Below are 214,897 nucleotides of genomic sequence, written 5' to 3' on the forward strand. Positions count from 1 at the left end.
CGACGTCGGCGTCCCTCGCCGCGATGGCGGCGTAGGAGGCCGAGAGCGAGGAGGCGACGACGGTGGCGTCCTCCGTCTCGTCGGCCAAGAAGTCACGGACGAACGTGGTCAGGAGCGACGCCGAGTACAGCAGCGGGGGCCGGTCTGAGTGGCCGTAGCCCGGCAGGTCCGGGGCGAGGACGTGGTACTCCTCGGCCAACCGCTCGAAGACGGTGTGGAACTCGTGGCTGGAGGCGGCGGCGTTGATGCCGTGGAGGAGGACCAAGTCTGGGTCGTCGGGGTCACCGGCCTCGGTGTAGGCGACGTCGAACCCCCGCCAGCGATAAGTACGCTGGTCGCCGGGCAAGAGCGGGTCGAACTCCTCGGCGCGCGACTGGAGGACGCGGTTCACGAGGGCCGTCGTACCGACCGCACCGACGGCGACTCCGAGTGCCTTTCGAAGCTTCATACCCCGTCGTACGGGCGGGACCCTGTTTATACGTGGTGGGCTATCGACAGGAGCGTCTCGGTGGCGACGGGACAGCACCTACCGACCCCGGAACCCGTCAGCGTCGGGGATAGCACGGTCGTCTGCCGTCCCTCACGGCGCGTTCTCGGCGTCGAGACACGCCTCGAGTGGTTCGAGCACCTCGTCGACGACGGTGTAGGGGTCCGTCTCGCGGGCCATGACCGCGTCGACGGCCGACTCGATACCCCCGTGCCGGTCGAGTTCGGCCGAGACCAGTTCGTTGGCGTCCTCCCGCAACAGCGTCCGTATCTCCGCGGCGAACCGCTCGCGGGCCTGTCGCTCTCGCTGTCCGGTCCGGTCGAGGTAGTCCCCGTGGGCTTCGAGGACGGCGATGAACTCGTCGACGCCCTCGCCGCGGTTCGCCACCGTCTCCACGATTGGCGGGTCCCACTCGTCCGCGTCGTCGCCGTCCGTCTCCGCGGCGGCGTCCTCGTGTGACCCGCCGGCCATCGCGCCGTGGTGGCCACCGCCGGCACCGCTCCGGCCCTGCAACATCTCGCGCAACTGCTGGACCGTCCGGTCGGCACCGTCCAGGTCGGCCTTGTTGACGACGAACACGTCGCCGATTTCGAGGATGCCCGCCTTGAGCATCTGCACGTCGTCGCCGCTCCCCGGCGGGACGAGGACGGCCACGGTGTCTGCCGTGCGGACGATGTCCACCTCGTTCTGGCCGGCCCCGACCGTCTCGACGATTATCACGTCCTTCCCGAAGGCGTCCAGCGCGGTTACGGCGTCCGTCGTCGCCGTCGAGAGGCCGCCGAGCGACCCGCGGGCGGACATCGACCGGAAGAACACGTCCATGTCGCCGGCGTTCGACGCCATGCGGATGCGGTCGCCGAGTACCGCGCCGCCCGAGAAGGGCGAGGACGGGTCGATGGCGATGACGCCCACGGTCAGGCCCCGGTCGCGGTACTCGGCGGCCACCTTGTCGACCAGCGTCGACTTGCCCGCGCCGGGACTGCCCGTGACGCCGACGACGTCGGCGTGGCCGGTGTGCTGGTGCAGGTCCGACACTATCTCGCGGTAGCCCGGCGCGCGGTTCTCTATCTTCGTGATGACGCGTGCCAGTGCGCTGTGTTTGCCCGCCAGCAGGTCCGAGACGAGGTCGCTCATCGCTCGGGGGCGTGCTCGCGGATGTACGAAATCATCTCCTCCATCGAGGCGCCGGGACCGAATATCTCGTCGACGCCCCGGTCCCGCAACTCGGCCTTGTCGTCGTCGGGGACGATGCCGCCGACGAGGACGAGGCGGTCGTCGAAGGCGTCGTACTCCTTCAGACCGTCGAGAATCTTCGGGACCAGCGTGTTGTGCGCCCCCGAGAGGATGGAGATGCCGACGACGTCGACGTCCTCCTGGACGGCCGCCTGCACGACTTCGTCTGGAGACCGGTGCAGACCGGAGTAGATGACTTCGAATCCGGCGTCGCGGAGCGCCCGCGCGATGACGTGTGCGCCCCGGTCGTGCCCGTCGAGGCCGACCTTCGCGACCAGACACCGGATGGTGCGCTCGTCCTGCTCCTGCTCGACACTCATGGCACCAGCTACCACGGCGTGTGGTTTGACTCTTGCCCCCGGTTCGAACCGTCAGACTGACGTGGCCGCCTACGCCGGAAACACGAGGTACGGCACGATGAACAGCAACAGGAACATGAACAGCAGGACGAGGCCGTAGCCGGCGAGCGTTCCGGCGGCGGTCAGCCACGCGGGGTGGTCGAACTGGTCGAGCGCCGTCATGTCTTCCGAGTCGACCCCGCGTGACAAAGAAGTTCGGGCGAACGCGGACTACTGCCGGTCCAGTCCGCGCTCTCGGACGCGGTTCCGTATCGTCTCTGCCCGCGTCCGGATGCGGCTGGCGTACCGCCGGCATGTTCACGTCAGTATCCCGACGACAGAAGGCGAGCGTCGTGTCGCCGGCCTACATCCCCATGTCTGCGGCCGCCTCGGGGACCGGAAGCGCGTTCGGCGAGGTGCCGAGCAGCTCCGCGGCGTGGTCGAGCGCCATGTCGAACCCGTAGTACCGTTCGAGCTCGTCGCCGTCGGCGCTGGGCCGGACCTTCAGCATCGCGTACCCCTCCACGTTCTGGGCGATGGCGGCGGTCCGCCCGTCCGATTCGAAGGTGAGCAGTCGCTCCGCCTCGGTCTCTCGATAGCGGGCGGTGATGCCGTCGGCCGTCGCCTCCGTCGGGTCCTCGGTATCTGCCATCGACCGAGCGTTAGGACCGCACCCCATGAAAGCTGTCGGTTACGGAGGTGGAAGACTTATGTCCGCGACAGCGCTGTCAGTGGACACCCTGACGTCGACAGTCCGCGAGGCACTCGCTCGGCGGGTCGCGCTGGACCGGCGGGGCCTCGCCGCCTTCCGTATCTCGCTCGCGGTCGTGCTCCTCGTCGACCTTCTGCGCCGGGCGCCGGACCTCGTCGTTTTCTACACCGACGCCGGCGTGCTCCCCCGGTCGGTGCTGGCAGTGCTCTACCCCGGCTGGAACGAGTTCTCGCTGCACGCGCTCTCCGGCGGGGCGTGGGCACAGGCGCTCCTGTTCGTCGCCGCCGGACTCGCCGCCCTGTCGCTCCTCGTCTGCTACCGGACGCGGCTCGCGGCAGTCGTCTCGCTCGTTCTTCTCGTCTCCATCCAGGTGCGGAACCCACTCGTCCTCAACAGCGGCGACGTGCTCCTGCGTCGACTGCTGTTCTGGGGCCTCTTCCTCCCGCTCGGGAGCCGGTGGGCCGTCGACGCCAGCGAGGCCGCGACCGACGACCACGGCGTGGTCGGTCCCGCCACGGCCGGGCTGCTGGCTCAGGTGGTCGTCGTCTACGCGACCAACGCCGCCGTGAAACTGCGGGCCGACGTGTGGCTCCGGGGCGATGCGGTCCGCTACGTCTTCCAACTGGACCACTTCACCGTCCTGCTCGGTGACGTGGTCGCCGGCTGGGCGACCCTCCTCACGGTCGTCGATTGGCTCTGGGTCGGACTGTTGCTGACCTCGCCGCTGCTCGTCGCGCTGACGGGGACACGGCGGGCGGCGCTGGTCGGGGCGTTCGTCGGCGCCCACCTCGGGATGGTGCTGACGCTCTCTATCGGCGTGTTCCCGCTGGTCTCGGTGACCGGGTTGCTCGCGCTGTTCCCGAGCGTCGTCTGGGACCGCGTGGAGGGGCGACTCCGGCCGCTCGCGTCGCTCTCGACGGTCGGGTCGGGCCGAACGCCGCTCGCCGACCGCGTGCCCGCGCTCTCCCGCGCCGTCCGTGCGCTGGCGGTCTGCTGTCTGGCCGTGGTTCTGGTGACGAACGCCGTCGGCCTCGGCGTCGTCGCCGCGCCGGCGGACACGCCGGACCGGCTGACGGACCGCTCGTGGGACATGTTCGCACCCTCGCCGCCGCTGGCGACGTGGTGGTACGAGGCCCCAGCGAACCTCACCGACGGCGGGCGTGTCGACGCACTCACGGGGGAACCGTACGACCCGTCGCGCCCGGCCGACGCCGCGTCGCGGTACGCAAACGAGCGCTGGCGGAAGTTCCTCGACGACGCCCGGACGGAACCCCGACTTCGCCGTTCACTGGCCGGGTTCCTCTGTGAGCGGTGGAACCGAAGTCACAGCGAGAAGATGACGACCGTGAGTCTGTGGGTCATGACCGAACGGACGAACCTCGACGGCCCTGAGACGGTCGAACGGGAGCGGCTATACCGCTATCGGTGTGGGGCGGTCCAGCGCGGCCAGTGAGGGCCGTCACCAGACAGCGCCGACGCGAAGTCGAAACACCCGTGGGGACGGCTGGCGTGAGTCGGGCCATGGCGAAGTGGTTCCAGAGCGGGCGGCGGCGGGACATGTGCGTCATCCTCGCCGGGGCCGACGACGGCGAACTGACCGGGCAGCGCCTCAAGACGCGACTCGAACGGCGCTACGACACCCGCATCGAGCCGAAGAGCTTCTACGGCGCGCTGGAAGCGATGGAAGACGCCGGGTTCGTCGAACACAGAACCGAGGGCATCGCCGACAAGTACTCGCTGACCGAGGGGGGCGAACGGCGCCTGCGCGAGCAGTTCGAGTGGATGGGCGAGCATCTGGAGTCCTGAGAGCGTTTCAGACGCCTGGGACGCCGATGGCCTCGAAGGTGCCGATACCTACGACTGCGAGGACAAAGAGGACGACCAGCGAGGCGACCCACGCGACGAGGGAAATCAGAATCGCGTTCCCCCAGCCACCGGGGTACCGGGAGTTGATGAGTGCGACGTAGGCGAACAACACGACCACAGGCCCCAGAAGCGGTATCCAGCCGAAGAGGAAGCCGACGACGGCCCAGATAATCGCGCCGAACAGGGCCGTCACCACCGCGTAACCGAAGTCGTCGCGGTCAGTCACGACCCGTGCGCCGACGTAGATGCCGAGGCCCCCGACCAGCAGGCTCACGACGAAGACGACGAGCGAGTCCAGCAGTGCCATAACGGATATTCCCCGAGGAGCGGGTAGTTATTCCCACCTTATGCGGTACCCGCTCTCGGTAAGTGCGTCCGCGAGACGCCGTCGAGTGACCGGGCGAAGTGCCCCCTGTCGACGTTATCGGACCCACTCCGTCGACCTGACCCTGTAGTCGGTGGCCTCGAACCGGACGTACCACGCCCGAGTCCACGGGTTGGGGAGCGGGTCGTGGCTCTCGAGACGGTCGAGGAGCGACGAGAGGGGCGCCGATGGGGGCTCACACTCCTCGTAGCCGTCGTCGACCGCCCGACGGAACAGGTCCTGCTGGCCCGACGAGAGCCCCGAGAAGTCGACCAGATACCGGCGGTCGAGGAACTGGCGGAAGGCGTCGGTATCCGCCGCCACCTGCGTCGTCTCGACGCGGAAGCGGTACTGCTCGTTCGTCGTTGTTCCGCCGGACCAGACTTCGTAGACGCGGTCGTTCCAGCGGACCCAGACGGTTCCGTCGCCGGCTAACCGCGACCCCTCGACCCCCTCAGGGTACGGAACCGGGTTCTCCCGGACCGAGAGTCCCTCGGTCGGGTGCTGTTCGCCCTCGCCGTCTCCGCCGCCGTAGACGGCGTAGTCGAGGGCAGTACGGTCCGCGGCCGGAAGGTCCGTGAACGCCACGGTGGCTGCCGAATCCGGGGCCGTCTGCCCGGCCTCCCACTCGACGTTGAGGACCAGCGCCGGGACCAGCGTAGCCGTCCGGGAAACGGCGAGTCGGTGGTACCCCTCGGCCTCGACGAGGGCACCGTCGGGCACCGGTGACTGGGACCCGAACTGCGTGACGGATGCGGACCCGTTCGCGACGGCCGTCTCGATCAGTTCCCGCTCGGACCCGTCGAGAGTGAGGGGGACCGCCGTGACAGGGTCGAACGGGTCGGCCGACAGCGAGACGCCCGCGTGACACTCCGGGTCGGTTCCCTCGTGGTCGGTTGGGGACCGCTGGGGCCGGTCAGTTGGACCGTCGTCGCCCGGGGGGTCTTCGCTGACCGTGTCTGGCGTCCCGAGACAGCCACCGCCGGCCAGTGCACCGACGGTAGCGAGGAGGGCTCTGCGGGTGGGCATACAGTCCGTTCAGTATCGGACAGAAAGGGCCTTCTGGACGGTCAAACCGCGACAGACCGACTAGTCCAGCAACTCGTCGGCGATGGTGTTGCGGAGGACTTCGCTGGTCCCCTCGTATATCTCGTTGAGTTTGGCGTCGCGGTAGAACCGCTCGACGGGGAAATCCTTCGTGTAGCCGTAGCCGCCGTGAATCTGGATGCCCTCGTTGGCCACCTCGCGAGAGACTTCGGAAGCGTACAGTTTGGCCTGTGCGGCCTCCTTGACGAAGTTCTCGCCGCGCATCTTCAGGTCGGCGGCCTGATGCATCAACAGTCGGGCGGCCGACGTCTTCGTGTCCATGTCGGCCAGTTTGTGCTGGATGGCCTGAAAGTCGGAGATGGGCTGGTCGAACTGCTCGCGGTCCTGTGCGTACCGCAGGGCCTCGTCCAGCGCGGCCTGTGCGATGCCGACGCCGCGGGCGGCGATGGTGATACGGCCGCCGTTGAGCGTCTTCAGCGCGTGGACGAACCCCCGGCCCTCGTCGCCGAGGCGTCGCTCCTCGGGGAGGTACATGTCGTCGAAGCGCAGTTCCGCCGTGGGACAGCCCTTGTCGCCGAGTTTGTGTTCGGTCCCCTCGACGACGAACCCGTCGTCCTCCTCGGGTCGGACGACGAAGGAGGAGATGCCCTTGTTGCCCGCCTCGGGGTCCGTCTTCGCGAACAGGACGACGGTGTCGGCGACGGAACCGTTGGAAATCCACAATTTCCCGCCGTTTACGACGTAGCCGTCGCCGTCCCGTTCGGCGGTGGTGGTCATCGCGGGCACGTCGCTCCCGGCGCCGGGTTCCGAGAGCGCGAACGCACCGACGTCCTCGCCCTCGGCCATCGGTGTGAGATACGTCTCCTTCTGGGCCTCGTCGCCGAACTCGTACACCATGTTACAGGCCAGCGAGATGTGGGCGGCGACGATGGTGCCGAGGCCGCCGCTCCCGCGTGAAATCTCCTCCAACGCCATCGCGTAGCTGTGGTAGTCGAGGCCGGCACCGCCGTACGCTTCGGGGATGGGCATCCCCATCAGCCCCAACTCGGCCATCTCGTCGACGAGGTCCCACGGGAACTCGTCCGACTCGTCGATTTCGGCCGCACGGGGGACGACTTCCTCGTCGACGAACTCCGCGACCATCTCCTGAATCTGGCGCTGTTCCGCTGTGGGACTGAAGTCCATGTGACTGGGTATCGAGGCCCGCGCCTTTACTGTTCGGCAACGGGCACCCCGTTGTCGGGATTCGTACTCGCGCCCGCGTCACTCGTACTCGTAGAAGCCAGCGCCGGTCTTCTTCCCGAGGTCGCCCGCGGCGACCTTCCGCTTGAGGAGGTACGCCGGTTTGTAGCGGTCGCCCAACTCCTCGTGGAGCGTCTCGCTCGCGTCCAGCACCACGTCGAGACCTATGTGGTCGGCCAGTTCCAGCGGCCCCATCGGGACGTTCGTCCCGAGGGTCATCCCCCGGTCGACGTCGGCCATCTCGGCGACGCCCTCGTCGTAGGCGCGGACGCCCTCGTTTATCCACGGCATGAGGATGCGGTTGACGACGAACCCCGGTTTGTCGTCGGCCTCCCACGTCTCCTTCTCGAGGTCGTCGGCGAACGCGTGGCCCAGCGCGACGGTGTCCTCGCTCGTCTTCTCGCCGACGACCACCTCCACGCCCTTCATCACCGGGACGGGGTTCATGAAGTGGAGGCCCAGCACTCGCTCCGGACGGTCAACCACGCTGGCGATGGTCGTGATGGAGAGCGTGCTCGTGTTCGTCGCCAGCACCGTCTCCGGGCCGCAGGTCTCGTCGAGGTCCTCGAAGACGGACTGCTTGACGTCCATGTCCTCGGTGACGGCCTCCACGACGAGGTCACAGTCCGCGAGGTCCGAGAGGTCAGTCGTCCCCTCGATGCGCGCGCGGGCACGGTCGGACGCGCCCCGGTCCAGTTCGTCGCGGGCGACCAGTCTGTCGAGGCTCTCGTCGATGTCCTCGAACCCGGCCGAGACGAACTGCTGTTTTACGTCCCGCATAACCACGTCGTAGCCCGCCGTAGCCGCGACCTGTGCGATGCCATTCCCCATCGTGCCGGCGCCGACGACGCCGACGACGCCGATGTCGTCGATTTCCATGCCGTGGCGTTCGCCCCCACCTCGTGTAAGTGTGCCGACGATAGTAGAACCATAAGTTACCTTACCCTTCGCGTAACGTGTGACTAACTACCACGCCGAAACCCCCTGAAAGCGCAGGGTTCGAATTATTGACTCGCTCCGTAGTAAATGTCAGCAACAAGATACTTATGGTGGCGGGAAGAAGCAGGGAGTGACGACACACTGGGCGTCAGGCCGGAGAGTCCATCCCCCTCACACCCGAACGCCGCCGGCCCCCGACACCCAGCCCCACCATAGATGAGCAAATCACTCGACGCCCCGGCCTCACAGGCCGACCGTACGGTCGCACAGGTAATCGACACAATCGCGGAGACGGCGAGCGACGTTCGGACAGCCATCGCGACGGAGCGAGAACACAGCGGTACCGTCAACCCCAGCGGCGACGAGCAACTGGCCGCCGACCTGCGGGCGGACGAACTGTTCGAGGAGCGCATCCTCGGCGTCGACGGCGTCGCGACCTACGCCAGCGAAGAGCGCTCGGAGGTCACCACCACCGACGGCCGCCTCCACGTGGCCATGGACCCGCTGGACGGGTCCTCCAACCTCGAACCCAACAGCGGCATGGGCACCATCTTCGGCGTCTACAGCGAGCGCCCGCCCACGACGGGTCGGAACCTGCTGGCGGCCGGGTTCGTCATCTACGGCCCCGTCACCTCGATGGTCGTCGCCCGCGACGACCGCGTGCGGGAGTACATCCTCGGCGAGGAGCGACGCCTCGTCGACGACGACGTGACCGTCCCCGAGGACCCCACCGTCTTCGGGTTCGGCGGCGGCGTCGACTCGTGGACGGACGACTTCACCTCGTACGCCGAGGAGATTCGCCGCGAACTCAAACTCCGATACGGCGGTGCGATGATTGCCGACATCAATCAGGTGCTCACCTACGGCGGCATCTTCGCCTACCCCGCGCTCGAATCCAGCCCCGAGGGGAAACTCCGCCTCCAGTTCGAGGGGCAACCGATGGCCTACATCATCGAGAGCGCCGGGGGCCGCTCCTCGGACGGCGAGCAGTCCCTCCTCGATTTGGACGCGGACGAACTCCACGAGCGCACCCCGCTCCACCTCGGCAACGCCGACCTCATCGACCGCCTCGAATCCGAGGTCGGTCAGTAACCGAGATATATCGCCAACGCTTTTAGCACGCTGTAGACGACCACGACGAGTCCCACCAGCGCGCCGAGTATCGTTCCGACGATGCCGTCCGGCCACAGGACCAGCGGATTCGGCACGGACGGGAGCGTCGGCAGACCCGGAACCGAGAGGCCGCCACCGCCCTTGCCGACGTTCGCGACTCTGCGACCGCCCACTTCGAGTGGCCCGGCCGTCGGCAGTTCTCTGGCGAACTCCGCCGTGCGCGTCTCGCCCGCCGGGACCGTCACCTCGCGGCTAGCGAGCGTGGTGTCGTCGAGGAAGACGGCGACGAGGTAGTCGCCCGTCGCGGTCCCCCGGTTCCGGAGTTCGACGGTGAGGACCGCTTGGTCCCCCACAGAGACGTTCGCCGGGTCGACGGTGACGTTCGTCACGCGGATGTCGGGCGTCCCGCTCTCTGCGGGCGTTGCCGTCGGGGTCGCCGTCGCCTCGGTCTGCTCGCTGTCGTCCCCGCCGTCGCCGTCCGGCTCGTCCGTCGCAGTCGCCGTCTCCGCGTCAGCGTCGTCGCCCACGCCCACCGCGAACCGCGAGAGGCCCGGCGAGGTGGCGCGGTAGACGACCCGCGACCGGTTGCTCGCGACGACGGCCGTCTCCAGCGCGGTCCACCCGCCGTCCTCGCGGTACAGCGTGACCGCGTCCGGGCCGACGCCCTGCCGGTCGAGGGCGCTCTGTTCCACGGCGAACCGAAGGGTCGCGTGCTCCGCGGGGACACCGTCGTGGTCGAGTTCGAACAGCGCCAGTCCGGTGGCCCCCGTCGCCGTCCCGAGCGAGGGCGTCCCGTTCCGTGCCCGCATCGTGACCGGGACGGTTTCGTCGGCGGGGAACGCGGCCGTGACGCGCAGGAGCGACGCGTTCGACCCCGCGACGAGCGGTTCCCGGCCGTCGCCGATGCGCTGTGCGAACCCCGTTCCGTCCACTGCCGCCGTCGCGCGGGTCCGGCCGTGGCGGGTGACGTCGACGGCCCCCGAACTCCCGTTCGCCGTGGTGACCGTCACCGTGTGGCGGGCGACGGCCGCGTTGCCGAACGGGTCGGTCACCTCGACGGCTATCTCGTGGGTGCCCGGCGTCGCGAAGGCGACGCGAACCGACGCGCCGGGGATGATGGTCCCGTCGTCGACGCGCCAGCGGTAGTCCTCGATTCGCTGGTCGTCCGTGGAGTTGGCCGCGCTGAAGTTCACCGGGACGCCGACGGTGGCGTTGCCCGGCCCGGTGAGGGTGACGTTGGGCGCGGACCCGTCGTAGCGGAACTGCTTGAGTCGACCCAACCGGATGCTGTTGCCGTGCCGGTCGGTCGCCCGCATCCAGAGAATCGAGTACCTGCCCTCCTCCGGGAAGGTGTACCGAGCGGTGTATACGGCGGTGCCGTCCACCGATTCGGTGAAGTTCGAGCGGTTCAGCGTGTCGGTGGTCGGTCCGCCGATGCTGACCCGGAGGCCGTCCAGCGGTTCGTGCGTCTCGGCGCGTATCTCGACCGTCGACTCGTTCACGCGGCGCAACTCGAAGGACCGATAGCGCGGCGTGACCGTGTCCATCCCGGAGACCGACACCGTGCCGTCGGTGAGTTCGTTGCCGGCGGCGTCGGTGATTGCGGCCCCGCTTCGGAGGCCGACGGTGACGGTGTCGCTGTCCACTCTGCCGTCCAGAGACAGGGTGACGCGGGCACCGGTTCGGTTCTCGCCGTCGGGCGACAGCGACTGAACCGAGACGTTCTCGACGACGCCCTCGGTCAGGACGAAGTCGTCGGCGCCGATGCTGTCGGTGTCGAGAGTGCCGTCGTCGTAGACGGTCACCTCGATAGTCGTCGCGTTCACCTTCGTCGCGTCCCCCCACTCCGGCGGGTCGGTGTCCGCGGCCCCGACGGGACCGGTTGCGAGGACTGCGAGGACACCGAGCAACGTCACCGCGAGTACCCGACGGCGTCGCCGGCTCGTCCTGGACCCGGTGGCTCGCGCGTCGACACCGCTCATTGCCCGGAGTTCCGCGCGACCGGTTATCAATGACCCGGCGGCATTACGAGCGATGATAATCGAGGGGGTCAGCGGGGCAACGATTGTGACCCCGGGGGTCGTGGGCCATGGTATGAAGGTTCGTATCGCCGCGGACGCGAGCCGTGACGAGGCGTCGGCAATCGCCGCCGCCGTCGCCGAACACGTCGGAGAGACAGTAGAAGTGTACGTCGGTGACGGAGACGAACCGACGTTCGTCGAGGAAGTCCTCGAAACCGACGACGAATCCGACACCGCCACTGGCGAGCGCGAGATGGACCTCGGACCGACCGACCGTGAGGAGCGCCTCCGCGAGGAGATAGCCGACATCGAGCGCGGCGGGCCGGAGAAGTACCGCGAACGCCTCGCAGAGCAGGGGAAACTGTTCGTCCGCGACCGACTGGAACTCTGGTTCGGCGAGGACGGACTGGACTTCGAGGACGGCCGGTTCGCCAACTTCGATAGCTGGCACGCCGACAGCCCCGAGGTCGACGAGTACGACGAGAACACTCGCCTCCCCGCCGACGGGATGCTCACTGGTGCGGCGACGTTCGACGGCCGCAAGGTCCACGTCGCCGCCAACGACTTCACCGTCAAGGCCGGGTCGATGGCCGAACGCGGCGTCGAGAAGTTCCTCCGCCTCCAGCAGCGCGCCCTGAAGACCGGTCGACCCGCGCTCTATCTGGTCGACTCCTCGGGCGGCCGCATCGACCAACAGACGGGCTTCTTCGCCAACAGGGAGGGTATCGGAAAGTTCTACTTCAATCACTCCATCCTCTCCGGCGCAGTCCCGCAAATCTGCGTGCTGTACGGACCCTGCATCGCCGGCGCGGCCTACACGCCCGTCTTCTCCGACTTCACCGTGATGGTCCGGGGGATGAGCGCACTGGCCATCGCCTCGCCCCGCATGGTCAAGATGGTCACCGGCGAGGAAATCGACCTCGAGACGCTGGGCGGCCCGGACGTTCACGCCAGACACTCCGGGAGCGCGGACCTCGTGGCCGACGACGAGGAACACGCCCGGGAACTCGTCGCCGACCTGATAACGTACCTGCCGGACAACGCCGACGAGAAGCCGCCGAGACAGGACGCCGTCGCGCCGGCGAAGTCCCCCGACGGACTCGACGGCGTCGTCCCCGAGGAACCGAACAAGGGCTACGACATGCACCGAGTCATCGAGCGAGTGGTCGACGGCGACTCGTTCTTCGAGTTACAACCGGAGTACGGCAAGGAGATTCTGACCGGGTTCGCCCGCGTCGACGGCCGCTCCGTCGGTATCGTCGCCAACCAGCCCGCCCAGCGCGCGGGGGCCATCTTCCCCGACGCGGCCCGCAAGGCCGCCGAGTTCGTCTGGAAGTGCGACGCCTACAACGTCCCGCTGCTGTACCTCTGTGACACGCCGGGGTTCATGGCCGGGTCCGGCGTCGAGAAAGAGGGCATCCTCGAAGCGGGCAAGAAGATGATTTACGCCACCTCCTCGGCCACCGTCCCGAAGCAGTGTGTCGTCGTCCGCAAGGCGTACGGTGCGGGCATCTACGCGATGTCCGGTCCGGCCTACGACCCCGAGTCGACGCTGGCCTTGCCGAGCGGGGAGATAGCCATCATGGGGCCGGAAGCCGCCATCAACGCCGTCTACGCGAACAAGCTCGACGCCATCGACGACCCCGAGGAGCGGGCGGAACGAGAGCGAGAACTCCGCGAGGAGTACCGGCGCGACATCGACGCCCACCGGATGGCGAGCGAAGTGGTCATCGACGAAATCGTCCCGCCGAGCGACCTGCGGGCGGAACTGGCCGCCCGCTTCGAGATGTACGAGACTGTCGAGAAAGACCGTCCCGACAAGAAGCACGGCACGGTTCTGTGAGCGTCAGTCGGTCGCTATCATCACGTCGCTGGCCTTGACGACGGCGCTGACCTCGTCGCCGGGAACGAGGTCGAGTCGCTCCGCGGAGGCGCGAGTGATGGTCGACGTCACCGTCTGTCCGTCGTCGAGTTCGAGGACGATTTCGGCCATCACGCCGTCCATCTCGACGGCGGCCACGGTTCCGCGCAGGTTGTTTCTGGCACTGAGCGCCATGGCTCTTGTTGGCTTTTCTACCATATATACCTCCCGTCAGTATCCACATCGCCGCCTCACGACGACGGCGACAGTGACCGAACCAACACCGCCGTCGCCAGCGCCGTCAGGCCGACGTCCCGTACCATCACGTCGACGAACAGACCACCGTTCGTGATGCCGACGAGGGCGAGGTACGCCGTCGTCGCGGCCAGCGAGACGGCCGCCACCCCCGCCGAAATCGTCGTGTAGCGGTCCGCGACCAACATCGCACCGAACCCGATTTCGAGGACGCCGTTGACCAGCATGAACTGAACCGGCGTGACGAGGAGCAACGGAGCTAGCCAGTCCACGACGTACGCCGCCCACGCGTCCGGTGCGAGCAGTTTGTGGACGCCAGCGAGTACGAGCATCGCGCCGAGACCGACGCGGGCGACGGCATCCGCGTCCAGCCTCTCCGCGAGTTCGGAAGCGCCTGCGGCGGCCATACCCACCCGAGGGCCGCCGGAGAGAAAACCGCTCGGACTCGCTCACTCGCTTCCGAGGGTCTGACGGGTGAGGTCCGGCGTCCCCCGGACCGCGAGTGCCGCCGTCGCGAGTCCGAACGCCAGCGCACCCGCGAGACCAACCGGACTGGCGACGAGTTCGTCGAGCGCCGGTCGCTCCGCGACGGCGTAGACGACCACGAACCCCGCAGAGCCGTTGAACACGCCGTGGAACAGCGCCGCCGCCAGCACGGACTCGGCGTGCAGGACGACGTAGGTGTACAGCGGCGAGAACGCCACGCAGGCGACCACCATCAGACCGACCCCGACGAGGGGGAACGAGGGGAAGTTGTAGCCCTCGAGGATTATCGGTGCGTGCCAGAGACCCCAGAGCGCTCCGATGGCGGCCGACGCCCGCCAGAAGCCCAGCGGTGCGAGTTCCCAGAGGAGGTACCCCCGCCAGCCGAACTCCTCCCCGAAGGCGAACACGGCGTTGACCGTGGTCCCGAGTGCGAGGACGAGGGCGAACGTGGCGAGTACTCCCACGACGCCGCCGGGAAGCGGGATTCCGGGAACCGGGTCCGCACTCGGGTCGAACGCGATACCCGGGACGGCGACCGAGAGCACCAGCGTCAGGCCGACGAGGGGAAGCGCCAACAGTACCGCGACGGCGAGCCATCGGGGCCGCCCGAGTCGCAGACCGACCGCCCTCGGGGAGACGCCGGTCGTGAGCGTGGCGGCGAGGGCGGCCACCATCGGCGTGAACATGTATATCGGTGCCAGCGCCACCATGCTGAGGCCGGTCACCAGCGACACCCCGACGAGTGCCCCGGCGGTCCCGACGAGCGCGATAGCGAACCGCGTCACCCTGTCGCCGTCGGGGCCGGTCGTGGTCACTCTTCGGCCCGTTCGACCAGCGCAGTCCGCTCGAACGAGCAGACGAGCGTGTCGTCCTGCTTGTAGACGTCGACGCGCATCGTGACGACACCGCGGTCCCCGCCGCTCGTCAGTCGCTTGTTCGTGACGGTGGACTCCGCGCGGATGGTGTCGCCGTGGAACACCGGTTCGGGGTGCTCCACGTCGTCGTACGAGAGGTTGGCGACGATGGTGCCGTCCGTCGTGTCGGGTATGGTCAGGCCGACGGCCAGCGACATCGTGTAGAGACCGTTGACGAGGCGCTCGCCGAACTGCGTCTCCGCGGCGAACTCGGCGTCCAGATGGAGCGGTTGCTGGTTCATCGTCAGGTCGCAGAACCGCTGGTTGTCGCTCTCGCTTACCGTCCGGCGCTTCTCGTGTTCGATGGTCTCTCCTTCGGTGAACTCCTCGTAGTACAGGCCGCTCATAGCGGGTGAAGGCCCGCCCCCCTCTTAGCCGTGGGGGCGAGCGCCGACACTTACGGACCGGGGACGCAAACGGGAGCGTATGCCCCGCAGAAGCATCCTGTTCTCCCCCGGCGACGAACCGGACAAACTCCGCAAGGCACCCCGAAGCGACGCCGACGTGGTGGTCTTCGACCTCGAAGACGCCGTCGTCCCCTCGGCCAAGCCCGCGGCGCGCGAGGCGGTCAGGGACGCTCTGGGCGAGGTCCGTCCGACAGACTGTGAAGTCTGTGTCCGGGTCAACGCCGTCGGCGAGGGCGCGGCCGACGACGTCGCCGTGGCCTTGGGTGGTCCGACACCGGACAGCGTGATGCTCCCGAAGACGCGCGACGGCGAGGACGTCCGGTTGCTGACCGAGATGCTCGCGGACGCCGGCGTGGACTGCCCGATACTGGCCTTGGTCGAGTCGGCGGCCGGCGTGTTGCACGCCGAAGGCATCGCCGCGGCGGACGCTACGGACGCCCTCGTCTTCGGGGCCGAGGACCTCGCCGGCGACGTCGGCGCGACCCGCAGCGAGGAGGGCCGAGAGGTCGAACACGCCCGCCAACACGTGGTCCTCGCCGCCCGCGCCGCCGACGTGACGCCAATCGACACCCACTTCCCCAACTTCACCGACGACGCCGGCCTCCGCCGTGACGCGCGACGGGCGCTCCAGTTGGGGTACGACGGCAAACTCGCCATCCACCCGGCGCAGGCGACGGTCATCAACGACGTGTTCACGCCGGACCGCGAGCGAGTCGAGTGGGCCGAGAAGATTCTCCGGGCCCAAGAGGAGGCCGAGGGCGGCGTCTTCGTCGTCGACGACGAGATGATAGACGCCCCGCAGATTCGTCAGGCCGAGCGAGTGCTGGAACGCGCGGGTCTCGACGGGGGGTAACTCCTGTCGGACGCACGTTGTAGCGATACGCACGACGGTATCGGACGACCATGGCCGGCGGCACCCTTTTGTCTCCAGTCGGCGACTGTTTGTGTATGTCTACCGAGGTGAACCCGTTCGAGAGCCTCCAGGAGCAAATCGACGACGCCGCCGCCTACCTCGAGTACTCCACCGACGTTCTCGAACGCCTGAAACACCCCGAACGCGTCCTCGAAACGACCCTCTCCGTCGAGATGGACGACGGGAGCGTCGAAGTGTTCCAAGCCTTCCGCTCGCAGTTCAACGGCGACCGCGGCCCGTACAAGGGCGGCATCCGCTATCACCCGCAGGTGTCCCGCGACGAGGTGAAGGCCCTCTCCGGGTGGATGGTGTACAAGTGTGCCGCCGTCAACATCCCCTACGGCGGCGGGAAGGGCGGCATCAAGTTCGACCCGCGCGAGTACTCCGACGGAGAGGTCGAACGCATCACGCGGTCGTTCGCCAAGGAACTCCGGCCGTTCATCGGCGAGGACCGGGACATCCCCGCGCCGGACGTCAACACCGGCCAGCGTGAGATGAACTGGATAAAGGACACCTACGAGACGCTGGAGAACACGACAGAACCCGGCGTCATCACCGGGAAAGCGCCGGAATCCGGCGGGAGCGCCGGCCGCGTCGAGGCGACGGGTCGGTCGGTAATGCTCACGACCCGCGAGGCGTTCGAGTACCTCGGGAAGGACATCGAGGACGCCACCGTCGCCGTGCAGGGGTACGGCAACGCCGGCTCTGTCGCCGCGAAACTCATCGACGATTTGGGCGCGCACGTCGTCGCCGCCTCGGACTCCTCCGGCGCCGTCTACAACCCCGACGGGTTCGACGCCCGGGAGGCGAAGGCTCACAAGAACGAGACTGGCTCCCTCGCCGGGTTCGAGGGCGCCACCGAGGAGATGAGCAACGAGGACCTCCTGACGATGGACGTCGACCTGCTCATCCCGGCGGCGCTGGAGAACGCCATCGACGGCGACGTCGCCAGCGACGTGCAGGCCGACATCATCGTCGAGGCGGCCAACGGGCCGCTGACGCCGCGCGCCGACGACGTGTTACGTGACCGAGACGTCGCCGTCTTCCCCGACATCCTCGCGAACGCCGGCGGCGTGACGGTGTCGTACTTCGAGTGGGTCCAGAACCGCCAGCGGTTCTACTGGGACGAACAGCGCGTCAACGACGAACTCGAACGGGTCATCACGACGGCGTTCGACGACCTCGTCGACACCTACGAGCGCACCGAGACCGAGGACTTCCGGACCGCGATGTACGTCGTCGCCATCGAGCGGGTCGTCGACGCCGCCGAGGAAGCCGGCATCTGGCCCTGAGCGGGCGTCCCGCCGTGGTCTCGCAGGCACCGCCGCAGTTTTCCCCCTGACGCCCCAACGTCGACTATGCCCGTCTTCGAACGCGAGGTCCGCGTGTCGGCACCGCTGTCCGAGGTGTGGGAGTTCCACTCGACGGCCGACGGTCTCGTCGCCCTGACGCCAGACTGGATGAACCTTCGGGTAGAGGAGACGCGCGGTCCGGACGGAGAGCCAGACCCCGAGGTCCTGGAGCCGGGGTCGGTCGTCGTCTCCTCGGTCAAACCGTTCGGCGTCGCACCGAGACAGCGGTGGGTCTCGGAAATCGTCGCTCGCGAGGAGAGCGAGGACGAGGCCATGTTCCGCGACGTGATGGTCGAGGGACCGTTCCCGGAGTGGGAACACACCCACCGGTTCCGGGCGGACGGCGACGACGCCACTATCGTCCACGACCGGGTGGAGTACGAACTCCCCGGCGGTCCGGTGGGGCGGGCGGTCGGTCCCCTCGGCTTCCTCGGGATGGAACCGATGTTCCGGTACCGCCACCGCGAGACGAGGGCGTTGCTCGAAGCCTAACCGTCCAGGTACTGCGTCTCTGTCTCCTCGACGGCCACGGGGACCTCCCGAACTGCCGACCGGCCGTCGAGGTCGACGGTCACGGTCATCGTCCGGGGTGCCACCGACAGCACCCGGTCGAGCGGGACCGTCGGTTCGCTCACGACCTCACCGTCTCGATTCCGGGTGACCCCGTAGTCGACGGTGACCACGAGGCCGAACGCGAGGCTCCGTATCCCCCGTCCGAGACCGGGGTCAGGTTCGCCCAGTCTGTCCTCGACGACGGAGAGGACCGTCTCGGCGGCGTGTTCGAACGCCGTCCATCGGACCCACTCGTCGAACGGTCGCGCCTCGCCGTCCTCGCGCACGGCGTCTCGGTCGGGGAGGTACGTGACCGCGTCGCGGTCGACGGCCGCCGTCGTCTCGACCGGGGCACCGCTTGGGCGGTGGAGGGCCCCGTCCGCGGCGATGTCCGCTCTGGTCGCGTCCGCGACGGCGGTGGCACCGACCAGCGCCGCTAGCCCGCCGCCGATGGCGGCGAGGTAGTGTCGTCGGTTCACGGCTGGACTGTCGCACAGTTCGAGAATAAGCCTTCAGATAGGTTCGACGGCGTTTGTAGCGTCCGTCCGTGGACACCCCGACCATCCACGGGCGTACATTTATCCAGCCCTGTGACCCATTGCCACCCATGACGGACGTACTGGTCGTCGGCGGGGGTCCCGCCGGCCTGAGCGCCGCACTGTTCACAGCCAAGAACGGCCTCGACACGGTGGTCTACGACACCGACGAGACATGGCTCCACAGCGCGCACCTGTTCAACTACCTCGGCATCGAGTCGAGGGACGGCGAGGCGTTCCTCGAAGACGCTCGCGAACAGGTCGAGAGCTTCGATGCCGCGATTCACCAGCAGGAGGTCACAGCCGTCGAGGCGGCCGACGACGGGTTCGTCGTCACCACCGAGGACGGCGAGGCCAAGGGGACGTATCTCGTCCTCGCGACCGGGACCGACCGCTCGCTGGCGGAGGAACTGGGCTGTGACTTCGACGGCGACGTCGTGGACGTGACCGTCTCGATGGAGACCAGCGTCGAGGACGCCTACGCGACCGGAGCGATGGTCCGAGACCAGGAGTGGCAGGCCATCATCTCGGCGGGCGACGGCGGTGCCGCCGCGCTCGATATTCTCTCGAAGGAGGAGGGTGAGCACTTCCACGACTTCGACACCCCGGACGACGCCGAGTGAGCGACCCGGAGATAGACCCCCGAATCGCCCTCGTCGTCGCCGTCCTCGCGGTCAGCACCAGCGCGATTCTGGTCCGGGCGAGCGACGCGCCCGCGAGCGTCGCGGCCCTCCACCGAGTCGTCCTGACGACGCTCATCGTCGCACCGCTGGCGGTGTGGCACGACCCCGGTGCCTTCTCGCGGTTGGCGCCCCGCGACGTGGTAGCGGCCGCCGCTACCGGCGTCGCTCTCGCGGTGCACTTCGCGGCGTGGTTCGAGAGCCTCGCGTGGACCAGCGTCGCGGCGTCCGTGACGCTCGTGCAGTCACAACCGCTGTTCGTCGCCGTCGGGGCGTGGGCGCTCCTCGACGAACGCGTCACCATCGGGACGGCCGCCGGCATCCTCGTCGCCGTCGGCGGCATCGCGGTGATGTCGCTCGGCGAACTGCTGGGCGGGGGCGGCGTCGGCCCGAACCCGCTGTACGGCAACGCGCTGGCGCTGGTGGGTGGCGTGATGGCCGCCGCGTACGTGCTGGCCGGCCGGTCGCTCCGCCAGCGGTTCCCCCTGCTCCCGTACGTCACCGTCGTCTACGCCGTCGCGGGAGCCTGCTTGCTCGTCTTCGTCGTCGGGAGCGGGCACCCGGTCTTCGACTGGCCGCCGCGAGAGTGGCTCTTGTTCCTGCTCATGGCCGTCGGGCCGGGCGTGTTCGGTCACACGGTGCTGAACTGGTCGCTCGGCCACGTCGAGTCCAGTCTCGTGAGCGTCTCGCTGCTCGGCGAACCCATCGGCAGCGCCCTCTTGGCACTGCTCTTGCTCGCCGAGGTGCCCGGCCCGTGGACGCTCGCGGGCGGCGTCGTCGTCCTCGCGGGCATCGGCGTCACGGCCCGCAGTCGGTCGACGCCGGTGCCGGACTGACCGCTGGCGTGGGTGCCGACGCCCACGCCGTCCGTGAGGTGTTCGTCTCTCAACTGGCGCGCTGTTCCACCGCGCCGCGGATGGCCGCCGCGTCGAAGTCGTGGTCCGGCCGGATGTTGACGAAGTCGAGGAACTCCTCGGCGGCCAGCAGTTCGTCGACACTGTAGTACTGCGCCGCGGCCGCGACGGCCCGGCGGGCGCCGACCAGCGGTTCCAGCGCCCCCAGCGCGCAGGCGAGGTCGTAGGCGCGTGCGTCGTCGATGGCCGCCTCGCGGACGCTGGTCGCGTCGATGAAGTAGAGGGCGTCGTCGGCGACGAGGACGTTCTCACACCGGAAGTCGCCGTGTGCGAGACCGTCCTCGTGCATCCGGTGGAGGTAGTCGAACACCGTCGGCGCGTGCCGGTCGACGGCCTCGGTCGACAGGTCGTCCAGCGTCTCGAACTCCCGCAGGTACTCGAAGACGAGGACGCCCATCCCCTCGTATTCGAAGGCTTCGATGGGTTCGGGCGCGTTCACGCCCAGTTCCCGCATCCGCTCGGTCGCTTCGAGTTCGTGTTCGGCCATCTGGGCCGGCGTCCCGAAGTGTTCGAAGAACCCCTCGGTGCCGGCGGAGAACGCCCCGAGGTTGCGGCCCGTCGTCAGGAGCGCGTGGACCAGCGAGTTCTGCTGGGTGATGACCTTGACGAACCAGCGGTCCGAGACGACGAACGGCGTCGAGAGCCAGTTGTCCGCCTCCAGAAACGTCACTCGGCCGGACGGCTCGTCGTACCGGTCGAGGACCGCACGGGCCACGCCCTCCAGTTGGTCCCACGGGACGGTCCCCCGCAGAAGTCGTCGGAACGCCATCGTCGGGACGGAGGCGAGGCGGGCGGATAGGGCTTGTGTCCCCCATGGTATTTGATGGCAGAACCCGTAGCCCGGGGCATGGACTTCACCCTCCCAGCGGAGCATCGGATGATTCGGGACTCGGTACGGGAGTTCTGCGACGAGGAGATAGCCCCCATCGCCCAAGACATCGAGGACGAACACCGCTTCCCCGCCGAGGTGTTCGACGAACTCGCGGAACTGGACGTGATGGGCGTCCCCATCTCCGAGGAGTGGGGCGGTCTGGGCGGCGACCAGTTGATGTACGCGCTGGTCTGTGAGGAACTGGGCCGAGTCTCCGGTTCTGTCGGCCTCTCGTACGCCGCTCACGTCTCGCTGGGGTCGAAGCCCATCGAACTGTTCGGCACCGACGCTCAGAAGGAGCGATGGCTCGAACCGCTGGCGAGGGGGGACCACCTGGGGTCGTGGGCGCTGACCGAACCCGGGAGCGGGAGCGACGCCAGCGACATGGACACGATGGCCGAGAAAGAGGGCGACGAGTGGGTGCTGAACGGCACCAAGCAGTTCATCACCAACGCCTCCGTCGCCGGGTCGATTCTCGTGAAGGCCGTCACCGACCCCGGCGCCGGGTACGACGGCATCTCGACGTTCGTCGTCGGCCCCGAGGACGACGGCTGGGAGGTCACGACGGTCTGGGACAAGATGGGGCTGAACGCCTCGCCCACCTGCGAACTGCTGTTCGACGACTGCCGGATTCCCGAGGACCGCCTGCTCGGCGCGGAGGGCGAGGGCTGGAACCAGACCCTCAAGACGCTCAACGGCGGGCGCATCTCCATCGCCGGGCTGTCGGTGGGGCTGGCACAGGGTGCCTACGAGGCCGCGAAGTCCTACGCGACGGAACGCGAGCAGTTCGACCAGCCCATCTCGAAGTTCGACGCCGTGCGCGACAAGATAGTCGAGATGGACCGCAAGATAGAGCGCGCTCGCCTGCTGACCCACAAGGCCGCGACGATGTACGACAACGGGGAGGACACCACGCGCATCTCCTCGCTGGCGAAACTCGACGCGAGCGAAATCTGCCGGGAAGTCGCGGAGGACGCCGTCCAAGTCCTCGGCGGGTACGGCTACACCACCGACTTCGCGCCCCAGCGGTTCTACCGCGACGCCAAACTGATGGAGATTGGCGAGGGGACGAGCGAGATTCAGCGACTGGTCCTCGGTCGCGAGTTGGGCCTCTAACGCGTCCCACTCGGTGTCGGATACGTACCAGAGACCGTCGGTTGGGAGCCACGTCGTCGCCAGAACGGGAAAGCCTATGACGGAAGGGTGGGCCTACCGCCGCATGGACGTGCCGAAACGACCGCCGCTCAGCGAGGACGCGCTGGACCAACTCGCCGGCCTCACGGGCATCGGATGGACCACCTCTGCGCTCGGGTTCGTCACCACGCTCGTCGGGTACGGGAACAGCGTCCTCAGCCGATTCGCCGCAGACCCGTGGACGTTCCTGTACGTCGCCGCCGCCTTCTTCGTGGCGACGCTGGGACTCGACCGACTCGCGGACGCCATCGCCGAACGGGAGCGCTGAGGCGACTCAGTCCGCACTGTCCGGAACGATGGTGACCGGCACCGACGCCGCGTCGACGACGGAGAAGGCCGCGTTGCCGTTCGCGAGCCGTCCTCTGAGCCCCTTGGACTCGTGCCCCATGACGATGTGCGTGATGTCGACGTCGGCCGCGACTTCCAGCAGTTCGTGCGCGACGCGGGTCCCCTCGCGCGTCCCCGACCGACCGACGTGTTCCAGCGCCACCGTCGCCACCACAGACTCGTCGGCCAGTCGGCGTCGGAGCCTGTCTCTGACCTGTTTGGCCTCCGCGTCGGCCAGTTCGTCGTCCAGTAGGTGGACGACGTACAGTTCCTCACCGAGCGCGTCGCCCAATCTGACGGCAACATCGAGGACCCCGTCGGACACCGCGTCCTCCGCGACGGCAACGAGGATGGTCATATGCGAGTCCACGAGTCCAGACGGCTATTAGTTTTCGACGGACTAATACGAGTGGTCAGGACGTGGCCTTCAGGTTGTGGACCGGGTCCAGCCACTCGACCACCTCGGCGGTGGGTTCGAGCGCCGCGACGATTCGCTCGGCGTCCTTGTAGGCCATGGGCGCCTCGTCGCGGACACTCTCGACGACGGACTCGGAGTAGACGTCCCCCATCGCGTCGGCGAACTCGTCCATGTCGACCACGTCGTGGGCCTCGCTCCGACTCATCACCCGACCGGCCCCGTGCGGTGCGGTCTGATGGTAGGCCTCGTTGCCCTTCCCGCGTGCGAGGACCGACCCCTCGGCCATGTTGAACGGCACGACGAGTCGCTGACCCTCGCGGGCGGGCGTCGCCCCCTTCCGGACGGTGAGGTCCCTGAAGTCGACGTAGTTGTGGACGCTCTGGAACCGGTCGACCGGGTCCACGCCCAACGCCTCGCATATGGCGTCGCTCATCAACTCGCGGTTCCAACGGGCGTACTGCTGGGCGAACAGCATGTCGACGTAGTAGCCGTGGGCCTCCCGCCCCTCTAGCCAGTCGAGGTCGGTGTCCCGGTCGCCGTCGTCGCCGACGTGTGGACCGAGCGACCCCAGCGCGTCGAAGGCGTCCTCGATGTCGCGCCCGTCGAGTTCCCGGCGGAGGCGGTCCTTCTGGATGTGGGACTCGCCCTTCCCGCCCGTGACCCACTCGTAGAGGTCGGCGTCGCTCACCGTCTCGGGGTCGAACGTCAGGAACTCGGCGTACCGCTCGGGAATCTCCTCGCGGATGCCGCCGATGGTGCGCCGGTCCGTGGCCTTGGACTGCCAGTACTCCGCGACGGACTTCCCGAGGTAGCGCGACCCGCTGTGGACGACCAGCCAGTAGTCGCCGTTCCCGCGTGCGCGTGCGAACTCCACGAAGTGGTTGCCGCCGCCGAGCGTCCCCGCGCTCTTGATGACGTGGCCCATGCCCTGTCGCTGGTCGGCGAGGACGCGGTCACAGAGCGCCTCGAAGTAGTCGCCGTCGTAGCCGCCGAAGTCGAACTCGATAGGGTCGATACGCTCGCCGAACTGCTCGGTGACGGCGTCGTCGAACTGCTCGAACACGCGGTTGGCTCGCTTGAACGGGAACTCTTCGACGAGGTGCGGGGCGTCGTCGTAGTCGTGGACCGACCGGCCCATCGGGACGGCCGCGCGCACCCGTCGCTCTCGCTCGGCGTCCGAGAGTGGGAGTTCGGGACCGAGGTTCGTCGCGGCCATCCCGCAGCCGACGTCGACGCCGACGACGTTGGGGACGATGCGGTCGCCCAGCGGCATCGTGAAGCCGATTGGTGCGCCGGCACCCCAGTGCGTATCGGGCATCACGCGGACCGGTTCGGTGAACGCCGGGTGGTCGACGAGCCGTTGAATCTGGTCGCGACACCCGGCCTCGACCAGCGACTCGTCCTCGACCATCACGCGCGCCGTCGTGTACGCACCGTCCAACTCCAGTGGCATCTCTCCCGATGGTAGTCGAGTCGGTGTGTTGAACCTCACGGTGGGACGGTGGCCGGTGACACTCCGCGTCCGACATAAAAACCCGCAACCGAACGGGACGCAATCACCGAAAATGCACAATTCTACATTCTCAGGCCCGCAGAACCGTTTTCAGTCCTTGGGAACTCGCGTCTGTTTATATGGGGTAGCCCTGCACAAATCCACATGTGAGGTAACGACGATGTCCTACCAAGCAACCAACCCACTGGCCGACGAGTTCGAACTCGCGCTGGACGGGCCGTTGACGGCGTACTGGCTGGCGCTCCTGAGAGTGGTCACCGGATGGTGGTTCTTCCACGCCGGCGTGACCAAGCTCATCGAAGACGGGCTGGCTTTCGGCTACGGTCCCGCATACATGCAGCAGATGACCGGCACCGCGCTGGGTCCCATCCCGGTCTGGATGGGGAACAACCTCGCGTGGCTCATCGCGCCCGGCGTCCCGCTGTTCGAGACGCTCATCGGACTAGCGCTGATGGTCGGCGCACTGACCCGACTGGCGGCCTTCGGCGGGGTCATCTTCATGACCCTGTTCTGGGTCGGCAACGCGGGCTTCGGGCACGGCCTGGTCAACAGTGACCTGATGGGCCTGCTCCTGTTCGCGACGATGATAGTCGTCGGCGCCGGCCGGTACTACGGCCTCGACGCCATCATCGAGAAGTTGGAGTTCGTCCAGAAGCGACCGAAGCTCCGGTACATACTCGGCTAACGAGGTGACAACACCATGACTGACATAATCGACAAGGCGGCAATGGCACTGAGCGGCGGACTGATGCTGTTGGGCATCGTCGTGCTCGGCATCGTAGAGACGCTCGCGGGCCCGCCCTACGGGGCGGCCCCAGTGACGAACGACGCGGGCGAAATCGTGGCCACGCCGATGGTCGACCCGACCATCCGGACCGGCCTCGTCATCCTCGGACTGGTCGTGTTAGGCCTGTACGCGGCCTACAAGTTGGCGACCCCGGTCGAAGACGCCGACACGGCCAAGGGCCACGAGACGATGGCCGACTGAGCCCCGAGTTCGACGACCCCTCATCCCTCCTCCGGTATCCACTCGTCGAGCGACGGCCGTCGCGTCGGCCGGTTAGCGAGCGCCCGTAGACTTTTTTCGTCGTCGCTCGTCGGGCCGGTATGCTCGATGCTGGCGACCCAGCACCGGACTTCGACCTCGACGGCACCGCCGGTGCCGGCATCGGTTCGTACCGACTCTCCGCGGCGGCGTCGCAGGTCCCGGTGCTGGTCGCGTTCTACACGGCCGACTTCGCGCCGGCCTGCACCGCCTACCTCGAAGCGCTCCGTGACACCGACTGGGGGTCACTGACCGACGCCATCGCCGTCTTCGGCGTCGCCCCCGGGAGCCTCGACGACCACCGGGCGTTCGCCGCCGACCTCGACCTCCCGTTCCCGTTGCTGGTCGACCACGCCGGCATCGACGCGCAGTTCGGCGTCCAGCGACCCGACGGGACGACTCGGCGGGCGGCGTTCCTCGTCGACGGGCGCTGTCGGGTCCGGTTCGCGTGGGCCGACGACCCGGAACGGTCGCCGGACGCGCCGCCGGACGTCGGCCCGGTACGAGACGCCGTCGCGTCGCTCTAGTCCCGCCACTCCGGTTCGAGGAGGCCGTAGACGTGGACGTCCTCGTGGGAGCCATCGCGGTACCAGTGGTCCCGAAGCACGCCCTCTTGCTCGAACCCGACCTTTTCGAGGACCCGTTTCGAGCCCACGTTACTGGCGAAGGCCTTCGCCTGTATCCGGTGGAGGCGAAGTTCGGTGAAGGCGTAGTCGGCGAGAGTGCGTGCCGCGTCGGTGGCGTAGCCGTGACCCCACGCGTCGGCGGCGACGTAGTACCCGAGTTCGCCGGTGCCGGCCCGTTCGTCGACGCCGTCCAGCCCCACCGTGCCGACCGGGTCGCCGCCGGCGCAGACGAGGAGGTGGACGTCGTCGGCGTCGGGGTCGCTAACGGAGTCGACCCACTCGCGTTCTGCCTGTGCGCTCTTCGGGCGGGCGAAGGCGAGTCCCGCACGGACCGCCGGGTCGTTGACGGTCTCACAGAGGAACTCGACGTCGGCGTCTTCGACGACGTGGAGCGTCACGTCCTCGCCGTGGAGGAAGGCTGGGCCGGGCATACGCCCCAATCGGAGGTGCCGGCCAACAACGTTTCGGTTGAGTGACACGGAACCGCACACCCACCTGCCGGGAGCGATAGCGCAAAGAGTGGGCCGCCCCGTCGTAGAGCCATGGGAACACCGCTGGCGAGTCGCGAGGCGCAGGCCGAGGAAGTCGTCGAGCGACTGCACGAGGAGTATCCGGACTCGACCATCTCGCTGAACTACTCGAACCGGCTGGAACTACTGGTCGCCGTCGTCCTCTCGGCGCAGTGTACCGACGAGCGAGTGAACGAGGTGACACAGGACCTCTTCGAGAAGTACCAGACTGCGGCCGACTACGCGGAGGCCAGCGAAGACGAACTCGCCGACGACATCTACGGCATCACCTTCCACAACAACAAGGGCGGCTACCTCAAGGGCATCGGCGAGAAACTCGTCGCGGAACACGGCGGCGAGGTGCCCGACGAGATGTCGGCCCTGACCGACCTCCCCGGCGTCGGGCGGAAGACGGCCAACGTCGTCCTCCAACACGGTCACGACGTCGTCGAGGGTATCGTCGTCGACACGCACGTCCAGCGCCTCTCACGGCGTCTCGGTCTCACCGAGGCGGAGCGCCCGGAGGCCATCGAAACGGACCTGCTGGACGTGGTGCCCGAACCCGAGTGGCAGCAGTTCACCCACCTGCTCATCGACCACGGACGAGCGGTGTGCGGCGCTCGCACCGCCGAGTGCGGCGAGTGCGTGCTGGCCGACATCTGCCCCTCCGAGAAGGGCGACAGCGACGTCGACCTCGCCTCCGGCGAGGCGTGGGACTGAGCGGACGGACCGCGGGAGCTACGACTCCACTTCGAGGCGGACGGTCAACACGGGGACGTCGGCGCTCCGGACGACCTTCTCGGTGACGCTACCGAGCAGGAAGCGGTCGATGCCGCGTCGGCCGTGGGTGGGCATCACGATGGCGTCTACGTCCGCCTCCTCGGCGTAGTCGAGGATGGCCCGGTACGGATTGCCGCGGCGGACCGCCGTCACCGTCTCGACGTCGTGGTCAGCGAACGCCTCGCTGGTGGCCTCGACGAGGTTCTCGCCCGCCGCTTCCAGTTCTCGCATCCTGTCGCTCCCCGTCTCGGTCATCCCCGATTCGCGCTCTATCTCGTCGGGTTTGACCATCCCGGAGGACCCGGTGTCGTCGTCGTGCATCACCAGATGCGACGCCTCGTGCTCGCTGTCTGCGACGTAGAGCACGTGGACCGTCGCTCCGCACAGCGACGCGAGGTCTATCGTCTGGTTCATCGCCGCCTCGGCACCGGGACTCCCGTCGGTCGGAAAGAGAATGCGCTCGTACATGGCCCTTCATCGACAGTTTCGTGGCATCTCGTTGTCAATCTATCGTCGACCGGTCGTCGCGCAGGTTCCGCCGGCCCGTCAGACCACGTACCGAAGGACGTAGCGGGCCGCACCGACGACGTAGGCGAGCATCCAGAAGATTACGTAACCGAACACGCCGATGCGCAGGCGGGAGCGCCAGTGGCCCATCCGCTCGCCGCCGATTTCGTCTATCAGCACGTCCTCGTCGTAGTCGTTGTACAGGTCGTGTCGCCGCTTCGCGCGGAAGATTCGCACGATACCGGTCCCCCCGAACAGGAGGAGTGCGTACGCCTGTAGGCCGAGGTACGCGTGGACCGCCGAGAGGCCGCCCAACTGCTCGGGCAACCGGGGTGCCATCCAAAGCAGCATCGGCACCGTCGTCAGGACCAGTCCCGTGACCACGAACTTCAGGTGGTGCATCAGGACCCCCCACGTGACGGGTTCCGTCTCGATGATGTAGTACGCGCCGTAGACGAAACAGGGAAAACTCAGCGTCACCGACACGAGCGCGACAGTGGCCACGACGCCCTCCGACACCATAGCCGGTCGTTAGGACACGACGCGCTAAAACGTGCCGGATACGGAAGGTCAGAAGGTGTAAGTCGGAGGAATCCCTATCTGTCCCCAATGGCAGACTCCGACTCGACGTCGCCCGAGGCGGACGCCCGCGAGGACGCGTCGGACCCCGAGCGGTCTCGACCGGCACAGGCGGCGAGCGAGGGAGTGGAGACGGACGACCTCGACACCGAGGCCCTCCGCGAGCAGGTAGAGGAGAAGTACGACTTCGACAACTTCGGACCGGCGGACATGGCCGAGATGACCGCCGAGGAGTGGGAGGTCGCCTTCGACGAGGACTCGTGGATTACGGGCGAGGAACTGCTGGACCGGGTGGCTCGGGACCTCCGCAACCGGGTGGCGACCCGGGACGTGTTCGCCCGCATCGAGCGACACCGGACTCCCCCGCGGGTGCTGGCGTACTCCGACGAGGGCTACGCCGTCGTCTACCCCGACGGGAGCGTCGAGGGTGAGGGGACCGTCCTCCGGGACGTCAAACCGACCGTCGCGCTCTGCTCGATGGACTCCTACGACCCGCCGGAGTCGGTGCCGGACAACCCGCTCCCCCAACCCGAAGCAGTGCCCGAAGGCGGCGGGGAGTTGGGCAACCGGATGCTACAGGTCATCGCGGGGGCCCAACTGCTCGCCGGCCTCGCGCTCATGGGCGGCGGCGTCCTCGCCGTGGCGGGCGTCCTCGGCGGCCCGGGGACGAACGTCGTCGCGCTGTTCGTCGCGGGACTGGCGTTCGTCGGCATCGCGTTGGTGCTCTTTTTCACCGTTGCGAACGCGCGACTGTCCGACAAGTTCCGGGCCGAGGAGTACCGGGACCGACTCAGAGCGGTCGGCCTCGAAGACGGGGAGCGACCCGACTTCGTCCCGGAGCTAGACCCCCAGAACGGAGGGGACGAAAGCGAGAGCGCCGAAGCCGACGAAGCCGGGGCGTGACGGTGCCTGCGGGCGGTATCCGGTGGGTTTATACAAACACAGTCCTGACTTCGGGACGTACATGAACAGGCGGGAGTTCGTCCGGACTGCAGGGGGTGCCGCAGGCGCTGCGGCGACCCTCGGCGCCGCCGGCACAGCCGCTGCCCAAGAGGAGGGCGGCGGTGGCGGCGGCCAGACAGCCCCGGACTACGGCGGCTACCTCGATCAGGTCGGGAACTTCTCCGGCCCCAGTAGCACTGTCGACGCGACAGGAAAAGACTCGGCCACCGTCGAGGTCGGTGTCAACGCGAACGGCGGGGCCTACGGCTTCGGTCCGCCGGCAATCCACGTCGACAACGGGGCGACGGTGAAGTTCGAGTGGACGGGCGAAGGCGGCGGTCACAACGTCAAGTCCGACGGCGACGGCCCGCTTGACTCCGGCAGTCCCACTGCCTCCTCCGGGGTCAACTACGAGCACACCTTCGAGAACGACGGCGTCTTCCCGTACTACTGTGCGCCCCACGAGGGGCTACAGATGAAGGGCGCTATCGTCGTCGGCACCGACTACCCCACGCAGACCATCGGTGGCGGCGGCCCGAAGGAGGTCAACCCCCACGAGGCCGGCGTGCCGATTCAGCCACACTACGTCGGCTTCGGCGCCGGGTTGGCGGTCATCATCCCGCTCATATTCACCTTCTTCCAACTGAAGTACGGCGAGTCGCCACACACTAGCGGAGGGAACAACTGATGGCGTCGGAAGGCTCTACCTACGGCGACATCCACCGGTACGAACCGCCACGAGAGAGCACCGCGGCCGCAGTCGGCATCGTCCTCCTGACGGTCATCCAGGTGGCGCTCGTCGGCCTGTTCACCTACGGGATGCTCACCGGATGGGCGTCGGGCATCGGGACGTCGCTGACGGTGCGCCTCATCGAGGCCAACATGTTCCTCGGCGGCGTGCTGACCGTCATCTTCCTCGACCTCGCGTTCATCATGCTCCTCTACCGCAAGGAGTTCCTCCCCGACGTGATGATAGTGAAGAAGCGCCGCCGGAAGTGGGAGGACCTCTACGTCCGGCAGGAAGACGTCGACGGCGAGACGTTCGCCGACGGCGACCAACTCGTCGAGACAGTCAAACGCGCAGTCTACCCCTACTACAAAAAGTAACTATGCCACTAGACGAAGACAAGTATCCAGCCGAGACGGGTCGACGTCGCTTCGTGAAGGGCGTCGTCGGCAGCGCAGCCCTCTCCAGCGTCGGTGTCGGAGGGGCCGCGGCCGTCGACGCGACGACAGACGCCGCCGGCGAAGGCGGCGGGACGACGACGTTCGTCGGTGTGGAGAACACCGACGGCCCGGCCCCGCGCGGGATGCCCATCATCCCTATCGAGATAAACGGCGGCGAGATATCCGGCCTCTGGCCCGAGTACGACTCGGAGGCCGGCGTCGCCATCGCACAGGACTTCGGCGGCAGCGGCATCGACTACTCCTCCGCGTGGTTCCAGTACTGCGGCATCCAGAGTTCACAGGGTATCTACCCGCAAGCAGAGCGCAACAACACGTTCCTCAACAGTCCCGGTTCGTTCGCCTGGCAGGGCGAAATCGAGCAGGGCGCTCCCCTCACGGTCGACATGTTCGAGGACTACAAGGAGTGGGGGAACGGCATCGGGCGGGCCGGTCTCGGGAAACCCGCGAGCGCCAACTGGCGCTCCGGTGACGAGGGCGGCGGCGTCCCCGTCCAGATTCTCCGGTCCGTCGAAATCGAGAAGATGGCCAACGGCGAGGGCAAGTACGAAGAACTCCCCAACAGCGTCCTGAACTTCGTCAAAGCGGCGACGGACCAAGGGTTCATCGCGTGGCTCAACAAGTGTACCCACTTCTGTTGTGTCCCCGGGTTCAAGACGCAGGCCGGGAGCGCCAACTTCGGCGCCGAGAACAGAATCTACTGCCAGTGCCACCAGTCGGTGTACAACCCGTTCAGCCCGGTGGAAAAGCAGTTCGTGGCGCTTCCACGCCCGCCACAGGAGGGGTAACCCATGAGTCTCGAACGCAAAGACGAACACGACCACAAAGGCTGGATGGAATCGCGCGAGCTGTCGCCACTCGAATCGATATACCTGACCGCGCTCATCTGGCTCGATAAGCGTCTGCGCGTCGTCGACTACCTCGAGATACTCGAAGACCTCTACTACAAGGTCAACATGCAGATGCCGAAGAGCCACACGGAACAGTACAACCTCGACAACAAGTTCTGGTACTGGTACCCACTGTACGCGCTCGGGTCGTTCTCGACCATCGCGTACGTCGTGGCCGCCATCTCCGGGGCGTTGCTCGGGTTCTACTACGCGCCCGCGGCGGCGGCCGCCGACGGGTCGCCGACCGTCGCGTACGACTCGGTGATGCTCATCATGGGGCAGTTGAACCTCGGCTACTTCCTGCGCTCGGTCCACCGCTGGGCCGCACAGGTGATGGTCGCGGCGGTGTTCCTCCACATGCTGCGCGTCTACTTCACGGGCGCGTACAAGGAGCCCCGCGAACTCAACTGGCTCATCGGCATCATCCTCATCTCGCTGACGCTGGTGTTCGGGTACACGGGCTACCTGCTCCCGTGGAGCCAGCTATCCTTCTGGGCCGGCCAGATCGGCGTCGAGATGTCGCTGTCCATCCCGCTCATCGGCGAGTGGGTCGCACAGTTGATGTTCGGCGGGTTCACGCTCTCGCAGGCGACACTGCAGCGGATGTACATCCTGCACGTGTTCTTCCTGCCGTTCATCACGACGGCGCTCATCGCCGTCCACATCGGCATCGTCTGGATGCAGGGCATCGCGGAACCACACTGATACCATGAGCGACAACGACACCAACGACGACGAAGTTCGCACAGACGGCTCGGGCGGTGGCATCGTCGCACCGGACGACGAGACGCCGACGTGGTCCGAGCGGAAACAGCGGTCGCAGGGCCTCTCGCGGCTCACCTACGAGTACTTCGAGCGTGCCCGCCGTGAGGACCAGGACCTGCGTCAGCAGTCCGACTACGTCGAGCGGGACGTGCTCGCGTTCCCGGCGTGGCCCCACGAGATGATTCGGAACCTCGCGCTGACGAGCTTCTTCGTCGGGATGATTCTGTTCCTCTCGGCGGCGCTCCCGCCGGAGATGCCGAACCCGGCGAACTCCGCCGTGACCCCGGCCATCATCCTGCCGGACTGGTACCTCTACTGGTCGTTCGGTCTGCTCAAACTCGGCCCGCTCAACCCCAGCCTGTCGATTCTCGGCGGGTCGAAGCTGATGGCCGACCGTACCTACGGCGTGTTGGCGAACGTCGTGGTCGTCGGCTTCGTCGCTATCGTCCCCTTCCTCAACAAGGGGTCGGCGCGCCGTCCCGTCGAACAGCCCTTCTGGGCGGCCGTCGGGATGGCCGGCGTCATCTTCAGCCTGACCATCGCCGCGCTGTCCATCAAGAACCTCGTCCCGATGGACTCCCACCTGCTGTTCGACCTGACGTTCCTCGTCCCCGTCGTCGCCGGCACCATCACCTACGCCGTGCTGAAGACGATGCGCGAGGGCTACATGTTCGACCTGAACCGCCGGTACTACCGGCTCCGACCGCCGAAGTAACGACGCTGTTTTCTCCCGTCTGACGAAGTCCCTCGTTCCCGTTCCGTTCTCCCGACGACCACCCGCTGAGCGGGCGCTATCGTCGCGTCCGGCGGCCCGTCTCGCCGCAGTAAAGTAGCTCCCGCCCGTAGCGAGAGTGATGACCGAGGACCAATCGGGCGTCGACGACGACCCGCCCCTCACGGGCGTCCAGAGCGGCGACGCCTCACGGGACGTCGTCGTCCCGCTTCGCGTCTACAAGACCGTCACGGTGTTCTCGACGCTCATCGCCGTGTTCAGCGTCGTCGGCGGGTTCATCCTCGTCGACGTCGCGACAGACCGGGCCTCCGCTCCCGCCTCGGAGATAGACGTCCCGGTGGCCATCGGTGGCATCGGACTCATCCTCTTGGGCACCGTCGTGTACGCCTTCTCGACGCGCTTTCGCACCGCGGAGATGGGAAAGTCTAAAGACGACGCTGACGAACTGTCCGATAATGGCTGACGAGTTCATCAAAGGGTTCGGCGCGCTGATGGTCGGCGGACTCGGCTGGATGACCATCGCGGGCTGGTACCGGACGCCGAGTTTCGAGGGCGCACAGCTAATCGGCGAACTGCCGGCGGCGGAGTCCCGAACGGTGTTCGACAGCATGGCGATCGCGATGATGGACGTGTTCTTCTGGTTCGCTATCATCGGCTGTCTCACCTTCTGGGTCCTCATCCCCCTCTTCGAAGAGCTCCGCGACTATCTGGACGAGCGGTCGGCCTGACGACGGCGCTTTCTGCTTCTCATCCACGCCCCGCAGCGGATAGCATCTTCGACCCCCGGCGAAGTCGGACGTCGTCCGCCGAGTGACGAGCGAGTTCTGGCGGACGTCGACTGAATCAATCCAGAACGAGGCGGCAGAGCGAACGCTGACGCGCGAGGAGAGATACGGAAGAAGGGTGTCCGCTTAGACGACCGCGGACCAAGGGCCCTTGATGACCCAGAACAGGCTCTGGTAACTGGCGTAGAGGAGAACGACGAAGACGGCGACCAGTGCGCCCTTGGGTCGCTCGAGGCGGAGGTCACGGCGCGCTTCGACCTTTCGGGACTCGAACTCGAAGAAGTCGGTGATGACCGCACCGAGGACGAGTACCGACATGACCATCCCGCCGTGCTGAGCGAGCGTCAGGTAGTAGAAGGACGTGACGACCAGTAGGACGTTGCTCGCGAGGTGGACCGGGTGCCGAGTGATGGCCTCGGCCCCGCCGTCCTCGTACTGGGAGGTGTGCCGTCGGTGTGCCAGCAGGCGCGTTCCGAAGTTGGCAACCACCAGTGCGAGGATGACGTACTCGACGACGAGGACGTCCCCGGGAGCGGTACTCCCCATAATGGTGTCCAATGGCCCGAAGAGGGTTACGGATGGCTGCATACGCAACCCTCTGTCCGAGGGCCATTAGTGTCTTTCCAATCTCTGCGGTCTCAGGCGAACCGAGACCGACTCTCTGCGACGACTGCCGCCCGCATCGTGCCGACCCGCGAGAGCGTGACCGTGTCACCACAGGAGACGGTGCCCTCGTGGACGCCGTCGACGTAGAGCGCGACGGTCGCTTCGTCTCGTTCGACGGAGACGGTGAGACGGTCCAGCGGGAGCACCCAGTGGTCGGGGTTCGTCGCGAACGGCGCGATAGGTGCCGCGACGCCCACGGCGGCCTCCGGACCGAGTATCGGGCCGCCCACGCGACGGGCGTACCCCGGTGACCCGGCGGGTGTCGCTACGGCGACACCGTCGGCGCGGAACCGTCCGACGGCGTCCGTCGGCGTCCCGACGGCGTACTCCGAGATACGAGCGGCGTCGGCCGTCACGACGCTCACGTCCCAGACCGCCGTTCCCGCGTCGTCACCGGCCAGTGAGACGGCGAGGACCGGGTGACGCTCGACGGTTGCGTCGTCGAGTGCTCGGACTGCCGCCGGCACGGCGTCGCGGGAGACGGACCGGACGCCGCGGCCCGCCGCGACGGGGAGGACCAGCGAGTCCCGGTCGCTGGTACCGACCCCTCTGACCGCCCCCCGTCCGACCGCGACGACTCGCTCGGTGGCCGGTGGCGAGTCGGCCGTCCCGGTCACGACGGAGACGCCCGACTCGCGGAGTCTGTCGGCCACCGCGTCGTCGCCGACGACGCCAAGCGCGCTGTCGCTCATTGTCCGAGGGTTCGAGCGCCCGGCCAAAAACTTGCCGCACTGCCCCACCGCGGCGACGCCGGCGTCAGTTCGACAGTCGCTGGCGGGCGTACTTCGCCAACAGCGGCACGTCCGAGAGGTGAGCGAGTTTCGTGATGGCTCGCCGGTCGCCGTTGTTTATCTGCGTGAGCGTGTCCGCGTCCGTCTTGCGGAGGTCCGCCATCAACTGGTCGTACCGCTCGTTCGGCGCGAGGTACAGCAGTTCAGTCATCATCAGACGGGCGCGGTGCTTGGGGGCGACCTGCCCGTGCCAGAGTTGGTCGTAGACGGAGAGCGACTCCGCGGAGGTGTCCGGCGTGTCGGGGGTCAGCGCCGCGTCAACGGTGGCGGCGGCGGCCCGTGCCGACTTCATGCCCTTGTGGATACCCTCGCCCCAGAGGGGGTCGATGGTCGGGACGGTGTCGCCGATGGCCATGAAGTTGTCCGTGCTGAGGGACTTGGGGGGCTGGATGTGGGCCGACCCGCGGTGGGCCTGCGTCCCCTCGATTTTCTCGGCGTCCTCGAATCGCGGGTCCGTGTCGAGCCAGTACTCCAGGTAGTCGTCGATGCCCATCCCGTCCTTGGCGTACTCGTGGTGGGAGGCGTTCTGGATGTAGCAGAGGCCGACCTTGGCGGTGTCCTCGCCGGTGTGGAAAATCCACGAGTAGCCGCCGGGGGCGAGGTCGTGGTCCAGTCGGAGCATCATCGCGTCGTTCAGGTCGGCGTAGTCGTCGTGGTTCAGGTCGACGCCCTCGAACTCGTACTCGATGCCGATGGCCTGATGGTCGCGTTGGAGGTCACAGACGCCGAGTTTCTTCGCCAGCGGCGCGGCGGGGCCGGTGGCGTCGATGATTATGTCGGCATACACCTCCCTATCCCCGTCGTATCGGACCCCGACGACGTCGCCGTCCTCCATTATCGGCGCGGAGACTCGCGAGTCGAAGCGGTAGGTCGCGCCCTTCTCCCGACTGTCGCGGACGAGGAACCGCTTGAAGTCAGCGAACTCCAAGACGGCACCGGTCTGGGTGCGGACGTAGTGGTCGTTCGGGGATTCGAGCACCACATCCTCCGTGTACTGCATGACCACCTCGTCCGGGATGGCGAAGGAGGTCATCGCGGAGGGGAAGGTTCCGGCCGTTGATTTGTTGCTCTGACGTGGGAACTCCGATTCTTCCTCGGTTTCCAGTACCAGCACGTCGTAGTTCCGCTCGGCCAGGTCGCGGGCACACTGCCCACCCGCGGGCCCGGCCCCGGCTATCACCACGTCAAAGCGGTCGCGCATGATTGTGGGTTACTCGTGTGCGTAATCAGTCTTGCTTTATTCACTGCCGTCGACCACGGCGGCGTCTCTCGAAAGGGTAAAGGAGCCACCCGTCACACCAGTTGCCAGACGCGGGGAGACGATACATGGTTCTCAAGACAGGGGCTTCCGTGCTCGCCGATAGGCCGAGACTACCGACCGCCGTCAGGTCGGTGCTGGGCTACTACGCCGACTCGGGCGTGTTCGACTACGCGAGCCTCGCACTCAAATCCGAAATCGACGACCGGACCGAGCGGATGATGGCCGACGTGTACGACCGCGTCGAGGCGGCCCTCGAAAACGAGTTCGGCCGTCCGGTGTCGTTCAGCTACGACACCAAACTCATCCTCCCCGCGCAGTTGACGCTGGGGTACGTCTACCGCGAGGCCCGCCGACAGGCCGACGAGGACCCGGTCACCGAGGAGATAGCGACCGGCGTCCCGCCGGTCGAGAGCGGGGCCCTGAGCGGCGACACGCCCGACCTCTCGCCCCGCGAGATGGTCGTCCGGGCCGAGCAGATGACCCGCCTCTCTATCGAGGCCCTGATAGACGGCGACATGCGCGACGCCATCAACGACGACGAGTTCGAGGACTTCGAGACGGACGTCGACGTCGACGCCCGCCGGGTCGCCGAGACGGCGCAGACAGCGCTCCAGTCCCACCTCGACGGCCTCTTGGAGGAGATGCCGCCCGTCGTCGCGGACGCCTACCAGTGGGCCGTCGACTACTCCGAGGCCCATCAGGAACGCGACGAGCACTTCCGAGAACTGCTGGAAGCCGCCGAAGACGGCGACGAGAGCGCACGCGAGGCCATCCGCGAGGAGTACAAGTTCGCCGACTACGACGAGGACCCGGCGACGCTCACCGGCGCCGAGAAGGACCTCCCGTACAGCAAGACCCAGTACGCACGCGTCGGCGTCATCTACGACGGGATGCTCGACCTCTACCGACTCGCGGGACTGGACGTCGACGACGACTTCGCGAAGGCAATCGTGCTCGCCATCATCGGGGCGCAGGTGTGGCTCGACGACGTGGACGACTACGCCGACGACCGAGCAGAGGGCCAGTTGACGCCCGTCACCGCCGAGTACGTCCTCGCGCCGGACGACCGGGCGGCCTACAACCGAGTGGTCGACGTCACAGAACAGTATCTGGACCGCGCGAAGGAGTACGCGACCGCCGCCGATTCGCCGCTGACGGGCATCGCCGTGGAGTACATCTACCGGTCGGGCGACCCGAGCGTGTTGCCGGGCCACCACTGAGTGTCGGACGGCGGCGCTACCGCTTGCCGAGTGCTCGCTCGAAGACCCGCTGTGCCCGTTCGTACGCCGCGTTCCGGTCGACGATTGGATGTGAGTAGTCCGGGGCCAGTTGGTCGCGCTCGGCGTCCGATAGGGTCGGCCAGTCGACAATTTTCGACGCCGGCACCCCGCGGAGTTCGGGGACGTACTCGGTGACGTAGTCGGCACCGCTGTCGTACTTGTGCATCTGGGCGACGGGGTCGAAGATGCGCACGTCGACGGAGTCGGTCCCCGTCGAGGCCGTCCACTGCCACCCGGCGGCGTTCGAGGCCGGGTCGTGGTCGACCAGTTGCTTCGTGAAGTACCGAACCCCTTTCCGCCAGTCGACCAGCAGGTGCTTCGTGAGGAAGGAGGCGACGTTCTGCCGCGGGCGGTTGTGGACGTACCCCTCCTCGTTTAGCTGGCGCATCCCGGCGTCGACGAACGGATACCCCGTCTCGCCGCGTTGCCACGCCTCGAAGTGCCCGAGGTCGTTCTCCCACTCGATAGGGTTGGGGAACGACTTGTAGTTCTCCGTCAGCAGCGTCGGGGTGTAGTACAGCAGGTGGTAGCTCTGCTCGCGCCACGAGAGTTCGTAGCGGTACTTCTGGACCTGTCGCTTCTGGTCGGGTCCGACCGCGGCGTGACGCTCGCTCGCATCGCGCCACAGTTCACGGACGCCTATCATCCCGGCGGCGAGATACGGCGACATCCGTGAGACGGCGCCGACGGGGTGCTCGACGGCGGCCCGCATGTCGTCGCGCGTGTCGCTGTACGTCTCGATGCCGTCGGCGAGGAACCGGTCCCACCGCTCGCGTGCGCCCTCGTAGCCCGGCGTCGGGAGGTCGACGGCGACGTCGATAGCGGGTGCCGTCTTGGAGTCCGAGAAGTCGGCCAGCGCTTCGGCGTCGGGCGCGTCCGCCGGCGGGCGTTTGTGGTGGGCCTGCCAGTCGTCGTAGAACCGGCTGTGGTTCTCGTAGCGGTCGTCGAGGGCGGCGGGGTCCACCAGCACGAGGTCCGTCAGCGACGTCGTGGGGACGGCGTCGTCGACGCGGCGCTGACGGTTCCGACACACCGGGCGGTAGTGCTCGTTGTAGAACACCCGGTCGGCGTCGTACTCTGCGACCACCTCGGAGAGAACGTCGACGGCCGAACCGGACCGAACCAGCAAGTCACTCCCCCGCTCTCGGTAGGCCCGCTTCAGCGCCCGCACACCGTCCATGAAGAACGCTCGCTGGCGCTTCCCGACCGTGTTCGACACGTCGGGGTCGACGACGTAGACGGGGAGCACGGTGTCCTCGCTCGCGGCGGCGGCCAATCCCCGGTTGTCCGGGACTCGCAGGTCCCGCTGGTGCCAGAAGACGTGCATACTCCGAGTACGGGACAGGGATGTATGGGTACAAACCCAACGCTGTTGGGTGTGTGAGGGGGTGGTAGTGCCGAATCGTGGCCAATCACGAGACGAGTATCCGCGAGCGGAGCGAGCGGTTCTCCCGAATCGTGGTCGAAGACCGAGATTCCGGCGGCTTTCTCCCTGTTTTTGCAACAGGAGAGGTCCTCGGGCCTCCGGCCGCGGGAACCCCCTGCAGTAACAAGTGGGTCCTAGTAGAACTCGCGGACGAGGTCCATCGCGCCCTCGGGAGCGCCGTCGGGAATCTCGGCCATCGAGCCCTCGACGCCCTCACGCTTCTCGAAGGGGACGGAGTCTTCGTCCTGATACAGGACGCCCATGTACTCCTTGTCGCTTTCCAGAATCTTGTCCTTGGCCTGGTCGCGGTTGCCCGCGTCGTGGTCCGTCTCGTCGAGGTCCACGATGGTGTCCCGGAAGTAGTCGTACGTGTCGACGTCGTTGAACGTGACACACGGCGAGTAGACGTTGACGAAGCCGAAGCCGTCGTGTTCGATGGCCTGCTGGACGATTTCGGCGTGCCGCTGGGAGTTCGAACTGAAGGACTGGGCGATGAACGTCGCGCCGGCCGCCAGCGCGAGCGCCTTCGGGTTGACCGGCGACTGGTTCGGGCCGTCCGGCGAGGTGGCCGTCTCGAAGTCCTCGCGCGAGGTGGGCGAGGCCTGTCCCTTCGTCAGCCCGTAGATGCGGTTGTCCATCACGACGTAGCTCATGTCCACGTTCCGGCGGACGGCGTGGATGAAGTGGCCCGCCCCGATGGAGTAGCCGTCGCCGTCGCCGCCGGCGACCATCACTTCGAGGTCCGGGTTGGCCATCTTCACGCCGATGCCCACCGGCAGGGCCCGGCCGTGGACGCCGTGCAGCGCGTAGCTGTGCATGTACGTCCCGATCTTCCCGGAACAGCCGATGCCGGCGACCACGAACGTGTTGTCCGGGTCGTTGCCCGTCTCGGCCAGCGCCTTCATCATCCCGTTCATCGTCCCGAAGTCGCCGCACCCGGGACACCACGTCGGTTGCTTGTCGGACTTGAAGTCTGTGAATCGAACGTCTGAGCTCATTCTGCCTGAACCTCCGTTGTCGTGCCCGCGTCGCCAGCGAGCGTTTGCTTTATCTCCTCCGCCAGTTCGTCGGCCTTGAACCGGACGCCGGTGTACTTGTTGATGCGGTCGACCCGTTCGAGGACGTCGTGTTCTATGACGTCGGCGAACTGACCGGTGGCGTTACACTCGACGACGATGACGTCGTCGGCCGCCTGCACCTCCTCGGTGAGGTCCGGTCGCGGGAAGATGTACGGCACCGAGATGAAGCGGATGTCGTAGCCCTCCGCTTCGAGGAACTCCAGTCCCTCGCGCATCGCGCCCTCGTTCGACCCCCACGAGATGACCAGCGTGTCGGCGTCGGGGTCGCCGTACTCGCGGTAGTCGAAGTCCTCCTCCTCACGGGCGGTCTCGACCTTCCGTTCGCGCTTGTCCACCTGTTCGACGCGGACCTCGGTGTCCTCGGTCCGTCGGCCGAGTTCGTCGTGTTCGAGGCCCGTGGTCATGTGCGCGCCGTCGGTGGTGCCGGGGAAGGCCCGGGGCGAGATGCCGTCGGCCGCCGGGAAGTGCGCCTGGAACCGCCCTTTCTCGTCCAGCCACGCGTCGATGTCGTTCTCGTCGACGACCTTGCCGCGGTCGACCTCGACTTCGTCCATGTCGAAGGTCTCGGGAGAGAACGTCTGTTCGGTGACCGCCATCGCGAGGTCCGAGACGAGGAACACCGGTGTCTGGTACTTCTCGGCGAGGTTGAACGCCTCGACGGTCTTCCAGAAGCACTCGGAGATGTTCGTCGGCGCGACGACGAAGCGCGGAATCTCGCCGTGCCCGCCGTACAGCGTCATGTTGAGGTCGCCCTGTTCCTGTTTGGTTGGCATCCCCGTCGAGGGACCGGAGCGCATCACGTCACAGATGACCAGCGGCGTCTCGCTGGTCGCGACGAGGCCGAACGTCTCGGTCATCAGGTCGATGCCCGGCCCGGAGGTGGCGGTCATCGACCGCGCGCCGGCGCGCGCCGCACCCAGCGCCATGTTGATGGCCGACAGTTCGTCTTCGGCCTGGACGACCTTCCCGCCGAACTGGTCGATGCGGCCGGTGAGGTACTCCATCACGTCCGTCGCGGGGGTGATGGGGTAGCCGGCGTAGAACCGACAGCCAGCGGCGATGGCGCCCATCCCGATGGCCTCGTCCCCGTTCAGGAGGACGTAGTCCTCGTCGGTCGTCTCTAAGTCGTAGCCGAACTCGTAGTCGAACTCCTCTTGAACGTACTCCTGTCCCATCCGAGCGGCCTGCTTGTTGTTCTCGACGATTGCCTCGCCCTTGTCGCCGAAGCGCTTCTGGAGGCTCTCGTCTAAGTTCTCGATGGGGAAGTTCGTCACTTCGCAGGCCGCACCCAGCGCGACGACGTTGAGCATGATGGCCCCGCCAGCCTCTTCAGCGAGACGCTTGAGCGGGACTTCGAGCGCCGTGGCGTCGCCGGGCACTTCGACGTCCTGCATGGTGGTGCGCTCGCCGTCGTAGATGATGACCGAGTCGTCGTGGAGTTCGTCCTCGTTCTCGTGGATGGTGCGCTCGGTCAGCGCGATGAGGATGTCGAGACGGTCCACGACGCTCTCCACGCGGTCCACGGAGGTCCGCACCTTGTACGCGGTGTACCCCCCACGAATCCGTGAGGCGAAGTCCTTGGAGGTGAAGACGTGTCGACCGGCCCGGGAGAGTGCCTGTGCGAAAATCTTCCCGGTCGAGTCGATTCCATCGCCGGCCTCCCCGCCGATGGCCCAATTGAGGTCGTCTGGCATACTACCGCAAGGGTAGCAAACCGGGCGTGAAAAGGCTTCTGTGTGCGCCCGCGCGCGTGGATACTCGTTTTTGAAACAATGTATCGTAATTGCCGGCATAATCAACCGAAATCCCCTTGTCCGGCCCCGACTTCGTGCGGGATATGGACGAACGTTCACTCAACGTCACGTCGGTCCGGTCCGTCGGTCCCGACGCCATCGCCATCGACATCGAGACGCCGCCGGAGTTCGACGCGCAACCGGGTCAGTTCGTCAAACTCACGCTCTCCGTCGACGGCGAGGACGAGTCGCGCTTCTACACCATCTCCTCACCCGACGTGGAGGGTGCGTTCGAGATTACCGTCGGCATCGACCCCGACGGTGCCGTCGCGCCACTGCTGGCCGACCTCGAGGCGGGCGATTCGGTCCGCATCGCCGGACCCTTCGGGTCGGACTACTACGAGGGTGAGGAACGGGCTGTCTTGCTCGCGGGCGGGCCGGGCATCGGTCCCGCCGTCGGCATCGCCGAGCGCGCGCTGTCGGAGGGGAACGACGCCGCCGTCGTCTATCAGGACGACGACCCGATTCACGAGGACCGCTTGGACGCGCTTCACGAGGACGGCGCCGTCGTCCACGTCCTCGACGACGGCGCGGACCTGACCGACGCCGTCGCGGACGCGGTGGCCGACGGCGGACAGGTGTTCATCTACGGGTTCGCCGACTTCCTCGACGACGCGATGGCCGCACTCGACGCCGCCGGCGTCGGCACGGACGACGCCAAGGTCGAGAACTTCGGCTGAGCCGCCGTTCCCCCGATTCTCCCGGTCCGCGCGAGGGGTCACGCTCGGAGCGAGCGCATCACTCGCGCGTCCGTCGGGTCGTCAGTTCCTCGGGCACGAGTCGCCGGAGTTCGAACGACACCTCCGAGGGCGGGCGGTCGAACACGTCGACGGTCGGAATCTCGACGTTCTGGAGGCCCTCCAGCGACCGGTCGGCCACGTCCTCGATACGGACCGGTTCCAGTCGGCCGGTGACGACCACGCTCTTGAACGCCCCGTCGCCGCCGCGGTACGTGACGAACGTGACGGCTCTGCCGGCAAGTCTGCCCTTCTTGCTGTCCCCGCCCCGCGCCAAGCGGAAGTAGAACGTCGTCTCGGCCGGGTCGTACCCGTAGGAGACCGGTATCGCGTGTGGCGAGGTGTTGCCGGACGCCCCGAACGCGAGGACGCCAGTCCCCCCGAGGCCGAGGAAGGCGTCACGCTCGTCGGCGTCCATCTCGACCGAGGCCGTGTCGGCCATACCCCACGTTATGTTGGGAAGCTAATAAATATCGTCGGCTGTATCGCCGACGGCGGAACAAAACCTATTGTCGCCGCCCGCGAAGAGAGGGTATGCGCGAGGCAAGTCGCACGACGCGCCAGCGCATCGCCGACCGTTTGCGCGATGAACCGATGGCCGCGGGGACGATTGCGAACACCTTCGAGATACGGACCAGTACCGCACTCACACACGTCGAACACATCGCGAAGTCGCTGGACTCAACGGACGAGCAGTTGCTCGTCGCGCCGCCGGAGTGCGAGCGCTGTGGGTTCACGGACTTCGACGACCTGACGAACAGGCCGAGTCGCTGTCCGGAGTGTAAGGCCGAGAGCGTCGCCGAACCGGCCTACCGAATCGGGTGAGCGGGGCGGCGTCGACCAGACGAGGCCCGGGCCTCACTGGCCGGAGAAGCCGATGCGCCCGCGAGAGGAGCGGTCGTGGTCCCCGGAGGGGCCCTGCCGTTCGAACTCGTACCGGTCGTCGGTCAGGTACACCGCACCGTCCTCGATAGTGACGGCAATCTCCTCCAGCACGGCACCCTCGCAGGGGCCGAACGTACAGGTCCCGGTGTCGGACTCGAACGTCGCGCCGTGTTTCTCACACACCAGTTCGTCCTCCCGCATCGTCGCCCCGCTGCCCTTGTCCAGACGGATGTCCCGCCAGTGGGGGCAGTAGTTCTCGAAGGCGACGACGCCGTCGGCGAGGCGCACGAGGATGGCCTCCTCCGTGTCGAACCCGTCCCGGACGGTGAACAGAAAGCTCCCGTCCTCCGGAACGTCGCCGACCGCCGCAATCCGACTGTCCTCGTCCATGCTGAGTCAGGGTACGTGAGTCGCCCGTTTCAATGCCTCGGTCGAAAACTGACGGCCGCGTCGTGAGACGGCGACGGACCGCCCGTCGGTTCGGCCGACGAGTGCGCCGACGGCCGGGGTCAGTAGTGGTCGGCCTCGACGCGTTCGTCGTAGAGCCGCTGGAGCAGTTTCGTCATCGGCCCGGCACCGACGTCGATGCCGTCGACCGTCGCTATCGGGCGAATCTCCCACGTCGAGTTCGTGAGGAACGCCTCGTCGGCGTTCCGGACGGTGTCGAGCGAGTAGTGGCCCGTCTCCACCGGGAACTCCTCCTCGCGGGCCAGTTCCATCACCACGTCGCGGGTCACGCCCGGCAGGAGGTCGAGGTCCTCGCTGGGGGTCCGCAGGCCGTTCTCCGTCACGAAGAAGAGGTTGCTCGTCGCGCCCTCGGCGACGTGTCCGTCGACGGTCCGCATCAGGCACTCGTCGGCGGCGTCGTCGTCGACGGCGGCCCGCCGAAGTTCCAGTTTCCCGAGGATGCCGTTGAGGTAGTTGTGCGTCTTCACGTCGGCCGGCACCGACTCACTGGGAATCCGCCGGGTCCGGACCGTCTGCACGTCGGCCGGCCCGTCCCACACTCGCTCACCGTCGCGGCCGCCCCGCGGGAGTTCTTTCACGACGACGACCACCGTCGGGTCCACCTCGGGGTCCGGGGTGAGTTTCCCGGGTTGGACGCCGCGAGAGACGGAGACCTTGACGTACGCCTCGGTGAGGTCGTTCGCGGCCAGCGTCTCGTCGACTCGGTCGCGCAGGTCGTCGGGGACGGCGTCGTCGAACCCCAGCGTCTCGGCGGTGTGCTGGAGTCGCTCGCGGTGGGCGTCCCACGCGAACGGGTCGCCGCCGTAGGCCCGCAGCGTCTCGAACGCCGCGTCGCCGTACATGAACCCGCGGTCGAGTACCGATACCGTGGCCTCTTCGGCCGGAACGACCTCGCCGTCTACGTGGTAACGCATAGTTGACAGAAGTTCTCGACCATCCGCTTCCCGTGGTCGGTCAGGATGCTTTCGGGGTGGAACTGGACGCCGACGTGGGGGTACTCGCGGTGTCGCACGCCCATGACGACGTCCGCCTCGTCTTCGGTGTAGGCCGTCTCCGCCAGTACGTCGGGCAGGGCGTCTCGGCGCACCGCGAGTGAGTGGTAGCGGCCGACCTTCACCGGGTCGGGCACGCCCTCGAAGACGCCCTCGCCGTCGTGTGTCACCAGCGACGACTTGCCGTGGACGACGCCCTCGGCGTGGCCGACCGGCGACCCGTTAGCCGCACACAGCGCCTGATGGCCCAGACAGACGCCGAGCGTCGGATACCGGAGTTCGGCGAACGTCGGTACGGAGACGCCCGCGTCGTCGGGGGTCCCCGGGCCGGGCGAGACGACGATGCCGTCCGGGTCGAGGTCGTGAATCTCGTCGACGGTGACGGCGTCGTTGCGCCGGACGAGGACGTCGTCCTCGTCGCCGCCCAACCGGAGTACCACCTCGCCGACGTACTGGACGAGGTTGTACGCGAACGAGTCGTAGTTGTCCACGACGAGGACGGTGGGCGCGAGCGATTCGCTGGGTGGTTGGCCGCGGCCGCGTCGACCGCGCCCGGTCCGGTCGCTCACTCCGACCCCTCCACGGAGAGGTCCGCCCGCCGACCCAGCGCCTCGTCGACGGCGGTGACGAGCGCCCGGCCCTTGTCGAGCGTCTCGTCGTACTCGCTGTCCGGGTCCGAGTCGTGGACGATGCCCGCGCCGACCCGGAGGTGGTACGCCTCTGCGTACCGCACCAGCGTCCGGATGACGATGTTCAGCGTCGCCCGGCCGTCGAAGCCGAAGATACCGATAGAGCCGGTATACGGGCCGCGTCGGGTTCGCTCGACTTCGTCGATTATCTCCATCGTCCGGGGTTTCGGTGCGCCGGTGATGGTCCCGCCCGGGAACACGGCCGCGATAGCGTCTTCGAGCGACGCTCGGTCGCGCATCTCACCGGTCACTTCCGAGACCAGATGCATCACCTCGGAGTAGCGGTCCACGCGGCGGTAGTCGGTCACCTCGACGCTCCCGAAGCGACTGACCTTCCCGAGGTCGTTTCGTTCGAGGTCGACGAGCATAGCGTGTTCGGCCCGCTCTTTCTCGTCGTCCAGCAGGTCCGCTTCGAGCAGGTCGTCTTCCGCGGGCGTCTCGCCGCGCGGCCGCGTGCCGGCGATTGGTTCGGTGACGAGGTGGTCGCCGTCCCGATGCAGGAGGAGTTCGGGGCTGGCGCTGACGAGGTCCACGCCCGGGAACTCTACGAGCGCCGAGTAGGGTGCGGGGTTGACCGCTCGAAGCGCGTCGAACGCCTCGACGGGGTGGACCGCCGCCGGCGCCGTCAGTCGCTGGGAGACGTTCGCCTGAAAGGTGTCGCCGTCGCGGATGTACTGTTTGACCGTCCGGACTCGCTCCGCGAATCCCTCGCGGGTGCAGTCGCTCCCGAACTGCGCGGCGTCCGTCTCGACCGGCGGGTCACCGACGGCCGGGTCGCCCTCGACGGCCTCGCGGGCGAGTTCGAGGGCGTGTTGCTTGCCGAACTCGTAGGCCTGCCGGGCGTCGTCGTGGTCGTCGAGGCGCGGACACGCCGTCACGGTGAGTTCGACCGGGCCGTCTTCCCGGGGTTCCTCCCACGCCGCGACGCGGTCGTAGGTCGCCGCCTGCATCCGCGGGAGCGCCCGGTCCGCGTCGGCGCTCTCGGGGAGCGTCTCCAGTTCTCGGGCCACGTCGTAGGAGAGCCAGCCGATTGCCCCGCATGGGTACGGGACGTCGCAGTCCCCGCGGACCAGCGTCTCCCCGTCCAGTAGTCGGGCGAGCGTCCCGAGTGTGTCGCCGTCGTCGGGAGCGACTTCGGTGAAGTCGGGGGGGGACGTGGCGAAGTACCCCCACCCGGACTGGCCGCCGGTGGTCGCCAGATAGACGCCGCCGACAGAGTCGCGCGCTCGCCGGTAGGCCGCGAACGGGTCGTCGACGGTGACCCTGACCGCGACGGGCACCCGAGCGGTCGGCGGCGCGTCCGCTGCGGTCCGCTCGAAGGCGTCGCGGTCCGTTTCGACCGTAGGCATTACCGAGAGAGAACAGGCGCGGGAGTAATTCGCTTGCGGTTCGGGCAGTCAGTAGTCCTCGGCCCGCTCTATCCACCCGTCGACGCGACTCTCGGAGAGGTCCGTCTGGGCGGCGATGTCGGCGGCGTCGGCCGACGCGAGCTCCCCGACCGTCTCGATGCCGAGACCGGAGAGGCGCTTCGCGTACGCCGGGCCGATGCCCTTGATTTCGGTGACCGGGTCGTCGCTGCCCTCGGCCACCTCGGGTTCGGCTTCCGGGACCGTCGCGTCGACGGTCGCCTCTCCGGTGTCCGGCCGGGGCGGCGTCTCGGGGGCGTCGGCGTCTCCCCCCGACTCCGGTTCGGTCTCCGCCTCTGCGTCGGCAGCGGCGTCGCTCGTCGACGTGTCGGTCCCTTTGACCGCGTCTTCGTCCTCAGTAGATGGCTCGCGCTCGACGGTGACGTCCACGTCGCCGGTCGACCCGGTCGTGGACGACTCGGCCCCGTCGAGTCCGAGAGCAGATTTCAATTTCTGAAGGAGACCCATGTCCGGACTTACTGGCCCCCCACACTAATCTCTTGCTGGTACGGAATCGGTCACAGACGGGCCCGTAGCGCCTCGTTCATCGCGTCTACGGGGGCGTCCTCGTCGGTCCACCGCTCGAACGCCTCGACCCCCTGATACAGGAGCATCCACGCGCCGTCGACGGTGGTCGCTCCGACGCCGACGGCGTCGCGCAACAGGCGCGTCTCGACGGGCGAGTACACAGCGTCGAGGACCGCGAGGTCGGCGTGGAGCGCGGCTTTCGGCACCGGCGTCTCGTCCTCGTCCATCCCGACGCTCGTGCAGTTGACGAGGACGTCGGCGTCGGCCAGCAACGCCTCGAAGTCGCCGAGGTCGTGACCCGTCGCGTTCGGCACCTCGTCAGCCAGCGCGTGGGCCTTCGAGGCCGTCCGATTGGCGATGCGAACCGACATCCCCTCGTCGGCGAGTCCGAAAGCGACGGCGCGTCCAGCCCCGCCCGCACCGACCACGACGGCGGTGCCCGATAGCTCGACGCCGTGGTGCGAGAGCGCACGGACCGCGCCGACGGCGTCGGTGTTGTACCCCCGCGGCGTCCCGCCGCCGAAGTCGACGGTGTTCACCGCGCCGATGCGCTCGGCCAGGGGGTCAGCGTCGACGGCGTCGAGCACGTCCTGCTTGAACGGAATCGTGACGTTCAGTCCGTCGACACCGAGCGTGTCGGCCGCTTCGACGGCCGCGGCACCCTCGTCGGCCGGGGGTTCGAACGTGACGTACTTCGCGTCCAGTCCGAGCGCCTCGTACCCCGCCTCGTGCATCGGCGGCGACAGCGAGTGCCCGACCGGGTTCCCGATGAGACCGTAGACGTCCATACACCCGCCAGCGCACGCGTCGGATATGAACGCCACGCTCCCGACTCGTGGCTATCGGGGGTGGCCGTCTCGGCTTTCGCAAGCTTTTCACGCGGACCAATGCTGTCCTCTGCTAGTGAGTCGTCTACGTCATCCTCTGGTGCAGGTCGCCCTCGCGGTGTTGCTGACCGCTAGCTGGGTCGGTGCTGCCCTCCTCGGCGTCGGACTGAGTACCCTCGCGACCGTGGCGGTGAGTGGGCTGGCCGTCCTCGGCGCGTCGTTCCTGCTCGCGTGGGGTGCCGAGACGGCAGAGAAGGACGTGCCGCGAGCGTTCGCCATCGCCGTGCTCGCGGTGCTGGCCGTCGCGCCGGAGTACGCCGTCGACGCGCTGTTCGCGTGGCAGGCCGGTTCCGGCGGCGCGACTACGGAGGCGTGTGCACAGCTCTCGGCGGCCGCCATCGAGGCCGGCGAGACGCCGCTCGCGCAGGCCTGCCACGACGCCAACCTCGCAATCGCCAACATGACCGGCGCGAACCGAATCCTCATCGGCATCGGGTGGGCCGGCATCGCGGCGTTCACCATCCTGCGGTCCACGTCGACGCAGGACCCCGCCGTCGAGGAGCGCGAGGGGTTCATGGCCGACGTAGTCCAACTCGACACCGACATCGCGACGGAGATTACGTTCCTGCTGGTCGCCACGGCGTGGGCGTTCGCCGTCCCCCTCGGCGGGGGCATCGGCGCGCTCGACACGCTGTTCCTCGTGGGACTGTACGTGGCCTACATCGGTCTCGTCCTCAAGTCCGACGTCGAGACGCACGACCACACCGTCGGCGTCCCCGAGTACCTCCAGTCGTGGTCGATACCGTGGCGGCCACTCGCCGTCCTCGCGCTCTTTGGCTACTCCGGCGCGATGATTTTCACCGCCGTCGAACCGTTCGCCCACGGGCTAGAGGAGATAGGGCTCCAGATAGGCGTCCCGTCCTTCTTCATGATTCAGTGGATAGCACCGCTGGCGAGCGAGTCCCCGGAACTCATCGTCGTCGCCGTCCTCGTCAACAAGGCCCGGTCGACGGCCGGGTTCAACGCCCTCATCTCCTCGAAACTGAACCAGTGGACGCTGCTCATCGGCACCATCGCCGTCATCTACTCCATCGCGCTGGGTCGGTACGGCGTCCTGCCGTTCGACGCCCGGCAGAGCGCGGAGATATGGATTACGGCCGGCCAGTCGTTCTTCGCGCTGGCGCTCCTCTGCAACTTCGAGATATCCGTCCGCGAGGCGCTCCTGTTGTTCGTGCTGTTCATCAGTCAGGTGCTCGTCGAGTTCGCGCTCATCCAGAACCTGCTCGTCCTGCCGATTACGAGCCACGACCTGTTGCTCGGCTACACGGCGCTGTATCTCGTGGCTGGAGTCGTCCTGTTCGCCCTGCGCTGGGAGGCGCTGAAACGCCTCCTCGGGTTGGCCGGTGACGCCTTCCGGACAGCGATGGGGAACGAACCGGTCCACATGGACCGGGCCGACTGATGCTCGCCATCGTCGTCTCCCGAGCCGACGAGGCGTCCGTTCACGTCGGGGAGCACCTCCTCGAACTGGCCGAGTGGAGCGAGTCGCACGACGACGGGCGACCGGACGCGGACGGCGGCGGCACCGTCTACCGGACCGAGGGCGCGGAACTGCGCGAGTTCGACGCGCTCCACCTGGACCTCGACGGCGTCGCCGACGCCTTCGAGGACCCCGACTGCCTCGTGTTCGCGTCGCGGCACGCCGGCGAGACGGACGAGTTGCTCACCGCCCACCACACCGGGAACTTCGGTTCGGCCGAGTTCGGCGGCGAGGCCGGGCAGTTCGCTCGCGCCTGTCCCAACGCCCACCGCGCCGTCGTCCACGCCCTCACCGACCACGCCCCCGAGGGCTACGACGTGGGGATGGAGTGTACCCACCACGGACCGACGGACGTGGGCGTCCCGTCGATGTTCGTCGAAGTAGGGAGCGCCGAGCCCCAGTGGCGGGACCCCGCGGCCGCCCGCGCCGTGGCTCGGGCCATCGTCGACATCCGCGGGGTAGGGGCCGACGCACCCGCGGAGAACGGCACTCGTCGCCACCTCGTCGGGTTCGGCGGCGGCCACTACGCACCTCGCTTCGGGCGGGTACTCCGCGAGACTGACTGGTCGGTCGGCCACGTCGCCGCCGACTGGTCGCTGGACGCACTAGACGAGTGGGCGGCCGACGAGTCCCAGCGTGCCACAACCCTCGACCGAGCGTTCGAGGCCAGCGCGGCCGACTACGCCCTCTTGGAGGAGGAGCGTCCGGCCCTCGTCGAGACCATCGAATCGCTGGGCTATCGCGTCGTCGACGAGACGTTCGTCCGAGCGACCAGCGGCGTGCCGTTGTCGCTGGTCGAGACGCTGGAGGAGGCCGTGGCGCCCGTCGCCGACGGTCTGCGCTTCGGCGACGCGGCGGCCGGGTACGACGGCGAGTGGAGCGTGGTCGAACTCCCGGAGGGCCTGCTCTCGACGGCCACCGGAATCGACGAGGACGCGGTCCGCTCGTGGCTCGACGCGACCGCCGTCGCCTTCGGCACCGAGCAGAACGGCACCGTCCTCACCGGACCTGTCGTGTTGCCCGCAGGTCGGTCGCGTGACGAGTTCGTGACCGCCCTCGCCGACGTCCTCCGGCAACGGTACGACAGCGTCGAGCGAACCGACGGGGAACTCGTCGCCCGGGAGGAACGGTTCGACCCGGACCTCGCGCGCACCGCCGGCGTCCCCGAAGGCCCCAAGTTCGGGAAGCTCTCGGCCGGCGAGTCAGTGGAAGTAAACGGCAAGGAAATCGGGCCCGAACGGTTCCAACGGGAACGTATACGTCGATTTACGCTGTAGCAAACGGCCGGCAAACCGCCCGACTCCGGCGACCAACCAGTCAGACAGATGTCAGACAGAGGGGGAAAACTAATGAGTGTTCGTCTGTAACGGGGATTTAAATATGGACTCGATTATAGACGACGCCATCGACGAGGCCGAGGAGGAACGAGAGGCGTCCTCCAACGGCGAGACGGCGAGCGATACGACCCCCAACAGAGAAGACATGTCGACGTCGGGGACGATGACCGACGAGGAACTGGCGGACGTCGTCAAGGACTTAGAGACGAAGATTACCGTCTTCGGGTGTGGCGGGGCCGGGGGCAACACCGTCACCCGCATGATGGAGGAGGGCATCCACGGCGCGAAACTCGTCGCCGCCAACACGGACGCCCAGCACCTCGCCGACGAGGTGAAGGCCGACACGAAGATTCTCATCGGCCGCAAGCGTACCGGCGGCCGCGGTGCCGGCTCCGTGCCGAAAATCGGCGAGGAGGCCGCCCAAGAGGACATCGAGGACATCCAACAGTCCATCGACGGGTCCGACATGGTGTTCGTCACCGCCGGCCTCGGCGGCGGTACCGGCACCGGTTCTGCTCCTGTCATCGCGCAGGCCGCACAGGAGGCCGGCGCGCTCACTATCTCTATCGTCACCATCCCCTTCACCGCCGAAGGCGAGCGCCGTCGCGCCAACGCCGACGCCGGCCTCGAACGCCTGCGCGCCGTCTCCGACACCGTCATCGTCGTCCCGAACGACCGCCTCCTCGACTACGCGCCGTCGATGCCGCTACAGGACGCCTTCAAAATCTGTGACCGCGTCCTGATGCGCTCGGTCAAGGGCATGACCGAACTCATCACGAAACCCGGCCTCGTCAACGTGGACTTCGCCGACGTTCGCACCATCATGGAGAACGGCGGCGTCGCGATGATAGGCCTCGGCGAGTCCGACTCCGAGAACAAGGCCCAAGACTCCATCCGCTCTGCGCTTCGCTCGCCCCTGCTGGACGTGGAGTTCGACGGCGCGAACTCCGCCCTGGTCAACGTCGTCGGCGGCCCCGACATGAGCATCGAGGAGGCCGAGGGCGTCGTCGAGGAGATTTACGACCGCATCGACCCCGACGCCCGCATCATCTGGGGCGCGTCCATCAACAACGAGTTCGAGGGCAAGATGGAGACGATGATAGTCGTCACCGGCGTCGAGTCCCCCCAGATTTACGGCCAGAGCGAGGCCGAACAGGAGCGGGCCGCCCAGCAACTGGGCGACGACATCGACTACGTCGACTGACGGCCCGGCGGCGTGCTCTCCGCTACGGTGTCACACGGCGGCGAGCGCTTACCACAATATAGAAAAGCCACCAGTGGGTACGACCCGCTATGGACGTCCCGTACGACCTCACCTCCTACGTTCGCGTACTCAAACTGGCGAGTACGCCATCTTGGGAGGAGTTCTCGCAAATCGCAAAGATTGCCGGCGCCGGCATCATGCTCGTCGGCCTCATCGGTTTCATCATCTTCGCCGTGATGACCTTCGTCCCTGGCAGCAAGCCGGTGTAAACAGATGGGTATCTACGCAGTCAAGACGACGGCGAGTCAGGAACGCACCGTCGCGGACATGATTATCAACCGCGAGGAACCGGACATCCACGCGGCGCTGGCCCCGGACTCGCTGACCAGTTACGTGATGGTCGAGGCGGACGACGCCGCGGTGTTCGACCGCATCCTCGACGAGATTCCCCACGCCAACGGCGTGGTGCAGGGAGAGTCCTCCATCGCGGAGGTCGAGCACTTCCTCTCGCCGAAACCCGACGTCGAGGGTATCGCCGAGGGGGACATCGTCGAACTCATCGCCGGCCCGTTCAAGGGCGAGAAGGCGCAGGTCCAGCGCATCGACGAGGGGAAAGACCAGGTCACGGTCGAACTGTACGAGGCGACAGTCCCGATTCCGGTCACCGTGCGCGGGGACCAGATTCGGGTCTTGGACTCCGAGGAACGCTAGCGCGTTCTCTGTTCTCTCGGTCACTCCTTGCAGTCGGTCACGAGAGCAGCGAAGAGCGAAGCGGCAGGGCGAAACACTCGACGCGGTACGGACTGACCGTCAGCCCTCGAGACGGTCGATGACCTCGTTCATGTCGGCGGCGGCCTCGACGGACTCCTTGATGTTCTCGCGGCGGCGGACCTCCGCGGCGGAGGCGTCGTAGGCGCGGACGTACTCGGCGCGCGAGTGTTCGTCGAAGGCGTGCTTGATGGCGAAGTAGCCGTCGGGGACGACGGTTCCACACACCTTACACGAGACCCGGTCGTGTTCGGTAGATTGGTGGACGATGAGGTCCTCGACGCGGTCGAACTGGCTGTCGTCCCCCTCGATGGCACACTCCCAGCGTGGCATTACTGAGAGGCAGGCAGTCCTCGAACAAAAGCGTTCGCCACCCGGTCGAGAATAGAAACCTCTAATGGTGACACAGCGATAGCGAAAGCCGTGACGAGTGAGGGGTTCGCCGTCGACTTACACGTCAAGATTCTGGACGACCGGGTCGTCCAGCGAGCGAAAGCACGGGGACTCGACGGGTTGGTGTACGCCCCCCACTTCACGCGCCTGCCGGAGATTCGCGCGAAGGCGGCGGAGTACTCCGACGACGAGTTGACGGTCTATCCCGGACGCGAACTGTTCACCGGGACGTGGCAGCGCCGCCGGCACGTCCTCGCCGTCGGCCTCGACGAACGGGTGCCCGACTTCCTCACGCTCGACGGGACGATGGCCGAGTTACAGCGACAGGAGGCCGCCGTCCTCGTCCCGCACCCCGGATTCCTGAGCGTGAGCCTCGGCATCGACGAGTTGCGGACGTACGCGAGCGCCATCGACGCCGTCGAGGCGTACAACTCGAAACACCTCCCACACCACAACCGACGGGCCCGGCAGTTCGCCCGCGAGACGGGGCTGTCGACGTTCGCGTCGTCCTACGCCCACCTCCACGGGACCATCGGCGAGGCGTGGACGGCGTTCGACCGCGACCTCGGAGACGCGAACGAACTGGCGGACGCCCTCCGAGACGAGGAACCGAAGCGTATCGTCCACCGCGACGGTCTGAGTCACGTGGTCCGACGGGGACTGGAGTTCGCCCATCTGGGCTACGAGAACAGTTGGGAGAAGTTCGACCGCGTGATGTTACAGGGGACGGCACCGACGCATCCCGACCACGTCGCCTACGACGGCCAGTTCGACGACGTGAAGGTGTACTAGGCGATGAGCGCCGTGTTTTCGGCGAGCATCTGCGTCACCTCCGCCGGGAGGTACTGCGGCAGGACGTGGACCAACACGGCGATGGCCGCGAGTTCGAAAGCGGTGATGACCACCGTCACTATCTCGGCCTTGTCGCTGGACGTGGTGACGCCCGACGGGAAGCCGTACTCCGTGTCCGAGATAGGGTAAAACAGGGCGATGCCCCGACGCGACCCGAGGTGGTCGAGGACGTAGTGTGTCAGCACGCCGAGCCACACCCACTGAAGGTTGCCGCCGTGGTAGACGGGGTGGGCGAGGAAAATCAGCAGGACCGGGAGGTTGTGGAGCGTCTTCCGGTGTTTCCCGAAGGCCGTGTCGACGTCCGGAAAGAGCGCGCCCAGAACCACCGGGAGGAACACCTCCGCGATGGTCGCGAACGTCGAGACGTCCCCCGAGGGGTCGAGGACGTACCCCAGACCGATGCTCAGCAGAACCGCGTTCAGTACGTGCCCGCGTTTGTCCATCCAGGCGGTCCGACGGGAGCGCCCCCGATAGTTGTTGCTACTCTACGCCTCTCGCGTGGCGTCTAACAGGTCGGTGAGCGCCTGTCTGGCGATGCGGGCTTTCACTTCCCGCCGGGTCCCGTCGAACTCGTAGTGGGCCACCGAACAGCCGGATTCCCCTGTCTCCCACGGCGCGGCGTGGGCGACGCCGACGTAGACGGTACCGACCGGCGTCTCGGGCGACCCCCCGGTGGGACCGGCGACGCCGGTGGTCGCGACGCCCCAGTCGGTGCCGGCGGTGTCCCGGACCGCCCGTGCCATCTCGCGCGCCACCGGTTCGGAGACGGCGCCGTGGGCGTCCAGTGTCTCCCGGGAGACGGCCAGCAACTCCTGTTTGGCTCGGTAGGAGTAGGAGACGATAGAGCGGTCGAAGTAGTCGCTCGACCCGGGCACGTCCGTCAGGAGCGACCCGACCAGTCCGCCGGTACAGGACTCGGCGACGGCGACTGTCTCGTCCCGCTCTCTGAGTGTGTCGCCGACCCGCTCCTCGATTGGCGCCTCGTCGTCGGTCATGGGTGGTGGTTGGAGGCGGTCGGGAATAAGGGTTCATCCGACGGCCCGAACCTATCAGTGTGGAACCCCAACCAACGCCATGGCCTACCAGACGACGCTCGGTTGGTCGCTCGTCACGTCGGGACTCGTCACGCTCCTCCTCGGACTCCTGCCGGGGTCCGACCTCTTCTGGGGCGTGCTCTTGCTCGCACTGGGTGCCGTGACCCTCTACCTCCGGCAGTGAGTCGCGGGGGAGCGACGGAGGCGCCGTCGGTGAGTGCCGGCTAACGGAAAGACAAACGGCGTTCGGGACCCGAGCGTCGGTATGGACTACGAGACGCCCCAGTTCTTCCGGGTGATGCAGTACGCGGCCCGGGCCGACCGGGACGTGGTCGACATGGTGTCGGGGAATCCCGACTGGGACCCGCCCGAGGGACTCCGTGACGCCCTCCGGGACTACGCCGAGGCCGACGCCGACGAGTTCCAGTACGCGCCGAGCCGCGGTCTCAAGCCCCTGCGCGAGAGGATAGCCGCCAGACGCGGCGTCGACGTATCGCGGGTCGTCGTCACGAACGGCGCTGGCGAGGCCAACCACCTCGCGATGACAGGGGGATTGGAACAGTTCCCCGGCGACGAGATACTGCTGACCGACCCCGTCTACCCGTACTACGCCGGCCGCGCGAACTTCCTCGACGCGGAGACGACGTTCGTTCCGGTCTCGGAGGACGGCCACCTCGACCCCGATTCCGTCCGGGCCGCCGCCACCGATGACACGAGCGTCGTCGTCGTGAACTCGCCGAACAACCCGACCGGTGCGGTGTACGGGGCCGACGCGATGGCCGAGTTCGTCGCAATCGCCGAGGAGTACGACGCCCTCCTCGTCAGCGACGAGGTGTACGACCACTTCGACTACAGCGGTCGGTTCGCCTCCGCGCTGGAACACGACTCGCCGAACGTCGTCGCGACGAACTCCTTCTCGAAGTCGATGGCTATCACCGGCCTCCGGGTCGGGTACGCCGTATTCCCCTCGCCCGAGGGGCCAACCGGGGACCTGGTCGAACGGGCCGGGACCCGACACATGCTGAGCAACGTCAGCGGGAGTCGCCCCGCCCAGTACGCCGTCGAGCGAGCACTGCGAACCACGTCGCCGGACTACTACGCGAGTTCGCGCCGACGGCTCGAACGCCGCATCGACGCGTTCTGTACCGCGCTGGACCGGACCGGCGCCGAGTACAACCGGCCCGAAGGCGGGTTCTACGTGATGGCCCGGTTCCCGGAGTTCGCCGGCAGTTTCGAGAACGTCTACGAACTCGTCGACGAGGCCGGCGTCGCCGGGATGCCCGGCGAGGCGTTCGGCGAGTCGCGGTCCGACTGGATACGGTTCGCGCTGGTGACCCCGCGCGTCGAGGAGGCGGCCGAGCGGTTGGCGGCCTTCTTCGAGTGACTCAGACGGCCTCGACGCGGCGGAACAGCGCCGCGCCGAGCGCCACCGTCAGGACGGCGGCGACGACCATCGCGCCGAAGTCGACGACGAGCGCCCGCTCGGAGTACCCCACCAGCGCCCCCCGGAGGCCGTCGACGCCGTAGGTGAGCGGGTTGAGGTACCCGACCACGCGGACCGGCAGGGGCAGGTTCGAGAGCGGGTAGAACGCCCCCGAGAGGAAGGCGAGCGGGAACAACGCGAAGTTGATGATGAGGTTGTACCCCTGTGTGTCCTTGAACTGGGAGGCCATCGCCAGTCCGAGGCCGATGAACGTCGCGGCGACGAGGACGAGGAAGGCGACGGCGACGCCGACGCCGACGAGCGACACCGGCCGAAACCCGAGCGGTACTGCCAACAGGAGGATGAGCAACGCCTGCAACATCGTCGTCGTGGCGCCGCCGGCGATGCGCCCGACGACGACGGCGGTCCGACTCACCGGCGCGACCAGAATCTCCTTCAGGAAGCCGACCTCGCGGTCCGACAGCACCGCCAGCCCGGTGAACGACGCCGAGAACAGCATCGTGAACCCGAGGATGCCGGGGACGAGGTACTCCAGATACGACAGCGACGGCGGAATCGCCCCGAACCGGGCGTCGCTGAACCCGAAGCCGAAGAACACGAGGATGAAGAAGGGCCCCAGCAGGAGGCCGACGACGCGGCTCTTGGCCCGCCAGAACCGCACGAGGTCCCGCTTCCAGAGGCCGTAGACGGCGACGGCCTCCCGGCCGAGTCGTCCGGACTCGTCAGTCATCGTCGGCCTCCGTCTCTGCCGTCGCCGCGGCGACGCCGGGGCCGTCCCTCTCGTCGGCCTCTTCGACCGTCCGCCCCGTCAGCGAGAGGAAGACCCGTTCGAGCGTCGGTCGGTCGACGGAGACGGTCGAGACGCCGGCCACCTCGCTGGCGGCGGTGACGAGCGCCGCGACCCGACGCTCGCCGTCGTCGACGCCCACGTCGAGGCCGTCCCCGGTCCGTGTCACCGACCGGACCCACGGCGCGTCGCCGACCGCTCGCTCGACGGCGGCCGGGTCGTCGGTCCCGACCCGTATCACGTCACCGCCGAGCGCGTCTTTCAGCGCCTCCGGCGCGTCGAGTGCGACGACCTGCCCGTCGTCGACGATGGCGACGCGGTCACACAGTGCGTCGGCCTCCTCCATGTAGTGGGTCGTCAGGACCACGGTGACGCCGGCCTCGCGGTTCAGGCGGTCGACGTACTCCCGGACCGTCTTGCGCGTCCCCGCGTCCAGTCCGACGGTCGGTTCGTCCAGAAAGAGGACCGCGGGTTCGTGGAGGAGGCCCCGGGCGAGTTCGAGTCGGCGGGCCATCCCACCGGAGTACTCGCCGACCGGCTTGTCCGCGTCCTCGGCGAGGTCCACGAGGTCCAGTACCGTCGCCATCCGCTCGCGGCGGCGTTCTCCTCGGACGCCGTACAGGCGGGCGTGAAAGCGGAGGTTCTCCGCGCCGGTCAGTTCCTCGTCCAAGGCGGGTTCCTGAAACACGACGCCGATGGCCGACCGGACGCCGCCGGGGTCCGCGACCACGTCGTGGCCGGCGACGCGAGCGGTCCCCTCGCTGGGCCTGAGAAGGGTGCAGAGCGTGTTGACGAGCGTGGACTTCCCGGCGCCGTTCGGGCCGAGCAGTCCGAGAATCTCGCCCTCGGCGACCGAGAAGGAGACGTCGTCGACGGCCACGAGGTCGCCGTAGCGCCGCGTCAGTCCGTCTACCTCGATGGCGTTCATCACCGAAGCGTAGGGCTGGACGGGCTTGAGGGTTGGTGCGCCGACGGGTTACGGGCCAGTCAGTTGAAGGCCAGTTCGACGGACAGCGCCCGCTCCAGCAGTGCGTCGTCGTAGTACTCGCCAGTCTGGTCGGGGTGTGTCCCGTCGATGGCCCGCACCGTCAGGACCGTGTTGGCGAAGTTCTTGTACGTCGCCTCGTCGACCATCTGCCCGTCGACGACGACGGCACCGGTCCCCTCCCGTTTGGCGTCGTTGAACGCCTCTATCTTCGAGAGGTCCCGGTCCAGTTCCTCGCTACTGGGCATGTGGATGCGGTTGGCCTGCGCGGTCTGTTTGGGGTGGAGCGACCACGACCCGTCGATGCCGATGGTCGCCTCGTGTTCGACCTGGTCGGCGTACCCCTCGGCGTTGTAGTAGGTGACGCCGGCGCGTTCGTGGAACAGTTGGTCGAACGGGCCGCCGATGGAGACGATGTCCGCCGCGCTCGTCTCGTTCGAGAGGGCTTCGAGCAGGCCGTCCCAGCGCGGGCGCTCGCCGTGGAGCGCCCGGCCGCCCAGTTCCGCCGTGTAGTCGACGGGGCCGAAGACGATGCCCGAGAGTCGGGAGTCGGTGGCGAACTGGCAAATCTCTCGGAGGTCCGAGCGCGCGGCCGCGGTTTCGAGGATGACGGCCATCTCCAGCGACCCGTCGTCGAGGCCGGCGTCGCGTTCGGCGTCGGCCAGCACCCCGGCGGCCTCTCGCACGTCGTCGAGGCGGCCGACCTTCGGGAAGACGACGCCGTCGAGGTGGTCGCCCACCTCGTCGGCGAGTCTCCGGACCTGTTCGGTCCCGCGCTCGCGGAACTGGGCGCCGTCGTAGGCCCACTCGACCCGCGGGAGAATCTTCCCGGCGAAGTCCGGGGCGTGGTCGGGCACCCGGTCGACTATGTTGTCGACGGCTTCGCCCTTCATCGACGGCGCGGTACCGTCCTCGATGTCCGGCACCAGCCAATCGGGCGTCTCGAACCCCTCGCTGGTGAGGCCGGATTCGAGGAACTTCGCGCTGTCGTCTCGCGGGACGGCAGCGGGTGCGGTCTGGAACGTGCGGCAGAGTCGTGTGTCTGTCATTGGGAGCGCTGAACGAGTGCGGTTCGCCGGCCGCTGTAGACCGGGGTGCTGTCCTGATTGAACGCGACGTGTTCGAAGGTGACCGCCCCCGCCTCCTCGGGGCCGGCGTCGGCGTCACAGTCGAGGACGCGCGTGAAGCCGTAAATCGTGTCGCCGAGCGTGACGAACGAGTGGAACCGCTCGTCCGCGAAGCGGCGCTCGCGGTAGGTCGCCTCGTCCGAGCGGGCGTGAGCCAGCGCGATGGAGCGAGTCACGTCGCCGTAGGCGACGATGTCGCCCGACGGCGAGTCGGCCATCTCGTCGCGATTGTGGTGCTGGCGTGCAGTATTGAGCGTCGCCAGCGGCAGGCCCGCGACCAGTTGGTCGTCCATGGTGCGACCGCGTTCGTGTCGGTAGGCGACAGCGGCCTGTTCCTCGCGGGCGCGTTCGAGGGCGTCGCGGAAGTCCTCGAAATGTGGGCCCTCCGGCGTGAGAAATGTGTCGGGGATGTCGGGAGGTTCGGCGTCGTCCTCCTCGGCCATCGACCCACTGCCGTCCGTCGCCGCCGGTTCCCGCCGCGGAATCATGTTCGTCCGTTCGTAGGAGACGAGCGTCTCGCCGGTCACGCGGTCGCAACCCTCCGTCGCCCACGTCACGATGCCGTAGGCCGGCCGCGACGAGGAGGTCCGCGTGTCGACGACGCGGGAGGTGACGGCGAGTTCCGTCCCCGGCGGTGCGGGCCGGTGGAACTCGACGTCGGTGCGCCCGAGGAAGTACCCGCCCTTCTCCGAGAGGTCCTCGACGGTGATGCCCATCACACAGGCGAGCAGGTAGTCCGGGTGGACCGGCACGTCGTCGAACCCCCGTTCGGTGGCGGCGTCGGGCCGCCAGTACGCCGGGTCGTGGTTCAGCGTCTGGCCCATCCACTGTTCGCTCCCGTGTTGGGAGAGGCGGAGGCCGGGGTCGTGGGCGAGTTCGTCGCCCTCCGCGAAGAACTCGAAGTAGTGGCCCTTCTCGCGGGTGTCGGCCCGGTCCAGCAGGGCGTCGAACGTCTCCGGGTCCGAACAGTCGACGGCGTCGGGGTCGCCCCAGTCAGTCATCGGCCTGCACCTCCTGCCGGCCGCCGCTCTGCCGAGCGAGCGTCCGTCGAATCTCGTTGGTGACGACCATGAACCCCTCGTCGAATCCCATCCCGGGCTTGGCGAGGACCTGCGCGGCGTCCGTCGCGAGGGCGACGTGGGCACAGGCCCGCGCCGAGGTGACCGTCTCGTTGCAGGTGCCGCCCAGATACGCGCGGGTGTCGGTGCCGTCGCAGTACAGCACTGCCTCCGCGGAGCGATGGATACCGCCGAGGTCCGGCGTCTTCACCTGCACCACGTCGGCCGCCCCCGCGTCGACGAACGCCTGAACGTCCTCGAAGGTGTTACACCACTCGTCGGCGACGATGTCCACCTCGACGCCCGCACTCGCGAGTCCGTCGCGCAACTCGGCCATCTGCTCGATCTGCTCGGTGCGGCCGCCGGCGTCCATCGGCCCTTCGACCTGCAGCGGGTACGGCGCGGCCGCCTCCCGCAACGTCTCGAAGTAGTCGGTGACCTCGGCCCGGTCGTACGGCGGGCCGAACACCTTCCCGAGGATGCCGTAGACGTCGACGTGGAACCGCGGCGCGTAGTTCTCCGGGCCGAGGTCGCCGGCCCGGTCCGAGAGCCACGCGAGGTACTCGCGCAGGCCCTCGCCCGACTCCCCGACTTTCTCGACGCTGTTGAACAGGCCGTGGGGGAGGACGGGGACGCCCTTGATGAGCATCTTCTCGGCGTTGGTCCGGCGTTCGTCGCCGGACTGGCCGAACACCGGGACCGGCGTCGTCGCCGGGTCTGTGTCGTAGGCCGCCGTGAGCACGGCCGTCGGCGTCTGTCCGCGAGCGCGGGCGGCGCCGTTCAGGAGCGCCTGCGAGACGCCGTAGCGGACCGCCGTGTGCAGGCGCTCGCCGCCCGAACGTTCGGGGGCTATCGCTTCCAACGTCTCGGCGTTCTCCCGGAACAGGGTCGCGTCACGGCCCCGGAGCGTGTCCGCCACGACGCCCTCGACGACCGGGCGGTACTCGCCGGCCCGAAAGAGCGGGTCACGGCCGCCCGCACCGGAGTACTGCACGGCGGCGCAGTCCCCGGAGACGACGGTGCCGTCGGCGAGTTCGAGTTCGACGATGAGACACTCTCCGGCCTCCCGAACTCGCTCGAACCCCTCAGTCACCGGTTGGCCGTCGTAGGCGAACCCCCGCTGGGTCGCGCCGTCCTTGATGGCTCGCTGGTCGTCGAAGAAGAACCCGGAGAGGCCCGGCACCGCTCGGACGGCCTCAATCCGCATCGCTGGCACCTCCCCGTGTCCCGGTCGGTCGGCCGATGAGTTTCCCGTCGCTGATGGCGTCGACGTCGTCGGCGACCATCCGGAAGGATTGGTCACGGCCCTCCGTGCGGGCACGTTCGCCCAGTCGAGCCTTGTGGGTCTCTTTGACGTCGTCCGGGAGCGCGAGGTCAGCGAACTCGAAGATGCGCACCCGGCCGTCGTCGTCCCGCGCCGGGAGGACCGCGCCGGCGGCGGCGTCGCTCGGCGCGAACGGGACGTCCATCGCTCCGGAGTCGAACGCTCGAATGACGCCCTGGGCTACGTCGCCGTCGCCGGCCTCGTAGATGGCGTCCATCAGCGCGCGAGTGGCGCGCTCGATGAGCCGTTGTTCCTCGTCAATGCCGTTGAGGTCGATGTCTTGCTCTATCATCATGTCGATGAGCTGTCTGGTGGTGCGCAGCCCGGAGGCGTTGGCCTCCTTCGTCGGGACGCCCTGGAACTCCTGCGGGGACTTCGTGATGACCTTGTCCGGCTTGGCGACGGCGGCCGTCGCCCCGCCGAGACTGATGACGCCGTTGGCGCGGGCCTCGTCGGGCGGGAACCCGCCCATCCACTCGTGGAAGACGGTGGTGACAGTCACCTCGTCCGGGAGGAACTCCTCGCCGAGTCCCCGGAGGGCGCGCAGGGCGGCGACGTCCTGCACGACGTTGCCGACCTGTCCGTAGCCCAGCGTGAGCGAGCGGACCCCCTGCGTGGCCGCAAGTTGCCCCTCGACGAGCATCACCGCGATGGCGATACACGGGGGGACCAACGTCCCGGTCAGCGGGCCGAACGGTTCGCGGTTGATAGTGACCCCTCGCTCCGTGTACGCGCCACAGAGGCGGTCCACGAACTGCCAGTGTTCGATGGTCGTCGCCAAGTCGTGCCGTTTCGTGTAGGGGATGTTGTACGAGATGGGGCCGCCCTCGAAGGACTGGAAGCCGCCGGCGAGGGTGACCATCGCCAGCAGTCGCGCGTCTGGCGTCCCGTGGCGCACCTCGATGGGTGCGTCCAGCGCGCGGACGAGTCGGCGGCAGTCCTCGACGCCGTGGTTGACGGCGGGGAAGCCGTTCAGTTCGTCCGTATCGCCGTTCCGGGAGGCCGCGAGGCCCTCCTCTGCTTTCTCGTACTCGTTGTCGCGCGTGTACGAGTCGATGGTCGTCGGCAGGAGGTCCGCGCCGCCCTCCTCCTGTAGATAGCGCAGGAGGTCTATCTGGTCCTCGAGGCACGGGACGCCGGCCCGCGGTTGCAGGAGCGGTTGGTCGGCGGATTCGAGGACCGGCGCGAAGCGTTTGCTCGCTGGCAGGGACTCGTGGAAGGCGATGGCCTCCTCGAAGTCGACCTGCCGTCCCGTGTGCCAGTCGTCCCGCAGGTCGTTGGCGATTTGCTGTAGCTCGTCGGCGGCGAGCCGTGTGTCCGTGAGCATCGTCAGGTGTCGACCCTGACCTGTTCGCCCTCGGTGGCCGTGAGTTCGAGGTCCCGCCGGAGGTCGGCGATTGCTTCCTCGGGGTCGGTCTCCGCGTCGAAGACGCGGTCGAAGCCCATCTCGCGGAACGTCTCGCGGGTGGTCTCGAAGTCGTCCTGCCCGACGGCGAGGTTGCCGCCGACGTAGGTCAGGACGTCGAGCCCTTCGGACTCCAGGAGGTCGTGGAACCCCTCACAGTCCTGCCGAGCGTGCCCGTACAGCGAGGAGACCAGTACAGCCTCGGCGCCGTGAGCTTTCGCTGCGTCGGCGAACTCGGCCTGTGAGGTCTGGACGCCGAGGTTGACGACCTCGAATCCAGCGGCCGAGAGCGCCTGCTCGAGAATCGTGATACCGACGACGTGAGCGTCGGAACCAATCACGCCGAGAATGACGGTCCGGGGCATGTACTACACGGTGCTCGCGGCGGCAGTATAAACTTAATGGTCTTTCATGATAATACGCCCCTAGAGAATATATAATGATTTATCACCAAGATTTATCACGCCGCCGTCAGTCCGTCTCGTCATGGGTGCGCTTGCCGACCTGCGGGTGCTCGACCTGACGCAGGTCCTGTCCGGACCGTACTGCACGATGCTGCTCGCGGACATGGGCGCGGACGTGGTAAAGGTCGAGCGACCCGGCGGCGACATGATTCGCTCGAACCCGCCGTTCGTCGACGACCCCGAGTCGGAGGCCTACGGCGGGTACTTCCAGAGCGTCAACCGCGGCAAGCGCTCGCTGGAACTCGACCTGCGGACCGACGAGGACCGCGAGGCGTTCCTCTCGCTGGTCGACCGCGCCGACGTGGTCGTCGAGAACTTCAAGGCCGGGACGATGGAGAAGTTCGACCTCGGCTACGAGACCCTGCGCGAGCGGAACCCACAGCTAATCTACTCCTCGATTCGGGGCTTCGGCGACCCGCGGACCGGCGAGACACACCGGCAGGGCCAACCCTCGTTCGACCTCATCGCGCAGGCGTTGGGCGGCGTCATGGAGATTACCGGCCCCGAGGACGGCCCGCCGACGAAGGTGGGGCCGGGCGTCGGCGACATCTTCACCGCGGCGCTGAACGCCGTGGGTATCCTCGCCGCCGTCCACCACCGGGAGCGAACGGGCGAGGGTCAGTACGTCGACACGGCGATGTACGACGCGATGGTGTCGCTATCCGAGCGCACCGTCTACCAGTACTCCTGTGACGGGGAGCCACCGACTCGGCAGGGGAACTCCCACCCGACGCTGTTCCCCTACGACGCCTTCGAGGCGGCCGACGGTCACGTCGTCGTCGCGGCGTTCAACGACCGTCACTGGCAGACTCTCTGTGAGGCGATGGACCGGCCCGACCTCGCGGCGGAGTATCCGACGACGCCGGACCGCCTCCGCAACCGCGAGCAGTTGCGCGGCGAGATAGCCGACTGGACGCGCCAGCAGTCGACGGAGGAACTCGTCGACCGACTCGACGGCCGGGTCCCGGCCGCGCCGGTGCAGGACACCAGCGAGATTTTCGAGGACCCGCACGTCCACGCGCGGGAGATGCTCGCGGACGTCTCACAACCGGGGGTCGAGGAGGAGATGACCGTCGCGGGCAGTCCCATCAAGATGACCGAGACGAACCCCCGACCGCGCGGCCGTGCGCCGTTGCTCGACGAACACCGCGAGGAACTCCTCGGGGACACCGACGCCGCGGGCGACCGACGGACGGCCGAAAGCGACGACTAACCGCGTTCGCCCTCCATACTTTACTGGCCGGAGCGAGTGCCGTCAGACGATGCTCGTCGAGGCCATCCTGTTTCTCGCCGGACTCGCGGGACTCGTCGTCGGTGCCGACCGAGCGGTCACCGCCGCCGGTGACCTCGCCCTGTACTACGGCGTCTCGCCCTTTTTCATCGGGGTAACGGTCATCTCCGTGGGCACGTCGGTCCCGGAGATGGTCACCTCCGTCTACGCGGCCTTCTACGGCGCGGGCGACCTCGTCGTCGGCAACATCGTCGGGTCGGAGACCGCCCAGATTACGCTCGCCATCGCCGTCGTCGCGTTCGTCTCGCCGTTCGTCGTGGAGCGCCGGAGCGTCCTCGTCTACGGCACGGCGATGATTCTCGCGATGATAATCATGATTCTGACGCTGGACGACGGCGTCATCGGTCGGTCGGAGGGCCTGTTGATGATGCTCGCGTACGTCCAGTTCATCTACACCCTCTACACCAACGAGGGTGGCGAAGAGATTACGGAGGAGGTCATCGAGGAACCCCGCCCGCCCCGCGAGACGCTCCCGTGGATTCTCGGCGGATTGCTCCTCGTCGTCGTCGGCGGGCAGGTGATGGTCACAAACGGCGTCGCCATCGCCAGACTGGTCGGCCTCTCGGAGTTCCTCGTCGGCCTGCTCACCGGCCTCGGGACGACCGTCCCCGAAATCGTCATCGCCGGCATCGCCGCCTACGAGGGGCGACACGGCATCTCGGTCGGGTCCATCCTCGGCAGCAACATCACCGACCCCGTCTTCTCGCTGGGCATCGGCGCCGTATTCTTCGACGTGGTCGTCGGTGACTCTACGGCCATCATGCCGTCGCTGTTCTACATGCTCGGCGTCTCTATCGCCGTCCTCGGACTGTTCTACTGGCGAGAGGGTATCGACCGCCGCGCGGCGATGGTCTGTCTGGCGCTCTACTTCCCGAGTTTCGTCGTGTTGTGAGAGGCGCGCTCGGGTGGTCCCTACGTGCCGTCGGGAGGCCGAATACGTTCACAGTGCTTTCACCTTGCCATGCCATGCTACATATTTACGGACCACTACGACTATCATTAAATACGCGCACATGCAGTCGAGCCAGCATCTACGGTACAGACCGGACGAAGACGAAGACCTGAGCACCGCGATAATCTCCGCGATATCGACGGCCAAGGGTCGGGACGTCACGGAGGACAAGTGCGTCCTGTACGACAGTATCGACCCCGACGCTCTCGACCACCTGTTCCGACAGGAGCGAGAGGGGGATACGATAAAGATAGAGTTCACGACCCACGACGCCGTCGTGATTCTCTGGGGGAACGGCGACCTCTCCATCGAGGTCCACGACCTCGAAGACGACCCTACCCACGGGTGACGCTCGGTCTGCCGATACGTCACCGCCAGCGGGACCTATCGGTGAACCCCGCGGTTCAAATACCGGGCCGCCCAACCCTGTTCCGATGCGGGACACGGCCTCGACGGGGGACGAATCGTGGCGTCGGTACTTCGGGTTCGAGGCGCCGTACGAGAACCAAGCTGACGCCATCGAGCGCGCCATAGCGGCCGGCAAGTCTCGCGGCTTTCTGGCGATGGAAGGCCCCTGCGGGACTGGCAAGACGATGGCGGCGCTGACCGCCGCGGCCCACCTCGTCCGAGACACCGACCTCTACGAGCGAGTGGTCGTGGTCACGCCCGTCAAACAGCAGTTACAGCAGTTCGTGGACGACCTGCGGACGCTGAACGCGGGCGTCGACGACCCGTTCGACGGCATCGCGTTGGTCGGGAAGACGGACCTCTGCCCGTACGGACGGGAGGGACAGTTCCCCGAGGACGTGGGCACGCACGACCGCTGTGAGGACTTGCGGGAAGCGACCGCCAGACTCGTCGAGGACGACGGCCGCTCGGACGGTGCCGCCGTCGCCGAGACGGCCATCCAGAGCGAGGTAGACGACGAGGACCAGTGGTGGGACCCACGGAAGGGACAGGACCTCGCGGCGGCGGCCCGACCGGACGCCACCGCACAGACGCGACTCGGCGAGGACACGCTCTCGACGGCGGGCGCGGCCTCCCCCTATCGGCCCGAGCAACCCACCGCGCCCGAGTCGATGGCCGAGAGCGACGACCCGCCGCTGTACTGCCCGTTCGAGGCCGACTGGTACGCCCGAAACAAGGGCTCGCCGGTGGACTTCTCGGCCGGACCGAACAACGTCGTGACGCTGGAGAACTACCTCCCGTCGGCCGTCGAACGGGGGACCTGCCCACACCGCGTGATGAGCGTGATGCTGGACGAAGCGGACGTGGTCGTGGGCAACTACAACCACCTGTTCGACCCGGCCACTCGGCCACTCCTCTCCTCGATTCTCGACGACCAGACGTTCGTCGTCGTCGACGAGGCCCACCGACTCGAAGAGCGGGTCCGGGACCTGCTGTCGGACCGGCTGGGGAGACAGACCATCACGCAGGCGCGGAACGACTGCAACCTGCTGGTCCAGCGGGCCCAGCAGAGCGCCGACCACAAGGAGCAGGTCCGCGAGGTTCTCTCCGCGCGGGAGATGCCGCTGGAAGCGGTCGACCACGCCCGGAAGTTCTACGACGATTTGGGACGGTGGCTGGACGACCGGGTGGAGTCGTTCCTCGACGCGGAACACGAGGGGTGGCGCACGAACCCCCGGAGACTGCCGGACCACGACCGCGAGATTCCGCTTCGGGACCCCGACACGGTCGAACAGGACGAACTCACCGAGTGGGCCGAGGAGAAGGGGTACGACGGGCAACTGTGGCGGTCGCTCTCGAAGATAGGCGCGGCCGTCGAGGACGCCATCGACCAGTTGGGGTTGACCCGCCAACCGGTGTGTGCGGCCGTCGGCGTCGTCGCGGGGCAGTGGTGGGAACGGGACCACTCGACGTTCCTCCGGGAGATAGAACTGGAACACTCGCCCAAGGAGTCCCGGAGTGCCGACGCCGACTACGAGGCGGTCTACACGGCGGGCCTGCTCTGCTACAACTGCATGCCGGCGATGGCGCTCCGGGACGCCTTCGACGAGTTGGGCGGCGGCGTCCTGATGAGTGCGACGCTCGAACCGCTCGACGTGTTCACGCGCGTCTCGGGACTGGACGCGTTGGCCGAGACGGACGACGGCGACGACGAGGACGACCTGACGCGGTCGGTTCGCTCGGCGACGTACGACCTCCCGTTCCCCCCGGAGAACCGCGCGTCGTACCTCGTGGACGCGCGGCCGTTCACGGCGCGGAACCGCGGTGACCCCGAAGAGATGAAGCCGCTGGGGGAAAACTGGAACCCGACCCGTGACGAGTACGCACAGGCGCTCCGGGCCATCGCACGTTCGCCGGGCAACGTCATGGTCGCCATGCCGAACTACCGGGAGGCGCGCTGGGCGGGCGCCTACCTGCAGGAGGCCGTCGAGAAACCGGTCGTCGTCGACGAGTCCTCCAGCAACGAGGAGACGGAACGACGCAAGCAGTCGTTCTTCGGCGGCGAGGGGAAAGTGCTGGTTACCTCGACGCGCGGGACGCTGACCGAGGGCGTCGACTACGACGGGGCGAAACTGTCGACCTGTGCCGTCGTCGGGGTCCCGCTGGTCAACATCGGGTCGCCACGCGTCCGGGCGGTCCAGCGAGCCTACGGCGACGCGTTCGGCGACGAGAACGCCTTCGAGTACGCGCTGACCGTGCCGGCGGTCCGGCGCGCGCGCCAGGCCATCGGGCGCGTCATCCGCGGGAGTGACGAGGTAGGGGTCCGCGCGTTCGTCGGGCGGCGGTACGCGCCCGACGCGCGTCACTCGGTCTTCCCGTTCCTCCCGGCCGGCGAGCGGGAGGAGTTCATCCGGATGACCCCGGAGTTCCTCGCCGGGCAACTGGACGCGTTCTGGCGAGACTGCGATTAACGGCGCACAGTTCGCCTGAAACGAGTTATTAACCGGCGTTTTTCGTGGGCAACAAAAAGCCTATACAGAATCATTAGAGTGTATCAAGGGATGCCCGAGTGTCAAAACTGCGGTGAGTTCGTAACCGAGCAGTACGTGCGGGTGTTCACACCAGAAGCCTCCGAAGCACACGGGCCCCGGGTCTGCCCGAACTGCGAGGACAAACTGCGCGACGGTGCCGAAGTGCGCGAAGCACGGTCCTCTCGGCAGTAACCTGTCGACCCCGCCACCGTGACGACCCCCGGCCGTCGGGAGTCGTCGCGTCCCACGACGGACCGGTCGGCGGGTTCCGTCGCTCCGTTTTCGGGAAGTACTCAAGGCCAGAGGCGTAGCCTCGGGTATGAGCAACCTCGACGTCGAGGCGGTCGACGACATCGACACACCCACCGGTGTCGACGCACCGGACTACGTGCTGTACGGCGGGAAAGGCGGCGTCGGAAAGACGACGTGTGCCGCGGCTACAGCGCTTGCGTCCGCCCGCGACGGGACGGCGACGCTCGTCGTCTCGACGGACCCGGCCCACTCGCTGTCCGACACGCTCGAAACGCAGATTCCCGCCGAACCGACTCGCATCCGCGAGGACGTGCCGCTGTTCGCCGCCGAAATCGACCCGGAGGCGGCCGTCGGGGAGGGCCCACTCGGGATGGACGACGACGCCCTCGGCGGCCTCGGCGGGATGCTGGGCGGCGAGGACGGACCACTCGGTGGCGCAGGCGGAGCGGGCGAGGACGACCCCGTTGGCGGCGAGGACGGCCTCCTCGGCGGGTCCATGCCCGGGGCCGACGAGGCCGCCGCGATGCGCCTGCTACTGGACTACATCGACGACGAACGGTTCGACCGCGTAGTCGTCGACACGGCGCCGACCGGCCACACGCTCCGACTGCTGGAACTCCCCGAGACGATGGACTCGATGGTCGGGAAGATGCTCCAGTTGCGCGAGCGCTTCTCGGGGATGATGGGCAACCTCACCGGGATGTTCGGCGGCGACGAGGACGTGGACCCGGAGGAAGGCATCGAGGACCTGCGCGAACTCAGCGACCGCATCGAGCACCTGCGGGCGATTCTGCGCGACCCGACGAAGACGGACTTCCGGGTCGTGATGGTCCCCGAGGAACTCTCCGTCGTGGAGTCGGAACGCCTCCTCGGGCAGTTGCGCGAGTTCGACATCCCCGTCGGTACCGTCGTCGTCAACCGCGTGATGCAGGACCCGAGCGAGGTTCTGGGCCGCGAGGTGGACATCGCCGGGCCGAACCACGACGACTGCGAGTTCTGCGCCCGGCGCTGGCAGGTCCAACAGGACGCGCTGGCACGCGCACAGGACCTGTTCCGGGGCCACGAGGTCCAGCGAGTGCCGCTCTTTGCAGAGGAGGTCCACGGCGAGCGACTGCTCGCCGTCGTGGCCGCCTGTCTGGACTGAGTCAGTCCAGTAGTTTTCGGAGCACGGAGAAGGTGGCGTCCCGCCACCGGGCGGGGACGTGCCGCGCCAGTAAGAGCAGGTTCGCCCCCTCGCCGACGGCGTACCGGGGTTCCGGGTCGCTCGCGTTCGCGGCGTCCCGCACCGTCAGCGCGACGGTTCCGGGCGTCACCGACAGCGCGTCCCGTACCCCCGCCAACCGCGAGTCCTCCTGTGCCTGATAGAGCCAGTCGTACGCACCCGTCGCCTCGCTGTCCGCTCGCTCGTCAGCCTCGGGGTCGCCGGCCGACTCTATCGGGCCGGGTTCGACCAGCACGACGTCCACGTCGAACTCAGCCGCCTCGACGCGGAGGGCGTCGCTCAGTCCCTCGACGGCGAACTGCGAGGCCGCGTAGCCGCCCTGCCCCGGGAGCGAGAGGCGACCCGCCACGCTGGAGACGGTGACGATGGTCCCGTTCTCCCGAGCGCGCATGTGCGGCAGGACCTCCCGAATCATCCGGTGTGGTCCCAGCAGGTTCACGTCGAACTGCGCTTCGAGGGCCGCCGTCGAGACGTCCTCCACCGCGCCGAACTGCGCCGTTCCCGCGGCGTTCACCAGACAGTCTATCCGACCCGTCGCGTCGACGACGTCCTCGACGACTCGCTCGCACTCGCGGGCGTTCGTCACGTCGAGTTCGGCCGTCTCACACCCGGCCTCTGCGAGGGGCGCGAGAGCGGCCTCGTCGGCGGCCGTCGCCCACACCGCCCAGTCGTCGTCGAGAAACGCCTCTGCGGTCGCTCGACCCACGTCGGCGGCCGCACCCGTAATCAGCACCGTCTTGGCCATAGAGGGGGCGACACGCCCCGGACAATTAAGCCCACCCGGTCGCGGTCGCCGCCCCACTACACCTCGGTCTTGACCTCGTCGGCGTAGCTATCGGCCAGTCGCGTCGGTTCGGGGAGTTTGTAGCCGGCGGCCGTCGCCAACACGAGGTCCGCGGCCGTCTCGGCGCTGACGCGGTGGCCGGGGCTGACGATGAGGGGGTTCACGTGCCGGTCTCCCGAGTCGTACTGCCGCGTCTGGACGGCGTAGCCGATGCAGGTGCCGGGTGCGGCCGTCTCGACGTCCTCGTCGGCGTCGATAGGGACGCGCTCGCCGGCCGGCAGTTTGCGGTCCAGCGACGCCCGCGGCGTCCCACAGAGGAGGTTCTTCGCCACGCCGACCGTCGGCACGTCGAGGGTGACGCCGACGTGGGTCGCCAGTCCGGCCTCCCGGTAGTGGATGCGGCCGCTCCCGTCCACGAAGACGACGTCGGGGTCGCGGTCGAGTTTCGCGAACGCCGACAGGATGGCCCCGCCCTCACGGAACGAGAGCAGGCCCGGGACGTAGGGAATCTCGGTCAGTTCGACGGCGTAGGTCCGCTCTACGACCTCGCGTCCGCGCAGGACGACGACGGCCGAGACGGCCCGGTCGCCGACGAAGGCCTGGTCGACGCCGGCGACGAGCGGGGGTGCTCCGTCTCGTGTACCGTGGTCCACTCCGGTCTCGTCCAAGGTCGACTGTCCCACCGGGCCGTCGACGGCGACCGCGTCGAGGTCGAACTCGAAGTCGTCCTCGAACACCGCCGCCTCGGCGATGTCGCGCTGGAGGCCCTCCATCTCCGCCGTCGATAGGCTCGGGTCGGGGACGAACTCGGGACGAACGACGTCCATCTCAGAAGGGGCCGCGGCCGCCGGGTCCGCCCGGGCCGCCCGGGCCGCCCCCGCCGCGGCCGAACTGGAGTTGGCTCGGCACGCGCATCTGGCTCTTGAACTTCCGGCCGTACCAGAGACCGATGCCGAGGCCGATGAGGTGGGCCGTGTGTGCGATGTTCCCGCCGAGGAGGCCGACGGACCCGGGCGACAGCGACCCGAGGACGCTGAACAGGAGGTAGAAGCCGGTGATGGCCCAGATTGGGACCGGAATCAGGAAGTAGAGGTAGACGCGCAGGCCGGGGTTGAGCACCGTCAGGAACGCCAGAATGGCCAGCGCGGCCCCGCTAGCTCCGAGGACGCCGTACGCGCCGCCGCCCTGCACCATCTGGAGCCCTATCTGGCCGAGGCCGGCGAGCATCCCCGAGACGAGGAAGAACGCCGTGAACCGCTTCGACCCCATCTGCTGCTCGACGATGCGACCGAAGAAGTAGATGATGATGCCGTTCCCGAGGATGTGGTAGAAGCCGCGCGGCGAGTGCGCGAAGATGGACGTGACCCACGTCCAGACGTACTCCGGATTGTCCGGGTGGAGGACGAACAGCGTCTGGAACAGTTCCTGACTGCCGACGACCCGCAGGACGATGATTTCGAGGAGGAACGTGATGGCCATCGCCGCGAGGAACACGTACGTCATGTTCCCGCGGAAGTACGCCATCGGTCCACCGGGGCCGGTGTCGAAGCCGAGGCGGTCCGCGACGCCGCCGGACCCGCTCGACCCGCCGCTGTTCACGCTGTCGTCGAACCCACTGTCGAACACGCCCTTCGGGTCGTCCCAGTTGTCCAGTCCGGGGCAGTCGTGGGACTCCGGCAACCGATGCTCGGCGCAGTAGGTCCCCCCGCAGTGCCCGCACTGGTAGGGCATGTTTTCTTGCTTGCCACAGACGTCGCACTCCGACATTGTCGTCACTTCGGGTGGGCCGTGCAAATGGGTTGTGCTTGTGCGAGAACGGGGCAGAAACGAGCGAGCGGGCCGGACTACTCGTTGAGCGGCGAGTCGTCGGTCGCTCTGAGGACACCTATCCACGCCGGCGCTCCGTCGTAGTCGATAGCGCCGCCCGAGACTTCGACGGTCACCCGTTCGCCGTCGGTCCGGACGCCGGTGAACGTCGAGTCGAACGACTCCAAGTCGCCGTCGTCGCTCGACTGCACCGCCTCGACGAACGTCGTCTCGTCGTCGGCCGTGATGCGGGCCGGCGACGCCCCGACGAGTTCGCTCTGCTCGTAGCCGAACGTCTCGGCGAGTTTCTGGTTCACGTAGACGAACTCGCGTTGCTGGACGATACAGACGCCCGCTATCTCCTGTTCGACCAGCCGCTGGTACCACGAGAGCGCGTTCCAGAACTGCTGTTCCGTACGGTACTGCTCGACGGCGTTCTCGATGCGGTTGGCGAGCACCTCGTACTGGTCGGTCCCGGTCCCCTTCTGCATGTAGTCGGTGACGCCCGCCTGAATGGCCTCGCTGGCTATCTCCTCGCTTCCCTGTCCGGTAAAGAGGATGAACGGCAGGTCAGGGTACTGCTCGCGGACGATTTCGAGGAACTCCAGCCCGTCGGTGTTGGGCATCTGGTAGTCGCTGACGACGCAGTCGACGCTGCCCTCGCGGAGGTGGTCCATCGCCGCCACCGCGCTCGTCTCGCTGACGACGGTGAACTCGTCGTTGATGCGTTCGAGGAACGTCTGAATCAGGTCGCCGATTTGCGGGTTGTCGTCCACGTGCAGGACGCGAATCTGCTGGCCGGTCTCCATCTTCGCCAGCGGAATCGGAACCTCCGCGTGTATCTCTTCGGCCGAATCCGAGGACTCAGTCCGTATGAGCGGGACGTTCCGGTTCGTCGCGCGGTGGCTCCCCCGGAGGACCGTCCGGGACAGTTCGACCGTGTCGTTCCCCAACGACGGTGTGCCGTCGGCCGTCATCTCCGTACACCCGCCGGCCCCGTCGTGTCCTCGCCGGCGCTCGAACGGCCGGCCGGTCCGAAACTGCGGTGGCGAGCCATCCCGACGCCCCCGCGGGGCAGTCCCGCCGAGTGTGGATGCCCTGCGTTCGTGTGCTCGTAGTTAGCCATCTGTGCGTATCTCTACCTATCTATTTAGTGGCCCTTCACAAAACGATACTGATAGTGACGGTAGTCACCACTTAACAATCTCCGGGTAGTTGTTCGAGTGTCGTACGGTTGCGGCTGAAGAATCCGCGAGCAGTAAGCGCCAGACGGCGGCCGAACGCCGTCAAACCCTGTTCTAATCACGGCTTAATCTAATTTTATACATGTAAGAACACTTCAGAAATATTTAATATATATTGCCCTGATATGTAGATTGTATCATGTCCGATACCACGATGCGAGATTACCTCGCGGAGCACCCACGGATGGCCGGCGCACTGTTCACGATTCTCCTGCTGCTGACGCAGGCAGGTAGCGCGATGGCAGGAAACAATGCAAGTATTGCTGGCCCGTAAATTACAGGGTCAAACAATAACTGACCGATAGCAGTGCGGAAGCTAAGTACCGAGTTTCAATGTCGAATCAGCCGCAAGGTTTGGCCCAGATAGGTGCCATTATTATGTTAATTCCAGAGAGGAACTCCAGAGAAGATCCCCTCCCATTTTAACTGGAACCTCTTCCAATTTCAAGAAATCAGATAGTTCCTCATCCGAAACGCGGAAGGTTCCAATATCTCCTGAGGCGAGATAATACTGATTCGTATCGAATATGAATGGTATGAATATTGTCCCCAATCCTTTCTCATCCGTAGCGTAGGTTATTATTGACACCTCAAAATCATCTCGGGATTTTTCAATCTCAAGCAAATTGGGCGATCCACCTGCACATTGCGTCACCGTAATCCCGCCGTCGCCCACCACGATGTACTGCCCGCCGAGGATGCTCTCGTCTCGGGCGATGGTGAGCGCCGCCCGGAGGGGGAACCCGCTGTTGAGGAGGCGGGCGACGGACTCGCCGATGCGGACCGCGCCGTCGTTCAGCACCTCGTTGAGGGTGACGATGCCGCCGATGGCACCCTTCTCGACGAGCGTCAGGCCTTGGTGGTAGGAGTTGCAGGCGTTCAAGAGGAACGTGTCGACGCCCACCACGTCGAGCGTCGCGGCGTCGAGCGTCCCGTCCTCGCAGGTGAAGCCGTCGCGTTCGGTGTGGCCGATGTAGTGGAAGAAGTCGGCGTCGGTCGTGAGGACCGTCGCGAGTTCGTCCGTCGTCAGGTTCTCGTGGACGGTGACGTCGAACGGCAGGTCCGAACGGTTGCCGTACACCTCGTCGGCTATCTGGCGTTCGGCGGCCATCCGGGCGTCGTTCTGGACCACTCGGATAGTGATGTCTCCCTCGGTCGTCTCGCGGTCCAGTCTGTTCTGGAAGGCCTCGGGGACGAGTTTGGTCGCGCCGATAGGGACGCCGTCGCCGAGCCAGGCCTGTTCGAGTGCGTCGTCGGCCTGCGGTTCGACGTAGTTCGGTCGGGTAGGTTCTGAGTCGTCCTCTGTGCCGGTGGACCTGACCATAGTCCCGGTGCTGGCAGAGCGCGTGAAGTCGTCCGACCGGGTAAGCGTCTCCTCGTAGCCCGCCGGTTTGCTGGTCCCACTGCTCCCTGTCGGTTGGTGCGTGCGGACGATGGCGAGGTCGTCGACGACGAACGGTAACTGCGGGGCGTTGGCGGCGACGGGGTCGACGTGGGTGGTCAGCCGCCACTCCGGCACGTGGTCCTCGACGACTTCGTAGGGGACCTCGAGGTAGGCCGCGACTTGCTCGGCGAGAGGGCGGTCGTACAGCGCCGCGAAGTCGAGGTCGACGTACGGTTCGACCGCGCGCCGTTCGTGGAGGTCTATCTTGTAGTACCCCTCCGTTCGGGTCACGCAGTCGAGGAAGAACAGTTGCTTCAGCGTCCGCTCGACCTCTCGCTCGTACCCCATCGGGCCGTCGAGCGAGCGCTCGAAGCCGTCGTCGGTCGTCAGCCGCGGCGCGGGCCCCGGCGCGACGGACGCCCCGAGGTAGTACGCCAGCGGCGCGGCGACGAAGACGGACCCGAGGTCCGGCGGAAGTTCGAGGTGGACGCCGGTGTCCGGTCGCTGGATGGACGCGGGCACGTCGAGGCTGTCGCCGAGTTCCAGTGCAGGCGGGTGGCCTCGGAGCGTCGGGTACGACCGCTCGGGGTCGATCGTCTTCAGGGCCGACCCGAACGTCTCGACGGCCGTCATCATGTCCACCGGGTCCTCGGTGGTGGTGACCGTCGCGGCCGGGCGTTCGTGGCGCGACCGGGCGCCGACGCGCACCTCGGTCGGGTCACCGAAGTCGATGCGGGTCTGTTCCATGTCGACGCTGACCTCGAAGCCGGTGTCGGCCCTGATGTACGTCTTGATGCGCGTACAGAGGTCGAGACTGTACGCGCCGTCTGGGACCGTCTTCGACTCGAACTGTTTCACCTCCGCGACCATCTCGCCGGCCGTGTCTCGGACGTAGACCGGCACGACGGTCGGGAGGACGATACTGCTCGTGCGGATGCTGACGGCCGACCCGACCGGGAACCGGAAGCCGTCGGTCGAGACCGGCACGGGAGAGACGGGCGAGGGCGTGTGCAGTCGGTAGCGCTGGCGCTCCACTCGGTCGATGATTTCGACCCCGGGTCTGTCCGCTGTCGTCTCGAACGTGAGGGCCATGTTACTGGGAGTCACCTGCCGACTGTTCAGTACTATGTTGGTAGTAGGTGGAGAGAAGACGAAAAAGATACCGACGCCGCGACCCGACCGAGCGAAGCGGGTAAGACCCCGTGGGCCGAAGCCGACGACAGTGCAAGAGTTCGAGCGCAAACAGCTACTGGAGCGCATCGAACGGGAGGGTGCGACCGTCGGTGCGGCGATTCCCGACGAGATTACCGTCCAGGGCGAGGACATCGACCTCCAGTCGTTCGTCTTCGAGATGAAGCGCCGGGACACGATACCGGCCGGCGAGCGCGAACGCGTGGACCGAGCGAAGAAGAACCTCCGACGCGAGCGCATCGAGCGCAAGGAACTGATAGAGGAGGGCGAGGTGAGCTACGAGCGCGGCGAGGAACTGGCCGAGGCCATCATCGGCATCGACCGGGCGCTGAACGCGCTCGAACAACTCGGTCCCGCCAACCTGGAGGCGGAAGCCGAAGCGCAGGAGACGGCCGACACCAAGCGCTGGATGAAGTTCCTTCGGAAGGCGCTGGGTCACGAGGACGCGGACTCCGGCACGGGCCGTGCCGGGCGAGGGAGATAGCATGAGCCGGAACGACGAAATCGCGACACGACTCGAGGAGTTCGCCGACCTGCTGGACGCGAAGGGCGTCGAGTACAAACCACGGGCGTACCGCCGCGCGGCCGAGAACGTCCGGGACCACACGGCGGCCGTCGAGAACCTCGCCGCCGAGGGCGAGGACGCCGTCGCCGAGATAGAGGGCGTCGGCGACGCCATCGCCTCGAAGGTGGTCGAGTACGTCGAGACCGGCGAAATCGAGGAGCTAGAGGAGCTTCGGGCGGACCTCCCGGTCGACATGGCGGCGCTGACGGCCGTCGAGGGCGTCGGTCCGAAGACGGTCGGCACCCTGTACGAGGAACTCGGCATCACGACGCTGGACGAACTCGAAGCCGCGGCGGAGGCCGGCGAAATTCGGGACGTGAAGGGGTTCGGCGCCAAGACGGAGCAGAACATCCTCGACAACGTCGACTTCGCGCGCGAGGCCCACGAGCGGACCCTGCTGGGCGAGGCGCGGCCGTACGGCGAGCGCGTCGAGTCGTACATGCGGGACGTCGAGGGCGTCGAGAAGTGCGCCCTCGGTGGGTCGCTCCGCCGCTGGAAGCCGACCATCGGCGACGTGGACGTCCTCGTCGGGAGCGAGACTGACGAGGCCGTCGTCGAGGCGTTCACGGACTGGCCCGACGTGGACCGCGTCATCGAGGCCGGCGAGACGAAGGCCAGCGTGATGGCCGGCGGCGTCCGGGTCGATTTGCGCGTGGTCGTTCCCGAGGAGTTCGGCGCGGCCCTCCAGTACTTCACGGGGAGCAAGGACCACAACGTCGCGGTCCGCAACCGCGCCATCGAGCGAGACCTGAAGGTAAACGAGTACGGCGTCTTCGACGTCTCGGACGTCCCCGACGAGGAGGACGACCAGCGGGCCGGCGAACGCGTCGCTGGCGAGACGGAGGAGAGCGTCTACGAGGCGCTGGACATGGACTGGATGCCGCCGGAACTGCGCGAGAACCGGGGCGAAGTCGAGGCGGCAGCGAGCCACGACCTGCCGGACCTGTTGGCGGAGGGTGACGTGCGAGGTGACCTGCACACGCACACGGACTGGTCCGACGGCGGGAACACCGTCGCGGAGATGGTCGAGGGGGCCGCCGAGTTCGGCCACGACTACATAGCCATCACGGACCACGCGACCGGACCGGGGATGGTCGGCGGCGTCGGCGTCCCGGACGAGGAGTTGCGCGAGCAACTCGACGAGGTGGAGGCCGTCGCCGAGGACGCCGACATCGAGGTGTTCACCGGCGTCGAGGCGAACATCGACGAGGACGGGAGCATCTCCGTGGCCGACGACCTGCTGGCCGAGTTGGACGTCGTCGTCGCCTCGCCCCACGCGGCGCTGGACGGGGACGGCACGGACCGACTCGTGGCGGCCGCCGAACACCCCGAGGTGAACGTCATCGGTCACCCGACGGGGCGCTATCTCAACCGCCGTCCGGGATTGGACGTCGATATCGAGCGACTGGCCGAGGCCGCCGCGGCCAACGGGACGGCGCTCGAAATCAACGCCAGCCCCGCCCGTCTGGACCTGAGCGGGCACGCGGTGAAGCAGGCCATCGAGGCCGGCTCGACCGTCGCTATCGACACCGACGCGCACAGGCCGGGAAACTTCGAGCAGATACGGTACGGCGTCCACACGGCCCGACGAGGGTGGGCCGAGGCCGGCGACGTCCTGAACGCGCGGGACGCCGAGGGCGTCCGGGAGTTCCTCGATGAGTGAAGCCGGCAGGCGCGAACCGCTGTTGCTCGACGCCATGCTGGGGAAACTGGCGTCGTACCTCCGGATGTGCGGCTACGACGCCGCCTACGCGCTGGACCGCGGCGCCGAGGCCGACGCGGACGTCCTCGCCCTCGCCCGGACGGAGGGACGGCGACTGGTGACGCGAGACGAGGGACTGGCGCGCGAGGCCGAGGACGCCGTCCTGCTCACCCGACGCGAAGTTAGCGACCAACTCCGGGAACTGTCGGCGACGGGGTTCGAACTCGAACTCTCGGACGAACCCGTCCACTGTGGCACCTGCAACGCGCCCGTCGAACGGGTCGACCGGACGGAACCGACGCCGGACTACGCGCCGGACCCCGCCGATGAGGCCGTCTGGCGGTGCCGGGACTGCGGCCAGCACTTCTGGCGCGGGAGCCACTGGGACGACGTTGCCGACACCCTCGCGGAGCTATAACCGCCGGAAACCCACGTCGTAGCACAGCGACTCGCCGACCGTTTCGAGGAGCCCCGTCACCCGCTGGTAGTCGGCCGGGTCGGGGTCGAGTCGCTCCGGCGGCGTCTCTCGAATCCGCTCGACGGCCGACCGGAGGACGCGCCCGAGCGAGGACGCCGCTCCCGACCGGGGCGTCGCCCACTCCAGATGGACGCTCCCAGTCGCCGAATCCGCCGCGACGGCCTCCAGTTGCCAGTACGGGAAGAACATCGCGTCCCGGTTCGGGTGGGAGCGGCGGAGGCCGGCACCGGTCAGCATGGCACTCGTCTCGTCGCCCGTGGGCACTCGAATGGGTGGAGACGGGGCCAGTCCGGCACAGGGTACGGGGTCCAACGCCGCATCGAGGGCCGCTTCGAAGGCCGTGGACGGGTCCGAGACGGCGCGCGTCGCCCGTCGCCGCGGGACGGAGTAGTAGCGCCACCCCTCGTCCCGGACGGCCGCGAGTTCGGCGACGCCGTTCGTTCGCCACCCGCTCTCGGTCGGTCTGGGACTGTCGGAGGGGCGCTCGGCCATCGAGTCGACCGACAGGACGCGCTTGAGCGTCTCGGCGTCGGCCGCCGTCGCGCGAACCACCGGCAGTTCGGTGTCGAGGACGCCGTGACCGTCGGGTAGTGACCGGAGAGCAGTCAGCGTCTCGGGGGCGTGTTCGCCGAGGACCGACTCGTCGAAGGCGACGTGGACGGCGCACCCGTAGTCCAGACACGTCGCCACCACCGCGTTCTCGGCGCGCACCCACCCGGCCGCGGGCACCGACTCGGCCGCGCCGTTCCAGAGGACCGCGTGGCTCGCCGCCTCGGGCGCAGGGTCGGGGACCAACACGTCCGTACCGTCTCGGACGGACTACTTAGTACGGGCCACTCGGGACACGCGCCCGAACCGGCGCGCTCACTCGCCGACGGTATCCGCGACGCCCGCCTGTCGGCGGACCTCGAAGTCGTGACAGAGGCGGTCGGCGACGAGTTCGTACGCCGTCGCCGCCGTCTCCAGCGTCGAGGCGTCCGGCGGGTGCAGGAGCGTCGGCGGCGACTCGCGCCTGCGGTCGAGGAGTCCGCGGACGAGTCGGCCCAGCGACGAGGTGGCCCCGTCGCGGCGGGTGGGCCACGAGAGGACGAGTTCGCAGGCGGCCGGGTCGGCGACGACGCCGCGCAGTCGGTCGTGCGGGTACCACTGTGTCTCGCCGTCGGCCCGGACGAGTCGCAGTCCCTCGGCGGTGAGTCGGACGTTCACGTCGGCGACGGTCCACGCCGCCAGCGTCCCGTATGGGAACAGCCCCGTACAGGGCACGTCTGCGATAGCCGAGCGAACGGCGCCCTTCAGGGCCGGGCCGGGGTCGTCGAGAACCCGGACGGTCTCCTTGCGCGGGACGGAGTAGTACCGCCACGCGTCGCCGTCGACGGCCGTCACGCGGTCGATGCCCCGCACTCGCCACAGCGAGGGGCGCTCGCCGCGCCCGATACTGAGCGCGTTCTCCAGTCGAGTCCGGTCGTCCGGCGTCGCTCTGACGACGTGGCGGGTCGTCCGGAACACGGGGTCCTCGACGGCCGGCAGCCCCGCGAGCGCGTCCGCCACCCCGGGCGCGTGCACCTCGAGGAGAGCGAGGTCGAACGCGAGTTCGACGTCCAGCCCCGCGTCGAGACAGGCCCCGAGCGTCGCGTTCTCCGCGCGGACCCACGCGTCGTCGGGCGCGGCGTCGCGGTTGGTCACCAACTGGTGGGTGGGCGTGTCTGACTCGGTGACGGACGACGGCACGGCCCGAAGTGGACAGGCGGCCGACAAAAGCGCGCCGGTCAGCCCCTGAGCGCCTCGACGGGCGGTTCCCACGCCGCCCTGTACGCGGGGTAGAGGCCGCCGACGAGGGCGACGAGGACGCCGAAGGCGAACGCGCCGAGGGGGACGACGGCGTTGCCGGGCAGGAGGACGGCCCAGAGCGGCAGTTCGGTCTGGGTGGCTGTGACGACGACGGCGACGACGCCCAGCACCGCCCCCACGGCCCCGCCGACGACGCCGAGGAGCGTCGCCTCGACCAGCAGGGTCCGGAGCACCTGCTTGCGGTGGATGCCCACCGCCCGGAGGACGCCTATCTCGCCCCGGCGCTCGGAGACGGTCATCAGCATCACGTTGAAGATGCTGACGCCGGCGACGACGAGCGAGACGCCCGCGACGGCCAGCAGGAACCCGTTCAGGAGGTCGAAGAACTCCGCGATGCGGTCCAGCACGCTCGTCAGCGAGAAGACGGTCACCCGCTCCTGTCGAGCGTTCAGCCGCCGGTCCACCTCGTCGGCGACCGCTCGGGCGTCGGCCGCCGAGTCCGCCCGGACGACGACCTGCGAGAACCCCGACGTGGCGAACTCGTCCGGAGGGAGGATAACCGCGGAATCGGGCTGGAGCGGGGAGATGCTCTGGACCTCCGGCAGGACGCTGACCACGCGGTACTCGTTGCCCTCGACGGTGATGGTGCTGCCCGGACGGAGGGACAGTTCCTCGGCGACGTCCGCGCCGACGATGGCGCCCTGCCGGTGGAACGCCGGGACTGCGGCGCTCCCGTTGCCGAACAGCGCCCGTGGACTGTCCGTCCCGTACACCTGCGCGACAGTTCGGCCGCCGCTCGCCCGTACCGTCCCGCCCGTCGCCTTCAACGGGACGACGGTCCCCCGACCGTCCGCGGCCCGCTGGACCGCCGCGAGGTCACGGGAGTCAAGCGACTCGGCGTCGCTCCCCTCGGCGGGACTGACGATGACTTGGTCCCCGAGGCCGCCCAGTTCCTCCGTCGCGGCGGCGCTCAGGGCGTTGCCGAGCAGTCCGAGCGTGACGACGGCGAACACGCCGATGACGATGCCCAGCGCCGCCAGCCCCGCGCGAAGCCGCTGTCGCGAGAGGTTCCGCGTCGCCAGCGACAGCGCCGGGAACCGTCGCCCGTTCTCAGTCACGCTGAATCACCCCGTCAACGAGTTCGACGGTCCGGTCGGCGTAGTCGGTCACGAGGTCGTCGTGCGTGACGGCGACCACGCCCACGTCGGACTCGTCGGTGATGTGGCGAATCTCCTCTAGGATGCTCGTCCCCGTCTCGCGGTCGAGGTTACCCGTCGGTTCGTCGGCCAGCAACACGTCGGGTTCGTTTATCAGGGCGCGAGCGATGGCGACGCGCTGTTTCTGCCCGCCGGAGAGTTCGTCCGGGGTGTGGTCCAGTCGGTCGCCGAGGCCGACCCGTTCGAGCAAGTCCCGCGCCCGGTCGGTGGCGTCGCCGGGGAGGAAGGCCGTCGGGAGCCTGACGTTCTCCAGCGCGGTCAGCGTCGGCAGGAGGTGGAAGTCCTGGAAGACGAACCCCAACGACTCCCGTCGGGCGTTCGTCCGCTGGGCCTCCGTCAGCCCCGTGGTCGGTTGCCCGCGGAGTTCGACGCGACCGCTCGTCGGTTCGTCGAGCAGGCCGAGGACGTTGAGCATCGTGCTCTTGCCGCTCCCGCTGGGTCCGATGACCGCCACCATCTCCCCGTACGCGACGGCGAAGTCGACGTGCGAGAGTGCGACCACCTCGCCGCCCGCGCCGCTGTCGTAGCGCTTGCTCACGTCGACGAGGCGAAGCGGTGGGGCCAGTTCGACGGGGCTGGTCTGGACCGTCCTCATCGGTCCCACGTTCGGCGGGTGAACAGGGTCACGGCCACGGTCACGACGAGGCCGACCACCACCGCAAGCGCGACGGCGAGGGACTGTCTGTCACTCCCCCTGTTCGTCCCGTCGTCCGCGGGGAGGGGGACCTCGGACGTCTCGGTGACCCGTTCGCCCCCGACGGCGTACTCGACCCGGACGGTGAGCGACGTCGCGTTCGCGGTGTCGGCCTGCGCGGTGAGTTCGAACGGGGCGAACTCGCTACTGGCGACGCTCCCGACGAAGTAGTTGCGCTGTGGGTACGCCGGTTCGACGTACCGGGTCGGCTGGACGGAGACGACGGCGCTCTGCACGTCGCCGTCGCCGACGTTGGCGAGGTTGCCGTCGACGGTCACGCGGCCGTCGTCGGCCACGGACACGTCGAGGCCGGTGATGGTCGCGGCCCCTCGCTCGGCGGCGTAGTCGTATCTGACGCCGCTCTCTGCCCGGTCGCGGGGCGTGTCGTACTGCGCGACGAAGCGGACGCCCTCCGTCGTAGTCACCTGCGAGAGGTCCACCGCCACCGTGGTCGACTCGCCCGGCCCGAGTTCGTCGGCGAGCGCGAACCGGCCCACGGCCGAGAGGACCGTCCCGTCGGGCGTCTCGCCGGTGAGGACGACGTCCTCGACGGCGGCGTTGCCGAAGTTCGTCACCGTCACGTCGACGCGGGACTCGCTGGACTCGTCCTGTCCCGACTGTGGCTGGAGCGCACTCCCGCCGCCACCGCCACCGAGGAGGCCGCTCAGACCGCCAGTTACCTGCTGGGCGTCGTCGGGTCGCGCTCGCTGGACGCGGACGCCCACGTCCGTCGACAGCGGTTCGACGGTCACGGTCTTGGCGAACGTCGAAGTCGTCTCCACGCCGTTCGGCGTCGTGTACGTCGTCGTCACCGCCAGCGACCGTTCGCCCGGCGAGGGCGCTCGCACCGAGAGGTTCACCGTCTGCGACGCGCCGGCGGCCAGCGTCGGGACGGTCCGCCGAATCCGCTCGCCGGTGGCCGGGTCTGTCACGACGAGTTCGATGCCGCGGAGCGGCGCAGTCGTCGGGTTCGAGACGACGGCGGTGACGGGCGTATTCGCCCCCGCGACGAGGCCGTCGGTTCGGAGTTCGACTTGCGGTTCGCCCCGTTCGACGCCGACGGTCAGTGGTCGGGTTGCCCGGACCGTCTCGCCGTCCTCGTCCGTTCCGACCGCGACGAGGCGAAGGTCGTACGAGCGGGGCCGGTTCACGGTGAAGGTCACGGGGACGGTCAGCGTCTCGCCGGGGGAGAGTCGCCCGAGGTCGGTCGCGGTGCCGAGGACGACGTCCTCGCCCGTCTCGGGCGAGCGGACGACCTGCACGCGGTCCAGCGACAGCGATGTGTTGCTCCCGCCGGAGAGCCGAACGGTCGTCTCGGCGGTTATCGGTGCCCCTGCCGTGGGCGTCGCCGGGGATACCGTCGCGTCCGTCAGCGTCACGCGAGCGTCGGCCGCGGCGGCCGGCCCGACGGCGGCGAGCGGTCCCATCCCGAGGAGGACGACCAGTGCGACGGCGAGGAGACGGAAACGGGAACGCACCATCTACGGGTGTAAGGGGCCGAACACGCAAATACCTTCGCTGGCCCCGCCGGACGACTCCAGAACGCTTGTAACCTCTGTCCCGCTACACTCTCAGCATGACTCTCTCCGACGAGGCCCGGGAGCGACTCGCCGACATCGTCGCCCACCAACCGACGAAGAACGGTGAGTTACAGGACCTGTGGGGCATGGACAGCGGCAGCGAGGTCCACCAGTACCTCGAATCCGAACTCAAGGAGTACTACTACCGCAACGAGGACAGCCTCATCTGCGCGACGCCGGAGGCGACGGCGCTGATAGACGGCGAGGACTCTGACAGGGTGCAGACGATGACGGTCACCCCGCTTCAGCACGCCATCGTCGAGGTCATCGCCGGTCCGGACGAGGAGAGCGAGAGCGTCGTGTCGGTGCTGCACGCACTCCGTGCGGCGGGGGAGGACCCCGAGGTGGACGAGGTTCGCTCGGCACTGCGCAGTCTCGCGGATAAGGGCCTCGTCGAGACGGTCCAGAAGACGGTCCCCACGTTCCGACTCGCGGTCGCCCGTGACGACGTCGACGTCGAGGTTACCGAGTGACTACTTCTCGGAGCGCCCCGGTCGCACCCGCCGTCGCCGTCGGTCCAACAAGCGCTTGATACCTTTTCCCGGTCCGCCCTCGATAGGCCACCCCTTCGCACGCCACGCGGGCGGTTCCGGTTCGAACGAGGGGCAGGCACCTCGGCACTCGCTCTGTGTCGGGACGCGCCCCTTGGCCGCGCAGTACGGGACGACGCCGCTCTCGTCGGCCCGCAGTTCGAAGTGCCGACAGTCCGGTCGCATCGTCCTCGCGTAGGCCCGCCACCCCCGCTCGTAGGCCCGTTCGGCGATTGTCAGTCGCTTCTCGGCTTTCCACTCGGGGTCCGCGTACTCGAACCGGGCGGCGCACTGGTCGTCGTCCGGCCGGTCGAGGATTCGGGTCCCGGGGCCGTCGGTGTCGAGCGCTCGGGGTTCCCAGACCCGTTCGGCCGTCCCGTCCGTCGTGTCGACGGTCAACACGCCGGCAGACGACGGGAAGTCGGCGAGCAGTATCGGTTCGACGCGCTCGCCCGTGGCCGCCGTCGCCACCCACACCTCGTCTGCGAGGCCCAGCGCCACGTCGCGCTCTATCTGCCCGGCGAGGTCGCGGGCCGCGCTCGCCGTGAGGTCCGGTTTGTTCTCGACGGCGACGATTCGGCGCACCCAGTCCGGGTACTCCCGTCGGCGGCGAATCTCGATGCGGTTGCCCCGCTTGCGCGTCTCGATTGCGTCCCGGTCGGCGGCGGTGTGGATAGCCTCGCGGACGTAGCGCCACGGGTAGCCCGGGTCCGGCAGAGCGTCGCGGTAGAACGTCCACTCGTCGGGCGCGTGTTCGAGGACGTGCAGGAGGTCCGAATCGAACGCCTCCGCGCCGAACGCCGCACGCTGTTCGAGGGCGTCGGGGTCGCATTCGAGGACCAGCGTGTCCCAGCGGCGGTACTTCGTCCCGAGTTGGCGGGCGACGACGACGGCGGAGTCCGCACGCCGCGGCGGCCACTCGCGCTCGGCCCACTGACAGACGCGCAGTTCGAAGGCGAACTCAGAATCCGCGTCGGGCACACCACGACGTTGGACGCGGGGGTTTAAAAGTTACAGTCGGACGGGTGGCGACGAGACGGCGGGTACCACCTGCCCTGCGTTCCCGCTGGTCGGTTACTGGTTCAGGACGCCGCCGAGTGCACCACCGATAATGTAGCCGATGGGCGACATGAAGATGAGGCCGATGAGGTTCGCGATGGCTCCGAGGCCCGCGAGCATCGCCATCCCGCCGGCGGCGTCGCCGGTGCCGCTGGTGGCACCGAGGATGCCGCCGAGGACTATCGACCCCGGGATGTAGATGACGTTGAACGCGACGGCGGCGATCATGCCGGTCACGAGCGCGAACTTGACGGCCGATTTCGTGTCCTGTATGTTGGTGAACACCGCGACGACGGCCGCGCCGAGGATAATCTCCTTGAAGAAGGGGACGACGCGGACGAGGCCGATAATCGGGACGAACCCGACGACGAGCAGTACGACGAATATTGTCGCTGTCGATTTCTTGAATTCAGAGTCGTCGAAGCCAAATATCATGGTTCGTGCGACAATATTCAAACATGATATATAAAATTGCACCCCGGTACGAGGCCTAGCTGTCGCTACCCGACGGAACCGACGGTCGGAGTTAGTGCTCGACGGTGAAGCGTCGCTACTCCTCGGTGTCGTCGGCCTCGAACTTCTCGTCGAGGAACTCGTGTGCGTCTTCGAGTATCTCGCGGGGTCCGTCCTGCGTGACGGTGTTTATCGCCTGTTCGTAGTCGCGCCACTGCAGGTCGCGGTGTTCGGTCGATAGCTCTGCCGACGCCTCGAAGGACTTCGCGACGAACAGGTGGACCGTCTTGTGGATGGTGTTGCCGTTCGCCTCGAACACGTAGTCGTAGTCTTTGCGGAAACCGTCCAAGAGCCGGAAATCGCCGATTCCGGCCTCCTCTTTCACTTCGCGTATGGCGGTCTGCTGGAGTTCCTCGTCGCCCTCGACGCCGCCCTTGGGAAATTCCCAATCGCCGGGTCGGCTCTTGAGCAGGAGGTACTCCCGCCGGCCACGCGTATCGCGAAAGAGGATGGCTCCCGCGCTCGTGGCCTCTATCATTGCACGAATTTACTGCGTCAGTACTTAAGAGAATATCGGAGGCGGCCTCGCCTCCCGTTCCGAGGTCGGAACGGCAGTTTTCACCTCACAGCGCCGGGTACGAAACGTTTTCCGCACCCGGACGCCAATCGAGTCTCCGACGATTCAGCCGTAATCTGGAACGGAGCGGGAAAGCGGTGGGCCTTTTACACCTCGCCGGCGAGACACAGGGCAGAGATGCCGTTCGTCACGACCCTAACGCTCACGAGTGGGGACCGCCACCGCCTCGACGACGTCGTGGCGGACATCAAGGACCGCGCGGAACGGAAAGGTGTGGAACTGAAGGGACCCCACCCGAAGTCGCCCGAGCAACTTCGGGTCCCCCAGTCGAAGACGCTCGGCCCCGACGGCGGGCGCTTCGACTCGTGGGACTACACCGTCTACACCCGAACCATCGAAATCGTCGGGTACGAGACGTTCGCGCGGTCGGTGACCGAGGAGGCGTTCCCGCCGGGCGTCCACGTCGAGGCCGGCATCGAACAGCGAACGCAGGTCGGTAGCGGGTCATAAGTTCCCCCGGGGCGTGGTGCCACCATGGACGACGACCGATACGACCGTCTCGTGACGCTCCGCCGTGACCTCCACCGCCACCCCGAACCGGCGTGGCGCGAGTTCTACACGACCAGTCGCATCGTCGACGAACTGGAGCGAATCGGCGTCGACGACCTGCGCCTCGGCCCGGAGATACTCGACGGCGACGCTCGGATGGCCGTGCCGGACGACGCCGAACTCGCGGCGTGGCACGACCGGGCCCGGGAGGCGGGCGCACGCGAGGACGTCCTCGAACGGTGTGCCGGCGGATTCACGGGGGCCCTCGCCTCACTCGAACGCGGCAACGGTCCGACCGTCGCCCTCCGGGTCGACATCGACGCCCTGCCCATCACCGAGTCGGCGGAGACGACCCACGTGCCGGCGGACGGTGGCTTCCGGTCGGACAACGAGGGGTACATGCACGCCTGCGGGCACGACGCGCACGCCGCCTTCGGCGTCGGCGTCCTCGAAGCGGTCGCTGAGAGCGACTTCGAGGGGACGTTCCGCGTGCTGTTCCAACCGGCCGAGGAGGTCATCGGCGGCGGGAAGGCCGTCGCCGAGAGCGGCGTCTTGGACGACGTCGACCGCCTGCTGGCCGTCCACGTGGGCCTCGACCACCCGACGGGCGAAGTCGTCGCGGGCGTCGACGGGTTCCTCGCCGTCCGGCAGTTCGAGGTGACGTTCACGGGCGAGTCGGCCCACGCGGGCGCGAGTCCGGGGTCGGGCCGGGACGCGGTGCAGGCCCTCGCGACGGCGGTCCAGAACCTCCACGCCATCCGCCGACACGAGGACGGCGCGACGCGGGTCAACACCGGCGTCGTCGAGGGCGGCACCGCGACGAACATCGTCCCAGAGAGCGCCCGCATCGAGGGCGAGGTGCGCGGGGAGACGACCCACCTCAAGGAGTATATGAGCGACCGGGCCGACACCGTCGTCGAGAACGCCGCCGCCATGCACGAGTGCGACTCCAGCGTCCGGACGACGGCGGAGGCCCCGAGCGCCGTGAGCGACGACGAACTGGCCGACGTGGTGGCAGACGTCGCCGGCGGCGTCGAGGGGGTCGACTCGATTCTCCACAGCGACGACCTCGGCGGCAGCGAGGACGCCACGTACCTGATGGACCGCGTGCAGGACCGAGGCGGCCTCGCCTGTTACGTCGGCATCGGCACCGACCACCCCGGGGGCCACCACACGCCGACCTTCGACGTCGAGGAGCAGTCGCTCGCAATCGGCGTCGACGTGCTGGCTGGCGCCATCGACCGCTGTTGGGAGCGTTGAAGCCGAGAGAAGATATCGCGCTCAGTACTTCGGGTCGGCGCCGGTGACCTCGTAGATGTCGTCCATGATGGCGTCGCGTTCGGACTGCCACGCGGCGAACCCGCTGGGGTCGTCCGGATAGTCCTCGTAGTGTGCGAGGAGTCGGTCGGCGGCCTTCTTCGTCTGGTAGAGGTCCCGGATGGTCCCCCAGTGCCCGAAGCTCTTGACCGCCATCTTGAGTTTCAGGCCGAGACCGATGCTGGTGGACCCGCCGTACAGCGCCTCGGCGAGTTTCTCGCCGGGCAGGGCGGCCAGCAGGCCCATCAGGTCGTCCACGTCGTAGGCCGTCGTGAAGATGTTGTACACGTCGAGCGCCGCGTAGCGCGCTCCGAAGTGGTCCATCACGTTGACGTTGTACTCCCAGAGGGCCGACTCGTCGTCGGTGCGGCCGTCCTCGATGGCCTGAATGGCCTGTTCCGCGGCGTACTTGCCGGCGTAGGCCGCGCCCGCGATGCCGCCGCCGGTGGTCGGGTTGACGTGGCCCGCGGCGTCGCCGACGGCCATGTAGCCCGGTGCGACCGCCGAGTCGTAGGGGCGACGGGTCGGCAGGGCCGCGCCCAGTTTGTCCTGCACCTCAGCGCCCTCGAACTCCGGTCGGTCCCGCAGGTCGGCTTTCAGGTCCTCGACCAGTTCCATCGGTTCCTCGTTCATCTGGAAGCCGAGGCCGACGTTGATTTCGGTGTCCGTGCGCGGGAAGTACCAGAGGTAGCCCGCCGAGCGCTCCGTCGGTTTGAACACCAGTGCGTCGTCCCACTCGACGGGTTCGTCGACTTCGACTATCTCGCGGTAGGCCGAACAGAACTGCGAGTAGCGGACGTTCGTGTCGAAGGTGGCGTCCTCGAAGTCCGTCTTGTCCTGCAACAGCGAGAGCGCGCCGGCGGCGTCGACGACGATGTCCGCCTCGTAGGTGACCGGGTCGCCTTTCCGGACGGCTTCGAAGCCGGTGACCTCACCGGCGTCGTCCTGCAACACGTCCTGTACGACGGTGTCGTAGTGGAACTCCGCGCCCGACTCGTCGGCCCCCTCGATGAGACAGCGGCCGTACTCCCAGCGGTCGATGACGGCGAGTTCGCCGGGGACCGGAATCTCCAGCACCGTGTCCTCCTGCGGAATCTCGAACCGGCCGTGGTCGACGTCCGTGTTGGTGAACGCGGGTTCCAGTTGGGACTTCGGGATGGCCTCGGGGAAGTCGCTCGCCCCCTTCAGCGCGTCCCCACAGGCGATGTGCCCCGCTTCCTCTGCGTCCTTCCGTTCGACGACGACGACGTCGTACCCCGCGTCGGCGACCGTCGCGGCGGCGTAACAGCCCGACGTGCCCGCCCCGACGACGGCCACGTCGTACTGATGTGTGGTCATGCACCCTCGTCTACACCCCAGAGAGAAAATCGTTCCGACTGTCGCCGTGTCGGGGATAAAGAGTTTTGCCGGGGGGTGGCAAAGGCCGGAGTATGACCGAGTACACGGTGGAGTTCGTGGGGACGGGCGAGGAGATTGCCGTCTCCGACAAGGAGACGATTCTCTCTCGCTGTATCGAGGAGGGCATCGCGCAGGAGTACTCCTGCCGGGTCGGGATGTGTCTCGCGTGTTCGGCCGAAATCGTCGCTGGCGAGGTGACCCAACCGGCCGCCCGCGGCCTCACCGAACAGGAGCGAGAGAACTACGCGCTGACCTGCATGGCTCGGCCCGCCTCGGACCTCCGTCTGGACCGCGGGAAGTACCCGCCGAGCATCGAGGCCGACGCAGAGGCCACCGGCGACACCGCGGCCGCCGACGACTGAGCGCGGCCAGTTTTCGCGGCTGTCTCGAAGTGGTACCAATACCCACGTACGGCATTCTCACGCACACAAACGACTGCCACGGCCAGAATGAAGGGCAGGTCATATAAGCACGTGGGTCCTATGTAGGAGTGACACCAGCGTCAGCGGACGGCCGTCGACGATTGACACACGCTCCCAACCATGACCAGCCGCGTATACAGACTTCATTCGACGCTCGAACTGCCACTGGAAGATGCCTACGACTTCTTCGAAGACCCCGACCTTCCCCCCGAAATCGCTGACGTAGAGATAACACGTCGGAACAACACGCTCATCGTCAGCGCCGTGGCGAAAGACGACAGCATGAGTAAGTACACGCCGACGGCCCAACTCAAGGCCAGCGTCACCGAGAACCGGGTCTACGAGGAGGACCCGGACGAGATGGGACCGCCGGGTGCCGCCAGCACCGGGTCGACCGGCGGCGGGCCGCAGTGGGGCGCCCTCGAAGAGGAGGAAGAAGAGATAGAGTCGGAACTCGTCGAGTACGCCTGCTTCAAGGGCGACCGAGAGACGGTCCTCCAGAACACCGCGCTCCAGTACGCGATGTTCGAGGTGCTCTGTGAGGTGGCGAAGGTCGCCGAGAAGGGGACGCTGACGGCCATCGCCGCCGTCGACGAGGAACTCGAAGCCGTCCGCATCGTCGACGGCGAGGAGCACCCCGCCTCTATCAACGTCGTCGAGGACCCCACCGACGACGACGAGGCAGACGGCGTCAACTGGCGCGACAACGAGTTCATCAGCTGATTCTGCGGTCGCCGTTCTCAGACGCTCGCTAGTTCACGGCCAGCGACCTGCTCGGCGATTTCGAGCGTCACCGTCGCCTCTACGTAGGCCGCGACCAGAATCATCCCCGCCGCGACGGCGACCAGCCACCCGGCCTCGCGCAGGTCCCGTTCGGTCACCAGTTCGTCTTCGAGACCGCGCAGGTACCGCACGGTCAACCGAGCGAACCGCAGGCCGACGGCCGCGACGACGAGCAACGCGGGTATCTCGAGTATCCCGTGTGGGAGGATGAGCGCGAGGACGACTATCGGTTCGACCTGCTGGACGGCGATGCCCACCACGGCCCCGATGACGAGACCGTTCAGGACGAGTCCGAACAGGGTGACGATACCCAGCGACACCGCGCCCAAGAGCATCACGAACATCGCCACGAGATTGTTGACGGCGATGGTGTACGTCGTCAGTTCGTCGGGGAAGAAGGGGTTGGAGGCACCCTCGGGGGCGGTGGGGAGCGACTCGACGGGGACCGCGCTCCCCAGCAGGAAGCCGACGGCCGTGCTGAGGCCGAGTATCAGTGCGGCGACGGGGACGTACAGCGCCAACCAGCGCCGGCAGACGGTCAGCGCCGTCGAGCGACGGGACGGCATGTTCGTGCGTGTCCACGCGCGTCACCCCGAAAAGGGTGTCCGAATCGCGCTCCTCGCGCCCTGTATCGTGTGACCTACTCCCACACTCTTCCAAAAAGTACTTACAACGCCTAATTATATCTCATTACACGATGTCCGAGACAGCCGAGTTCCCCGAGTACCTCGACGTCGACTACTCCGACGGCGAGGGCGAGAGTCCCGAGGAGTACCCCACCATCAACCACAAGATAGAGAAGGCTATCGAGGTCACCAAGACCGGCCTCGAAGAGTACCGGAACCCCGTCGTCATGTGGACCGGCGGCAAGGACTCGACGCTCACGCTGTACTTCGTCAAGGAAGTCGCCGAGCGCTTCGACCTCGAAGTCCCGCCGGTCGTCTTTATCGACCACTACCAGCACTTCGACGAACTCATCGACTTCGTCGAGCACTGGGCCGACGAGTGGGACCTCGACGTCATCTGGGCCCGCAACGAGGACGTCGGCCAGTACGTCGACGAGAACGGCCTCGAACCGGGCGACGACATCCCCATCAGCGAACTCTCGGAACACAACCAGCACCACGTCCGGAACATCCTCGAGTACGAGGAGGACACGTTCCCGTTCCTGCTGGACACCTACGTCGGCAACCACCTGCTGAAGACGGTGGCGCTCAACGACGCCATCGAGGAGTACGACGTCGACGGCATCATCTCGGGTATCCGCTGGGACGAACAGGAGTCCCGCGCGGACGAGACGTTCTTCTCGCCGCGTCACGACCCCGACATCTACCCGCCCCACGACCGCATCCAGACCATCCTCCAGTTCGCCGAGGCCGACGTCTGGGAGGCCTTCTGGAACTTCGTCGTGCCGGACACGGTCGAGGGCTACCCCGAAGAGGGCTACGTCCCGCAGGGGCAGGACGACCTGCCCGAGGGCATCGAGAAAGAGGACGTGCCCGTCTCGCCGAAGTACTTCGCCGGGTTCCGCTCGCTCGGTAGCGAGGTCTCGACGGACAAGTCCGCCGAAGAGCCCGCGTGGCTGCAGGACATGGAGAACACGACCGAGCGCGCCGGCCGCGCCCAGGACAAGGAGGACCTGATGGAGCGCCTGCGCGACCTCGGCTACATGTAAGCCGGCCGCTCGACCGACCCTCGAACCGTCCGCATCCATCTTTTGTGCGCGCCCGACCGTTCGATAGCGACGGTGGCCGCGGCGTAGAACTGTTCGTCTCGGTCACAGTTCGACGACAGTCGATGTGAGTAACCGGCGCCGAGAGCGGCCGTCGACGGCCCACGTGACTCGTAGTGCGGGCTGACAGCCGAAGTGAGTCGGCCCGAAGACCGGCGACACTGTGACCCCCACGAGTCGGCCGTCGTGCCTGCAGGCACCAAATTTCACCGGAGCTGACACGATTCTGGTGTGCCATCTGAATACGACAAACGTCGTATAAACCTTTAGATAGCGTCGAACTGTACGGACTGGTGATGGCCGCAACTCAGTACAAGTGCCCCCAGTGCGGAGAGAAGATGAGCTACGTGACGACGAAACACACGGGCTGTGCCAACTGTGGGTTCGTCCCGCCGCACAGCGCCGAGTGAGGGCTCGACGAGCGAGAGACGAGCACACGAGAACCCGCAACAGACGAGCGTCGTCCCCTGCCGAGGTCGGGAGTATCGGATAGACTTTTCTTGCAGGTGTGCGGAGCCGAACGTATGAGTGCCGACTACGACTGGCTCACGCTGGACGACGACGAAGACGTCGTCTGGTCGGGCCAGCCCTCCAGCGAATCGCTCTACGGCGCGTACCTCGTCGGCGTCCCGATGATACTCCTGTTCGGGCTGGGACTGGTCGTCATCGCCTCGGCGTACCTGCGCCAGCAGAACACGGACTACGTCATCACCACCAAAGGCGTCTACAAGAAGACCGGCATTTTCAGCCGCGCAGTCACGGAGATAGAGTTCGAGAAGGTACAGAACACCTCCTTCTCCGTGGGCGCTGTCGGCCGCTACTTCGGCTACGGCGACGTCATGATTAGCACCGCCGGCGGGTCCGGCGTCGAGATGACGCTACAGGGCGTCGAGGACCCACAGGCGGTCCAGAAACAGCTCTCCCGCCGCGTCAAGCGGGCGCAAGGCGAGACGGCCGAGGCGGCCGACGGCGAGTCGAAGGCCGACGTACTCGACGAGATTCTCGTCGAATTGCGGGCGATTCGCCGGTCCCTCGACGCGGGTGCGACCCCCGGTGACGACGACGGGGCGGCGGAACGAGACCGATGAGTACCCCGGCGTGGCTCACGCTCGACGACGGCGAGTCGGTCGTCTGGCAGGGCCAGCCCCGACGACGCGTCGTTCTCCAAGGGGTCGCGGCGGGACTGGTCGCCGCGGCAGTCGTCGCCAGCGTCGTCTGGACTGCGCTCTCGGCCGCCGCCGTCTCGGCACTGCTCAGGGTCGCCGTGACGGCTCCGGTAGCGGCCGTCGCACTGGCCGTCCCGACGCTCGCCGTCTGGCTCTGGCGACGGACCACCCACTATCTCCTGACCGAGCGAGCGCTGTACCACCGGACCGGCGTCCTCTCGGTGACGGTGACCGAACTCTCGCTCCAGAAGGTCCAGAACACGGCCTACGAACAGGGCGTCCTCGGTACCGTCTTCGGCCACGGGACGATAACCGTCGACACGGCCGGGAGCGAGGGCGCCGAACTCACGCTTCGCGCGATGGACGACCCCGGGTCCGTCCAGCAACGCATCGCGGCGCGGGCCGCACGAGTTCGCGGCGACGACGCCGACGACGTGCCCGGGTCGGTCGAGCAGTGGCAAGCGGTGCGCTCAGAGGTGCGGGCGATTCGGGCGGCGCTCGGCGAGCGATAGCCTACGGGTCGCCCGTCGGTCGGTACCGGTCCCCGTCTCGTTCCAGTCGTCTCTCGGGGACCGCGCGTTTCAGCGCCCGCTCGACCTCCCGTTTGTCGACGGTGGTCGCGCCCATCAGCGAGTCGACCTGCGCGCGCGAGCACCAGCCGTCCGCACCGGTCACGTCCCGTATCGTCTCGACCACGCGCGTCGTGATGTCGGTCGGCATCGGTCGAGAGAGCGGGGCGGCCACACTTGAACCTCCCGTCGAGAGAACCGACCAAACGTTTACAGTTGCTCGGACCACCGGTGGGGTATGGAACGCAGTCGCAGGGCCGTTCTCGCGGCCGTCCTCTCGGGTGCCGTGGGTGCCGCGTTCGTCACACCCGCGAAGGGGTTCCTCGACCGATTCGCGCCGCTCTCCGGGAAGTACTGGGACCCCGCGACCGAGTCCGTTCCCTCGACGGTGACGAGTCCCCACGGGTCGGCGACGGTACGGTACGACGACGCTCACGTCCCGACCGTCGAGGGCGACTCGGAGGGAGCACTCGCCTACGCCGTCGGCTACGTCCACGCCACGGACCGCCGCTTCCAGATGGACCTGTTCGTCCGTCGGATGCGCGGGGAACTGGCCGCCGCCGTCGGCGAACAGGGCGTCGAGTCCGACCGGTTCCACCGGCAGATGGACTTCACGGCCGCCGCCGAATCGAACTGGACCGCCCTCGAAGGCACCGAGACGGGCGCGGCGCTGTCGGCGTTCGCCGACGGCGTCCGGGACGCCACCGCCGACGGGTCGCTGGCCGCGGAGTTCCAGTTGCTGGACTACGAACCCCGAGAGTGGTCGCCGGTCGACACCCTCCTGATTCAGAAACAGATAGGCTGGGGGTTGACGGGGAGTTTCCGAACCCTCAGGAAAGCGGCCGCGGCGGACGCCCTCGGGGCCGACGCCGCCGCGGCCCTCTACCCCGACAGACTCGACCACGACAGCCCGATTCTCCGGCCGTCGGCGAGTTTCGGCAGTCGCCCGGACGACCGGACGCCGACGCGGGAGTCGGCCGTCGACGCCGACTTCGTTCGGTGGGCCTCGACGTTCGAGTCCCCGGACGGCGTCGGGTCGAACTCGTGGGTCGTCTCGGGCGAGCACACTGCGAGCGGGAACCCGCTACTGGCGAACGACCCGCACCTCTCGCTGCTGGCGCCGCCGCTGTGGTACCGCCAGCACCTGCGAGCCCCGAATCTGCGAGTCGGCGGCGTCGCCTTTCCCGGGGTCCCGTTCGTCGTCATCGGGGAGAACGACGCCGGCGCGTGGGGCTTTACGAACGCCGGGGCGGACTCCATCGACTTCTACCGATACGACGCCGACGGCGAGACGTACCGCTACGGCGACGAGACACGCGAGTTCGACGTCGAGACCCAGACCATCGCGGTCAGTGGGAGTGAGGACCGGGAGGTGACGGTCCGCAAGTCCGTCCACGGCCCGGTCCTCGAACGGTTCGGCCAGCGAGTCGGCGTCGCGTGGGTCGGACTACAGGCCAACCGGACTGCCGCGGCCATCCGGACGTTGAACTACAGCGGCGGCCGCGAAGAGGCGATGGCCGCGCTCCGGTGGTTCGACCACCCGACGCAGAACGTCGTCTACGCCGACCGGGAGGGCGACACCCAGTACTACATGACAGGGCTAGTACCCCGACGGGTGACCGACGGCGAGGCGGTCCCCGGCGACCAGATTTTCGACGGGAGCGCGAAGGAAGGCGAGTGGCCCGGCTACGAACCGTACGGCGTCCCCGACAGGGGCGAGTTCGTCCCGAGCGGGGCGAAACCACAGTCGCGGGACCCCGAGTACGTCGCCACCGCGAACCAGCGAATCGTCGACGACGACGAACTCGACTACTACCTCGCCGAGGCCTACAGCGCGCCGTGGCGTGGCAAGCGCATCTACGACCTGCTGGACGAACGCGCGGCGAGCGACGACCCGATGGACTTCGAGTTCGTGCGCCGGGTCCAGCGTGACGTCTACGACGAGCGAGCGGCGCTGTTCGTCCCGAGCATCCTCGACGCCCGGACGGAGATGGCCGGTCGAGCACGCGAGGCGGCCGACGAACTGGCCGACTGGGACTACCGGACGACCCGGGACTCGCGGGCCGCGCTGGTGTTCGCGTTCTTCCTCGACGCCTACCGCTCGCAGGTGTTCGACGCCGCGTTCGAGGCGGTTGGGTTGGACGACCGCTTCTACCCCGACGACTGGGTTCTCCTCCACCTCCCGCCCGACAGCAGGTGGTTCAGGGACCCGCCGGGCGGCGACCCCCGCACGAGAGCGGAGACGATAGCCGCCGCGATGGCCGACGCAGTCGACGCCGTCGACGAGGCCGGCCACGAGGTGTACGGCGACTACAACCGGACCGACATCGACCACCCGTTCGACCAGTCGTTCCTCAACTACCCGCGGTACCCGACCGACGGGTCCCCGGCGACGGTCCGAAACGTCCGCAAGGAGTCGGCCGTCGGCAGTAGCTACCGACTCCTCGTCCGGTTCGACGGGGAGCCCTCGGAGTCGGTCGTCCCCGGCGGCAACGCGGGTAGTCCGTTCTCCGAGCACTACGACGACCAGCTGCGCGACTGGGCCGACGGCGAGTACCGGCCGCAGACGCCGACGACGGACGGTCCACCGGACGTCGAGTTCGTCCCAGAGGAGGGTGACGATGCGTAGTCCGCTCGACGCTCTGGCGGCGATTCAGCACACGCCCCGTCAGCGCTGGACGGCCACTGTCGGCGCCGTCCTCGTGGGTCTCGGTCTCGGGTCGGTCCATTGGCTCGGGTTCGTCGTCGGCGGGGCGCTGGTCGGCCTCTGCCGGCCGTCGCTTCGGTCGGCGCTGGCCGCGGGGGTCGGGTTCGGCGCCCTCGTCGTCGCCGTCTTCCTCGGCCGACTGGCGCTGTCCGGGACTCTGAGCGGCGCACTCGGGATGGGGCCGCTCGTCGGCATCGCCGTCGTGACGCCGCTGGTCGCTGGCCCGCTTGGCGCGGCGGTTCGGGGCTTGCTCCCGTCCCGCGACCGAAGGGGCGAGTGACGACACGTATTTTCGTCCGTCTGCCCTATCCGTCGGCGTGAGCGTACGCCGAGAACGGGCCGCCCTCGCCGGGGTAGTGTTCACCGTCCTGCTCGCGCAGGTGTTGCTCTATCCCGGCGTCGACACCCTCGTTCGGGCGTTGGGAGCCACGACGGACCTCGACGCCAGCATGTGGTTCTTGGCCGCAGAGTTCGCCGCCTTCGTCGCCTTCGCCGGCGTCTGGGGCGTGGTGAGCGACGCCACCGGGCGACGCGTGCCGTTCATCGTGGTCGGCGCGCTGGGCGGTGCGGTGTTCTACGTCGTACTCGCGTGGGCCTCCACACAGACGGCCATCTCCTTCGAGGGCGTCCTCGTGTTGCGGGCCCTACAGGGCGCGATGACCATCGCCGCGTTCTCGCTGGCGATGACGATGCTGATGGACCTCTCCGGCGGGCACGGGAAGAACATGGGTGCCGCAGGCATCGCCATCGGGGCCGGGACGGCCCTCGGTGCGCCGTTGGGCGGCCAACTGTACGGCATCGCACCGACGCTCCCGCTGTACGTCGCCGGCGGGTTGCTGTTGGCCGTCGCCGTCCTCGCCGCGTCGGTGACGGACCGCGCCCCCGCGGACGGCGAGGGCCGCCTCGCCGCGGCGACCGCCCGCCTCCGCGAGACGCCGGCGCTCGGCATCCCCTACGCGTTCGGCTTCATCGACCGCCTGACGGCCGGGTTCTTCGCGCTCGTCGGGACGCTGTACTTCCGACAGACCTTCGAGTTGACGCCCGGAGAGACGGGGCTGATGCTCGCGCTGTTCTTCGCGCCGTTCGCCCTCCTCCAGTACCCCTTCGGCGTCCTCTCGGACAGCGTCGGGCGGACCGTCCCCATCGTCGCCGGGTCGTCGCTGTACGGCCTCGCCGTCGTCGGCGTCGGCCTCGCACCCACGGTTCTGCTGGCCGGCGTCGGCATGGTCGTCGTCGGCGTCATCGGGGCGCTGATGGCGCCAGCGACGATGGCGCTCGTGACCGACCTCGCCGGCGAGAGCGGGCGCGGGACGGCGATGGCCGGGTTCAACGCCTTCGGGAGCGTCGGCTTCCTCGCCGGCATCCTCGTCGGCGGGTTCGTCGCCGGAGAGTTCGGCTACCTCGCCGCCTTCCTCGTCGCCGGCGGCGCGGAACTGGCGCTGGCGATGGTCTCGCTGCCGCGACTGCTCGCGCTCGACCTGCCGAGGGCGGACCGGTCGGCCGATTGACGCGTCTCAGCGGGCGTCGGCCACCGCGTCCAGCGCCTCCGGGTTCTCGATGCTGGACATGTCGCCCAACTCCTCGTCCCGATAGACGGCGCCGATGGCCCGGCGGAGAATCTTCCCGCTCTGGGTCTTCGGGAACGCGTCGACGAACAGCACCTCTCGTGGACGGAACGGCTTGCCGAGTTCGTCGCCGACGGTAGACGAGATGGCGTCGCGGAGCGAGTCGGTGGGGTCGTGACCGGGTTCGAGGACGACGTAGAGGACGACGGCCGTCCCGGTAGTGTCGTCGGGCGCGCCGACCGCCGCGGCCTGATTCACTGCCGGGTGCTCCATCGCCGCCCCTTCGACTTCGGCGGGGCCGACCTTCCGGCCGGCGACGTTCAGCGCGTCGTCGGCCCGGCCGTGGAGGAACCAGAGGCCGTCCGCGTCCTTCTGGGCCCAGTCACCGTGGTCCCAGAGGTCCGGCCACGCCGACCAGTACTCTTCGAGGTAGCGCTCGTCGCCGCTCCAGAGGGACTTCGTCATACTCGGACAGGAGTCCCGAGCGACGAGGAACCCGCGTTCGTGAGTGTCGGCGATAGACTCGCCCGACTCGTCCACGATGTCGACGTCCATCCCCAGTCCGGGTCCGCCGAGCGTACAGGGTTTCAGCGACTGGATTGGCATCGGCATCAGGAAACAGCCCATTATCTCTGTACCGCCCGAGATGTTGATGATGGGGCACTCGCCGCCGCCCACCTCGTCGTAGAACCACTGCCAACTCTCCGGGTCCCACGGTTCGCCCGTCGACCCCAGCAGGCGGAGCGAGGAGAGGTCGTGGCCCTCCAGCCACTCGTCACCTTTCTTGCGCAGGGCCCGAATCGCCGTCGGCGAGACGCCGAAGACGGTCAGGTCGTGGCGGTCTATCATCGCCCAGAACCGGTCGGGGTCGGGGTGGTCCGGCGCTCCCTCGTACATGAACACGGTGCCCCCCAGCGCGTGGTTGCCCAAGAGCGTCCACGGCCCCATCATCCACCCGATGTCGCTCACCCAGAAGAAGCGGTCCCCGGGCTTGTGGTCGAAGCCGAAGTAAATCTCCTTGGCCGCCTGGAGGAGCGCCCCCGCGTGCGTGTGGACGATGCCTTTCGGTTCGCCGGTCGTCCCGGAGGAGTACAGGAGCATCGACTCGGCGTCGCTCGGGAGCGACTTGGTCTCGTAGCCGTCGGACCGCGTCTCGATGGCCTCGTCCCACCACTCGTCGCGGCGCGTCCACGTCATGCGGTCGACCGGGTCCTCGGCGGTGCCGATGCGGTCGTAGACGACGACGTGTTCGACGGGCGTGTCGCCGCTCTCGGTCAGGTCCGCCGCCTCCCGAATGGCCTCGTCGGCGGTGTCTTTCAGGTGTACTTTCGACCCGCGGCGGTAGAAGCCGTCCCCGGTGAATAGCACCGAACACTCGGCGTCGGCGATGCGCGTCGCCGTGGCGTCGACGCCGAACCCGGAGAAGATGGGCACCGCGATGGCACCCACTTTGAGACACCCGTACAGGATGCTCGCCACCTCGGGCACCATCGGCATGTAGAGGCCGACGGTGTCGCCCGTCTCGACGCCCACCGATTCGAGGTAGTTCGCCACGCGGTTGCTCTGCTGGTGGAGGTCGTGATACGTCACCTGCCGCACGTCGCCGGGTTCCCCCTCCCAGATGAGCGCCACGTGGTTCCGGGCACCGTTGTCCCGGGCGGCGAAGCGGTCGACGACGTTGTGGGCCGCGTTCAGTTCGCCACCGGGGTACCAGTCGGTGAACTGCGGGCCGTCCGTGTCGTCCCGAACGGCGTCGTAGTCCTCGAAGAACTCGATGCCCAGATAGTCGACCAGTTCGTCCCAGAACCACTCGACGCCGCTCTCCTCGACCCCCTCGATTTCGGTGGTCGTCCGCTCGACGAGGGCGTCGTAGTCCTCGACGTCGTACGTCTCCATGAACTGCCAGACGTTGGTCGATTCGACGAACTCCTCTGACGGCTCGTGGACGACGCGGTCCAGGTCTTCGAGTGACTCCGGGGCCATACTGTGTGGTTCGCTGACAACCCACTAAGTAGTTGCGCGGCGTCGTCTCGCGCCAGCGGGGTCGTCGGCAGTCGAGCGGCGAACACAGGTGACGCGAGCCCTGCAAACCCTTTTTACCGGGGCCGGCGAACCTCTACCCATGTACGTCCGGGACGCGAAAAACCGCGAAGAGGTCTGGTTGCTGGACCGCATCGAAGAGATGGGGCTGGACGACACAGCCTTCCGCTCCCGCGACTACGTGGTCGCCATCGACGAACACGACCACCAGAAGGCCGGGTTCGGCCGCATCCGCATCCACAAGCCCGAGGACGCAGACCCGATATGCGAGTTGACCAGCATCGGCGTCCTGCCGGAGTGGCGCAACCAGGGCGTGGGGGCCCACATCATCGAGCGACTGGTCGAGTACGCCAGCGACGAGGGGTTCGACGTGGTGTACTCGCTGACGAGCGCCGACAGTTACCTCGCGCAGTTCGGCTTCGAGCGCATCGAAGTCGAGCAGTTGCCCGAGCGGTTGCGGGAGCGACTGGAGACGAAACAGGAGAACATCCAGCCAGAGGCCGTGCCGCTCCGCCTCCAGATAGACCGCTTCCGGATGCCCGAGCGGTTGCGTGAGCAGTTCAAGAACGCCTCGGCCCACGAACCGGTCGAGTCCGAACCTGAGGACACCGCCGAGGACTTCGGCATCGACCCCGACGAGGCGACCTACAAGTACGACACAGGGAGGTGAGCTACCTGACGTCGACGACTTCGACGTCGAAGACCAGCGTCTTGCCGGCGAGTTCGTGGTTGAAGTCCACCGCGACGGCGTCCTCTCGCACTGCCGTTACGTCGCCGTGGAGTCCGTTCTCGGCCTCGACGTGGAGGCCCACCTCCGCCGGCTTGCCGACCATCGCCTCGAACGTCTCCGGGTCGTACTCCCGGACTCGCTCGTCGTCGGCCTCGCCGTAGGCCTTCTCCGGCGGGACCGAGATGGTCGCCTCTTCCCCGGCCTCCATCCCGACGAGGGCCTCGTCTAGCCCCTCGATGATGTCGCCGGCACCGACGGTGAACGCGAGCGGTGCGTAATCCTCGGGAGCGGCGTCCTGTGCGTCGAGCAGACCCTCCTCGCGGGCGACGTCGAGTCGGGAGGTGTCGAAGACGCTCCCGTCCTCGAAGCGACCGACGTACTCGATGGAGACTCCGTCTCCGGGTTCGATTGCCATGCGTTCGAGTGGGGGAAGCAAGGAGATAAATCCCGGGACCCACCCGCGGTGCGTGAACAATCGGGAAAGATTCGCGAACGCTTAAGCCGAACCCCGTCCACGTCTCGGCCATGTTCGACCCCGACGAGCTGGACGAAATCCGCGAGGCGAAAGCCGAGTGGGAGCAGGAGGACGTCCAGCCCACCGTCGACCGGTTCGGCGAGCGCAAGGAGACGTTCACGACGGACACCGAGGGGCACGAGGTAGACCGCCTGTACACGCCGGCCGACGTCGCCGACCTCGACTACGAGGAGGATTTGGGCTTCCCGGGCCGTGAGCCGTACACGCGCGGCGTCTACTCGACCGGCTACCGCGGCCGCCTCTGGACGATGCGCCAGTACGCCGGGATGGGCACCGCCGAGGAGACCAACGAGCGGTTCCACTACCTGCTGGACGAGGGCCAGACCGGCCTCTCGATGGCGTTCGACCTGCCGACCCAGATGGGGTACGACTCCGACGCCGCGATGGCGGCCGGCGAGGTGGGCAAGACCGGCGTCGCCATCGACTCGCTGGACGACATGGAGACGGTGTTCGATGGCATCCCGCTGGACGAGGTGTCGACGTCGATGACCATCAACGCGCCCGCCGCGGTGTTGCTGGCGATGTACATCGCCGTCGGCGACAAGCAGGGCGTCGACCGCGAGGAGTTGCGGGGGACCATCCAGAACGACGTCCTCAAGGAGTACATCGCCCGGAACACGTTTATCTACCCGCCGGAACCGTCGATGCGACTCATCACCGACATCTTCGAGTTCTGTGCGGCGGAGGTGCCCAACTTCAACACCATCTCCATCTCGGGCTACCACATCCGCGAGGCCGGGTCGACCGCCGCCCAAGAGATAGCGTTCACGCTGGGCGACGGCATCGAGTACGTCGAGGCCGCCGTCGACGCCGGACTGGACGTCGACGACTTCGCCCCGCAACTGTCCTTCTTCTTCGCCTCCTACAACAACATCTTGGAGGAGGTGGCGAAGTTCCGCGCCGCCCGTCGCCTCTGGGCGAAGATTATGGACGAACGGTTCGACGCCGAGAACCCCAAGTCCAAGCAGTTGAAGTTCCACACCCAGACCGCCGGGTCGACGCTGACCGCCCAGCAGATAGAGAACAACGTCGTCCGAGTGGCCTATCAGGCGCTCGCGGCCGTGTTGGGCGGGACACAGAGCCTCCACACCAACGGGAAGGACGAGGCCATCGGCCTGCCGACCGAGGAGTCGGTCCGGACAGCCCTGCGCACCCAGCAGATTCTCGCCCACGAGTCCGGCGCGGCCGACACCATCGACCCGCTGGCCGGGAGCTACTACGTCGAGTCGCTGACCGATGAACTCGAGGCCGACGCCCGCGAACTCATCGAGGAGGTCGACGAGCGCGGCGGGATGCGCCGGGCCATCGAGGACCAGTGGGTCCAGCGCCAGATTCAGGACGTGGCCTTCGAGCGCCAGCGCGAACAGGAGGCCGGCGAGCGCATCATCGTCGGCGTCAACGAGTACGAGGTCGAGGAGGAGGGCGAACAGGACATCGAGGAGGTCGACGAGGCCGTCGAGGCCGCCCAACAGGAGAACGTCGCCGCCGTCCGCGAGGAGCGAGACGACGCGGCCGTCGAGGCGGCGCTGAACGACCTCGCCGACGCCGCGGCGGGCGACGAGAACCTCATGCCATACATCGTCGACGCGGTGAAGGTCTACGCCACGACCGGGGAAATCTGTGACGTGCTCCGGGACGTGTTCGGCGAGTACCAGCCCGGCTCTTCGCTGTAACTTCCTTTCGAATCGAAGGTTTTCGCAGCCACTCGGTTCAGTATCGTAACAGGAACCGCATTGAACCGGGGCCGCGTACCTCTAGTTATGCATCTGACTCGACAGGCCGGAGGTGTGGCGCCGTGACCGCGACCGAACGGGACAGCAATCTCGTGGTACTGGTCCTCCTCGCCCTCGGTGCGTTGCTCGTCCTCCCCGCTCTCGCCATGGGGTTCGGCATGATGGGGTTCGGTATGATGGGCGGCGGCATGTGGGGCGGTGGCGGGATGTGGGGCGGGACCGGAACGGGGTGGATGTGGCTCGTCGGTCTGCTGTTCCAGTTGCTCTTCCTCGCGGCCCTCGTCGGCCTCGGCTATCTCGTCTACCGGGCGGTCACCGGCGGCGACGGCCGGGACGCCGCCCTCGAAGAACTCAGATCGGCGTACGCCCGCGGGGACCTGAGCGACGAGGAGTACGAGCGTCGCCGGGAGCGGTTGCGCGAGGAGTGACGCGGGAGGGACTTATACGTCGGCCGGACGAGAAGCCACACATGCAGTTCGACCACGCCGGCGTCGCCACCGACGACACCGACACGCTCGCGGCGCTGTACGAGACCGTCTTCGACGCTCCGGTCGCCCACGAAGAGGAGTTCGACGGGCTACGGGTGACGTTTCTGGACCTCGGGAACGGGTACTTCGAACTGCTGGAACCGCTCCCCGACGCGGAGGGGGCGATTCCGCGCTACCTCGACCGCAACGGCCCCGGCCTCCACCACGTCGCCCTCGCCACGGACGACATCACGGCCGCGTTAGAGACGGCCCGCGGAGCAGACGTCGACCTCATCGACGAGACGCCCCGAGAGGGCGCGTGGGGCCACGACGTGGCGTTCTGCCACCCGAAGTCGACCGGCGGTGTCCTCGTGGAGTTCGTCGAACACTGACGGGTCGCCGGACGATTACTCGCCCGCCCCGGTATCGAGTTCGTCGCCCCTGTCGCGCGCGTCGAGGAACCGCTCCCAGAGGCGTTCGGCACCCTCCGTCATCCGTTCGGGTGGCTCGGCGAACCACGCGGCACCGACGAGTTCGGACTCGTCGACGTCGATGGACCCGTTGGCGTACTCGGCGCGGAAGTAGACGTCCAGCGTGTGGACCGACCCCTCGGCGTCGGTGTCCGGGTAGTACTTGCGATGGAACACCTCCTCGACGCCGTCGATGGTCGCTCGGACGCCGGTCTGTTCGTTCATCCGGCGGAGCGTGGTCCCCTGCATCGACTCGTACTCCTGTTTCTCGCCGCCGCCCGGGAGCGCCCACACGTCTGCCCCACGGCCAAGGACCATCAGCACGCGGTCCCGGGTATCCCCGCCCGCCTGTTCTGGGAGATTGCCGCTCAGGTCCGGGAACGTCTCCCCGTCACGGGTGACGAAGGCGACGCTGTTGCCGTCGTAGCCGGTGCTGTTCGTCGCGGTGAACACCTCCGCGTAGTCGGCGGCCGACAGTTCGAACGTCTCCTCGGTCACCGGGACGTCGTCGTACATCGCCCGGAGGTCGTCCAGTTTCTGGCCGACGTTGATGTGGTTTATCTCGTCGATGACGTTCTCTCCCTCCCCGTCGAGGGCCGTCTCGGCCAGTTCCGCCGGCGTCTCCCCCGTCGCGTCGCCGTCTGCCGGTTCCTCGCCACCCGCCGCCTGCGCGTCGTCGTCCCCAGTCATGTCTGGGACGTTCCCGCCGACGCCGATAAATGGACCGGTGCCGTCAGATGAAAAGGAACTTGTCCGTCGGTGGTGTCGCGTCCTGTATGAAAGCGATAGTCCTCGCCGGCGGGTACGCCACGCGATTGTGGCCGGTCACGAAACACCGGCCCAAGATGCTCCTCCCGGTCGGCGACTCCACCGTCATCGACCGTATCCTCGACGAGTTGGAGTCGGACGAGCGCATCTCTGACATCTTCGTGAGTACGAACGAGCGCTTCGCCGAGGATTTTCAAAAGCACATCGCGAAGAGCAGTTACGAGAACGTCTCCCTGACCGTCGAGGAGACCAACGAGGAAGACGAGAAGTTCGGCGTCGTCGGCGCGTTGGCCCAACTCGTCGACAGAGAGGCGCTCGGTGACGAGGACCTCCTCGTCGTCGCCGGCGACAACCTCATCAGCTTCGACATCTCGGAGTTCGTCGACCACTTCGAGCAGTACGACGACCCGACGCTGGCGGCCTACGACGTCGGGTCGCTGGAGAAGGCCAAGTCCTACGGCCTCATCGAGACCGAGGGCGACGAAGTCGTCGACTTCCAAGAGAAGCCCGCGAACCCCAAGAGCACGCTCGTCTCCATCGCCTGTTACGCCTTCCCCGCGGACGCCATCCGCTTCGACGAGTACCTCTCGGAGGGGAACAACCCGGACGAACCCGGCTGGTTCATCCAGTGGCTGGTGAAGAACGGGACCGTCCGCTCGTTCACCTTCGACGGCGCGTGGTACGACATCGGCACCCCCGAGAGCTACCTCGAAGCCGTCGGCTGGGAACTGGAGGGGGAGAACGTCGTCGCCGAGGACGCCACGATAGAGAACACGACGCTCGGCGACAACGTCCACGTCCTCTCCGGTGCGGAAGTCGTCAACTCGAGTCTCGACAACACGGTGGTCTTCCCGAACGCGACCATCGTCGACGCCGACATCCGCAACTCCATCATCGACAAGGACACCCACATCGAGAGCCTCGACCTTGCGGGTGCCCTCATCGGTGCCCACACCCAACTGACCAACGGCGGGTAACGCCGTCCGCCCTCACGTCGCCGGTTCGAACAGCGAACCGGCCAGTTCTCTCGCGACGGCGACGCCGGTTGCTACCGGAACGCTCGTCGTCGCCGCCTCGACGTCTGCCGCCCACGTCTCGTACTCGCTCTCGTCTGCGAAGACGTGGACGTAGCCACAGACCTGTCGGTAGATACGCTCCAGCGTCGGGTCCGCGTCGGGGTCGACGTGGTCGGAGACGCCAATCGAGACGACGGCCGCTTCGTGTGACAGGGCGATACCGTTCGTAGCGACGCCGATTTCGACCGTCTCGCCGCGTTCCGCCGTCGTCGACCGAACAGTTCCCGGTTCGTCGCGCAGGAACGGCACGACGAGCGGGTCGAGTACGCAGACGTACTCCTGCCGGCGGTTGCGCCCGACGAACGCGTGCAGTCCGTCGTCGGTCGTACACAGGTCGTCGGCGGTCGGATTTCGGCCGTCCATCGCTCGTTTGGCGGCCCGCATCTCGGCGACCCACTCCGCACCCGTCTCGGGCGGGGCCGACCCGAACAGCGTCCCCAGATTCGCCGCCACGTCCGGCGGCAACGCGAGGTCGTCGAGGTCCAGTTCCGGTCCGAGCGCGTCGGTATCGATGATGTCGTCTGCCATTGCACTCTAGCTTTGCAATGCGAAGTTATTAAGCTGTGAAGTCCAAAGTAATAGAGCAAGTCCACGGAGACGAAGCTATGGGAGGATTCGACTGTGCCGCCGACGACCCGCGGTGTTACTGCCTGCTCTCGGACGTACTGGACCTGCTGGGTCGGAAGTACGTGATGGACGTGGTCTGCGTCGTCGCCGTCCACGGAACGGTCCGGTTCGGGACGCTTGAGGACCACATCCCGGGCGCGAGTACGTCGACGCTATCGGCGCGACTCGACTCGCTGGAAGACGCCGGGCTGCTCACCCGAGAGCAGTACGACGAGATTCCGCCCCGCGTCGAGTACGAACTGACCGACGACGGCGCAGAACTGGCCGAACGGCTCCAGCCGGTACTGGAGTGGGCGCAGGAGCGAGGCGGGAGAGAGGTAACCGATTAATCGGACAGCCACGCGTCCGTGACCTTCAGCGTCCCCCGCGTCCCGTCCCACTCCGTCTCGTACTCTAACTCGATGCGGTGGTCCATGTGTGGGCCGTCGGTCACCAGCGTCTCGAACTCACCGCCCTCGCCGAGGACGTGGACGCCGTACTCGTCGTTGAGCGCCTCGAGTTCGTCCAGCGCGTCGGCGTCGAGGCGGCGGCCGAGCCACGACTCGTCCAGACCGTAGGCGGCGACGCGGATGATGCGAATCTCGAACCCGGCGTCGAGCATCGCGTCGGCAAGAGCGCGGGGGTCCTCCTGCCAGAGGGGGGCGAAGACGTTCGCTTCGAGGCGCTCGGCCATCGCCTCGATGCGGGTCGTCTGGTACTCGCTCTCGACGGCCCCGGCAGTGAGACCTCCGATGCCGTCCGGCAGGTCGGCGTCGAGTTCGTGCAGGGCGGCCTCCAGCGGTTCGAGTTCCTCGTCTCCCTGCCGACCGGAGTCCTCGACGGCCTCGGCCTCGAAGTCGTCGGGTTCGACCTCCAGTAGCGGGATGCCGATGCTCTCGGCGGCCAGCGAGGCCAGACGCGTCGCCGGGACGTGGTACATGTAGGAGTCGCCCTCGGGGTGGACCGTCACGAGTCGCTCGACGGGGTAGCCCCGTTCCAAGGCCCGGTACAGCGCCCACGAGGAGTCTTTACCCCCGGAGAAGAGCGAGACCCACGCGCCGTCTGTCATGGCGGTCCGTAGCCCGTGCCGGCCTAAATCGCTGTCTATTCGGCCAGTTCCTGCTCGATGTCGGACTGGCTGACGTAGGCGGCGACGCGGACGCCGACGAGGCTGATGAGGATACCGGCGAGGATGAAGACGGCGAGGCGGGTGCCGGCCTCCATCGGGAACCCGTTTATCTCGACGATGCCGAAGTCCATCGACGGGACGCGGAACGGGTCGAACACCTCGGCCCGTTCGAGGAAGTACGCCGAGAACCCGCGGACGACGAGGCCCACGGCGACGGCCCCGAAGGGGAGGTTCACGTACGCGCTTCTGACCCCCTCCTTCTGGAGGAGTTCGTCCAGCAGGCGGCCCAGCGAGGCCGCGAGCGCCGCCGCGGTCAGCCACGGGACGCCCTCGAAGAGGAACCGGTTGGCGAGGATGAAGGGGCTGGTCGACCCCACCGGCGAAATCTCCAGCGCGCCGGCGAACACCCCGACGACGGAGAGGCCCGCGGCGACGACGTAGGTCACCAGCGACACTTGCCCGGAGTACAACGCCTCGCGAATCTGGCCGGGCAGGCGCGAGAGGTAGGTATCGATGCCGAGGCCCTTGTAGATGAGGAACGCGCCGAAGGCGGCGGCGATGGCCCCGACGGCGATGGTGGTGCTGTCGGCGACGATGAGCAAGACCGGAAAGGCGAGCATGGCGAGGCCGAGGGGCACCAGTACCGTCTTCCGGAGTTCCTCGTCGGCGAGGAACTGCTTCAGCAGGTAGTAGGTGGACTCGATGTCGCGGGCCTGCCGGACGACGACGCGGTCCACGGCGTCGACGCGGACTCGGCTCTCGACGATGGGGACGAGTCGCTCGTCGTCGGCGCTGTCGACGACGACCACCGCGGAGTCCGGGGCGTACTCGGCGACGAGGTCGTCGGTCTGCTCGGCGATTTGGCGGTCGGTCCCGACCGAGTCCCCGCCGCCGCCGACCACCGCGACGACGGTGTCGTCGCCCTCGGCTTCGAGGTCGGCGGCCACCCGAAGCCCCTCCAGCAGACAGTTGATGCGGCTGTCTTCGGGGTCGACGATGCCGGTCTCGGTAATCATCGACTCGACGGCGTCGCTCCCCACCACCGGGCACTCGTCCGCTACCGGGCTGTCCCGGTCGATACACACCACCAACGTGGTCACAGTTGCCGAGAGTGGGTCGGAGGGTAAAAAACCCTCGCGCGACTCACCGGCGGAAGGCGATGCCGTCGACGTCGCCGTCGACCGTCCCGGCGATGCCGGCCCCGAGTGCGTAGGCGACCCGCTGTGCACCACCGCGGAGACGGCCCATCAGTCCGCGCTCCGGTTCGAACTCGGCGACGGTCACTGCTTCGCCGATGCGGGTTTCGAGGCGGTCCTCGACGTCCTCGCGGGTCCCGACGTGGTCCACGAGTCCGAGTTCCTCGGCTTCGGTCCCGAGGAAGATGCGGGCCTCCGTCTCTCGAACGGTCTCGTCGTCCAGATTGCGCCCCTCGGCCACCGTCTCGACGAACTGGTCGTAGTAGTCGTCCACGATGCCCTGCAGGTACTCGCGTTCCTCGTCGGTCATCTCCTTCAGCGGCGTCCCGGCGTCCTTGTACTCGCCGGCGGTGAACTGCTCGTAGGAGAGGCCGGCGCGGTCCGCGAGGTCCTTGGCGTTGACGCGCGACCCGATGACCCCGATAGAGCCGACGATAGAGCCCTCGCGCGCCCACAGTTCGTCACAGCCGGCGGCGATGTCGTACCCCCCGCTGGCACAGACGTCCGTGGCGTAGGCGACAGTCGGCCCGTCGAACCGCTCGGCCGCGAGGCGGATGTCCTCGCTCGGCACGATTTGGCCGCCCGGAGTGTTGAGTTTCAGGAGCAAGGCGTCGGCACCCCGGTCGTCGTCTGCCCGCTCTATCTGCTCGACCACGTCGTCGGCGCTAGCGCCGGTCGGCGGACTCGCGATGCCGCCCCCGCCGTCCCGGGTAATCGGCCCCTCGACGGCCACCTCTGCGACGTTGTGTGGGGGCACCAGCGACCCGGCGGCGTTACCGCCTATCCGCGCCGCGAGCACCACCGTCGCCACTACCAGCAGGACCCCGAGCAGTTCTGCGAGGTCACCCGGGACCGAGACGAACAGAATCCACCCCAGCACGATGGCGACGAGGACGACGGCCACCACGATGGCTCCCCGGAGGATTGCGTCGTCGTCGACCATTACTGATACATCCCCAGCGGTCGAGCGCTCGTGCTCTCCTCGTCGGCCTCCTGCATCTGCTGGGCCAGTCGCTCCTTGGCCTTCCCGATTTCCTCGGCCTGCTCTACGAGCGCCTCGGTGTCCACCTCGAAGGACCCGAGCGGGCCGATAGCGGTGTTCAGGAGCGCCCTCGCGGCCTCGGGGTCCGGGAACTGCGGGTCGGCCTCGACGACCAGGCCGACGCCCGTCAACCCGACGCGCTGGGACTCGTGGACGAGCGCTCCTGTCGGACCGGTGACCGCGCCGGACTCCGTGGGCGCGCTCACTCCGGCCTCCTCCAGCAGCGCCGCACCGTCACCTGTGGCGATGCCGTACACCTCGGGGACGCCGTCCTTCTCGGCGGGCATCCCGCTGAGGAAGACGGGCATCACGTCGTGGGCCTCGAACCACCCGACGATGCAACTGGCGAACTCCTCGGCCGCCGAGGGCGAGACTGGCGCGTCGCTCTGGAGAACCAGCAGGTCACGCTCCTCGTCGGCGTAGAGTCGCACCGGCGCTCGCACCGTCGGGTCGCCCTCGCTGTAGACGGCTATCTCCGGCAGTCCCTCGCAGTGGGCCGTCCCGTAGTGGACCATGTCGTAAGCGTCCACGAGATGGTCGGCCGCTATCTTTCCCACGAGCCCCACCCCGGGAAGTCCCTCGACGAGCGTCGGGTCGTCGAGTTCGATGTCGTCCCGGTGTATCTGTACGTGTGCCATAGCCGGAGAGACGGCCGCCGTCGGCTTGAAAGGCAGGGCTACTGGGAGGAGACTGCAACGACGCGAACGGTGGTGCGAGGGACGACAGCCAGTAAGTCCCACCGACGCCAGCGACCAATCTAGCGTCGGGCGGGCGTTTCTGGCTGTTCGTGGCTCCGGACGCACCGATGATTTACGCGGACATACCGGCCCTTAGCTTCGAAACCCACAAACAGACCCCCGACGAACCCCGTCCAAATGGAACCCATCGAACGGTATCGCCCCATCGTCGACGACTGGGAGGCGTTCCGGGCGGCCTGCGACCGGCCGTTGCCGTCGGCGATTCGGGTCAACACCATCAAGGCCACCGTCGAGGACGTGCGGACGGCCTTAGACGAGGCCGGCGTCGCCTACGACCCGGTGGACTGGCACGACCTGCTGTTCGTCCTGCCGGAGGACTCGCCGGGCCGGAACTGGCCGTACTTCCACGGGTGGATTCACGGGCAGGAGGAGGTGTCGGCGGTGCCGGCCACCGTCCTCGACCCGCGACCGGGCGAGCGAGTGTGGGACGCCTGCGCCGCGCCGGGGACGAAGACCACCCAGTTGTCGGCCCAGATGGACGACGCCGGCGAAGTCGTGGCGACGGACAACAACCTCGGGCGCATCTCTGCCCTGCGGTCGAACACCGAGCGACTGGGGGCGACGAACGTCGCCGTCACCCACGAGGACGGCCGCAACCACTCGCTGCAACCCTTCGGCGGCGCGGAGTACGACCGGGCGCTCGTCGACGTCCCCTGCTCCTGTGAGGGGACTATCCGGAAGAACCGCGACGCCTTCGACGACTGGTCGCTCTCGCACGTGAAGGGCATCTCCGGCGTCCAAAAGGGCATCCTCACCCGGGCCGTGCAGGCGACGAAAGAAGGGGGGACCGTCGTCTATTCGACGTGTACGTTCGCCCCCGAAGAGAACGAGGCGGTGCTGGACTACGCGCTGGCCGAGGAAGCGTGCGAACTCGTCGACTACGACCTCGACCTGACCCACCGAGAGGGCGTCACGGAGTGGGAGGACGAGTCGTTCGACCCGAGCGTAGCGAAGGCCAAACGCATCTACCCCCACCACAACGACACGGGCGGGTTCTTCTGTGCGAAACTGGAGGTGACCGGATGAGCAACGACAGCACGCAGTTCACGCGCTTGCCGGAGACGGCGGCCGAACGCGAGGACGAGGGCCGCGCGACACGCGAGGAGGTACTCGACTTCTGGGCGGACCGCTTCGGCGTGCCACCGGAGACGTTCGCCGACCACACGTTCTGGGAACGCGGCGCGGGAAAGATATGGCTCTACCGCGGCGACCCGCCATCTCCCGTCGACGTCGAGGGACTGGGGATGACGTTCCTCCGGACGCGGCAGGAACACTGGAAGCCGACGCTAGAGGCGGTCCAGCGCTTCGGCGACCGCGCCACGAAGAACGTCGTCCACCTCTCTGAGGGCGAGGCGACGGCGTTCGCCGCCGGCCACGCACAGGAACTCGACTGGGACGGCGACTGGGGCTACCTCGTCGTCACCCACGACCTCGCGGGGCGGGTCGAACCCGTCGGCGTCGGTCTGTACGTCTACGGCGAACTCCGCTCGCAGGTCCCGAAAGGGCGGCGACGGGACCTCGACGACTAGGTCACTGCTGGTGGTGGACGGGGAACGCCACCTCGACGGTCGTCTTGTACTCCGTTATCTGTCCGTCCTCGACGTTGGCGGTCCAGTCCTCGACTTCGACCCCGTGGATGTCCTCGATGGTCTCGCTGGCCTGTGCGACCGCTTCGCGGGCGGCGTCCTCCCACGACTCCGTGGACGTGCCCAGCACCTTGACTATCTTGACTGCTGTCATGCGGTCCCCAATCGAGAGAGCGACGGCTTAGCTATGATTCGGCTATCGGCGACCACGAGGGGTAGGCCGGTGTTAGCCGGGCACGGGGTATCCCTTACCCCTCCTCAGTCCTCTCGCTCTCGAACGGTCCCGCCGCTCAGTCCCGTCCACTCGACGCGGTACCCCAATCGTGCGAGGACCGCGCTGTCGTCGTCGACGCCGTACTCGTCGAGGACCGACTCGGCGTCGGAGAGGGGCATGCCCGCCTCGATTTCGCCGGTGAGTTCGTCGAGCACCACCGGTCGAATCAGCGTGCGCCCGACCCGCTCGTGGGAAGGGAACGCCTTGCCCTCGACGGCCTCCTCGCTGACGCCGTAGGTCGCGGCGAGAGCGGCGAGCGACACCACGTCGGCGTCGGGCCGCAGTTCGTCGGGGATGTCCGCCGCGCTCTCGGCGACCAGTTCGTCCTCGTAGGGCCGGAGCGCGTCCCGAACGTCCTTGACTCGCACCGTCCCGGAGTACGGAATCGCACGGTGGTCGCTGGCGTCGACGGCCTCGCTGACGCCCAGCGACTCGTCGACGGCCACCAGCATCTCGACGTCGTCCATCGCGGCGAGGCGGTCGAGTTTCTTCTCGACGTACTCGGGCGTCCAGAAGCCCATCACCTCGAAGAAGACGCGGAACGGCGCGTCGGGGTCTGTGGTGTCCCGAACGGTGGCGTCGCCGCCCGGGGTCCACTCAAAGGCGAAGTCGGGGACGACGACGTGTTCGCCCGCTTCGAGCGGTTCCGGTTCGCGGACGAGTCGCCAGTCCAGCCCCAGCGCCGAGAAGCGGGCGGCGAAGTCCGCCTCGACGCCGCTGTCGTACGTGACTTCCGCCACCGGGTCGACGCCGGGAACCGACACGTCGGCGTCCGAGAGACGGAGTTCCCGGTCGGTCCCCCGGTCGTCGACGGTCGCGGTCAGGGTCCACTCGCTCGCCTGCGCGACGGTGCGCAGGAGGCGAGCGAATCGAGTGCCGTACCGGCGCGTGTTCGAGAACAGGGCGTCCGGGCCGGTGACCACCACTTCCCGCCCGTCGGGCGTCTGGCGAATCTCGTACATGAGGCGGAGGCGCTTGACCGCCGAGACGAGCGTCGTCGGGTCCGAGGAGCGGACCCGGACCTCGGTGGCGTCGAACAGCGCCGTCTGGGCCAGCGAGAGGTTGTACTGCGTGACGAGTTCGGCGGGCGTCCAGCGTGCGTCCACCGCCGCGAGCACCTGCCGGTCCTCCAAGTCGGCGTACAGCGACGCCTCGGTCGCGTCGGCGTCGATGCCGAGGCGGTCCGCGGCCCTGTCGAGGGCCTCGCGTCGCTCCGCTTCGGTGACGACGCCGACGGCCTCTGCGGCCTCGAACACACGCTTGCGCGCCCGTTCGGGCGGAACCGCCGCTCGCGTCTCGAAGGCAGCCTCGCGTTCGACGAGTTTCGCGAACCCGCGGACGAGTTTGAAGTCCGCCGCCTCGCCTTCGAGGTCGGTGAGCGCCGCCTGCAGGTCCGCCCGTGTCTCGCCGACGTGGCCCTGATACACGCCGAGGACGCGGCCGGCGAGTCGCTCCCGGGACTCGTCGGCGAACTGCGGATGGTAGCCACCGCCGGCCCGGGAGACGCGCAGGAGGTCCTTCGTCAGCACGGCCGTCACTCCGGCGGCGACGGGCAAAAGCACCCCGTGTTACTCGACGGGACGGCGACGACCCGGGGGTGGGATAGGCGCCGGTCGTGACGGACGCGGCCTGTTCGTGGTACAGGTTCGCGTCGGGTGGTCCCGACTACGACCCCGCGGTCTTCCGGTCCACAAACGTCACTTCGACGGTCGTCTGCTGGTCGATGGCCTCGGTGACCGCCGCGTCCAACCTATCGGCCAACTCCGGGTACGACTGTCCGTCCGGCCGACTCACCTCCACGGCTACCTCGCGGTCGAGTCGGTAAACCGAGACGCCGCCGAACTGGGTCCGGACCGACAACAACCGGAGGTCGGCGTACGATTCGCCGGCGAGTACCTCCTCGACGGCGTCGTTGACGGACGTCTCGACCTGCATCTGGCGGACGGTCACGGTGCTCGCGCCGGCGAACGTCGCCAGCAGTACGAGGAGCGCCATCGCCGTCGGGGCGTACCCACGGACCGTTCCGAGCGACGGCATCCCGTCGGGCCAGTCCCGCGGCCGGAAGCCGAGGCCCCAGAGGACGAGGAAGCCGGTCAGGTTGATGGACGCCGCGTTCACGAGCAGGAGGATACCCGCCCCGAGCGCCACCGCCGGGAGGCCCCACGCGATGCCGACACCCACGGCGGCCGCGGCCGGGATGAGCGCCGCGGCAATCATCACGCCGACGAGGGAGACGGGCAGGGCCGTCGCGAGGCCGAACGCGCCGGCCGCCCCGGCACACAGCCCGACGGCCAGCGAGAGGAACCCCGGAGAGATGCGCTGAGCTATCTGCTGGACCGTCGTCACGCGCAACTGTCCGGGGACGAACCCGACGTTGCGAACGACGAACCCGAAGGCGGCCGCGCTCACCACGGCGAGCAAGAGTCCGAGTATCTGGTCCTGAAACCCTTCCTTCACCAGCGCCCGGTCGTCCAACGTCGTCCCGACGGCGGCGATGAGCGCCGACCCCACCTGGGGCGCGATGACCATCGACCCGACGACGATGGCCGGCGAGTCCAGCAGGAGGCCCGCCGTCGCCACCACCGCGCTCAGGATGGTCATCCCGTAGTAGGTGACCGCGCCGGGGTTCATCCCGACCGCCCGGCCCCGGAGTTCGTCGTGAGAGATGCGGTCCTCGTGGTTCTCCGCGGCGTCGGACTGCTCGGGCCGGGCCGTCTCCGCGCTCGCCACCACGGCGTAGCGGTCGGGGTCCAGCCCCGCCTCCTCGAGTTCCTCCAACACTTCGTCGACGGCCTCCGGCGGGATGGGGAACTGGAAGAGCGAGGCCTTTCCGTCGGCGCTCTCCTCGTCCGTCTGCACGTAACTTATCTCGCGGTCGTCGAGGACCGCCTGCACCGAATCGAGGTGCTCGTCTTCGACCCGTATCTGTATCAGTCGCACCGCTCGCGCCCCCGCGTCGCTACCGAACTGAGAGAGAACAGCGACTGCATCTGTCTCCACCCACCCGCCGAACCCCGTTATTTATGCAGACCCTATCGGGCCGCTGAGAAGGCTTACCGGGCGTCCGGTCAGGTGGGTTCCTACCGCCGCCGCCGTGCCACCCGTTCCTCGGCCGTCTCCTCGGTGACGAGTTCGTACAGGAGCGCCCGGGAGCCGTCGGTCTTCGGGCGGAGAACCCGACCGAGGCGCTGGGTGAACTCCCGTTCCGACCCGCTCCCCGAGAGGACGACGGCGACGTTGGCGTCTGGGACGTCCACCCCCTCGTCCAAGACGTTCGCCGTCACCACGCGCGAGTACGTCCCCTCGCGGAACCGCTCCAGAATCTCGCGTCGCTCGCCGGCCCCCGTCTCGTGGGTGATGGCCGGGAGGAGGAACCGCTCGGAGAGGCGATAGACGAGGTCCGTGTGGGCCGTGAAGACGATGACGCGGTCCTCGCGGTGCCGGTCGAGGATGTCGGCGAGGCGGTCGACCTTCCGCTGGGCGTTCATCATCACCTCGCGTGCGCGCTGTTTCGCCAGCAGGGCCTCCCGGGCCGCGGGGTCGGTGCCGGACCGCTTGACGAGTTCCTGATAGTCGCTCCCAGAGCGCAACTGGATGCCCGAGGACCGGAGATAGTCCGTGAACGTGCCCTGTTCGGCCTCGTAGCGCTCCCGTTCGGCGTCCGTGAGTTCGACGGCGACGCGCTTGATGTCGTAGTCGGCGAGGTGGTCGCCCGCGAGGTCGTCGACCGCGAGGTCGTAGACGAGGGGACCGACGAGGTTCTCGACGACTTCGTGTGCGCCGTCCGGGCGCTCGAACGTCGCCGTGAGGCCCATCCGGGCCGGTGCGGCCAGCAGTCGCGCGACGTCACGATACCCCTCTCCGCCGAGGTGGTGGACCTCGTCGAAGACGACGAGGCCGAACCGGTCGCCCAGTTCGTCTGCCCGGAGGTACGCCGAGTCGTACGTGGCGACGGTGACCGACTCGACGCGCTGTTCACCCCCGCCGAGACGGCCGACGGAGCGGTCGAACTCCCGTTCCAGTTCGCGTTGCCACTGCTCCAGCAAGTCGATGGTCGGGACGACGACAAGCGTGGGGGTGTCGAGCGCCGCCATCGCGGCGATGCCGACGACCGTCTTCCCGCTCCCGGTCGGCAGTTCGAGACACCCGCGGTCGCCGGCCTCGCGCCACGCCGACAGCGCCGCCTGCTGGTACTCTCGGAGGTCGTACGTCGTCGAGAGGTCGAGCGACGGCGCGTTCAGCACGCGGTCGGCGTACTCGACGCCACGCGCGTCGAGGGCCGCACGGACCTCGGCGTACCGGTGGGCGGGCGCGCGTGCGCTCTTCGAGCGCTCGTCTCGCTCGACGCCCGGGAGGTCCTCCGGCGCGTCCCCGTCGAGTCGGACGGTGCCCGACTCGAACGTCAACTCCAGCACGAGCGAGGGTTCGGCAGGCCGTCCGATAACGGTTTCGCGGCGGTGTCACCGCCGGCCCGCGACGACGGCGTTGGTGAGTCCACCGGCGAGGACGATGGCGCTCCCGAAGAACAGCCACGTCACGAACAGCACGACCGCTCCGAGCAACCCCGACACGGTCCGCGCGCCGGCCGAGAGGTAGAGTTCGAATGCGACGCGGAGCAGTTCCCACCCGCCGGCGGCGAGGACCGTCCCCGGCAGTGCCTCCGTCGCGGAGAGGGTCACGTCGGGGAGCGTGTAGTACAGCGGCCAGAACAGGACCGCGATGACGGCCACGCGGGCGAGGACCAGCGAGGGCCCCGTCACCGTCGTTCCCGTGAACTCGGCGACGAGTCGCGCTCCGAGGACGACTGCGACGGCCCCGGCGACGCCGAGCATCGCCACGAGACCGTCGGCGAACTGGCTACCGACTGAGGAGTCCGTCCGGTACACTCTAGCGAACGCGGCGTCGAGGCCGCGGAACAGTCGGAGGACGCCCCACAGGAGGACGAGCGCACTTCCGACGGAGGCCTGCCAGCGTCCCGTAGCGCCCGTGACGCGGTCTCTGAGCATCTGGGTTCCCGCCGGCGACAGCATCTCGCCGGCCGCCACCACCAGCGCGTCGGCGACAGTCTGGCCCCAGACGGCGGTCACGACGGTCACGCCGAGGACGGCGGCGGGCACGAGCGACACCAGTCCATAGTAGGCCAGCGCCGCCGCTGTCAGCCCGAAATCCATCTCTCGACCGGCTGCTACGACCCGGGCGACCGTCTCCCGGAGACCGGCCGGCCGGTCTGTGCCGCTCATACGTCGTCGGTGTCCGGACGGTGGATAGCTATCCTCGCCTTAATGTTAGTAGGGCGAGTAAACGGCGCGATTACCGCCTATTATCAGGCAGGTAACAATGAGCGCGGGAGGCGTCCGACCAGTATGGTACACGACGTCCTCTCGATGCCGCTCCAGTTCAGTGGCGAGTTCCTCGAGTACGCGCTCCTCTTTCTGGTCCTCGCCGTCGTCGCCGGGTTGGCTGGGTTCCGAGGCGTCGCCGGCCTCAGCATGAGCATCGCGAAGCTACTGGTCCTCATCTTCCTCGTCCTCATGGTCGTCTCGCTCGTCCTCTGAGGAGCATTCACCGAAACAACAGCTAAATCCCCGGCGGTCGAACTGACGGTATGGGCCGGTGGGTCAACCCCGACGAGACAGACCCGTCGACGTGGCGGGGCGAGGGCCGCCACGGTGGCCTCCGCCACGGCGACGAGTTAGGGTCGGTGACCGAGCGTGCGGCACGGACGCCGCTTCCCTACCAATACGAGGAGGACCGCCTGCACACCGAGGGCGTCGCGGAGACGTTCCGCACGCGGCAGTTCACGAACGCCCGCGTCGTCTACAACTGCGGCGTGGACGCCCAGCGCCGAATCAAGATGCTCACCAGAGGCCTCCTCTGGGGCGGGAGTGAGGACCACCAGCGGTTCAAGGCGCAGTACCGGCGCTCGCCGCCGCCCACCGAGAGCGTGCCGTTCGACGAGTACACCGTCTGGACACGGTACCAGTACGGCACTATCGAACGAGGCGACGACGGGGTGACCTTCACGCCGGACGACCGACCACCGGAGGAGAATCTGGCGACGCTCTCGTGGACCGACCTCTACGAACCGGTTCGGGAGCGCATCGCCGAACTCGAACTCGTCCGGAACCCGCCGTTCGCGAAGTACCGCCTGCAGGAACTCGACGAGTGGGACGACTACCGGACGCAGTTCCGCTACGATGGCGACGCGTTCGCAATCGGTCCGTGACGTTTCTGAATCCTTTTATTCGTGTGACGACTCCCCTCGGGTATGACCGAGCAGGACGCCGCCGAGGAGGACGCGACCCCCGACGAGGACGGCGCCGGAACCGACGGTGTGGACGTCGAGGAGGCCCCCGGGAACGTCGACCCGGAGAGCGTCGACCTCGACGACGTGACCGACGGAGAGGCCGTCGACGACGAACTGGTCGAGCGCATCGAGGAGTCCGACCCCGAGGCCGTCGCCCGCGAACTCTCGGCCCTCCGGGACCGTGCCGACAGTCTCGAGGGCCGGGTCGCCGACCTCGAAGCGGAGGCCGACGAACTCGAAGACAAACTCAAGCGCAAGCAAGCGGAGTTCCAGAACTACAAGAAGCGCATGGACAAGCGCCGCGAGGAGGAGAAACAGCGCGCGACCGAGGACCTCGTGACTCGCATCCTCGACGTGCGGGACAACCTCGAACGCGCCCTCCAACAGGACGAGGACGCCGAGATTCGGAGCGGCGTCGAATCCACCCTGCGACAACTGGACGACGTCCTCGAAGCCGAGAACGTCGAGGTCATCGACCCCGACCCCGGCGAGAGCGTCGACCCGACACAGCATCAGGTGCTCGCCCGCGTCGAGAGCGGGGAGGAGCCCGGTGCCATCGCGGACGTCCACAGACCCGGCTACGAGATGGCCGAGAAGGTGCTGCGCGAGGCGCAGGTCACCGTCAGCGAGGAGTAGCGAGGGGCGACGAGCGAGCGACAGTGAGGGCGTTGGCCCTCGAACCGACGCGATGAGGACCGGTCGACCTCCGCTCCAGAACAGGCGAGAGAGTGGGGCTCGAACGGTCGTATTGCGGTGCGTGAAATATTCTCCGGTCGCCGGCCTTCGATAGGCACAAAACCGACCGCAGGCGGCCACTCCCTTCCGTTCGCGAGTCAGACCATCTAGCAACTTTTAACCGGCCGAGTCCGCTAACAGCGGGTAAGATGGCGAGCAACAAGATTCTGGGTATCGACCTCGGGACCACGAACAGCGCGTTCGCGGTCATGGAAGGTGGCGACCCCGAAATCATCGTCAACGCCGAAGGCGAGCGGACGACCCCCTCCGTCGTCGCGTTCGACGACGGGGAGCGCCTCGTCGGCAAGCCGGCGAAGAATCAGGCGGTCAAGAACCCCGACCAGACAATCCAGTCCATCAAGCGGCATATGGGCGAGGACGACTACTCGGTCGAACTGGACGGGGAGGAGTACACGCCGGAGCAGGTGTCGGCGATGATTCTCCAGAAGATAAAGCGCGACGCCGAGGAGTACCTCGGCGACGAGATAGAGAAGGCCGTCATCACCGTCCCGGCGTACTTCAACGACCGCCAGCGACAGGCGACGAAGGACGCCGGCGAAATCGCCGGCTTCGAGGTCGAACGCATCGTCAACGAACCGACCGCGGCCGCGATGGCCTACGGCCTCGACGACGAGTCCGACCAGACGGTCCTCGTCTACGACCTCGGCGGGGGCACCTTCGACGTCTCCATCCTCGACCTCGGCGGCGGCGTCTACGAGGTCGTCGCCACGAACGGGGACAACGACCTCGGGGGCGACGACTGGGACCACGCCATCATCGACTATCTGGCCGACGAGTTCGAGGCCGAACACGGCATCGACCTGCGCGACGACCGACAGGCCCTCCAGCGCCTCACCGAGGCCGCGGAGGAAGCCAAGGTCGAACTCTCCTCGCGCAAGGAGACCCGCATCAACCTCCCGTTCATCGCGACGACGGACGACGGGCCGCTGGACCTCGAACAGAAGCTCACGCGTGCGAAGTTCGAGTCCCTGACCGAGGACCTCATCGAGCGCACCGTCGGCCCGACGGAGCAGGCCCTCTCGGACGCCGGGTACAGTCAGTCCGACATCGACGAGGTCATCCTCGTCGGTGGCTCCACCCGGATGCCGCAGGTCCAAGAGCGGGTCGAGGAGATGACCGGGCAGGAACCGAAGAAGAACGTCAACCCCGACGAGGCCGTCGCACTCGGTGCCGCGATTCAGGGCGGCGTCCTCTCGGGCGACGTGGACGACATCGTCCTGCTGGACGTGACGCCGCTCTCGCTGGGCGTCGAGGTCAAGGGCGGCCTCTTCGAGCGCCTCATCGAGAAGAACACGACGATTCCCACGGAGGAATCGAAGATATTCACCACGGCCCAGGACAACCAGACGCAGGTCCAGATTCGCGTCTTCCAGGGCGAGCGTGAGATAGCCGAGGAGAACGAACTGCTCGGCGCGTTCGCCCTCTCGGGAATCCCGCCGGCCCCGGCCGGGACGCCGCAAATCGAAGTCTCGTTCAACATCGACGAGAACGGCATCGTCAACGTCGAAGCCGAGGACAAGGGCTCGGGCAACAAGGAAGACATCACCATCGAAGGCGGCGCCGGCCTCTCCGACGAGCAGATAGAGGAGATGCAGGAGGAGGCCGAACAGCACGCCGAAGAGGACGAGGAGCGCCGCAAGCGCATCGAGGCCCGCAACGAGGCCGAGGCCGCCGTGCGCCGCGCCGAGACGCTCATCGAGGAGAACGAGGAAGACATCGACGAGGACCTCGTCGCCGACATCGAGGCGAAGATAGAGGACGTCGAGGAGACCCTCGAAGACGAGGACGCCGACACCGAGGACTACGAGGAGGTCACCGAGGCCCTCTCCGAGGAACTGCAGGAGATAGGCAAGCAGATGTACGAAGGACAGGCCCAGCAGCAGGCCGCCGGCGGTGCCGGTGGCGCCGGCGCTGCGGGTGCCGGTCCGGGCGGCATGGGCGGCGCTGGACCCGGTGGGGCCGCGGGCGCCGGTGCCGGCGGTGCGGCCGGGCAGGGCGAGGAGTACGTCGACGCCGACTTCGAAGACGTCGAAGACGACGACGAGTAAGCCGTCGTCCGCTTCGGCTCGTCAGCGCGACGGGCCGCCGGTGTCTGAGAGACCGTATTTTGCCGACCACTCCGAGTTACTGGACGGTTAGCCGGCGTTCTCGCTCGTCTGTCGACGCCGTTGGTTGCCGAGCGTCGGGAGGACGACGGCGGCGAGGACGGCAAACTGGCGGATAGTACGCTGTGTCAGGGCTCGGGCGACGGACCAGAGGGCGACGCCCAGCACGACGAAGCGGGCGGTGATTCGGGTTTCGGTGGCGGGCATCGACGGCGCTACGCGGGGGCGGGGCGATACTGTTGGCACAGTCGCTCTCCGGCGGGGACCGACTCACTCCGCCCCGTGAATCGACTCGCCGTGGAACAGTCGGTGGGCGATGGTGAACGTCTGTTCGCGTTCGCGGCGGGTCGGGAAGTGGGCCGCGAGATAGCGGGCCGTCGCAATCATCGGGAGGCGTCGCTCGGCGTCGCTCTCGGCGAACTCGGCCTGCCGGAACGCCGCCTCGACGTTCTGGAGTTCGTGGAAGCCCGCGTCTTCGCGGAGCAGTCCCTCGCCGAGGGTCTGCTTCAGGGCGTCGACGTCACCACCGGCGTCGAAATGTTCGCTCACGAGTTCACCCGCCTCGTTCACCCGGCCCTGTTCGTCGAACGTCGCGAGGAGGTCCGCGCGGATGGTTGCGGGGTCGCGGTCCGACTCACCCGGGCCGGGTATCGGCGCGGCGGGCGTGTTGAGAAAGCGGTCCAGATACACCGACACCGCGCCGTCGAAGCATGGCCTGTACGCCTCGATAGCGTCGGTGCGGGCGGCCAGCGCGTGGGCGGCGTTGGCGTAGCTGAACGTGTGGTGGACCGTATTCCAGTCGCTGAACTCGTTGCTGGTGGCGAACTGGGCGACGCGACGGGCGGCCGCCAGCGCGACGGCCCGCGTCAACTGTTCGGCCGTCGCACCCTCCCGGACGGCGTCACGGAGCGCGTCGATTACGGTTTCGGGGTCGTCGGCGAGCAACGTCTCCACGAAGTCGTCCGGGCGCGTCCACTCGCGTTCGGACCCGGCGGCCACGAGGTCCCGGAGGGCGTCGTCGGCGTCGAAACACAGGGCCGCCACGTCGATTGGCTGGCGCCACTGGGACAGTTCCTCGCTCCGGCTGGCGTCGGTGAACTGGTCGACGGTGGCGGCGAGGACGTCCTCGGCCTTCGCCCACCCCACGTGGTCGAGCGTCTCGACGGCCTTGTTCACGAAGTCGAGGGTGTGACTGGCGTTCATGTAGAGGTGGTCCGTCGCCGCGGCCAACAGTATCTCGACCACATCGTCGGGCGGCAGGACGGCGGCCGCGGTGCGGAGGCACCGCTCGGCCCCGTCGCTGTCCCGGACCTCGCAGGTCTCGCGGAACCACGACTTCAGGCGGGCCTTCGAGAGGTCCCGGTTGCTGAGTTCGTACTGGTCGAATCGGGGCGGTTCGCCGGAGCAGTCGTCCGCGACTTCGGTGACGCCGACGTACATCGCACGGAGTTTCTCGTCGTGGGCCACGTCGTCGTAGAGGTTCGCCATCGCACCGAGCGTCGTCAGACCGCGGCCCCACCCCATCGAACGGTAGGTCGTCCCGAAGTCCACGGCGGTTTCGAGCGGCGTCGAGAAGCCCTCGCCGAGGTCGTCGAGGTTGATGACGGCCTTCGCCGCGACGAGGTCGATGTTCTCCTGCATCGCGTCGGCCAAGCGGTTCCGCCAGTGGGTCACCGGTGGGACGTCCGGTTCAGGGTCCGGGTCCACGTAGACGGTGCCGTCGCGTACCTCGACGGGGAACGTCTGCACGTCGTCGGCCCACGGGTCGAGCGTGTCGCCGCAGGCCAGTTCGAATCGGGCGTGGTGCCAGTGACAGGTCAGCAGGCCGTCGTCGACGGTCCCCTTCGAGAGCGGGAACCCCATGTGCGGACAGCGGTTGTCGACGGCGTACACCGTCCCCTCGTGGTGGAAGAGCGCGACTGACCGACCGCCGACCTGCGCCACCTGCGGCGAGTTCTCGGCGAGGTTCGAGAGCGGGACCAGTTCGCGGTAGGCGTCCTCGGTAGCCATGTGTGAACAGACGGCACAGACGCTGGTAAAGATTCGCTGAAACGAGTTCCTGTTGAGCGTGTGAACTTACGCCGTAGCGTTCCCGACGGTCACCGTGCCGAGCGTCACGGTGCGCTCGTCCGGTGCCCCGAGGAGGCGACCGGTCCAGACGACTTCGACGGTGTCGCCCGAGTCGAGGTAGAACCCGACCGACCCGGCACCGTCGAGGTAGTCGCCGTCGCCGTCGGCGTCGACTCGCGGGTCGTCCACGGTGAACGAGTCCCCGGCCGTGACGGGGAACTCACTCCCTTCGTCGGCCCACGAGAGCGTCGTCGTCACGTTGCGGTCGGCGTCGGTGACGGCGACGGCGAGTTCGGTCGTACTCATCGTCGTCAACCGGTCGCCGCCCGCGTGTGACACCGTGACCGACCCCGCGCCGGCGTCGTAGGACCCCTGCACGTCGACGCTGGGGGCCGCCGTCCGCAAGTCCGCGCCCGGGCCGACAGCGAGCACCGCGAGTCCCGCGATAGCCAGCGCCGCCAGTAGCCAGACCGCGAGTCGCTCGACGGTCACGACGGCGCGCGCGTCGGACCGCGTGGTACTCCTCATTGATGGACACCTCCAGCGGCACGGAAATAAGCGCCCCGGTCACGCGTCGATGGCCCCCGAGTGGCGTCTCGCCAGGGTCGGTACCAGACCCGTTCCGTTGAAGTGGCTGAGTCCAGTATCCACGACCAACGAATGAGTCAGGACTTCTACGAGATACTGGGCGTCTCGCGGGACGCCTCCGAAGACGAGATTCAGGAGGCCTACCGCGAGAAGGCCCGGGATTTCCACCCCGACGTCAGCGACGACCCGAACGCCGAGGAGAAGTTCAAGAAGGCGAAGAAGGCCAAGGAAGTGCTCACCGACGACGAGAAGCGCCGGATGTACGACCAGATGGGTCACGAGCGCTTCGAACAGGCCGAGAAGCGCGGCGGCGCCGGCGGCGGTGCGGGCCGCGGCGGCATGGGCGGCGACCCGTTCGGCGGCGGTGCCGGCGGGTTCGACATGCAGGACATCTTCGACCAGTTCTTCGGTGGCGGCGGCCGCCGCGGCGGCGGCAACCGCCCGCGACAGGGCCAAGACCTCCAGACGCGACTGGACATAGACTTAGCGGACGCGTACAACGGCGTCACGAAGCAGTTGAACGTCACGCGCCCCGAGACGTGCGAGGACTGCGACGGGAAGGGGCACCCGCCGGGTGCCGACTCCCAGACCTGTCCCGAGTGCGACGGGCAGGGCCAGACCACGCGGGTCCAGCAGACGCCGATGGGTCGCGTCCAGCAGACCGCCACCTGTCGCCGCTGTGAGGGCGAGGGGACGCTGTACGACGAGACCTGTTCGACCTGTCGGGGCAACGGCACCGTCCAGAACGAGGCGTCGCTGGAGGTGGAGATTCCCCCGGGCATCGAGGACGGCCAGACGCTCCGGATGGAACGTGAGGGCGCGCCGGGCGAACGCGGCGGGCCGAACGGCGACCTGCTGATTCAGGTGTCGGTTCGCGACCACCCGGACTTCGAACGCGAGGGCGACGACCTGTCCCACCAACACGCCATCTCCTTCCCGCAGGCCGTCTTCGGCGACACCGTCACCGTCCCGACGCTCGACGGCGAGGTGGACATGGACATCCCGTCCGGGACCCAGAGCGGCGAGGTGTTCCGACTGGAGGGCAAGGGGATGCCCCGCCTCCGACGCCGGGGGAACGGCGACCTCTACGTGCAGGTGCAGGTCGTCACGCCCGACAGCCTCAACGACGAGCAACGCGAGGCCCTCGAACGGTTCGCCGAGGCCGGCGGCGAGGAGGTCGAGGTCGAGGAAGGCTTCTTCGAGAAACTGAAGAACTCGCTGTAGTCACTCGCCGCTGCCGGGCGTCTCGGCGTCGTCGAGTCTGCCTTCGTACTTCGCCAGCGCCGTCTCCAGCGCCGCGTCGGCGTCGACGTCGAGTTCCGCACACAGCGCCAACAGCGCGAAGAGCGCGTCGCCGAGTTCGTCCTCCGCGACGGCGGCCGCCGAGGGGTCGCTCCCGTACTCGGTGGACTCGTTCACCTCTTTGGCCACCTCGCCCAGTTCCGAGGCGAGGTCGAGGACGCGGTAGGCGGGCGGTGTCGAGAGGTCGTGGTCGGCGAGGAACGCCGCGACCTGTTCCTGTCGGTCCATGGGCCGGTCGAATCGCGGTGTCCAGTTCTGTGTTGCGGTTTCCGTCTGGCTTTTGTCCGGTCGTCCCCAACCCTCTGGCATGCAGGTACTCGGTGACCTCGTCGCAGAGGGCCGCGGCCGCGACGGCCACATCTTCGCCTCGCCGGAGCGCACGGCCCCGTACAGTTACCGCGACTTCTGTACGAACGCGTGGAAGGGCGGCAACCTCATGCGCCACTACGGCGTCCGCGAAGGGACCCGCGTGGCCGTCGTCGCCGGGCCGAAGAACCCGACAGAAGGGGACGAACCCGGGTACGTCGGGGCCGCTCCGGACCCGTTGCTGGCATTCCTCGCGGCGACGCTCGACGGCGCCGTCGTCGACGTGGACCCGCCGGGCGCGGTGGACGCGACGGCGCTGGTCGCTCCCGCGGCGTGGCTGGACCGCTACGAACTCGCTCCCGGGACGAAGGCGCTGGCCTACGGCGGGCCGAGCGACGACCCGACCGTCGCGCAGTTCGAACGCGAACTGTGGAGCGAGAACCCGCTCCAACCGCCGGGTGAGGTGGCCCCCGACGACCCGGCGCTGGCCGGCGACCGGACCTACACGCACGGGGAGTTGCTCGCGGCGAGCGAGCGACTGGTCGCCGACTACGATATCGACGCCGAGACCACACTCGCCCTCCGTGCGCCAGTCACCTCGACGGGAGCCATCGTCGCCGGCCTGCTCGCGCCGATGCGTGCGGGCGCGACAGTCCGACTCAGCGACGACGAAGCGGCCGACGTGGCCGTGGCTCCACAGGGGAAAGCGGTTCCAGAAGAGCGAGTGATTCGACCGACCGATATCTCAGTGTGACGCGCGGTACTCTCCGTGCTTGACGCCGAGTAGGAGCGTGACGACGCCGAACACGAGCAGTCCGCCGAGCACCATCATGACGGTGCTAGTCGTCATCGGACTCATCAGCGTCCCTCCGGCGAGGACGCCGAAGAGCACGAGGAAGGCCGCCGCCGTCTTTGTCGCGTCGAATTCCATGACAGCCGGGGGTTAGGGAGCGGGCCGCGTAAACGTTGTCGTCGCGGTCATTCCGTCGGCCGGGCGAAGTCCGCGAGGGTCACCAGCAGACCGAGTATCCACCCGATGGGGAAGGAGATGGCGACCCACATCACCACGTACGCCGCCCCTTCGAGGTCGAACGTCCGCGAGAACAGGTCCGCGAGGCCGATGGGTGCGAGAGCGTTGTCGAGCAACCACTGGGCGAGGGCGGTGCTGTTGGGGAGGACGACGGCGGCGAGCGTCTTCGAGAACAGCGCCGCGACGACGGGCGGGAGGAAGATGGCCGTCATGGCGAACGGGTAGGCGAGTGCGACGGTCGTCCCGCGGCCGCCCACAGACCGCGCGCCGACGGCGAGCGCCGCCGACAGCGTCGCGACGCCCCCGGCGATTCCGATAGCGAGAGCGCCGCCGGCGACCATGTCCAGTTCGTACCGCGCCAGCGCGGTGAGCGCGCCCCAGACGACTATCGAGAGGAGGACGACGCCGACGACGCCGAGGCGCGTCGCCGTCCCGTCGACGCGGCGCGTCTGGAACCGGAGGAACGCGCCGAGCAACACGAGGGGGTAGACGAGGCCGACGACCGGCACGCCGATGGCCGACCACAGCCGATACAGGACCATGCCGGACTGCGAGTCCGGCGTCCACGTGCCGAGAACCGTGTCGCCAGCGTCCCGCTGGCGCGGGTAGACGATTTCCATCCACGTCTCGTGTAACCGCCTGAGGTCGATGCGCATCCCACCGACGACCCCGTTGCTCCCTGTAGCCATACCCGCCAGTTTACCCCTCCCACCGTTAAAGGTTTCAGGCCGCCGCGTTCTCCTGACAACCGAGAGACAGAGACGTCGTGGCGGTACGGCCGGTGCGGAGCGTCAGCAGCGGGCCTCGGTCGGCCCGCTCAGTCCCACGCTTCGGGTGCCCAGTCCGGGTTGATGCGGCGGTCCGTGTACTCGATGTCGTCGATGCGGGCGACCTCCTCGTCGGTGAGTTCCAGCGACGCGCTGGCCCAGTTGTCCGTGATGTGGTCGCGGCCCGTCGCCTTCGGGATGGCCGTGACGCCCTTCGCTCGAAGCCACGCGAGGCTGACCTGCGCCGCGCTGACGTCGTGGTCGTCCGCAATGTCTGCGAGCACGTCGCTCTCGAACACCTCGCCGCGCGCCAGCGGCGAGTACGCGACCAGTTCGTAGTCGTTCTCGCCGGCGTGTGCCCGGAGTTCCTCCTGCTGGAGGAACGGGTGCATCTCCACCTGATTCGCGAACAGCGGCGCGTCGAGTACCTCCGCGGCCGTCTCGACGTGGTGCGGTTCGAAGTTCGAGACGCCGACGTTGTGAATCGACCCCCGCTCGTACAGTTCGTCGAGTGCGCCCAGCGTCTCCTCGGGGCCGTACTCGCCCGCCGGCCAGTGGACGTAGAGGAGGTCGACGGCTTCTACGCCGAGGTCGTCGAGGCTGTCGTCGACGCTGTCGAGGAGGTCGTCGTGCGAGAGGTTCGAGGTCCAGACCTTCGTGGCGAGGAAGACATCCTCTCGGTCCACGTCGGCCGCCGCCAGTCCGTCACCGACGGCGCTCTCGTTGCCGTAGGCCTGTGCCGTGTCGACGTGGCGGTACCCCGTCTCCAGCGCCGTCTCGACGCTCGCCGCACACTCCTCGGGGTCGTCGTTCTGCCACGTGCCGAGACCCAGCATCGGCATGCCACTCGCGCGCGGGACGCTCTCGGGCGTCAGTTCCTGCTGAGACATCACGTCGTCCCAAGCGCCTGACTCGGAAAAGGGGCCGGGAAAGCGGTCACCGGGGTCGGTCGGAAACCGACATATTCACGGCGGGGACCAACCAAGTGCCGTCCATGACAGACGGTAGTGCGGACGTGTCTCGCCGGGCGTTCATGCGGACCGCCGCAGGGGCCACCGCGGCCTCGGCTGCCGCAGGGACGGCGGCTGCACAGGAGAGCGGCGGCAACAACACCAGCAGCGGCGGTAACACCTCTAGCAGCGGGGGGAACGCCACCAGCGGCGGCAACAACACTTCCGGCGGCGGTGGCGGCGGTGGCGGCGGGAGCGCCGGCCCGCCGGACTACGGCAGTTGGTTCAGCGGGGTCGGGAACTTCAGCGGCGAGACGGTGGACGCCACCGGAAAGAGCGAGGTGACTGTCACCGTCGGCGCCGAAGGCAACGGCGGCGCGTTCGCGTTCGACCCGCCCGCCGTCCACGTCGACAACGGCGCGACGGTGAAGTTCGAGTGGACGGGCGAGGGCGGCGGCCACAACGTCAAGTCCGACGGCGACGGCCCGCTGGACTCCGGTAGCGCCACTTCCTCCTCCGGCGTCAACTACGAGCACACCTTCGAGAACGACGGCATCTTCAAGTACGTCTGTGTCCCCCACGAGGGCCTCGGCATGAAGGGTGCCATCGTCGTCGGCAGCGACTACCCGACCGCCAGCACCGGTGGCGGCGGTGGCGGTGGCGGCGGCGGGTCCCCGGAAGTGCCGAGTAGCGCGAAGACCCTCGGCGTGGCGACGTCGTTCGTGATGGCCGCGACGCTCGGTCTGGCGTACTTCTTCATCCGCTACGGCGGCAACTACGAGACCCCCGACGTCGAGTAGTCGACGCCGCCGGACCCGCTCAGACCGAGTCGGGTCCCGTGTGAATCTCCAAGTCCACGTCGCGCCGTTCGCCCTCGATGTCGGCGACGACGCGTTCGACGATGCGAGTCGCCTCCTTGTGAATCAGCGGTTTGACCTTCTCGATGACCCAGTCCAGCGAGACGAGACGGGGGAGGTCGACGGCGCCCGACGAGGCGGAGTCGGGGTCGAACTCGATGTGGAGGACGACCCGGGAGGCGACGTCGACGCCGTCCGGGGCCGACACCTCCTCGACCTGCCAGTACCCCTCGGCGTCGATGTCCTTGACGATGCACCAGTCGATGCGCTCCGGTCTCTCGACGCCGGTCACCTCCGAGCGTGCGGTGTAGGTGAGTTTCCACCACGAGAACACGAGGTCGTAGTTGGTCCCGGGCGTCCCGTCGCCGTCCTGCGTGACCCGGTCGATGTACTCCGAGTAGCGCGCGTACCCCGGGAAGTCCAGCAAGAACTCGTACATCTCCTCGGGGGGCGCGTACACCACCGTACTGACCTCGACTTCGTCCACACCCGCAATGCCGAGGGGTCCGGAGGTAAACTTTCGGGCGGACCCGACGACGGCGCGGGCGACAATCTTGCCGAAAGATTTCTCGTGCGCATGAGAACGAACAAGAAATATTATTACCCTGTATCCGATAGGGTCACTACATGAGCGCATCCGACATCACGGCCGTCGAAGAAGAAGACCCCGAGGGCGACGGCGGCGACTGGGAAGCCGTCCGCGACCTGCCGCCGAGCGCGAAACTCGTCGCGAAGGTGCTGGAGTACAACGACACGCTGACCCAGAGCCAACTGGCGGAGGAGACCCTGCTGCCGCCGCGGACGGTCAGGTACGCACTGAACCGCCTCGAAGAGGCCGGCGTCGTCGACTCCCGGTTCTCCTTCGCCGACGCGCGCAAGCGCATCTACACGCTCAGCATCGAGTGACCGTTCCCGCCGGTCACGGGCACGGCCGTCCCGGTGCCGTCGTTTTTTCCTCGCGGTGGGGCAACGTTGATTAGTTCCGCGACAGAGACGTTGAACATGAAAGTCGTCCTGATTGGTGTCGGACAGGCGGGAGGGAAAGTAACGCAGTCCCTCGCGGAGTTCGACTACGAGATGGGGTTCGACGCGGTCCGCGGCGCGCTGGCGGTCAACACGGCGAGACCGGACCTCCAGAACCTCGACATCGACACCGCCCTCATCGGCCAAGACCGGGTGAAGGGCCACGGGGTCGGTGGCGACAACGAACTCGGCGCACAGATAATGCAGGAGAACGCGACGGAGGTACTGGACAACCTCGACGGTCGCATCACCACGGAGGCCGAGGCCGTCGTCGTCGTCGCCGGTCTCGGCGGCGGCACGGGGTCCGGCGGCGCACCGATGCTGGCCCGCGAACTCAAGCGCATCTACGAGATACCCGTCTACGTCCTCGGCATCCTCCCCGGCAAGGACGAGGGCGGTCTGTATCAGGCCAACGCCGGTCGCTCGCTCAAGACCGCCGCCCGCGAGGCAGACTCGCTCCTGCTCGTCGACAACGACGCGTGGCGCGGGAGCGGCGACAGCGTCGCCGAGGGCTACGAACGCATCAACGACGCCATCTCCCAGCGCGTGGGCCTCCTGCTGGCCTCCGGCGAGGCCGTCGAGGGGGTCGGCGAGAGCGTCGTCGACTCCTCCGAGATAATCAACACCCTCCGCGGCGGTGGCATCTCCTCAATCGGCTACGCGAGCGCGGAGGCCAGCGAGGACCCCGGCGAGAACGTCAACACCATCACGAGCGTCACCCGCAACGCCCTCCTGACGAGCATGAGCCTCCCGAACGCTACCGACGCCGAATCCGCTCTCCTCGTCGTCGCCGGCGACCCCGAACGCCTCTCGCGGAAAGGCATCGAGCGCGCCCGCCGCTGGGTCGAAGACGAGACGGGCAGCATGGAGGTCCGCGGCGGAGACTTCCCACTGGGGTCGGACAAAGTCGCCGCGCTGGTCGTCCTCTCGGGCGTCGAGCGCTCCGGTCGGGTCGACGAGTTCATGCAGAAGGCCAACGAGGCCGCCAAGTCGCAGGGACAGTCGGTCGACCCCGACGAGTTCGACAACGAGAACCTCGACAATCTGCTCTGAGGCGTTCGGTCAGGGAAGCAGTTCACCGCTCGGCCACTCGACGCCCGAAAACGGGACCGCCTCAGACCAAGCTGCTGCCGTCGAACTCGGTGCGGTCGTAGTCGTGGTCCAACAGGTCGAGGATGGTCGGCGCGATGTCGTAGAGGTCGGCGTCGTCGATGCGGGCGTCGGCGTCGTCGACGAGTAGCGTCGCGTTGTCGAAGGAGTGCATCCCGTTGCGCGGACCGACGTCGAACACTTCCTCACTGCCCTTGAACCCGGCCTTGAGGTCGAAGCCGTGGTTCGGGACGACGACGAGGTCCGGCGCGATGTCGTCGTGGTCGCCGCGGAACGCGTCCTCGCGGGTGACCACTCGGTCCGCGACCTTGTTGCCGTTCGGGCCTTCGAGGGCTTCGAGTTTCTCCTTCAGGTCGGCGCGGACCGATTCGTACTCCTCCTCTGGGACGCCCCCGCCGGGTTCGCGCCCGTCGAGGTTGATGTAGAACCGACCGGGGATGAGCGAGTAGGCTTTGGCGTCCTCGCTGATGTCGCCCAGTTCGGAGTGGTCCTCGGTCTCGTATTCCAGCCAGCCCTCCTGTTCGAGCCACTCGTTGAAGTGGACCTCGTACTCCAGCGAGGTGAACCCGTGGTCGGAGGCGACGACCATCGTCACGTCGTCGGCGAGTTGGTCGCGGAGGTTCCCGAGGTACTCGTCGACCTGCTTGTAGAAGTCGAAGAACTCCTGCTGGTACTCACCGTCCTGTTCGTAGTGCTTGAACAGGAAGTGGTTGACCCGGTCGGTGGTCATGAACACGCCGAAGAAGAGGTCCCAGTCGTCCTGCTGGACGTAGTGGGAGAACGTCTCGTAGCGCTTCTCCAGGGTCTCGTGGGCGTCCTCCACGAACGCCGACTTGTCCTCGTCGTGACCCAGTTTCGCGTTGACGTCGATGCGGTAGTCGGTCGATTCGAGGCGCTCGCGCAGTTCGTCCGGGTACGCGGCCTTGTCGACGCCGGGCGAGAGGAACCCGGAGACCATCCGCTGGACGTTGCGCTGGGGCGGGAACGTCACGGGGACGTTCAGCACCGTCGCGTCACGGCCCTCGTCGGTGACCCGGTCCCAGAGGCGCGTCGCCTGTACGTCCCGACCCATCGGGACGTACGTGTCGTAGGACCCGACTTCGCGGTCCTGAAAGCCGTAGACGCCCGTTTCACCGGGGTTGACGCCCGTCGTCAGGGCGGGCCAACAGGCGCTGGACTCCGGCGGGACGATGCTGTTGATGGGGCCGGCGCTCCCCTCCTCCGCGAGTTCCGTGAGGTTCGGGAAGACGTCCGGGTGCTCCGAAATGAGGCTGTACGGCACGCCGTCGATGCCGAAGAAGGCGACCCGTGGGGCGTCGTCGCCTTTCAGACGGTCGAATAGACCCATGCCCGTCGTTAGACCGGTCGGGGACAAGAAGCTTCTTTTCGCGAGCGTGTCACGGGAAGCGGCAATCCGTGCGGCGGCGGACCGGTTACGACGACCGCTCCGCGTTCTCGGGGACGACCGTCAAGTGCGCGATACCCGGCGGATTGGGGTCCTCTCGCTCCGGTCCGGCGGTGGGGTCGGTCAACGCGGCCTCGGATTGGTCGGTCGCCATCGTATCTACAGTTACCGGGAGCCACCCTGAAAAGATTACCCATGCTCATACATAATCGGCAACGACTACCGGTATTATCGGGGAGCATACGTCCGGATATCCTCGTGCGTTCCGGTCGGCGAGCCAGCGGCTCCGCGGTGGGGGAGAGGCGAAAGAATGGAACCGAAGCGCCGTTCAGTTGAAGTGCTCGTCGTAGAGGTCCTGAGCGTGCTCGATGGCGTCCATCGCGGCCTGTTTGTCCTCCCAGCCCAGCGTCTCGACTTCTTTGCCCTCTTCGAGGTTCTTGTAGGTCGCGAAGAACTCGTCTATCTCGTCGAGGGTCTGCTGGGGGATGTCCTCCAAGTCCTCGATGTGGTCGTAGCGTGGGTCCTCCGTGGGGACGGCGATGACCTTGTCGTCCTGTTCGCCGTCGTCGTCCATCTTCATCAGGGCGACGGGGCGGGCCTCGATGACACAGCCGGGGAACGTCTGGTCCTCGACGAGGACGAGGACGTCGAAGGGGTCCTCGTCGTCGTAGTAGCTCTGCGGGATGAACCCGTAGTCGCTGGGGTAGTGGACGTTGCTGTGCAGGACCCGGTCGAGCATGACGCCCGGGATGTCCTTGTCGTACTCGTACTTGTTGCGCTCGCCCTTGAGGCACTCGACGACGGCGTATATCTCTTCGGGCGGGTTCGGTCCGGTTTCGAGGTCTTCCCAGAGGTTCGTCATCACCCGCGTCTGCGCCGCGCCGGCAAAAGTTACTTTCGTGTTGTCGCCACGGCGCACTCGAAACAGATTTATACGAGAATCGTCCACAGAGATGCAGAGACGGTCGACGGGGAACCGAGGACTGATTCCGTACAACGGCTGTATTTCCTCCGCTATCGATATTTTTCGCTATCTGAGATGAGTACTCCCGTCACTCGGTCGTAATCGCTCCCACGTCGGAGTTAACAAGCGTTAAATATCTTGATGACATTTAGCTAACCATGTCAGAGGCACAATCCATCAAGGGTAGCCCCGGCGTCGCAAAAGATTTGACCGCGTTCCAGCAGAACATTCTCGTCATCCTGGCCGAGGAGCCACGGTACGGGCTCGCCATCAAGCGCGAACTCGAATCCTACTACGACGACGAAGTCAATCACGGGCGCCTGTACCCCAACCTCGACGACCTCGTCGAGATGGGACTCGTCGAGAAGAGCGAACTCGACAAGCGGACGAACCAGTACTCCCTGACCGACGACGGCAAGGAGGCCGTCCTCGACCAGCTCGGTTGGGAGTTCTCGAAGTTCGTCACGGGGAACGACCGGGCCGACGAACTCCACGACCTCGTCGACTCGCAGGCGTAAGCCGCTCAGCGCTCCGGTAACCGACCACCGGCTTTTTCGACGGTCAGACGAACGGACTCCTCGAGCAGCGACTGCTGTTCGTCGGTCGGCCAGACGTTCCGCGGGAAGTACTCCTCGCGGAACTCCCGCAGTTCGTCGGGCGTCGCGTCCGCGATGGACTTGGCGTAGTGGTTGCTCATGAAGTCCGCGAGGGCGTCGGCGGTGTCGGCGTGGACCGGGCCGTGGTCCGACCGGACCGCCGCCACGACCTCCCGGTTCCGTTCCTCGACCGCGTCCCACTCGTCGGGTTCTTCCGGCCCAGAGAGTCGGATTTCGACCCCCCGGTCGGTGTCTTCGACCCGGTCCGGCCGGATGACGCCGTCTTCGACCCACTCCGCGGGGTGACAGACGAGGACGTCGCCGGTGTCCTCCTCGCGGACCCGACAGGTGTAGCCGTGCTCGTCGAGGAGCGCCGCGCGTTCGGCCCGGTAGGCGGTCGCCTCGTCGTCGTCCACCGCGTCACGGGCCAGTCTGGTGAGTCGTTCGACCTCGTCGGCCGTCTCGGATGGCAGGTCAGTCATCGAGTGCGTCGTTGGCTAGTTCGTCCGCGCGGTCGTTTATCTCCCGCGGAACGTGCTCTATCTGCCAGTCGTCGAACCGGGTCAGCAGTTCGCGCACCCGGACTCGCTTCTCCCGCAGGTCCGGGTCGTTCGTGTTCCACTCGCCGCGGACCTGTTTGACGATGAGTTCGGAGTCCCCGCGGACGTGAATCTCCTCGAAGCCGTACTCCGCGGCGACTTCGAGAGCTTTGACGAGCGCCGCGTACTCCGCCTGATTGTTCGTCGCCCGACCGATGGTCTCGCCGCCCTCGGCGACGATACCGCTGTCGTCGACGAGGACGTAGCCCACCGACGCAGGGCCCGGGTTGCCGCGGGAGGCCCCGTCGAAGTAGGCGTGGACCCGTCCGCCGCCGTCGTCGCCGCGAAGGAGGGCTTCGAGACGGGCGGTGTCCTCGCCCTGCACGACCACTTTCCCCTGGTAGGCGACAGCCGTCGAACCGCCGTATTCGGCGCGCCAGCGCTCGTGCTCGGTGTTACCCGACTCGACGGTGACGCCAGCCTCGGTCAGCGTCTCTCGGGCGGCAGCCTCGTCGCACTCGATGACCGGCATTGTCGGAGAAGGACCCGGCAGTCGCAAAAACGGTTGCGGTCTGTTCGGTCGGTGGTTCGCGTTCAGTTACCGGCGCGCTTGGCGATGCGCTGAGCGCCCGACTGGCGCCCTTCTTCGCCGCCGACGTACCGGTCGACGATGGCTGCCCCGCCACCGACGGCCACGACGAGGCCGAGGCCGAGCATTATCGTCAGGAACGGGTCGACGGCGTACAGGACGATGGGCGAGAGCATCAGGAGGGCGCCACAGACGACGGCCGCCACCGCCGCGAGCGGTACCGCCTGCTTGCCGGACGCCGCTCGATAGGCCGTGTGGCCGACGGCGATGGCACTGATTTCCCCGACCAGAAGGTTCGTGAGCGCCTGCGTGTGCGGCACCTGAAACACCGCTGGCAGGAAGACGACGACGACGCTGGCGACCGTCGCGGCTAACCCGAACCACTTCGTTGTGTTCACCATGATTTATATCACCCGTTGTTACTCAGTCCAACTACGTAATACTTGTTCACGTAGGTTCGGTAGGGACAGGTTCATGCCCGGCAGGGACGAACCCGGGATAGATGCAGCTCGACGAGTTCATCGAGGGGTTCGAACGCGACGAGGCCGCCGAGAAGCGCCGCCTCGCCGAGGAGAAGTCCTACGCCATCACCGACCATCTCGAAGACGTCGAGCGACAGTTTCAGGAGACGGTACAGGGGGACTCACTCTTTGGCTCGACGGCTCCGGAGATATTCGTCGGCCGGTCTGGCTACCCGAACGTCTCGACGGGCCTGCTCTCGCCCGTCGACAGGGACGCCGCCGCCGAGGGGTTCGCCACGAGCAGTGACTGGTACGACGCTGGCCTCGGCATCGAGGACGTCCTCCAGCGGCGGACGGGGATGCTCAACTCGACCCGACCGACCGCCGTAGACGCCGTGAGTACGGGCGGTCGCCGCGGGAGCGACGCCGGCGGGGCCTACGACGTGTGGAACGGGTTCGTCGGCGTCCAGCGAGAGGTGGCCATCGCCGACCACCCGGTGGACGTCGAGGTCGGACTGGACGGCACCCCCGAACTCGACGTGCAGTTCGACGACGTGGGGACTCCGACTGGACCGCGCGCCCACGCGACCGGCGCGGACCTCGCGGAGAACCCACACGTCCCCAAACCCGTCGAGAAGACCCTCTCGGACGACGACTGGCAGGCAGAGGGAGCGATGACGTACCTCTACCGGCGCGGTTTCGACGTCTACGACATCAACACCATCCTCTCGGCCGGGGCGCTGGGACAGGCCAGCGAGCGGTCGCTCGTGCCGACGCGGTGGTCTATCACCGCCGTCGACGACACCGTCGGTCAGTACCTCCGCGGGACGACGCGCAACAGCGACACCATCGACAAACCGGAGGTGTGGTACAACGAGTACATGGGGAACCGCTACTGGGTACTGCTGGCGCCGGGTCGCTGGGAGTTCGAACTGGTCGAGATGAAGGCACCTCAGAGCGTCTGGAACCCCCGGCCCGAGACGGGCTACTACATGTCGAGCGCCTACGAGGGCTACGAGGGGCGCACTGGGTACGTAGAGGAGACGGCCGGCGCGTACTACGCGGCCCGACTGGGCGTCCTCGAACACCTCCAGGAGCGGGGCCGACAGGCCAAGTGTCTCGTCCTCCGGGAGATTACCGACGACTACTGGGCACCCGTCGGCGTCTGGCAGGTCCGGGAAGGGGTCCGGAACGCCTTCGACGGCGAACCCGGCGTCGGCCAGTCGTTCCGCGAGACGCTCTCGGCCGTGAGCGACCAACTGCCGGTCAGCGTCGGAGCGCTCCGGCGGAAGTCCGAACTCGTCGCCGGTCTTCAGTCACAGCTCTCGGACTTCTGAGGTCGGTAGAAGCGACAACCATTACATTCGCGCTGGTGTTACACCCCGGTATGAGCCCTCCACTCCTACTATTTCCGGGCCTCCCCGGCGGAGTCGAATTGGTCGTCCTCCTCCTGATGATGGTCCCGTTTCTGGTACTCCCCCTTGCCCTCGTCGTCGGCGCGTACCTGTTCGGAAAGCGACGCGGTCGCGCCGAGGTGACCGACGGCGACGGGACAGAGCGTGTCGAGTAGGAGACAGTGAGTCGGCGTCTCACGCCCGCTACGGCCAGAATCGACTGGTTTAACCGTCGGAATCCGTGAGTGTCTACTGTGTCCCCTCAGCCAGCAGACGCCGGCCCGGCCCAAGAGTTGACGAGTCAGGCCTACCACATCACCGTCGACGACGGCCGTGACTCGTTCTGTGCGCTCAGCATCGAGTCGCCCGACGTCGAGACGGCGTGGCTCATCTCCGACACCGTTCGGTCGCTGGAGAACATGCGATAGCGTCTCAAAAGCTGTTTTAGCCCGCCCGTGCTACGCCCCGCCATGTACCCGCTACTGCAGGGCATCGGTCCGGGCGGCATGCTCGTCGTCGCCCTCCTCCTCGCGGCGATGGTGATTCCCGTCCTCGTCGTCCTCGGTATCGCCCTGTATCTCACTCGCGACCAGTGGGGCGACCGAAAGGATTTCGTCGGAACGGAGGCGGACCCGACGGTAGACACGACGGAGACGGCGTCAGAAGACGCACAGTCCGAGGGCGACTCGACGTAGTCACTCGGTCGGGACCGGCCCGGTGCCGATGACCTCTCGGACGGCGGCCTCGAACTCGTGGCGGTCCGCGAAGTACGGTTCGTCTACCTCCTCCATGACCGCGGCCAGTTCTCGGGGCCCGTCGGGCGTCCTGACGGTGGTGTCGCCCTCTCGCTCGACGATTGTGCTGTGTTCGATGCCCCACGTGAGCCGCGCGGTGACGCGGGCGAGCGGTGCCCCCTCGACGTCCGGCCCCTCACCGAGTTCGACGGCCGGCGCCTCCTCTTCGCTCTCGTCGTCGCTCATACCCGAACTGTTCCCGCCGCCCCGATTAGTGCTTTCGGAATGCGAGCGGACCGCTGTCGCCGTCTCCCTCCCACCACACGCGCTCGCGTCATGCGTCCGTCTGACGGGTAGTTTTGAGGAACGGCGTTCTAGAGGCCCCTATGACCAGTCTGACGGACGTGTACGAGGGGGAAGTCGGGCGCGTCGCGTCGCGCCGTCAACAGCTCGTCGGGTCCGGGCTGTTCCTCGCGGGGGTCGCCGGACTCGTCGCCGCTATCGCGCTGGCGACGACGGACGTGGGGGCCTCGGTGGGCCTCGGTGACTACGCCGCCCGTGAGGTGGCCGGCGTCGTCGCAGGGGTCGGACTCCCGTCCGTCGTCCTCGGCGTCTTCGCCGTGTTACCCGCCAGCCGGCGGATTCGGGCGACGGCCGTTCTCGGCGCTACCGTCGCCCTCCTCGGCGTCGCCGTGTTCCAGCACATCTATCCGTACGACTGGATGACGAACGCGCCCCTGCAGGCGCTCGGGACTAGCATCGTCTACCTCACGGGCGTCCTGACCACGTTCTGGTGTCTGTTCGCGGCGCTGGCGACGTTCAACACCCGCAAGTCGCCGGGCGGAACGGCCAAGATGGAAGTGACCGAGGAGGGCACCATCAAACTCGTCGAGGAGGCCCGCTCGATACCCGGCATGGGCGGCATCGGGTTCTTCGGAGACGACCCGGACGGCGGCGTCGAGACCCAGACCAACCGCCGTGACGAGGGCCGAAGCACCGTCAGCGACGGCGGCGACGGCAGCGAGGTGCTCGGTGCCCCCGGCGGCACCCGTTCCGGGACGGACAGTCCGAGCGAACCGCAGTCCCCGGACGGACGAGCGACCGACCGCGCCTCGACCGACAGCGAGACCGCCCGGTCTCGGCAAATCGGCCCCTCCGAGCGCGACTTGGACCCCGCTATCGCCAACGCCGGTCCGGAGTCCGCACCCAGCACTGACGGCGGGACGACCCCCCACACGGGACAGGACCCCATCACGGAGACGGCGGTCCACCGCGGCGAACCGGACAACTACTGCGGGAACTGCCGACACTTCCAGTACGTGATGGACGGCGACGACATCGAACCGTACTGCACGTTCCACGAGGACCTGTTGGACGACATGGAACCGTGTCCGGCGTGGGTCAACAACGACTGACCCGAACCCGGGCGTTTAACAGGGGCGCGTTGCCTAGGGAGGACAACAATGGAGTTCTGCGACGACTGCGGTTCGATGATGAAGACAGAGGGCGACATGTGGCTCTGTGAGAGTTGCGGCTACGAGAAGCCGCGCAACGCCGACGCCGAACAGGAGATGGCCGTCACCACGCAGGGCCAAGAGGAGTCGGAAGTCGTGGACACCTCGGAGGTGGACGCGGCGGACATGGGACCGACGACCAACGCCCGCTGTCCGGAGTGTGGCAACGAACGAGCCTTCTACGAGATGAAGCAGATTCGCGCCGCCGACGAGTCCGAGACGCGCTTTTTCACCTGCACCGAGTGCGAGCACAAGTGGCGGGAGGACGACCACTGAGCTAACGTGTCCGACGACGCCTCGTTCCCGGACGTTCCCTCGGCACGGTTGACCGACGGCGGGTGGGAACTGACCGACGAGCGCGTCGAGACGGTGTTCCAACTGCCGACGGCCAGCGTCGCCGGCGCCACGAGGCTCTACGACGACGTGCGCACCCGGGAGGCGGCCGAGACGGCCGCCGGCGTAGACCAACAGTGGCGCTTCTTCTTCGCGACGGCGCTGACGTTTCGCCCCCCGCTCGCGCCGGGTATCGGCCCGGCGATGATTCTCCCGACCGTCCGCTCGGAAGCCAACTCGACGTTCGCCGACGAACTGCGCGACCGCGGGTTCCAGGACGTAGACCGGGGCCGGCGGGAACGGACTCGAACGGACAGCGGCGCTCGCGCACGTCTCCGCACCTACACGGCGTCCCTGCCGCTGCCGGCGGTCGATGCGACGCTGTCGATAACCGGGTGGGTCGGCGTCTGGCACGACGACGGGTTCCGCATCGCCGCCGGCGCCTACCCGAACGACGCCGTGGCGTCGATTCTCGGCGTCGCGGACCCGCCGGACCCGCTCTCCCGCCGACCGCGCGAGTACCGCGACGAACTGCTCTCGCTCATCCGCGCCGTCGAGTGAGGGCGGCCAGCAGCGGCCCTTCCGGCAGGAGTTCGACGGGCCCGAGTCCGAGACGTCGAGCCACCGCGCCCGGGACGGCGTCGTCCCCGATACGTGCGACCGGGACGCCGCGAACCTGCAGTTCGGCCGTCAGGCCGACGGAGGCCAGCACGGCGGCGACGTCCATCGACTCGACAGGGAGCGACCGCCACAGCGAGGCGGCGGCGGGCAGTGAGGGGAGGTCCACCGCCACGACGTCATCGTAACCGACGACGCCGACGCCGTGACCGTCCATCTCGACGGTCAGGTCGGCCTCTACCCCCAGCGACGGCCGGTCCTCTAGTTCGTCCAGTAGCTCCGCGACCGTCTCGATTGGCTCGCGGTCCCGTCGCTCGGTGGTGGCGGTCACTCGTTCTCTCGGGTCGTGACGGTGAGCGTGCCGTCGATACGCCAGTGGGCGTACTCGGGGTCCTCGCCCGTCTTGCTCGGAACGTCGATAGCCATGTCCTCGAACTCGTAGGTTATCTCCGCGTTGCGCCCCGTGAGTCGGTCGTACAGACCGATGGCCAGTTCTGGCCACGTCGTCGTCTCGTCGGGAGCCTCGGCGTCGCTCATACGGGCGGTCGTACGCGTCGCTGGGGCTTGAAACCACGGTCCAGCGAGAGACGAGCGAGGAGAGAGTGCCTGAAATTTCAGGGTCGGCGGGCGAACGTGAGGTAGCCCGTGTGGCCGACCCCGCCCGTGGAGGGGCGCGAGCCCCGGGCGTCGAAGTCCATCTCGCGCTGGATGGTGTCGAGCGTCTCGACGTGTTCGAGACCGACCGCCTCGGCCGCTTCGACGGCCGCGCGGGTGTTCTCGACGAACGGCGAGTACACCGCGAGCGACCCGCCTCGCTCCAGTAGGGTCGGCGTCCGCTCGACGACGGTGGGGGCGTCCTCGGTGTCCAGCGTGACGACGTCGAACCCGGAGAGGTCGTCCAGGTCCTCGGTCACGTCGCCGGTCCGCACCTCCACGGTGTCGTCGACGCCAGCGAGAGTCATGTTCTCGCGGGCCACCTCGGCGAACTCGGGGTCTATCTCGTAGGTCACCACGTCCGCACCGAGTCGTCCCATGTATGCGCTGAGGATGCCCGTCCCGGTCCCCGCGTCCAGAACCCGGTCGCCCGACGCGACGCCGGTCTTGCCCACGACGAGGCCGACATCGCGCGGCATCATCGGCGCGCCGGTCCGTTCGAGGTGGTTGAACAGGTCCGGCCCGCGGAGGCGGCGCACCGTGAAGCCGGTTCCCAGATGCGTCTCCACGACGTCGCCGGGTTCGACGTCCTCCGGAACCTCTAGAATGCCGAGGTCCGACTCGAAGCGCTCGCCCGGGTCCAGCAGGTACTCGCGGTCCTCGTGGACGAACAGATAGGACACGCTACTCCAGTTTGTCGACGGCGTCGGCGAGGTCGCCGTCGGCCTCTTCGAGGGCCTCGCGCGCCGTCTCCTCGTCCACGCCCGTCCGCATGGCGACCAGTTCCACGTCGTCCGCGTCGACGACGTTCCCCTCGTCCTCCGCCTCGTCGGACGAGTCCGCTTCGCTCTCGCTCCCGGCGTCACGCTCGCGGGACTCCGGTTCGCCGACTACCTGGTAGGTCTTCTGGCCCTGTGCCTCCATCAACTGGACCTCCGCGTCCGTGAAGACCAGTTCCTCGTCGGGCGTCCGGATGATTACTTCCTCGGCATCGATGTCGTCCATGTCGATGCCCATCTGTTCCATCATCTGCTTCATCTTGCGAGGGTTCATGCCCCCGCCGCCTCCTCCAAACATACTCCGGAGTGCGCGTTCTGGATAAAAAAGGCTAGCGACCCACCCTCGAATCGAGGCGGACGGCTCGTTCACTCGCTCGAGCTACCTGAGGGGGGTATCTGGTGGTCGGTAACGGAGTGGTCCCGAATTTGGCACCGTGAGAGCGAACGTCGAAACGTGGCCTCGTCAGGTCGTCTTCCGCGGCAGGTCGCCGTACAGTTCGCGGTTCATCAGGTCGGCGACGAACTGCCGAACCTCGTCCAGCAACTCGTCTTCGTCGGCGTAACTGACGACGCGGGCGTCCCATCGCTGGCCGATACTGCGAATCATCGCGCTGGAGACGTCCTCCTCGTGGGCGAACAGCACCCGCTGGCGGTCGGTGGCGTCCAAGTCCTCCAGCACCGACCCCACCTCCATCCCGACGCCCAGTTTGTCGCCCAGTCGGGGGACGACGAACAGCGTCGCGTTGCTGGCCCGGGCGAAGGCGATGCTCTGGCTGGCGGCGTCCATCTCCGCGAGGGGAACCCCCGGGTCGACGGCCAGAAACGCGTTGACGCCGGGGTCCTCGCGCAGGCGGCCCTGCACGCGACGGAGCGTCGCCATCATCTCGTCCAGTTCGTCGTCCGAGGCACTCGCCGCCGGGAGCGACACGTCGGCGGGGTCCATCCCTTCGGGGACCATCGCGTCCACGTCGAAGGTCGTGTACGGCCCCATCAGATAGAGGAGGAAGTCGCCGTAGGCCACCTCCCCGAGCGACGATTTGATACGGGCTCGCATACCGCTCTCGACACGCGGTCAATACATAAAACGCCGGATTACTCAGCACTCGCTGACTCAACAACCGTTATGTCGGTCGCGCCACGAGTGTACGGTAGAGCGATGGGCATCAAGACACCGGAGGAAGGCACCGGGCCGGCCGACCCCGCCGACCTCCTGCCAGAGGGGAGCGTCCTCACGTTCGAGGAGTACGTGGCGATGCAGCGAGCCGTCGGCAACGAGACGCGGTTCCGCATCCTCTATCGGCTGAAACGCGACGGTTCGATGAGCGCCAAGGAACTCCGGGAGGCGCTGGACCTGCCCGGGAACACGCTCCACCACCACCTCGATACGCTGGTCGACGTAGGCCTCGTCGAGAACCGCAAGCGCAAGGAACCCGACAGCGAGGGGCTGTACTCGTACTACCGGGCGACGGCGCTCGGCGAGGGGCTGTTGGACCACGGCGTCGAGGAGTTGATGCGCCGCGAACAGGTGTTCGCCGACGCCTATCGGTAGTCACTCCTCCCAGAACACCTCGATTTCGTCCGGTCCGACGGCGACGAAGTGGTTCGACCCCATCCGAACGTCGTAGGCCTCGATAGCGAGCGTGACCGTCCGCTCTGGCCCGTTCTCGACGGCCACCGCGAGTTCGTAGTCGCCGGGCGACCGAACGCCGCTCTCTATCTCTCTGGACTCGCCCGGAGCGAGCGTCAGCGACTCGTCGACGAACGTCTGGTCGGTTCGCGTGAGGGTGACCGAAATCGTCTGTTCGCTCTCGGTCTCGTTGCTGACGACGAACAGAATCGGGTCGTCGGGGTCGGGCGTCACCGAACCCGCTTCGGTCGGAGAGGCCGTCCCGCTGTCGGTCGGTTCGTCGGTGGGCGTCTCGTCCGGTGACCCGGGCCCGGTGCACCCGGCGAGCGATGCGACGGAGAGGGCGGCGACCGCGAGGACCTGACGGCGGCGCATAGCGATGCTTCCGACCGGTCCGGTAAGTGCTTTCTCTCAGTCGTCGGCACCGCGGCGGACCTTCACGGCCATCCCCGTCTCGAAGTCTGTCATGCCGTGGCCGGGCAGTTCCGCACGGCCGACCGCGAGTAAGTCGCCATCCTCGTGGACCACGAGGGCCTCGTCGCCCGGTCTGAGGTCTGGGTCGGCCCGCTGGACGAACTTCGCGAAGGTGTTGCGGCCCTCGCGGACGAACGGTTCGCTCTCGTCGCCGACGACCACCCTGTGACGCGGTGCCTCGAACTGCGCTTGCAGGCGCCGTCCGCCAGCCACCCCCAGCGTGTAGCGGCCGTCGGTGCCGTACGTGACGAGTCGCCCGTCGTCGGCGTGGACCTGCCGCGGCCGCCCGGAACTCGTGTGCGTCACCTCGATGTCGTCGGCGGACGGGAACAGGGCCGTCCCGGCGCCGCGACCGAACTGGTAGTCGGCGGCCCGACAGAGGCCGCGAAACTCGCTGTCGCTCATTGGCGGTGTTCGCGGCCCGGCGACCAACCGCCTTTCGGTCCGACGACGGGGGCAGAAGTGATGGCACGGTAATACGAACCCACAGTATCACAGTGTTTGTGACTGTCTAACGTGCTTCCGTCGGGCGGTTTTGGGGAAATTTATACCGGATGAACGCCAATCGAGAGGTACAATGGCTACGGACAACCGAAAAGTGATTCTGGGCGCCCTCCTGCTGTTCGTCAGCACGGCGCTCATCCTCGGGACAGGACCGATAGACGTCGCCATCCCGGCCGCCGCGGCGGGCGTCGCGGCGCTGGGGCTGGCGGCAGGTGCGCTGCTCGTGGGCACCTCTGAAGACGGCCGCCCGGTGTAAGGTCCGGTCACCCGAGTTCTCCAGAGACAGCGTGTCGTGAGCGCCGGCTACAGCAGGAACCGGTCGGCGTCGGCGCTCATGTCCACGAACCCGTCGACGGCGGCCTTCAGGTCCTCCGACGTCGACTCCTCGAACCCGACGGCCTCGACGCGACACCCCTCGTGGCGGACGTACCGGCAGACCCGCGCGAAGTCCCCGTCGCCGGTGCAGAGGACGACGGCGTCGTTGTGTTTCGCCAGCGTGACGGCGTCTAAGCTCATCCCCACGTCCCAGTCGGCCTTCTTCGACCCGTCCTGAAACGTCTTGATGTCCTTGATGCGTGTCTCGAACCCGATGTCCACCAGTGCTTCGAAGAACGACTCCTCTTCGGGCGAGTCGGCACGGATGACGTACGCGATAGCGCGGGTGAGTTCGCGGCCGTCGACGGCCTCCTCCAGCAGGGCCGAGTAGTCGATATTTCGCGTGTAGAGACTCCGGGCGGTGTGATAGAGGTTCTGCGCGTCGGCCAGAACGGCCACGCGCTGACCCGGGTGCGATACAGTCATACCACCAGTTGATGCCCCCTCTCGGATAGGTGTTCGGATGAACACGGGAGAACACAACAGCTAAGTCCCTCACGGTCCGTCCCTCGTGTATGTCACGGCGCCACACCGCGACGGGTCGCCCGGTCGCGAGCGGCGTCTGTGTCGTCGCTAAACGCAAGCGTACGCACACGTACTGACTCGCGGCGGGCGTAGCGCCCCCGTCCCGGGTCGCTTTCTCGCGCATCGTCTGCAACCGGACCACATATCCCAGAGCGACACCACACCACTCAGCAATGACAGCACTCGATTTCCACGGCGTCTACCCCGCGATGTGTACGCCGTTCCACGACGACGAGGACCGCAGTATCGACTTCGAAACGCTCCGAGAAGACGCACAGCGACTCGAGGAGGCGGGCGTCGACGGCCTCGTCCCCGTCGGGTCGACGGGCGAGTCGGCGACGATGACCCACGACGAACACGTGGAGGTCGTCGAGGCGGTCGTCGACGCCGTCGACGACGTGCCGGTCATCGCCGGCACCGGGTCGAACAACACCCGCGAGGCGCTCTCGCTCTCTCGACGGGCCGCAGACGCCGGGGCCGACGCCCTGCTCCTCATCTCACCGTACTACAACAAGCCCGAACAGCAGGGGCTCGTCGACCACTACACCACCATCGCCGACGAGGTGGACTGCCCGCAAATCGTCTACAACGTCCCCTCGCGCACCGGGCGCAACATCGAACCGGACACCGCCGTCGAACTGGCGAGCCACGAGAATATCCGGGCGTTCAAGGCCGCCAGCGGCGACATGAACCAGATTTCTGAAATCATCGAGCGCACGCGCGACGAGGAGTTCGCGGTGCTGTCGGGCGACGACGGGATGACCCTACCCATCCTCTCGGTCGGCGGCCACGGCTGTATCTCCGTCTCCGCGAACATCGAACCCGAGCGGACCTGTGCGATGGTCGGCGCGGCGCTGGCGGAGGACTACGAGCGCGCACGCTCGCTCCACCACGAACTCGGCCCGCTGTTCCGGACGCTGTTCGTCGAGACGAACCCCATCCCGGTCAAGGAGGCCATGGGCATCCGCGGGTACGGCCCCGCCAACGTCCGCTCGCCGCTGACGCGCCTCTCCGAGGAACACGTCGAGGACCTGCGTGACGTACTCGCGGAACTCGAAGACGATGACGTCGAAGGCGAGTACGTGGAGGCCGAGCGATGACGCGGGTCGCCGTCAACGGCGTCACCGGCCGGATGGGCGGGGCCGTCGTGGAGACGGCGGTCGACCGCGGCGTCGAGGTGGTCGTCGGGTTCGCCACGAGCGGCGTCGAGTCCGCCCACGGGGTACCGGTCGTCCACCCCGACGAGGCCGCCGACGCCCTCGCGGAGTACGACGTCGACGTCGTGGTGGACTTCGCGGTTCCCGAGGGCGCGCTGACCGTGGCCGACGCCTGCGCCGAGACGGGCGTCGCCATGGTCGTCGGCACCACCGGGTTCGACGAGGCCGGTATCGAGCGTCTCGACGCCGCGAGCGCCGAGGTGCCGCTGTTGAAGGCGAGCAACTTCTCGCAGGGGATTCAGGTCCTCCAGCGCGTCGTCCGGGAGGCCGTCGCCGCGCTGGACGACTACGACCTCGAACTCATGGAGAGCCACCACAACGGGAAGGTCGACGCGCCCTCGGGCACGGCCAACAGCATCCTAGAGACCATTCAGGAGGAGCGAGACGTGAAACCGGTGTACGGGCGCGAGGGTCACGCGCCACGCGAGGACGGCGAAATCGGCGTCTTCGCCCGCCGTGCCGGGAACATCCGCGGCGAACACGAACTCCTCCTCGCGGGCAACGACGAGGTAGTGACCCTCGCCCACCGCGCGGAGGACCGCGCGGTCTTCGCGGCGGGCGCGCTGGACGCGGCGACGTGGCTGGTCGGCCGAGACGCCGGCCGGTACGAGTTCGCCGAGGTCGTCGACGCATCGTAGGCCCCTTCGAGGACCTAATACAGTTTTGTCCATATAACGCATAGCCTTATACGACACAACGCCGGACCGACAGGTATGGCTACGCAACACAGCGGACGACTGCCAGCGTCGAGATGCCCCCACTGCTCAGGAGAGTTCGAAGTAGCGACCAGAGTCGGTCTCTGTCCCGACTGCGGCTACGTCCCGGGAGAAGGGGCGGACTGAGGCGAGAGCGGTTTTCGAAACCGGTCGCTGACTCTCGTATCGAGCGCCGGCGCTCCCGTCCGGTCCGAATCCATGGTCGCTATACGTCCGGAGGCGGTACCGACGCCCAAGATGCTCGGACAAGACCTCGAAGAGAACATCGGGCACCTCTGGACAGCGTACGAAGACGGTGCTACCATCGACGACGTCGAACCGCCGCAACTGGACACCCTCGACGAGTTCCTCGCCGCACTGGAGAACGGCGAGGTCCGCGCCGCCGAGAAGGTGGACGGCGAGTGGAAGGCCAACGAGTGGGTCAAGCAGGGCATCCTGCTCAACTTCGCGTTCCGCGAGACTCACAGCCGAGAGTACGGCGACGTCCAGTACCACGACGTACTCCCCCTCCGTGACACCGGTGACCTCGGGGAACGCGGCACGCGAAACACGCCGGACGGGACGACCATCCGCCGGGGCGCGTACCTCGGCGAGGACTGCATCATGATGTCGCCCTCGTTCGTCAACATCGGCGCGTACGTCGGCGACGGCACGCTCATCGACTCCTGTGACACCGTCGGCTCCTGCGCCCAAATCGGCGAGAACGTCAAACTCGGCGCGAACACGCTCATCGGCGGCGTCCTCGAACCGGTCGAGAGCGCCCCGGTCATCGTCGAGGACGACGTCTCGCTGGGTGCTGGCTGTCGCGTGACCAGCGGGTTCGTCGTCGGCGAGGGGAGCGTCGTCGGCGAGAACACGCTCCTGACCCCGCGCATCCCCGTCTACGACCTCGTCGAGGACGAGGTTCTCTACGGCGAACTGCCCCCCGAGCGGCGCGCGTTCCAGCGCTTCGTCGACTCCTCCGTCGGCGACAACGACCTCATCCCCGGCGGCGCGTACAAGCCGGCCGTCGTCGCCACCGACGTCGAGGAGGAGACGCTGGAGGCGACGGAGCGAGAGGACGCGCTCAGAGACTAGCGACGGCACGGAAACGAGTTCTCCGAGTCCGTCCCCGCCGTCGCGGAGCGGCGTCGACCTCAGGCCGCGGACGCGTCACTCGAGGCTTCGTCGAGCGTCGTCTGACGGCCGCCGGGGGTGTCGCGTTCCTTGCGGCCGCGGTAGGCCTCACGGAGGGAGAGCGCGAGCGCACCGAGGCCCAGCAGGAACGCCGCCAGTTCGAGGAGGCCGCCCAGCACCGGGACGGCACCGAGGATGGCGAACCCGAGGAGACCGACCGCGAGGGCGACCCAGCGGTTGTCGCTGTCGGCGAAGCCGATAGCCCACGCGCCGACGGCGAACTGGCCGTAGACGACGGCGACCCACACCGTGACACCGAACGCGACGGCGCCCACCAGCGAGAGCGGGATGCCGACGATGGTAATCGCGAGGACGACGAGGACGAGCGGGACGGCTACGACGGTCAGCAGACCGACACCCCCGGATTTCACGGGGCTGTCGGCCACCCGGTCGGACACGCGAGTCGAGAAGGCTGGGAACGCGGCCAACAGGACGACGCCGAGCAGCAGGTTGGCGAACAGGCCGTAGATGGCACCGACCCACCCCGGAACGGCGAGGCCCTCGAACGACGGCCCAGCGCTGTCGCGGATGGCGGCGTCCCTGACGACGGACCCGGCGACGCTGGCGTCGGGGTCCCGCGTGAACGTCTCGGCGTCGTAGCGGACGTCGCCGCCGACGGCGGCGGTCGGTCCGAGGACGATAGTTTCGGCCCCCGCGGTGACGTCACCGTCGACCCTGCCGTCGATGGAGAGGTACGCCGCCCCGGACTCGAGGTTCCCCCCGATGCGGGCCGTCTCGCCGATTTCGACCGTCCCGCCGGCCGCGTTCACGTCGCCGGCCACGTTCCCGTCGATTCGGACGGTGCCGGCGGCGGTCTGGACGTTCCCGCCGACCGTCCCGCTCTCGGTGACGTGGACCGTTCCGGCGGCCGTCGAGACGTCACCGGTGACCGTACCGCGGACGACGACTGTTCCGGCGACGCCCTCGATGGAGTCGTACGTCTCGTCGGGGCCGACGACGACGGACCCCGCCGCGCCCTGAAAGGACTGTGCGGCCGCGACGCCGGACCCGACGGACAGGAGGAGGACGAACGCGAGCGAGAGTGCGATAACTCGCCGCCGGAGCGCCGATGCTACGAGAGTCATGGTCGAAGATACTCTCAGCCGAGTAATAAGTATAGGCTGACACGAGGTGGCGCACAGGTCGCGCTGGCACGCTAGTCCGAGTCTAGCCGCGCTTCACCGCCCCTCCTACCAGTCCGCGGTGTACGTTCACACGCAGGAATCTCCCGGAATTGATGAATATGGGACACTTACTGGGCGAGGCCCTCGGACGACGAGTCTCTGTCGGCCCGTCGGACGAGAGGAAGACCGAGCCTCTCGGGCGAGGATACGTCGAAGCGGAACCCTTGTTAGCCGCCGTCGCCGACGTTGCGCCAATGAGTCACGACTCGCCGCCGGTCCGCCGCCTCGCGGACTGGGACCACGACCGACTGGGCGAACTCGCGGCCGAACACGGCACGCCGCTGTACGTCCTCGACGTGGACCGCGTCGCCGAGAACTACGAGCGGTTCTCGTCGGCGTTCCCCGACGCTCACGTGATGTACGCGGCGAAGGCCCACACCGGCCGCGCCGTCCTCTCGAAACTCCTCGACACGGGCGCCGACATCGAGTGCGCCGCGTGGGGTGAACTCCAACGGGCTATCGACGCCGGCGCGGACCCGGACACGCTCCAGTACACCGCCGTCAACCCGCCGGACCGCGACCTAGATTACGCCACCGACCTCGCCGCAGACCACCCCGGCCTGACCATCACAGGCGGCGCTCGGGACACCTTCGACCGTCTCGAAGCGCGCGGCTACGACGGCCGCGTCGCCATCCGCGTCAACCCCGGCATCGGCACGGGCCACCACGAGAAGGTCGCCACCGGCAAGGACGCGAAGTTCGGCATCCCCTACGACCAAGTGCCGGAAGTGGCCGAAGACGTGGCCGAGCGGTTCGACCTCGTCGGCATCCACGCCCACGCCGGGAGCGGCGTCCTCCACGACGACCTCGACGACCACTGCCGCGCTATCGGGAAAGTGGCAGACATGGGCCGGCGAATCGAGACCGAAATCACTCCGCTCGACTTCGTGGACTTCGGCGGCGGGTTCGGCGTCCCCTACCGCGAGGACGAGGAACCGCTCGACATGCAGGTCGTCGGCGAGAAGGTCCGCGAGGCCGTCGGCGACCTCGACGCCCAGGTAAAACTCGAACCCGGGCGCTACGTCGTCGCCGACGCGGAACTCATCCTCACGGCGGTCAACACGATAAAGGAGACCCCCGCGGCCACCGTCGTCGGCGTCGACGCCTCGCTTGCGACGCTCATCCGCCCGGCGATGTTCGGGTCGTACCACCCCATCCGAAACGTCACCGCGCCCGACCGCGAGGCCGAACCAGTCTCGGTCGGCGGCCCCTGCTGTACGAGCGCCGACGTGTTCTGCACGGACCGCCCCATCGCCCGCCCGGAGCGCGAGGACTTGCTCGCCATCGGCAACGCCGGCGCGTACGGCTACGAACTGGCCAACCAGTTCCACTCCCAGCCCCGACCGGCCGAAGTGGCTATCGAGGGCGGCGAGGCCCGCGTCGTCCGCGAGCGAGAGACGCTGGACGACGTGACCAGTCTGGAGCGATGAGCGGGGCCTACGACCTCGCCGAGTTCCACCGACGGGCCGTCGAGACGGACTCCACCGAATCGGTCGCGGAGATGCGCGAGGTGCTCCTCGACGCTCTCGACGCGGCAGACGTTGACGCGACCGTGGACGACCTCGGCGACGTCGTCGCCACGCGCGGCGCGGCCGACCCGGCGGAAGGGGCGGCGGCGGACACGCATCTGGTGTTGAACACGCACATCGACACCGTTCCGCCGCACCTCCCCTACGAGCGCCGGACTGACCCGCCGGGTGACGAGCGAGTGGACGGGAGCGGCGACGAGGGTGCTGGCGACGTGGTCTGTGGTCGCGGGTCGTGCGACGCGAAGGGACCGCTGGCGGCGCTACTGGACGCCTTCCTCACCGTCGACCCCGGCGACGGCGCGGTGACGCTCGCCGTCTCCGTCGACGAGGAGACCACCCAGACCGGCGGCGCCCACCTCGCCGAGACCATCGACGCCGACGGGTTCGTCGTCGGCGAACCGACGGGGCTCGACGTCTGCACCGCGGCGAAAGGGCAGTTCGAGGGCACCGTCACCATCCGCGGCGAGAGCGCCCACGCCGCCGACCCGGGGAGCGGCATGAACGCGATTCGGGCGGCCGCACCGATTCTGCAGGCGATGGAGAGCTACGACGAACGCGAGGCGCGGAGCGCCTCGGAAAAGACGAGCGGTGACGACGGGGAACCGCGAGGACCGGCGGCCCACGAGACGCTGGGCCGCCCTATCCTCACCCCCTCGATGGTCGAGGGCGGCGAGGCCACGAATCAGGTCCCCGCCGAGTGCACCATCACGTTCGACCGGCGGAGCGTCCCGCCGGAGACGAGCGACGGGTTCTGTGCGGACCTCGAAGCCCACCTCCGGGAGTGGCTCCCGGCCGAGATGGGCCTCGACGTGGCGCTCATCCGACCCGACACGCCGTTCCCGGAGGCGTTCGCCACCGACCCGGAAGCCGAACTGGTCCGAACCCTGCGGGACGCCAGCGGTGGCGCGGTCCGGCCGTTCGAGGCGGCCACCGAAGCCTCGTACTTCGCCCAGCACGCCCCAACCGTCGTCTTCGGTCCCGGCACCCTCACCGACGAGGTGGGCGCCGTCGCCCACTCCAAGCGCGAGTACGTCAGGCTCTCCGAGGTGCGGACCGCCGCCCGCGCGGTGCGGGAGACGGTCGAGCGACTACTCCAGTAGGGCCATCGCCTCGTCGTCGCTCACCTGCGAGAAGTCCCGATAGAACTGGCCGACGGCGCCGAAGTTGACCGGTTCCTCCACCGTGATTACCTCGTCGGCGAGGCGTTCGAACGAGTCGGCCGTGTCCGGCGACGCGACGGGCACGGCGACGACGACGCCCGCGGCCCCCGCTTCCTTCACTCGCTCGACGCAGGCGCGCATCGTCGCCCCCGTGGCGAGGCCGTCGTCCACGATGACGACGCGCTTGCCCGAGACGTCGAGCGGTGGTCGGTCGGCCCGATAGCGGTCGAGTTTCTCTTTCGCCGCCCGCTGTTCGTGTTCGGTTTCGGTCTCCAGATACTCCGTCGTGAGGTCTAACGCGCCGATGAGCGAGTCGTTTCGCCACGTCGTCCCGTCGTCGGCGACGGCCGCGACGGCCAGTTCCGGGTTCCCCGGCGCGCCCACCTTGCGGGCGACGACGACGTCGAGCGGTACGTCGAGTGCGTCCGCGACGGGACGCGCGACCGGCAGTCCGCCGCGGGGGATGGCCAACACCACGTCGGCCGCCACCTCTCGTCGCCGGAGTTCCTCGGCGAGGCGGTCACCGGCGTCGGTGCGGTCTGCGAACATGTCAATGGCTACGACGGTCTCGGGCTTAACGGTCCCGGTCAGTCCTGCGGTGACGGCCGGGGGGATTCCTCGCCGACGCCGAGCGTCTCCTCCACCTGCCAGTAGGTGAGGGCAAGCGCGAGGAGGGCGAGGACCGCCCCGACGGTGAAAGGCGTGCTGAACCCACCGAGGTTGAACAGGACGCCCGATGCGAGCGGTCCGACGGCGACGCCGAGGCCGAAGGCCATCGTCAGCACGGAGAGGGTCGTCCCGGACCCGCGCGCTCCCGCGAGGTCACCCGCCAGCGCCAGCGACGGCGCGAACACCAGTGCGACGGCGACGCCCTGTACGAACCGCGCGGCGAGCATCGACCACGGGTCGGTGACGACGCCCTGCGCGTAGACGGCCGGGACGAGGACGACGAACCCGGCGACGACGAACGGTCGCCGCCCGATTCTGTCGCTCGCGCGGCCGATGGGGACCTGCAAGAGGACGTTGGCGATGACGACGGCGGCGAACTGCACGCTGAACATGAACGTCGACTCGTCCAGTCGCATCCGAATCGGCCCTTCGAGCGTGGCGAACAGGGCGATGGTCGTCGCCATCAGGAACGTGCCGACGCCGAGGACGAACACCGAGTCCAACCCGTTCCCCTGCGGGTCCAAGACGGCGATGGAGAGGTCCTTCCCGGCCGCGTCCTCGGCCGTCGGCGGGTCCTCGATGAGCAGCGCCACGAGCGCGAAACTGACGACGGCCCCGAGGACGGCGACGGCGAACGCGGCGGTGAACCCCGAGAACGACAGCCCTCCGAGCGCGTAGGAGACGACGCCCTCGGCGTCGAGGCCGCCGGTGATGACGACGCCCGCGACGATGGGGCCGAACCCGAACCCGACGAGTCGGAAGGTGTTGAACACGCCGAAGTTGCCGCCCCGTTCGGCGTCGCTCTCGGCGTAGTCGTTGACCAGCGCGATGGTCGCCGGTATCGTGAACGCCGCGCCGACGCCCTGAAACGCCCGGGCCGCCAGCACCGTCCAGTACGACGTCAGGAAGGGGTAGGCGGCGCTCCCGACGGCGAAGAGGACCAGTCCCGTGAGCACGAACGCGCGGCGACGGCCTGTCCGGTCGGAGAGGCGGCCCGTCAGCGGTTGGCCGAAGGAGTTCAACAGGCCGAACAGCGAGAGCACCAGTCCGATGAGCGTCTCCTGGCGGAGGACGAACCCGAACAGTTCGGTGCCGGCGATGCCGGTCAGCGTCACCTGCCCGCTGGCGATGTAGAGGGGGAGGACGATGATGAGAAAGGAGTTGCCCAGCGCGTCGGCCATCCGAGCGAACGCCAGCGTCAGGATGCGCGAGTCGGTGCCGAGAACCATCTACCGCCCGGACGGACGGAAACCACCTGAGCGTTCCGTTCGTCGGGCGGCCACCAAAGATTCATGTGTCGAGTCGAAAGCGCCCCCTATGGGTTCGAACGAACGGTTGAGCGAGGAGGTCGTGGAGGCCGTCGCGGAGGCCGAGGGGGTCGACCCGAAAGAACTCACGGAGACGCTGTACCCCGCCATCGACGGCGACGCGTTGGACGCCATCTTCGGGCAAACGCGAGGTGCGGTCACCTTCGAGTACAACGGCTACGAGGTGACCGCGAGTAGCGACGGCACTATCTCGGTGCTCCCGCTCGAAGCGCCCTGACGATAGAGTCCGACTCAGGCGTCGTCGACGCTCTCGGCGAGCGTCGCGGCGATGCCCGTGTAGCCCGCCGGCGTCAGCGCGTCCAGGTCCGCACGCACCGACTCGCTCACGTCGAGGTCGGCGAACATCTCGCGGAAGTCCTCGATGGTCACGTCCCGGCCGCGCGTGGCCTTCTTGACCTGTTCGTAGGCGTCGTCGTGGCCCTCGCGGCGGAGGATTGTCTGGACCGCCTCGCCGATGATTTCCGGGGTGGCGTCGAGTTCGTCGCGCATCACCTGCTCGTTGGGGACCACTTTCGCCAGCCCGTTCTGGCACTTGCCGTAGCCGACCAGACAGTGGGCGAAGGCCGCGCCGACGTTGCGCTTGACCGTCGAGTCCGACAGGTCGCGCTGGAGGCGGGAGTTGGTGACGTAGTCCCCGAGGAACACGAGGTCGGAGTTGGCCTTCGAGAGGTTCCCCTCGCTGTTCTCGAAGTCTATCGGATTGACCTTGTGGGGCATCGTCGAGGACCCAGTCTCGCCCTCGACGGCCTCCTGTCCGAGGTAGCGGTCCGAGACGTACAGCCACATGTCGAGGTCCATGTCCAACAGGACGTTGTTCGCGCCCCGCAGGGCGTCGAAGAGGACTTCGAGGTCGTCACACGGGTTGACCTGCGTCGTCAGCGGTTCGTGGTCCAGACCGAGCGACGCGACGAACGACTCGGCGAAGGCGCGCCAGTCCACGTCCGGGTAGGCCACGTGGTGGGCGGCGTAGGTTCCCGACGCGCCGGCGAGTTTCCCCGAGAGGTCGGCGGCGGCGCGTTCGACCCGCGCGATGGCCCGCCCGAGACGGGAGGCGTAGACGGCCATCTCCTTGCCGAACGTCGTCGGCGTCGCCGGTTGGCCGTGGGTGCGAGCCAGCATCGGCACGTCGCCGTACTCGTGGGCCATCTCGACCAGCGCGTCCCGAATCTCGCGCAGTTCCGGCACCAGCACCCCCTCGGCGGCCGGTTTCACGAGCAGGCGGTGCGCGAGGTTGTTCACGTCCTCGCTGGTCAGGCCGAAGTGAATCCAGTTGTCGGCGTCCAGTCCCTCGGGCATGCCCAGACGGACGAAGTACTCGATGGCCTTCACGTCGTGGTTCGTGGCGGCGTACTCGCCGTACCCCTCGGTCTCCAGTCGCTTGACGACGGACGCGTCCTCGTCGTCGAACTCCTCGTAGAGTGCGCGCAGGGTCGCTCGCTGGTCGGCGTCGACGTCGAGCGGTGTGGCCTCCAAGTCGGCGAGCGCCAGCAGGTATTCGACTTCGACTTCGACGCGAGCGCGCATCAGCGCCCGCTCGCTTGCGTACGGAACGAGCGGTTCGGTGTAGCGGGCGTACCGCCCGTCGAGCGGCGACACGGCGGCGAGTGGCCCTCTGTCGGTCATGCTCGACCCTCCGAGGGAGGCCCGAAAAAGCGTGTCGCTCTGCCCCTACGCGTTCGTCGCCCGTTCGTAGTGGTGCCGATAGCGCCGGACTTTCCGGTAGAGCAGGTACCCCACGGCGGCGTCGAAGGCGACGACGAACCCGACGAAGATGAGCGTGTTCCACGGGACGAGTTCCGGGAGGTACGTCACCGACGTATTGTAGACAGCGTGGATGAGCGCCGCGACGACGATGCCCTTCACGACGATGGGGCCGGCATTGTCGCTGTTGAACTTCGCCAGCCCGAGGTAGTACCCCGCGAACGCCGAGTAGAGGACGTGGCCCGGGCCGACGAACGCACGGCTGGTCGCCGTCTGGAGCGCCGCCACGATGGGGTCGCCGCTCTGGGCCGACGCGGCCTGCGTGTACCCCTGCGAGATGTACAGTGCGTTCTCGATGGTGGCGAACCCGAGACCGGCCACGGCACCGTACACGACGCCGTCGACGACGGCGTCGATGGTGTCGAACCCGCCGACGCGGACGGCGAGCCACTTCACCGTCTCCTCGATGGGGCCGACGACGACGAAGAAGAACAGGGCCATCCCCACGACGGGGACGATGGTGAACAGCGGTTGGAGCAGGGTGTTGACCAGCGCGGCGATGCTGGCGAAGAGGATTGCGAGGACGAACGTGATGGCGAGCGGTTCGAGCGGTTCCCGCATCGTCGGGTCGCCGTACCAGAGGTAGCCGACGATAGCCAGCGCGGGAATCGCCGACAGAGCCGCCAGAACGCCGAGTTCTGGCTGGCGAATCGCGAGCAGGATGGTCGCCGCTAGCTGGGCGACGAACAGCAGGACGGCGAGCGCGATGAGCAGCCAGCGTCTGGAGGCGTGTAACACCCCGTAGAGGCGGGTCGAGAACCGGTCGAGTGCGCTACGCTGGTCCCACTCGGCGACGTCGTAGAGGTCCGTCGACCCGGAGAGTGCTGCCGCGACCGGGTCCGTATCGTCGTCTGACACGTGAGACACGTCTCGAGGTAGCCACCTGAGGCTTTCGGCAGTGGGACCCCGAGCGGCAGGTAGCCCGGTATGTCTGGCTCGGCGCCTGGGTACGTTTTCGAGGAGCGCTCCCGCCGGTCAGACCCGCGCCACTGCTCGCGGCTCACTCCGCTCGCCGCTGCGCTTTTTCGAGGGCCGCTCCCGTCGGTCGCGCCCCTCGCTATCCCAACCAGCCGTAGTCGGCCTCCGCGTCGCCGAACCGCCCGTCCGGCGGGTCGTAGCGGTAGAGGTCCTGACCGAGCGCGAGCCACGCCACCCCGTACGGGAGGGCGGCCCACGGCGAGAGTTCGAAGCCGAGGAACGCGACGGTGCCCACGGCGAGCGACACGCCGAGCCACGGCGGCTGGACGCGAGTCCTGACGAGGCCGACGCTGGTGAGCAGTGACCCCCCCACGAGTACGAGGACGCCCAGTCCGACGACTATCTCGCCGTCGCCGGTGAGCACCCGGAGCAGTTGGCCGGCACCGAAGACCACGCCGCCCGCGACGCCGAGCCACGCCCCGCCCGTCCCGGGTCGCTTCATGCGGGCTCCGTGGAAGCTCTCGACGGCGTAGTGGCCGGCGACGACGCCGAGCGCCGAGACGGCGACGGCGGCCAGAACCGCGTCGCTCTCCCGTCCCGTCAGACCGAGTGCCACGGCCCACCCCATCCAGAGAAGTCCACCGACGGCGGCGACGGCCCCGGCACGCTGACACCGTAGCTTCGACATATCGGCGAGTGGTCGGGCCGGCTACAAAGGGACATCGACACACCGACGCGCCGGGCCGTGTGCCAGCGTCCCCCGTGACCGAGGTGTGCACACGCTCAGCGCTCGTTTCGCAACTACTTTGCACGGCCCCACCACCCACTCAGGTATGAAACTCGCCGGTATGGCCAGCAACCGTGGCCGGAACCTCATGAACATCGCCGACCGCGCTCCGGGCGGGGCGGAGTTCGCCGTCGTGTTGACGAACGACGCCGACGCGCCCGTGCTGGAGGCCGCCGCCGAACGCGGCATCCCGACGGAAGTCGTCGAGCGCGGCGAGGGCGAGGCCCGCGAGGCCCACGAAGAGCGGGTCCTCGACGCCCTCTCGGAGTACGACTTCGACCTCGTGACCCTCGACGGGTACATGCGGATACTCACCGAGGCGTTTCTGGAGGAAGCGCCGACGACGCTGAACGTCCACCCATCGCTCCTGCCGAACTTCGCCGGGGACGACGCCCACCGGCAAGTGCTGGAGTCGGGCGTGAAAATCACGGGCTGTACGGTCCACGTCGTCGACGAGACAGTGGACGGCGGCCCCATCGTCACACAGGAACCCATCCCCGTCTTCGAGGGCGACGAGAAGGACGACCTGAAGGAGCGCGTCCTCTACGAGGGGGAGTTCACGGCCTACCCCCGCGTCGTCAAGTGGTTCGCCGAGGGCCGCGTCGACGTCGACTGGGAGTCGGGGACCGTCGCCGTCGAGGGCGACGAGGGCGGGGCCTTCCCCGCACGCCGTCTGGTCTCCGACGACCGGGCGGCCGACCTCCGCTACGGGGAGAACCCCCATCAGGACGCCGCGCTGTACGCCGACACCACCGTCTCCGAGGCCAGCGTCGTCCACGCCGACCAGTTGAACGAGGGTGCCAAGGCGCTGTCGTACAACAACTACAACGACGCCGACGGCGCGCTCAACCTCATCAAGGAGTTCGAGGAACCGGCCGCCGCCGTCATCAAGCACACCAACCCCGCCGGGTGTGCGACGGCCGACGACCTCGCCGACGCCTACCAGAAGGCGCTCTCGACGGACCCGATGAGCGCCTTCGGCGGTATCGTCGCGCTGAACCGCGAGTGCGACGCCGCCACCGCCGAGCAGATTATCGACTCGTTCAAGGAGGTCGTCGTCGCGCCGAGTTACACCGACGCCGCGCTTGACGTCCTCTGCCAGAAAGAGAACCTCCGAGTGCTGGACGTCAACGACAACTTCGAGGTCACCGACACGCTAACCGAGAAGCCCCTCGTCGGCGGCCGCCTCGTGCAGGAACGGGACACCCAGCACCTGACCGCCGACGACCTCGAAGTCGTCACGGAGCGTGAACCGACCGACGAGCAGATAGAGTCGATGCTGTTCGCGTGGCACACGCTGAAACACGTCAAGTCCAACGGCATCCTCTTCGCGCAAGGCACCGAGACGGTCGGCATCGGCATGGGACAGGTCTCCCGCGTCGACGCTGTCCGCCTCGCCGCGATGAAGGCCGAGGAACACGCGGAGGGCAAGGACTCCGAGGGGGCCGTGATGGCTTCTGACGCGTTCTTCCCGTTCCCGGACGGCATCGAGGAAGCCGCCGAGGCCGGCATCGAGGCGGTCATCCAGCCCGGCGGGTCGAAGAACGACGAGAGCGTCGTCGAAGCCGCCGACGAACACGGTATGACGATGGTGTTCACCGGCCAGCGCTCCTTCCGGCACGACTGAGCGCCGGCGAACGGGCGTCCGAACCGTCTCGCCGAAACCAGTCCCGAAAGACGCTTCACGAGCGACGGCGAACCGAGCGGCGATGTCGAGCGACTCAGACAGAGAAGCCGCCGTCCGCGACGCCGTCGACGTCTCACAGAGCGGGGCACCCGCGGGTGGTCACACCATCCGAGACCGGTTCTCCGCCGACGAGATTTTCCAGCGTATCGTCGTCGCCGCTGACGAGGAAATCTCGTCCAGTACTCGCGAGTTGGTGTTCAGCGGCCTGGCCGCCGGGTTCGCCATCACCGTTACGTTCCTGCTGTACGCGTCGCTGTACGCGTCCACCGACGGCGACCCAGTCCTGAGTGCGCTCCTGTACCCGCTCGGGTTCGTCTTCATCATCCTCGGGGACTACCAACTCTACACCGAGAACACGTTGCCGCCCGTGGCGCTGACGCTGGAGCGACTCGCGAGTCTGCCGGCCCTGATGCGTATCTGGGGGGTCGTTCTCGCCGCCAACCTCGCGGGCGGGTTGCTCGGTGCGCTCGCGCTCTCCTCTACCGGCGTGCTCTCACCGGCGGCGGCCACGGCGGCCGAAGGGTTCGCACAGAAGGCCATCGAGACGCCGTGGTGGACGCTGTTCTCGAAGGCGGTGTTCGCCGGTCTCATCGTCGCCGGCGTCGTCTGGGTGGACTACTCGCTCCGTGACAGCGTCTCACGGCTGGTGCTCGTCTACATCTCCTTCCTCGCAATCCCGTTCGGGAACCTCTACCACGTCGTCGTCTCTGCGACCGAGATGCTGTATCTCGTCTTCAACGGCGAACTCGCGCTCGCCGTCGGCGTCTCGCAGTTCGTCCTCCCGGTCCTGTTGGGCAACTCCATCGGCGGGGTGGTGCTGGTCACCGTCGTCAACTACTTCCAGACCACCGAACGTCGCTTAGAGACGGCCCGAGAGAAGGGGCAGAAGCGTCAGCTGACGGTGAGAGAGTGGGTCCTCGGCCCGCTCTCCGAGTCGGGTCGCTCCTACGTCCCCGTCAACGGGCACGACCGGGACCGATGACCAAAGCCATTTGACGTGACTCTGAGTACGTGAGGGTGTGAGCTGGGTCTCCGAAAACCGCCACTGGGTGCTGTTCGCCGGCGTCGTCCTGACGACGCTCGGTGCCGTCGGCGTGGCCGTCGTCGGCGTCGTCGCCACCCTGTCGACGCTCGTGACCGGCGGCCCGATTCTGGGCACCGTCGCCGCGTGGGTCCTCGGCACGCTCGTCCTCGGCGGTCTCGACGTGGTCTTCGCCGTCGCACTCGCCTCGGAACTTGCCAGCAGGGCGTCCCTGCCCAAAAGTCAGCGGGCCGCAGACGTCCTCCACCGGCTGGAATCGCTCCTGCCGCCGTTCGCCGCTCTCGGACTCGGCGACCGGTTCGAACCGAGCGTCGAGGACCGGCAGGCCGAACTGACCGAGCGGTACGTCGAAGGCGACATCTCGGAGGCGGAACTCGAAGCGGAGCTACAGACGCTACTGGACGAGGCCGAGCGGTCAGAGGCACCCCCCGACGGGGCGACTCGACGGCCCGATGGAGACCCACCGGGCGAGGTCACCGAATCCGACCGCGAAGTGGAGACGGAGACGTAGGAGTCAGTCGCCCGCTATCCGGTGGCCTGCGCCGTACGCCGCCGACGATTGGTCGAAATGCAGGCCGCCCTCCGGCACGCCCCACCACTGGACGTCGAACGTGACGGCGTCACCGTGCGAACTCGTCTCCGCCACCGCGACGTACCCCGTGTCCGCGCCGAAGCGGCGGCCGATACCCCGAATCAAACCCCGTTCGAGGGCGGCGGGGTACGGCGTGGTACAGGTGAGTCGGCCCTCGCGGTCACCCGTCGGCGTGAACTCGTAGCCGCCAGCGTCGCCGCCGCGGTGGTGGGTCCCGTGGACGGCGTCGAGGGCCGCCAACGCGTCACCGACGCAATCGACGCCCGCTGGCCAGTCGAGAGTCGACGCCATCGTCGCGCCGATGCGCTCGACGACGTTGTGTCCGGTCGTCGCGAGCAACTCGTCGTAGACGCCGCGGTAGGCGTCGAGCGGATACCACTCCTCGGGGTCAGGGTCGGGGATACCGTTGCGCTCCAGCAACGCCAGCGTCCGTCCCTCGAAGTTCCCGCAGGTGCGAGTGACGCCTTCGAGAACGCTCTGTACGACCACACCGGAGACCTCGGCACCTGTGGCGACGGACTGCGGCGACGTGTGCATGCGACGCTGTAGTCGGGCACGGCGCATCGGAGCGGTACCTAACGAGTTTGGGAGCGTTACAGCCACGGTAACGGGTCGTACTGAACCTGCGAATGGGCATCCACCGTCGAGCGACCGGGACCCTGCCGTCCGTCGTGCGGTTTTAAACGTCGGCCGGCCGTCGGAGTACGTATGGGCGACTACACCTTCCTCCGGGTCGACGTCGACGCCGGCGTCGTCGCGAGAGTGCTCGACGCGGTACCGGGCGTCGCCGTCGTCGACGACGTCGAACCGTCGGCGACGGACTCGGACGGTCCGAGTGCGGACGACGGGCCACCGGACGTCGGGTCGAGAGCGGACGCCGACCGCTTCGAGGCGGCGGAGACGACGTACTGCGGCACGGAAACCGACTCCGAGGCCGACGACGATGCCTCTGCGCCCCGGGAATGGGGACTGCTCGGCGTCGGCGTCTCGTTCGTGCTGTTGGGGCTAGCGACCGTCGGCATCTGGTGGTACCGCCGGCGCGACGGCGGGGGCGAGGAGACGGCCGAGACGCCGCCGCCGGCCACCGACAGCGGGGGCGTCGCTTCGGACCCCTTCGACCGACCCGGTGCCATCGGTGGGTCGACCGGCGAGACGAGCGAGGCGACCGAACCCGAAGACGAACCGCGCGCAGGCGGAGAGACGCCGGACCCCGACGACCGGGACGCCGACGACGCCGCCTCCACGGTCCTCGGCGAGGGCGAAGAGGCAGAGACCGGAGAACCGCGCGGCCGCACCGAAGACAGGTCGGGCGTGGAGTGGGCACCGAAAGCCGTGAGCGAACGGCGAGCGGACTCGACCGAGGACGAGACCGAGACCACGGCCGACGAGGCGGAGACGACGCCCTCGGCGGGGGCTGGTGGCGTCGACGTGGCACCGTTGCTCGGCGTCGCCTTCCTCGCGGTGAGCGGCGCCGTCGTCCGCTGGGTGCGGGGCCGAGACGCCGACGAGCGGTAGGTCCGACAGGCTAAAGCGCGCGGCTCCGGTTACTCCGGGCATGGAGTTCCACGAGGCCGCGAACTTCCTCTTCGAGTTGCGCCGGTTCGCGTCGCGACCCGGCACCGACGCCACGCGGGGCCTGTTGTCCGCCGTCGAGGACCCACACGAGGACCTCCGCTGTGTCCAGATTGCCGGCTCCAACGGGAAGGGGTCGACCGCTCGGATGGTCGAGCGTACCCTCCGGGAGGCCGGACTGGACGTCGGCCTCTACACCTCGCCGCACTTGGACGACGTGCGCGAGCGCATCCGCATCAACGGCCGGAAAGTGTCCGAGGCGTCCCTCGTCGAGTTCGTCGAGGCAGTCGAACCGTACGTCACCGAGCGGGGCGCAGAGAACGACTCGCCGACCTTCTTCGAGACGCTGACCGCCTTCGCCCTCTGGGAGTTCGACCGACGGGACGTCGACGTCGCGGTGCTGGAAGTCGGTATCGGCGGGCGCTACGACGCCACGAGCGTCGTCGACCCAGTCGCCAGCGCGGTGACCTCCGTGACGCTCGAACACACGGACGTCCTCGGGGACACCGTCGCGGAGATAGCCACCGACAAGGCCCACGTCGCTCCCGACGACGCGCCGCTGGTCACCGGGACGACGGGGGACGCCCTCGCGGCGGTCCGCGAACAGGCCGGCGACGTGGTGACCGTCGGCCACGACGCGGACGACGACGTGACGGTGAGCTACGGCGGCCGCGACGGCCTCGAAGGGGCGGTGGCCGTCGACGGCCCGGACTGGCACGTCGACACCCACATCCCCCTACTGGGCGAGCATCAGGCCCACAACGCGGGCATCGCGGCGACGCTGGTCCGACAGGTCGCGGACGTGGCGCAGGCGGACCTCGAACGCGGCCTGCGGAACGCCCACTGGCCCGGTCGCTTCGAGGTGATGGGCGAGACACCGCTGGTCGTCCTCGACGGGGCGCACAACCCCGGCGGCCTCATACGCACCGTCGAGACGCTCGACTCGTTCGACTACGACGACCTGCACGTCGTCGTCGGCGCGATGGTCGACAAGGACCACGCGGGCGCGGCCGAGGCGCTGGCCGTCGCCGACCACGTCGTCGCCTGCGAACCGGACGTGGACCGCGCCGAGAGTCCGGCCGTCGTCGCCGAGGCGTTCCGGTCGGCCACCGACGCCGACGTGGAGACGCGACACGATGTGGCCGGTGCGCTCGGGATGGCGCTCGACGCGGCCGGCGAGGACGACGCCGTCCTCGTCACCGGGTCGCTCTACGCGGTTCGGGAGGCCCGCACGCGCTGGGCCCGCACGATGGTCCCGAAACGCGTGGAGTCCATCGCGGAGTCCCGTGAGACCATCGAGGCCGCCCACGTCACCGACGCGGGCGCGTGGCGGATGCGGGGGAAAGGCGTCCACCGCGTCCTGAAGACGCGCGTCCAGCCGCGACAGGCCCAGTACCTGAAGGAGGAACTGCTGTCGCTCGGCGGCGAGTGTGCCATCTCCGGCCTCAACGACCAGGACGAGGAACGCCTGAACGTCGTCACGATGGCGACGATGGCCCAGTACCGCCGACTGGCCGACAAACTCGACGGCCAGCCCTACGGCCTCTCGACGTTCGCCGACGAACTGCGTGCGGCGCTGGACATCCAGCAACCCGACGACGGGGGCCGGGGCTACCCGTGGGAGGACGGCACCGCGGTCATGGGCATCCTCAACGTCACGCCGGACTCGTTCCACGACGGCGGGGAGTACAACGCCGTCGAGGACGCCGTCGCCCGCGCCGACCAGATGATAGCCGACGGCGCTGACATCCTCGACGTCGGCGGCGAGTCGACCCGCCCGGGCGCGGACGTCGTGCCGGTCGAAGAGGAGAAAGCGCGAGTCGTCCCCGTCGTCGAAGCCCTCGCCGACCGCGACGTGGCCGTCTCCGTCGACACCCGGAAGGCCGAGGTGGCGCGTGCGGCACTCGACGCCGGCGCGGACGTCCTCAACGACGTCTCGGGTCTCGAAGACCCGGAGATGCGACTGGTCGCCGCCGAGTACGACGTGCCCGTCGTCGTGATGCACTCCATCGAGACGCCGGTGGACCCCGACAGCGACATCCACTACGACGACGTCGTCGAGGACTGCATCGACCAGTTGACCGAACGGGTGTTGCTGGCCGAGAAGGCCGGACTGGACCGCGAGCAGATTCTCGTCGACCCCGGCATCGGGTTCGGGAAGTCTGCCGCCGAGAGCTTCGAACTGCTGGACCGACTGGAGGAGTTCCGGGCGCTGGGGTGTCCGATTCTGGTCGGGCACTCCCACAAGTCGCTGTTCGGCCTCGTCGGCGAGGACCCGGGCGACTGTCTGGAGGCGACCATCGCGGGGACGACGCTCGCGGCCGAACGCGGCGCCGACGTGGTGCGGGTCCACGACGTGGCCGAGAACGCCGCCGCCGTCGACGTCGCCGAGGCGACCCGGGACCCCGGGGCGTTCGACCCTAACTGAACCCCACCACGAGGTCGCAGTTCGCGCAGTGCCAGAGCGTCACCGTCTGTTCACCGGCGATTGTCACCGTCCCGTCGTCGTCGACTTCGAGTCGATGGACGCGTCGCCCCGCCCCGAGGTCGTCCGCGCGTTCGACCTGCGCGCCGCAGTCGGGGCAGGTCATGGCGGGCCCCATACCCCACGTATGTCTCGGAGTACCATAGCCTCATCTTCAGTTCGTTGAGATGCCCGGCCGAGGACGGACGGTAGTGTGCCAACGACCACCACCCAGTCAGAAGACACTTTGCGGCCGCCGCTGGAGCGCAGGCATGGACCAGCGAGAGGTCGTCCGGACGGGGTATGACGAGATGGGGGAGACCTACACCGCCGAACGGGAGGACGCGGGGCGCGACCGCGACCTCGTGGCGTCGCTGGCGTCGAGACTCGCGGACGGCAGTCGAGTGTTGGACGCTGGGTGCGGTAGCGGGACGCCGGGGAGCAACAGTCTCGCGGCGACCCACGACGTGGTCGGCCTCGACATCTCGCGGGGGCAGTTGCGCGCCGCCGCCGAGCGAGGGCCAGTGACGAGACTCGTACAGGGCGACCTCGCCACCCTCCCCTTCGCGGCGTCGACGTTCGACGCCGTCGTCTCCTTCCACGCCGTCATCCACGTCCCCCGAGCGGAGCACGGGACCGTCTTCGAGGAGTTCGAGCGCGTCCTCCGGTCGGACGGGGCGTTGCTCGCCGCCGTCGGGGCCGGCGCGTGGGCCGGCGAGAACGACGACTGGTTGGACTCCGGCGAGCGGATGGCGTGGAGTTTCCACGGTGCCGACCGGAACCGCGACCTACTGGAGAACGCGGGCTTCGACGTGCGCGCCGTCGAGGAGGTGCCCACCGAATCCGGCGGGCGGTGGGCCATAGTGCGGGCGCGGGCCTAGTCCTCCGCGGTCGGCGGGTCGACCGCTTCGGCCTCCGTCTCGTTCACCCGGATGCCCTTCGAGGCGAGGTGGCGCATCTGCCGGCGGACGAAGTCCTCCTCGGTGGTGCCGCGCGTGGCGAGGACGACCATCCGCGCGTCGCCGGCGGGCCGCATCGTCCGCCCGGCGCGCTGCGCGCCCTGTCGCCGGGACCCGCCTAGCCCCGACGCGACGATGGCGAGTTCGGCGTCGGGCAGGTCGATGCCCTCGTCGCCGACGCGGGAGACGACCAGCGTGTCTCGCTCGCTCCGGCGGAACTCGTCGAACAGTCGCTCTCGCTGGGCGTGGGGCGTCTCCCCGCTGATGAAGGGTGCGTCGATGGCCTCGCTGATGGCCTCGCCCTGTTCGAGGTACTCGACGAACACCAGCGCCTTCGCCGCGGGGTGTTCGGCGAGCGTGTAGCGAATCTCCTCGACTTTGCCGGTGTTGTTGGCCGCGGCCTGTCGCCGGTCGTGGCCCGACGTGGCGGCGTACTCGGAGCGCTCGCCGTCCTCGCCCCACGGGACGAGGCGAATCTCGACTTCGGGTTCGGCGACGTACCCCTCGTCGAACAGTTTCCCCCAGTCCGTGCCGATGGGCGGGCCGACGAGCGTGAAAATCTCCTCCTCGTCGTCGCTCTCGCGGGTGGGCGTCGCCGTCAGCCCGAGGCGGTGTTTGGTCTGCAAATCGGCGCTCCGGCGGTGGATGGGACTGGGGACGTGGTGGACCTCGTCGTAGACGATGAGCCCCCACTTTCGCTGGTCGAACAGTTTCCGGTGGCGGTCCATCCCGGCCGTTCGGTAGGTGGCGATAGTGACCGGTCGAATCTCCTTCGTGCCGCCGTGGTACTCGCCGACGTCGGCGTCGGTCAGCGAAGTGTGGCGGACCAACTCGTCGTGCCACTGGGTTGCGAGTTCGCGCGAGGGGACCAGAATCAGCGTCTCGCCGCCGATGGCGGCCATCGTCCCCATCGCCGCCACCGTCTTCCCCGACCCCGGCGGGCCGACGAACACGCCGGACCCCTGCTCGGTGAACCGCTCGACCCAGTCGGCCTGATAGTCCCGCAGGCGAAGCAGGAGGTCCATCTCCAAGGCGTCGCCCTCCTCCAGTTCCCGGTCGTCGCGGACCGGATAACCCGCTTCGTACAGCGTGCGCTTGACCTCGGCGGTGGCGTCCTCGTTGACCCACGCCTCCGAGTCCGAGATGGGTGCCCGCAGGGTGTCCTCGGCGAGTTTCTGCCGGGCGACGTTGCCCATCAGGTCGTCGCTCTCCGCTTCGAGGACGACGTAGCCGTCCTCGTGGGTGTAGAGGCGGAACTTGCGGGCGCGTTCCCACTGACTCGTCACCCACTCTTCGAGGTGGGGCGACCGCTCGCCGAGGACGTCCCGCATCGTCCCGAGCAGTCCCTCCAGCGACTCGTGGGGGGCGGCCCAGACGTCGGCCTCCCGAATCTCGTAGACGTAGCCGCCCGAGCGGTTGGAGTCTTGTAGGCGTGCGAACTGCGAGAGTTGCGCCCGGGTGAACTGGTCGGGGTGTTCCACCACGACTTCCCGGCGGTCCGGGAAGAGGACGACCCGTTCGCGGTCAGTCACCTCGGCGACGTCGGTGGGGTACCAGATGGACTCGACGTCCGTCACGTCCTGTCGCTGAATCGCTCCTTCGGCCGCGAGGGCTTCAAGCGCCTCGCGGGCCTCGTCGGGGGTCAGGTCGGTCTTGCGGGAGAGTTCGGTCGCGGTCAGATGTGGCCGACCGACGGCGTCGATGGCGTCGTACACCGCGTCGAGTTCGACGGCGGGGTCGGTGGCCTCGTCCTCGTCGGCTGACTCCTCTGCTGTCACTACACAGGTGAACGGGCGGGAGCGGCAAACGGGTTTCGTCTGGGCGGTGACACACTCGCCGCGTACTCAGAACAGGCCGTGTTCGTCCACGACGCGGTCGTACAGCGCCTCGTACGCCTCGCGGACCGCCGCGTGGTCGAACTCGGCCAGCGACTCGTCGACGGTCCGGCGCTCCATGCCCGCCGACTGGACTATCTTGTCGGCTATCTCTTGCGGGTTCGTCACTCGGAAGGCTCGGTCGCGCTGTTCGACGAGTTCGTGGGCGCTCGACCCGGCCTGATACTCCACGATACCGATACACCCGGCCGCGAGCGCCCAGAGGAGGTCCGTGGCGAAGTGTTCGCGGAACGCCGTCTGGACGAACACCTGCGCGCCCTTGTAGATGGAGACGCGCCGCTCCAAGTCGCACGCGCCCGCGAACGCCACCCGGTCGTCGATGCGGAGGTCCGCGGCCTCCTGCTCGTAGTCGTCTCGCAGGGGGCCGTCGCCGACGATGGTCGCCGACCAGTCCTTCTGGCGGAGTTCCGCCAGCGCCAGAAACAGCGACTCCATGTTCGCGCTCTCGTCTAACGGGTGGGCGTACACCACGTCCACCTCGTCGGCCGGGTCCGCTTCGCGAACGAGGTCCATGTCGATGCTCTCTGGAATCACGGCCGTCCGGTCGTCCGGCGCGCCGGCCTCCCAGAGGCGCGTCTGAACGAGTTCCGAGGGGACGACGAACTGGTCGGGCGAGCGGAGCGCCCAGTCGGTCCGGCGTCCGTCCGGAGGCGAGTCGTCGCCGTACCACTCGGTGAGAAGCGGTGCGCGGGACAGCGTCGCACCGAGACTCGCCGCGAGCGTCACGGCGGGCGGCGTCAACACCGAGTGGACCACGTCCGGCCGGTAGTTCGCCAGCAGTGCGGGCAGGCGCGTACAGAACGAGGGGACGGTCGGTGAGACGGTGACCGCCCTGTAGGTGACGCCCTCGGGCGCGAAGCGCTTGTCGAACCCGCCCCACCACTGCGAGCAGAACACCGACACCTCGTGGCCGGCGTCCGCGAGTTCGGTCGCGACCCGTTCGACGCGGCGGCGTTCCTCGGTGTCCCGGTAGTGACTCGTCTCCATGGCGACGACCGCGACACGCATATTCGTGGACTCGACGGGGGTTCTCAAAAATCCACCCGTTCGCCAGCAAGGGTTTTGGGCGCGCCACTCCTCCGGAGAGGCGTGTACGACTACGACCTCGAACGGTACCTCAACGTTCGCAGCGCCTACGGTGCGTCGTTCTCCCCGGACGGGACGCTGGCCTTCCTGATGGACACGACCGGCGTCGGGCAGGTCTGGACGCTCTCCGAACCCGGCGGATGGCCCGACCAGCGGACGTTCTACGACGAACCGGTGAGCTTCGTCGACTACTCGCCGACCCGCGAGGAACTCGTCTTCGGGATGGACGAGGGCGGCAACGAGCGCACCCAACTGTACCGACTCGACGTGGATGGCCGGATAACCGAACTGACGGCGATGCCCGAGGCCAAGCACCGCTGGGGTGGCTGGCGACCCGACGGCGAGGCGTTCGCGTTCGCCACCAACCGCCGGGACGAGGCCGTCTTCGACGTGTACGTGCAGGGCCGCGACGAGACCGGCGACGAGGCCGAACTCGTCTACGAGGGCGACGGCTGGTTCACCGTCGGCGGGTGGTCGCCCGACGGCGAGCGACTGGTCCTCAGCGAGGCCCACTCCAGTTTCGACCAAGACGTGTACGTCTTGGACGTCGACTCGGGCGAGACGACCCATTTGACGCCCCACGAAGGGAGTGTGCGGTACGTCAGCGTCGACTGGGCCCCCGACGGCGACGCGCTGTATCTGGTCACGGACGAGGGGCGCGACACGCTGGGGCTGGCCCGCCTCTCGCTCGACGGCGACCTCACCGTCGTCCGAGACGGCGACGGATGGAACATCGACGGCGTCGCCATCGACCAAGAGAGCGGCCGCATCGCGTACTCCCGGAATGTCGAGGGGTACAACGAACTCACCGTCGGCGTCTTCGACGGGCCGACGACCATCGAGGAGTACCCGACGCCCGACCTCCCCGGCGGCCTCGCCGGCGGCGTCGCGTGGGGGCCGGACGCCAAGCGCTTCGCCGTCAGCGTCACCGGCCGGACCGTCAACACGAACGTATTCACCGTCGAGACGGCCACCGGCGAGAGCGAGCGCTGGACGTACGCGTCGACGGCGGGCATCCCGCAGGAGACGTTCGTCGAACCCGAGGTGGTCCGGTTCGAGTCGTTCGACGGCCGCGAGATTCCGGCGCTGTTCTCGCTGCCGCCGGACGCTCCGGAGGGCGAGACGCCCGTCATCGTCGACATCCACGGCGGCCCCGAGAGCCAGCGCCGTCCCTCCTTTGCCGGACTCACCCAGTACTTCCTCTCGCGTGGCTACGCGGTCCTCGAACCGAACGTCCGCGGGTCGACGGGGTACGGGAAGGCCTACACCCACTTGGACGACGTGGAGAAGCGGATGGACTCGGTGAAAGACGTCAGAGCGGGGGTGGACTGGCTACACGACCACCCGGCGGTCGACCCCGACCGCATCGTCGCCATGGGCGGGTCCTACGGCGGGTTCATGGTACTCGCGTCGCTGACGGAGTACCCAGACCTGTGGGCCGCCGGCGTCGACGTGGTGGGCATCGCCAACTTCGTGACGTTCTTAGAGAACACCGGCGAGTGGCGTCGCGAGTTGCGCGAGGCCGAGTACGGCTCGCTGGACGAGGACCGCGAGTTCCTCGAATCCGTCTCGCCCATCAACGACGTCGAGCGAATCGCGGCGCCGCTGTTCGTCCTCCACGGCGTGAACGACCCGCGGGTCCCCGTGGGCGAGGCCGAACAGATAGCCGCCGAGGTGGCCGACCACGGCGTCCCCGTCGAGAAGCTACTCTTCGAGGACGAGGGCCACGGCATCAGCAAGCGCGAGAACCGCATCGAGGCCTACTCCCGCGTCGTCGAATTCCTCGACGAACACGTCTGAGGCGCGACGCACGTGAACCGTCCCGTGGGCTGTGCGACCGACCACGTGAGGGCGGTCGGGTCGAATCACCAACCCCGCCGGACTCGGGCGATTCCGCCGAGTAGGGCCGTCGAGAGCGAGTGGCTGGCTTTATACCACTCGCACCCTACGCACGGTCCATGGACGTATCCGACCGCTCCCGGGCCCGCGTCGAGGAGCGATTGGCACGACTCGACGAGGAGTTCGGTTCGACGGCGGTCACGCAGACGACGTTCGAGGTGGACGCCGAGAGCTACGAGCGAGCGGTCGAACTGTCGCGAGACGGCCAACTGGACGTCCACGCTATCGTCCGGGACGAGTCCGGGGCGGTCATGCTCAGCGAGGGGGACGACGAGTGGATGCTCCCGCGCGGACAGACCCGCCCGGGCGAGCAGTTGGAGGCCGCCGCCGAGCGCATCGTCCGCGACACTGCGGGCGTCGACTGCGCCGTGACCGACGCCGTCAGGGCGAACATCTCCGGCGTCCGGAACGGCGACGACGAGGACGCCGAGACGGTGTACCGACTGAGCGTCGTGTTCACCGCGGAACTGGCTGGGCCGGAACAGCAGGCCGGCGACGCGGTTCGGTGGGACGCCGACCCCGACGCCGTCGGCGAACTCGTCTAGACGACGCCGGTGACCGTCGCCGCCTCGATGGCCGCCTCTTCGCTCATCCCGTCGCCCAGAATCGTGTAGCGGTCGCGAATCTCGTGGGCCGTCGTCAGCGCCTCGATGACCGTCTCGCGGTCGATGCCGAGGTCGGCGGCCGTGGTGGGGGCACCGATGGCCGCGAGGGCGTCCCGAACGTCGCGCCAGCGGCCCTTCGGTCCGCTGTGCAGGTACTCGGTCATGATAGCGCCCACGCCGACTTGATGGCCGTGGAGCGCGGCGTTCGGGGCGATGCGGTCGAGTTGGTGCGAGAAGAGGTGTTCGGCCCCGCTCGCGGGCCGTGACGACCCGGCGATGGACATGGCGACGCCCGAGGAGACCAGCGCCTTGACGACTATCCACGACGACTCTTCGAGGTTTCGCTTGATGGAGTCGGCGTTCTCGACGAGCATCTCGGCGGTCATCTGCGAGAGCGCGCCGGCGTACTCCGAGTAGGGGACGTTCTTCAGGCGGTGGGCGAGTTCCCAGTCGCGGACGGCGGTGTAGTTCGAGATGATGTCCGCACACCCGGCCGTGGTCAGTCGCCACGGGGCTTCCGCGAGGATTTCGGTGTCTGCGACGACGGCCAGCGGCGGTTCCGCGGCGACGCTGTGGCGCGTGTCGCCCTCGGGGACCGACCCCCGACCGGAGACGATGCCGTCGTGACTGGCCGCCGTCGGCACGGAGACGAACCCGAGACCGAGTTCGTCGGCCGCCATCTTCGTGATGTCGATGGCCTTCCCGCCGCCGACGCCGATTGCGAACCCCGCGTCGACGTCCTCGGCGTGGGCGATGACCCGCTGGACGGCGTCGAAACTCGCCTCTTCGATGACGATTTCGGCCGGGTCGTAGCCGGCGTCGGCGAACTGGTCGCTGACCCGTTCGCCCGCCACGGCGTGGGGCGTCGGACTGGAGACGACCAGCGGTCGGCCCGCGAGGTGGAGTTCCTCCACCGCGTCGAGCGTCTGGTCGAGTACCCCGTGCCCGACCACGACGTTCCGCGGGAGGCGAATCCACGTGGATTTGTCGAACATACCCCCATCTCGTCCCCGGGGTGGGAAAATTGTTCGTTCTCGTGTGGTATCGTGTGGCGTGGTCGTATCACCCACATCGTGTGCTCGGGAAGGCGTCCGACGCGGAAGCGCCCCGGCGGGCGTTCGCGAAGGCCACCCGGCGCTGCGACGGCAGCGTCGGCGGGGCCGGTGTCCCGCGAGGAGTACGAGTGCGAACAGACGACCGTCGAACCGGCGTAATCCGAGATTACTGCGACGCCTCATCCACGGTCGCTCGTGATCGCGCTTCCACCCGTGGCGCTGACACGAGTGAGGTAATCTGTGGCAAACTATATGTCAGATAGAATCATCTTTCCAGTCGAGGCGGGAATCTGGGTAGCCAGCACCGCCGACACGGAGGACTCAGAATGCTAGCGATACACGCAGAACTGCGCGGACAGGTATCGACGACGGGTCCGACGAGAGGTGTCGTTCGAGCGACGACGTGGCCGTTCCCGGTTGAACACTGGCGGAGCGACACATGATTACGACGCTGTTACAGGTCCCGGTGCTCGGCATCGAGTTCTCGACGCTCGTCATCCTCTTCATCGCCGCGTTCGCCGGCGGGGCGTTCGGCGCGGCGCTGGGGGCGCTCCCGGCGTTCTGTTTCACCGGGTTCATGGTCATCGCCGGGGAGGCCGCCGGGTTCGCACAGGCGGAGATGGCCGCGAACGTCACCGGACTGGTCGCGTTCGGTCCGGTGTTCGGGCCACACGTCTCCTTCGCGGGCGGTGCGGCCGCCGCCGCGTACGCCGCCAGAGAGAACGAGATGGGCGCAGGGTTCGACTACCACAACGCGAAGGCGATTACCTTCGCGCTCGGCACCGAACCCAGTCACCTCGTCGTCGGTGGCCTGTTCGGTATCGCCGGGATGCTCATCACGCAGTTCTCCGCCGCCCTCGCGCTCCCGTGGGACCCCATCGCCGTCGCCGTCACCCTCAGCGCCCTGCTCCACCGGGTCCTGTTGGGGTACTCCATCATCGGCGTCGTCGCCGGCGACGGCCTCTTCGACATGACGCCGTTCGAACGCGGCGAGAAACGAGCGGAGGGAGAGGTCGGTGGCGACGCGGACAAACCCGGCAAAGAGCGGTTCGCCGTCGAACCGTGGCTCCCCCACCAGTACAAGTGGTCCGGCGTGGCCCTCATCGGGTTCGTCACCGGCGTCCTCGGCGGCTACATCTGGTTGCGGACCGGGAGCTACTTCCTCGGGTTCGGCATCAGCGCCGCCTCGCTGACGTTCCTGAACCTCGGCGTCGAGAAGATACCGGTGACACACCACATGACGCTCCCCGCGTCAACTGCCGGCGCCGCCGTCGTCGCCAGCGACCCCACGGCCAACGGCGTGTTGGTGGTCGTCGTCGCCGCGGTGTTCGGCATCTACGGCGCCCTGTTGGGCGAGGTGTGGCAGCGCACCTTCTACGCCCACGCCGACACCCACTGGGACCCGCCCGCGGCGGCTATCACGCTGGCGACGTTCACCATCGCCGTCCTCTACATCGTCGGCGTCTTCCCTGGGTCGGCGTGGGTCCCGGCCCTCGGCGTCTGAGACGGGCTTTTCTACCCTCTCGTCGCCGGGAGTGACGGGTCACTCGGTGAGTCTGTCGAGCAGGGCGGCCTCCGTCTCCCGGTCCGGGCCGTACTTGCGTCCGGTGCGGTCGTTCTCTCGGTGTTCCGCGACGGTGCGCTGGAGCGCCACCCGATGCGGAGTCGACGACCACCCGAGCGCCCGGAGTTTCGCCGTCTCCAGCAGGTGTGGCGACCCACGGTAGATGGGGAAGTCCTGCGGTTCGACGCCCTCGCGCGCGAGGTCACGCGCGGTCGCACCCACCGTCTCGACGCCCGTCTCGCACGTCTCGGCGACGAGGTCTATCCACTGGCCCAGCGTCGGCGCGTGTTCGTCGCCGACGTTGTACGCCTCGCCCGCCGCCCCCTCCTCGGCGACGATGCGGAGGGCGCTCGCCACGTCCTCGACGTACACCATCTGCCAGAGACTCAGGCCGTCGCCGGGGACGACGATGCGGTCCTCCACGTCCACCCTGTCGACCCAGTACGCGAACCGCTCGGTGTAGTCGTGCGGGCCGTAGACGACGGTCGGGCGGACGCTCATCGCTCGCACGCCCTCCTCGGCGGCCGCGAACACCTCCCGGTCGCCCTCGGCCTTGCGCGGCCCGTACGTCTCGGCGCTGTCCGTCGTTGCCTCTTCGTCCGAGCAGGGTTTCAGCGCCGTGTCGTCCTCCCGTTTTGGGACCCGTTCCTCGCCGTAGGCCGCGCCGCTGGAGACGTAGACGTACGCGTCGACGTCGGCGAAGACGTCGGTGGCGACCCGCACGTCCTCGGGGAAGTACGCCACGCAGTCGACGACCACATCCGGGTCCACCGCTTCGTAGGCCGCTTCGAGGGTCTCACGGTCCCGCCGGTCACCCTCGAAGTGGGCCACGTCGGGGTCGTCCGCGAAGGGGTTCTCGCGGGTGCCCCGGTTGAGCATCGTCACGGAGTAGTCTGCGTCGCGGAACTCGGAGACGGTGTAGCGGCCGATGAAGCGCGTGCCGCCGATGACGAGTGCGTCGTCCATACCGGTCTGTCGGCGGGCGGCGTCAAAACGAGTGGGGTGGCGGTCAGGTGCGTCCTCGGGCGCGAGGAAAACGGCGAGCGACCGCCAAAGCGGACGACCCGCGGTGGTCCTCAGTCGTCAGAGGAGGCCGCGAAGTCCGCCTCCGTGGCATCGGCCGCGGGGGTCGCGGCGGCCGGCGGTTCGTTGCGCACGTCGTCGCGTTCCCGGTCGGAGATGACCTCGGCGTACGCGTCGGGCATAACCATCGTGAAGTTGTCGAGTTCCGCGTCCCAGTCCGCTAGGAGTTCGTTCGCGCGGTCCGAGTCGGTGTAGGCCGCGTGGTTCTCGACGAGGCGGGTAATCATCTGCCGGTCTTTGGCCTCGAGCGTCTCCCGGATAGAGACCATGCCGGTGTTGGCCTTCTCTGCGAAGGACTGGTCGGGGTCGTAGACGTAGGCGACGCCGCCGGACATCCCGGCGGCGAAGTTCTTGCCCGTGTCCCCGAGGACGACGATTGCGCCGCCGGTCATGTACTCACAGCCGTGGTCGCCGACGCCCTCGACGACGCCCTTGATGCCGGAGTTGCGGACGCCGAAGCGCTCCCCGGCCATGCCGTTGATGTACACCTCCCCCTGGGTCGCGCCGTACAGGGCGACGTTCCCGATGACGATGTTGTCGCTGGCCTCGTAGGGGGCGTCCTCGGGCGTGTTGACGATTATCTTCCCGCCGGAGAGGCCCTTGCCGACGTAGTCGTTGGCCGTCCCGGTCAGGTTCATCGTCACGCCCTCGGCGAGGAACGCCCCGAAGGACTGGCCGGCGGTGCCGTCGAAGTCGACCCGGATGGTGTCGTCCGGCAGGCCGTCACCGCCGTACTTCCGGCAGATGCGGTTCGACAGCGTGGCACCGACGGCGCGGTTCACGTTGTCGATGTCCGTGTCGATGGCGACCGGTTCGCCGTTCTCGATGGCAGATTCGGCCGCGTCGAGCAGGTCCCAATCGAGTTGTTCGTCCACCTCGTGGTCCTGTTCGCGCTGTTTGTACCGGTCGTCGTTGTCGGCCGGTTCGGCGATGACCGACGAGAGGTCGAGTTTCTTCGCCTTCGGTTGCGTGACGTCGTCGCGCTGTCGGAGGACGCTCGGACGGCCTATCATCTCGTCGACCGTCTCGAAGCCGAGTTCGGCCATTATCTCGCGCAGTTCCTGCGCGACGAACGTCATGTAGTTGATGACGTGTTGCGGTTCGCCGGGGAATCGGCTCCGGAGGTTCTCGTTCTGCGTGGCGATGCCCACCGGGCAGGTGTTCTCGTGGCACTGCCGGGCCATCACGCACCCGGAGGTGACCATCGAGGCGGTCCCGAAGGTGTACCCCTCGGCACCGAGTAGGGCGGCGACGGCCACGTCGCGGCCCGTCTTCATCCCGCCGTCGGTGGTAATCTTGATGCGCGAGCGAAGCCCCGTCGCGCGGAGCATCTGGTTGGCCTCGGCGACGCCGAGTTCCCACGGGAGGCCCGCGTTCTTGATGGACGTCTTCGGCGACGCCCCGGTGCCGCCGTCGTGACCCGAGATGTGGACCACGTCGGCGTTGGCCTTGGCGACGCCGGCCGCGATGGTGCCGATGCCGTCCTCGGCGACCAGTTTGACGTTGATGTCGGCCTCCGGGTTCGAGGCCTTCAGGTCGTGGATGAGTTGCTTCAGGTCCTCGATGGAGTAGATGTCGTGCAGCGGCGGTGGCGAGATGAGGCCGACGCCCGGCGTCGCGTAGCGGACGTGGGCAATCATCTCGTTGACCTTCTTGCCGGGGAGGTGGCCCCCTTCACCGGGCTTGGAGCCCTGTGCCATCTTGATTTGGAGTTCGTCGGCGGCCGAGAGGTACTCCGAGGTGACGCCGAAACGGCCGGACGCAACCTGCTTCGTGGTACACTCCTTCTCGGTGTGGAACCGCTCGGGCGGTTCGCCGCCCTCGCCGGTGTTGGCGTTGGCCCCCAGACGGTTCATCGCGATGGCGTTGTTCTCGTGCATCTCCGGGGAGAGCGACCCCAGTGACATCGCCGCCGTCTCGAAGCGCGTGACGATGTCCTCGACGGGTTCGACGTCCTCGATGGGGATGGACTCGCGGTCCGAATCGAGTTCGAGGAGGCCCCGAAGCGTCTGGAGTTGCTCGTTCTGGTCGTTGACGAGTTCGGCGAACTCCTTGTAGGTCTCGTAGTCGCCCATGCGGACGGCCTGCTGAATCTTGCCGACCGTGTTGGGGTTCCACTGGTGGTGGATGCCGTTCGAGCGGAACTCGTACTCGCCCTGCCGGGGCATCTCCGGTTCCTCTTCGCTCCACGCCACGTCGTGACGCTGGAGGAGGTCCTCCTCTATCTCCTCGATGCCGATGCCCTCCGTGCGGCAGGTGGTGCCCTCGAAGTACTCGGCGATGAAATCGGAGGAGAGGCCGACGGCCTCGAAAATCTGGGCGCCCTGATAGGACTCCACGGTGGAGATGCCCATCTTGGCCATCGTCTTCAGCAGGCCGTCCTCGACGGCCGTGATGTAGGCGTCGATGGCGTCCGAGAGGTCCGCGCCGTCCGGACCGGCGACGAGGTCCTCGATGGTCTCGTAGGCGAGGTAGGGGTTGACCGCCCCCGCGCCGTATCCGATGAGCGTCGCGAAGTGGTGGACAGCACGCGGGTCGCCCGATTCGAGAACGAGGCCGACGTGGTTGCGCAGGCCGTTGCGGACGAGGTGGTGGTGGATGCCACCGACCGCCAGCAGCGAGGGGATGGGGACGCGGTCCTCGCCAGCGGCCTTGTCGGAGAGGACGATGATGTCGTGTTCCTCGGCGGCGGCGCTGGCCTCGGCACGGGCGTCCTCGACGGCCTCGCGCAGGTCGGTGCCCTGTTCGTAGGTGATGTCGACGACTTTCGTCGACATGCCGTTCTCGTCGATGTCCTTGATGGCCGCCGTCTCGGCGTCGGTGAGAATCGGCGAGTCGAGGACGAGGTGGCGCGCGTGGGCCTGTGTCTCGTCGAGCAGGTTGCGCTGGAAGCCGAGGCGCGATTCGAGCGAGGTGACCAGTTCCTCGCGGATGTAGTCAAGCGGCGGGTTGGTGACCTGCGCGAACAGCTGTTTGAAGTAGGTGAACAGCGGTCGGTTGAACTGCGAGAGGACCGACAGCGGCGTGTCGTCGCCCATGGAGCCGACCGGGTCTTTGCCCTTTTCGGCCATCGGTTCGATGAGGTGGTCCACCTCGTCGTACGTGTAGCCGTACATCGCCTGATGGCTCCGCAGGCCGTCGACGTCGTGGCTCGGCGTGTTGTCGGAGCGGTCGGCCACGTCGGCGATGTCGACCTGTTCCTCGGCGACCCACTCGCCGTACTTCTCGTCGGCGATGTCGTCGAACACCTCCTCGTCGGGGATGACGCGCCCCTCTTCGGGGTCTGCGAGGAAACACTGTCCGGGCTGGAGACGGCCGCGCTCGGCGATTTCGCTCGGGTCGTGGTCGAGCGCGCCTGCCTCCGAGGACATGACGAGCGTGTTGTCCTGCAGGACGTCGTAGCGACAGGGGCGCAGGCCGTTGCGGTCGAGGACCGCGCCGATGCGCTCGCCGTCCGTCGCCGCGACCAGCGCCGGGCCGTCCCACGGTTCGACCAGCGAGGCGTGGTAGTCGTAGAAGTCCCTGCGGTCGCCCGAGACCTTGTTCATGTCGCCGCGCCACGCCTCGGGGATGAGCATCCGGAGCGCGTGCGGGAGGTCACGACCACCTTGCAGGAGGAGTTCGAGCGCGTTGTCGACGCTCGCGGTGTCGGACTGCCCGGGGTCGTCGATGATGGGTTTGATGGTCTCGACGTCCTCGCCGAAGCGCTCGCTCTGGATGTCCGTCTCGCGGGCGCGCATCCAGTTGATGTTGCCCTGGATGGTGTTGAACTCGCCGTTGTGGATGATGCGGCGGTACGGGTGCGCGAGGTGCCACGCACCGAGCGTGTTCGTCGAGAAGCGGGCGTGGACCATCGCGAACGCCGATTCGAGGCGGTCGTCGGAGAGGTCCGGGTAGTACTCGGGTAGCTGTTCGGCCTTCAGAAGTCCCTTGTAGACGACGACGTCGGTGGCCAGCGAGACGACGTAGAAACGCTCGTGACCCGCCGGCTGTTCGGCCTCGACGGTGTTCTCGAGCGCGCGGCGACCGACGTAGAGTTGGTTGTCGAACTCCTCGCCGGTCTTGCCGTCCGTCGAGGTGACGACGAACTGGACGACGGCCGGTTCGGATTCGAGCGCCGTCGCGCCGATGTCGCTGTTGTCGGTCGGCACGGTACGCCAGTCGAGGACGTCCAGCCCTTCGCCGGCGAGTTCCGTCTCGACGAGGTCTTTCAGACCCGCTGCGGCCTCGTCGTCGTCTTTCGGGAGGAAGAGCGTCCCGACGGCGAACTCCCCCGGTGCGGGCAGGTCGGCGTCCATCTCCTCGGCGAAGAACTCGTGGGGAATCTGCAGCATGATACCCGCGCCGTCGCCGGTGTTCTGCTCGGCCCCGGTCGTCCCTCGGTGTTCGAGGTTCTCGAGCAAGTCGAGTCCGTCCGATACCGTGCCGTGGTCGCTGCCGCCGTCGAGGTCCATCACGACCCCGACGCCGCAGTTCGACCGTTCGTCTGTCGGGTCTGCGAGCCCGGCCTCGCCCACAGACTGGTCACTGTTGTGTCGCTCAACCATGTGTGCGCGCTTCTAGTTTGAACTCCCATAAGAGGATGTTCATGAAGGTATTAGTGTTCTTTAGCCCCACATTAGGACATATATATTTGTAACGAACGTTGCCACTGTATTGCGATTGACAGAGCCAGCCCACCCTCTCACGAGAGAGTGGCAGCGTCAGAAAGCGGCAACATTTGTCCCGTCGGCCGGGTCGATTAGTTCGGTGCGCGGGCGGGAGTGGGGTCTTCGATACCCGAGATGTACGCCGTGAGGTCGGTGGTCGTCAGCATGCCGACGACGCCCTCAGTCTCGTCTACGACGGGGACGTGATGAATCCCGTGTTCTATCAGGAGGTCCGCGACGTCCTCAATCGACGCGTTGGCCGTCGTCGTCACCACGTCGGCCGTCATGTAGTCGGCCACCGAGAGGGCATCCGTAGAGTCGTCTGCCGCCGCGATAGCCACGAAGTCGGTCGACGTGAGGATGCCCGCGAGCTGGCCGTCGTCGTCCGTCACGACGACCGAACTGATGCCTTCCTCCAGCATCAGTTCGGCAGCCCTCGCGGCCGGCGTGTCGGCAGATACGGTCGTAACTGGCGATGACATCAACCGTCCGACAAAGATGTCGTCCATGTCTCTGCGTCACATACACATGGATATAAGGCTGTTGTTACCTGCAGGCCAAGCCGCGTGTGCAAGGCGACCACCGCGTCGGGTGTCGCCATCGCCCGCCGAACCTGTCACTGAAATCGAGTATTCGGCCGCTGTCTGCCGTTTGTATGACCCGAGTCTGACGGCGATTTATATAGGACCGTGTAAGAGACGACTGTGGGGGCACGGAGAAAGTCACACGCTCCCTGAGCCCCATCCTTTCCTTCGATGCCTGCGATTGCAAGCGATGCGTCCGTCTCAGGGTTCGGTCGCCGGTTCGCCGACGGGAATCGACAGGTCGACGGTCGACCCGGCGGAGGTGGCCTCCACGTCGACGCCGCCGCCGAGCGACTGCACACCCCAGTAGACCAACCAGAGACCGAGGCCGCTGGCGTGTTTCAACGCCGTCTCCTCGCCGTCTCGAATCGGTTCGAGTTCGTCCGCCGGAATCCCCGGCCCGTCGTCGGCCACGGAGAGGCGGACCGCGTCCCCCGACCGCTCCGCGGTGATTCGGACCGTCGGGTCGGGGCCCGCGTGGAAGAGGGCGTTCTCCACGACTTCAGAGAGGACGAGCGAGAGGAGGTCGCGGTTCGTGTAGAGCGCGGACACGTCGTCGCGGACCTCGACGGTGATGGACGAGCGGTGGGCACCGAACTGTCCGACGACGTCGGCGAGGAGGTCCGCGACGTCGACCCGGTCGACGCTCCCCGAGTAGTGAAAGACGCGTTCGATTTCGATGGCCTTCTCGCTGATGTCGGTGAGCGACTCCGCCTGTTCGGTCACCTTCGTCGCGAGCGTCGCTACCTCGCCCGTCGTCCGCGCCTCGATTTCGTCGGCCGCTCCGAACACCACCGTCATGCTGTTCCGGAGGTTGTGCCGAAGGATACGGTTGAGAACCTGCAACCGCTGTTGGCGGCGGTCGAGACTCGTCACGTCGCGCATCACGAGTGCGTGACCGACGGTCCGCCGCCGAGAGCCTCGGACCGTCGAGGCCGTCACCTGAAGCGTTCTGCCGCCCTGTTGTAACCGTGTGGGGAGGTCGGAGAGCGCGTCGACACCGAAGCGGTCGAACACCGACTCGACTGGTCTGCCCACCAACTCGTCGGTATCGAGGTACGCCCGTGCCTGCGGGTTCGCTCGGATGACGGTGCCCTCCGCCACGACGAGGAGGCCGTCGTCGAGTTCGTCGAAGACGGTGCGCTCCCCGATGCGGGCGACCGCCGGGACCAGCGCCAGAAACTCCTGTCTGAACACGGCGTACGCGAAACAGAGCGACTGCCCGCCGACGGCGACTTCGACGAGGGGGTACCCCTCGACAGGGACGGCACCGAGAACCGTCGCCGCGCCCGCGAGAACGGTGACGAGCGACCCGACGACCAGCGCCACGGACTGTCCGAGAAACAGCGTGTCGCTGTCCCGGACGGTCTTCAGTATCACCCCGAACCCGCCGAGGAACACGGCGTAGAGGTACACCCCGAGAGCCCCGCCGACCGGGCCGATAGTCGCCTGCACGACGGTCCCAACCTGCACCGTGACTTGCTGGGTCGTCCTGATGAGCGCCGGCCACGAGGGCGCGACGGCGTACAACACGCACCCGGCGACCAGCGGTGCGGCGACAGCGCCGAACGGGCGGGGTCGGAGCCACCACTCCTGCCCGACGTAGCGGAGGACGAACGCCAGCCAGACCGTTCCCGCGAGGAGGCTCAGGGCCGTCGTGACGCCCCAGACGCGGAGTCGTACGGGCCCGGGCGCCAGCGTGAGTCCGACGGCCGCAGACGCCACCCAGACGGCCGAGACGACCTGCAAGACGGTGAACAGTAACCCGCCCGGAGTCGTCCGGTTTCGCCACCCCAAGACGGCCAACCCCGCGAGAACCCCCACGACCGCGACCAGTCCCCCGACTGTTGCGCTCATCGCTCGACTCTGGCGTACGTTTCACTCCGATACACTTATCGCTTTGTCGTCAGCTATGCCAGCTGACACTCGGGCGTTGTGGTCCCAGTCGCCACGGCGGACCGGTAGTGAATCCGGAAGAGCGCCTGCAGGGGAAGGACCACGGGCGTCGAGAAACCGGCCGGCCCCTCCGCCCGGGTCAGTACAGCGTCAGTAACTCTTCGCGAAGTACGCCGTCTCCTCGGCGTCCTCGCCGCAGATGGCGCACTCGTCGTGGATGGGTTCCTCGTCACGGTCCAGCGGGACCATCACGATTTCGGCGGCGATGGCCTCCTTGATGGGGTCCTCGCAGTCCTCGTCGCCGCACCAGCCACACTTGACGTAGCCGCCGTGCTGACCGATGGTGCCCAGAATCTCCTCGCGGGACTCGGCCTCGCGAATCTCGCCCTCCAGCGTCTCCTCGGCGCTGGCGTACAGTTTGGCGTGGACGGTGTCGAGGTGGTCCGCGACGGTGTCGTCGATGCCCTCGCGGTCGACCGTCTCGCTCTCGCCGTCGGGGCGGTGGACCAGCGTCGCCTCCCCGTCCTCGACCTCGTGGGGTCCGACCTCGATTCGGAGCGGGACGCCGTTGAGTTCGTGTTCGTTGTACTTGAAGCCGGGATTGCGGTGGTCGCGGTCGTCGAACTCGACGCGGACGCCGGCCTCCTCCAGTTCGGCGGCGAGGTCCGCGGAGTACTCCATCACGTCGTCTTTGGTGTCCTCCTGCCAGATGGGGACGACGACGACCTGCGTGGGTGCGAGCGCGGGCGGGAGCACCAGTCCTTGGTCGTCCGAGTGAGTCATGATGAGCGCGCCCATCGCGCGCCACGAGAGCCCCCACGACGTGGTGTGGGCCACGTTCTCCTCCTCGTCCTCGTCGGCGTAGGTGATGTCGAACGCGTCGGCGAACGACGTCCCCAGATAGTGCGAGGTAGCGGCCTGCACGGACTTCCCGTCGGGCATCAGCGCCTCGACGGTCGTCGTCGTGTGCGCGCCGGGGAACTTGTCGTGTGGGGGCTTGCGCCCTTTCAGCGGCGGCATCGCCATGACTTCCTCGTAGAGGCGCTCGTACTGGTCGAGGCGAGTCATCGTCTCGTCCCACGCGCCCTCCTCGTCGGCGTGGGCCGTGTGGCCCTCCTGCCAGAGGAACTCCTTGGTGCGGAAGAACGGCTTGGTCTCGGTGGCCTCCCAGCGGACGACCGAACACCACTGGTTCAGTCGCAGTGGGAGGTCGCGGTGCGAGCGGGTCCACTGGGCCATGAACGGCGCGATGATGGACTCGCTCGTCGGTCGGACCGCCAGTCGCTCCTCCAGTTCCTCGTGGCCGCCGTGGGTGACCCACGCCACCTCGGGGTCGAACCCCTCGACGACGTCCTTCTCCTTCTCGAGGTAGCTCTCCGGGATGAAGAGGGGGAAGTAGGCGTTCTGAGCGCCCGTGTCCTTGAACCAACCGTCGAGGTGGCTCTGGATGCGTTCCCAGATGGCGTAGCCGCGCGGTCGCGTGACGATGAACCCGCCCATGGGGGCGTAGTCCGCGAGGCCGGCCTTCTGGACGACCTCGGCGTACCACTCGCCGGGTGAATGCTCTTTGCTCTCCGTGATGCCGAGTTCCTGCTCGCCGCTCATTACCGGAATCGTGGCCGAGGCCGCTAATAAACTCCCCGAAGGTGTGCCACTACGCGCCGAGCGTCGTGAGCGAGGCCACGGAGTCCGCGACGCGGCGCTCCATGTCCGTCCCGGCGAAACTCGGCACCGGGGTCGCCCGCAGGGCGTAGAACTCGCCGGCCTCGTCGCGGGCGAAGTCGACGCCGACCGCCCGCGCCCCGAACCGCTCCAGCAACTCCCGGACTCGGGTGGCGAGGGCCACGTCGACGTCCGTGTCGGTGACCAACGACCCCGCGTCAGAGAGCGACGTCCTGACGGCCATGGCCCGGACGTGGGTCTCGCGCCCGTCGTCGACGGCGTAGTAGCGGTGGACGGTGGCGTCGCTCCCGACCGACTCGACGTAGAACGGCGGCCGCCCCTCAAGCGACGCGCCCCACGCGAACTGACTCGCCGGGACGAACCCCTCCGCCGGGCCGTCGAACCGGACCGAGGGGACGCGACAGCCCACCGTCTCCAGCGCGTCGAGCGCGAGGAGTCGGGAGGCCAGCGCCGTCGTCGAGACGAACCCGTTCCACGTCGGCACGTCGTGCCGGTCGGCGTGGCGGAGCGTCCGGAACGCCTCCGGATGGAGCACCCCGTTGACGAGAGCGGCGAGTCCCTCGACGTCGGCCGGGTTGATCGGGTCGCTGGGCCGGAGGAACGTCACGTCGAACCCCCGGGCCGCCAACCGTTCCGCGACCGGCCAAAACGTGCCGTGGTCCGGTTCGCAAACGAACCCGATGCTGTCCATACCGGCGGGTCGCGCGGGGACCGTAAAAAAGTCCGCCAGAACCGAGAGAGTCAGGTGGCTTCGTCGCTAGACACGACCATGAACTGGCCGGGCCACGTGGGCGTTCATCTGGGCGACGTCCACCTGGACTTCGCCGCCGTCGTCGCCGTCTCCGCAGTGGCGACGACTGCTCTGTGTGCACTCGGCGTGGCCGCGTACCGCCGCCGCGGGTCACCGGCGTATCTGCTCGTGGCGCTGGCGCTGGGTGCCCTCGTCGCCCGCCCCCTCCTCGTCGGCCTGTCGGTGGTCGGCCTCGTCAGTCCGGATAGCCATCACACGCTCGAACACGCCGCCGACGCACTCGTCGTGGCACTGGTCTTAGGGGCCGTGTATTATTCCAGAAGCGTCGAGAAACGGCTCGACAACGAAGAGACATGAGCGGGGAGACGCGGCAACTGATTCGGGAGCGAATCGACCGGGACCCCGGCATCCACTTCCGGGGGTTGACGCGGGCGCTGGACCTCGCGACCGGACAAGTCCAGTACCACCTCCGGCGACTCGACGACGTGACGGCCGAGACGGTCAACGGTCGCACCCACTACTACCCGCCGGGGTACGACGGTCGGGAGCGCCGGGTCATCGCCCTGCTCCGCCGCGAGACGGCCCGGGACGTGGTCGTGACGCTGTTCGAGCGCGGGACCGCCAGACCGGACGGCGTGGCCGACCACCTCGGCATCGCCCGAAGCACGCTCGAACACCACCTCGACGGACTGGTCGAACACGGCGTCGTCGAGAAGCACCGCGACGGCGGGCGCGTGACCCTCGAACTCGCCCGCCCCGACGAGACGGCCCGTTTGGTCCGGACGCTGGAACCGAGTCTGCCCGAACGGCTGACCGACCGGTTCGAGCGCCTCGTGGACAGCCTGCTCGAAAGCCCCGGGTAGGGGCGTCGTGAAAGACTGTCCCGACAGCGTCTACGCCCCGTCGTCCCGCGTTCGGCTGGCGTACCAGAACCGAATAATGGGGCTGGTCCCTAGGGCGTGACGATGACAGACCGCGGTATCTCACGACGCGAGTTCGCGAAGAGCGCCGTCGCAATCGGCGGGACGGCCGCGCTCGCCGCCTGTCTGGACCGTGGCGCACCCGACGTTCCCGCGGGGACCGACGACCCCGACAGTCTGCCGGCCCGACAGCACGCGTGGAACGGGGCGCTGGCCACCGACGACGCCGGCAACCCACGGATGGCACACCACCACGTCCTCCTGTTGCTCGACTACGAGGGTGAGGGGACGCCGACCGCCGCCGACCGGACGCAGGTCGAAGACGCGCTCACCTCGCTCGAGCGCGCCTACGAGTGGAGTAACGACGGCCTCCTGTTCACGCTCGGCTACAGCCCCGCGTACTTCGACCGGTTCGAGTCGGGTCCGGCCGGCGTCGAGCTACCGGAGCCGAAAGCGCTGGCCCCGTTCGAGGACCCGGACTTCGACACGCCGGACGCCCTCCTCCACCTCGCCAGCGACCACGAGAGCGTCGTCTTGGCGGCCGAGGAGGCGCTGAAGGGCACCGAAAAGTCGGTCAACGACCACGAGATGCCGGCGACGTTCGAGGGCGTGTTCGGCGTGGCCGACCGCCGAACCGGGTTCGTCGGGGGCGGCCTCCCCGCCGAGAATCAGGACGTCGACGGCATCCCCGACTCGGAACCGGTCCCGGACGACGCGCCGCTGTTCATGGGATTCAAGTCCGGCTTCAAGGGGAATCAGGCCACCGAGGACGCCGTGACCGTCGACTCGGGCCCGTTCAGCGGCGGCACGACCCAGCACCTCTCGTTCATCCGCCTGCACCTCCAGCAGTGGTACGAGCAGGACTCGCGCGACCAGCGCGTCTCGAAGATGTTCTGCCCGGCCCACGCCGACGAGGGGAAAGTGGAGGGCGTCGGCGAGAACCTCGGCACCGACAGCGCCATCGACGAGTGTCCCGAGGACGTCGTCGAGAGCGGTCGACGGGAGGGCGTCGTGGGCCACTCGCAGAAACTCTCGCGCGCCCGGACAGACGACAGTCCGACCATCCTGCGCAGGGACTTCGACTCGACGGACGGCGGCGAGGCGGGACTGCACTTCCTCTCGCTCCAGCAGTCCATCGCCGACTTCGTCGCCACACGCGAGGCGATGAACGGCACGGACGTCGCCGAGGAGTCCGCCGTCGGCCAGCGCACCAACAACGGAATCCTCCAGTACATGACCGTCGAGCGCCGGGGGAACTACCTCCTGCCGCCCCGCGACCTCCGTGCGCTCCCGCCGGCCGACCCGGCCTGATTCGTCCACCGTACCAGAATCGTCTTTGACGGACAGCGGATACCCGAGAGTATGAACCGACGTCGATTTCTCGCACGCGCCGGCCTCGCCGGCGCGTCGCTCCTCGCCGGTTGCGGGTCGTTCCAGAGTCAGTCGACGCGGGCCCCACCGCTCGTGGAGAACCGGCCCGACGCGACGTACCGCCCCACCCACGCCGAGGGGATGGGGATGGCCGGGATGGCCCAAGCGGGCGACTACATGGTCGGTCTCGGCTACTCGTTTCCCCACCGGTTCTGGACGGTCACCGGCACCGAAGCCGAGCGAGTCGACATCCGAGACGCCGACACGGTCCACCTGATGGCCACGGTGTGGGACCCCCAGACGGAGATGGTCCTCCCCGTCGCCGCCGGGGTCGAAATCACCGTCGAGAAGGACGGCGAGACGGTCGACCAGAAACCGCCGTGGCCAATGATATCCCAGAGCATGGGATTCCACTACGGCGACAACTACGAACTCGACGGCGACGGCCTCTACACCCTCCGCGTCAGGGTCAACGCGGCGAGCGAGCGCCGCCTCGGCCCCTTCGACGGACGGTTCGGCGAGGCCGCCGAGACGACCGTCGAGTTCGACTTCGCAGAGTCCGCGCTGCGGGACCTCTCGTTCGAGGAGTTCCCGGAGACGAAGGGAGAGCGGGCCGCGCTCGACCTTATGGAGATGTCGATGCGGCCCACGTCGCAATCGCCGGTCGCCGAGGAGTTGCCGGGTTCCCTGCTCGGGACGAAGAAGGGGAGCGACGCGGTGTACGCCGCGACGTGGCTCTCGGACGCCGCGTTCCTCGACGACGGCCAGTCGTATCTCGCCGTCTCGGTTCGGACGCCGTACAACCGCGTCCCACTGCCGATGATGTCGATAGACGCCACCGTCGAAGCGGGCGGTGAGACGGCGTACGACGACGCACTCGGGGCGGCCCTCCACCCGGACCTCGGCGCTCACTACGGCGCCGTCGTCCCGACGACAGCGGGCGACCCCTCCGTCGGCGTGGACGTGGTCGCGCCCCCGCAAGTCTCGCGTCACGAGGGGTACGAGACGGCCTTCCTAGCGACCCCCACCTTCACCTTCTAGCGCGAACGGACTCTCTGAGTCCTGCCACGGCCACCCCGGCAAGCGGGTCTGGACGCCCGCCGCCAGCGCCGCGTCGAGGTCGTCCGCGCCGGCGGCCTCACCCGCCTCGCCGTGGGTCCGCACGTCGGCGACGTGGAACGTCGCCTCGGCGAGCAACCGAAGGGGCTGGTCGCCCGCCAGCATCGCCGCGAGTTCGCGACCGAGCAGTTCGTCCACGACGAACCCCGGGTAGTCGCCCGCCACGTCGAGGTCCCTGAGCAGTCGGACTAGCGCCGCGACGTTGACCGCCCGGTCGCCGTCCGCGAACACCGCGTCGACGGCCTCGTGATACGCTCGCTCGTCGATAGACGCGACCTCCACCTCGAACGAATCCCCGAGGTGGTCGCGCGTGTCGTTGACGAGCGGAACGACCACGTCCGCCCGCTCGCTGACCCACTCGTACTCCTCGGCGACGACCGCAGGTGTGACGTGCATACCGAGACCAGTCGGGCCGACGCCTTTGCTGTGGCGCCGGTAGTGCGAAGTCTTTAATAATTCGAGTGGGCTACCTTCGTCTACAATCGGTTTTCCGGGCAGTTCTCCCGTCCGGAGGTCGTTCACTGAACCACGGATAACTGTATGACCGTACGACACGCTCGGTCCGGGCCGACCCGCGACGGTGTTCACGCCGCCAGCAGACCGCCCACCCGTTCTACACTATGAGCACGGTAGACAAGCAACTCGAAGAGGTACGAGCAACGATAGACGAAGAGGTTCCCAACCACATCTCCATCTCCGACGTCACCTACGAGGGACCGGAACTGGTCATCTACACGCGCGACCCCAAGGAGTTCGCCGCCGACGGTGACCTCGTCCGCCGACTGGCGTCGAAACTCCGCAAGCGCATCACCGTCAGGCCGGACCCCGACGTGCTGACGCGCCCGGACACCGCCGAGGAGCGGATTCGGGACATCGTCCCCGAGGACGCCGGGGTCAGCGGCCTGCAGTTCCTCGCCGACACCGGCGAAGTGCTCATCGAGGCCGAGAAACCGGGCCGGGTCATCGGCCGGCGCGGCGAGACGCTCCGCGAGATTACGAAGGCCGTCGGGTGGACCCCCGACGTGGTCCGGACGCCCCCCATCGAGTCACCGACCGTCTCGAACGTCCGGGACTTCCTCACGCAGGAACGGGACGACCGGCGGGACATCCTCGAACGCGTCGGCCGCCAGATTCACCGCGACCCCATGTCCAGCGAGGAGTGGGTCCGCGTCACCACTCTCGGCGGATGTAAGGAGGTCGGACGGGCGGCCTACGTCATCTCGACGGCCGACACGCGCATCCTCGTCGACTGCGGCGACAAACCCGGCGAGCGGACCGAACAGCCATATCTGGACGTGCCGGAGGCCATCGGCTCCGGCGCTTCGTCGCTCGACGCCGTCGTCCTGACTCACGCCCACCTCGACCACGCGGCGCTGGTCCCCCTGCTGTTCGAACACGGCTACGACGGCCCCATCTACTGTACGGAACCCACCCGGGACCTGCTGGGCCTGATGACGCTCGACTACATCGGCCGGGCCGACGCCGCGGGCCGCAAGCGCCCCTACGAGACCGAGATGGTCCGCGAGGCGGTCAAACACTGTATTCCGCTGGAGTACGGCGACGTCACCGACATCGCACCGGACGTGAAACTCACGCTCCACAACGCCGGCCACGTGCTGGGCAGCTCCGTCGTCCACTTCCACATCGGCGACGGCCTCTACAACGTCGCCTTCTCCGGGGACATCCACTATGACAGCACTCGCCTGTTCGACGGCGCGGTCAACGAGTTCCCTCGCGTGGAGACGCTCGTCCTCGAATCCACCTACGGCGGTCGCAAGGACTACCAGACCGACCAAGACGACTCCGAGCGAAAACTCAAGCGACTCGTCTCCGAGGCCGCCGACCGCGAGGGTACCGTGTTCATCCCCGTCCACGCCGTGGGCCGGGCGCAGGAACTGATGGTCGTCCTCGAAGAGGCGATGCGCGAGGGCGACGTCCCCGAGATGCCGGTCTACCTCGACGGGATGATTTGGGAGGCCACGGCGGTCCACACGACGTACCCCGACTACCTCCGAGACGACGTCAAAGACCGCATCCACGACGCCGACCGCAACCCCTTCCTCGCCGACGAGTTCACGCCCATCGAGGACGGCGACGACCGCGAAGCCATCGCCGGCCGCGAGGAGGCCAGCGTCGTCCTCGCGCCGCCGAGCATGCTCACCGACGGCCCGGCGCGGACGTGGCTCGAACACCTCGCGCCCGACCCCGATTCGACGCTGACCTTCGTCGACTATCAGGCCCGCGGGACCCTCGGGAAGCGCCTCCAGAAGGGCATCGACGAGGTGACCCTCGACGGCGAGAACGTCTCGGTCGAGATGCGCGTCGAGACGGTCGACGGCTTCTCGGGCCACGCCGACCGGCAGGGCTTGGAGAACTTCGTGAAGACGATGCACCCCCGCCCCGAGAAGGTGCTCTGTGTCGACGGCGACGAGTCCGCCACGCAGGACCTCTCCTCGTCGCTGTACCACGACTACAACGTGCGGACGTTCACACCGGAGAACCTGGAGACGTTCCGGTTCGTCTGACGACCACTTTTTACTTCGTCAGGTTTCCTCGGCCGCTTCGCGGCCTGCGGGAACCCTCCTCGCAAAAACGTGTGGAAAACCGCCGGAATCTCGGTCTCCGACCTCGATTCCGGTGAACCGGCGGCTCCGCCGCCGGATGCTCGTCACTGCCTGCCCTTCCCCGCTCGCCAGCGACGGGACGCTGGCGAGGCCACCGCCGACCGCTGGCGACGACCACATCCGGTATCGCACGCAACGCTTTTTCCGGCGGCGCACACTCTCACTCTCGTGAACGGCCGAAACACTGGCGGTGGGGACCCGCTCGATAGCCGGACGTTACTCGCCTTCGCGACGCTGGTGGCGACCACTGCCACCAGCGGGAGCCTCTACTTCTCTCTGGGCCTCGGCCTGACCCCGTGTCGCCTCTGCTGGTACCAGCGCATCCTCATGTACCCGCAGGTGGTCGTACTGGGCGTCGCCGCCGTCGAGCGTCGGCCCGCCGTCGCACGCACGGCCCTGCCGCTCGTGGGTCTCGGGGGCGTCCTCGCGGCGTACCACTCGTGGTTGCAGGTGACCCAGACGGCCTGTAGCATCGGCGCGATAAGTTGCGCACAGATTCAGTACCGCGTCCTCGGGTTGACGATTCCGAACCTGTCGCTGCTGGCGTTCCTTCTCGTCGGCACCGCCGTCACGGTGGCGTGGCGACGGGCGTGACCTGCACGGGTTGCCGAGCGCCCCAGCGTTTTTATCGTCGGCCGCGTTGGGCCGCCTATGGAGTACACCAGACTCGGTTCGACAGGGACGACGGTCTCACAGCTCTGTTTCGGCACGTGGCGCTTCGGCCGCGAGACGGGCGGCGTCGTGGAGACGGACCGCGAAGAGGCCCACGAACTGCTCGACGCGGCGTGGGAGCGCGGCATCAACTTCATCGACACCGCCAACGTCTACGGGAACCCCAACGGCACCAGCGAGGAGTACATCGGCGAGTGGCTGGAGGACTACGAGCGCGAGGACGTGGTTCTCGCCTCGAAGGTGTACTTCCCGTTCGACGGATGGGGCGAACCCGGTCCCAACGACTCTGGCCTCGGCCGCAAGCACATCCGCGCCCAGATAGAGGGGACGCTCGATAGACTCGACACCGACTATCTGGACCTCTACTACATCCACCGCTGGGACGAGGAGAGCGACATAGAGGAGACCCTGCGGACGCTGAACGACCTCGTCCGAGAGGGGAAAGTCCACTACCTCGGTGCCTCCACGATGGCGGCGTGGCAACTGACGAAGGCCCTCTGGAAGTCCGACGTGGAGAGCCTCGAACGGTTCGAGGTGACCCAACCGCTGTTCCACGCCGGCTACCGCGACGACGTGAAAGACTACCTCGACGTCTGTGCAGACCAGGACATGGCGGTCTGTCCGTACTCGCCGCTGGCCGGCGGGTTCCTCACAGGCAAGTACGAGCGCACGGACGACGACGACCCGACGGCCTTCGAGGGGCCGGAGGGGGCCCGTGGCTCTCTCGACGACCGGTTCGACGACTACTACCTCTCCGAACGCGGCTGGCACGTCCTGGACGAGATTCGTGCCGTCGCCGACGAACTCGACGCGACGCCGGCACAGGTCGCGCTCCGGTGGCTCATCGAGCAACCCGACTTCACCTGCGTCCCCATCGTCGGCGCGCGGACCGTCGACCAACTCGACGAGAACGTCGGCGCGACGGACGTCTCGCTGTCGGACGACCAGTTCAACCGCATCGTCTCCGCCCGCTACGACGAGGGCGGCGAGCGGTGGGGCCACCGCCGTTGAGGTGCGGAGACCGACCATAACCGAGCTATCTTTTTGCCGCTGGACGACAGTTATCCGGTGATGGCAACCGTTGCCGAGTTCACCATCCCGCCGGAGGCGTTCCTGCTCGGTGCGGTGTTCGAGCAGTACCCCGACGCGACCATCGAGATAGAGCGCGTCGTCCCCACCGGGTCGGCCGTGATGCCGTACTTCTGGATAGCGGGTGCCGACGGCGACGCGGTTCGCGAGTACTTGCTGGACACCGCCGACTTCGAGTCGGTCACGCTCGTCGACAGCGTGGAGGGGCGGTCGCTGCTGCGGTGTCGCTGTGTCGGCGCACACGAGGGGTTGCTCGGCGCTATCGTCGACAGCGACGTGACGATGCTGTCGGCGGTCGGGACCGCCGACGGGTGGCGCGTCGACGTTCGCGGCGACGAACAGGGCGCGATTACGGCGTTCGACCGGGCCTGTCGAGACGCCGACATCGTCCCGACGCTGTGGGAACTGTCCGACGCGGGGCCACCGACAGCGGCGGGGACGGACGAACTCACCGGTCCACAACGGGAGGCGCTGGAACTCGCCTACGAGCGCGGGTACTTCAGCGAACCCCGAACGACCACGCTTGAGGAACTGGCGACCGACCTCGGCATCTCCCGACAGGCGTTGTCGAACCGGCTTCGACGGGGGTATCGGACGCTGGTGGAGTCCCACGTCACCAACACGTGACGCGGGGTACCCGTATCAAGAGATTACATAGTCAACCCGCCTGTCTATGCTTCCCTCGAGAGTGTCTACGGACGATGACGAAACGGACGCCTGCGCCCGTGTCGCCGGACCCCGGTCACGACGCCGTCGCCGACGGAACTGCGTGTGACTTCACCGACGTAACGACCGACTCCGAAACCGCAGCGACCCACGCGGAGTTCGACCCCGCGACGGAGTTAGCCAGCCTCGCTATCACGGAACTCGTCGGTCGTCTGGAACGGACCGACGCGTGTGCCCTCCCCGCGGTGTACGACTCCGTCGACCCGGAGGCCCTCGATGCCCTGTTCCGGGACGGCCGAGGAGGCGTCTCGAATCTGGTCGTCAACTTCGAGTACCTCGGGTACGGCGTGACGGTGAGCGACGGAGCAATCACCGTGACACCGCCGGAGTAGGAAACCGGGCTCACTCCACCGCGTCCGACGGGTCGACGACGTCTCCGCTCTCGGGATAGACGCCGACCTGTTCACACTGGTCCGCCAGCGGACACGCTTCGGGGTCGTCGAGACACGCCGGCTTGCGCGCCGTGCAGTACTCCCGACCGAACTGTATCATCGCGGTGTGCCCGAAGCCGCACTTCTCGGCCGGCACGTCGCGTTCGACGTACTCCCGGACCGTCTCGTGGTCGGCGTCTGCGGGTGCGAGGCCCATCCGTCGAGCGATTCGGTGGACGTGCGTGTCGACGGGAAAGACGCCCCCGCGGCCGCCCGCGAAGAGGAGGACGCAGTCGGCCGTCTTCGGTCCGACACCGTTCATCTCCAGCAGTCGCGCTCGGACCTCCGCGGGGTCGCCCTCCCTGACGAACTCGTCGAACGCCTCGGCACCGCCGTACTCCTCGCAGACGCGCTGGGCGATGGCGACGATGCGCTCGGACTTCTGGTTGTACAGGCCCGCCGACGAGATGGTCTCGGCGAGGGTCTGCTGGTCGGCGTCGGCGAGGGTGGCCGCGAGGTCACCGTCGTCCCCTCGCGGGGCGGTCCCCTCCCCGCTCGGACTGTCCGAGACGCTTCGCGCCTCGCTCCCCCCGTACCGCTCCATCAGCGAGTCGTGTGCGGGTTGGCTCGCCTTGTCCGAGGTGTTCTGGCTGAGGATGGTGCGGACCAGACACTCGAAGGCCGGGCGGCCGCCGTATGTCTTCGTCCAGTACATCTCGCCGAGTCTGTCGACGACGGCCTCGGCGCGCGTGCCCGCCGTCGACGGGTCGAACGTCGCCGCACGGCCGCCACCCGACTCGCCCCCACTGATGTTCTCCTCCGGTTCCGGGTCTGCCATGTGTGCTCCGTGGGTCGCGAGCGCCAAAACCCCTTCACCAGACAGAGGCGCCCCGGACGCGGGGAGTCACTACTGGGTGTCGTAGCGAGCGCATATGTCGGGTCGCGCCCTCTATCGGGTATGTCCGACACCGTCCTCGTGACAGGTGCCACCGGCACCGTTGGCACGTCGCTCCGCGCCGAGTTAGCCGACCGCGACGCCCTCGTCCGCGCGGCGGCCCGGTCACCACCGGGGGACGGCCCCGCCGACGAGTGGGTCGCCTTCGACTTCGAGAGGCCAGAGACGTGGGGTGGGGCGCTCGCGGACGTCGACGCGCTGTTCCTGCTCCGACCTCCCGAGGCGTCGCGAGTCGGGCGCATCCGCGAGTTCGTCGACGCCGCGACCCGCGTGGGCGTCGAACGGTGTACCGTCCTCTCGGTGCTCGGTGCCGAGCGCAATCCGCTCCTCCCGCACCGCCGCGTCGAACGCCACGTCGCGGCCTCGGGGCTGGACTGGACGTTTCTGCGCCCCTCGTTCTTCACGCAGAACCTCACCGACGTCCACGGGGACGCGCTTGCCCGCGGTGAAATCGCCGTCCCCGCCGGCGACGGCGAGACGAGTTTCGTCGACGCCCGCGACGTGGGAGCCGTCGCCGCCGTCACGCTCACCCAACCCGGGCACGACGGGACCGCATACGACCTCACCGGTCCGGAGTCGCTGACCTACGCCGACGTCGCCGCCGTCGCCGGCGATGTCCTCGGCTACTCCGTCGAATACACGAACCCGTCGCTCGCGCGGTTCGTGGTCGGCGAACTCCGTCGCGGTCGGCCGATGGGATACACACTGGTGATGAGCGGCATCTACACGACGGCCCGCCTCGGCCTCGCTGGCCGAGTGACCGACGACGTGCGGCGCGTCCTCGGGCGCGGCCCGCGTGACGTGCGGACGTTCTTCGAGGACTACGCCGAGGAGATAGAGCGGGACCGACGCCGAGCAGTCAGGCCGAGTCGACGGTGAGCGTCAGGGTCAGGTCGGCCCCGTCCGCGAGTGCCGCGACGAGGGCACGGTCCACGTCGCCGGCGGCGGCGTCGGCCCCGACCATCACGGTCCGGTCGTCCACGTACTCGCTCGTCCGGAGGACGTGGCTCCGGTCGCTCTCGAATGTCAACTCCGGGTGGCCCGACCCCTCGACGGTGACCGTGTGGCCGTCAGCCTCGATGGTGGCCGTGATGGTCGCGTCGGCGTCCCGGCAGGCCTCGACGAACGCGTCGTCGAAGTCGGCGGGCACCGTGTCGGCCTCGATGCCGAGGATGCAGTCGCCGGCGGGTGTCAGAAAGTCGTCGCTCGTGACCTCCAGCGTGCTCGCGTGGTCACCGCTGACGTGTTCGTGGCCGTGAGCGGTGACGACGGCTTCGAGTGACATACTCCGCGGTAGCCGGTGGCCGTATTTCAACGGGACGACTCGGGCCGGGCGACGGTGACCGTCACCGCGCCACACGCGCACTCGTGGGCCTCCCGACGACCCCACGCCGTCTCGAACACCAGCGCCGGGTCGCCCAGCGGCCGGTCGCAGTCGCTGGCGTCACACGTGAGGGCCGTGTCTTCGCGCAGGTCGTGAATCATACCGTACCGGAGGGACCGAAGGCACCTTAATCCGAGCCGTCCCCGGAGTGAAAGTGAAAGTGATAGCCGGCGTCGGGGTCGACCGACGGTCCGTCTGACGGGCGTCAGCGACCGGCGGCGACGCCACCGTGGGGGTAAAGGATATGCCCCCAGCGGACGGGCGACAAGGTATGTCGCTGGAGTGGCGCGGCGCGGCGGTAGCGCCGGACGACGAGATGCCGACCCCGGACGAGTGGGACCCGGTGCGCGTGCCGGGCCGACCGGCAGCGTTCGCCGGGGCCGACGCCGTCGCCTACGAGACGACGTTCTCGGACCCGCGCGGCGAGGACGAGGCACACGCGGCCCTCCTCCTCCGCGGGACGTACGCCCAGACGCGGGTCTGGTGCAACGGTGAACGCGTCGCCAGCCACGACGTGTACTTCGCGCCCCTCCGAGTTCGCCTCCCCGACGCCGAGGAGTACCGCGTCGTAGTCGAGTGCCGTACCCCAGAGGACCGCTTCGGCGGCCTCCACGCGACGGACGCGCTCCCCGAGGAGCGATGCGTGCCGGGCATCTGGTGGGAGGCGCGAGTGGAGACGTACCCGGACCCGTACGTGAGCGCTGTGCGGGCGCGCCCGCGTGTGACCGACGACGGGGCCGCCGTGGACGTGACAGCGGAGGTCGTCACGAACGAGGCCATCGACGACCGCCTCACGTTCTCCTTTCGCCCCGAGGGGAACGTCCGCGGCGGCGGGATGATGGACCGCTCCCGCGTCGCCACCGGGTCCGGTCACACGACGGTCCAACACACCATCGAAGTGCGGGACCCCTCGCTGTGGTGGCCCCACGACAGGGGCGACCAACCGCGGTACGTCGTCCGGGCGAAACTCGACGACGCGACCAACGCCGTCACGACCGGCCTGCGAACCGTCGAGTACGACGACGAACTGCGGGTCAACGGCGAACGCGTCCCCGCCCGCGGCGTGACGCTGCTGGACCCGACGCCCGCCGACGTCGAACGGGCCGCCGCCGCGAACGCGAACCTCGTCAGGGTGCGCGCACAGGCGGCGTCGCCCGCCGTCGCCGAGGCCTGCGACGAACACGGCGTCCTCCTCTGGCAGGACCTCCCGCTGACCGGGGCCGGAGCGTTCGACTCGGGTCGAGGTCGGGACGTGGCGAACGAACTGGAGTGGGGCTACGGTCACCATCCTAGCCTCGCGGCCGTCGCCGTCCACGACGACCCGGTCCGGGCCTACGCGGACGGCCTCGGGTCGGGGTTCCTCGACCGCCTGCGCTTTCGCTGGCGGGCGTGGCGGGCCGAGTACGACGCGAGTGCGGCCCGCTCCGTCGCCGACGCCGTCGAGACGGTGCCGACGTTCCCCGTCGTCGGTCCGCCCGGCATCGACCCGGACGCCGTCACGCTGTACCCGGGGTGGCAGTACGGCACCGTCGACGACCTCGCGTGGCTCTGTGACCACTACGGCGTCGGCGACGTCGTCGGCGGGTTCGGGGCCGGGTCGCTCGGAGTCGACGGCCCGGACGACGAGACGGGGTTCGACCGGGCGACCCACGACGCCCGCGTCGAGGGCGGTGCGACCGACTCGCAGGCGTATCAGGCGCGGGTCGTGCGGGCGGTCAGCGAGGCGCTCCGACGGCGGGAGAGCGACGTGGCTGTCCTCGATAGCCTCCGAGACGTCGCCGACGCCGGGATGGGCGTCCTCCGCGAGGACGGGGCGGAGAAACCGGCCTACGGGACCCTCTCCGATAGCTACGAGCCGACGCAGGTAGTGCTCTCAGACCCCACTCCCGGCGAGAGCGACGTCGTCGTCTGTCACGACCGACCCGAGACGGCGACGGTCACCGTCGAGTGGGACCACAACGGGGAGCGACAGCAGGAAGAGCACACGGTCGGGCCGTTCGGCCGCGTCACCGTCGGGTCGCTGACCCTCGCCGCGGGGGACGACCTGACCCTCGCCGTCGCCGTCGGGGACGACGTGGTGACGAACGAGTACGGAATCGACGAGAGTATATAACCTATCTCGGAAGCGTGTCAATCCTTCACGACCCCGTAGACGAGTGTGTGACGCCTCGCCACGGTATTCAGTGCACCGGAATATTTAAACAATGTCCCCCGGTACTAGCGGGTACCAGAACGCTCACGCGTTCAGGCAGTATCGCGTCGCGCCCAAAATGAGAGGGAACCCTTGTTATTGGTGCCAGCCCCTCAACAGCGGAGCGCCTGTCTGTGCGAGAGCGGTGATGGCATAGAGGTTTCAACAATGGCAGACTCGATAGACGAATCAAAGAACGTTACAGTAACAGAAGAGGATCTCGAAAACAAGTCCAAAGGCGAGCTCATCAAACTCGCCGGTCAGCTCCGCGACCGACGGAACGAGCTGAACCAGATGGCCTCCGAGCGGGCTTCCGACCGCGACGACCTGAACGCGAAGACGCGCGAGAAGGTCGACGAGGCACAGGAACACCGCGAGAAGCGCGACGAGCTCAACGAGCAGGTCCAAGAGCACAAGGACAAGCGCAACGAGCTCAACGCCGAGGCCAACGAGCTGTTCGACAAGGTCGACAACCTGAAGAACGACCTCGAACTCGACGAGGGCAAGTCGGTCGACGAGCTCAAGGACGAAATCGAAGACCTCGAGTTCAAGCAGCAGACCGAGGTGCTCTCCTCCGAGGACGAGAAGGAACTCATCGAGAAGATAGAGGACAAGCGCGAGAAGCTCCAGCAGAAACAGGAGAAACTCGACCAGAGCGGTGACCTCGAAGGGCTCAAAGAGGAGGCCGAAGAGGTCCGCTCAGAAGCCTCGAAGCACCACCAGAAGGTCACGGAACTCGCCGACGAGGCCCAGAAGCACCACAACCAGATGATAGAGGCCTACCGCGAGGCCGACGAAATCCGTGACGAGGCCGACGAGAAACACGAGGAGTTCGTCGAGGCGCAGGAAGCCGCCGACCAGCACCACGAGGACTTCGTCCGCGTCCAGAAGCGCCTGCGCGAACTGGACAAGAAAGAGGAGAAAGAAGAGCGGTCCCAGCGCGAGGAGAAGCAGGAAGCCGCTCGCGAAGAGGCCGAGGAAATCTACCAGAAGTTCAAGGAAGGCGAGACCCTCGACACCGAGGACCTGATGAAGCTGCAGAAGGCCGGCAAGCTCTAATCTCTGCGACACAGTCTTTCTGTTCTCACGCGCTATAGATGCATCTCTGGCTCACGTCCCTGTTGCAGAGTACTCCCGGATCGCTCTCGCTGCTCCCGACTGCCGTCGGCGGCGTCGTCTTCGGCCTCGCGCTCGCGGCCCCGCCGGGGCCGATGAACGCCGTCATCGCGGAGGAGAGCGCCCTGCGCGGGTGGCGAGCGGGACTGTTCGCCGGCCTCGGCGCGATGACCGCCGACGCCTGCTTCTTCGTCCTCTCGCTGGTCGGAGCCGCCGCCGTGGTGACCGAGACGCCCGCGCTCCGGCAGGCGATGGTCGCCGCGGGCGGGTTCCTGATGCTGTGGTTCGCCTACGGCGCCGTGCAGGACGCGAACGCGCTCTCGTCGATGGACGCCGAGACGGACGCGTCGGCCGAGGAGAGCCGCGGCTTCCGGAAGGCGCTGGTGCTCGCGCTCACCAACCCGTATCAGGTCGTGTTCTGGCTCACCGTCGGCGTCGGCCTCCTCCAGCCCGGAACGGTGGACGTCCTCTCGTACCTCCCGGCCCTCGGCGGCGACGCGGCGGGCCTGTTGGTGGTCCAGACTGGACACCCGGTGTTACTCGCGGGGCTGTTCGGCGGTATCGTGCTGTGGATAACCGGGTTTCCGGCGGCCATCGTCGCCGCCCGGAAGCGAGTCGAGCGACTGGCGCCGGTCGTCGCGTGGGTCAGCGCCGCTGTGCTGGCGGGGTCGGGCGCGCTCTTTCTCGCGCAGGTCGCCGGCCCGGCGTTCGACGCCGCTCGGACTGCAATCGAGACGGTGGTCTGACGGTCACTCGCCCATACCGGTGGCGACGTCGTCGAGGCTCTCCTCGGCGTCCATCTCGGCGACTTCGGCTTCGAGCCACTCCTGGAACCACCGGGTGCGCTTGAGTCGCTGGTGGACGATGGACTCGGCCGCGTCGCTCTCGACGCGTTCTTTGGCGTCCTCGCCCCGTTCGATGACTCGGTCGACCATCTCGGCGGCGTCCATGTGCGTCCGGGACTCGTATCCCATCCGCAAGAGCATGAGCGCAGTGCCGTTCGCGCCGATTTTGTCGAGGATGTCCGCCTCGATGAGACACCGCGTTTCGAGCGAGAGGTTCGTGAGGTCACCCTGATAGGAGTGGTCCTCGACGGCGCGACACACCTGTTCGACGAACGACTCGGGGTAGTCACCGTGGGCGGTGAGGTACTCGCGTGCGATGCGAGCACCGGCCTCCGCGTGGACGTCCTGCTCTGCTTCCAGTTTCGCGATGTCGTGAAACAGGGCGGCCACCCGGGTCACGTCGACGTTCGCACCCTCCTTGCGGGCGATTTCGGTGGCGATGTCGACGACGTTGAGGATGTGGTTGAACCGGTACTCCGCGGAGTGCCACGGGTACCAGCGCATCCGTCCACCTTCGTCCTCGTTCTCGACGCTCGCGGCGAGGTAGTCGTGGACGAACTCCTGCATCGCTTCGAACTCCGCCTCGGAGACTGGTGACTCCCTAATCTCGACGCCCACACCACCACCTCCGACGAGAGGTTCCGATATTCATCTTACAGACAAGAAGGCACGTTCGACTCTTAGGCGTTACGACAGGGCGAACGCCGACGCTCGGTCGGCTATCGCTGTGAGAACTGCGGGTGACGACAGAGAGATACCGATTGCCGAGGGGGCGTCCCCATGGTTGAGCGAGCGACCACACAGCCGCGGGCCGGGGCAAACAGCCCGACGACGCGGGGTCGCTTGCAGGACGTCTCGGCAGGTTCCGGTGTGTGTCTGGACACCGGCCAGAGTCCACGTTCAGACAGTATTTTTCCGTTTTCGAATTGATTCATCAATCACCTACGCATTTAGGACTACGTATGGCCACAAATATAAGTTTTTCTCGGCTTCGTGGCTGATGGCCGTGGTCGTGACCGGCCCACCAGACGACCCGGGGCGACCGTCAATGGGATGTACGTTTATACCAGTTCACGCCGAGGGTGTCGATATGGAACTCCGACCTGCAGAACCAGCCGACAGGCCGGCAATCAGAGACGTCGCACGGCGCTCGTTACAGGCGTCGTACTCGTTGGGGCCACAGGCAATCAACAGCGCAATCGAGGAGTGGTACGACGAGGCACGCCTCGAGGAGACGCTGGAAGACGAGGAACGCCTCCTGCTCGTCGCAGAGAAGGCGGGGCAGGTGGTCGGGTTCTCCGAGAGCGTCACCTCGGCGGACAACACCGGGACGCTGCTCTGGCTACACGTCGACCCCGCCCACCGTGGCGAGGGCATCGCGTCGGACCTGTTCGATGCGACCCGCGAACACCTCGAGGAACTCGGTGCCACCCACCTCGTCGGCCGCGTCCTCGCGGACAACGTCGAGGGCAACACCTTCTACGAGGACCGCGGGTTCGAGAAGGTCGGCACCGAGGAGGTCGAAATCGACGGCCGGACCTACGTCGAGAACCTCTACAGCGAGTCCGAACAGTGGGGTCGAGAACCCGTCGAGATGGAGGACGGGCGCACGGTGTTCGTCGACCACGACAACCACGAACGAGGGTCTATCGCGCCGTTCCACATCGTCCACGTGGACGAGGACGGCGACGACCGCTACGGGTACTTCTGTAGTAACTGCAACACGCTCGCCAACGCGATGGACTCGATGGGTCGAATCGAGTGTGATACCTGCGGAAACGTCCGGAAGCCGCTCCGCTGGGACGCCGCCTACCTCTAGTTCCCCGTGTCGTTGCTCGACGGGGAGTCGTTCGCGTCTCGCCGCGGCGGCGGTCGCCGTGCCGGTACCAGAACCAGCAGGTAGTACAGCGCGAACAGGACGACTGCGATGGCGACGCCGACCAAGATGTCACCGACGACCGACCCGGTCACGAGCGGCGTGAGGACCGTGCCACTGCCGAGTTGGGGGAGTACCGCGTCCATACGTGACCATTCGTCACATACCGATAAAACAGACGACCACCGTTCTCTGTGCCTGGGAACCCTGCACGCTCATGCCACGAAGTGCTTTCTGGGGCAGACACGGCACGCCCACGTGTGGGGCAGACCTATCGCCGTGCCACGTCCAACACGAGTCGTTCTCGCTCGCCGTCGACCAACCTGTACGTCTGACTCGACCGGTCGTAGGTGAGAACACCAGCATCACAGAGCTTCGGGAGGTGACAGTGCCGGAGCGCAATCGCCACCTCGTCTCTCGGACGCTCGGGTGCCGCTCGGGCGACGGTCCGGGTCAGGTCGTCGAACGACTGCCGAGATTCGCGTTCGAAGGCGTCGATGATGGCCCGTCTGTACGGGTGAGCGAGGACGTCGAACAGGTCGTCCAATCGCTGCTCCGTCCCAGCGAGAGTCTGATGCCGATGGTTGGTCATGTGAATCACCTCGTGGAGTGGTGAACCCTAGACAGTATCGTTAACAACACTATAAATAATTATGTATTCGACCCGCCTCAGAGAGTCCGAAATCGAGGTATTTCGGCGGGTGTGCGAGCGAAGCGCATAATATCTGTGGCGACCGAATAGGGTTCATGAGAGCGGTGAGAGTGGTCGTAGGGTGGGAGACTGGTCCGGCCGACGGGGCGTAGATGGAGGACGAACTCGTCGATACGCTCAGGCGTATCGGCCTGAACGAGTACCAGTCGCGGGCGTACATCGCGGCCGTCAGTACCGGCCCGACACGGCTCCCGACGCTGGCCGACGCGGCCGGACTCCCGTCGCAACGTATCTACGACGTGGTCGAGGACCTCCAGTCGCTCGGGCTCATCGAGGTTCACGAGGGCGGGCCAGCGAAACAGGCGGTGCCAGTACCGCCGGCCGTCGGCTTGGCCGACCTGAAGGACCGTCGACTCGCCGAGTTCGAGAGCGACCTCACCGAGGCCACCGACGGTCTGAGCCGCCTGTTCGACGAAATCGAGACCGCTACCGGCTTCGTTACCCTCGTGACGCAGGACCAGTCCATTCGCCGGCACGTGAAGACGGCCGTAGAGACCACGGAGAACTGGCTCTTCCTGTCGGTCCCGCTGGAGTGGTACCGCGACCTCGAAGACGAAGTGGGGGCCGCCGTCCGCCGTGGCGTCACCGTCCGTGCGCTCGTCATCTCCGACGACCGAGCGGCCATCGACGCGACGACGTTCCCCGAGGGGATGGCGGTCCGAAGCCGCCCCGGTGCCGATACCCTCGTCGCCGCGGACCGGGAGTACGGCATCTTCCGCGCCATCGGGTCGCCCTCCGTCGCCCGGCCGGCCCTCGTCACCAGCGACAAGAACATCATCGAGATGTTCCACCGCTACAGCGAGCAGTTCTGGCTGGCCGCCCATCGCGTACAGGAGGGCCCGTCCCCGCCCAACCGGTTCCTCAACCCGTGGCAGGTCATCCAGCACTGCGCGCTGGCCCCTCAGAGCGAGGCGGCCACCGCCGTCGTGAACGGCCACGAGACGGCCACCGGGCGGTCGACCACCGTTGAGGGCCGTATCGAACGGGTCGTCTGTGACCCGCCGATGGAGAGCGAGCAGGCCGGCTTCGTCCCGCGGGTCGCCAGCCTCGAACTTGCGACCGAGTCCGGACCCGTCACCGTGGGCGGCTGGGACGCAACGCTCGAGGACGTCGCCGCCCACAGCATCGAGATTCACAGGTCCTCCTGACCCCGCGTTCTCTACGGGGTCGCAAGGGAGAACTCGCGTCGGTCGTCGCTCACGCGACAGCACCGCTACCCAGTCAGAACGGTAGTGGGTCCTTACCGACTCATTCGCTGGGCTCGTAGGTCACGGTCACCCTCGCGTGGCCGTAGATGTCATCCCACGTTTTGTCCTCGTCCAGCAGGAGGACCGTGATGGTGACGTCCCCCGACTCGGTGCCGGTCGCTTCGAAGGCCGCCTGCGGAATCTCGAGGGGGACCTCCGCGTTCTCGTCGAATCCGAGTTCCTCCGAGCGCTGGACCGGCGGTCCGCTGACCTCGTAGCGCGAGGTGTTCTCGACTCTGACCAGTTCGCTGTCGATGTACGCGACCAGATAGGGCTCCCCGCGGACGGTGCCGTGCTCGGCGGGGTCGACTCTCTCCATCGACGTGTTGGCGGTGACCGCCAGCCTCACGGAGGAGTTCTCCCCGTCACCGGACCCCCGACCGACGACCTCCACCGATTTGATGTGGTTGTCGACGTTCTCCTCGGCCGTCTTGTCTTGGAGCGGCGAGTTCGGGTACTCCGGCAGCGACCACTCGTCGCTGGCGGTCGTCGTCCGCTCCGGGGTCTGAGTGGCGGTCCCCGTCGAAACCGGAGTGGCGGTCGCTGTCGGTTCCGGGGTGGGAGTCGCCGTCTGTGTGGTCGTGGGCGGAGAGGACGTCGTTTCGGCGTCCGATTCCGATGCTGGGCTGAACCCGCTACAGCCTGCGACGAGCACGAGACAGACGACGCACCCGATGCGCAGCGTGTGGCGTACCATGCGCTGCATCTTCGGTTCGACACAGTTCCTTATCGGGTCGCTAAACCGACGCCACCCGTCCGTTAGATTCCACTCGGCCCCCTTCTATTCAAACCCTTGTCACGACACGATGGCTCGTATCCTCTCGTCGTCTGGGCTCGAATCGCCCGGTCGATACAAGCCCGTGTCTTACCGGTGTTCGCTACAGAATCAGTAGTCCCGGGCGGATTCGAACCGCCGTCAAGGGCTCCAAAGGCCCTTATGATTGGCCACTACACCACGGGACTTCGCTCCGCCGTCTTCTACGACCGCCGACCGGCGGTTCGCAGCGGACCGTATCAGAACGAATCGCCGGAAGCCACTTGAACGCTTCGAGAATCAGTCGCTCGAAACCTCGGCCTCGACCTCCAGCAATCCGCAGACGTCGTCCTCGGCGTTGAAACAGTCCGGACACTGCGGTTCGCGGTCGATGATGGTGTCCAGTCGCTCCGCGACGGTCTCGTCGATGACGCCCTCCAGTTGCTTGGCCTCGGTCCGGAACTCCTCGACTTCGAGCACCTCGACGAGGAACCGTTCGATGATACAGTAGTTCTGCAGGGCGTCGCGGGCCTGCTGGATGCCCTCGTCGGTCAGGTCCACGCCCTTGTACTTCTCGTGTTCGAGGAGGCCGCGGTCCTCCAGTTTCCCTATCATCTCGTTCGCGCTGGCGGGGCTGACGTCGAGTAAGTTGGCGATGTCGCCGGTCGAAGCGGGTCCGTCCTCCTGTTCCTGCGTGAGGTAGATGGCCTTCAGGTACTGGGCCTGCGTGTTCATTGTCGTTCCTCCATCAGGTCGGTCACTTCCTCGACGCCGTCGGCCTCCTCGTCGCGAAGCGCTCGGAGGACGTCGAGCAATCGCTCCCGGTCGACGCTGAAGGTCGTGTCCGAGGCCTCGATGGACGCGATGAGGTCGTCGTAGAACTTGTAGGCCGTCTCCTCGTTACACAACTGGTCGTAGAGCACGCCGTCGAAGTCCTCGTCCGCCTCGTACTGTGCCTCGACGAGCATCTGTATCTCCTCGAAAGGAACCGTCTCGGCTTCGAGGTCGTCGACCAGTTGTTCGAGTCGGCTCCGGTGGTCGGCCGACTCGGCGGCGGCGTGGTCCAGCAGGTCCCGCAACGCGGGGTCGAGCGACGCGTCGGTCTCCTCTGCGTGCTTCGCCGCCCGCGCCTCCACGACTTCTTCGAGGACGATGCCGATTTGGAGGAGGCGGGCGAGTTGGTGGTCCGACCCGACGGGTTGTGTCAGGCTCACCGGAACCCCTCCGGGCGTGGCGAGACAGTCATGCGAGAACGTCGGGGAGGGCGTAACTTAAGCCGTTCCCTGTCACAGTGTCCCGCCGACAGTTTTAGTCGCGTGGGCGGTGCAGGTGCCACTGGTGACCCGGTATGACTGACTACCCCGAATGGTACCGAGACGCGGTCGTCTACTCGCTCGACGTGAAAACGTTCGCCGACGGGAACGGTGACGGTATCGGCGACTTCGTCGGCTTGCGTGACCGTCTCGACTATCTCGAAGACCTCGGGGTGACCTGCCTGTGGCTGTTGCCGTTCTACCCCAGTCCGTGGCGGGACAACGGCTACGACGTCGCGGACTACTACGGCATCGACGACCGATTGGGGACGATGGGCGACTTCCAGCGGTTCCTCGACGACGCGCACGACCGAGGCATGTACGTCCTCGCCGACGTCGTCTTCAATCACACGTCGACGGAACACCAGTGGTTCCAGCGCGCCCGCGAGGGCGACGAGCGGTTCCGGGACTACTACCTCTGGACGGACGACCCGGCCGACGCTCCCGAGGAGGAGACCATCTTCCCGGGCGAGGAGGAGGACGTCTGGACCTACGACGAGGCCGCCGACGCCTACTACTACCACCAGTTCTACCACTTTCAGCCGGACCTGAACGTCTCCAATCCCGAAGTACAGGCGGAGATGGAGCGGGTCCTCGAGTTCTGGACCGAGCGGGGCGTCGACGGGTTCCGGGTGGACGCCGCGACGCCGATGATTAGCGGGAAAGGCGCAGAACCGGTCTCTATCGACGAACCGCACGTCCTGTTCAAGCGCATGAAATCGGCCGTCAGTTCCGTCGCCGAAGACACCGTCCTGCTCGCCGAGGCCGACGACGAACCCGCCGAACTCAAGCGGTACTTCGGCGACGGCGACGAGTTCGACCTCCTGTTGTCGTTCGTCTCGAACGCCCACCTCGTCTGGGCGCTGGCGGACCAGAACGCCGACCACCTCGCGGCGGCGTTCGACAGGCTTCCGGCTTACGAGGACATCGTCGAGTCGGGCCAGTGGGCCAACTTCCTGCGGAACTTCGACGAGTTGAACCTCGGCCCGCTCCCCTTCGAGGAGTTCGAGCGCGCCATCGAGGTCATCGGCGCGGACCCCGACACGCGTATCTACGGCCGGGGCGTCCGCCGTCGCCTCGCCCCGATTCTGGACGGTGACCCCGAACGAATCGCCTGTGCGACCAGCCTCTGTTTCGCCCTGCCGGGCACGCCAATCGTCGTCGCCGGCGACGAAATCGGGATGGGCGACGAACTATCGCTCCCGGGGCGGGACGCCGTCCGCACGCCCATCCAGTGGACCGACGACCCGACCGCGGGCTTCTCGACGGCCGACGCGGAGACGTTCGTCAGACCGGTCGTCGAGGGCGAGTACGGTCCCGAGGCAGTCAGCGTCGCCGACCAGCGTGCCGACCCCGACTCGCTTCTGGCTCGCGTGAAGGAGGTCATCGCCACTCGCAAGGCCTGTCCGGAACTCTCGCGAGGCGAGCAGTCGGTCGTCGACACCGACGAACGAACGGTGTTCGTCCACCGAAGCGACTGGGACGGGACGACGCTCCTGACGGCGCACAACATCGGTCCCGACCCGGCGTCGGTCGCGCTGGACGTACCCGACGACGTGGCGACCCACCTGCTCGGTCCCGGCGACTACTCGCTCGACAGCGACACGCTCACCGTCGAACTCGACGGCTACGGCTACTGCTGGCTCCGTCTCGGTCGGCCGAAAACGCGGTCGGCGTAGCCGGGGCTGTCCGGTTCGAGAACGAGAGAGAAGACGAGCCAGCGGTCGGAACTCTACGAGTTACTCCCGAAGACGCTCGTAGATGAGGTCGTCGAGGTCCTCGCGGAGTTCGTCGACCGCGACCTCGTCGAGGACGGGGACGAAGAAGCCCTCGACGAGCATGTTCTTCGCCGCATCCGGGTTGACACCGCGGGAGGTCATGTAGAACATGTCCTCCTCGTCGACCTGTCCCACCGTCGCGGAGTGGGAGGCCTCGGTGTCGTGGTTGTTGATGATGAGCTTCGGCGACGCGTCGGCCTCGGACTCGTCGGAGAGCATGAGGGTGTTCTCACGCTGGTACGAGGAGGTGTCCCACGCCTCCGTGCCGACGTCTTGGACGCCCTCGTACACCGAGCGGGCCTCGTCGTCGAGGACGCCGCGGGTGACGAGGTCGGCGACCGTGTGCTCGGCCTCGTGCCAGACGCGGGCCGCGATGTCGAAGTGCTGGTCGTCGTGGCCGAAGAACGCGCCGACGATTTGAGACTCGCTGGAGTCACCGAGCAGGCGCGTCTCGACGCTGGACTTGGTGAGGCGCGACCCGATGTTGCCCTCTATCCAGTCGACGGTGCCGTAGGTGTCGGCGTGGCCGCGCTTGACCTGATAGTTGTAGCTCTCCTCGGAGAGGTTCTGGAGCGTGCCGTACTGGACGTAGGCGTTCTCGCCCGCGACGGCCTCGACGACGCCGGAGTAGTACCGCGACCCCTCGACGTCGTCGCCGGTGGTCTGGCGTTCGAGGATGGTGACCGAGGCGGACTCCTCGGCGACGACGAGCGTGTAGTTGAACAGCGACTGGCTGTTCATCGTCGTCCGAATCTTCACGTCCTCGGCGTCGACGCCCTCGGGGACGTAGACGACAGTGCCGGCCGAGAACAGCGCCGTCGACAGCGCGGTGAGGTAGTCCCGCTGGGGGTCGACGACGGAGCCGAAGTGCTCCTCGACGAGGTCGCCGTGCTGGTCGAGCGCCTCGCTCCACGAGAGGACGTCGACGCCCTCGGCGTCGATGCGGTCTTTCTCCTGTGCGTAGTCGAGCGGGTCGACCAGCGTCTCGTAGTCCAACGCGTCGAGGTTGGTCCACTTGCGGCCGGGCGTCTGGATGACGTCGGGCATCTCGAGGTCGTCGAGCGCCGCGAGCGCCTCCTTCCGGGTCTCGAGGAGCCACTCCGGCTCGTCGAGGTCCGACGAAATCTGTTCGACTTGGTCTTCGGAGAGTGTGGCGTGTACCTGCGTACTCATGATTATCCGAGCGAGCCCTCCATCTCCAGTTCGATGAGGCGGTTGAGTTCGACTGCGTACTCGATGGGCAGTTCCTCCGTGATGGGTTCGATGAACCCGGCGACGATCATCTGTTTCGCGTCGTCGTCGTCCAGTCCGCGCGACTGGAGGTAGAATACGTCCTCGTCGCCGATTTTGCCGACGGTCGCCTCGTGGGCGACGTCGACTTTCGACTCCTGAATCTCCATGTACGGCATCGTGTCGGAGGTGGAGTCGTTGTCGAACATCAGCGCGTCACACTCGACGGACGTCGAGGAGTTCTCGGCGCCGTCGGCGATGTGGACGAGGCCGCGGTAGTTCGTGCGGCCGCCGTCCTTCGCGATGGACTTGGACTCGATGGTGGACTTCGTCTCGGGCGCGTTGTGGTAGACCTTCGCGCCAGTGTCGATGTCCTGTCCCTCGCCAGCCATGGCGATGGTGATGTGGTTGTCCGTCGCGCCGGGGCCTTTGAGGACGGTGGAGGGGTACAGCATCGTGGCCTTCGAGCCCATGCTGCCGGAGACCCACTCCATCGTACCGTCGGCCTCACAGATGGCGCGCTTGGTGTTGAGGTTGTAGGTGTTCTTCGACCAGTTCTGCACCGTGGAGTACTGGACGTGGGCGTTCTCGCCGACGAACACTTCGACGCCGCCGGAGTGGAGGTTGAACGCCGAGTACTTCGGGGCGGAACAGCCCTCGATGTAGTGGACCTCGGAGTTGTCCTCGGCGATGATGAGCGTGTGCTCGAACTGGCCCATCCCCTCCGAGTTCATGCGGAAGTACGCCTGCACGGGCATCTCGACGGTGGTGTCCTCCGGGATGTAGACGAACGACCCGCCGGACCACACCGCACCGTGGAGCGCGGCGAACTTGTTGTCGCTCGGGGGGACGCACTTCGTCATGAAGTGCTCCTTGACGAGTTCTTCGTGCTCCTGGACGGCCTTGTCCATGTCACAGAAGATGACGCCTTTCTCCTCCCAGCGCTCCTGCATGTTCTGGTAGACGATTTCGGACTCGTACTGAGCGCCGACGCCCGAGAGGGCGTTCTTCTCGGCTTCCGGGATGCCCAGTTTGTCGAACGTGTCCTGAATCTCCTCGGGGAGGTCCTCCCACGACTCGGCGCCGCCGCGGGTCTCGATGTCCGGGCGGATGTACGGCACGATGTCCTCGATGTCGACTTCCGAGAGGTCCGGCGCACCGGGCCAGCCCTCGGGCATCGGCATCTCTTGGAACTGCTCCAGCGCGCGCAGGCGTCGCTGGAGCATCCACTCGGGTTCGTCCTTGTCTTCCGAGATGACCCGTACGGTCTCCTCGGTGAGGCCCTTCTCGGTCTCGAAGGCGGAGTTCTCCTCCTTCTTGAACTCGAAGCGAGCCTCGGTGTCTGTCTCTTTGAGGTGGTCTTGGTCTGAGCTCATTGTTGTGTAGGTGTTGTGGTTGTGGAGGGAAGGGTGTTACGCGGCCTCGTAGGCTTCCTCGCGGACCCAGTCGTACCCCTCGTCTTCGAGTTGCTCGGCCAGTTCCGGACCGCCGGACTTGGCAATCTGGCCGTCGAGCATCACGTGGACGTGGTCGGGTTCGACGTAGTCGAGGATGCGCTGGTAGTGGGTAATCTGGAGGATACCGGCACCCTGCTCGTCGCGGAGCGCGTTGATGCCGTTCGAGACGTCCTGCAGTCGGTCGATGTCCAGCCCGGAGTCGATTTCGTCCAGCACCGCGATGGACGGTTCGAGGATGGCGGCCTGGAGGACCTCGTTCTGCTTCTTCTCACCGCCGGAGAAGCCGGCGTTGAGGTAGCGAGAGGCGAACTTCTCGTCCATGTCGAGTTGCTCCATCTTCTCCTGGAGAATCTCCTGGAACTCGGCGACGCCGATTTCGCCTTCCTCGACGTTGCCCTCCATCGGGGAGGTGTCGTAGCCGGCGGCGTCCTCGTTGGTGTCCCCGCCCTCGGCGTCGGCCTCCTCGTCCTCGTCCTCGAACAGTTCCTCGCGCTCTTCGAGTTTGGCGTTGAGTGCCGTCCGGAGGAAGTTGACCATCGTGACGCCCTCGATTTCGGCGGGATACTGGAAGCCGAGGAAGATGCCCAGCGCCGCGCGTTCGTTCGGTTCGAGGTCGAGCAGATTCCACGTGCGCATGTCCTCGGGAATCTCGAAGTCCTCGCCGAACTCGTCGTCTTCGAGGTGGATGAGGACCTCGCCGTCCGTGACCTCGTAGGCGGGGTGGCCGGCGATAATCTTCGCCGTCGTCGACTTCCCCGACCCGTTGGGGCCCATCAGGGCGTGAATCTCGCCCGAGTTGACTTCGAGGTCGACACCGCGAAGAATCGTCTCACCGTCCTCTTCTGCGACTTCCGCGTGGAGATTGTTGATTTCGAGTACAGCCATAGTAGTCTCTTAGGTCAACCGAAAAGAGGTACGTTTGACCCATCAAGCTTTCGCATTGCGACGAACTCGAATTCAGTATACAGAAACAATATTTCTCCGAGCCGAAAAGCCGCCGTCGGCCGGTTACATGTACTGGCCGAGTCCGGTCTGTTCCTGCCCGGACTTGACTTCGTCCCACGAGATGTCGAGCGCCTCGAGGATTCGGGCGATAGGCCCCTTCAGCGTCTTGTCGAGCATCTTGTCCCAGTCCACCTCGAACTCCGGGGGAATCTGGTCGGCGTACTCGAAGCAGATGACGTCAGGGTCCCGGCGGAACTCGCCGTAGAGGGGGTCACGCTTGGGGTCGAGACCGAGTTCGTCCTCGACGCGTTCGAAGAAGTCCGCGTGGACCCGGTCGAGGTACAGTCGCTTCGGTTTGGACCCGCTCTGGAAGTTCGTCCCCAACAGGAGGTTGGCGTACTTCGCCCCGCGCACCTGCGCGGTGTCGGTGTCGTAGTTGTCCAGTTTCTTCCCGATGCCGCCGGGGATACCCACGTCGTCGTAGTCGACGTTGCCGTCCTGATAGTCCTCGATGACCTCGCCGACGTACTCCTTGATGTTCTCCGTGGTGTCCCCGTGGACGATGCGGTCGATGACCTCCTTCTGGACCCGCTTGGTGATGGGCGCGATGTCCGAGCGCTGGTACTCGAAGCCGGTGATGTCGATGTCGTCGACGTGC

General features: G+C 67.6%; 240 protein-coding genes and 1 tRNA gene (2 of these 241 running past the window's edge). 113 read left to right on the forward strand and 128 right to left on the reverse strand.

Features of this window, described 5'->3' with window-relative positions; all coding sequences use genetic code 11:
- The 5 genes from Hhyl6_RS02515 to Hhyl6_RS02535 form a co-directional block, all read right to left on the reverse strand.
- On the reverse strand, positions 1-448 hold the start of the coding sequence (locus tag Hhyl6_RS02515; RefSeq protein WP_483737648.1) for an alpha/beta fold hydrolase. It extends 494 nt beyond the left edge of the window; only the first 448 of its 942 coding nucleotides appear in the window; its start codon is at positions 446-448; its stop codon lies off the left edge, out of view.
- A 132-nt stretch (positions 449-580) separates the two neighbouring features.
- Positions 581-1,621 (reverse strand): methylmalonyl Co-A mutase-associated GTPase MeaB, encoded by a 1,041-nt coding sequence (gene meaB, locus Hhyl6_RS02520; protein ID WP_483737649.1) that lies wholly within the window; start codon positions 1,619-1,621, stop codon positions 581-583.
- Positions 1,618-2,040 (reverse strand): cobalamin B12-binding domain-containing protein, encoded by a 423-nt coding sequence (locus Hhyl6_RS02525; protein ID WP_483737650.1) that lies wholly within the window; start codon positions 2,038-2,040, stop codon positions 1,618-1,620. The genes meaB and Hhyl6_RS02525 overlap by 4 nt, the downstream gene beginning before the upstream one ends.
- 69 nt (positions 2,041-2,109) lie before the next feature.
- Positions 2,110-2,241, reverse strand: a complete 132-nt coding sequence (locus tag Hhyl6_RS02530) for a hypothetical protein (protein ID WP_483737651.1) — start codon at positions 2,239-2,241, stop codon at positions 2,110-2,112.
- 181 nt (positions 2,242-2,422) lie between these two features.
- Positions 2,423-2,710: a DUF7111 family protein gene (locus tag Hhyl6_RS02535; protein ID WP_483737652.1), complete on the reverse strand. Its 288-nt coding sequence runs from the start codon at positions 2,708-2,710 to the stop codon at positions 2,423-2,425.
- Positions 2,711-2,768: 58 nt separating this feature from the next.
- Between Hhyl6_RS02535 and Hhyl6_RS02540 the strand changes: the two genes are divergently transcribed.
- Both Hhyl6_RS02540 and Hhyl6_RS02545 read left to right on the forward strand, forming a co-directional pair.
- Positions 2,769-4,223 carry an HTTM domain-containing protein gene (locus tag Hhyl6_RS02540; protein ID WP_483737653.1) on the forward strand — a complete coding sequence of 485 codons (1,455 nt, stop codon included), beginning with the start codon at positions 2,769-2,771 and terminating at the stop codon, positions 4,221-4,223.
- Positions 4,224-4,291: 68 nt separating this feature from the next.
- On the forward strand, positions 4,292-4,576 hold the full coding sequence (locus Hhyl6_RS02545; protein ID WP_483737654.1) for a PadR family transcriptional regulator: 285 nt from the start codon (positions 4,292-4,294) through the stop codon (positions 4,574-4,576).
- Between the two features lie 7 nt (positions 4,577-4,583).
- On the opposite strand, the gene Hhyl6_RS02550 is transcribed toward Hhyl6_RS02545, so the two are convergent.
- From Hhyl6_RS02550 to Hhyl6_RS02565, 4 genes are all read right to left on the reverse strand, one after another.
- A complete protein-coding gene (locus Hhyl6_RS02550; protein ID WP_483739659.1) occupies positions 4,584-4,937 on the reverse strand; it encodes a hypothetical protein in 354 nt (117 codons plus the stop codon).
- A 120-nt stretch (positions 4,938-5,057) separates the two neighbouring features.
- Positions 5,058-6,029, reverse strand: coding sequence for a DUF7979 domain-containing protein (locus Hhyl6_RS02555; RefSeq protein ID WP_483737655.1), 972 nt, complete (start codon positions 6,027-6,029; stop codon positions 5,058-5,060).
- Positions 6,030-6,089: 60 nt separating this feature from the next.
- A complete protein-coding gene (locus Hhyl6_RS02560) occupies positions 6,090-7,232 on the reverse strand; it encodes an acyl-CoA dehydrogenase (protein ID WP_483737656.1) in 1,143 nt (380 codons plus the stop codon).
- 78 nt (positions 7,233-7,310) lie between these two features.
- On the reverse strand, positions 7,311-8,168 hold the full coding sequence (locus Hhyl6_RS02565) for a 3-hydroxyacyl-CoA dehydrogenase family protein (protein WP_483737657.1): 858 nt from the start codon (positions 8,166-8,168) through the stop codon (positions 7,311-7,313).
- Between the two features lie 276 nt (positions 8,169-8,444).
- On the opposite strand from Hhyl6_RS02565, the gene Hhyl6_RS02570 reads away from it, so the two are divergent.
- On the forward strand, positions 8,445-9,320 hold the full coding sequence (locus tag Hhyl6_RS02570; protein ID WP_483737658.1) for a class 1 fructose-bisphosphatase: 876 nt from the start codon (positions 8,445-8,447) through the stop codon (positions 9,318-9,320).
- Here Hhyl6_RS02570 and Hhyl6_RS02575 read toward each other — a convergent pair.
- The gene (locus Hhyl6_RS02575) at positions 9,314-11,323 is read right to left on the reverse strand and encodes a PKD domain-containing protein (protein WP_483737659.1); all 2,010 of its coding nucleotides are present in this window, start codon (positions 11,321-11,323) and stop codon (positions 9,314-9,316) included. The two genes, Hhyl6_RS02570 and Hhyl6_RS02575, sit on opposite strands and share 7 nt — an antisense overlap.
- Before the next feature lie 112 nt (positions 11,324-11,435).
- On the opposite strand from Hhyl6_RS02575, the gene Hhyl6_RS02580 reads away from it, so the two are divergent.
- Complete coding sequence (locus Hhyl6_RS02580; RefSeq protein WP_483737660.1) at positions 11,436-13,205, forward strand: acyl-CoA carboxylase subunit beta; 1,770 nt, start codon at positions 11,436-11,438, stop codon at positions 13,203-13,205.
- Positions 13,206-13,208: 3 nt separating this feature from the next.
- On the opposite strand, the gene Hhyl6_RS02585 is transcribed toward Hhyl6_RS02580, so the two are convergent.
- The 4 genes from Hhyl6_RS02585 to Hhyl6_RS02600 are packed head-to-tail and all read right to left on the reverse strand — an operon-like array spanning position 13,209 to position 15,225.
- Positions 13,209-13,418: a TOBE domain-containing protein gene (locus tag Hhyl6_RS02585; RefSeq protein ID WP_483737661.1), complete on the reverse strand. Its 210-nt coding sequence runs from the start codon at positions 13,416-13,418 to the stop codon at positions 13,209-13,211.
- Positions 13,419-13,474: 56 nt separating this feature from the next.
- Positions 13,475-13,885, reverse strand: coding sequence for a DoxX family membrane protein (locus Hhyl6_RS02590; RefSeq protein WP_483737662.1), 411 nt, complete (start codon positions 13,883-13,885; stop codon positions 13,475-13,477).
- Positions 13,886-13,927: 42 nt separating this feature from the next.
- Positions 13,928-14,779 (reverse strand): CPBP family intramembrane glutamic endopeptidase, encoded by an 852-nt coding sequence (locus Hhyl6_RS02595; protein ID WP_483737663.1) that lies wholly within the window; start codon positions 14,777-14,779, stop codon positions 13,928-13,930.
- Positions 14,776-15,225 carry a MaoC family dehydratase gene (locus Hhyl6_RS02600; protein WP_483737664.1) on the reverse strand — a complete coding sequence of 150 codons (450 nt, stop codon included), beginning with the start codon at positions 15,223-15,225 and terminating at the stop codon, positions 14,776-14,778. The genes Hhyl6_RS02595 and Hhyl6_RS02600 overlap by 4 nt, the downstream gene beginning before the upstream one ends.
- Positions 15,226-15,304: 79 nt before the next feature.
- Between Hhyl6_RS02600 and Hhyl6_RS02605 the strand changes: the two genes are divergently transcribed.
- From Hhyl6_RS02605 to Hhyl6_RS02615, 3 genes are all read left to right on the forward strand, one after another.
- The gene (locus tag Hhyl6_RS02605) at positions 15,305-16,138 is read left to right on the forward strand and encodes an HpcH/HpaI aldolase/citrate lyase family protein (protein ID WP_483737665.1); all 834 of its coding nucleotides are present in this window, start codon (positions 15,305-15,307) and stop codon (positions 16,136-16,138) included.
- 95 nt (positions 16,139-16,233) lie between these two features.
- Positions 16,234-17,490: a Glu/Leu/Phe/Val family dehydrogenase gene (locus tag Hhyl6_RS02610; RefSeq protein ID WP_483737666.1), complete on the forward strand. Its 1,257-nt coding sequence runs from the start codon at positions 16,234-16,236 to the stop codon at positions 17,488-17,490.
- Between the two features lie 66 nt (positions 17,491-17,556).
- Positions 17,557-18,042 (forward strand): SRPBCC family protein, encoded by a 486-nt coding sequence (locus tag Hhyl6_RS02615; RefSeq protein ID WP_483737667.1) that lies wholly within the window; start codon positions 17,557-17,559, stop codon positions 18,040-18,042.
- On the opposite strand, the gene Hhyl6_RS02620 is transcribed toward Hhyl6_RS02615, so the two are convergent.
- Positions 18,039-18,581 carry a hypothetical protein gene (locus tag Hhyl6_RS02620; protein ID WP_483737668.1) on the reverse strand — a complete coding sequence of 181 codons (543 nt, stop codon included), beginning with the start codon at positions 18,579-18,581 and terminating at the stop codon, positions 18,039-18,041. The genes Hhyl6_RS02615 and Hhyl6_RS02620 overlap by 4 nt on opposite strands.
- Positions 18,582-18,709: 128 nt before the next feature.
- Between Hhyl6_RS02620 and Hhyl6_RS02625 the strand changes: the two genes are divergently transcribed.
- Positions 18,710-19,261 (forward strand): NAD(P)/FAD-dependent oxidoreductase, encoded by a 552-nt coding sequence (locus tag Hhyl6_RS02625; protein WP_483737669.1) that lies wholly within the window; start codon positions 18,710-18,712, stop codon positions 19,259-19,261.
- Complete coding sequence (locus Hhyl6_RS02630; protein WP_483737670.1) at positions 19,258-20,154, forward strand: DMT family transporter; 897 nt, start codon at positions 19,258-19,260, stop codon at positions 20,152-20,154. Before Hhyl6_RS02625 ends, Hhyl6_RS02630 begins: the two co-directional genes overlap by 4 nt.
- 49 nt (positions 20,155-20,203) lie before the next feature.
- Here the strand turns inward: Hhyl6_RS02630 and Hhyl6_RS02635 are convergent, their stop codons facing one another.
- Positions 20,204-21,001 (reverse strand): RIO1 family regulatory kinase/ATPase domain-containing protein, encoded by a 798-nt coding sequence (locus Hhyl6_RS02635; protein ID WP_483737671.1) that lies wholly within the window; start codon positions 20,999-21,001, stop codon positions 20,204-20,206.
- Between the two features lie 78 nt (positions 21,002-21,079).
- Between Hhyl6_RS02635 and Hhyl6_RS02640 the strand changes: the two genes are divergently transcribed.
- Together Hhyl6_RS02640 and Hhyl6_RS02645 are read left to right on the forward strand one after the other, a co-directional pair.
- Positions 21,080-22,219 carry an acyl-CoA dehydrogenase family protein gene (locus Hhyl6_RS02640; protein WP_483739660.1) on the forward strand — a complete coding sequence of 380 codons (1,140 nt, stop codon included), beginning with the start codon at positions 21,080-21,082 and terminating at the stop codon, positions 22,217-22,219.
- A gap of 103 nt (positions 22,220-22,322) precedes the next feature.
- On the forward strand, positions 22,323-22,565 hold the full coding sequence (locus Hhyl6_RS02645; RefSeq protein WP_483737672.1) for a hypothetical protein: 243 nt from the start codon (positions 22,323-22,325) through the stop codon (positions 22,563-22,565).
- A gap of 6 nt (positions 22,566-22,571) precedes the next feature.
- On the opposite strand, the gene Hhyl6_RS02650 is transcribed toward Hhyl6_RS02645, so the two are convergent.
- The gene (locus tag Hhyl6_RS02650) at positions 22,572-22,982 is read right to left on the reverse strand and encodes a universal stress protein (protein ID WP_483737673.1); all 411 of its coding nucleotides are present in this window, start codon (positions 22,980-22,982) and stop codon (positions 22,572-22,574) included.
- Positions 22,983-23,037: 55 nt separating this feature from the next.
- Complete coding sequence (locus tag Hhyl6_RS02655; RefSeq protein ID WP_483737674.1) at positions 23,038-24,495, reverse strand: RtcB family protein; 1,458 nt, start codon at positions 24,493-24,495, stop codon at positions 23,038-23,040.
- A gap of 220 nt (positions 24,496-24,715) precedes the next feature.
- On the opposite strand from Hhyl6_RS02655, the gene Hhyl6_RS02660 reads away from it, so the two are divergent.
- From Hhyl6_RS02660 to Hhyl6_RS02670, 3 genes are all read left to right on the forward strand, one after another.
- Positions 24,716-25,240: a DoxX family protein gene (locus Hhyl6_RS02660; protein WP_483737675.1), complete on the forward strand. Its 525-nt coding sequence runs from the start codon at positions 24,716-24,718 to the stop codon at positions 25,238-25,240.
- Positions 25,241-25,255: 15 nt separating this feature from the next.
- A complete protein-coding gene (locus Hhyl6_RS02665) occupies positions 25,256-25,543 on the forward strand; it encodes a hypothetical protein (protein WP_483737676.1) in 288 nt (95 codons plus the stop codon).
- Positions 25,544-25,662: 119 nt separating this feature from the next.
- Positions 25,663-26,127, forward strand: coding sequence for a redoxin domain-containing protein (locus tag Hhyl6_RS02670; protein ID WP_483737677.1), 465 nt, complete (start codon positions 25,663-25,665; stop codon positions 26,125-26,127).
- Here the strand turns inward: Hhyl6_RS02670 and Hhyl6_RS02675 are convergent.
- A complete protein-coding gene (locus Hhyl6_RS02675; protein WP_483737678.1) occupies positions 26,124-26,657 on the reverse strand; it encodes a GNAT family N-acetyltransferase in 534 nt (177 codons plus the stop codon). The genes Hhyl6_RS02670 and Hhyl6_RS02675 overlap by 4 nt on opposite strands.
- A 111-nt stretch (positions 26,658-26,768) precedes the next feature.
- Between Hhyl6_RS02675 and nth the strand changes: the two genes are divergently transcribed.
- Positions 26,769-27,455 (forward strand): endonuclease III, encoded by a 687-nt coding sequence (gene nth, locus Hhyl6_RS02680; protein ID WP_483737679.1) that lies wholly within the window; start codon positions 26,769-26,771, stop codon positions 27,453-27,455.
- Between the two features lie 18 nt (positions 27,456-27,473).
- On the opposite strand, the gene Hhyl6_RS02685 is transcribed toward nth, so the two are convergent.
- Together Hhyl6_RS02685 and Hhyl6_RS02690 are read right to left on the reverse strand one after the other, a co-directional pair.
- Positions 27,474-27,983, reverse strand: coding sequence for a universal stress protein (locus tag Hhyl6_RS02685; protein ID WP_483737680.1), 510 nt, complete (start codon positions 27,981-27,983; stop codon positions 27,474-27,476).
- A gap of 78 nt (positions 27,984-28,061) precedes the next feature.
- The gene (locus tag Hhyl6_RS02690) at positions 28,062-28,544 is read right to left on the reverse strand and encodes a DUF7321 family protein (RefSeq protein ID WP_483737681.1); all 483 of its coding nucleotides are present in this window, start codon (positions 28,542-28,544) and stop codon (positions 28,062-28,064) included.
- 87 nt (positions 28,545-28,631) lie between these two features.
- On the opposite strand from Hhyl6_RS02690, the gene Hhyl6_RS02695 reads away from it, so the two are divergent.
- The 8 genes from Hhyl6_RS02695 (at position 28,632) to Hhyl6_RS02730 (ending at position 33,844) form a co-directional block, all read left to right on the forward strand.
- Positions 28,632-29,504 carry a DUF7319 domain-containing protein gene (locus Hhyl6_RS02695; RefSeq protein ID WP_483737682.1) on the forward strand — a complete coding sequence of 291 codons (873 nt, stop codon included), beginning with the start codon at positions 28,632-28,634 and terminating at the stop codon, positions 29,502-29,504.
- 61 nt (positions 29,505-29,565) lie between these two features.
- Positions 29,566-30,231 carry a halocyanin domain-containing protein gene (locus Hhyl6_RS02700; RefSeq protein ID WP_483737683.1) on the forward strand — a complete coding sequence of 222 codons (666 nt, stop codon included), beginning with the start codon at positions 29,566-29,568 and terminating at the stop codon, positions 30,229-30,231.
- On the forward strand, positions 30,231-30,650 hold the full coding sequence (locus Hhyl6_RS02705) for a DUF7318 family protein (protein WP_483737684.1): 420 nt from the start codon (positions 30,231-30,233) through the stop codon (positions 30,648-30,650). Before Hhyl6_RS02700 ends, Hhyl6_RS02705 begins: the two co-directional genes overlap by 1 nt.
- A gap of 2 nt (positions 30,651-30,652) precedes the next feature.
- The gene (locus Hhyl6_RS02710; protein ID WP_483737685.1) at positions 30,653-31,516 is read left to right on the forward strand and encodes a ubiquinol-cytochrome c reductase iron-sulfur subunit; all 864 of its coding nucleotides are present in this window, start codon (positions 30,653-30,655) and stop codon (positions 31,514-31,516) included.
- A 3-nt stretch (positions 31,517-31,519) separates the two neighbouring features.
- A complete protein-coding gene (locus Hhyl6_RS02715; protein WP_483737686.1) occupies positions 31,520-32,323 on the forward strand; it encodes a cytochrome b in 804 nt (267 codons plus the stop codon).
- Positions 32,324-32,327: 4 nt separating this feature from the next.
- Complete coding sequence (locus Hhyl6_RS02720) at positions 32,328-33,098, forward strand: cytochrome b family protein (RefSeq protein WP_483737687.1); 771 nt, start codon at positions 32,328-32,330, stop codon at positions 33,096-33,098.
- Between the two features lie 139 nt (positions 33,099-33,237).
- Positions 33,238-33,579 carry a DUF7315 family membrane protein gene (locus tag Hhyl6_RS02725; RefSeq protein WP_483737688.1) on the forward strand — a complete coding sequence of 114 codons (342 nt, stop codon included), beginning with the start codon at positions 33,238-33,240 and terminating at the stop codon, positions 33,577-33,579.
- Positions 33,572-33,844: a DUF7314 family protein gene (locus Hhyl6_RS02730; RefSeq protein WP_483737689.1), complete on the forward strand. Its 273-nt coding sequence runs from the start codon at positions 33,572-33,574 to the stop codon at positions 33,842-33,844. The genes Hhyl6_RS02725 and Hhyl6_RS02730 overlap by 8 nt, the downstream gene beginning before the upstream one ends.
- Positions 33,845-34,027: 183 nt before the next feature.
- Here the strand turns inward: Hhyl6_RS02730 and Hhyl6_RS02735 are convergent, their stop codons facing one another.
- The 3 genes from Hhyl6_RS02735 to Hhyl6_RS02745 form a co-directional block, all read right to left on the reverse strand.
- Positions 34,028-34,489: a DUF7313 family protein gene (locus tag Hhyl6_RS02735; protein ID WP_483737690.1), complete on the reverse strand. Its 462-nt coding sequence runs from the start codon at positions 34,487-34,489 to the stop codon at positions 34,028-34,030.
- A 50-nt stretch (positions 34,490-34,539) separates the two neighbouring features.
- Positions 34,540-35,259: an NAD(+)/NADH kinase gene (locus tag Hhyl6_RS02740; protein WP_483737691.1), complete on the reverse strand. Its 720-nt coding sequence runs from the start codon at positions 35,257-35,259 to the stop codon at positions 34,540-34,542.
- A 64-nt stretch (positions 35,260-35,323) separates the two neighbouring features.
- A complete protein-coding gene (locus Hhyl6_RS02745; RefSeq protein WP_483737692.1) occupies positions 35,324-36,559 on the reverse strand; it encodes a digeranylgeranylglycerophospholipid reductase in 1,236 nt (411 codons plus the stop codon).
- Positions 36,560-36,684: 125 nt separating this feature from the next.
- On the opposite strand from Hhyl6_RS02745, the gene Hhyl6_RS02750 reads away from it, so the two are divergent.
- Positions 36,685-37,839, forward strand: coding sequence for a hypothetical protein (locus Hhyl6_RS02750; protein ID WP_483737693.1), 1,155 nt, complete (start codon positions 36,685-36,687; stop codon positions 37,837-37,839).
- A 16-nt stretch (positions 37,840-37,855) separates the two neighbouring features.
- On the opposite strand, the gene Hhyl6_RS02755 is transcribed toward Hhyl6_RS02750, so the two are convergent.
- The 3 genes from Hhyl6_RS02755 to Hhyl6_RS02765 all read right to left on the reverse strand — a co-directional run bounded on the left by Hhyl6_RS02755 (position 37,856) and on the right by Hhyl6_RS02765 (position 42,098).
- On the reverse strand, positions 37,856-39,226 hold the full coding sequence (locus Hhyl6_RS02755) for a cryptochrome/photolyase family protein (RefSeq protein WP_483737694.1): 1,371 nt from the start codon (positions 39,224-39,226) through the stop codon (positions 37,856-37,858).
- 233 nt (positions 39,227-39,459) lie between these two features.
- Entirely contained in the window at positions 39,460-40,323 is an 864-nt protein-coding gene (locus Hhyl6_RS02760; RefSeq protein WP_483737695.1) for a 2-oxoacid:ferredoxin oxidoreductase subunit beta, read from the reverse strand.
- Complete coding sequence (locus Hhyl6_RS02765; RefSeq protein WP_483737696.1) at positions 40,320-42,098, reverse strand: 2-oxoacid:acceptor oxidoreductase subunit alpha; 1,779 nt, start codon at positions 42,096-42,098, stop codon at positions 40,320-40,322. The genes Hhyl6_RS02760 and Hhyl6_RS02765 overlap by 4 nt, the downstream gene beginning before the upstream one ends.
- A gap of 143 nt (positions 42,099-42,241) precedes the next feature.
- Between Hhyl6_RS02765 and Hhyl6_RS02770 the strand changes: the two genes are divergently transcribed.
- Positions 42,242-42,877: an FAD-dependent oxidoreductase gene (locus tag Hhyl6_RS02770; protein WP_483737697.1), complete on the forward strand. Its 636-nt coding sequence runs from the start codon at positions 42,242-42,244 to the stop codon at positions 42,875-42,877.
- Positions 42,878-42,935: 58 nt separating this feature from the next.
- Here Hhyl6_RS02770 and Hhyl6_RS02775 read toward each other — a convergent pair whose 3' ends face one another.
- The gene (locus Hhyl6_RS02775; RefSeq protein ID WP_483737698.1) at positions 42,936-43,376 is read right to left on the reverse strand and encodes a pyridoxamine 5'-phosphate oxidase family protein; all 441 of its coding nucleotides are present in this window, start codon (positions 43,374-43,376) and stop codon (positions 42,936-42,938) included.
- A gap of 92 nt (positions 43,377-43,468) precedes the next feature.
- Here Hhyl6_RS02775 and Hhyl6_RS02780 point away from each other — a divergent pair, with 92 nt between their 5' ends.
- Positions 43,469-43,759, forward strand: coding sequence for a transcriptional regulator (locus Hhyl6_RS02780; protein ID WP_483737699.1), 291 nt, complete (start codon positions 43,469-43,471; stop codon positions 43,757-43,759).
- 33 nt (positions 43,760-43,792) lie between these two features.
- Here the strand turns inward: Hhyl6_RS02780 and Hhyl6_RS02785 are convergent, their stop codons facing one another.
- From Hhyl6_RS02785 to Hhyl6_RS02810, 6 genes are all read right to left on the reverse strand, one after another.
- Positions 43,793-44,209, reverse strand: a complete 417-nt coding sequence (locus Hhyl6_RS02785) for a Rieske (2Fe-2S) protein (protein ID WP_483737700.1) — start codon at positions 44,207-44,209, stop codon at positions 43,793-43,795.
- 119 nt (positions 44,210-44,328) lie between these two features.
- Entirely contained in the window at positions 44,329-45,201 is an 873-nt protein-coding gene (locus tag Hhyl6_RS02790) for an aminotransferase class IV (protein WP_483737701.1), read from the reverse strand.
- Positions 45,186-45,848, reverse strand: coding sequence for an anthranilate synthase component II (locus Hhyl6_RS02795; RefSeq protein WP_483737702.1), 663 nt, complete (start codon positions 45,846-45,848; stop codon positions 45,186-45,188). The genes Hhyl6_RS02790 and Hhyl6_RS02795 overlap by 16 nt, the downstream gene beginning before the upstream one ends.
- Positions 45,845-47,317: an aminodeoxychorismate synthase, component I gene (gene pabB, locus Hhyl6_RS02800; protein WP_483737703.1), complete on the reverse strand. Its 1,473-nt coding sequence runs from the start codon at positions 47,315-47,317 to the stop codon at positions 45,845-45,847. The genes Hhyl6_RS02795 and pabB overlap by 4 nt, the downstream gene beginning before the upstream one ends.
- A 48-nt stretch (positions 47,318-47,365) precedes the next feature.
- Positions 47,366-47,842 carry a helix-hairpin-helix domain-containing protein gene (locus Hhyl6_RS02805; RefSeq protein ID WP_483737704.1) on the reverse strand — a complete coding sequence of 159 codons (477 nt, stop codon included), beginning with the start codon at positions 47,840-47,842 and terminating at the stop codon, positions 47,366-47,368.
- 50 nt (positions 47,843-47,892) lie between these two features.
- Entirely contained in the window at positions 47,893-48,690 is a 798-nt protein-coding gene (locus Hhyl6_RS02810) for a shikimate dehydrogenase (protein ID WP_483737705.1), read from the reverse strand.
- 139 nt (positions 48,691-48,829) lie between these two features.
- Here Hhyl6_RS02810 and Hhyl6_RS02815 point away from each other — a divergent pair, with 139 nt between their 5' ends.
- The 5 genes from Hhyl6_RS02815 to Hhyl6_RS02835 all read left to right on the forward strand — a co-directional run bounded on the left by Hhyl6_RS02815 (position 48,830) and on the right by Hhyl6_RS02835 (position 53,521).
- Positions 48,830-50,191, forward strand: coding sequence for a sodium:calcium antiporter (locus Hhyl6_RS02815; RefSeq protein WP_483739661.1), 1,362 nt, complete (start codon positions 48,830-48,832; stop codon positions 50,189-50,191).
- The gene (locus Hhyl6_RS02820; RefSeq protein WP_483737706.1) at positions 50,191-51,546 is read left to right on the forward strand and encodes a D-aminoacyl-tRNA deacylase; all 1,356 of its coding nucleotides are present in this window, start codon (positions 50,191-50,193) and stop codon (positions 51,544-51,546) included. The genes Hhyl6_RS02815 and Hhyl6_RS02820 overlap by 1 nt, the downstream gene beginning before the upstream one ends.
- Positions 51,547-51,649: 103 nt before the next feature.
- Positions 51,650-52,810, forward strand: a complete 1,161-nt coding sequence (gene ftsZ / locus Hhyl6_RS02825) for a cell division protein FtsZ (protein WP_483737707.1) — start codon at positions 51,650-51,652, stop codon at positions 52,808-52,810.
- Positions 52,811-52,899: 89 nt separating this feature from the next.
- Positions 52,900-53,079, forward strand: coding sequence for a protein translocase SEC61 complex subunit gamma (locus tag Hhyl6_RS02830; protein WP_483737708.1), 180 nt, complete (start codon positions 52,900-52,902; stop codon positions 53,077-53,079).
- Between the two features lie 4 nt (positions 53,080-53,083).
- Positions 53,084-53,521, forward strand: a complete 438-nt coding sequence (locus tag Hhyl6_RS02835) for a transcription elongation factor Spt5 (RefSeq protein WP_276276843.1) — start codon at positions 53,084-53,086, stop codon at positions 53,519-53,521.
- Between the two features lie 99 nt (positions 53,522-53,620).
- Here the strand turns inward: Hhyl6_RS02835 and Hhyl6_RS02840 are convergent, their stop codons facing one another.
- Positions 53,621-53,911 carry a DUF7565 family protein gene (locus tag Hhyl6_RS02840; protein WP_483737709.1) on the reverse strand — a complete coding sequence of 97 codons (291 nt, stop codon included), beginning with the start codon at positions 53,909-53,911 and terminating at the stop codon, positions 53,621-53,623.
- 90 nt (positions 53,912-54,001) lie between these two features.
- Here Hhyl6_RS02840 and Hhyl6_RS02845 point away from each other — a divergent pair, with 90 nt between their 5' ends.
- Positions 54,002-54,763 carry a PHP-associated domain-containing protein gene (locus tag Hhyl6_RS02845; protein ID WP_483737710.1) on the forward strand — a complete coding sequence of 254 codons (762 nt, stop codon included), beginning with the start codon at positions 54,002-54,004 and terminating at the stop codon, positions 54,761-54,763.
- Here Hhyl6_RS02845 and Hhyl6_RS02850 read toward each other — a convergent pair.
- Together Hhyl6_RS02850 and Hhyl6_RS02855 are read right to left on the reverse strand one after the other, a co-directional pair.
- Positions 54,760-55,266, reverse strand: a complete 507-nt coding sequence (locus Hhyl6_RS02850; RefSeq protein ID WP_483737711.1) for a metal-dependent hydrolase — start codon at positions 55,264-55,266, stop codon at positions 54,760-54,762. The two genes, Hhyl6_RS02845 and Hhyl6_RS02850, sit on opposite strands and share 4 nt — an antisense overlap.
- Positions 55,267-55,308: 42 nt before the next feature.
- Complete coding sequence (locus Hhyl6_RS02855) at positions 55,309-55,818, reverse strand: CinA family protein (protein ID WP_483737712.1); 510 nt, start codon at positions 55,816-55,818, stop codon at positions 55,309-55,311.
- Between the two features lie 79 nt (positions 55,819-55,897).
- Here Hhyl6_RS02855 and Hhyl6_RS02860 point away from each other — a divergent pair, with 79 nt between their 5' ends.
- Positions 55,898-56,041 (forward strand): hypothetical protein, encoded by a 144-nt coding sequence (locus Hhyl6_RS02860; RefSeq protein WP_483737713.1) that lies wholly within the window; start codon positions 55,898-55,900, stop codon positions 56,039-56,041.
- Between the two features lie 81 nt (positions 56,042-56,122).
- The gene (locus Hhyl6_RS02865) at positions 56,123-57,241 is read left to right on the forward strand and encodes a pyridoxal phosphate-dependent aminotransferase (RefSeq protein ID WP_483737714.1); all 1,119 of its coding nucleotides are present in this window, start codon (positions 56,123-56,125) and stop codon (positions 57,239-57,241) included.
- 1 nt (position 57,242) lies between these two features.
- Here Hhyl6_RS02865 and Hhyl6_RS02870 read toward each other — a convergent pair whose 3' ends face one another.
- From Hhyl6_RS02870 to glmS, 7 genes are read right to left on the reverse strand one after another with little or no spacing between them, the layout of a single operon-like run.
- On the reverse strand, positions 57,243-58,031 hold the full coding sequence (locus Hhyl6_RS02870; protein ID WP_483737715.1) for an ABC transporter permease: 789 nt from the start codon (positions 58,029-58,031) through the stop codon (positions 57,243-57,245).
- On the reverse strand, positions 58,024-59,016 hold the full coding sequence (locus Hhyl6_RS02875; protein WP_483737716.1) for an ATP-binding cassette domain-containing protein: 993 nt from the start codon (positions 59,014-59,016) through the stop codon (positions 58,024-58,026). Before Hhyl6_RS02875 ends, Hhyl6_RS02870 begins: the two co-directional genes overlap by 8 nt.
- A 59-nt stretch (positions 59,017-59,075) precedes the next feature.
- On the reverse strand, positions 59,076-60,122 hold the full coding sequence (gene citE / locus Hhyl6_RS02880) for an L-malyl-CoA/beta-methylmalyl-CoA lyase (RefSeq protein ID WP_483737717.1): 1,047 nt from the start codon (positions 60,120-60,122) through the stop codon (positions 59,076-59,078).
- Complete coding sequence (gene mch / locus Hhyl6_RS02885) at positions 60,119-61,201, reverse strand: 2-methylfumaryl-CoA hydratase (protein ID WP_483737718.1); 1,083 nt, start codon at positions 61,199-61,201, stop codon at positions 60,119-60,121. Before mch ends, citE begins: the two co-directional genes overlap by 4 nt.
- Positions 61,194-62,465 (reverse strand): methylaspartate ammonia-lyase, encoded by a 1,272-nt coding sequence (locus Hhyl6_RS02890; protein WP_483737719.1) that lies wholly within the window; start codon positions 62,463-62,465, stop codon positions 61,194-61,196. Before Hhyl6_RS02890 ends, mch begins: the two co-directional genes overlap by 8 nt.
- Positions 62,455-63,909 (reverse strand): methylaspartate mutase subunit E, encoded by a 1,455-nt coding sequence (locus Hhyl6_RS02895; RefSeq protein ID WP_483737720.1) that lies wholly within the window; start codon positions 63,907-63,909, stop codon positions 62,455-62,457. The genes Hhyl6_RS02890 and Hhyl6_RS02895 overlap by 11 nt, the downstream gene beginning before the upstream one ends.
- 2 nt (positions 63,910-63,911) lie before the next feature.
- Positions 63,912-64,352: a methylaspartate mutase subunit S gene (glmS, locus tag Hhyl6_RS02900; protein ID WP_483737721.1), complete on the reverse strand. Its 441-nt coding sequence runs from the start codon at positions 64,350-64,352 to the stop codon at positions 63,912-63,914.
- A 121-nt stretch (positions 64,353-64,473) separates the two neighbouring features.
- Between glmS and mct the strand changes: the two genes are divergently transcribed.
- The 6 genes from mct to Hhyl6_RS02930 all read left to right on the forward strand — a co-directional run bounded on the left by mct (position 64,474) and on the right by Hhyl6_RS02930 (position 71,029).
- Entirely contained in the window at positions 64,474-65,664 is a 1,191-nt protein-coding gene (gene mct, locus Hhyl6_RS02905; protein ID WP_483737722.1) for a succinyl-CoA:mesaconate CoA-transferase, read from the forward strand.
- A gap of 49 nt (positions 65,665-65,713) precedes the next feature.
- On the forward strand, positions 65,714-66,634 hold the full coding sequence (locus Hhyl6_RS02910; RefSeq protein WP_483737723.1) for a sodium:calcium antiporter: 921 nt from the start codon (positions 65,714-65,716) through the stop codon (positions 66,632-66,634).
- 121 nt (positions 66,635-66,755) lie between these two features.
- Positions 66,756-67,043, forward strand: a complete 288-nt coding sequence (locus Hhyl6_RS02915) for a HalOD1 output domain-containing protein (RefSeq protein ID WP_483737724.1) — start codon at positions 66,756-66,758, stop codon at positions 67,041-67,043.
- Positions 67,044-67,128: 85 nt separating this feature from the next.
- The gene (locus Hhyl6_RS02920; protein WP_483737725.1) at positions 67,129-69,573 is read left to right on the forward strand and encodes an ATP-dependent DNA helicase; all 2,445 of its coding nucleotides are present in this window, start codon (positions 67,129-67,131) and stop codon (positions 69,571-69,573) included.
- 90 nt (positions 69,574-69,663) lie between these two features.
- On the forward strand, positions 69,664-69,825 hold the full coding sequence (locus Hhyl6_RS02925; RefSeq protein ID WP_262176004.1) for a DUF7563 family protein: 162 nt from the start codon (positions 69,664-69,666) through the stop codon (positions 69,823-69,825).
- A gap of 127 nt (positions 69,826-69,952) precedes the next feature.
- On the forward strand, positions 69,953-71,029 hold the full coding sequence (locus Hhyl6_RS02930) for an ArsA family ATPase (protein ID WP_483737726.1): 1,077 nt from the start codon (positions 69,953-69,955) through the stop codon (positions 71,027-71,029).
- A gap of 1 nt (position 71,030) precedes the next feature.
- On the opposite strand, the gene Hhyl6_RS02935 is transcribed toward Hhyl6_RS02930, so the two are convergent.
- The 4 genes from Hhyl6_RS02935 to Hhyl6_RS02950 form a co-directional block, all read right to left on the reverse strand.
- Positions 71,031-71,852, reverse strand: a complete 822-nt coding sequence (locus tag Hhyl6_RS02935) for an SDR family NAD(P)-dependent oxidoreductase (protein ID WP_483737727.1) — start codon at positions 71,850-71,852, stop codon at positions 71,031-71,033.
- A 56-nt stretch (positions 71,853-71,908) separates the two neighbouring features.
- Entirely contained in the window at positions 71,909-72,718 is an 810-nt protein-coding gene (locus tag Hhyl6_RS02940) for an endonuclease V (protein ID WP_483737728.1), read from the reverse strand.
- A gap of 1 nt (position 72,719) precedes the next feature.
- Positions 72,720-73,658, reverse strand: a complete 939-nt coding sequence (locus tag Hhyl6_RS02945; RefSeq protein WP_483737729.1) for a rhomboid family intramembrane serine protease — start codon at positions 73,656-73,658, stop codon at positions 72,720-72,722.
- A gap of 77 nt (positions 73,659-73,735) precedes the next feature.
- Complete coding sequence (locus tag Hhyl6_RS02950; protein WP_483737730.1) at positions 73,736-74,674, reverse strand: response regulator; 939 nt, start codon at positions 74,672-74,674, stop codon at positions 73,736-73,738.
- Between the two features lie 421 nt (positions 74,675-75,095).
- Here Hhyl6_RS02950 and Hhyl6_RS02955 point away from each other — a divergent pair, with 421 nt between their 5' ends.
- On the forward strand, positions 75,096-75,215 hold the full coding sequence (locus Hhyl6_RS02955; RefSeq protein WP_483739662.1) for a DUF7503 family protein: 120 nt from the start codon (positions 75,096-75,098) through the stop codon (positions 75,213-75,215).
- Between the two features lie 102 nt (positions 75,216-75,317).
- Here the strand turns inward: Hhyl6_RS02955 and Hhyl6_RS02960 are convergent, their stop codons facing one another.
- Entirely contained in the window at positions 75,318-77,417 is a 2,100-nt protein-coding gene (locus Hhyl6_RS02960; protein ID WP_483737731.1) for a CHAT domain-containing protein, read from the reverse strand.
- 130 nt (positions 77,418-77,547) lie between these two features.
- Between Hhyl6_RS02960 and Hhyl6_RS02965 the strand changes: the two genes are divergently transcribed.
- The 3 genes from Hhyl6_RS02965 to Hhyl6_RS02975 are packed head-to-tail and all read left to right on the forward strand — an operon-like array spanning position 77,548 to position 80,201.
- A complete protein-coding gene (locus tag Hhyl6_RS02965) occupies positions 77,548-78,000 on the forward strand; it encodes a DUF5788 family protein (protein ID WP_483737732.1) in 453 nt (150 codons plus the stop codon).
- A gap of 1 nt (position 78,001) precedes the next feature.
- Positions 78,002-79,744 (forward strand): DNA polymerase/3'-5' exonuclease PolX, encoded by a 1,743-nt coding sequence (polX, locus tag Hhyl6_RS02970; RefSeq protein WP_483737733.1) that lies wholly within the window; start codon positions 78,002-78,004, stop codon positions 79,742-79,744.
- On the forward strand, positions 79,737-80,201 hold the full coding sequence (locus tag Hhyl6_RS02975) for a Mut7-C RNAse domain-containing protein (RefSeq protein ID WP_483737734.1): 465 nt from the start codon (positions 79,737-79,739) through the stop codon (positions 80,199-80,201). Before polX ends, Hhyl6_RS02975 begins: the two co-directional genes overlap by 8 nt.
- Here Hhyl6_RS02975 and Hhyl6_RS02980 read toward each other — a convergent pair.
- The 5 genes from Hhyl6_RS02980 to Hhyl6_RS03000 form a co-directional block, all read right to left on the reverse strand.
- Positions 80,196-81,056 carry a hypothetical protein gene (locus Hhyl6_RS02980; RefSeq protein WP_483737735.1) on the reverse strand — a complete coding sequence of 287 codons (861 nt, stop codon included), beginning with the start codon at positions 81,054-81,056 and terminating at the stop codon, positions 80,196-80,198. The two genes, Hhyl6_RS02975 and Hhyl6_RS02980, sit on opposite strands and share 6 nt — an antisense overlap.
- A gap of 69 nt (positions 81,057-81,125) precedes the next feature.
- Complete coding sequence (locus tag Hhyl6_RS02985; protein WP_483737736.1) at positions 81,126-81,989, reverse strand: hypothetical protein; 864 nt, start codon at positions 81,987-81,989, stop codon at positions 81,126-81,128.
- 38 nt (positions 81,990-82,027) lie between these two features.
- Positions 82,028-83,167 carry an ABC transporter permease gene (locus tag Hhyl6_RS02990; protein ID WP_483737737.1) on the reverse strand — a complete coding sequence of 380 codons (1,140 nt, stop codon included), beginning with the start codon at positions 83,165-83,167 and terminating at the stop codon, positions 82,028-82,030.
- Positions 83,160-83,861, reverse strand: a complete 702-nt coding sequence (locus Hhyl6_RS02995) for an ABC transporter ATP-binding protein (protein ID WP_483737738.1) — start codon at positions 83,859-83,861, stop codon at positions 83,160-83,162. The genes Hhyl6_RS02990 and Hhyl6_RS02995 overlap by 8 nt, the downstream gene beginning before the upstream one ends.
- Complete coding sequence (locus tag Hhyl6_RS03000; RefSeq protein WP_483737739.1) at positions 83,858-85,441, reverse strand: COG1361 family protein; 1,584 nt, start codon at positions 85,439-85,441, stop codon at positions 83,858-83,860. Before Hhyl6_RS03000 ends, Hhyl6_RS02995 begins: the two co-directional genes overlap by 4 nt.
- A gap of 95 nt (positions 85,442-85,536) precedes the next feature.
- On the opposite strand from Hhyl6_RS03000, the gene Hhyl6_RS03005 reads away from it, so the two are divergent.
- Positions 85,537-86,013, forward strand: coding sequence for a DUF5797 family protein (locus Hhyl6_RS03005; RefSeq protein ID WP_483737740.1), 477 nt, complete (start codon positions 85,537-85,539; stop codon positions 86,011-86,013).
- Here the strand turns inward: Hhyl6_RS03005 and Hhyl6_RS03010 are convergent, their stop codons facing one another.
- The 3 genes from Hhyl6_RS03010 to Hhyl6_RS03020 form a co-directional block, all read right to left on the reverse strand.
- On the reverse strand, positions 86,014-87,051 hold the full coding sequence (locus Hhyl6_RS03010) for a DUF5787 family protein (RefSeq protein ID WP_483737741.1): 1,038 nt from the start codon (positions 87,049-87,051) through the stop codon (positions 86,014-86,016). It lies immediately after the preceding gene.
- A 93-nt stretch (positions 87,052-87,144) separates the two neighbouring features.
- Positions 87,145-87,564: a hypothetical protein gene (locus Hhyl6_RS03015; RefSeq protein WP_483737742.1), complete on the reverse strand. Its 420-nt coding sequence runs from the start codon at positions 87,562-87,564 to the stop codon at positions 87,145-87,147.
- 115 nt (positions 87,565-87,679) lie between these two features.
- Positions 87,680-88,120, reverse strand: coding sequence for a bis(5'-nucleosyl)-tetraphosphatase (locus tag Hhyl6_RS03020; RefSeq protein WP_483737743.1), 441 nt, complete (start codon positions 88,118-88,120; stop codon positions 87,680-87,682).
- A gap of 216 nt (positions 88,121-88,336) precedes the next feature.
- Here Hhyl6_RS03020 and Hhyl6_RS03025 point away from each other — a divergent pair, with 216 nt between their 5' ends.
- Together Hhyl6_RS03025 and Hhyl6_RS03030 are read left to right on the forward strand one after the other, a co-directional pair.
- Positions 88,337-88,669, forward strand: coding sequence for a 30S ribosomal protein S10 (locus Hhyl6_RS03025; protein ID WP_483737744.1), 333 nt, complete (start codon positions 88,337-88,339; stop codon positions 88,667-88,669).
- Between the two features lie 24 nt (positions 88,670-88,693).
- The gene (locus tag Hhyl6_RS03030; protein ID WP_483737745.1) at positions 88,694-89,968 is read left to right on the forward strand and encodes an amidohydrolase; all 1,275 of its coding nucleotides are present in this window, start codon (positions 88,694-88,696) and stop codon (positions 89,966-89,968) included.
- Positions 89,969-89,989: 21 nt separating this feature from the next.
- Here the strand turns inward: Hhyl6_RS03030 and Hhyl6_RS03035 are convergent, their stop codons facing one another.
- Positions 89,990-91,363: a geranylgeranyl reductase family protein gene (locus tag Hhyl6_RS03035; protein WP_483737746.1), complete on the reverse strand. Its 1,374-nt coding sequence runs from the start codon at positions 91,361-91,363 to the stop codon at positions 89,990-89,992.
- A gap of 92 nt (positions 91,364-91,455) precedes the next feature.
- On the opposite strand from Hhyl6_RS03035, the gene Hhyl6_RS03040 reads away from it, so the two are divergent.
- Positions 91,456-91,785, forward strand: coding sequence for a 2Fe-2S iron-sulfur cluster-binding protein (locus Hhyl6_RS03040; protein WP_483737747.1), 330 nt, complete (start codon positions 91,456-91,458; stop codon positions 91,783-91,785).
- Between the two features lie 180 nt (positions 91,786-91,965).
- Positions 91,966-92,568: a DUF7110 family protein gene (locus tag Hhyl6_RS03045; RefSeq protein WP_483737748.1), complete on the forward strand. Its 603-nt coding sequence runs from the start codon at positions 91,966-91,968 to the stop codon at positions 92,566-92,568.
- Positions 92,569-92,585: 17 nt separating this feature from the next.
- Here Hhyl6_RS03045 and Hhyl6_RS03050 read toward each other — a convergent pair whose 3' ends face one another.
- Positions 92,586-93,194, reverse strand: coding sequence for a stage II sporulation protein M (locus Hhyl6_RS03050; RefSeq protein ID WP_483737749.1), 609 nt, complete (start codon positions 93,192-93,194; stop codon positions 92,586-92,588).
- Between the two features lie 131 nt (positions 93,195-93,325).
- Here Hhyl6_RS03050 and Hhyl6_RS03055 point away from each other — a divergent pair, with 131 nt between their 5' ends.
- The 3 genes from Hhyl6_RS03055 to Hhyl6_RS03065 all read left to right on the forward strand — a co-directional run bounded on the left by Hhyl6_RS03055 (position 93,326) and on the right by Hhyl6_RS03065 (position 96,038).
- Entirely contained in the window at positions 93,326-94,303 is a 978-nt protein-coding gene (locus tag Hhyl6_RS03055; RefSeq protein WP_483737750.1) for a phosphoadenosine phosphosulfate reductase family protein, read from the forward strand.
- 581 nt (positions 94,304-94,884) lie between these two features.
- Positions 94,885-95,448: a PH domain-containing protein gene (locus Hhyl6_RS03060; RefSeq protein WP_483737751.1), complete on the forward strand. Its 564-nt coding sequence runs from the start codon at positions 94,885-94,887 to the stop codon at positions 95,446-95,448.
- The gene (locus Hhyl6_RS03065) at positions 95,445-96,038 is read left to right on the forward strand and encodes a PH domain-containing protein (RefSeq protein WP_483737752.1); all 594 of its coding nucleotides are present in this window, start codon (positions 95,445-95,447) and stop codon (positions 96,036-96,038) included. Before Hhyl6_RS03060 ends, Hhyl6_RS03065 begins: the two co-directional genes overlap by 4 nt.
- Before the next feature lies 1 nt (position 96,039).
- On the opposite strand, the gene Hhyl6_RS03070 is transcribed toward Hhyl6_RS03065, so the two are convergent.
- The gene (locus tag Hhyl6_RS03070; RefSeq protein WP_483737753.1) at positions 96,040-96,246 is read right to left on the reverse strand and encodes a hypothetical protein; all 207 of its coding nucleotides are present in this window, start codon (positions 96,244-96,246) and stop codon (positions 96,040-96,042) included.
- 87 nt (positions 96,247-96,333) lie between these two features.
- Between Hhyl6_RS03070 and Hhyl6_RS03075 the strand changes: the two genes are divergently transcribed.
- The 3 genes from Hhyl6_RS03075 to Hhyl6_RS03085 are packed head-to-tail and all read left to right on the forward strand — an operon-like array spanning position 96,334 to position 100,310.
- Complete coding sequence (locus tag Hhyl6_RS03075; protein WP_483737754.1) at positions 96,334-98,724, forward strand: penicillin acylase family protein; 2,391 nt, start codon at positions 96,334-96,336, stop codon at positions 98,722-98,724.
- Positions 98,717-99,082 (forward strand): hypothetical protein, encoded by a 366-nt coding sequence (locus tag Hhyl6_RS03080; protein WP_483737755.1) that lies wholly within the window; start codon positions 98,717-98,719, stop codon positions 99,080-99,082. Before Hhyl6_RS03075 ends, Hhyl6_RS03080 begins: the two co-directional genes overlap by 8 nt.
- Positions 99,083-99,119: 37 nt before the next feature.
- Positions 99,120-100,310: an MFS transporter gene (locus Hhyl6_RS03085; protein WP_483737756.1), complete on the forward strand. Its 1,191-nt coding sequence runs from the start codon at positions 99,120-99,122 to the stop codon at positions 100,308-100,310.
- Positions 100,311-100,316: 6 nt separating this feature from the next.
- Here Hhyl6_RS03085 and Hhyl6_RS03090 read toward each other — a convergent pair whose 3' ends face one another.
- Positions 100,317-102,350, reverse strand: coding sequence for an AMP-binding protein (locus tag Hhyl6_RS03090; protein WP_483737757.1), 2,034 nt, complete (start codon positions 102,348-102,350; stop codon positions 100,317-100,319).
- A 139-nt stretch (positions 102,351-102,489) separates the two neighbouring features.
- Between Hhyl6_RS03090 and Hhyl6_RS03095 the strand changes: the two genes are divergently transcribed.
- Complete coding sequence (locus tag Hhyl6_RS03095; RefSeq protein WP_483737758.1) at positions 102,490-103,077, forward strand: GNAT family N-acetyltransferase; 588 nt, start codon at positions 102,490-102,492, stop codon at positions 103,075-103,077.
- Position 103,078: 1 nt separating this feature from the next.
- Here Hhyl6_RS03095 and Hhyl6_RS03100 read toward each other — a convergent pair whose 3' ends face one another.
- Complete coding sequence (locus tag Hhyl6_RS03100; RefSeq protein WP_483737759.1) at positions 103,079-103,552, reverse strand: FKBP-type peptidyl-prolyl cis-trans isomerase; 474 nt, start codon at positions 103,550-103,552, stop codon at positions 103,079-103,081.
- 110 nt (positions 103,553-103,662) lie between these two features.
- Between Hhyl6_RS03100 and Hhyl6_RS03105 the strand changes: the two genes are divergently transcribed.
- The 3 genes from Hhyl6_RS03105 (at position 103,663) to mce (ending at position 106,264) form a co-directional block, all read left to right on the forward strand.
- Positions 103,663-105,345 (forward strand): acyl-CoA mutase large subunit family protein, encoded by a 1,683-nt coding sequence (locus Hhyl6_RS03105; RefSeq protein ID WP_483737760.1) that lies wholly within the window; start codon positions 103,663-103,665, stop codon positions 105,343-105,345.
- A gap of 122 nt (positions 105,346-105,467) precedes the next feature.
- Entirely contained in the window at positions 105,468-105,833 is a 366-nt protein-coding gene (locus tag Hhyl6_RS03110) for an SHOCT domain-containing protein (RefSeq protein ID WP_483737761.1), read from the forward strand.
- Between the two features lie 41 nt (positions 105,834-105,874).
- A complete protein-coding gene (mce, locus tag Hhyl6_RS03115) occupies positions 105,875-106,264 on the forward strand; it encodes a methylmalonyl-CoA epimerase (protein ID WP_483737762.1) in 390 nt (129 codons plus the stop codon).
- Positions 106,265-106,279: 15 nt separating this feature from the next.
- Here the strand turns inward: mce and Hhyl6_RS03120 are convergent, their stop codons facing one another.
- Positions 106,280-107,032, reverse strand: a complete 753-nt coding sequence (locus Hhyl6_RS03120; RefSeq protein WP_483737763.1) for an NUDIX domain-containing protein — start codon at positions 107,030-107,032, stop codon at positions 106,280-106,282.
- A gap of 86 nt (positions 107,033-107,118) precedes the next feature.
- Here Hhyl6_RS03120 and Hhyl6_RS03125 point away from each other — a divergent pair, with 86 nt between their 5' ends.
- On the forward strand, positions 107,119-108,087 hold the full coding sequence (locus tag Hhyl6_RS03125; RefSeq protein WP_483737764.1) for a nucleotidyltransferase family protein: 969 nt from the start codon (positions 107,119-107,121) through the stop codon (positions 108,085-108,087).
- 12 nt (positions 108,088-108,099) lie between these two features.
- Here Hhyl6_RS03125 and merB read toward each other — a convergent pair whose 3' ends face one another.
- On the reverse strand, positions 108,100-108,714 hold the full coding sequence (gene merB / locus Hhyl6_RS03130; protein ID WP_483737765.1) for an organomercurial lyase: 615 nt from the start codon (positions 108,712-108,714) through the stop codon (positions 108,100-108,102).
- 77 nt (positions 108,715-108,791) lie between these two features.
- On the opposite strand from merB, the gene Hhyl6_RS03135 reads away from it, so the two are divergent.
- Entirely contained in the window at positions 108,792-109,142 is a 351-nt protein-coding gene (locus tag Hhyl6_RS03135) for a winged helix-turn-helix transcriptional regulator (RefSeq protein ID WP_483737766.1), read from the forward strand.
- Here the strand turns inward: Hhyl6_RS03135 and Hhyl6_RS03140 are convergent.
- From Hhyl6_RS03140 to Hhyl6_RS03155, 4 genes are read right to left on the reverse strand one after another with little or no spacing between them, the layout of a single operon-like run.
- Complete coding sequence (locus tag Hhyl6_RS03140; protein ID WP_483737767.1) at positions 109,139-109,861, reverse strand: diphthine--ammonia ligase; 723 nt, start codon at positions 109,859-109,861, stop codon at positions 109,139-109,141. The two genes, Hhyl6_RS03135 and Hhyl6_RS03140, sit on opposite strands and share 4 nt — an antisense overlap.
- 35 nt (positions 109,862-109,896) lie before the next feature.
- Positions 109,897-111,021, reverse strand: a complete 1,125-nt coding sequence (locus Hhyl6_RS03145; RefSeq protein WP_483737768.1) for a DUF373 family protein — start codon at positions 111,019-111,021, stop codon at positions 109,897-109,899.
- A gap of 43 nt (positions 111,022-111,064) precedes the next feature.
- Entirely contained in the window at positions 111,065-112,060 is a 996-nt protein-coding gene (sppA, locus tag Hhyl6_RS03150; RefSeq protein WP_483737769.1) for a signal peptide peptidase SppA, read from the reverse strand.
- Positions 112,060-112,797 carry a proteasome assembly chaperone family protein gene (locus Hhyl6_RS03155; RefSeq protein ID WP_483737770.1) on the reverse strand — a complete coding sequence of 246 codons (738 nt, stop codon included), beginning with the start codon at positions 112,795-112,797 and terminating at the stop codon, positions 112,060-112,062. Before Hhyl6_RS03155 ends, sppA begins: the two co-directional genes overlap by 1 nt.
- A gap of 237 nt (positions 112,798-113,034) precedes the next feature.
- Here Hhyl6_RS03155 and Hhyl6_RS03160 point away from each other — a divergent pair, with 237 nt between their 5' ends.
- Positions 113,035-113,943 carry an RsmB/NOP family class I SAM-dependent RNA methyltransferase gene (locus tag Hhyl6_RS03160; RefSeq protein WP_483737771.1) on the forward strand — a complete coding sequence of 303 codons (909 nt, stop codon included), beginning with the start codon at positions 113,035-113,037 and terminating at the stop codon, positions 113,941-113,943.
- Positions 113,940-114,446, forward strand: a complete 507-nt coding sequence (locus tag Hhyl6_RS03165) for a DUF7122 family protein (protein WP_483737772.1) — start codon at positions 113,940-113,942, stop codon at positions 114,444-114,446. The genes Hhyl6_RS03160 and Hhyl6_RS03165 overlap by 4 nt, the downstream gene beginning before the upstream one ends.
- A 1-nt stretch (position 114,447) precedes the next feature.
- On the opposite strand, the gene Hhyl6_RS03170 is transcribed toward Hhyl6_RS03165, so the two are convergent.
- From Hhyl6_RS03170 to Hhyl6_RS03190, 5 genes are all read right to left on the reverse strand, one after another.
- Positions 114,448-114,657 carry a dodecin family protein gene (locus Hhyl6_RS03170; protein WP_483737773.1) on the reverse strand — a complete coding sequence of 70 codons (210 nt, stop codon included), beginning with the start codon at positions 114,655-114,657 and terminating at the stop codon, positions 114,448-114,450.
- A gap of 104 nt (positions 114,658-114,761) precedes the next feature.
- Positions 114,762-116,306 carry a DUF790 family protein gene (locus Hhyl6_RS03175; protein WP_483737774.1) on the reverse strand — a complete coding sequence of 515 codons (1,545 nt, stop codon included), beginning with the start codon at positions 116,304-116,306 and terminating at the stop codon, positions 114,762-114,764.
- 136 nt (positions 116,307-116,442) lie between these two features.
- Complete coding sequence (locus Hhyl6_RS03180; protein ID WP_483737775.1) at positions 116,443-117,777, reverse strand: TIGR00341 family protein; 1,335 nt, start codon at positions 117,775-117,777, stop codon at positions 116,443-116,445.
- A gap of 80 nt (positions 117,778-117,857) precedes the next feature.
- Entirely contained in the window at positions 117,858-119,192 is a 1,335-nt protein-coding gene (locus Hhyl6_RS03185) for a DEAD/DEAH box helicase (RefSeq protein ID WP_483737776.1), read from the reverse strand.
- Between the two features lie 45 nt (positions 119,193-119,237).
- A complete protein-coding gene (locus Hhyl6_RS03190; protein WP_483737777.1) occupies positions 119,238-120,017 on the reverse strand; it encodes a YihY/virulence factor BrkB family protein in 780 nt (259 codons plus the stop codon).
- A 123-nt stretch (positions 120,018-120,140) separates the two neighbouring features.
- On the opposite strand from Hhyl6_RS03190, the gene Hhyl6_RS03195 reads away from it, so the two are divergent.
- From Hhyl6_RS03195 to dnaK, 4 genes are all read left to right on the forward strand, one after another.
- Positions 120,141-120,332 (forward strand): DUF1328 domain-containing protein, encoded by a 192-nt coding sequence (locus tag Hhyl6_RS03195; protein ID WP_483737778.1) that lies wholly within the window; start codon positions 120,141-120,143, stop codon positions 120,330-120,332.
- 50 nt (positions 120,333-120,382) lie between these two features.
- Positions 120,383-121,003, forward strand: a complete 621-nt coding sequence (locus Hhyl6_RS03200; RefSeq protein ID WP_483737779.1) for a hypothetical protein — start codon at positions 120,383-120,385, stop codon at positions 121,001-121,003.
- A 42-nt stretch (positions 121,004-121,045) separates the two neighbouring features.
- Positions 121,046-121,720 (forward strand): nucleotide exchange factor GrpE, encoded by a 675-nt coding sequence (locus Hhyl6_RS03205; RefSeq protein ID WP_483737780.1) that lies wholly within the window; start codon positions 121,046-121,048, stop codon positions 121,718-121,720.
- A 248-nt stretch (positions 121,721-121,968) separates the two neighbouring features.
- Positions 121,969-123,888, forward strand: coding sequence for a molecular chaperone DnaK (dnaK, locus tag Hhyl6_RS03210; RefSeq protein WP_483737781.1), 1,920 nt, complete (start codon positions 121,969-121,971; stop codon positions 123,886-123,888).
- Between the two features lie 87 nt (positions 123,889-123,975).
- On the opposite strand, the gene Hhyl6_RS03215 is transcribed toward dnaK, so the two are convergent.
- The 3 genes from Hhyl6_RS03215 to Hhyl6_RS03225 form a co-directional block, all read right to left on the reverse strand.
- Entirely contained in the window at positions 123,976-124,152 is a 177-nt protein-coding gene (locus tag Hhyl6_RS03215; protein WP_483737782.1) for a DUF7987 family protein, read from the reverse strand.
- A gap of 63 nt (positions 124,153-124,215) precedes the next feature.
- Complete coding sequence (locus Hhyl6_RS03220) at positions 124,216-125,955, reverse strand: Rieske (2Fe-2S) protein (protein WP_483737783.1); 1,740 nt, start codon at positions 125,953-125,955, stop codon at positions 124,216-124,218.
- A gap of 66 nt (positions 125,956-126,021) precedes the next feature.
- Entirely contained in the window at positions 126,022-126,543 is a 522-nt protein-coding gene (locus Hhyl6_RS03225) for a hypothetical protein (RefSeq protein WP_483737784.1), read from the reverse strand.
- 132 nt (positions 126,544-126,675) lie between these two features.
- On the opposite strand from Hhyl6_RS03225, the gene dnaJ reads away from it, so the two are divergent.
- Positions 126,676-127,827 carry a molecular chaperone DnaJ gene (dnaJ, locus tag Hhyl6_RS03230; protein WP_483737785.1) on the forward strand — a complete coding sequence of 384 codons (1,152 nt, stop codon included), beginning with the start codon at positions 126,676-126,678 and terminating at the stop codon, positions 127,825-127,827.
- On the opposite strand, the gene Hhyl6_RS03235 is transcribed toward dnaJ, so the two are convergent.
- Positions 127,828-128,133 (reverse strand): MazG nucleotide pyrophosphohydrolase domain-containing protein, encoded by a 306-nt coding sequence (locus Hhyl6_RS03235; protein ID WP_483737786.1) that lies wholly within the window; start codon positions 128,131-128,133, stop codon positions 127,828-127,830. It lies immediately after the preceding gene.
- Positions 128,134-128,212: 79 nt separating this feature from the next.
- Here Hhyl6_RS03235 and Hhyl6_RS03240 point away from each other — a divergent pair, with 79 nt between their 5' ends.
- Entirely contained in the window at positions 128,213-128,965 is a 753-nt protein-coding gene (locus Hhyl6_RS03240) for a hypothetical protein (protein WP_483737787.1), read from the forward strand.
- Here the strand turns inward: Hhyl6_RS03240 and Hhyl6_RS03245 are convergent.
- The 3 genes from Hhyl6_RS03245 to Hhyl6_RS03255 form a co-directional block, all read right to left on the reverse strand.
- Entirely contained in the window at positions 128,957-129,142 is a 186-nt protein-coding gene (locus Hhyl6_RS03245; protein ID WP_483737788.1) for a DUF7333 family protein, read from the reverse strand. The genes Hhyl6_RS03240 and Hhyl6_RS03245 overlap by 9 nt on opposite strands.
- A 47-nt stretch (positions 129,143-129,189) precedes the next feature.
- A complete protein-coding gene (locus tag Hhyl6_RS03250; protein WP_483737789.1) occupies positions 129,190-129,930 on the reverse strand; it encodes a hypothetical protein in 741 nt (246 codons plus the stop codon).
- A 128-nt stretch (positions 129,931-130,058) separates the two neighbouring features.
- On the reverse strand, positions 130,059-130,850 hold the full coding sequence (locus tag Hhyl6_RS03255; RefSeq protein WP_483739663.1) for an aldo/keto reductase: 792 nt from the start codon (positions 130,848-130,850) through the stop codon (positions 130,059-130,061).
- Positions 130,851-131,002: 152 nt separating this feature from the next.
- Here Hhyl6_RS03255 and Hhyl6_RS03260 point away from each other — a divergent pair, with 152 nt between their 5' ends.
- Positions 131,003-131,758, forward strand: coding sequence for a halocyanin domain-containing protein (locus Hhyl6_RS03260; protein ID WP_483737790.1), 756 nt, complete (start codon positions 131,003-131,005; stop codon positions 131,756-131,758).
- Positions 131,759-131,777: 19 nt separating this feature from the next.
- Here the strand turns inward: Hhyl6_RS03260 and Hhyl6_RS03265 are convergent, their stop codons facing one another.
- The gene (locus tag Hhyl6_RS03265; protein WP_483737791.1) at positions 131,778-132,302 is read right to left on the reverse strand and encodes a type II toxin-antitoxin system RatA family toxin; all 525 of its coding nucleotides are present in this window, start codon (positions 132,300-132,302) and stop codon (positions 131,778-131,780) included.
- Positions 132,303-132,442: 140 nt separating this feature from the next.
- Between Hhyl6_RS03265 and Hhyl6_RS03270 the strand changes: the two genes are divergently transcribed.
- Entirely contained in the window at positions 132,443-132,721 is a 279-nt protein-coding gene (locus Hhyl6_RS03270) for a MarR family transcriptional regulator (RefSeq protein ID WP_483737792.1), read from the forward strand.
- Between the two features lie 96 nt (positions 132,722-132,817).
- Entirely contained in the window at positions 132,818-133,891 is a 1,074-nt protein-coding gene (locus tag Hhyl6_RS03275) for a tubulin/FtsZ family protein (RefSeq protein ID WP_483737793.1), read from the forward strand.
- Positions 133,892-133,952: 61 nt separating this feature from the next.
- Here Hhyl6_RS03275 and Hhyl6_RS03280 read toward each other — a convergent pair whose 3' ends face one another.
- From Hhyl6_RS03280 to Hhyl6_RS03290, 3 genes are all read right to left on the reverse strand, one after another.
- Positions 133,953-135,296, reverse strand: a complete 1,344-nt coding sequence (locus Hhyl6_RS03280; protein WP_483737794.1) for an alkaline phosphatase family protein — start codon at positions 135,294-135,296, stop codon at positions 133,953-133,955.
- An 85-nt stretch (positions 135,297-135,381) separates the two neighbouring features.
- Positions 135,382-135,507, reverse strand: coding sequence for a hypothetical protein (locus tag Hhyl6_RS03285; RefSeq protein ID WP_483737795.1), 126 nt, complete (start codon positions 135,505-135,507; stop codon positions 135,382-135,384).
- A 174-nt stretch (positions 135,508-135,681) separates the two neighbouring features.
- Positions 135,682-136,215 carry an inorganic diphosphatase gene (locus Hhyl6_RS03290; RefSeq protein WP_483737796.1) on the reverse strand — a complete coding sequence of 178 codons (534 nt, stop codon included), beginning with the start codon at positions 136,213-136,215 and terminating at the stop codon, positions 135,682-135,684.
- 260 nt (positions 136,216-136,475) lie between these two features.
- Here Hhyl6_RS03290 and Hhyl6_RS03295 point away from each other — a divergent pair, with 260 nt between their 5' ends.
- Positions 136,476-136,835, forward strand: coding sequence for a PadR family transcriptional regulator (locus tag Hhyl6_RS03295; protein WP_483737797.1), 360 nt, complete (start codon positions 136,476-136,478; stop codon positions 136,833-136,835).
- Positions 136,836-136,840: 5 nt separating this feature from the next.
- Here the strand turns inward: Hhyl6_RS03295 and Hhyl6_RS03300 are convergent, their stop codons facing one another.
- The 3 genes from Hhyl6_RS03300 to Hhyl6_RS03310 form a co-directional block, all read right to left on the reverse strand.
- Positions 136,841-137,395 (reverse strand): DUF7108 family protein, encoded by a 555-nt coding sequence (locus tag Hhyl6_RS03300; RefSeq protein WP_483737798.1) that lies wholly within the window; start codon positions 137,393-137,395, stop codon positions 136,841-136,843.
- Positions 137,388-137,984 (reverse strand): ribonuclease HI, encoded by a 597-nt coding sequence (gene rnhA, locus Hhyl6_RS03305; protein ID WP_483737799.1) that lies wholly within the window; start codon positions 137,982-137,984, stop codon positions 137,388-137,390. The genes Hhyl6_RS03300 and rnhA overlap by 8 nt, the downstream gene beginning before the upstream one ends.
- A gap of 62 nt (positions 137,985-138,046) precedes the next feature.
- Entirely contained in the window at positions 138,047-138,442 is a 396-nt protein-coding gene (locus Hhyl6_RS03310; protein WP_483737800.1) for a hypothetical protein, read from the reverse strand.
- 101 nt (positions 138,443-138,543) lie between these two features.
- On the opposite strand from Hhyl6_RS03310, the gene nreA reads away from it, so the two are divergent.
- The 4 genes from nreA to Hhyl6_RS03330 all read left to right on the forward strand — a co-directional run bounded on the left by nreA (position 138,544) and on the right by Hhyl6_RS03330 (position 140,591).
- Positions 138,544-139,839 (forward strand): DNA repair protein NreA, encoded by a 1,296-nt coding sequence (nreA, locus tag Hhyl6_RS03315; protein WP_483737801.1) that lies wholly within the window; start codon positions 138,544-138,546, stop codon positions 139,837-139,839.
- Positions 139,840-139,889: 50 nt separating this feature from the next.
- Positions 139,890-140,072: a hypothetical protein gene (locus Hhyl6_RS03320; RefSeq protein WP_483737802.1), complete on the forward strand. Its 183-nt coding sequence runs from the start codon at positions 139,890-139,892 to the stop codon at positions 140,070-140,072.
- Positions 140,073-140,150: 78 nt separating this feature from the next.
- The gene (locus Hhyl6_RS03325) at positions 140,151-140,324 is read left to right on the forward strand and encodes a hypothetical protein (protein ID WP_483737803.1); all 174 of its coding nucleotides are present in this window, start codon (positions 140,151-140,153) and stop codon (positions 140,322-140,324) included.
- Positions 140,325-140,366: 42 nt separating this feature from the next.
- Positions 140,367-140,591, forward strand: coding sequence for a hypothetical protein (locus Hhyl6_RS03330; RefSeq protein WP_483737804.1), 225 nt, complete (start codon positions 140,367-140,369; stop codon positions 140,589-140,591).
- Here the strand turns inward: Hhyl6_RS03330 and Hhyl6_RS03335 are convergent, their stop codons facing one another.
- Positions 140,592-140,876 (reverse strand): DUF5789 family protein, encoded by a 285-nt coding sequence (locus Hhyl6_RS03335; RefSeq protein WP_483737805.1) that lies wholly within the window; start codon positions 140,874-140,876, stop codon positions 140,592-140,594.
- Between the two features lie 140 nt (positions 140,877-141,016).
- On the opposite strand from Hhyl6_RS03335, the gene Hhyl6_RS03340 reads away from it, so the two are divergent.
- Genes Hhyl6_RS03340 through Hhyl6_RS03350 form a run of 3 tightly spaced genes read left to right on the forward strand, consistent with a single transcriptional unit; the run spans position 141,017 to position 143,038 of the window.
- Positions 141,017-142,045 (forward strand): cell division protein CdpA domain-containing protein, encoded by a 1,029-nt coding sequence (locus Hhyl6_RS03340; RefSeq protein WP_483737806.1) that lies wholly within the window; start codon positions 141,017-141,019, stop codon positions 142,043-142,045.
- A 48-nt stretch (positions 142,046-142,093) separates the two neighbouring features.
- Positions 142,094-142,420: a transcription factor S gene (locus Hhyl6_RS03345; RefSeq protein WP_483737807.1), complete on the forward strand. Its 327-nt coding sequence runs from the start codon at positions 142,094-142,096 to the stop codon at positions 142,418-142,420.
- A gap of 6 nt (positions 142,421-142,426) precedes the next feature.
- Positions 142,427-143,038 carry a DUF6517 family protein gene (locus Hhyl6_RS03350; protein ID WP_483737808.1) on the forward strand — a complete coding sequence of 204 codons (612 nt, stop codon included), beginning with the start codon at positions 142,427-142,429 and terminating at the stop codon, positions 143,036-143,038.
- Here the strand turns inward: Hhyl6_RS03350 and Hhyl6_RS03355 are convergent.
- From Hhyl6_RS03355 to Hhyl6_RS03375, 5 genes are all read right to left on the reverse strand, one after another.
- Positions 143,019-143,426: a hypothetical protein gene (locus tag Hhyl6_RS03355; protein WP_483737809.1), complete on the reverse strand. Its 408-nt coding sequence runs from the start codon at positions 143,424-143,426 to the stop codon at positions 143,019-143,021. The two genes, Hhyl6_RS03350 and Hhyl6_RS03355, sit on opposite strands and share 20 nt — an antisense overlap.
- Complete coding sequence (locus Hhyl6_RS03360; protein WP_483737810.1) at positions 143,423-143,632, reverse strand: hypothetical protein; 210 nt, start codon at positions 143,630-143,632, stop codon at positions 143,423-143,425. The genes Hhyl6_RS03355 and Hhyl6_RS03360 overlap by 4 nt, the downstream gene beginning before the upstream one ends.
- Positions 143,633-143,709: 77 nt before the next feature.
- Complete coding sequence (locus Hhyl6_RS03365) at positions 143,710-144,432, reverse strand: methyltransferase domain-containing protein (RefSeq protein WP_483737811.1); 723 nt, start codon at positions 144,430-144,432, stop codon at positions 143,710-143,712.
- Position 144,433: 1 nt separating this feature from the next.
- Positions 144,434-144,826, reverse strand: coding sequence for a nascent polypeptide-associated complex protein (locus Hhyl6_RS03370; RefSeq protein WP_483737812.1), 393 nt, complete (start codon positions 144,824-144,826; stop codon positions 144,434-144,436).
- A 165-nt stretch (positions 144,827-144,991) separates the two neighbouring features.
- Positions 144,992-145,582: a DUF7509 family protein gene (locus Hhyl6_RS03375; protein ID WP_483737813.1), complete on the reverse strand. Its 591-nt coding sequence runs from the start codon at positions 145,580-145,582 to the stop codon at positions 144,992-144,994.
- A gap of 102 nt (positions 145,583-145,684) precedes the next feature.
- On the opposite strand from Hhyl6_RS03375, the gene Hhyl6_RS03380 reads away from it, so the two are divergent.
- Complete coding sequence (locus tag Hhyl6_RS03380) at positions 145,685-146,077, forward strand: ArsR/SmtB family transcription factor (protein ID WP_483737814.1); 393 nt, start codon at positions 145,685-145,687, stop codon at positions 146,075-146,077.
- Here the strand turns inward: Hhyl6_RS03380 and Hhyl6_RS03385 are convergent, their stop codons facing one another.
- Both Hhyl6_RS03385 and Hhyl6_RS03390 read right to left on the reverse strand, forming a co-directional pair.
- On the reverse strand, positions 146,078-146,530 hold the full coding sequence (locus Hhyl6_RS03385; protein WP_483737815.1) for an Ig-like domain-containing protein: 453 nt from the start codon (positions 146,528-146,530) through the stop codon (positions 146,078-146,080).
- Between the two features lie 36 nt (positions 146,531-146,566).
- Positions 146,567-147,034 (reverse strand): PUA domain-containing protein, encoded by a 468-nt coding sequence (locus Hhyl6_RS03390; RefSeq protein WP_483737816.1) that lies wholly within the window; start codon positions 147,032-147,034, stop codon positions 146,567-146,569.
- A 172-nt stretch (positions 147,035-147,206) separates the two neighbouring features.
- Between Hhyl6_RS03390 and Hhyl6_RS03395 the strand changes: the two genes are divergently transcribed.
- Complete coding sequence (locus Hhyl6_RS03395) at positions 147,207-147,389, forward strand: DUF8178 family membrane protein (protein ID WP_483737817.1); 183 nt, start codon at positions 147,207-147,209, stop codon at positions 147,387-147,389.
- 47 nt (positions 147,390-147,436) lie between these two features.
- On the opposite strand, the gene Hhyl6_RS03400 is transcribed toward Hhyl6_RS03395, so the two are convergent.
- Positions 147,437-147,934 carry a LabA-like NYN domain-containing protein gene (locus tag Hhyl6_RS03400; protein ID WP_483737818.1) on the reverse strand — a complete coding sequence of 166 codons (498 nt, stop codon included), beginning with the start codon at positions 147,932-147,934 and terminating at the stop codon, positions 147,437-147,439.
- Between the two features lie 272 nt (positions 147,935-148,206).
- On the opposite strand from Hhyl6_RS03400, the gene dapA reads away from it, so the two are divergent.
- The 3 genes from dapA to Hhyl6_RS03415 all read left to right on the forward strand — a co-directional run bounded on the left by dapA (position 148,207) and on the right by Hhyl6_RS03415 (position 151,043).
- Complete coding sequence (dapA, locus tag Hhyl6_RS03405; protein WP_483737819.1) at positions 148,207-149,133, forward strand: 4-hydroxy-tetrahydrodipicolinate synthase; 927 nt, start codon at positions 148,207-148,209, stop codon at positions 149,131-149,133.
- On the forward strand, positions 149,130-149,888 hold the full coding sequence (gene dapB / locus Hhyl6_RS03410) for a 4-hydroxy-tetrahydrodipicolinate reductase (protein ID WP_483737820.1): 759 nt from the start codon (positions 149,130-149,132) through the stop codon (positions 149,886-149,888). The genes dapA and dapB overlap by 4 nt, the downstream gene beginning before the upstream one ends.
- Positions 149,889-150,203: 315 nt before the next feature.
- The gene (locus tag Hhyl6_RS03415; RefSeq protein ID WP_483737821.1) at positions 150,204-151,043 is read left to right on the forward strand and encodes a 2,3,4,5-tetrahydropyridine-2,6-dicarboxylate N-succinyltransferase; all 840 of its coding nucleotides are present in this window, start codon (positions 150,204-150,206) and stop codon (positions 151,041-151,043) included.
- 59 nt (positions 151,044-151,102) lie between these two features.
- Here Hhyl6_RS03415 and Hhyl6_RS03420 read toward each other — a convergent pair whose 3' ends face one another.
- The gene (locus Hhyl6_RS03420) at positions 151,103-152,227 is read right to left on the reverse strand and encodes a bactofilin family protein (protein WP_483737822.1); all 1,125 of its coding nucleotides are present in this window, start codon (positions 152,225-152,227) and stop codon (positions 151,103-151,105) included.
- A gap of 293 nt (positions 152,228-152,520) precedes the next feature.
- Between Hhyl6_RS03420 and lysA the strand changes: the two genes are divergently transcribed.
- Together lysA and Hhyl6_RS03430 are read left to right on the forward strand one after the other, a co-directional pair.
- Complete coding sequence (gene lysA / locus Hhyl6_RS03425) at positions 152,521-153,756, forward strand: diaminopimelate decarboxylase (protein WP_483737823.1); 1,236 nt, start codon at positions 152,521-152,523, stop codon at positions 153,754-153,756.
- Positions 153,753-154,955, forward strand: coding sequence for a M20 family metallopeptidase (locus Hhyl6_RS03430; protein WP_483737824.1), 1,203 nt, complete (start codon positions 153,753-153,755; stop codon positions 154,953-154,955). The genes lysA and Hhyl6_RS03430 overlap by 4 nt, the downstream gene beginning before the upstream one ends.
- Here Hhyl6_RS03430 and Hhyl6_RS03435 read toward each other — a convergent pair.
- Both Hhyl6_RS03435 and Hhyl6_RS03440 read right to left on the reverse strand, forming a co-directional pair.
- Positions 154,944-155,564 carry a phosphoribosyltransferase gene (locus tag Hhyl6_RS03435; protein WP_483737825.1) on the reverse strand — a complete coding sequence of 207 codons (621 nt, stop codon included), beginning with the start codon at positions 155,562-155,564 and terminating at the stop codon, positions 154,944-154,946. The two genes, Hhyl6_RS03430 and Hhyl6_RS03435, sit on opposite strands and share 12 nt — an antisense overlap.
- Before the next feature lie 38 nt (positions 155,565-155,602).
- The gene (locus Hhyl6_RS03440; RefSeq protein ID WP_483737826.1) at positions 155,603-156,913 is read right to left on the reverse strand and encodes an MFS transporter; all 1,311 of its coding nucleotides are present in this window, start codon (positions 156,911-156,913) and stop codon (positions 155,603-155,605) included.
- An 88-nt stretch (positions 156,914-157,001) separates the two neighbouring features.
- Between Hhyl6_RS03440 and Hhyl6_RS03445 the strand changes: the two genes are divergently transcribed.
- The gene (locus Hhyl6_RS03445; RefSeq protein WP_483737827.1) at positions 157,002-157,229 is read left to right on the forward strand and encodes a HalOD1 output domain-containing protein; all 228 of its coding nucleotides are present in this window, start codon (positions 157,002-157,004) and stop codon (positions 157,227-157,229) included.
- 14 nt (positions 157,230-157,243) lie between these two features.
- Here Hhyl6_RS03445 and purB read toward each other — a convergent pair whose 3' ends face one another.
- The 3 genes from purB to Hhyl6_RS03460 all read right to left on the reverse strand — a co-directional run bounded on the left by purB (position 157,244) and on the right by Hhyl6_RS03460 (position 160,379).
- Positions 157,244-158,635 carry an adenylosuccinate lyase gene (purB, locus tag Hhyl6_RS03450; protein ID WP_483737828.1) on the reverse strand — a complete coding sequence of 464 codons (1,392 nt, stop codon included), beginning with the start codon at positions 158,633-158,635 and terminating at the stop codon, positions 157,244-157,246.
- Positions 158,636-158,680: 45 nt separating this feature from the next.
- Complete coding sequence (locus tag Hhyl6_RS03455) at positions 158,681-159,631, reverse strand: PrsW family intramembrane metalloprotease (protein WP_483737829.1); 951 nt, start codon at positions 159,629-159,631, stop codon at positions 158,681-158,683.
- 199 nt (positions 159,632-159,830) lie between these two features.
- Positions 159,831-160,379: a hypothetical protein gene (locus Hhyl6_RS03460; protein WP_483737830.1), complete on the reverse strand. Its 549-nt coding sequence runs from the start codon at positions 160,377-160,379 to the stop codon at positions 159,831-159,833.
- 145 nt (positions 160,380-160,524) lie between these two features.
- Between Hhyl6_RS03460 and purH the strand changes: the two genes are divergently transcribed.
- The 3 genes from purH (at position 160,525) to Hhyl6_RS03475 (ending at position 163,718) form a co-directional block, all read left to right on the forward strand.
- Complete coding sequence (gene purH / locus Hhyl6_RS03465; protein WP_483737831.1) at positions 160,525-162,105, forward strand: bifunctional phosphoribosylaminoimidazolecarboxamide formyltransferase/IMP cyclohydrolase; 1,581 nt, start codon at positions 160,525-160,527, stop codon at positions 162,103-162,105.
- Positions 162,106-162,187: 82 nt separating this feature from the next.
- Positions 162,188-163,147: a formate/nitrite transporter family protein gene (locus Hhyl6_RS03470; protein ID WP_483737832.1), complete on the forward strand. Its 960-nt coding sequence runs from the start codon at positions 162,188-162,190 to the stop codon at positions 163,145-163,147.
- A gap of 37 nt (positions 163,148-163,184) precedes the next feature.
- Positions 163,185-163,718, forward strand: a complete 534-nt coding sequence (locus tag Hhyl6_RS03475) for a hypothetical protein (protein WP_483737833.1) — start codon at positions 163,185-163,187, stop codon at positions 163,716-163,718.
- 3 nt (positions 163,719-163,721) lie between these two features.
- Here Hhyl6_RS03475 and Hhyl6_RS03480 read toward each other — a convergent pair whose 3' ends face one another.
- A complete protein-coding gene (locus Hhyl6_RS03480; RefSeq protein WP_483737834.1) occupies positions 163,722-164,336 on the reverse strand; it encodes a hypothetical protein in 615 nt (204 codons plus the stop codon).
- A gap of 171 nt (positions 164,337-164,507) precedes the next feature.
- Here Hhyl6_RS03480 and Hhyl6_RS03485 point away from each other — a divergent pair, with 171 nt between their 5' ends.
- Both Hhyl6_RS03485 and folP read left to right on the forward strand, forming a co-directional pair.
- A complete protein-coding gene (locus Hhyl6_RS03485; RefSeq protein WP_483737835.1) occupies positions 164,508-165,314 on the forward strand; it encodes a hypothetical protein in 807 nt (268 codons plus the stop codon).
- Between the two features lie 40 nt (positions 165,315-165,354).
- Complete coding sequence (folP, locus tag Hhyl6_RS03490) at positions 165,355-167,799, forward strand: dihydropteroate synthase (protein ID WP_483737836.1); 2,445 nt, start codon at positions 165,355-165,357, stop codon at positions 167,797-167,799.
- On the opposite strand, the gene Hhyl6_RS03495 is transcribed toward folP, so the two are convergent.
- A complete protein-coding gene (locus Hhyl6_RS03495; RefSeq protein WP_483737837.1) occupies positions 167,792-167,974 on the reverse strand; it encodes a hypothetical protein in 183 nt (60 codons plus the stop codon). The genes folP and Hhyl6_RS03495 overlap by 8 nt on opposite strands.
- A 133-nt stretch (positions 167,975-168,107) precedes the next feature.
- Here Hhyl6_RS03495 and Hhyl6_RS03500 point away from each other — a divergent pair, with 133 nt between their 5' ends.
- Positions 168,108-168,716, forward strand: coding sequence for a class I SAM-dependent methyltransferase (locus Hhyl6_RS03500; protein ID WP_483737838.1), 609 nt, complete (start codon positions 168,108-168,110; stop codon positions 168,714-168,716).
- Here Hhyl6_RS03500 and Hhyl6_RS03505 read toward each other — a convergent pair.
- A complete protein-coding gene (locus tag Hhyl6_RS03505) occupies positions 168,713-170,572 on the reverse strand; it encodes a DEAD/DEAH box helicase (protein ID WP_483737839.1) in 1,860 nt (619 codons plus the stop codon). The two genes, Hhyl6_RS03500 and Hhyl6_RS03505, sit on opposite strands and share 4 nt — an antisense overlap.
- A 66-nt stretch (positions 170,573-170,638) precedes the next feature.
- The gene (locus Hhyl6_RS03510) at positions 170,639-171,697 is read right to left on the reverse strand and encodes a glycosyltransferase family 4 protein (protein WP_483737840.1); all 1,059 of its coding nucleotides are present in this window, start codon (positions 171,695-171,697) and stop codon (positions 170,639-170,641) included.
- Between the two features lie 81 nt (positions 171,698-171,778).
- On the opposite strand from Hhyl6_RS03510, the gene Hhyl6_RS03515 reads away from it, so the two are divergent.
- Both Hhyl6_RS03515 and Hhyl6_RS03520 read left to right on the forward strand, forming a co-directional pair.
- Positions 171,779-173,575 (forward strand): S9 family peptidase, encoded by a 1,797-nt coding sequence (locus Hhyl6_RS03515; RefSeq protein WP_483737841.1) that lies wholly within the window; start codon positions 171,779-171,781, stop codon positions 173,573-173,575.
- A 158-nt stretch (positions 173,576-173,733) separates the two neighbouring features.
- Positions 173,734-174,219 carry an NUDIX domain-containing protein gene (locus Hhyl6_RS03520; RefSeq protein ID WP_483737842.1) on the forward strand — a complete coding sequence of 162 codons (486 nt, stop codon included), beginning with the start codon at positions 173,734-173,736 and terminating at the stop codon, positions 174,217-174,219.
- On the opposite strand, the gene Hhyl6_RS03525 is transcribed toward Hhyl6_RS03520, so the two are convergent.
- Positions 174,216-175,274, reverse strand: a complete 1,059-nt coding sequence (locus Hhyl6_RS03525) for an NAD(P)-dependent glycerol-1-phosphate dehydrogenase (protein ID WP_483737843.1) — start codon at positions 175,272-175,274, stop codon at positions 174,216-174,218. The genes Hhyl6_RS03520 and Hhyl6_RS03525 overlap by 4 nt on opposite strands.
- A gap of 499 nt (positions 175,275-175,773) precedes the next feature.
- On the opposite strand from Hhyl6_RS03525, the gene Hhyl6_RS03530 reads away from it, so the two are divergent.
- Positions 175,774-176,838, forward strand: a complete 1,065-nt coding sequence (locus tag Hhyl6_RS03530) for a DUF7973 family transport facilitator (RefSeq protein ID WP_483737844.1) — start codon at positions 175,774-175,776, stop codon at positions 176,836-176,838.
- A gap of 39 nt (positions 176,839-176,877) precedes the next feature.
- Here the strand turns inward: Hhyl6_RS03530 and Hhyl6_RS03535 are convergent, their stop codons facing one another.
- The 6 genes from Hhyl6_RS03535 to Hhyl6_RS03560 all read right to left on the reverse strand — a co-directional run bounded on the left by Hhyl6_RS03535 (position 176,878) and on the right by Hhyl6_RS03560 (position 187,484).
- Positions 176,878-177,864: an NAD-dependent epimerase/dehydratase family protein gene (locus Hhyl6_RS03535; protein ID WP_483737845.1), complete on the reverse strand. Its 987-nt coding sequence runs from the start codon at positions 177,862-177,864 to the stop codon at positions 176,878-176,880.
- Positions 177,865-177,974: 110 nt separating this feature from the next.
- Complete coding sequence (gene gltB / locus Hhyl6_RS03540; protein WP_483737846.1) at positions 177,975-182,528, reverse strand: glutamate synthase large subunit; 4,554 nt, start codon at positions 182,526-182,528, stop codon at positions 177,975-177,977.
- Positions 182,529-182,722: 194 nt separating this feature from the next.
- The gene (locus Hhyl6_RS03545) at positions 182,723-183,139 is read right to left on the reverse strand and encodes a CBS domain-containing protein (protein ID WP_483737847.1); all 417 of its coding nucleotides are present in this window, start codon (positions 183,137-183,139) and stop codon (positions 182,723-182,725) included.
- A 276-nt stretch (positions 183,140-183,415) separates the two neighbouring features.
- Positions 183,416-185,071, reverse strand: coding sequence for a histidine kinase N-terminal 7TM domain-containing protein (locus Hhyl6_RS03550; RefSeq protein ID WP_483737848.1), 1,656 nt, complete (start codon positions 185,069-185,071; stop codon positions 183,416-183,418).
- Positions 185,072-185,260: 189 nt separating this feature from the next.
- Positions 185,261-186,715 carry a proline--tRNA ligase gene (gene proS, locus Hhyl6_RS03555; protein ID WP_483737849.1) on the reverse strand — a complete coding sequence of 485 codons (1,455 nt, stop codon included), beginning with the start codon at positions 186,713-186,715 and terminating at the stop codon, positions 185,261-185,263.
- Positions 186,716-186,764: 49 nt separating this feature from the next.
- Positions 186,765-187,484 carry a hypothetical protein gene (locus tag Hhyl6_RS03560; RefSeq protein ID WP_483737850.1) on the reverse strand — a complete coding sequence of 240 codons (720 nt, stop codon included), beginning with the start codon at positions 187,482-187,484 and terminating at the stop codon, positions 186,765-186,767.
- Between the two features lie 54 nt (positions 187,485-187,538).
- Here Hhyl6_RS03560 and Hhyl6_RS03565 point away from each other — a divergent pair, with 54 nt between their 5' ends.
- The 4 genes from Hhyl6_RS03565 to Hhyl6_RS03580 all read left to right on the forward strand — a co-directional run bounded on the left by Hhyl6_RS03565 (position 187,539) and on the right by Hhyl6_RS03580 (position 190,876).
- Positions 187,539-187,901 (forward strand): DUF7471 family protein, encoded by a 363-nt coding sequence (locus Hhyl6_RS03565; RefSeq protein WP_483737851.1) that lies wholly within the window; start codon positions 187,539-187,541, stop codon positions 187,899-187,901.
- Positions 187,898-188,407: a winged helix-turn-helix transcriptional regulator gene (locus tag Hhyl6_RS03570; RefSeq protein WP_483737852.1), complete on the forward strand. Its 510-nt coding sequence runs from the start codon at positions 187,898-187,900 to the stop codon at positions 188,405-188,407. The genes Hhyl6_RS03565 and Hhyl6_RS03570 overlap by 4 nt, the downstream gene beginning before the upstream one ends.
- A 102-nt stretch (positions 188,408-188,509) precedes the next feature.
- A complete protein-coding gene (locus Hhyl6_RS03575) occupies positions 188,510-189,775 on the forward strand; it encodes a DUF7405 family protein (protein WP_483737853.1) in 1,266 nt (421 codons plus the stop codon).
- 51 nt (positions 189,776-189,826) lie between these two features.
- Entirely contained in the window at positions 189,827-190,876 is a 1,050-nt protein-coding gene (locus tag Hhyl6_RS03580) for an iron transporter (RefSeq protein ID WP_483737854.1), read from the forward strand.
- Here Hhyl6_RS03580 and Hhyl6_RS03585 read toward each other — a convergent pair.
- The gene (locus tag Hhyl6_RS03585; RefSeq protein WP_483737855.1) at positions 190,850-191,350 is read right to left on the reverse strand and encodes a DUF7984 family protein; all 501 of its coding nucleotides are present in this window, start codon (positions 191,348-191,350) and stop codon (positions 190,850-190,852) included. The two genes, Hhyl6_RS03580 and Hhyl6_RS03585, sit on opposite strands and share 27 nt — an antisense overlap.
- A gap of 224 nt (positions 191,351-191,574) precedes the next feature.
- Between Hhyl6_RS03585 and Hhyl6_RS03590 the strand changes: the two genes are divergently transcribed.
- From Hhyl6_RS03590 to Hhyl6_RS03610, 5 genes are all read left to right on the forward strand, one after another.
- Complete coding sequence (locus Hhyl6_RS03590) at positions 191,575-193,479, forward strand: beta-CASP ribonuclease aCPSF1 (RefSeq protein WP_483737856.1); 1,905 nt, start codon at positions 191,575-191,577, stop codon at positions 193,477-193,479.
- A gap of 267 nt (positions 193,480-193,746) precedes the next feature.
- The gene (locus tag Hhyl6_RS03595) at positions 193,747-194,172 is read left to right on the forward strand and encodes a disulfide bond formation protein B (RefSeq protein ID WP_483737857.1); all 426 of its coding nucleotides are present in this window, start codon (positions 193,747-193,749) and stop codon (positions 194,170-194,172) included.
- A gap of 57 nt (positions 194,173-194,229) precedes the next feature.
- Positions 194,230-195,261: an aldo/keto reductase gene (locus tag Hhyl6_RS03600; protein ID WP_483737858.1), complete on the forward strand. Its 1,032-nt coding sequence runs from the start codon at positions 194,230-194,232 to the stop codon at positions 195,259-195,261.
- Positions 195,262-195,321: 60 nt separating this feature from the next.
- Positions 195,322-195,966, forward strand: a complete 645-nt coding sequence (locus Hhyl6_RS03605) for a helix-turn-helix domain-containing protein (RefSeq protein WP_483737859.1) — start codon at positions 195,322-195,324, stop codon at positions 195,964-195,966.
- Between the two features lie 74 nt (positions 195,967-196,040).
- Complete coding sequence (locus Hhyl6_RS03610; RefSeq protein ID WP_483737860.1) at positions 196,041-196,397, forward strand: HalOD1 output domain-containing protein; 357 nt, start codon at positions 196,041-196,043, stop codon at positions 196,395-196,397.
- Positions 196,398-196,407: 10 nt separating this feature from the next.
- Here the strand turns inward: Hhyl6_RS03610 and Hhyl6_RS03615 are convergent, their stop codons facing one another.
- On the reverse strand, positions 196,408-197,274 hold the full coding sequence (locus Hhyl6_RS03615; RefSeq protein ID WP_483737861.1) for an endonuclease III domain-containing protein: 867 nt from the start codon (positions 197,272-197,274) through the stop codon (positions 196,408-196,410).
- 120 nt (positions 197,275-197,394) lie between these two features.
- Here Hhyl6_RS03615 and Hhyl6_RS03620 point away from each other — a divergent pair, with 120 nt between their 5' ends.
- Positions 197,395-198,270: an SDR family oxidoreductase gene (locus tag Hhyl6_RS03620; RefSeq protein ID WP_483737862.1), complete on the forward strand. Its 876-nt coding sequence runs from the start codon at positions 197,395-197,397 to the stop codon at positions 198,268-198,270.
- Here Hhyl6_RS03620 and Hhyl6_RS03625 read toward each other — a convergent pair.
- Together Hhyl6_RS03625 and Hhyl6_RS03630 are read right to left on the reverse strand one after the other, a co-directional pair.
- Positions 198,251-198,676 carry a DUF371 domain-containing protein gene (locus Hhyl6_RS03625; RefSeq protein ID WP_483737863.1) on the reverse strand — a complete coding sequence of 142 codons (426 nt, stop codon included), beginning with the start codon at positions 198,674-198,676 and terminating at the stop codon, positions 198,251-198,253. The genes Hhyl6_RS03620 and Hhyl6_RS03625 overlap by 20 nt on opposite strands.
- A 26-nt stretch (positions 198,677-198,702) precedes the next feature.
- The gene (locus Hhyl6_RS03630; RefSeq protein ID WP_483737864.1) at positions 198,703-198,876 is read right to left on the reverse strand and encodes a hypothetical protein; all 174 of its coding nucleotides are present in this window, start codon (positions 198,874-198,876) and stop codon (positions 198,703-198,705) included.
- Positions 198,877-199,046: 170 nt separating this feature from the next.
- Here Hhyl6_RS03630 and Hhyl6_RS03635 point away from each other — a divergent pair, with 170 nt between their 5' ends.
- From Hhyl6_RS03635 to Hhyl6_RS03645, 3 genes are all read left to right on the forward strand, one after another.
- Positions 199,047-200,888 (forward strand): glycoside hydrolase family 2 protein, encoded by a 1,842-nt coding sequence (locus Hhyl6_RS03635; protein ID WP_483737865.1) that lies wholly within the window; start codon positions 199,047-199,049, stop codon positions 200,886-200,888.
- 246 nt (positions 200,889-201,134) lie between these two features.
- Positions 201,135-202,025 (forward strand): coiled-coil protein, encoded by an 891-nt coding sequence (locus Hhyl6_RS03640; RefSeq protein ID WP_483737866.1) that lies wholly within the window; start codon positions 201,135-201,137, stop codon positions 202,023-202,025.
- Positions 202,026-202,063: 38 nt separating this feature from the next.
- Positions 202,064-202,828 (forward strand): LysE family translocator, encoded by a 765-nt coding sequence (locus Hhyl6_RS03645; protein WP_483737867.1) that lies wholly within the window; start codon positions 202,064-202,066, stop codon positions 202,826-202,828.
- 3 nt (positions 202,829-202,831) lie between these two features.
- On the opposite strand, the gene Hhyl6_RS03650 is transcribed toward Hhyl6_RS03645, so the two are convergent.
- A complete protein-coding gene (locus Hhyl6_RS03650) occupies positions 202,832-203,545 on the reverse strand; it encodes an HD domain-containing protein (protein ID WP_483737868.1) in 714 nt (237 codons plus the stop codon).
- A gap of 472 nt (positions 203,546-204,017) precedes the next feature.
- On the opposite strand from Hhyl6_RS03650, the gene Hhyl6_RS03655 reads away from it, so the two are divergent.
- Positions 204,018-204,746, forward strand: coding sequence for a GNAT family N-acetyltransferase (locus Hhyl6_RS03655; protein WP_483737869.1), 729 nt, complete (start codon positions 204,018-204,020; stop codon positions 204,744-204,746).
- On the opposite strand, the gene Hhyl6_RS03660 is transcribed toward Hhyl6_RS03655, so the two are convergent.
- Complete coding sequence (locus Hhyl6_RS03660; protein WP_483737870.1) at positions 204,743-204,949, reverse strand: hypothetical protein; 207 nt, start codon at positions 204,947-204,949, stop codon at positions 204,743-204,745. The two genes, Hhyl6_RS03655 and Hhyl6_RS03660, sit on opposite strands and share 4 nt — an antisense overlap.
- 125 nt (positions 204,950-205,074) lie before the next feature.
- Positions 205,075-205,395 (reverse strand): DUF7344 domain-containing protein, encoded by a 321-nt coding sequence (locus Hhyl6_RS03665; RefSeq protein ID WP_483737871.1) that lies wholly within the window; start codon positions 205,393-205,395, stop codon positions 205,075-205,077.
- A gap of 212 nt (positions 205,396-205,607) precedes the next feature.
- On the opposite strand from Hhyl6_RS03665, the gene Hhyl6_RS03670 reads away from it, so the two are divergent.
- On the forward strand, positions 205,608-206,663 hold the full coding sequence (locus Hhyl6_RS03670) for a TrmB family transcriptional regulator (RefSeq protein WP_483737872.1): 1,056 nt from the start codon (positions 205,608-205,610) through the stop codon (positions 206,661-206,663).
- Between the two features lie 100 nt (positions 206,664-206,763).
- Here Hhyl6_RS03670 and Hhyl6_RS03675 read toward each other — a convergent pair whose 3' ends face one another.
- The 4 genes from Hhyl6_RS03675 to Hhyl6_RS03690 form a co-directional block, all read right to left on the reverse strand.
- Entirely contained in the window at positions 206,764-207,459 is a 696-nt protein-coding gene (locus Hhyl6_RS03675; RefSeq protein ID WP_483737873.1) for a hypothetical protein, read from the reverse strand.
- A 193-nt stretch (positions 207,460-207,652) separates the two neighbouring features.
- Positions 207,653-207,725: transfer RNA gene (locus tag Hhyl6_RS03680), tRNA-Gln, on the reverse strand.
- Between the two features lie 91 nt (positions 207,726-207,816).
- Complete coding sequence (locus Hhyl6_RS03685) at positions 207,817-208,251, reverse strand: metal-dependent transcriptional regulator (RefSeq protein WP_483737874.1); 435 nt, start codon at positions 208,249-208,251, stop codon at positions 207,817-207,819.
- Entirely contained in the window at positions 208,248-208,730 is a 483-nt protein-coding gene (locus Hhyl6_RS03690; RefSeq protein ID WP_483737875.1) for a ferritin-like domain-containing protein, read from the reverse strand. The genes Hhyl6_RS03685 and Hhyl6_RS03690 overlap by 4 nt, the downstream gene beginning before the upstream one ends.
- A 134-nt stretch (positions 208,731-208,864) precedes the next feature.
- Between Hhyl6_RS03690 and Hhyl6_RS03695 the strand changes: the two genes are divergently transcribed.
- Positions 208,865-210,508 carry an alpha-amylase family protein gene (locus Hhyl6_RS03695; protein WP_483737876.1) on the forward strand — a complete coding sequence of 548 codons (1,644 nt, stop codon included), beginning with the start codon at positions 208,865-208,867 and terminating at the stop codon, positions 210,506-210,508.
- 60 nt (positions 210,509-210,568) lie between these two features.
- On the opposite strand, the gene sufD is transcribed toward Hhyl6_RS03695, so the two are convergent.
- The 4 genes from sufD to Hhyl6_RS03715 all read right to left on the reverse strand — a co-directional run.
- Positions 210,569-211,780 (reverse strand): Fe-S cluster assembly protein SufD, encoded by a 1,212-nt coding sequence (sufD, locus tag Hhyl6_RS03700; protein WP_483737877.1) that lies wholly within the window; start codon positions 211,778-211,780, stop codon positions 210,569-210,571.
- Between the two features lie 2 nt (positions 211,781-211,782).
- Positions 211,783-213,213 carry a Fe-S cluster assembly protein SufB gene (sufB, locus tag Hhyl6_RS03705; protein WP_483737878.1) on the reverse strand — a complete coding sequence of 477 codons (1,431 nt, stop codon included), beginning with the start codon at positions 213,211-213,213 and terminating at the stop codon, positions 211,783-211,785.
- A gap of 36 nt (positions 213,214-213,249) precedes the next feature.
- Positions 213,250-214,179, reverse strand: coding sequence for an ATP-binding cassette domain-containing protein (locus tag Hhyl6_RS03710; RefSeq protein ID WP_483737879.1), 930 nt, complete (start codon positions 214,177-214,179; stop codon positions 213,250-213,252).
- A 123-nt stretch (positions 214,180-214,302) separates the two neighbouring features.
- Positions 214,303-214,897: the end of a DNA-directed DNA polymerase gene (locus tag Hhyl6_RS03715; RefSeq protein WP_483737880.1), read on the reverse strand. The gene runs 2,210 nt beyond the window's last position; only the last 595 of its 2,805 coding nucleotides appear in the window; its start codon lies beyond the right edge, outside the window — the gene reads right to left on this strand; it ends in the stop codon at positions 214,303-214,305.

Source organism: Haloarcula sp. H-hyl6, from assembly GCF_056934455.1.

What these genes read in the sequence shown, in the direction of transcription:
- Hhyl6_RS02705 (WP_483737684.1), top strand. Translation starts at nt 30,231, where the DNA reads ATGGCGTCGGAAGGCTCTACCTACGGCGACATCCACCGGTACGAACCG.
- Hhyl6_RS02750 (WP_483737693.1), top strand. Translation starts at nt 36,685, where the DNA reads ATGGTTCTCAAGACAGGGGCTTCCGTGCTCGCCGATAGGCCGAGACTA.
- rnhA (WP_483737799.1), bottom strand. Translation starts at nt 137,984, where the DNA reads ATGCCGGTCATCGAGTGCGACGAGGCTGCCGCCCGAGAGACGCTGACC.
- Hhyl6_RS02670 (WP_483737677.1), top strand. Translation starts at nt 25,663, where the DNA reads ATGCTCGATGCTGGCGACCCAGCACCGGACTTCGACCTCGACGGCACC.
- gltB (WP_483737846.1), bottom strand. Translation starts at nt 182,528, where the DNA reads ATGGTTGAGCGACACAACAGTGACCAGTCTGTGGGCGAGGCCGGGCTC.
- Hhyl6_RS03125 (WP_483737764.1), top strand. Translation starts at nt 107,119, where the DNA reads ATGAAAGCGATAGTCCTCGCCGGCGGGTACGCCACGCGATTGTGGCCG.
- Hhyl6_RS03030 (WP_483737745.1), top strand. Translation starts at nt 88,694, where the DNA reads ATGGACGACGACCGATACGACCGTCTCGTGACGCTCCGCCGTGACCTC.
- Hhyl6_RS03430 (WP_483737824.1), top strand. Translation starts at nt 153,753, where the DNA reads ATGAGCGGGGCCTACGACCTCGCCGAGTTCCACCGACGGGCCGTCGAG.
- Hhyl6_RS03335 (WP_483737805.1), bottom strand. Translation starts at nt 140,876, where the DNA reads ATGAGCGACGACGAGAGCGAAGAGGAGGCGCCGGCCGTCGAACTCGGT.
- Hhyl6_RS02945 (WP_483737729.1), bottom strand. Translation starts at nt 73,658, where the DNA reads ATGTCGGAGTGCGACGTCTGTGGCAAGCAAGAAAACATGCCCTACCAG.
- Hhyl6_RS03460 (WP_483737830.1), bottom strand. Translation starts at nt 160,379, where the DNA reads ATGTCGAAGCTACGGTGTCAGCGTGCCGGGGCCGTCGCCGCCGTCGGT.
- Hhyl6_RS03015 (WP_483737742.1), bottom strand. Translation starts at nt 87,564, where the DNA reads ATGATATTTGGCTTCGACGACTCTGAATTCAAGAAATCGACAGCGACA.
- Hhyl6_RS03200 (WP_483737779.1), top strand. Translation starts at nt 120,383, where the DNA reads ATGGGCCGGTGGGTCAACCCCGACGAGACAGACCCGTCGACGTGGCGG.
- Hhyl6_RS03675 (WP_483737873.1), bottom strand. Translation starts at nt 207,459, where the DNA reads ATGGTACGCCACACGCTGCGCATCGGGTGCGTCGTCTGTCTCGTGCTC.
- Hhyl6_RS03630 (WP_483737864.1), bottom strand. Translation starts at nt 198,876, where the DNA reads ATGATTCACGACCTGCGCGAAGACACGGCCCTCACGTGTGACGCCAGC.
- purB (WP_483737828.1), bottom strand. Translation starts at nt 158,635, where the DNA reads ATGACCGACAGAGGGCCACTCGCCGCCGTGTCGCCGCTCGACGGGCGG.
- Hhyl6_RS03525 (WP_483737843.1), bottom strand. Translation starts at nt 175,274, where the DNA reads ATGTTCGACAAATCCACGTGGATTCGCCTCCCGCGGAACGTCGTGGTC.
- lysA (WP_483737823.1), top strand. Translation starts at nt 152,521, where the DNA reads ATGAGTCACGACTCGCCGCCGGTCCGCCGCCTCGCGGACTGGGACCAC.
- Hhyl6_RS02730 (WP_483737689.1), top strand. Translation starts at nt 33,572, where the DNA reads ATGGCTGACGAGTTCATCAAAGGGTTCGGCGCGCTGATGGTCGGCGGA.
- Hhyl6_RS03640 (WP_483737866.1), top strand. Translation starts at nt 201,135, where the DNA reads ATGGCAGACTCGATAGACGAATCAAAGAACGTTACAGTAACAGAAGAG.
- Hhyl6_RS03100 (WP_483737759.1), bottom strand. Translation starts at nt 103,552, where the DNA reads ATGGCAATCGAACCCGGAGACGGAGTCTCCATCGAGTACGTCGGTCGC.
- ftsZ (WP_483737707.1), top strand. Translation starts at nt 51,650, where the DNA reads ATGGACTCGATTATAGACGACGCCATCGACGAGGCCGAGGAGGAACGA.
- sufB (WP_483737878.1), bottom strand. Translation starts at nt 213,213, where the DNA reads ATGAGCTCAGACCAAGACCACCTCAAAGAGACAGACACCGAGGCTCGC.
- Hhyl6_RS03025 (WP_483737744.1), top strand. Translation starts at nt 88,337, where the DNA reads ATGCCGTTCGTCACGACCCTAACGCTCACGAGTGGGGACCGCCACCGC.
- Hhyl6_RS03035 (WP_483737746.1), bottom strand. Translation starts at nt 91,363, where the DNA reads ATGACCACACATCAGTACGACGTGGCCGTCGTCGGGGCGGGCACGTCG.
- Hhyl6_RS02850 (WP_483737711.1), bottom strand. Translation starts at nt 55,266, where the DNA reads ATGGACAAACGCGGGCACGTACTGAACGCGGTTCTGCTGAGCATCGGT.
- Hhyl6_RS02525 (WP_483737650.1), bottom strand. Translation starts at nt 2,040, where the DNA reads ATGAGTGTCGAGCAGGAGCAGGACGAGCGCACCATCCGGTGTCTGGTC.
- Hhyl6_RS03570 (WP_483737852.1), top strand. Translation starts at nt 187,898, where the DNA reads ATGAGCGGGGAGACGCGGCAACTGATTCGGGAGCGAATCGACCGGGAC.
- Hhyl6_RS03215 (WP_483737782.1), bottom strand. Translation starts at nt 124,152, where the DNA reads ATGCCCGCCACCGAAACCCGAATCACCGCCCGCTTCGTCGTGCTGGGC.
- Hhyl6_RS02910 (WP_483737723.1), top strand. Translation starts at nt 65,714, where the DNA reads ATGCTCGTCGAGGCCATCCTGTTTCTCGCCGGACTCGCGGGACTCGTC.
- Hhyl6_RS02860 (WP_483737713.1), top strand. Translation starts at nt 55,898, where the DNA reads ATGGCCTACCAGACGACGCTCGGTTGGTCGCTCGTCACGTCGGGACTC.
- Hhyl6_RS02625 (WP_483737669.1), top strand. Translation starts at nt 18,710, where the DNA reads ATGACGGACGTACTGGTCGTCGGCGGGGGTCCCGCCGGCCTGAGCGCC.
- Hhyl6_RS03645 (WP_483737867.1), top strand. Translation starts at nt 202,064, where the DNA reads ATGCATCTCTGGCTCACGTCCCTGTTGCAGAGTACTCCCGGATCGCTC.
- Hhyl6_RS03120 (WP_483737763.1), bottom strand. Translation starts at nt 107,032, where the DNA reads ATGACTGGGGACGACGACGCGCAGGCGGCGGGTGGCGAGGAACCGGCA.
- Hhyl6_RS02650 (WP_483737673.1), bottom strand. Translation starts at nt 22,982, where the DNA reads ATGACCATCCTCGTTGCCGTCGCGGAGGACGCGGTGTCCGACGGGGTC.
- Hhyl6_RS02855 (WP_483737712.1), bottom strand. Translation starts at nt 55,818, where the DNA reads ATGACCGACGACGAGGCGCCAATCGAGGAGCGGGTCGGCGACACACTC.
- Hhyl6_RS02915 (WP_483737724.1), top strand. Translation starts at nt 66,756, where the DNA reads ATGCAGTCGAGCCAGCATCTACGGTACAGACCGGACGAAGACGAAGAC.
- Hhyl6_RS03560 (WP_483737850.1), bottom strand. Translation starts at nt 187,484, where the DNA reads ATGGACAGCATCGGGTTCGTTTGCGAACCGGACCACGGCACGTTTTGG.
- Hhyl6_RS03660 (WP_483737870.1), bottom strand. Translation starts at nt 204,949, where the DNA reads ATGGACGCGGTACTCCCCCAACTCGGCAGTGGCACGGTCCTCACGCCG.
- Hhyl6_RS03435 (WP_483737825.1), bottom strand. Translation starts at nt 155,564, where the DNA reads ATGTTCGCAGACCGCACCGACGCCGGTGACCGCCTCGCCGAGGAACTC.
- Hhyl6_RS03710 (WP_483737879.1), bottom strand. Translation starts at nt 214,179, where the DNA reads ATGGCTGTACTCGAAATCAACAATCTCCACGCGGAAGTCGCAGAAGAG.
- Hhyl6_RS03655 (WP_483737869.1), top strand. Translation starts at nt 204,018, where the DNA reads ATGGAACTCCGACCTGCAGAACCAGCCGACAGGCCGGCAATCAGAGAC.
- Hhyl6_RS03400 (WP_483737818.1), bottom strand. Translation starts at nt 147,934, where the DNA reads ATGACTGTATCGCACCCGGGTCAGCGCGTGGCCGTTCTGGCCGACGCG.
- polX (WP_483737733.1), top strand. Translation starts at nt 78,002, where the DNA reads ATGAGCCGGAACGACGAAATCGCGACACGACTCGAGGAGTTCGCCGAC.
- Hhyl6_RS02950 (WP_483737730.1), bottom strand. Translation starts at nt 74,674, where the DNA reads ATGACGGCCGACGGCACACCGTCGTTGGGGAACGACACGGTCGAACTG.
- Hhyl6_RS03045 (WP_483737748.1), top strand. Translation starts at nt 91,966, where the DNA reads ATGACCAGCCGCGTATACAGACTTCATTCGACGCTCGAACTGCCACTG.
- Hhyl6_RS03310 (WP_483737800.1), bottom strand. Translation starts at nt 138,442, where the DNA reads ATGGTGAACACAACGAAGTGGTTCGGGTTAGCCGCGACGGTCGCCAGC.
- Hhyl6_RS03375 (WP_483737813.1), bottom strand. Translation starts at nt 145,582, where the DNA reads ATGCGAGCCCGTATCAAATCGTCGCTCGGGGAGGTGGCCTACGGCGAC.
- Hhyl6_RS03055 (WP_483737750.1), top strand. Translation starts at nt 93,326, where the DNA reads ATGTCCGAGACAGCCGAGTTCCCCGAGTACCTCGACGTCGACTACTCC.
- mct (WP_483737722.1), top strand. Translation starts at nt 64,474, where the DNA reads ATGGGTGCGCTTGCCGACCTGCGGGTGCTCGACCTGACGCAGGTCCTG.
- Hhyl6_RS03385 (WP_483737815.1), bottom strand. Translation starts at nt 146,530, where the DNA reads ATGCGCCGCCGTCAGGTCCTCGCGGTCGCCGCCCTCTCCGTCGCATCG.
- merB (WP_483737765.1), bottom strand. Translation starts at nt 108,714, where the DNA reads ATGGCAGACGACATCATCGATACCGACGCGCTCGGACCGGAACTGGAC.
- Hhyl6_RS03290 (WP_483737796.1), bottom strand. Translation starts at nt 136,215, where the DNA reads ATGACGAACCTCTGGGAAGACCTCGAAACCGGACCGAACCCGCCCGAA.
- sppA (WP_483737769.1), bottom strand. Translation starts at nt 112,060, where the DNA reads ATGGTCGACGACGACGCAATCCTCCGGGGAGCCATCGTGGTGGCCGTC.
- Hhyl6_RS03105 (WP_483737760.1), top strand. Translation starts at nt 103,663, where the DNA reads ATGTTCGACCCCGACGAGCTGGACGAAATCCGCGAGGCGAAAGCCGAG.
- Hhyl6_RS03225 (WP_483737784.1), bottom strand. Translation starts at nt 126,543, where the DNA reads ATGAGGAGTACCACGCGGTCCGACGCGCGCGCCGTCGTGACCGTCGAG.
- Hhyl6_RS03625 (WP_483737863.1), bottom strand. Translation starts at nt 198,676, where the DNA reads ATGTCACTCGAAGCCGTCGTCACCGCTCACGGCCACGAACACGTCAGC.
- Hhyl6_RS03020 (WP_483737743.1), bottom strand. Translation starts at nt 88,120, where the DNA reads ATGATAGAGGCCACGAGCGCGGGAGCCATCCTCTTTCGCGATACGCGT.
- Hhyl6_RS02935 (WP_483737727.1), bottom strand. Translation starts at nt 71,852, where the DNA reads ATGGCCAAGACGGTGCTGATTACGGGTGCGGCCGCCGACGTGGGTCGA.
- Hhyl6_RS02635 (WP_483737671.1), bottom strand. Translation starts at nt 21,001, where the DNA reads ATGGCGTTCCGACGACTTCTGCGGGGGACCGTCCCGTGGGACCAACTG.
- Hhyl6_RS02665 (WP_483737676.1), top strand. Translation starts at nt 25,256, where the DNA reads ATGACTGACATAATCGACAAGGCGGCAATGGCACTGAGCGGCGGACTG.
- Hhyl6_RS03080 (WP_483737755.1), top strand. Translation starts at nt 98,717, where the DNA reads ATGCGTAGTCCGCTCGACGCTCTGGCGGCGATTCAGCACACGCCCCGT.
- mce (WP_483737762.1), top strand. Translation starts at nt 105,875, where the DNA reads ATGCAGTTCGACCACGCCGGCGTCGCCACCGACGACACCGACACGCTC.
- Hhyl6_RS03070 (WP_483737753.1), bottom strand. Translation starts at nt 96,246, where the DNA reads ATGCCGACCGACATCACGACGCGCGTGGTCGAGACGATACGGGACGTG.
- Hhyl6_RS03275 (WP_483737793.1), top strand. Translation starts at nt 132,818, where the DNA reads ATGAAAGTCGTCCTGATTGGTGTCGGACAGGCGGGAGGGAAAGTAACG.
- Hhyl6_RS03520 (WP_483737842.1), top strand. Translation starts at nt 173,734, where the DNA reads ATGGACGTATCCGACCGCTCCCGGGCCCGCGTCGAGGAGCGATTGGCA.
- Hhyl6_RS03580 (WP_483737854.1), top strand. Translation starts at nt 189,827, where the DNA reads ATGAACCGACGTCGATTTCTCGCACGCGCCGGCCTCGCCGGCGCGTCG.
- Hhyl6_RS03360 (WP_483737810.1), bottom strand. Translation starts at nt 143,632, where the DNA reads ATGAGCGACGCCGAGGCTCCCGACGAGACGACGACGTGGCCAGAACTG.
- Hhyl6_RS03695 (WP_483737876.1), top strand. Translation starts at nt 208,865, where the DNA reads ATGACTGACTACCCCGAATGGTACCGAGACGCGGTCGTCTACTCGCTC.
- Hhyl6_RS02820 (WP_483737706.1), top strand. Translation starts at nt 50,191, where the DNA reads ATGCTCGCCATCGTCGTCTCCCGAGCCGACGAGGCGTCCGTTCACGTC.
- Hhyl6_RS02655 (WP_483737674.1), bottom strand. Translation starts at nt 24,495, where the DNA reads ATGCCACTGGAGTTGGACGGTGCGTACACGACGGCGCGCGTGATGGTC.
- Hhyl6_RS02530 (WP_483737651.1), bottom strand. Translation starts at nt 2,241, where the DNA reads ATGACGGCGCTCGACCAGTTCGACCACCCCGCGTGGCTGACCGCCGCC.
- Hhyl6_RS02695 (WP_483737682.1), top strand. Translation starts at nt 28,632, where the DNA reads ATGGCAGACTCCGACTCGACGTCGCCCGAGGCGGACGCCCGCGAGGAC.
- Hhyl6_RS02925 (WP_262176004.1), top strand. Translation starts at nt 69,664, where the DNA reads ATGCCCGAGTGTCAAAACTGCGGTGAGTTCGTAACCGAGCAGTACGTG.
- Hhyl6_RS03420 (WP_483737822.1), bottom strand. Translation starts at nt 152,227, where the DNA reads ATGACTCTCGTAGCATCGGCGCTCCGGCGGCGAGTTATCGCACTCTCG.
- Hhyl6_RS02785 (WP_483737700.1), bottom strand. Translation starts at nt 44,209, where the DNA reads ATGGACGAGGACAGTCGGATTGCGGCGGTCGGCGACGTTCCGGAGGAC.
- dnaK (WP_483737781.1), top strand. Translation starts at nt 121,969, where the DNA reads ATGGCGAGCAACAAGATTCTGGGTATCGACCTCGGGACCACGAACAGC.
- Hhyl6_RS03485 (WP_483737835.1), top strand. Translation starts at nt 164,508, where the DNA reads ATGGGCGACTACACCTTCCTCCGGGTCGACGTCGACGCCGGCGTCGTC.
- Hhyl6_RS02930 (WP_483737726.1), top strand. Translation starts at nt 69,953, where the DNA reads ATGAGCAACCTCGACGTCGAGGCGGTCGACGACATCGACACACCCACC.
- nth (WP_483737679.1), top strand. Translation starts at nt 26,769, where the DNA reads ATGGGAACACCGCTGGCGAGTCGCGAGGCGCAGGCCGAGGAAGTCGTC.
- Hhyl6_RS03050 (WP_483737749.1), bottom strand. Translation starts at nt 93,194, where the DNA reads ATGCCGTCCCGTCGCTCGACGGCGCTGACCGTCTGCCGGCGCTGGTTG.
- nreA (WP_483737801.1), top strand. Translation starts at nt 138,544, where the DNA reads ATGCAGCTCGACGAGTTCATCGAGGGGTTCGAACGCGACGAGGCCGCC.
- Hhyl6_RS03670 (WP_483737872.1), top strand. Translation starts at nt 205,608, where the DNA reads ATGGAGGACGAACTCGTCGATACGCTCAGGCGTATCGGCCTGAACGAG.
- Hhyl6_RS02720 (WP_483737687.1), top strand. Translation starts at nt 32,328, where the DNA reads ATGAGCGACAACGACACCAACGACGACGAAGTTCGCACAGACGGCTCG.
- Hhyl6_RS03065 (WP_483737752.1), top strand. Translation starts at nt 95,445, where the DNA reads ATGAGTACCCCGGCGTGGCTCACGCTCGACGACGGCGAGTCGGTCGTC.
- Hhyl6_RS02615 (WP_483737667.1), top strand. Translation starts at nt 17,557, where the DNA reads ATGCCCGTCTTCGAACGCGAGGTCCGCGTGTCGGCACCGCTGTCCGAG.
- Hhyl6_RS02745 (WP_483737692.1), bottom strand. Translation starts at nt 36,559, where the DNA reads ATGCGCGACCGCTTTGACGTGGTGATAGCCGGGGCCGGGCCCGCGGGT.
- Hhyl6_RS03480 (WP_483737834.1), bottom strand. Translation starts at nt 164,336, where the DNA reads ATGCACACGTCGCCGCAGTCCGTCGCCACAGGTGCCGAGGTCTCCGGT.
- Hhyl6_RS03395 (WP_483737817.1), top strand. Translation starts at nt 147,207, where the DNA reads ATGGCTACGGACAACCGAAAAGTGATTCTGGGCGCCCTCCTGCTGTTC.
- Hhyl6_RS02585 (WP_483737661.1), bottom strand. Translation starts at nt 13,418, where the DNA reads ATGGCGCTCAGTGCCAGAAACAACCTGCGCGGAACCGTGGCCGCCGTC.
- Hhyl6_RS03635 (WP_483737865.1), top strand. Translation starts at nt 199,047, where the DNA reads ATGTCGCTGGAGTGGCGCGGCGCGGCGGTAGCGCCGGACGACGAGATG.
- Hhyl6_RS03060 (WP_483737751.1), top strand. Translation starts at nt 94,885, where the DNA reads ATGAGTGCCGACTACGACTGGCTCACGCTGGACGACGACGAAGACGTC.
- meaB (WP_483737649.1), bottom strand. Translation starts at nt 1,621, where the DNA reads ATGAGCGACCTCGTCTCGGACCTGCTGGCGGGCAAACACAGCGCACTG.
- Hhyl6_RS03390 (WP_483737816.1), bottom strand. Translation starts at nt 147,034, where the DNA reads ATGAGCGACAGCGAGTTTCGCGGCCTCTGTCGGGCCGCCGACTACCAG.
- Hhyl6_RS03510 (WP_483737840.1), bottom strand. Translation starts at nt 171,697, where the DNA reads ATGCGTGTCGCGGTCGTCGCCATGGAGACGAGTCACTACCGGGACACC.
- dapA (WP_483737819.1), top strand. Translation starts at nt 148,207, where the DNA reads ATGACAGCACTCGATTTCCACGGCGTCTACCCCGCGATGTGTACGCCG.
- Hhyl6_RS03040 (WP_483737747.1), top strand. Translation starts at nt 91,456, where the DNA reads ATGACCGAGTACACGGTGGAGTTCGTGGGGACGGGCGAGGAGATTGCC.
- Hhyl6_RS03245 (WP_483737788.1), bottom strand. Translation starts at nt 129,142, where the DNA reads ATGGAATTCGACGCGACAAAGACGGCGGCGGCCTTCCTCGTGCTCTTC.
- Hhyl6_RS03530 (WP_483737844.1), top strand. Translation starts at nt 175,774, where the DNA reads ATGATTACGACGCTGTTACAGGTCCCGGTGCTCGGCATCGAGTTCTCG.
- Hhyl6_RS02710 (WP_483737685.1), top strand. Translation starts at nt 30,653, where the DNA reads ATGCCACTAGACGAAGACAAGTATCCAGCCGAGACGGGTCGACGTCGC.
- Hhyl6_RS03590 (WP_483737856.1), top strand. Translation starts at nt 191,575, where the DNA reads ATGAGCACGGTAGACAAGCAACTCGAAGAGGTACGAGCAACGATAGAC.
- Hhyl6_RS02610 (WP_483737666.1), top strand. Translation starts at nt 16,234, where the DNA reads ATGTCTACCGAGGTGAACCCGTTCGAGAGCCTCCAGGAGCAAATCGAC.
- proS (WP_483737849.1), bottom strand. Translation starts at nt 186,715, where the DNA reads ATGAGCGGCGAGCAGGAACTCGGCATCACGGAGAGCAAAGAGCATTCA.
- Hhyl6_RS02840 (WP_483737709.1), bottom strand. Translation starts at nt 53,911, where the DNA reads ATGCCACGCTGGGAGTGTGCCATCGAGGGGGACGACAGCCAGTTCGAC.
- Hhyl6_RS03470 (WP_483737832.1), top strand. Translation starts at nt 162,188, where the DNA reads ATGTCGAGCGACTCAGACAGAGAAGCCGCCGTCCGCGACGCCGTCGAC.
- purH (WP_483737831.1), top strand. Translation starts at nt 160,525, where the DNA reads ATGAAACTCGCCGGTATGGCCAGCAACCGTGGCCGGAACCTCATGAAC.
- Hhyl6_RS03330 (WP_483737804.1), top strand. Translation starts at nt 140,367, where the DNA reads ATGTACCCGCTACTGCAGGGCATCGGTCCGGGCGGCATGCTCGTCGTC.
- Hhyl6_RS02570 (WP_483737658.1), top strand. Translation starts at nt 8,445, where the DNA reads ATGAGCAAATCACTCGACGCCCCGGCCTCACAGGCCGACCGTACGGTC.
- Hhyl6_RS02555 (WP_483737655.1), bottom strand. Translation starts at nt 6,029, where the DNA reads ATGCCCACCCGCAGAGCCCTCCTCGCTACCGTCGGTGCACTGGCCGGC.
- Hhyl6_RS03665 (WP_483737871.1), bottom strand. Translation starts at nt 205,395, where the DNA reads ATGACCAACCATCGGCATCAGACTCTCGCTGGGACGGAGCAGCGATTG.
- Hhyl6_RS03600 (WP_483737858.1), top strand. Translation starts at nt 194,230, where the DNA reads ATGGAGTACACCAGACTCGGTTCGACAGGGACGACGGTCTCACAGCTC.
- Hhyl6_RS03295 (WP_483737797.1), top strand. Translation starts at nt 136,476, where the DNA reads ATGTCAGAGGCACAATCCATCAAGGGTAGCCCCGGCGTCGCAAAAGAT.
- sufD (WP_483737877.1), bottom strand. Translation starts at nt 211,780, where the DNA reads ATGAGTACGCAGGTACACGCCACACTCTCCGAAGACCAAGTCGAACAG.
- Hhyl6_RS03535 (WP_483737845.1), bottom strand. Translation starts at nt 177,864, where the DNA reads ATGGACGACGCACTCGTCATCGGCGGCACGCGCTTCATCGGCCGCTAC.
- Hhyl6_RS02740 (WP_483737691.1), bottom strand. Translation starts at nt 35,259, where the DNA reads ATGAGCGACAGCGCGCTTGGCGTCGTCGGCGACGACGCGGTGGCCGAC.
- Hhyl6_RS02540 (WP_483737653.1), top strand. Translation starts at nt 2,769, where the DNA reads ATGTCCGCGACAGCGCTGTCAGTGGACACCCTGACGTCGACAGTCCGC.
- Hhyl6_RS03500 (WP_483737838.1), top strand. Translation starts at nt 168,108, where the DNA reads ATGGACCAGCGAGAGGTCGTCCGGACGGGGTATGACGAGATGGGGGAG.
- Hhyl6_RS02865 (WP_483737714.1), top strand. Translation starts at nt 56,123, where the DNA reads ATGGACTACGAGACGCCCCAGTTCTTCCGGGTGATGCAGTACGCGGCC.
- Hhyl6_RS03170 (WP_483737773.1), bottom strand. Translation starts at nt 114,657, where the DNA reads ATGACAGCAGTCAAGATAGTCAAGGTGCTGGGCACGTCCACGGAGTCG.
- Hhyl6_RS03160 (WP_483737771.1), top strand. Translation starts at nt 113,035, where the DNA reads ATGGAACCCATCGAACGGTATCGCCCCATCGTCGACGACTGGGAGGCG.
- Hhyl6_RS03255 (WP_483739663.1), bottom strand. Translation starts at nt 130,850, where the DNA reads ATGCCGATGCTGGGTCTCGGCACGTGGCAGAACGACGACCCCGAGGAG.
- Hhyl6_RS03205 (WP_483737780.1), top strand. Translation starts at nt 121,046, where the DNA reads ATGACCGAGCAGGACGCCGCCGAGGAGGACGCGACCCCCGACGAGGAC.
- Hhyl6_RS02895 (WP_483737720.1), bottom strand. Translation starts at nt 63,909, where the DNA reads ATGCTCACGGACACACGGCTCGCCGCCGACGAGCTACAGCAAATCGCC.
- Hhyl6_RS02890 (WP_483737719.1), bottom strand. Translation starts at nt 62,465, where the DNA reads ATGCGGATTGAGGCCGTCCGAGCGGTGCCGGGCCTCTCCGGGTTCTTC.
- Hhyl6_RS03380 (WP_483737814.1), top strand. Translation starts at nt 145,685, where the DNA reads ATGGGCATCAAGACACCGGAGGAAGGCACCGGGCCGGCCGACCCCGCC.
- Hhyl6_RS02770 (WP_483737697.1), top strand. Translation starts at nt 42,242, where the DNA reads ATGGACGAACGTTCACTCAACGTCACGTCGGTCCGGTCCGTCGGTCCC.
- Hhyl6_RS02975 (WP_483737734.1), top strand. Translation starts at nt 79,737, where the DNA reads ATGAGTGAAGCCGGCAGGCGCGAACCGCTGTTGCTCGACGCCATGCTG.
- Hhyl6_RS02830 (WP_483737708.1), top strand. Translation starts at nt 52,900, where the DNA reads ATGGACGTCCCGTACGACCTCACCTCCTACGTTCGCGTACTCAAACTG.
- Hhyl6_RS02920 (WP_483737725.1), top strand. Translation starts at nt 67,129, where the DNA reads ATGCGGGACACGGCCTCGACGGGGGACGAATCGTGGCGTCGGTACTTC.
- Hhyl6_RS02545 (WP_483737654.1), top strand. Translation starts at nt 4,292, where the DNA reads ATGGCGAAGTGGTTCCAGAGCGGGCGGCGGCGGGACATGTGCGTCATC.
- Hhyl6_RS02940 (WP_483737728.1), bottom strand. Translation starts at nt 72,718, where the DNA reads ATGGACGTCGTTCGTCCCGAGTTCGTCCCCGACCCGAGCCTATCGACG.
- Hhyl6_RS03610 (WP_483737860.1), top strand. Translation starts at nt 196,041, where the DNA reads ATGACGAAACGGACGCCTGCGCCCGTGTCGCCGGACCCCGGTCACGAC.
- Hhyl6_RS03280 (WP_483737794.1), bottom strand. Translation starts at nt 135,296, where the DNA reads ATGGGTCTATTCGACCGTCTGAAAGGCGACGACGCCCCACGGGTCGCC.
- Hhyl6_RS03340 (WP_483737806.1), top strand. Translation starts at nt 141,017, where the DNA reads ATGACCAGTCTGACGGACGTGTACGAGGGGGAAGTCGGGCGCGTCGCG.
- Hhyl6_RS03445 (WP_483737827.1), top strand. Translation starts at nt 157,002, where the DNA reads ATGGGTTCGAACGAACGGTTGAGCGAGGAGGTCGTGGAGGCCGTCGCG.
- Hhyl6_RS03250 (WP_483737789.1), bottom strand. Translation starts at nt 129,930, where the DNA reads ATGGCTACAGGGAGCAACGGGGTCGTCGGTGGGATGCGCATCGACCTC.
- Hhyl6_RS03235 (WP_483737786.1), bottom strand. Translation starts at nt 128,133, where the DNA reads ATGGACCGACAGGAACAGGTCGCGGCGTTCCTCGCCGACCACGACCTC.
- Hhyl6_RS03220 (WP_483737783.1), bottom strand. Translation starts at nt 125,955, where the DNA reads ATGGCTACCGAGGACGCCTACCGCGAACTGGTCCCGCTCTCGAACCTC.
- mch (WP_483737718.1), bottom strand. Translation starts at nt 61,201, where the DNA reads ATGACTGACTGGGGCGACCCCGACGCCGTCGACTGTTCGGACCCGGAG.
- Hhyl6_RS02580 (WP_483737660.1), top strand. Translation starts at nt 11,436, where the DNA reads ATGAAGGTTCGTATCGCCGCGGACGCGAGCCGTGACGAGGCGTCGGCA.
- Hhyl6_RS02995 (WP_483737738.1), bottom strand. Translation starts at nt 83,861, where the DNA reads ATGAGGACGGTCCAGACCAGCCCCGTCGAACTGGCCCCACCGCTTCGC.
- Hhyl6_RS03195 (WP_483737778.1), top strand. Translation starts at nt 120,141, where the DNA reads ATGGTACACGACGTCCTCTCGATGCCGCTCCAGTTCAGTGGCGAGTTC.
- Hhyl6_RS03075 (WP_483737754.1), top strand. Translation starts at nt 96,334, where the DNA reads ATGGAACGCAGTCGCAGGGCCGTTCTCGCGGCCGTCCTCTCGGGTGCC.
- Hhyl6_RS03190 (WP_483737777.1), bottom strand. Translation starts at nt 120,017, where the DNA reads ATGAGCGGCACAGACCGGCCGGCCGGTCTCCGGGAGACGGTCGCCCGG.
- Hhyl6_RS02835 (WP_276276843.1), top strand. Translation starts at nt 53,084, where the DNA reads ATGGGTATCTACGCAGTCAAGACGACGGCGAGTCAGGAACGCACCGTC.
- Hhyl6_RS02875 (WP_483737716.1), bottom strand. Translation starts at nt 59,016, where the DNA reads ATGAACGCCATCGAGGTAGACGGACTGACGCGGCGCTACGGCGACCTC.
- Hhyl6_RS03270 (WP_483737792.1), top strand. Translation starts at nt 132,443, where the DNA reads ATGAGCGCATCCGACATCACGGCCGTCGAAGAAGAAGACCCCGAGGGC.
- Hhyl6_RS03615 (WP_483737861.1), bottom strand. Translation starts at nt 197,274, where the DNA reads ATGGCAGACCCGGAACCGGAGGAGAACATCAGTGGGGGCGAGTCGGGT.
- Hhyl6_RS02645 (WP_483737672.1), top strand. Translation starts at nt 22,323, where the DNA reads ATGGACGTGCCGAAACGACCGCCGCTCAGCGAGGACGCGCTGGACCAA.
- Hhyl6_RS03260 (WP_483737790.1), top strand. Translation starts at nt 131,003, where the DNA reads ATGACAGACGGTAGTGCGGACGTGTCTCGCCGGGCGTTCATGCGGACC.
- Hhyl6_RS03605 (WP_483737859.1), top strand. Translation starts at nt 195,322, where the DNA reads ATGGCAACCGTTGCCGAGTTCACCATCCCGCCGGAGGCGTTCCTGCTC.
- Hhyl6_RS03550 (WP_483737848.1), bottom strand. Translation starts at nt 185,071, where the DNA reads ATGAGCGCAACAGTCGGGGGACTGGTCGCGGTCGTGGGGGTTCTCGCG.
- Hhyl6_RS03440 (WP_483737826.1), bottom strand. Translation starts at nt 156,913, where the DNA reads ATGGTTCTCGGCACCGACTCGCGCATCCTGACGCTGGCGTTCGCTCGG.
- Hhyl6_RS03495 (WP_483737837.1), bottom strand. Translation starts at nt 167,974, where the DNA reads ATGGGGCCCGCCATGACCTGCCCCGACTGCGGCGCGCAGGTCGAACGC.
- Hhyl6_RS02575 (WP_483737659.1), bottom strand. Translation starts at nt 11,323, where the DNA reads ATGAGCGGTGTCGACGCGCGAGCCACCGGGTCCAGGACGAGCCGGCGA.
- dapB (WP_483737820.1), top strand. Translation starts at nt 149,130, where the DNA reads ATGACGCGGGTCGCCGTCAACGGCGTCACCGGCCGGATGGGCGGGGCC.
- Hhyl6_RS02675 (WP_483737678.1), bottom strand. Translation starts at nt 26,657, where the DNA reads ATGCCCGGCCCAGCCTTCCTCCACGGCGAGGACGTGACGCTCCACGTC.
- Hhyl6_RS02660 (WP_483737675.1), top strand. Translation starts at nt 24,716, where the DNA reads ATGTCCTACCAAGCAACCAACCCACTGGCCGACGAGTTCGAACTCGCG.
- Hhyl6_RS03620 (WP_483737862.1), top strand. Translation starts at nt 197,395, where the DNA reads ATGTCCGACACCGTCCTCGTGACAGGTGCCACCGGCACCGTTGGCACG.
- Hhyl6_RS03370 (WP_483737812.1), bottom strand. Translation starts at nt 144,826, where the DNA reads ATGTTTGGAGGAGGCGGCGGGGGCATGAACCCTCGCAAGATGAAGCAG.
- Hhyl6_RS02600 (WP_483737664.1), bottom strand. Translation starts at nt 15,225, where the DNA reads ATGAGCGGCCTGTACTACGAGGAGTTCACCGAAGGAGAGACCATCGAA.
- Hhyl6_RS02955 (WP_483739662.1), top strand. Translation starts at nt 75,096, where the DNA reads ATGCGAGATTACCTCGCGGAGCACCCACGGATGGCCGGCGCACTGTTC.
- Hhyl6_RS02755 (WP_483737694.1), bottom strand. Translation starts at nt 39,226, where the DNA reads ATGCACGTCTTCTGGCACCAGCGGGACCTGCGAGTCCCGGACAACCGG.
- Hhyl6_RS03000 (WP_483737739.1), bottom strand. Translation starts at nt 85,441, where the DNA reads ATGGTGCGTTCCCGTTTCCGTCTCCTCGCCGTCGCACTGGTCGTCCTC.
- Hhyl6_RS02735 (WP_483737690.1), bottom strand. Translation starts at nt 34,489, where the DNA reads ATGCAGCCATCCGTAACCCTCTTCGGGCCATTGGACACCATTATGGGG.
- Hhyl6_RS02640 (WP_483739660.1), top strand. Translation starts at nt 21,080, where the DNA reads ATGGACTTCACCCTCCCAGCGGAGCATCGGATGATTCGGGACTCGGTA.
- Hhyl6_RS02560 (WP_483737656.1), bottom strand. Translation starts at nt 7,232, where the DNA reads ATGGACTTCAGTCCCACAGCGGAACAGCGCCAGATTCAGGAGATGGTC.
- Hhyl6_RS02565 (WP_483737657.1), bottom strand. Translation starts at nt 8,168, where the DNA reads ATGGAAATCGACGACATCGGCGTCGTCGGCGTCGTCGGCGCCGGCACG.
- dnaJ (WP_483737785.1), top strand. Translation starts at nt 126,676, where the DNA reads ATGAGTCAGGACTTCTACGAGATACTGGGCGTCTCGCGGGACGCCTCC.
- Hhyl6_RS02685 (WP_483737680.1), bottom strand. Translation starts at nt 27,983, where the DNA reads ATGTACGAGCGCATTCTCTTTCCGACCGACGGGAGTCCCGGTGCCGAG.
- Hhyl6_RS02790 (WP_483737701.1), bottom strand. Translation starts at nt 45,201, where the DNA reads ATGCGTTACCACGTAGACGGCGAGGTCGTTCCGGCCGAAGAGGCCACG.
- Hhyl6_RS03090 (WP_483737757.1), bottom strand. Translation starts at nt 102,350, where the DNA reads ATGGCCCCGGAGTCACTCGAAGACCTGGACCGCGTCGTCCACGAGCCG.
- Hhyl6_RS03415 (WP_483737821.1), top strand. Translation starts at nt 150,204, where the DNA reads ATGCTCGGACAAGACCTCGAAGAGAACATCGGGCACCTCTGGACAGCG.
- Hhyl6_RS03575 (WP_483737853.1), top strand. Translation starts at nt 188,510, where the DNA reads ATGACAGACCGCGGTATCTCACGACGCGAGTTCGCGAAGAGCGCCGTC.
- Hhyl6_RS03320 (WP_483737802.1), top strand. Translation starts at nt 139,890, where the DNA reads ATGAGCCCTCCACTCCTACTATTTCCGGGCCTCCCCGGCGGAGTCGAA.
- Hhyl6_RS02690 (WP_483737681.1), bottom strand. Translation starts at nt 28,544, where the DNA reads ATGGTGTCGGAGGGCGTCGTGGCCACTGTCGCGCTCGTGTCGGTGACG.
- Hhyl6_RS03545 (WP_483737847.1), bottom strand. Translation starts at nt 183,139, where the DNA reads ATGGACGACATCTTTGTCGGACGGTTGATGTCATCGCCAGTTACGACC.
- glmS (WP_483737721.1), bottom strand. Translation starts at nt 64,352, where the DNA reads ATGCCCCGGACCGTCATTCTCGGCGTGATTGGTTCCGACGCTCACGTC.
- Hhyl6_RS02870 (WP_483737715.1), bottom strand. Translation starts at nt 58,031, where the DNA reads ATGACTGACGAGTCCGGACGACTCGGCCGGGAGGCCGTCGCCGTCTAC.
- Hhyl6_RS02805 (WP_483737704.1), bottom strand. Translation starts at nt 47,842, where the DNA reads ATGGGTCTCCTTCAGAAATTGAAATCTGCTCTCGGACTCGACGGGGCC.
- Hhyl6_RS02700 (WP_483737683.1), top strand. Translation starts at nt 29,566, where the DNA reads ATGAACAGGCGGGAGTTCGTCCGGACTGCAGGGGGTGCCGCAGGCGCT.
- Hhyl6_RS03585 (WP_483737855.1), bottom strand. Translation starts at nt 191,350, where the DNA reads ATGCACGTCACACCTGCGGTCGTCGCCGAGGAGTACGAGTGGGTCAGC.
- Hhyl6_RS03140 (WP_483737767.1), bottom strand. Translation starts at nt 109,861, where the DNA reads ATGACAGACGGCGCGTGGGTCTCGCTCTTCTCCGGGGGTAAAGACTCC.
- Hhyl6_RS03285 (WP_483737795.1), bottom strand. Translation starts at nt 135,507, where the DNA reads ATGGCGACCGACCAATCCGAGGCCGCGTTGACCGACCCCACCGCCGGA.
- Hhyl6_RS03155 (WP_483737770.1), bottom strand. Translation starts at nt 112,797, where the DNA reads ATGGCACACGTACAGATACACCGGGACGACATCGAACTCGACGACCCG.
- Hhyl6_RS02960 (WP_483737731.1), bottom strand. Translation starts at nt 77,417, where the DNA reads ATGGCCCTCACGTTCGAGACGACAGCGGACAGACCCGGGGTCGAAATC.
- Hhyl6_RS03005 (WP_483737740.1), top strand. Translation starts at nt 85,537, where the DNA reads ATGACTCTCTCCGACGAGGCCCGGGAGCGACTCGCCGACATCGTCGCC.
- Hhyl6_RS03095 (WP_483737758.1), top strand. Translation starts at nt 102,490, where the DNA reads ATGTACGTCCGGGACGCGAAAAACCGCGAAGAGGTCTGGTTGCTGGAC.
- Hhyl6_RS03345 (WP_483737807.1), top strand. Translation starts at nt 142,094, where the DNA reads ATGGAGTTCTGCGACGACTGCGGTTCGATGATGAAGACAGAGGGCGAC.
- Hhyl6_RS03135 (WP_483737766.1), top strand. Translation starts at nt 108,792, where the DNA reads ATGGGAGGATTCGACTGTGCCGCCGACGACCCGCGGTGTTACTGCCTG.
- Hhyl6_RS03240 (WP_483737787.1), top strand. Translation starts at nt 128,213, where the DNA reads ATGCAGGTACTCGGTGACCTCGTCGCAGAGGGCCGCGGCCGCGACGGC.
- Hhyl6_RS03685 (WP_483737874.1), bottom strand. Translation starts at nt 208,251, where the DNA reads ATGAACACGCAGGCCCAGTACCTGAAGGCCATCTACCTCACGCAGGAA.
- Hhyl6_RS02590 (WP_483737662.1), bottom strand. Translation starts at nt 13,885, where the DNA reads ATGGCCGCCGCAGGCGCTTCCGAACTCGCGGAGAGGCTGGACGCGGAT.
- pabB (WP_483737703.1), bottom strand. Translation starts at nt 47,317, where the DNA reads ATGCCTACGGTCGAAACGGACCGCGACGCCTTCGAGCGGACCGCAGCG.
- Hhyl6_RS02775 (WP_483737698.1), bottom strand. Translation starts at nt 43,376, where the DNA reads ATGGCCGACACGGCCTCGGTCGAGATGGACGCCGACGAGCGTGACGCC.
- Hhyl6_RS02810 (WP_483737705.1), bottom strand. Translation starts at nt 48,690, where the DNA reads ATGGACGTCTACGGTCTCATCGGGAACCCGGTCGGGCACTCGCTGTCG.
- Hhyl6_RS02605 (WP_483737665.1), top strand. Translation starts at nt 15,305, where the DNA reads ATGCCCCGCAGAAGCATCCTGTTCTCCCCCGGCGACGAACCGGACAAA.
- Hhyl6_RS03165 (WP_483737772.1), top strand. Translation starts at nt 113,940, where the DNA reads ATGAGCAACGACAGCACGCAGTTCACGCGCTTGCCGGAGACGGCGGCC.
- Hhyl6_RS02725 (WP_483737688.1), top strand. Translation starts at nt 33,238, where the DNA reads ATGACCGAGGACCAATCGGGCGTCGACGACGACCCGCCCCTCACGGGC.
- Hhyl6_RS02535 (WP_483737652.1), bottom strand. Translation starts at nt 2,710, where the DNA reads ATGGCAGATACCGAGGACCCGACGGAGGCGACGGCCGACGGCATCACC.
- Hhyl6_RS03300 (WP_483737798.1), bottom strand. Translation starts at nt 137,395, where the DNA reads ATGACTGACCTGCCATCCGAGACGGCCGACGAGGTCGAACGACTCACC.
- citE (WP_483737717.1), bottom strand. Translation starts at nt 60,122, where the DNA reads ATGACAGACACACGACTCTGCCGCACGTTCCAGACCGCACCCGCTGCC.
- Hhyl6_RS02780 (WP_483737699.1), top strand. Translation starts at nt 43,469, where the DNA reads ATGCGCGAGGCAAGTCGCACGACGCGCCAGCGCATCGCCGACCGTTTG.
- Hhyl6_RS02715 (WP_483737686.1), top strand. Translation starts at nt 31,520, where the DNA reads ATGAGTCTCGAACGCAAAGACGAACACGACCACAAAGGCTGGATGGAA.
- folP (WP_483737836.1), top strand. Translation starts at nt 165,355, where the DNA reads ATGGAGTTCCACGAGGCCGCGAACTTCCTCTTCGAGTTGCGCCGGTTC.
- Hhyl6_RS02760 (WP_483737695.1), bottom strand. Translation starts at nt 40,323, where the DNA reads ATGAGCTCAGACGTTCGATTCACAGACTTCAAGTCCGACAAGCAACCG.
- Hhyl6_RS02765 (WP_483737696.1), bottom strand. Translation starts at nt 42,098, where the DNA reads ATGCCAGACGACCTCAATTGGGCCATCGGCGGGGAGGCCGGCGATGGA.